Annotated in this window: 215 protein-coding genes (2 of these 215 cut by a window edge); 87 read left to right on the top strand and 128 right to left on the bottom strand. The window is 65.1% G+C overall.

Annotated features, from left to right (window positions below):
- On the bottom strand, positions 1-821 hold the 5' portion of the coding sequence (locus CO669_RS14075; protein WP_198964006.1) for a L,D-transpeptidase family protein. 385 nt of this gene lie to the left of the window's left edge; the window shows 821 of its 1,206 coding nt (coding positions 1-821); its start codon is at positions 819-821; the stop codon falls past the left edge of the window.
- Between the two features lie 367 nt (positions 822-1,188).
- Between CO669_RS14075 and CO669_RS14070 the strand changes: the two genes are divergently transcribed.
- Complete coding sequence (locus CO669_RS14070) at positions 1,189-1,956, top strand: hypothetical protein (protein WP_097660392.1); 768 nt, start codon at positions 1,189-1,191, stop codon at positions 1,954-1,956.
- A 57-nt stretch (positions 1,957-2,013) separates the two neighbouring features.
- Here CO669_RS14070 and sseA read toward each other — a convergent pair whose 3' ends face one another.
- The 3 genes from sseA to CO669_RS14055 form a co-directional block, all read right to left on the bottom strand.
- Positions 2,014-2,865, bottom strand: coding sequence for a 3-mercaptopyruvate sulfurtransferase (gene sseA / locus CO669_RS14065; protein ID WP_097660391.1), 852 nt, complete (start codon positions 2,863-2,865; stop codon positions 2,014-2,016).
- A 190-nt stretch (positions 2,866-3,055) separates the two neighbouring features.
- A complete protein-coding gene (locus CO669_RS14060; protein ID WP_097660390.1) occupies positions 3,056-3,469 on the bottom strand; it encodes a rhodanese-like domain-containing protein in 414 nt (137 codons plus the stop codon).
- A gap of 134 nt (positions 3,470-3,603) precedes the next feature.
- Positions 3,604-4,779 (bottom strand): vWA domain-containing protein, encoded by a 1,176-nt coding sequence (locus tag CO669_RS14055; protein ID WP_097660389.1) that lies wholly within the window; start codon positions 4,777-4,779, stop codon positions 3,604-3,606.
- Positions 4,780-4,902: 123 nt separating this feature from the next.
- Here CO669_RS14055 and CO669_RS14050 point away from each other — a divergent pair, with 123 nt between their 5' ends.
- Both CO669_RS14050 and CO669_RS14045 read left to right on the top strand, forming a co-directional pair.
- The gene (locus CO669_RS14050; RefSeq protein WP_063201887.1) at positions 4,903-5,148 is read left to right on the top strand and encodes a GlsB/YeaQ/YmgE family stress response membrane protein; all 246 of its coding nucleotides are present in this window, start codon (positions 4,903-4,905) and stop codon (positions 5,146-5,148) included.
- A gap of 96 nt (positions 5,149-5,244) precedes the next feature.
- Entirely contained in the window at positions 5,245-6,087 is an 843-nt protein-coding gene (locus CO669_RS14045; RefSeq protein WP_097660388.1) for an AAA family ATPase, read from the top strand.
- Between the two features lie 1,225 nt (positions 6,088-7,312).
- On the opposite strand, the gene CO669_RS14035 is transcribed toward CO669_RS14045, so the two are convergent.
- The 5 genes from CO669_RS14035 to CO669_RS14015 form a co-directional block, all read right to left on the bottom strand.
- Positions 7,313-7,855: an REP-associated tyrosine transposase gene (locus CO669_RS14035; RefSeq protein WP_097660387.1), complete on the bottom strand. Its 543-nt coding sequence runs from the start codon at positions 7,853-7,855 to the stop codon at positions 7,313-7,315.
- 136 nt (positions 7,856-7,991) lie between these two features.
- Positions 7,992-9,638, bottom strand: a complete 1,647-nt coding sequence (locus CO669_RS14030) for a GMC family oxidoreductase (protein ID WP_097660386.1) — start codon at positions 9,636-9,638, stop codon at positions 7,992-7,994.
- Positions 9,639-9,654: 16 nt separating this feature from the next.
- On the bottom strand, positions 9,655-10,248 hold the full coding sequence (locus tag CO669_RS14025) for a GNAT family N-acetyltransferase (RefSeq protein ID WP_097660385.1): 594 nt from the start codon (positions 10,246-10,248) through the stop codon (positions 9,655-9,657).
- A 158-nt stretch (positions 10,249-10,406) separates the two neighbouring features.
- The gene (locus tag CO669_RS14020) at positions 10,407-11,333 is read right to left on the bottom strand and encodes an SMP-30/gluconolactonase/LRE family protein (RefSeq protein WP_097660384.1); all 927 of its coding nucleotides are present in this window, start codon (positions 11,331-11,333) and stop codon (positions 10,407-10,409) included.
- Between the two features lie 133 nt (positions 11,334-11,466).
- Positions 11,467-12,300: an AraC family transcriptional regulator gene (locus CO669_RS14015; protein ID WP_097660383.1), complete on the bottom strand. Its 834-nt coding sequence runs from the start codon at positions 12,298-12,300 to the stop codon at positions 11,467-11,469.
- A gap of 171 nt (positions 12,301-12,471) precedes the next feature.
- On the opposite strand from CO669_RS14015, the gene CO669_RS14010 reads away from it, so the two are divergent.
- Entirely contained in the window at positions 12,472-13,575 is a 1,104-nt protein-coding gene (locus CO669_RS14010) for a mandelate racemase/muconate lactonizing enzyme family protein (protein ID WP_097660382.1), read from the top strand.
- Positions 13,576-13,584: 9 nt separating this feature from the next.
- Here the strand turns inward: CO669_RS14010 and CO669_RS14005 are convergent, their stop codons facing one another.
- Entirely contained in the window at positions 13,585-13,941 is a 357-nt protein-coding gene (locus tag CO669_RS14005) for a hypothetical protein (RefSeq protein WP_097660381.1), read from the bottom strand.
- A 185-nt stretch (positions 13,942-14,126) separates the two neighbouring features.
- On the opposite strand from CO669_RS14005, the gene CO669_RS14000 reads away from it, so the two are divergent.
- Positions 14,127-14,351, top strand: coding sequence for a hypothetical protein (locus tag CO669_RS14000; RefSeq protein WP_028138161.1), 225 nt, complete (start codon positions 14,127-14,129; stop codon positions 14,349-14,351).
- A 282-nt stretch (positions 14,352-14,633) separates the two neighbouring features.
- Here the strand turns inward: CO669_RS14000 and CO669_RS13995 are convergent, their stop codons facing one another.
- Complete coding sequence (locus tag CO669_RS13995) at positions 14,634-15,290, bottom strand: glutathione S-transferase family protein (RefSeq protein WP_097660380.1); 657 nt, start codon at positions 15,288-15,290, stop codon at positions 14,634-14,636.
- Between the two features lie 170 nt (positions 15,291-15,460).
- Between CO669_RS13995 and CO669_RS13990 the strand changes: the two genes are divergently transcribed.
- Positions 15,461-16,684, top strand: coding sequence for a polyhydroxyalkanoate depolymerase (locus CO669_RS13990; protein ID WP_097660379.1), 1,224 nt, complete (start codon positions 15,461-15,463; stop codon positions 16,682-16,684).
- Between the two features lie 27 nt (positions 16,685-16,711).
- Here the strand turns inward: CO669_RS13990 and CO669_RS13985 are convergent, their stop codons facing one another.
- From CO669_RS13985 to CO669_RS13960, 6 genes are read right to left on the bottom strand one after another with little or no spacing between them, the layout of a single operon-like run.
- A complete protein-coding gene (locus tag CO669_RS13985; protein ID WP_097660378.1) occupies positions 16,712-18,559 on the bottom strand; it encodes an ABC transporter ATP-binding protein in 1,848 nt (615 codons plus the stop codon).
- Positions 18,560-18,568: 9 nt separating this feature from the next.
- Complete coding sequence (locus CO669_RS13980) at positions 18,569-19,495, bottom strand: 2-hydroxyacid dehydrogenase (RefSeq protein WP_097660377.1); 927 nt, start codon at positions 19,493-19,495, stop codon at positions 18,569-18,571.
- 7 nt (positions 19,496-19,502) lie between these two features.
- Positions 19,503-20,831, bottom strand: a complete 1,329-nt coding sequence (locus CO669_RS13975) for an NAD(P)/FAD-dependent oxidoreductase (RefSeq protein ID WP_097660376.1) — start codon at positions 20,829-20,831, stop codon at positions 19,503-19,505.
- 38 nt (positions 20,832-20,869) lie between these two features.
- A complete protein-coding gene (locus tag CO669_RS13970; RefSeq protein WP_097660375.1) occupies positions 20,870-21,745 on the bottom strand; it encodes an ABC transporter permease in 876 nt (291 codons plus the stop codon).
- Between the two features lie 3 nt (positions 21,746-21,748).
- The gene (locus CO669_RS13965; RefSeq protein WP_097660374.1) at positions 21,749-22,699 is read right to left on the bottom strand and encodes an ABC transporter permease; all 951 of its coding nucleotides are present in this window, start codon (positions 22,697-22,699) and stop codon (positions 21,749-21,751) included.
- A gap of 27 nt (positions 22,700-22,726) precedes the next feature.
- A complete protein-coding gene (locus tag CO669_RS13960) occupies positions 22,727-24,415 on the bottom strand; it encodes a peptide ABC transporter substrate-binding protein (protein ID WP_097660373.1) in 1,689 nt (562 codons plus the stop codon).
- Between the two features lie 218 nt (positions 24,416-24,633).
- On the opposite strand from CO669_RS13960, the gene CO669_RS13955 reads away from it, so the two are divergent.
- From CO669_RS13955 to CO669_RS13945, 3 genes are all read left to right on the top strand, one after another.
- The gene (locus CO669_RS13955; RefSeq protein ID WP_097660372.1) at positions 24,634-25,266 is read left to right on the top strand and encodes a cupin domain-containing protein; all 633 of its coding nucleotides are present in this window, start codon (positions 24,634-24,636) and stop codon (positions 25,264-25,266) included.
- Positions 25,267-25,397: 131 nt separating this feature from the next.
- Complete coding sequence (locus CO669_RS13950; protein ID WP_097660371.1) at positions 25,398-27,248, top strand: ATP-binding protein; 1,851 nt, start codon at positions 25,398-25,400, stop codon at positions 27,246-27,248.
- 140 nt (positions 27,249-27,388) lie between these two features.
- Positions 27,389-28,456: a VHL beta domain-containing protein gene (locus CO669_RS13945; protein WP_097660370.1), complete on the top strand. Its 1,068-nt coding sequence runs from the start codon at positions 27,389-27,391 to the stop codon at positions 28,454-28,456.
- An 81-nt stretch (positions 28,457-28,537) separates the two neighbouring features.
- Here the strand turns inward: CO669_RS13945 and CO669_RS13940 are convergent, their stop codons facing one another.
- Positions 28,538-29,563 carry an AraC family transcriptional regulator gene (locus CO669_RS13940; protein ID WP_097660369.1) on the bottom strand — a complete coding sequence of 342 codons (1,026 nt, stop codon included), beginning with the start codon at positions 29,561-29,563 and terminating at the stop codon, positions 28,538-28,540.
- A gap of 186 nt (positions 29,564-29,749) precedes the next feature.
- Between CO669_RS13940 and CO669_RS13935 the strand changes: the two genes are divergently transcribed.
- From CO669_RS13935 to CO669_RS13925, 3 genes are all read left to right on the top strand, one after another.
- Entirely contained in the window at positions 29,750-30,199 is a 450-nt protein-coding gene (locus tag CO669_RS13935; protein WP_097660368.1) for a cupin domain-containing protein, read from the top strand.
- Positions 30,200-30,308: 109 nt separating this feature from the next.
- On the top strand, positions 30,309-31,799 hold the full coding sequence (locus CO669_RS13930; RefSeq protein WP_097660367.1) for a flavin-containing monooxygenase: 1,491 nt from the start codon (positions 30,309-30,311) through the stop codon (positions 31,797-31,799).
- A gap of 88 nt (positions 31,800-31,887) precedes the next feature.
- Positions 31,888-32,955, top strand: coding sequence for a hypothetical protein (locus tag CO669_RS13925; protein WP_097660366.1), 1,068 nt, complete (start codon positions 31,888-31,890; stop codon positions 32,953-32,955).
- Between the two features lie 133 nt (positions 32,956-33,088).
- On the opposite strand, the gene CO669_RS13920 is transcribed toward CO669_RS13925, so the two are convergent.
- From CO669_RS13920 to CO669_RS13910, 3 genes are all read right to left on the bottom strand, one after another.
- Positions 33,089-33,856 carry an outer membrane protein gene (locus CO669_RS13920; protein WP_097660365.1) on the bottom strand — a complete coding sequence of 256 codons (768 nt, stop codon included), beginning with the start codon at positions 33,854-33,856 and terminating at the stop codon, positions 33,089-33,091.
- A 208-nt stretch (positions 33,857-34,064) separates the two neighbouring features.
- Positions 34,065-34,244: a hypothetical protein gene (locus CO669_RS13915; RefSeq protein ID WP_143278667.1), complete on the bottom strand. Its 180-nt coding sequence runs from the start codon at positions 34,242-34,244 to the stop codon at positions 34,065-34,067.
- Between the two features lie 151 nt (positions 34,245-34,395).
- Positions 34,396-35,187 carry a transporter substrate-binding domain-containing protein gene (locus CO669_RS13910; RefSeq protein ID WP_097660363.1) on the bottom strand — a complete coding sequence of 264 codons (792 nt, stop codon included), beginning with the start codon at positions 35,185-35,187 and terminating at the stop codon, positions 34,396-34,398.
- Positions 35,188-35,422: 235 nt separating this feature from the next.
- Here CO669_RS13910 and CO669_RS13905 point away from each other — a divergent pair, with 235 nt between their 5' ends.
- Both CO669_RS13905 and CO669_RS13900 read left to right on the top strand, forming a co-directional pair.
- Positions 35,423-36,616, top strand: a complete 1,194-nt coding sequence (locus CO669_RS13905; protein ID WP_198964005.1) for an efflux RND transporter periplasmic adaptor subunit — start codon at positions 35,423-35,425, stop codon at positions 36,614-36,616.
- 12 nt (positions 36,617-36,628) lie between these two features.
- Complete coding sequence (locus tag CO669_RS13900) at positions 36,629-39,784, top strand: efflux RND transporter permease subunit (RefSeq protein ID WP_097660362.1); 3,156 nt, start codon at positions 36,629-36,631, stop codon at positions 39,782-39,784.
- Positions 39,785-39,939: 155 nt separating this feature from the next.
- Here the strand turns inward: CO669_RS13900 and CO669_RS13895 are convergent, their stop codons facing one another.
- Both CO669_RS13895 and CO669_RS13890 read right to left on the bottom strand, forming a co-directional pair.
- Entirely contained in the window at positions 39,940-42,207 is a 2,268-nt protein-coding gene (locus CO669_RS13895; RefSeq protein WP_097660361.1) for a cation:proton antiporter domain-containing protein, read from the bottom strand.
- Positions 42,208-42,674: 467 nt separating this feature from the next.
- Positions 42,675-43,847, bottom strand: coding sequence for an MFS transporter (locus tag CO669_RS13890; RefSeq protein WP_097660360.1), 1,173 nt, complete (start codon positions 43,845-43,847; stop codon positions 42,675-42,677).
- Positions 43,848-43,909: 62 nt separating this feature from the next.
- Between CO669_RS13890 and CO669_RS13885 the strand changes: the two genes are divergently transcribed.
- Both CO669_RS13885 and CO669_RS13880 read left to right on the top strand, forming a co-directional pair.
- Positions 43,910-44,761: an AraC family transcriptional regulator gene (locus CO669_RS13885; protein WP_198964004.1), complete on the top strand. Its 852-nt coding sequence runs from the start codon at positions 43,910-43,912 to the stop codon at positions 44,759-44,761.
- Positions 44,762-44,965: 204 nt separating this feature from the next.
- A complete protein-coding gene (locus CO669_RS13880; protein WP_097660358.1) occupies positions 44,966-46,318 on the top strand; it encodes a malonyl-CoA decarboxylase in 1,353 nt (450 codons plus the stop codon).
- 85 nt (positions 46,319-46,403) lie between these two features.
- On the opposite strand, the gene CO669_RS13875 is transcribed toward CO669_RS13880, so the two are convergent.
- The 4 genes from CO669_RS13875 to CO669_RS13860 all read right to left on the bottom strand — a co-directional run bounded on the left by CO669_RS13875 (position 46,404) and on the right by CO669_RS13860 (position 48,977).
- Positions 46,404-46,646: a DUF3297 family protein gene (locus tag CO669_RS13875; protein ID WP_198964003.1), complete on the bottom strand. Its 243-nt coding sequence runs from the start codon at positions 46,644-46,646 to the stop codon at positions 46,404-46,406.
- A gap of 11 nt (positions 46,647-46,657) precedes the next feature.
- Entirely contained in the window at positions 46,658-47,134 is a 477-nt protein-coding gene (locus tag CO669_RS13870) for a glutathione peroxidase (RefSeq protein ID WP_097660356.1), read from the bottom strand.
- Between the two features lie 2 nt (positions 47,135-47,136).
- Complete coding sequence (locus CO669_RS13865; RefSeq protein ID WP_097660355.1) at positions 47,137-48,537, bottom strand: amidase family protein; 1,401 nt, start codon at positions 48,535-48,537, stop codon at positions 47,137-47,139.
- 182 nt (positions 48,538-48,719) lie between these two features.
- A complete protein-coding gene (locus CO669_RS13860) occupies positions 48,720-48,977 on the bottom strand; it encodes a DUF6894 family protein (RefSeq protein WP_097660354.1) in 258 nt (85 codons plus the stop codon).
- A gap of 255 nt (positions 48,978-49,232) precedes the next feature.
- Between CO669_RS13860 and pqqA the strand changes: the two genes are divergently transcribed.
- The 10 genes from pqqA to CO669_RS13810 all read left to right on the top strand — a co-directional run bounded on the left by pqqA (position 49,233) and on the right by CO669_RS13810 (position 59,232).
- Positions 49,233-49,313 carry a pyrroloquinoline quinone precursor peptide PqqA gene (gene pqqA, locus CO669_RS13855; protein WP_007595659.1) on the top strand — a complete coding sequence of 27 codons (81 nt, stop codon included), beginning with the start codon at positions 49,233-49,235 and terminating at the stop codon, positions 49,311-49,313.
- A 103-nt stretch (positions 49,314-49,416) separates the two neighbouring features.
- Complete coding sequence (gene pqqB / locus CO669_RS13850; protein ID WP_097660353.1) at positions 49,417-50,346, top strand: pyrroloquinoline quinone biosynthesis protein PqqB; 930 nt, start codon at positions 49,417-49,419, stop codon at positions 50,344-50,346.
- The gene (gene pqqC, locus CO669_RS13845; RefSeq protein WP_097660352.1) at positions 50,343-51,122 is read left to right on the top strand and encodes a pyrroloquinoline-quinone synthase PqqC; all 780 of its coding nucleotides are present in this window, start codon (positions 50,343-50,345) and stop codon (positions 51,120-51,122) included. The genes pqqB and pqqC overlap by 4 nt, the downstream gene beginning before the upstream one ends.
- An 11-nt stretch (positions 51,123-51,133) precedes the next feature.
- Positions 51,134-51,445, top strand: coding sequence for a pyrroloquinoline quinone biosynthesis peptide chaperone PqqD (gene pqqD / locus CO669_RS13840; protein ID WP_097660351.1), 312 nt, complete (start codon positions 51,134-51,136; stop codon positions 51,443-51,445).
- Positions 51,442-52,635 carry a pyrroloquinoline quinone biosynthesis protein PqqE gene (gene pqqE / locus CO669_RS13835; protein ID WP_097660350.1) on the top strand — a complete coding sequence of 398 codons (1,194 nt, stop codon included), beginning with the start codon at positions 51,442-51,444 and terminating at the stop codon, positions 52,633-52,635. Before pqqD ends, pqqE begins: the two co-directional genes overlap by 4 nt.
- Entirely contained in the window at positions 52,625-53,623 is a 999-nt protein-coding gene (gene pip, locus CO669_RS13830) for a prolyl aminopeptidase (protein ID WP_097660349.1), read from the top strand. The genes pqqE and pip overlap by 11 nt, the downstream gene beginning before the upstream one ends.
- 25 nt (positions 53,624-53,648) lie before the next feature.
- Positions 53,649-54,326 carry a DUF4286 family protein gene (locus tag CO669_RS13825; protein ID WP_097660348.1) on the top strand — a complete coding sequence of 226 codons (678 nt, stop codon included), beginning with the start codon at positions 53,649-53,651 and terminating at the stop codon, positions 54,324-54,326.
- Positions 54,327-54,563: 237 nt separating this feature from the next.
- Positions 54,564-56,363, top strand: a complete 1,800-nt coding sequence (locus CO669_RS13820) for an FAD-dependent oxidoreductase (protein ID WP_097660347.1) — start codon at positions 54,564-54,566, stop codon at positions 56,361-56,363.
- Positions 56,333-58,180, top strand: a complete 1,848-nt coding sequence (locus CO669_RS13815; RefSeq protein WP_198964002.1) for a 2-oxoacid:acceptor oxidoreductase subunit alpha — start codon at positions 56,333-56,335, stop codon at positions 58,178-58,180. The genes CO669_RS13820 and CO669_RS13815 overlap by 31 nt, the downstream gene beginning before the upstream one ends.
- Positions 58,177-59,232 carry a 2-oxoacid:ferredoxin oxidoreductase subunit beta gene (locus CO669_RS13810; RefSeq protein WP_097660345.1) on the top strand — a complete coding sequence of 352 codons (1,056 nt, stop codon included), beginning with the start codon at positions 58,177-58,179 and terminating at the stop codon, positions 59,230-59,232. The genes CO669_RS13815 and CO669_RS13810 overlap by 4 nt, the downstream gene beginning before the upstream one ends.
- Before the next feature lie 165 nt (positions 59,233-59,397).
- Here CO669_RS13810 and CO669_RS13805 read toward each other — a convergent pair whose 3' ends face one another.
- On the bottom strand, positions 59,398-59,970 hold the full coding sequence (locus CO669_RS13805) for an STM3941 family protein (protein WP_097660344.1): 573 nt from the start codon (positions 59,968-59,970) through the stop codon (positions 59,398-59,400).
- 204 nt (positions 59,971-60,174) lie between these two features.
- Here CO669_RS13805 and CO669_RS13800 point away from each other — a divergent pair, with 204 nt between their 5' ends.
- From CO669_RS13800 to CO669_RS13775, 6 genes are all read left to right on the top strand, one after another.
- Complete coding sequence (locus CO669_RS13800; protein WP_097660343.1) at positions 60,175-60,798, top strand: hypothetical protein; 624 nt, start codon at positions 60,175-60,177, stop codon at positions 60,796-60,798.
- A 34-nt stretch (positions 60,799-60,832) separates the two neighbouring features.
- Positions 60,833-61,282, top strand: a complete 450-nt coding sequence (locus CO669_RS13795) for a DsrE family protein (protein ID WP_097660429.1) — start codon at positions 60,833-60,835, stop codon at positions 61,280-61,282.
- A 122-nt stretch (positions 61,283-61,404) separates the two neighbouring features.
- Positions 61,405-61,728: an ArsR/SmtB family transcription factor gene (locus CO669_RS13790; RefSeq protein WP_097660342.1), complete on the top strand. Its 324-nt coding sequence runs from the start codon at positions 61,405-61,407 to the stop codon at positions 61,726-61,728.
- Positions 61,725-62,156: an SRPBCC family protein gene (locus CO669_RS13785; protein WP_097660341.1), complete on the top strand. Its 432-nt coding sequence runs from the start codon at positions 61,725-61,727 to the stop codon at positions 62,154-62,156. Before CO669_RS13790 ends, CO669_RS13785 begins: the two co-directional genes overlap by 4 nt.
- A gap of 41 nt (positions 62,157-62,197) precedes the next feature.
- The gene (locus CO669_RS13780) at positions 62,198-62,407 is read left to right on the top strand and encodes a hypothetical protein (protein ID WP_097660340.1); all 210 of its coding nucleotides are present in this window, start codon (positions 62,198-62,200) and stop codon (positions 62,405-62,407) included.
- Complete coding sequence (locus tag CO669_RS13775; protein WP_097660339.1) at positions 62,404-62,835, top strand: DUF1801 domain-containing protein; 432 nt, start codon at positions 62,404-62,406, stop codon at positions 62,833-62,835. The genes CO669_RS13780 and CO669_RS13775 overlap by 4 nt, the downstream gene beginning before the upstream one ends.
- A 230-nt stretch (positions 62,836-63,065) precedes the next feature.
- On the opposite strand, the gene CO669_RS13770 is transcribed toward CO669_RS13775, so the two are convergent.
- From CO669_RS13770 to CO669_RS13755, 4 genes are all read right to left on the bottom strand, one after another.
- Entirely contained in the window at positions 63,066-64,604 is a 1,539-nt protein-coding gene (locus CO669_RS13770) for a SpoVR family protein (RefSeq protein WP_097660338.1), read from the bottom strand.
- The gene (locus CO669_RS13765; protein ID WP_198964011.1) at positions 64,601-65,878 is read right to left on the bottom strand and encodes a YeaH/YhbH family protein; all 1,278 of its coding nucleotides are present in this window, start codon (positions 65,876-65,878) and stop codon (positions 64,601-64,603) included. The genes CO669_RS13770 and CO669_RS13765 overlap by 4 nt, the downstream gene beginning before the upstream one ends.
- Positions 65,879-65,908: 30 nt before the next feature.
- A complete protein-coding gene (locus tag CO669_RS13760; RefSeq protein WP_097660336.1) occupies positions 65,909-67,852 on the bottom strand; it encodes a PrkA family serine protein kinase in 1,944 nt (647 codons plus the stop codon).
- A 297-nt stretch (positions 67,853-68,149) separates the two neighbouring features.
- Positions 68,150-68,800, bottom strand: coding sequence for an STM3941 family protein (locus tag CO669_RS13755; protein ID WP_097660335.1), 651 nt, complete (start codon positions 68,798-68,800; stop codon positions 68,150-68,152).
- 306 nt (positions 68,801-69,106) lie between these two features.
- On the opposite strand from CO669_RS13755, the gene CO669_RS13750 reads away from it, so the two are divergent.
- The 6 genes from CO669_RS13750 to CO669_RS13725 are packed head-to-tail and all read left to right on the top strand — an operon-like array spanning position 69,107 to position 76,608.
- A complete protein-coding gene (locus CO669_RS13750) occupies positions 69,107-71,956 on the top strand; it encodes a bifunctional transaldolase/phosoglucose isomerase (protein WP_097660334.1) in 2,850 nt (949 codons plus the stop codon).
- Positions 71,957-71,968: 12 nt separating this feature from the next.
- Positions 71,969-72,967: a phosphogluconate dehydrogenase (NAD(+)-dependent, decarboxylating) gene (gene gnd, locus CO669_RS13745; protein WP_097660333.1), complete on the top strand. Its 999-nt coding sequence runs from the start codon at positions 71,969-71,971 to the stop codon at positions 72,965-72,967.
- Between the two features lie 27 nt (positions 72,968-72,994).
- Positions 72,995-74,506, top strand: coding sequence for a glucose-6-phosphate dehydrogenase (zwf, locus tag CO669_RS13740; RefSeq protein ID WP_097660332.1), 1,512 nt, complete (start codon positions 72,995-72,997; stop codon positions 74,504-74,506).
- A complete protein-coding gene (pgl, locus tag CO669_RS13735) occupies positions 74,506-75,255 on the top strand; it encodes a 6-phosphogluconolactonase (protein WP_198964010.1) in 750 nt (249 codons plus the stop codon). The genes zwf and pgl overlap by 1 nt, the downstream gene beginning before the upstream one ends.
- The gene (locus CO669_RS13730) at positions 75,242-75,772 is read left to right on the top strand and encodes a gluconokinase (protein WP_097660331.1); all 531 of its coding nucleotides are present in this window, start codon (positions 75,242-75,244) and stop codon (positions 75,770-75,772) included. Before pgl ends, CO669_RS13730 begins: the two co-directional genes overlap by 14 nt.
- Before the next feature lie 23 nt (positions 75,773-75,795).
- Entirely contained in the window at positions 75,796-76,608 is an 813-nt protein-coding gene (locus CO669_RS13725) for an HAD family hydrolase (protein ID WP_097660330.1), read from the top strand.
- A gap of 89 nt (positions 76,609-76,697) precedes the next feature.
- On the opposite strand, the gene CO669_RS13720 is transcribed toward CO669_RS13725, so the two are convergent.
- Together CO669_RS13720 and malQ are read right to left on the bottom strand one after the other, a co-directional pair.
- Positions 76,698-78,497 (bottom strand): glycoside hydrolase family 15 protein, encoded by a 1,800-nt coding sequence (locus CO669_RS13720; RefSeq protein WP_097660329.1) that lies wholly within the window; start codon positions 78,495-78,497, stop codon positions 76,698-76,700.
- 30 nt (positions 78,498-78,527) lie between these two features.
- Positions 78,528-80,489, bottom strand: a complete 1,962-nt coding sequence (gene malQ, locus CO669_RS13715; protein WP_097660328.1) for a 4-alpha-glucanotransferase — start codon at positions 80,487-80,489, stop codon at positions 78,528-78,530.
- 204 nt (positions 80,490-80,693) lie between these two features.
- Here malQ and CO669_RS13710 point away from each other — a divergent pair, with 204 nt between their 5' ends.
- The 6 genes from CO669_RS13710 to treY are packed head-to-tail and all read left to right on the top strand — an operon-like array spanning position 80,694 to position 94,707.
- Positions 80,694-82,640 (top strand): maltotransferase domain-containing protein, encoded by a 1,947-nt coding sequence (locus CO669_RS13710; RefSeq protein WP_097660327.1) that lies wholly within the window; start codon positions 80,694-80,696, stop codon positions 82,638-82,640.
- 12 nt (positions 82,641-82,652) lie between these two features.
- Positions 82,653-85,946: a maltose alpha-D-glucosyltransferase gene (treS, locus tag CO669_RS13705; protein WP_097660326.1), complete on the top strand. Its 3,294-nt coding sequence runs from the start codon at positions 82,653-82,655 to the stop codon at positions 85,944-85,946.
- Positions 85,939-88,086, top strand: a complete 2,148-nt coding sequence (gene glgB / locus CO669_RS13700) for a 1,4-alpha-glucan branching protein GlgB (RefSeq protein WP_097660325.1) — start codon at positions 85,939-85,941, stop codon at positions 88,084-88,086. The genes treS and glgB overlap by 8 nt, the downstream gene beginning before the upstream one ends.
- Before the next feature lie 3 nt (positions 88,087-88,089).
- Positions 88,090-90,168: a glycogen debranching protein GlgX gene (glgX, locus tag CO669_RS13695; protein ID WP_097660324.1), complete on the top strand. Its 2,079-nt coding sequence runs from the start codon at positions 88,090-88,092 to the stop codon at positions 90,166-90,168.
- The gene (gene treZ, locus CO669_RS13690) at positions 90,165-91,919 is read left to right on the top strand and encodes a malto-oligosyltrehalose trehalohydrolase (RefSeq protein ID WP_097660323.1); all 1,755 of its coding nucleotides are present in this window, start codon (positions 90,165-90,167) and stop codon (positions 91,917-91,919) included. Before glgX ends, treZ begins: the two co-directional genes overlap by 4 nt.
- A 1-nt stretch (position 91,920) precedes the next feature.
- Entirely contained in the window at positions 91,921-94,707 is a 2,787-nt protein-coding gene (treY, locus tag CO669_RS13685; protein WP_097660322.1) for a malto-oligosyltrehalose synthase, read from the top strand.
- 2 nt (positions 94,708-94,709) lie between these two features.
- Here the strand turns inward: treY and CO669_RS13680 are convergent, their stop codons facing one another.
- The gene (locus tag CO669_RS13680; RefSeq protein ID WP_097660321.1) at positions 94,710-95,027 is read right to left on the bottom strand and encodes a polyhydroxyalkanoic acid system family protein; all 318 of its coding nucleotides are present in this window, start codon (positions 95,025-95,027) and stop codon (positions 94,710-94,712) included.
- Between the two features lie 184 nt (positions 95,028-95,211).
- On the opposite strand from CO669_RS13680, the gene CO669_RS13675 reads away from it, so the two are divergent.
- Positions 95,212-95,376 (top strand): DUF3309 family protein, encoded by a 165-nt coding sequence (locus tag CO669_RS13675; protein WP_007595743.1) that lies wholly within the window; start codon positions 95,212-95,214, stop codon positions 95,374-95,376.
- Positions 95,377-95,474: 98 nt separating this feature from the next.
- Here the strand turns inward: CO669_RS13675 and ligD are convergent, their stop codons facing one another.
- Positions 95,475-98,162, bottom strand: a complete 2,688-nt coding sequence (gene ligD, locus CO669_RS13670) for a DNA ligase D (protein WP_097660320.1) — start codon at positions 98,160-98,162, stop codon at positions 95,475-95,477.
- Positions 98,163-98,278: 116 nt separating this feature from the next.
- Here ligD and ku point away from each other — a divergent pair, with 116 nt between their 5' ends.
- A complete protein-coding gene (gene ku, locus CO669_RS13665) occupies positions 98,279-99,160 on the top strand; it encodes a non-homologous end joining protein Ku (protein ID WP_097660319.1) in 882 nt (293 codons plus the stop codon).
- Positions 99,161-99,257: 97 nt separating this feature from the next.
- Here ku and CO669_RS13660 read toward each other — a convergent pair whose 3' ends face one another.
- From CO669_RS13660 to CO669_RS13635, 6 genes are all read right to left on the bottom strand, one after another.
- The gene (locus CO669_RS13660) at positions 99,258-99,947 is read right to left on the bottom strand and encodes a response regulator (RefSeq protein ID WP_097660318.1); all 690 of its coding nucleotides are present in this window, start codon (positions 99,945-99,947) and stop codon (positions 99,258-99,260) included.
- Entirely contained in the window at positions 99,944-102,667 is a 2,724-nt protein-coding gene (locus tag CO669_RS13655) for a DUF4118 domain-containing protein (RefSeq protein ID WP_097660317.1), read from the bottom strand. The genes CO669_RS13660 and CO669_RS13655 overlap by 4 nt, the downstream gene beginning before the upstream one ends.
- Before the next feature lie 40 nt (positions 102,668-102,707).
- Positions 102,708-103,313: a K(+)-transporting ATPase subunit C gene (locus CO669_RS13650; protein ID WP_097660316.1), complete on the bottom strand. Its 606-nt coding sequence runs from the start codon at positions 103,311-103,313 to the stop codon at positions 102,708-102,710.
- Between the two features lie 56 nt (positions 103,314-103,369).
- Positions 103,370-105,484 carry a potassium-transporting ATPase subunit KdpB gene (gene kdpB / locus CO669_RS13645; RefSeq protein ID WP_097660315.1) on the bottom strand — a complete coding sequence of 705 codons (2,115 nt, stop codon included), beginning with the start codon at positions 105,482-105,484 and terminating at the stop codon, positions 103,370-103,372.
- Positions 105,485-105,509: 25 nt separating this feature from the next.
- Positions 105,510-107,213: a potassium-transporting ATPase subunit KdpA gene (gene kdpA, locus CO669_RS13640; RefSeq protein WP_097660314.1), complete on the bottom strand. Its 1,704-nt coding sequence runs from the start codon at positions 107,211-107,213 to the stop codon at positions 105,510-105,512.
- A 112-nt stretch (positions 107,214-107,325) separates the two neighbouring features.
- Positions 107,326-107,415, bottom strand: a complete 90-nt coding sequence (locus tag CO669_RS13635; RefSeq protein WP_018641117.1) for a K(+)-transporting ATPase subunit F — start codon at positions 107,413-107,415, stop codon at positions 107,326-107,328.
- Positions 107,416-107,904: 489 nt separating this feature from the next.
- Here CO669_RS13635 and CO669_RS13625 point away from each other — a divergent pair, with 489 nt between their 5' ends.
- The 8 genes from CO669_RS13625 to CO669_RS36520 all read left to right on the top strand — a co-directional run bounded on the left by CO669_RS13625 (position 107,905) and on the right by CO669_RS36520 (position 111,350).
- Entirely contained in the window at positions 107,905-108,372 is a 468-nt protein-coding gene (locus CO669_RS13625; RefSeq protein ID WP_097660312.1) for a hypothetical protein, read from the top strand.
- A gap of 22 nt (positions 108,373-108,394) precedes the next feature.
- Positions 108,395-108,673 carry a hypothetical protein gene (locus CO669_RS13620; RefSeq protein ID WP_198964001.1) on the top strand — a complete coding sequence of 93 codons (279 nt, stop codon included), beginning with the start codon at positions 108,395-108,397 and terminating at the stop codon, positions 108,671-108,673.
- Positions 108,674-108,805: 132 nt separating this feature from the next.
- Positions 108,806-109,060: a hypothetical protein gene (locus CO669_RS13615; protein ID WP_198964000.1), complete on the top strand. Its 255-nt coding sequence runs from the start codon at positions 108,806-108,808 to the stop codon at positions 109,058-109,060.
- A gap of 24 nt (positions 109,061-109,084) precedes the next feature.
- Positions 109,085-110,002 (top strand): 4-hydroxy-tetrahydrodipicolinate synthase, encoded by a 918-nt coding sequence (gene dapA / locus CO669_RS13610; protein ID WP_097660309.1) that lies wholly within the window; start codon positions 109,085-109,087, stop codon positions 110,000-110,002.
- Positions 110,003-110,027: 25 nt separating this feature from the next.
- Positions 110,028-110,426, top strand: coding sequence for a hypothetical protein (locus tag CO669_RS13605; protein WP_097660308.1), 399 nt, complete (start codon positions 110,028-110,030; stop codon positions 110,424-110,426).
- Positions 110,427-110,538: 112 nt separating this feature from the next.
- Positions 110,539-110,727, top strand: a complete 189-nt coding sequence (locus CO669_RS13600) for a hypothetical protein (protein WP_097660307.1) — start codon at positions 110,539-110,541, stop codon at positions 110,725-110,727.
- A gap of 47 nt (positions 110,728-110,774) precedes the next feature.
- The gene (locus tag CO669_RS13595; RefSeq protein WP_502694476.1) at positions 110,775-111,134 is read left to right on the top strand and encodes a hypothetical protein; all 360 of its coding nucleotides are present in this window, start codon (positions 110,775-110,777) and stop codon (positions 111,132-111,134) included.
- A gap of 87 nt (positions 111,135-111,221) precedes the next feature.
- A complete protein-coding gene (locus CO669_RS36520; protein ID WP_283806789.1) occupies positions 111,222-111,350 on the top strand; it encodes a hypothetical protein in 129 nt (42 codons plus the stop codon).
- On the opposite strand, the gene CO669_RS13590 is transcribed toward CO669_RS36520, so the two are convergent.
- A complete protein-coding gene (locus CO669_RS13590) occupies positions 111,347-111,928 on the bottom strand; it encodes a TetR/AcrR family transcriptional regulator (protein ID WP_097660305.1) in 582 nt (193 codons plus the stop codon). The two genes, CO669_RS36520 and CO669_RS13590, sit on opposite strands and share 4 nt — an antisense overlap.
- Positions 111,929-112,013: 85 nt before the next feature.
- On the opposite strand from CO669_RS13590, the gene CO669_RS13585 reads away from it, so the two are divergent.
- From CO669_RS13585 to CO669_RS13575, 3 genes are all read left to right on the top strand, one after another.
- Complete coding sequence (locus CO669_RS13585) at positions 112,014-112,754, top strand: crotonase/enoyl-CoA hydratase family protein (RefSeq protein ID WP_097660304.1); 741 nt, start codon at positions 112,014-112,016, stop codon at positions 112,752-112,754.
- Positions 112,755-112,823: 69 nt separating this feature from the next.
- Complete coding sequence (upp, locus tag CO669_RS13580) at positions 112,824-113,459, top strand: uracil phosphoribosyltransferase (RefSeq protein WP_097660303.1); 636 nt, start codon at positions 112,824-112,826, stop codon at positions 113,457-113,459.
- A gap of 33 nt (positions 113,460-113,492) precedes the next feature.
- Positions 113,493-115,067 (top strand): AMP-binding protein, encoded by a 1,575-nt coding sequence (locus tag CO669_RS13575; protein ID WP_097660302.1) that lies wholly within the window; start codon positions 113,493-113,495, stop codon positions 115,065-115,067.
- Positions 115,068-115,073: 6 nt separating this feature from the next.
- Here CO669_RS13575 and CO669_RS13570 read toward each other — a convergent pair whose 3' ends face one another.
- From CO669_RS13570 to CO669_RS13520, 11 genes are all read right to left on the bottom strand, one after another.
- Positions 115,074-115,985 carry a flagellin gene (locus tag CO669_RS13570; RefSeq protein WP_198963999.1) on the bottom strand — a complete coding sequence of 304 codons (912 nt, stop codon included), beginning with the start codon at positions 115,983-115,985 and terminating at the stop codon, positions 115,074-115,076.
- A gap of 13 nt (positions 115,986-115,998) precedes the next feature.
- Entirely contained in the window at positions 115,999-117,774 is a 1,776-nt protein-coding gene (flgK, locus tag CO669_RS13565) for a flagellar hook-associated protein FlgK (RefSeq protein ID WP_097660301.1), read from the bottom strand.
- 18 nt (positions 117,775-117,792) lie between these two features.
- A complete protein-coding gene (locus CO669_RS13560) occupies positions 117,793-118,248 on the bottom strand; it encodes a flagellar protein FlgN (protein WP_502694475.1) in 456 nt (151 codons plus the stop codon).
- 15 nt (positions 118,249-118,263) lie between these two features.
- Positions 118,264-118,488, bottom strand: coding sequence for a hypothetical protein (locus tag CO669_RS13555; protein ID WP_502694474.1), 225 nt, complete (start codon positions 118,486-118,488; stop codon positions 118,264-118,266).
- A gap of 42 nt (positions 118,489-118,530) precedes the next feature.
- A complete protein-coding gene (flgE, locus tag CO669_RS13550) occupies positions 118,531-119,796 on the bottom strand; it encodes a flagellar hook protein FlgE (protein WP_097660298.1) in 1,266 nt (421 codons plus the stop codon).
- Positions 119,797-119,815: 19 nt separating this feature from the next.
- Complete coding sequence (locus CO669_RS13545; protein ID WP_097660426.1) at positions 119,816-120,484, bottom strand: flagellar hook assembly protein FlgD; 669 nt, start codon at positions 120,482-120,484, stop codon at positions 119,816-119,818.
- A 420-nt stretch (positions 120,485-120,904) separates the two neighbouring features.
- Complete coding sequence (locus CO669_RS13540) at positions 120,905-121,177, bottom strand: hypothetical protein (protein ID WP_097660297.1); 273 nt, start codon at positions 121,175-121,177, stop codon at positions 120,905-120,907.
- Between the two features lie 159 nt (positions 121,178-121,336).
- Positions 121,337-121,762: a flagellar export chaperone FliS gene (locus CO669_RS13535; RefSeq protein WP_198963998.1), complete on the bottom strand. Its 426-nt coding sequence runs from the start codon at positions 121,760-121,762 to the stop codon at positions 121,337-121,339.
- 2 nt (positions 121,763-121,764) lie between these two features.
- Entirely contained in the window at positions 121,765-123,456 is a 1,692-nt protein-coding gene (gene fliD / locus CO669_RS13530; protein WP_097660295.1) for a flagellar filament capping protein FliD, read from the bottom strand.
- A 59-nt stretch (positions 123,457-123,515) separates the two neighbouring features.
- Positions 123,516-124,340 carry a flagellin gene (locus CO669_RS13525; protein ID WP_097660294.1) on the bottom strand — a complete coding sequence of 275 codons (825 nt, stop codon included), beginning with the start codon at positions 124,338-124,340 and terminating at the stop codon, positions 123,516-123,518.
- 143 nt (positions 124,341-124,483) lie between these two features.
- Positions 124,484-125,182 (bottom strand): RNA polymerase sigma factor, encoded by a 699-nt coding sequence (locus tag CO669_RS13520; RefSeq protein ID WP_097660293.1) that lies wholly within the window; start codon positions 125,180-125,182, stop codon positions 124,484-124,486.
- A gap of 756 nt (positions 125,183-125,938) precedes the next feature.
- Between CO669_RS13520 and CO669_RS13510 the strand changes: the two genes are divergently transcribed.
- From CO669_RS13510 to CO669_RS13500, 3 genes are read left to right on the top strand one after another with little or no spacing between them, the layout of a single operon-like run.
- Positions 125,939-128,110 carry a hypothetical protein gene (locus CO669_RS13510; protein WP_245444308.1) on the top strand — a complete coding sequence of 724 codons (2,172 nt, stop codon included), beginning with the start codon at positions 125,939-125,941 and terminating at the stop codon, positions 128,108-128,110.
- Between the two features lie 59 nt (positions 128,111-128,169).
- A complete protein-coding gene (locus CO669_RS13505; RefSeq protein ID WP_097660291.1) occupies positions 128,170-129,489 on the top strand; it encodes a hypothetical protein in 1,320 nt (439 codons plus the stop codon).
- Positions 129,490-129,502: 13 nt separating this feature from the next.
- A complete protein-coding gene (locus tag CO669_RS13500) occupies positions 129,503-130,039 on the top strand; it encodes a hypothetical protein (RefSeq protein ID WP_097660290.1) in 537 nt (178 codons plus the stop codon).
- Between the two features lie 102 nt (positions 130,040-130,141).
- On the opposite strand, the gene CO669_RS13495 is transcribed toward CO669_RS13500, so the two are convergent.
- The 6 genes from CO669_RS13495 to CO669_RS13470 are packed head-to-tail and all read right to left on the bottom strand — an operon-like array spanning position 130,142 to position 137,089.
- Positions 130,142-131,386, bottom strand: coding sequence for an acetyl-CoA hydrolase/transferase family protein (locus CO669_RS13495; RefSeq protein ID WP_097660289.1), 1,245 nt, complete (start codon positions 131,384-131,386; stop codon positions 130,142-130,144).
- 7 nt (positions 131,387-131,393) lie between these two features.
- Positions 131,394-132,947, bottom strand: a complete 1,554-nt coding sequence (locus CO669_RS13490; protein ID WP_097660288.1) for an AMP-binding protein — start codon at positions 132,945-132,947, stop codon at positions 131,394-131,396.
- Positions 132,948-132,972: 25 nt separating this feature from the next.
- The gene (locus tag CO669_RS13485; protein ID WP_097660287.1) at positions 132,973-134,139 is read right to left on the bottom strand and encodes an acyl-CoA dehydrogenase family protein; all 1,167 of its coding nucleotides are present in this window, start codon (positions 134,137-134,139) and stop codon (positions 132,973-132,975) included.
- A 38-nt stretch (positions 134,140-134,177) separates the two neighbouring features.
- Complete coding sequence (locus CO669_RS13480; protein ID WP_097660286.1) at positions 134,178-135,467, bottom strand: TRAP transporter large permease; 1,290 nt, start codon at positions 135,465-135,467, stop codon at positions 134,178-134,180.
- Positions 135,468-135,479: 12 nt separating this feature from the next.
- On the bottom strand, positions 135,480-136,034 hold the full coding sequence (locus tag CO669_RS13475) for a TRAP transporter small permease (protein WP_097660285.1): 555 nt from the start codon (positions 136,032-136,034) through the stop codon (positions 135,480-135,482).
- A 26-nt stretch (positions 136,035-136,060) separates the two neighbouring features.
- Positions 136,061-137,089: a TRAP transporter substrate-binding protein gene (locus CO669_RS13470; protein ID WP_097660284.1), complete on the bottom strand. Its 1,029-nt coding sequence runs from the start codon at positions 137,087-137,089 to the stop codon at positions 136,061-136,063.
- A 219-nt stretch (positions 137,090-137,308) separates the two neighbouring features.
- On the opposite strand from CO669_RS13470, the gene CO669_RS13465 reads away from it, so the two are divergent.
- From CO669_RS13465 to CO669_RS13450, 4 genes are read left to right on the top strand one after another with little or no spacing between them, the layout of a single operon-like run.
- Positions 137,309-138,511 (top strand): CaiB/BaiF CoA transferase family protein, encoded by a 1,203-nt coding sequence (locus CO669_RS13465; RefSeq protein ID WP_198963997.1) that lies wholly within the window; start codon positions 137,309-137,311, stop codon positions 138,509-138,511.
- Between the two features lie 17 nt (positions 138,512-138,528).
- Entirely contained in the window at positions 138,529-139,011 is a 483-nt protein-coding gene (locus tag CO669_RS13460; protein ID WP_349627009.1) for a MaoC family dehydratase, read from the top strand.
- A complete protein-coding gene (locus CO669_RS13455) occupies positions 139,011-139,862 on the top strand; it encodes an HpcH/HpaI aldolase/citrate lyase family protein (protein ID WP_198963996.1) in 852 nt (283 codons plus the stop codon). The genes CO669_RS13460 and CO669_RS13455 overlap by 1 nt, the downstream gene beginning before the upstream one ends.
- Positions 139,863-139,882: 20 nt before the next feature.
- Complete coding sequence (locus CO669_RS13450; protein ID WP_097660281.1) at positions 139,883-140,623, top strand: IclR family transcriptional regulator; 741 nt, start codon at positions 139,883-139,885, stop codon at positions 140,621-140,623.
- A gap of 10 nt (positions 140,624-140,633) precedes the next feature.
- Here the strand turns inward: CO669_RS13450 and CO669_RS13445 are convergent, their stop codons facing one another.
- Both CO669_RS13445 and CO669_RS13440 read right to left on the bottom strand, forming a co-directional pair.
- Positions 140,634-141,014: a hypothetical protein gene (locus CO669_RS13445; RefSeq protein ID WP_097660280.1), complete on the bottom strand. Its 381-nt coding sequence runs from the start codon at positions 141,012-141,014 to the stop codon at positions 140,634-140,636.
- Between the two features lie 366 nt (positions 141,015-141,380).
- Positions 141,381-142,178 (bottom strand): fumarylacetoacetate hydrolase family protein, encoded by a 798-nt coding sequence (locus CO669_RS13440; RefSeq protein ID WP_097660279.1) that lies wholly within the window; start codon positions 142,176-142,178, stop codon positions 141,381-141,383.
- A gap of 209 nt (positions 142,179-142,387) precedes the next feature.
- Here CO669_RS13440 and CO669_RS13435 point away from each other — a divergent pair, with 209 nt between their 5' ends.
- Positions 142,388-142,606 (top strand): hypothetical protein, encoded by a 219-nt coding sequence (locus tag CO669_RS13435; protein ID WP_097660278.1) that lies wholly within the window; start codon positions 142,388-142,390, stop codon positions 142,604-142,606.
- Complete coding sequence (locus tag CO669_RS35960) at positions 142,603-142,779, top strand: hypothetical protein (protein ID WP_198963995.1); 177 nt, start codon at positions 142,603-142,605, stop codon at positions 142,777-142,779. The genes CO669_RS13435 and CO669_RS35960 overlap by 4 nt, the downstream gene beginning before the upstream one ends.
- A gap of 72 nt (positions 142,780-142,851) precedes the next feature.
- Here the strand turns inward: CO669_RS35960 and CO669_RS13430 are convergent, their stop codons facing one another.
- The 3 genes from CO669_RS13430 to CO669_RS13420 all read right to left on the bottom strand — a co-directional run bounded on the left by CO669_RS13430 (position 142,852) and on the right by CO669_RS13420 (position 145,027).
- Positions 142,852-143,958: a trypsin-like peptidase domain-containing protein gene (locus CO669_RS13430; RefSeq protein WP_097660277.1), complete on the bottom strand. Its 1,107-nt coding sequence runs from the start codon at positions 143,956-143,958 to the stop codon at positions 142,852-142,854.
- A gap of 155 nt (positions 143,959-144,113) precedes the next feature.
- The gene (locus CO669_RS13425) at positions 144,114-144,449 is read right to left on the bottom strand and encodes a hypothetical protein (RefSeq protein ID WP_097660276.1); all 336 of its coding nucleotides are present in this window, start codon (positions 144,447-144,449) and stop codon (positions 144,114-144,116) included.
- Positions 144,450-144,565: 116 nt separating this feature from the next.
- Positions 144,566-145,027 carry an Hsp20 family protein gene (locus CO669_RS13420; RefSeq protein ID WP_097660275.1) on the bottom strand — a complete coding sequence of 154 codons (462 nt, stop codon included), beginning with the start codon at positions 145,025-145,027 and terminating at the stop codon, positions 144,566-144,568.
- Between the two features lie 421 nt (positions 145,028-145,448).
- On the opposite strand from CO669_RS13420, the gene CO669_RS13415 reads away from it, so the two are divergent.
- The 3 genes from CO669_RS13415 to CO669_RS13405 all read left to right on the top strand — a co-directional run bounded on the left by CO669_RS13415 (position 145,449) and on the right by CO669_RS13405 (position 149,277).
- A complete protein-coding gene (locus tag CO669_RS13415; protein WP_097660274.1) occupies positions 145,449-146,663 on the top strand; it encodes an ABC transporter substrate-binding protein in 1,215 nt (404 codons plus the stop codon).
- Positions 146,664-146,671: 8 nt separating this feature from the next.
- On the top strand, positions 146,672-148,405 hold the full coding sequence (locus CO669_RS13410) for an FAD-dependent oxidoreductase (protein ID WP_097660273.1): 1,734 nt from the start codon (positions 146,672-146,674) through the stop codon (positions 148,403-148,405).
- 77 nt (positions 148,406-148,482) lie between these two features.
- On the top strand, positions 148,483-149,277 hold the full coding sequence (locus CO669_RS13405) for an IclR family transcriptional regulator (RefSeq protein WP_097660272.1): 795 nt from the start codon (positions 148,483-148,485) through the stop codon (positions 149,275-149,277).
- 155 nt (positions 149,278-149,432) lie between these two features.
- On the opposite strand, the gene CO669_RS13395 is transcribed toward CO669_RS13405, so the two are convergent.
- The 5 genes from CO669_RS13395 to CO669_RS13375 all read right to left on the bottom strand — a co-directional run bounded on the left by CO669_RS13395 (position 149,433) and on the right by CO669_RS13375 (position 154,738).
- Positions 149,433-150,212, bottom strand: a complete 780-nt coding sequence (locus tag CO669_RS13395; RefSeq protein ID WP_097660271.1) for an SDR family NAD(P)-dependent oxidoreductase — start codon at positions 150,210-150,212, stop codon at positions 149,433-149,435.
- A 38-nt stretch (positions 150,213-150,250) separates the two neighbouring features.
- The gene (locus CO669_RS13390; protein ID WP_245444306.1) at positions 150,251-150,940 is read right to left on the bottom strand and encodes a GntR family transcriptional regulator; all 690 of its coding nucleotides are present in this window, start codon (positions 150,938-150,940) and stop codon (positions 150,251-150,253) included.
- Between the two features lie 113 nt (positions 150,941-151,053).
- Positions 151,054-151,797 (bottom strand): aspartate/glutamate racemase family protein, encoded by a 744-nt coding sequence (locus CO669_RS13385; protein WP_097660269.1) that lies wholly within the window; start codon positions 151,795-151,797, stop codon positions 151,054-151,056.
- Between the two features lie 9 nt (positions 151,798-151,806).
- Positions 151,807-153,072 carry an NAD(P)/FAD-dependent oxidoreductase gene (locus tag CO669_RS13380; protein WP_097660268.1) on the bottom strand — a complete coding sequence of 422 codons (1,266 nt, stop codon included), beginning with the start codon at positions 153,070-153,072 and terminating at the stop codon, positions 151,807-151,809.
- 4 nt (positions 153,073-153,076) lie between these two features.
- On the bottom strand, positions 153,077-154,738 hold the full coding sequence (locus tag CO669_RS13375) for a thiamine pyrophosphate-binding protein (RefSeq protein ID WP_097660267.1): 1,662 nt from the start codon (positions 154,736-154,738) through the stop codon (positions 153,077-153,079).
- A gap of 1,256 nt (positions 154,739-155,994) precedes the next feature.
- Here CO669_RS13375 and CO669_RS13370 point away from each other — a divergent pair.
- A complete protein-coding gene (locus CO669_RS13370; RefSeq protein ID WP_097660266.1) occupies positions 155,995-156,684 on the top strand; it encodes an aspartate/glutamate racemase family protein in 690 nt (229 codons plus the stop codon).
- Here CO669_RS13370 and CO669_RS13365 read toward each other — a convergent pair.
- Together CO669_RS13365 and CO669_RS13360 are read right to left on the bottom strand one after the other, a co-directional pair.
- Entirely contained in the window at positions 156,648-158,162 is a 1,515-nt protein-coding gene (locus CO669_RS13365) for a carboxylesterase/lipase family protein (RefSeq protein ID WP_097660425.1), read from the bottom strand. The two genes, CO669_RS13370 and CO669_RS13365, sit on opposite strands and share 37 nt — an antisense overlap.
- Before the next feature lie 17 nt (positions 158,163-158,179).
- Positions 158,180-159,520, bottom strand: coding sequence for an MFS transporter (locus tag CO669_RS13360; protein WP_097660265.1), 1,341 nt, complete (start codon positions 159,518-159,520; stop codon positions 158,180-158,182).
- 208 nt (positions 159,521-159,728) lie between these two features.
- Here CO669_RS13360 and CO669_RS13355 point away from each other — a divergent pair, with 208 nt between their 5' ends.
- A complete protein-coding gene (locus CO669_RS13355) occupies positions 159,729-160,379 on the top strand; it encodes a TetR/AcrR family transcriptional regulator (protein ID WP_198963994.1) in 651 nt (216 codons plus the stop codon).
- 136 nt (positions 160,380-160,515) lie between these two features.
- Here CO669_RS13355 and CO669_RS13350 read toward each other — a convergent pair whose 3' ends face one another.
- The 6 genes from CO669_RS13350 to CO669_RS13325 are packed head-to-tail and all read right to left on the bottom strand — an operon-like array spanning position 160,516 to position 166,404.
- Positions 160,516-161,301: an ABC transporter permease gene (locus CO669_RS13350; RefSeq protein ID WP_097660263.1), complete on the bottom strand. Its 786-nt coding sequence runs from the start codon at positions 161,299-161,301 to the stop codon at positions 160,516-160,518.
- Positions 161,298-162,170, bottom strand: a complete 873-nt coding sequence (locus CO669_RS13345; protein WP_245444304.1) for an ABC transporter permease — start codon at positions 162,168-162,170, stop codon at positions 161,298-161,300. The genes CO669_RS13350 and CO669_RS13345 overlap by 4 nt, the downstream gene beginning before the upstream one ends.
- A gap of 9 nt (positions 162,171-162,179) precedes the next feature.
- Positions 162,180-163,226, bottom strand: a complete 1,047-nt coding sequence (locus CO669_RS13340) for an ABC transporter substrate-binding protein (protein WP_097660261.1) — start codon at positions 163,224-163,226, stop codon at positions 162,180-162,182.
- Between the two features lie 21 nt (positions 163,227-163,247).
- Entirely contained in the window at positions 163,248-164,555 is a 1,308-nt protein-coding gene (locus CO669_RS13335) for an NAD(P)/FAD-dependent oxidoreductase (RefSeq protein WP_198963993.1), read from the bottom strand.
- 16 nt (positions 164,556-164,571) lie between these two features.
- On the bottom strand, positions 164,572-165,288 hold the full coding sequence (locus tag CO669_RS13330; RefSeq protein ID WP_097660259.1) for an HAD family hydrolase: 717 nt from the start codon (positions 165,286-165,288) through the stop codon (positions 164,572-164,574).
- A gap of 36 nt (positions 165,289-165,324) precedes the next feature.
- Positions 165,325-166,404, bottom strand: a complete 1,080-nt coding sequence (locus CO669_RS13325) for an ABC transporter ATP-binding protein (RefSeq protein ID WP_198963992.1) — start codon at positions 166,402-166,404, stop codon at positions 165,325-165,327.
- A gap of 210 nt (positions 166,405-166,614) precedes the next feature.
- Here CO669_RS13325 and CO669_RS13320 point away from each other — a divergent pair, with 210 nt between their 5' ends.
- The gene (locus CO669_RS13320; RefSeq protein WP_097660257.1) at positions 166,615-167,553 is read left to right on the top strand and encodes a LysR family transcriptional regulator; all 939 of its coding nucleotides are present in this window, start codon (positions 166,615-166,617) and stop codon (positions 167,551-167,553) included.
- A gap of 122 nt (positions 167,554-167,675) precedes the next feature.
- Here the strand turns inward: CO669_RS13320 and uxuA are convergent, their stop codons facing one another.
- The 6 genes from uxuA to CO669_RS13290 all read right to left on the bottom strand — a co-directional run bounded on the left by uxuA (position 167,676) and on the right by CO669_RS13290 (position 173,898).
- Complete coding sequence (gene uxuA, locus CO669_RS13315) at positions 167,676-168,866, bottom strand: mannonate dehydratase (protein ID WP_097660256.1); 1,191 nt, start codon at positions 168,864-168,866, stop codon at positions 167,676-167,678.
- Positions 168,867-168,879: 13 nt separating this feature from the next.
- Positions 168,880-169,929, bottom strand: a complete 1,050-nt coding sequence (locus CO669_RS13310; RefSeq protein ID WP_097660255.1) for an L-idonate 5-dehydrogenase — start codon at positions 169,927-169,929, stop codon at positions 168,880-168,882.
- Positions 169,926-171,332, bottom strand: a complete 1,407-nt coding sequence (locus CO669_RS13305) for a TRAP transporter large permease (protein ID WP_097660254.1) — start codon at positions 171,330-171,332, stop codon at positions 169,926-169,928. Before CO669_RS13305 ends, CO669_RS13310 begins: the two co-directional genes overlap by 4 nt.
- Position 171,333: 1 nt before the next feature.
- The gene (locus CO669_RS13300) at positions 171,334-171,912 is read right to left on the bottom strand and encodes a TRAP transporter small permease (protein ID WP_097660253.1); all 579 of its coding nucleotides are present in this window, start codon (positions 171,910-171,912) and stop codon (positions 171,334-171,336) included.
- A 133-nt stretch (positions 171,913-172,045) separates the two neighbouring features.
- Positions 172,046-173,038, bottom strand: coding sequence for a sialic acid TRAP transporter substrate-binding protein SiaP (locus CO669_RS13295; RefSeq protein ID WP_097660252.1), 993 nt, complete (start codon positions 173,036-173,038; stop codon positions 172,046-172,048).
- A 56-nt stretch (positions 173,039-173,094) separates the two neighbouring features.
- A complete protein-coding gene (locus CO669_RS13290; protein WP_097660251.1) occupies positions 173,095-173,898 on the bottom strand; it encodes a FadR/GntR family transcriptional regulator in 804 nt (267 codons plus the stop codon).
- Between the two features lie 141 nt (positions 173,899-174,039).
- Here CO669_RS13290 and CO669_RS13285 point away from each other — a divergent pair, with 141 nt between their 5' ends.
- Both CO669_RS13285 and CO669_RS13280 read left to right on the top strand, forming a co-directional pair.
- Positions 174,040-175,524 carry a mannitol dehydrogenase family protein gene (locus CO669_RS13285; RefSeq protein ID WP_097660250.1) on the top strand — a complete coding sequence of 495 codons (1,485 nt, stop codon included), beginning with the start codon at positions 174,040-174,042 and terminating at the stop codon, positions 175,522-175,524.
- Between the two features lie 92 nt (positions 175,525-175,616).
- Positions 175,617-176,024, top strand: coding sequence for a nuclear transport factor 2 family protein (locus CO669_RS13280; protein WP_097660249.1), 408 nt, complete (start codon positions 175,617-175,619; stop codon positions 176,022-176,024).
- Positions 176,025-176,048: 24 nt separating this feature from the next.
- On the opposite strand, the gene CO669_RS13275 is transcribed toward CO669_RS13280, so the two are convergent.
- A complete protein-coding gene (locus tag CO669_RS13275) occupies positions 176,049-176,795 on the bottom strand; it encodes an HAD family hydrolase (protein WP_097660424.1) in 747 nt (248 codons plus the stop codon).
- Between the two features lie 145 nt (positions 176,796-176,940).
- Between CO669_RS13275 and CO669_RS13270 the strand changes: the two genes are divergently transcribed.
- Positions 176,941-177,789 (top strand): SDR family oxidoreductase, encoded by an 849-nt coding sequence (locus tag CO669_RS13270; protein ID WP_097660248.1) that lies wholly within the window; start codon positions 176,941-176,943, stop codon positions 177,787-177,789.
- Between the two features lie 122 nt (positions 177,790-177,911).
- Positions 177,912-179,180, top strand: a complete 1,269-nt coding sequence (locus CO669_RS13265; RefSeq protein ID WP_097660247.1) for a serine hydrolase domain-containing protein — start codon at positions 177,912-177,914, stop codon at positions 179,178-179,180.
- A gap of 64 nt (positions 179,181-179,244) precedes the next feature.
- Here CO669_RS13265 and CO669_RS13260 read toward each other — a convergent pair whose 3' ends face one another.
- On the bottom strand, positions 179,245-180,132 hold the full coding sequence (locus CO669_RS13260) for a dienelactone hydrolase family protein (protein WP_097660246.1): 888 nt from the start codon (positions 180,130-180,132) through the stop codon (positions 179,245-179,247).
- Here CO669_RS13260 and CO669_RS34990 point away from each other — a divergent pair.
- Both CO669_RS34990 and CO669_RS13255 read left to right on the top strand, forming a co-directional pair.
- A complete protein-coding gene (locus CO669_RS34990; protein WP_143278665.1) occupies positions 180,113-180,475 on the top strand; it encodes a hypothetical protein in 363 nt (120 codons plus the stop codon). The genes CO669_RS13260 and CO669_RS34990 overlap by 20 nt on opposite strands.
- A gap of 408 nt (positions 180,476-180,883) precedes the next feature.
- On the top strand, positions 180,884-181,462 hold the full coding sequence (locus CO669_RS13255; RefSeq protein ID WP_097660245.1) for a MarR family winged helix-turn-helix transcriptional regulator: 579 nt from the start codon (positions 180,884-180,886) through the stop codon (positions 181,460-181,462).
- A gap of 15 nt (positions 181,463-181,477) precedes the next feature.
- Here the strand turns inward: CO669_RS13255 and CO669_RS13250 are convergent, their stop codons facing one another.
- Entirely contained in the window at positions 181,478-182,437 is a 960-nt protein-coding gene (locus tag CO669_RS13250) for a hypothetical protein (RefSeq protein WP_097660244.1), read from the bottom strand.
- A gap of 818 nt (positions 182,438-183,255) precedes the next feature.
- Here CO669_RS13250 and CO669_RS13240 point away from each other — a divergent pair.
- Positions 183,256-184,026, top strand: a complete 771-nt coding sequence (locus CO669_RS13240; protein WP_198964009.1) for a response regulator transcription factor — start codon at positions 183,256-183,258, stop codon at positions 184,024-184,026.
- Between the two features lie 419 nt (positions 184,027-184,445).
- Here the strand turns inward: CO669_RS13240 and CO669_RS13235 are convergent, their stop codons facing one another.
- From CO669_RS13235 to motA, 37 genes are all read right to left on the bottom strand, one after another.
- A complete protein-coding gene (locus tag CO669_RS13235) occupies positions 184,446-184,904 on the bottom strand; it encodes a hypothetical protein (protein ID WP_097660242.1) in 459 nt (152 codons plus the stop codon).
- Complete coding sequence (locus tag CO669_RS13230; RefSeq protein ID WP_097660241.1) at positions 184,901-185,413, bottom strand: flagellar biosynthesis protein FlgN; 513 nt, start codon at positions 185,411-185,413, stop codon at positions 184,901-184,903. Before CO669_RS13230 ends, CO669_RS13235 begins: the two co-directional genes overlap by 4 nt.
- A gap of 43 nt (positions 185,414-185,456) precedes the next feature.
- Positions 185,457-185,936, bottom strand: coding sequence for a rod-binding protein (locus CO669_RS13225; protein ID WP_198963991.1), 480 nt, complete (start codon positions 185,934-185,936; stop codon positions 185,457-185,459).
- The gene (locus tag CO669_RS13220; protein WP_097660423.1) at positions 185,933-186,352 is read right to left on the bottom strand and encodes a hypothetical protein; all 420 of its coding nucleotides are present in this window, start codon (positions 186,350-186,352) and stop codon (positions 185,933-185,935) included. The genes CO669_RS13225 and CO669_RS13220 overlap by 4 nt, the downstream gene beginning before the upstream one ends.
- Positions 186,353-186,357: 5 nt before the next feature.
- Positions 186,358-187,110 carry a flagellar biosynthesis protein FliR gene (fliR, locus tag CO669_RS13215; protein WP_097660239.1) on the bottom strand — a complete coding sequence of 251 codons (753 nt, stop codon included), beginning with the start codon at positions 187,108-187,110 and terminating at the stop codon, positions 186,358-186,360.
- Positions 187,107-189,188: a flagellar biosynthesis protein FlhA gene (flhA, locus tag CO669_RS13210; RefSeq protein ID WP_097660238.1), complete on the bottom strand. Its 2,082-nt coding sequence runs from the start codon at positions 189,186-189,188 to the stop codon at positions 187,107-187,109. The genes fliR and flhA overlap by 4 nt, the downstream gene beginning before the upstream one ends.
- A 78-nt stretch (positions 189,189-189,266) precedes the next feature.
- Positions 189,267-189,533 (bottom strand): flagellar biosynthesis protein FliQ, encoded by a 267-nt coding sequence (gene fliQ / locus CO669_RS13205; RefSeq protein ID WP_027572776.1) that lies wholly within the window; start codon positions 189,531-189,533, stop codon positions 189,267-189,269.
- Entirely contained in the window at positions 189,530-189,952 is a 423-nt protein-coding gene (flgD, locus tag CO669_RS13200; RefSeq protein WP_097660237.1) for a flagellar hook assembly protein FlgD, read from the bottom strand. The genes fliQ and flgD overlap by 4 nt, the downstream gene beginning before the upstream one ends.
- Positions 189,953-189,966: 14 nt before the next feature.
- A complete protein-coding gene (gene flbT / locus CO669_RS13195) occupies positions 189,967-190,377 on the bottom strand; it encodes a flagellar biosynthesis repressor FlbT (RefSeq protein WP_097660236.1) in 411 nt (136 codons plus the stop codon).
- Positions 190,377-190,721, bottom strand: a complete 345-nt coding sequence (gene flaF, locus CO669_RS13190; protein ID WP_198963990.1) for a flagellar biosynthesis regulator FlaF — start codon at positions 190,719-190,721, stop codon at positions 190,377-190,379. The genes flbT and flaF overlap by 1 nt, the downstream gene beginning before the upstream one ends.
- Positions 190,722-190,774: 53 nt before the next feature.
- Positions 190,775-191,821, bottom strand: a complete 1,047-nt coding sequence (locus CO669_RS13185; RefSeq protein ID WP_097660234.1) for a flagellar hook-associated family protein — start codon at positions 191,819-191,821, stop codon at positions 190,775-190,777.
- Positions 191,822-191,824: 3 nt separating this feature from the next.
- Positions 191,825-193,300 (bottom strand): flagellar hook-associated protein FlgK, encoded by a 1,476-nt coding sequence (gene flgK, locus CO669_RS13180; RefSeq protein WP_097660233.1) that lies wholly within the window; start codon positions 193,298-193,300, stop codon positions 191,825-191,827.
- A gap of 34 nt (positions 193,301-193,334) precedes the next feature.
- A complete protein-coding gene (locus tag CO669_RS13175) occupies positions 193,335-194,564 on the bottom strand; it encodes a flagellar hook protein FlgE (protein ID WP_097660232.1) in 1,230 nt (409 codons plus the stop codon).
- Positions 194,565-194,679: 115 nt separating this feature from the next.
- Positions 194,680-195,261: a transglycosylase SLT domain-containing protein gene (locus CO669_RS13170; RefSeq protein WP_097660231.1), complete on the bottom strand. Its 582-nt coding sequence runs from the start codon at positions 195,259-195,261 to the stop codon at positions 194,680-194,682.
- The gene (gene fliK / locus CO669_RS13165) at positions 195,212-196,555 is read right to left on the bottom strand and encodes a flagellar hook-length control protein FliK (protein ID WP_097660230.1); all 1,344 of its coding nucleotides are present in this window, start codon (positions 196,553-196,555) and stop codon (positions 195,212-195,214) included. Before fliK ends, CO669_RS13170 begins: the two co-directional genes overlap by 50 nt.
- Positions 196,552-197,730, bottom strand: a complete 1,179-nt coding sequence (locus tag CO669_RS13160) for a chemotaxis protein (RefSeq protein ID WP_097660229.1) — start codon at positions 197,728-197,730, stop codon at positions 196,552-196,554. The genes fliK and CO669_RS13160 overlap by 4 nt, the downstream gene beginning before the upstream one ends.
- Complete coding sequence (locus CO669_RS13155) at positions 197,727-199,061, bottom strand: MotB family protein (RefSeq protein WP_097660228.1); 1,335 nt, start codon at positions 199,059-199,061, stop codon at positions 197,727-197,729. The genes CO669_RS13160 and CO669_RS13155 overlap by 4 nt, the downstream gene beginning before the upstream one ends.
- A gap of 6 nt (positions 199,062-199,067) precedes the next feature.
- On the bottom strand, positions 199,068-199,751 hold the full coding sequence (locus CO669_RS13150; protein WP_097660227.1) for a hypothetical protein: 684 nt from the start codon (positions 199,749-199,751) through the stop codon (positions 199,068-199,070).
- Positions 199,748-201,376, bottom strand: coding sequence for a flagellar basal-body MS-ring/collar protein FliF (gene fliF, locus CO669_RS13145; protein WP_198963989.1), 1,629 nt, complete (start codon positions 201,374-201,376; stop codon positions 199,748-199,750). Before fliF ends, CO669_RS13150 begins: the two co-directional genes overlap by 4 nt.
- Positions 201,377-201,681: 305 nt before the next feature.
- Positions 201,682-202,593 carry a flagellin N-terminal helical domain-containing protein gene (locus CO669_RS13140; RefSeq protein WP_097660225.1) on the bottom strand — a complete coding sequence of 304 codons (912 nt, stop codon included), beginning with the start codon at positions 202,591-202,593 and terminating at the stop codon, positions 201,682-201,684.
- A 262-nt stretch (positions 202,594-202,855) separates the two neighbouring features.
- Positions 202,856-203,761, bottom strand: coding sequence for a flagellin N-terminal helical domain-containing protein (locus CO669_RS13135; protein ID WP_097660224.1), 906 nt, complete (start codon positions 203,759-203,761; stop codon positions 202,856-202,858).
- A gap of 265 nt (positions 203,762-204,026) precedes the next feature.
- Positions 204,027-204,767 (bottom strand): flagellar type III secretion system pore protein FliP, encoded by a 741-nt coding sequence (gene fliP, locus CO669_RS13130; RefSeq protein ID WP_097660223.1) that lies wholly within the window; start codon positions 204,765-204,767, stop codon positions 204,027-204,029.
- Entirely contained in the window at positions 204,764-205,207 is a 444-nt protein-coding gene (locus CO669_RS13125; protein ID WP_097660222.1) for a flagellar basal body-associated FliL family protein, read from the bottom strand. Before CO669_RS13125 ends, fliP begins: the two co-directional genes overlap by 4 nt.
- 39 nt (positions 205,208-205,246) lie before the next feature.
- Positions 205,247-205,954 carry a flagellar basal body L-ring protein FlgH gene (flgH, locus tag CO669_RS13120; protein WP_097660221.1) on the bottom strand — a complete coding sequence of 236 codons (708 nt, stop codon included), beginning with the start codon at positions 205,952-205,954 and terminating at the stop codon, positions 205,247-205,249.
- Complete coding sequence (locus CO669_RS13115) at positions 205,955-206,722, bottom strand: MotE family protein (protein WP_198963988.1); 768 nt, start codon at positions 206,720-206,722, stop codon at positions 205,955-205,957.
- Between the two features lie 67 nt (positions 206,723-206,789).
- Positions 206,790-207,920, bottom strand: a complete 1,131-nt coding sequence (gene flgI, locus CO669_RS13110) for a flagellar basal body P-ring protein FlgI (protein WP_097660219.1) — start codon at positions 207,918-207,920, stop codon at positions 206,790-206,792.
- Entirely contained in the window at positions 207,917-208,369 is a 453-nt protein-coding gene (flgA, locus tag CO669_RS13105; RefSeq protein ID WP_245444300.1) for a flagellar basal body P-ring formation chaperone FlgA, read from the bottom strand. The genes flgI and flgA overlap by 4 nt, the downstream gene beginning before the upstream one ends.
- A gap of 37 nt (positions 208,370-208,406) precedes the next feature.
- A complete protein-coding gene (flgG, locus tag CO669_RS13100) occupies positions 208,407-209,195 on the bottom strand; it encodes a flagellar basal-body rod protein FlgG (RefSeq protein WP_063201481.1) in 789 nt (262 codons plus the stop codon).
- 18 nt (positions 209,196-209,213) lie between these two features.
- On the bottom strand, positions 209,214-209,543 hold the full coding sequence (gene fliE / locus CO669_RS13095; protein WP_097660217.1) for a flagellar hook-basal body complex protein FliE: 330 nt from the start codon (positions 209,541-209,543) through the stop codon (positions 209,214-209,216).
- Positions 209,544-209,545: 2 nt separating this feature from the next.
- Positions 209,546-209,962, bottom strand: a complete 417-nt coding sequence (flgC, locus tag CO669_RS13090) for a flagellar basal body rod protein FlgC (protein ID WP_097660216.1) — start codon at positions 209,960-209,962, stop codon at positions 209,546-209,548.
- An 11-nt stretch (positions 209,963-209,973) separates the two neighbouring features.
- Positions 209,974-210,375 (bottom strand): flagellar basal body rod protein FlgB, encoded by a 402-nt coding sequence (flgB, locus tag CO669_RS13085; RefSeq protein ID WP_097660215.1) that lies wholly within the window; start codon positions 210,373-210,375, stop codon positions 209,974-209,976.
- Positions 210,376-210,439: 64 nt separating this feature from the next.
- Positions 210,440-211,525 carry a flagellar biosynthesis protein FlhB gene (gene flhB, locus CO669_RS13080; protein WP_097660214.1) on the bottom strand — a complete coding sequence of 362 codons (1,086 nt, stop codon included), beginning with the start codon at positions 211,523-211,525 and terminating at the stop codon, positions 210,440-210,442.
- 13 nt (positions 211,526-211,538) lie between these two features.
- The gene (locus CO669_RS13075; RefSeq protein WP_097660213.1) at positions 211,539-212,579 is read right to left on the bottom strand and encodes a flagellar motor switch protein FliG; all 1,041 of its coding nucleotides are present in this window, start codon (positions 212,577-212,579) and stop codon (positions 211,539-211,541) included.
- Positions 212,580-212,581: 2 nt separating this feature from the next.
- On the bottom strand, positions 212,582-212,971 hold the full coding sequence (fliN, locus tag CO669_RS13070; RefSeq protein ID WP_097660212.1) for a flagellar motor switch protein FliN: 390 nt from the start codon (positions 212,969-212,971) through the stop codon (positions 212,582-212,584).
- A 76-nt stretch (positions 212,972-213,047) separates the two neighbouring features.
- Positions 213,048-213,362, bottom strand: coding sequence for a hypothetical protein (locus CO669_RS13065; protein ID WP_097660211.1), 315 nt, complete (start codon positions 213,360-213,362; stop codon positions 213,048-213,050).
- Positions 213,343-214,284, bottom strand: coding sequence for a flagellar motor switch protein FliM (locus CO669_RS13060; protein WP_097660422.1), 942 nt, complete (start codon positions 214,282-214,284; stop codon positions 213,343-213,345). Before CO669_RS13060 ends, CO669_RS13065 begins: the two co-directional genes overlap by 20 nt.
- Positions 214,284-215,180, bottom strand: a complete 897-nt coding sequence (gene motA / locus CO669_RS13055; protein WP_097660210.1) for a flagellar motor stator protein MotA — start codon at positions 215,178-215,180, stop codon at positions 214,284-214,286. The genes CO669_RS13060 and motA overlap by 1 nt, the downstream gene beginning before the upstream one ends.
- Positions 215,181-215,323: 143 nt before the next feature.
- Between motA and CO669_RS13050 the strand changes: the two genes are divergently transcribed.
- From CO669_RS13050 to CO669_RS13035, 4 genes are all read left to right on the top strand, one after another.
- Entirely contained in the window at positions 215,324-216,109 is a 786-nt protein-coding gene (locus CO669_RS13050) for a DUF1217 domain-containing protein (protein WP_097660209.1), read from the top strand.
- 3 nt (positions 216,110-216,112) lie between these two features.
- Complete coding sequence (flgF, locus tag CO669_RS13045; protein ID WP_097660208.1) at positions 216,113-216,841, top strand: flagellar basal-body rod protein FlgF; 729 nt, start codon at positions 216,113-216,115, stop codon at positions 216,839-216,841.
- 40 nt (positions 216,842-216,881) lie between these two features.
- Positions 216,882-218,207 (top strand): flagellar protein export ATPase FliI, encoded by a 1,326-nt coding sequence (gene fliI, locus CO669_RS13040; protein ID WP_097660207.1) that lies wholly within the window; start codon positions 216,882-216,884, stop codon positions 218,205-218,207.
- 715 nt (positions 218,208-218,922) lie between these two features.
- Entirely contained in the window at positions 218,923-219,558 is a 636-nt protein-coding gene (locus tag CO669_RS13035; RefSeq protein WP_097660206.1) for a MarR family winged helix-turn-helix transcriptional regulator, read from the top strand.
- A gap of 627 nt (positions 219,559-220,185) precedes the next feature.
- Here CO669_RS13035 and CO669_RS13030 read toward each other — a convergent pair.
- The gene (locus tag CO669_RS13030; protein ID WP_097660205.1) at positions 220,186-221,742 is read right to left on the bottom strand and encodes a porin; all 1,557 of its coding nucleotides are present in this window, start codon (positions 221,740-221,742) and stop codon (positions 220,186-220,188) included.
- A 537-nt stretch (positions 221,743-222,279) separates the two neighbouring features.
- Between CO669_RS13030 and CO669_RS13025 the strand changes: the two genes are divergently transcribed.
- On the top strand, positions 222,280-222,759 hold the full coding sequence (locus CO669_RS13025) for a MarR family winged helix-turn-helix transcriptional regulator (protein WP_097660204.1): 480 nt from the start codon (positions 222,280-222,282) through the stop codon (positions 222,757-222,759).
- A 24-nt stretch (positions 222,760-222,783) separates the two neighbouring features.
- Here the strand turns inward: CO669_RS13025 and CO669_RS13020 are convergent, their stop codons facing one another.
- A complete protein-coding gene (locus CO669_RS13020) occupies positions 222,784-223,866 on the bottom strand; it encodes an alpha/beta hydrolase family protein (protein WP_097660203.1) in 1,083 nt (360 codons plus the stop codon).
- Between the two features lie 618 nt (positions 223,867-224,484).
- On the opposite strand from CO669_RS13020, the gene CO669_RS13015 reads away from it, so the two are divergent.
- Complete coding sequence (locus tag CO669_RS13015) at positions 224,485-225,549, top strand: ketopantoate reductase family protein (RefSeq protein ID WP_097660202.1); 1,065 nt, start codon at positions 224,485-224,487, stop codon at positions 225,547-225,549.
- Positions 225,550-225,578: 29 nt separating this feature from the next.
- On the opposite strand, the gene CO669_RS13010 is transcribed toward CO669_RS13015, so the two are convergent.
- A complete protein-coding gene (locus tag CO669_RS13010; RefSeq protein WP_097660201.1) occupies positions 225,579-226,163 on the bottom strand; it encodes a LysE family translocator in 585 nt (194 codons plus the stop codon).
- Positions 226,164-226,433: 270 nt separating this feature from the next.
- Between CO669_RS13010 and CO669_RS13005 the strand changes: the two genes are divergently transcribed.
- Positions 226,434-227,270 (top strand): YkgJ family cysteine cluster protein, encoded by an 837-nt coding sequence (locus CO669_RS13005; RefSeq protein WP_097660200.1) that lies wholly within the window; start codon positions 226,434-226,436, stop codon positions 227,268-227,270.
- A gap of 32 nt (positions 227,271-227,302) precedes the next feature.
- Here the strand turns inward: CO669_RS13005 and CO669_RS13000 are convergent, their stop codons facing one another.
- Positions 227,303-227,632: a hypothetical protein gene (locus CO669_RS13000; protein WP_097660421.1), complete on the bottom strand. Its 330-nt coding sequence runs from the start codon at positions 227,630-227,632 to the stop codon at positions 227,303-227,305.
- Between the two features lie 248 nt (positions 227,633-227,880).
- Here CO669_RS13000 and CO669_RS12995 point away from each other — a divergent pair, with 248 nt between their 5' ends.
- Positions 227,881-228,185, top strand: partial view of a helicase HerA domain-containing protein gene (locus CO669_RS12995; protein ID WP_097660199.1) — the 5' end (the start) only. 1,207 nt of this gene lie beyond the right edge of the window; the window shows 305 of its 1,512 coding nt (coding positions 1-305); it begins with the start codon at positions 227,881-227,883; its stop codon lies beyond the right edge, outside the window.

Raw genomic sequence — 228,185 nt, 5'->3', positions numbered from 1 at the left:
GTCGGCGGATGCCAATCCGGCCACTCGGCCTTGCGGGTGATCTTCTGCACGCCGGTCCAGGTGAAGCCGTCGCGGCCGACGCGGACGCCGTAGCGGATCGCACGGCCATTGCCGAGCACGTAGTAGAGATAGGTGTTGGGGGTATCGACCACGAGCGTGCCGGCGGGCTCCTTGGTCTGGAACGAGACCTCCTGGCGGCGCAGGTTCGGCGGCAACTGCACCGGCGCAGCATCGGGCTGCTCTTCGGGCGGCAGCGCAGCCATCGTCATCGGCCTGCCATCGGAGCCGACGGGCGGCTGACCGGCCTGGACCGTTCCGGTCGCGGCGGGACCACCGACGGCCTCCGGCGGACGCATGCCGTCGCCGGCGGGGGCCTGGCCCTGCTGACCCGGACGATTGGCATAGATCACCGGCGGCGGACCGGCGGGCCGGCCGTAGCGGGGATCGTCGGGCGACATCACGGGGCCCTGCGGCGGCGCGGCCGAATAGACCGGAGCGCCTGCGGGGCGGCCATAACGCGGATCATCCGGCGACATCACCGGACCCTGCGGCGGGGCCGCCGAGTAAACCGGGGGCGCGCCCGCGGGGCGGCCATAGCGCGGATCGTCGGCCGGACCGGGCGGCGGCAGCGAGGCCTGCGGCATCGCGTCGTCGTCATCCTCCAGCGCGTCGAAATTCGGCGTGCGGTCTCCGGGCCGGTATTCGGCCGGGGCACCGTAGCTCGGTGCCTGCTGAACCGGATAGCTCTGAGCCTGAGCGAGCGAGGTTCCCGCCGCAGCGACTGTTGCGGCAGCGCATATCGTCAGAAAATGTTTGATCATCATCGCTCTTGTATAGTCCCCGGGCCCGTCAGGACCGTTAACGGCCAGATGGCCGAAGATAGCGGCACATTCAAGACATATCAGGCTTATTTGCGCCGGATTTTCCGATTTGTGATCCGCAAGACTACCGTTGCCCCGTTGCATCACGGGGCGGAAATCAACTCATGGCGCCGATTGCCGGAGTCTTCGGCCCCGTTTTTTGCGGAACGGGTCGGAATCGTTGCGGTATGTTCGAATCAGCCTGATTCGCCACAGCTTTGAGCTCCGACCCAGCGTGGCGAACGCGGCAACAGTACCGTCACCGCGTTCAGATGGCTCATGGGCCCTGGCAACCCACGCCGCCGGGGCGGAAATTCGTAATCCCTCGATGCTTCCCGGCTTTCGCTTCCTGTTTGCCGCGATCCTGCTGTCAACCTCCATCCTGGTGTTCGGCCTGGGCGCCGCCGCGCTCCTGCGCGCGAGCCACGAGCAGTATGTCAGCAATCCTCCCTCCTGGCGGAACGGCCCGCAGGAGCAGATGTTCGCGCAGGCGCCCGAGCCTGCCCCGCCGGTGCTCGCGGTCCTTCGCGCCGAGCCGGAGGTCACGGTCGAGCCCGAACCGTCGCTGCGCGACCAGGTGCCGACCATCGGATTGCCGGCAACCGAGCCCGAGCAGATCGCCGCGCTGACGACCGAGACGGTTCAGCCGCAAGTCGCGACGGCGCCGGCGGAAGCGGTGGCCCCCGAACCGGTCAGGGTCGAGGCGGCGGCGGAAGCCACCGCGCCGGCGCCCGCCGACACGCTCACGTCAGCCGACACCACGGCCTCGATTCCCGAGGCCAAGCCGGACTTGAAGCCCGCCACTGTCGCCGCCGCCACCGAGGCGACGCCAGGTGATCAGGCCCTCGCCGCCTCGGCGCTCGAGATCGCCGCGACCAGGCTGGCCGCGCTGAACGCGCCCGCGACGACGGCCATGAAGGATGCGCCGGCCAAGGCCAAGGTCGACAGCAAGGCCAACGACAAGGCGACCAAGCGCAAGGCGAAGGCCAAGACGCGGCACCGCATGGTGCGGCGTCCGCCGCCGCAGCAGCTGCAGCAGCAGCTCGATCCGTTCGGGCAACAGAGTTTTGCGACGACGACGACGCGCACGCGGTGATGCTGTCGTCGCCTCTCCCCGCAAGCGGGGCGAGACAGCGAACTGTCGCCGTGGCGCTTACGCCGGCCCGGTCGCGATCGCTGGGCCTTTTTCCTGGCCCCATTCCGACCACGAGCCGTCATAGAGCGCAGTGTCGGTGACGCCTAAGCGATACAGCGCGAGCGTCAGCACGCCGGCCGACACCCCCGAGCCACAGCTCGTCACGATCGGCGCATCCAGCTTGACGCCGGCCTGGGTGAAGGCGGCGCGGAGGTCATCGAGCGGCTTCATCTCGCCGGTCGCGGCGTCGAACAACAGATTATAGGGCACGTTGCGGGCGCCGGGGATGTGGCCGGAGCGGATGCCTGCGCGCGGCTCGGGCGCGCGGCCCTCGAAGCGGTCGGCAGCGCGGGCGTCGATCACCTGCTCCTTCCTGCTTTCGACATTGGCGATGAGCTGCTGCATGCTGCGCACGCGCTTGGCGTCGAAGCTGGCCTTGAACGTCGCCCCCTTCGGCTTCACCTCGCCGCTCTCCACGGGCCGTCCCTCGGCACGCCACTTCTTCAAGCCGCCGTTGAGGATGCGCACGTTGCCGTGGCCGAACGCCAGGAACATCCACCATGCGCGGGGCGCGGCGACCCAGCCGCCGGAATCGTAGAGCACGACGGTGTCGGCGTTGGAGATGCCGAGGCCACCGATGTCACGGCCGAACTGCTCGGCGCTCGGATACATGTGCGGTAGCGGGTTGGAATGATCCGACACCGCATCGACGTCGAAGAACGCGGCGCCCGGCAGATGCGCGGCGAGATAATCGTCCTTCGGCAGCGGCAGCACGCCCGGCAGCTTGAAGCTGGCGTCGAGGATCTTGACGTCGGCGTCATTGATGTGGGCGGCGAGCCATTCGGTGGAGACGAGAGGATCGGTGGCCATTGCTGTTTCCTTGTCATTCCGGGGCGGTGCGCAGCGAGTGAGACTGAAGCAGCGCGCGTCAAATTCAGCTGTCATCGCCCGGCTTGGCCGGGCGATCCAGTACTCCGAGACGGTTGTGATTGAACCGAGAGGCCGCGGCGTACTGGATTCCCCGCCTTCGCGGGGAATGACGGATGAGAGAGCGAGGCCCTCACCCCTTCTTCTTCGGCTCCCACTTCTCCACCGGCCCGCCGGCGTCGCGCCAGGCAGCGTAGCCGCCGGCGATGTGGGCGACGGGCCTCAATCCCATGTCCTGCGCGGTCTTGGCCGCGAGCGCGGAGCGCAGGCCGCCGGCGCAGTGGAAGACGAACTTCTTGTCCTCCTGGAAGATCGGCTTGGCGTAGGGGCTCTGCGGATCGATCCAGAATTCCAGCATGCCGCGGGTGCAGGGGAAGGCGCCGGGGATGCGGCCGTCGCGCTCGATCTCGCGGGGATCGCGGATGTCGACGATGACGACGTCGCCGTTCTTGGAGATCTCGATGGCGTCCTTGGCGGTGAGCGTCTCGATCTCGGCATTGGCCTCGTCGATCAGCGCTTTGATGCCGCGGGTGATGTTCTGGGGCATGGTTTTTCCCTCTTATCTTCCTCGTCATTCCGGGGCGGTCCGCAGGACCGAACCCGGAATCTCGATCGTCATATTCCCATCTCGAGATTCCGGATCGGCCGCTTCGCGGCCGTCCGGAATGACGGTGGATGGCGCTAGTGCGTCAACTCCTTCATCGCGCCTTCCAGACCCTCGATCGTGATCGGATACATCCGATTGGCGAAGATGCGCTTGATGATGGTGGTCGATTCCGAATAGTCCCAGTGCTTCTGGGCGACCGGATTCAGCCACACCGCATGCGGATAGGTACGGATGATGCGGTCGAGCCAGACCGAGCCGGGCTCCTCGTTGACGTGCTCGACCGAGCCGCCGGGCACCATGATCTCGTATGGGCTCATCGAGGCGTCGCCGACGAACACGATCTTGTAGTCGTGCGGATATTTGTGCAGCACGTCCCAGGTCGGCGTGCGATCGGTGAAGCGGCGCTTGTTCTGCTTCCACACGCCTTCATAGAGGCAGTTGTGGAAGTAGAAATACTCCATGTGCTTGAACTCGCTCTTCGCCGCCGAGAACAGCTCCTCGACCTGCTCGATATGCGCGTCCATGGAGCCGCCGATGTCGAAGAACACCAAAAGCTTCACCGCGTTGCGCCGCTCGGGGCGCATGTGCACGTCGAGATAGCCGTGATTGGCGGTCTCACGGATGGTGGTGTCGAGATCGAGCTCGTCGGGCGCGCCGGTGCGCGCGAACTTGCGCAGGCGGCGCAGCGCCACCTTGATGTTACGGATGCCGAGCTCGACATTGCCGTCGAGATCCTTGAATTCGCGCTTGTCCCACACCTTCACGGCGCGGTTGTTGCGGTTCTTCTCCTGGCCGATGCGGACGCCTTCGGGATTGTAGCCGTGCGCGCCGAACGGCGAGGTGCCGGCGGTGCCGATCCACTTGCTGCCGCCCTGGTGCCGGCCCTTCTGCTCCTCGAGGCGCTTCTTCAGGGTCTCCATGAGCTTGTCCCAGCCCATGGCCTCGATCTGCTTCTTCTCTTCCTCGCTGAGATATTTCTCGGCGAGCTTCTTCAGCCACTCCTCGGGAATCTCCGCCTTCTCCATGGCGTCGAGCAGGTTTTCCAGCCCCTTGAAGACCGTGCCGAAAACGCGGTCGAACTTGTCGAGGTTGCGCTCGTCCTTCACCAGCGAGGCGCGGGACAGATAGTAGAAATTCTCGACCGAATAGTCGCTGAGGTCAGCGTCGAGCGCCTCCATCAGCGTGAGGTATTCGCGCAGCGTCACAGGGACCTGCGCGTCGCGCAGAGAGGTGAAGAATTGCAGGAACATGGCTGACAGATTGCCCGTCGGGGGACGAACGTCAAGGGGCGGAGATCGACCTTGAGCGCTGGACCGGGAGGCTTTTTGCTCTAGAATTGACCGCCTCAAGGGGTTGTTTTGGGGACGTTTGCAATGGGAATTGTCGCAGCACTCATCATCGGCGCGATCGCAGGCTGGCTCGCGGGCAAGATTGTCCACGGGGCGGGATTTGGACTGATCGGCAACATCGTGGTCGGCATCATCGGCGCGCTGGTGGCGAGCTGGGTTTTGCCGCAGCTTCACATCCAGCTCGCAACGGGCACGTTTGGCGCCATCGTGGACGCCACGATCGGCGCGGTGATTGTGCTCGTCATCCTTTCGCTGATAAAACGGGTCTGAAAGCCTGACCGAACCAGGAACGGCCGCTGCGAGCGGCCGTTCGCTTGTCGCGACGGGACTTAGCGCCTCTCGCCGACGATGACCCAAGGACACGCGATGAAATTTACCGGCACCAAGGACTATGTTGCGACCGACGATCTCAAGGTCGCCGTCAATGCCTCGATCGTGCTCGAGCGCCCGCTTCTCATCAAGGGCGAGCCCGGGACCGGCAAGACGGTGCTGGCGGAGGAAGTGGCGAAGGCATTGAACGCACCGCTGCTGACCTGGCACATCAAGTCCACCACCAAGGCGCAGCAGGGCCTCTACGAATACGACGCCGTGTCGCGCCTGCGCGACAGCCAGCTCGGCGACGCCCGCGTATCCGACATCAAGAACTACATCAAGCGCGGCAAGCTGTGGGAGGCCTTCACCGCCGAGCAGCGCCCGGTGCTCTTGATCGACGAGATCGACAAGGCCGACATCGAATTCCCGAACGACCTGCTGCTCGAGCTCGACCGCATGGAATTCCATGTCTACGAGACCGGCGAGACGATCAAGGCCAACCAGCGGCCGATCATGATGATCACCTCCAACAACGAGAAGGAGCTGCCGGACGCCTTCCTGCGCCGCTGCTTCTTCCACTACATCAAGTTCCCCGACGCCGACACGATGGGCCGCATCGTCGACGTCCACTTCCCCGGCATCAAGAAGCGCCTGGTGGAAGAGGCGCTGCGCATCTTCTTCGAAGTGCGCGAGGTGCCCGGGCTGAAGAAGAAGCCGTCGACCTCGGAGCTGCTGGACTGGCTCAAGCTGCTGCTCAACGAGGACATGAGCGTGGAGCAGCTCAGGGAACGCGACCCGCGCAAACTGATCCCGCCGCTGCACGGCGCGCTGCTCAAGAACGAGCAGGACGTGCATCTGTTCGAACGGCTGGCGTTCTTGAGCCGACGGGAAGTTTGAGGCGAGCTGCAGCACATCGCACGGTGCCGTAGGGTGGGCAAAGGCGCAAAGCGCCGTGCCCACGAAGGCGGCGATGAAACGCAAAATGCGTGGGCACGCTTCGCTTTGCCCACCCTACGATACCGAGTGTGCCGCACACTCTCTCCACGTCATTGCGAGCGCAGCTCTCCGACGTGCCCTCGTAGGATGGGTAGAGCGCAGCGAAACCCATCATCGTGCGGCACTTGCTGAAGCACGATGGGTTTCGCTGCGCTCTACCCATCCTACGGCTTTTCAGACACACCTTCGCAGCCTCGCGGCGCATTTCGCCCGAGCTTTGCTTCAAGTTCCTGGCCCAATAAAAGAAGGGCGCAGGGAAGGCCGGGCGCCGACTGGCACCCGCGGTCTGCCGCGCGAAATGCACACGCGAAAAAGACCGCACAGCAGCATACAGGTGTCGCCGATCGCTCGGCCTTCCCTGCGCGATGGTCGGACGGCTTATGCCGTGCTCTCCCGGGAGCCGAACTTTCCTCAGGCCTCCCTCGCCCCGCGAATTGACGATGCCGTCCGCCCGGTTGGGCTCGCGCACATCTCCGCGAAAGGCTTGACCGTGGCAACGACGGTCAGGACCACACGGTTTTGCCGTACGCAGCTCATCCGGCTTCGCCAGGAGGCTTCGCCGGACTTCGGCGCCGTTCGTCTCCACGCGGCCGCGGACTCACAGGGACTACCCGCCCTGCCCGCACCTCTCGTGCCGACGCTGCCGCGTCCACCGCAACCCGGCCCGCGTTTCGAACGACTCGCGAACCGCCCCTCTTCGTCGGGCCGGGCTGTGTCGATGTATGCCGCAATTCCGAATTTCGGTAAAGTGGAATATTTTTGCGAGAAGGGGTTGACGGGGTGGCGGGGTGTTTTGCCCGACGGGACGCGTAGCCCGGATGGAGCGCAGCGAAATCCGGGCTACGAAGGGTCGGATTGGAACGCAGACAGGCTTTCAGGTCGCGGCAGCACAGACGGCGCATCGCCCGCCAAGCCGTAGACTTCGATGCCTCCCAGCAAGCCGCCGCTCGAAAAGATGAAGATACCGCTGGGATGATCGCCTCGATCAATCATGAACTCACCGAGAATGTGAGCACCGGGAGGCGGTTCAGCCCGTAGGATGGGTAGAGCGCAGCGAAACCCATCAAGCGCCTTCCGCGAACGCCGCACGATGATGGGTTTCGCTGGCTCTACCCATCCGGCTTCGTCAACTTCGTTCTCCGAACTTGGCACCGTCATTGTGTTGCGACAGATCGCCAGCCCAGTCGGCCGGATAAATGCCTAGAGCCACATGGCGATGGAACGACGAAGGAGCCCAATCCGTAACTCGATCGACGAGGCCGTGCTTGACCGGGTTGATGTGCACGTAGTCGATGTGCCGGGCATAATCCTCCTCGTCCCGAATGGTGTGCTCCCAATAGCGGCGCTGCCAGATGCCGCGCTCCCCTCTGGCGACGCGGCTGGCCGACACCGGTTCATCGACCGCGAGGTTGCGAGAGAAGGCTGATTTGATCTGCCGCCAGCGCGTCGCGAAATCGGCATCTCCGTCCGGCATGGTCCAGACGGTGTGAAGATGCTCCGGCAGCACCACGATCGCATCGATCGTGAAGGGATGCCGTCGACGGATCTCGCGAAAGGCCGCGCGCAACAAGTCGATGTTCGCCGTCAGGAGCGACTGCCGGCGGTCGGCGAGATTGGCGGTGAAGAAGAAGCTTCCGCCGGGAACGAAGTTGCGTCGATAGGAGGTCATGCCCTCATCATGGCACAACCTTGGATAGGCGTCATCGCTCTTGTCGGATGGGTAGAGCGCAGCGAAACCTATCGCACCTTCGGAGAACGCGGCACGATGATGGGTTTCGCTTCGCTCTACCCATCCTACAAAGCTGTCACGCCGTCGCCGCGTCCGGAAACCTTGCGGCTTCCATCGGGGTCTTGCCGCGGATCAAATCCGAGGCACGATCCGCGATCATCATCGTCGAAGCATTCAAATTCGCCGAGATCATGCGCGGCATCACCGAGGCGTCGATGACGCGGAGGCCTTCGAGGCCGTGGACGCGGAGCTGGTCGTCGACGACGGCCCAGCTCGAATCCGCCGGGCCCATGCGGCAGGTGCAGCCGGGGTGGAAGGTCGTGGTGCCCCGCTCCGTTGCGGCAGCCAAAAATTCGTCGTCGGTGTTGATGTTCGGGCCCGGGAAATCCTCGTAAGCGTAATAGGGCGACAGCGGCGCGCTCTTCAGCAGGCGCCGCGCGAGCTTCATGCCGCCGACGATGACGCGGCGGTCAAGCTCGGCGTCGAGATAGTTGGTCTGGATGATCGGCGGCGCGAACGGGTCGTTCGAGCGGATGCGGACATAGCCGCGGCTCTCGGGGCGCTGCTGCCAGGACGCCACCGTCATGCCGGGCTCGTCCTCGAGCTGGCCCTGCACGCCTTCCTTGTAAGACGCCGGCGTGAAGGTGAGCTGCAGGTCGGAGCTGTCAGCGCTCTCGCCGGAGTGCCAGAAGCAATAGACCATGGTCGGCGACAGCGAGAGCAGGCCGCGGCGCGCGGTGGCCCATTTCAGCGCCTCGATCCACAGCGAGACGCCGCGGCGAAGCTCGTTGATGGTCTTGATGTCCTTGACCCGCGCCACCGTGCGCGGGGCGTAATGGTCCTGCAGGCCCTCGCCGACCGGCAGCGCGTGACGCACGGCGATGCCGTGCTGCTGCAACAGATCGGGCGAGCCGATGCCGGAGAGCTGCAGCAGCTGCGGCGAATTATAGGTACCGCCCGAGAGGATCACCTCCTTGTTGGCGCGCACTTCGACCGGCGTGCCGCCGCGGCCGCCCTTGGTGTAGCGCACGCCGACGGCACGCTTGCCCTCGAAGATGATCTCGGTCGCATGCGCATGGGTGTGCACATGCACGTTCGGCCGCTTCATCGCGGGCTTGAGGAACGCGGTCGAGCCGGAGACGCGCAAGCCCTTGTCGATGGTGCGCTGGCAGTAGGAGACGCCCTCCTGTATGGCGCCGTTGTAATCGGGGTTGCGGGGAATGCCGAGCGAGACCGCGCCTTCCATGAAGGCTTCGCAGAGCGGATCGCGCCAGTCCATCGTGGTGACGGTGAGTTTGCCGTCGCGCCCGCGGAACGTGTTGTCGCCCTCGCCGACCCGCTTCTCCAGCCGCTTAAAGTAGGGCAGCACGTCGGCATAGCCCCAGCCGCGATTGCCCATCTGCGCCCAGGTGTCGAAATCCATGCGCTGGCCGCGGTTGTAGATGTGGCCGTTGATCGAGGACGAACCGCCGAGCGTCTTGCCGCGCGGCGCATAGATGCTGCGCCCGCCCGTGTAAGGTCCGGGCTCCTGCTGGTAGGCCCAGTTGATGCTCTTCATGTGGAAGGTCTTGATGAAGCCGGCCGGCAGATGGATGTAGGGATGCCAGTCGCTGGGCCCGGCTTCCAGCACGCAGACGCTGACATCAGGGTCTTCGCTGAGCCGGCTGGTGAGCACGCAACCGGCAGAGCCCGCGCCGATGATCACATAATCAAATCTGTCCATGGTCCCTCGGCCGCCCCTAGCGCGGCTTGTCGTTGAGTTGAAACTCGAGATGCGCCTGCACCGTCGGCCATTCGGCGGCGGTGATGCTGTAAACCACGGTGTCGCGCAGCGTGCCGTTCGGCGCCACCTGGTGGCTGCGCAGGATGCCGTCCTGCTTGGCGCCCAGGCGCTCGATGGCGCGCCGGCTCTGGTGGTTGAAGAAATGCGTGCGGAATTCGACCGCGATGCAGCTCAGCGTCTCGAAGGCGTGGCGCAGCAGCAAGAGCTTGCACTGGGTGTTGAGCGGGCCGCGCTGCGCGCCCTTGCCGTACCAGGTCGAGCCGATCTCGACGCGGCGGTTGGCGGCATCGATGTTCATGTAGGTGGTCATGCCGACGATGTTGCCGCCGGCGTCGAACACGGTGAACGGCAGCATCGAGCCCGCGGCCTGCAGGCCCAGGCGCCGGTCGATCTCCTTGCCCATGTTCTCCGGCAGCGGGATTGCCGTGTACCAGAGCTTTGACAGCTCGCCGTCCTTGACGGCCTCGACCAGCCCCTCGCGATGCTGATGCGACAGCGGCTCGAGACGGGCGTGCTGTCCGCGCAGGGTGATGGGATCAGGCCAGGGCATTTCTCACTCCATAATGACTGCCGTCATTCCGGGGCGCGACGACGTCGCGAGCCCGGAATCCATAACCACCGCCTGGGGTTATGGATTCCGGGCCTGCGTGCTGGCGCACGCATCCCGGAATGACGACGGATGTATTGGCACGGCGCGTCCAGATACATTCACTTGTTCAGAAAATTCAACGGCAAACCACCGCGCGGCCAGTCCATGGCGACCAGCTCGCCCTTGCCCGACAGCGTGATGAAGGCGGTCTTCAGCTCGGGGCCGCCGAAGGCGATGTTGGTGGTGACGCGGTCGCCGGTCGGGACCTGCTCGACCAAGGTGCCGTCGGGCGCGATCACCGAGATGCAGCCGGACACGAGGGTGGCGACGCAGACATTGCCGCCGGCTTCCACCGCCAGCGAGTCGAACATCTGGTAGCCGCCGAGGCCGCAGATCGGTTTTCCCCGCTCGCCGCGATAGATCACGTCGCGCGGCTTCAGCGTGCCCGGGGCAGAGAGCTCGTAGGCCCAGAGCCGGCCGGTCGGCGTCTCCGCGATGTAGACGGTGTTCTCGTCCGGCGACAGCCCGATACCGTTGGCCGGCAGGATGCCGTGCACGATCTCGACCAGCTCGGTCATGCCGGGCTTGAGGTAATACATGCCGCCGACATCCATCTCGCGCGCGCGGCGCTTGCCGAGATCGGAGAACCAGAGCCCACCCTGCCTGTCGAACACCAGATCATTCGGCCCGCGCAGATCGTGCTCGCCGCATTTCGTCACGACGGTCTCGACCTTGCCGGATTGCAGGTCGACGCGCTGGATCGAGCCGCCGAGATAATCGTCCGGCTGCGGACCCGGCATGATCATGTTGCGGGTCGGGATCCAGGAGAAGCCGCCATTGTTGCAGATGTAGATCTTGCCGTCGGGACCGAGGGCGGCGCCGTTCGGGCCGCCCGGAATCTTCGCCACGATCTCCTTGCGGCCGTCGGGATAGACACGCGTCAGTCGCTGGCCGCGGATCTCCACCAGCACCACCGAGCCGTCCGGCATCACGACCGGCCCTTCGGGAAATTCGAGGTCGGTGGCGAGAACGCGGACGTCAGACATGTGAGACCCTCCCGGCTGCTTGTTATGACTTGCACGGGATGTCCGGCTCGGCCCCACACGCAAGATTTGCCTGAGGTTATGACAAAGTCGCCTCGGCTTGCCAAGCAAGCGGGATGGTATGCCAGCGTTGCGCTTACTCCTTCACCGGCACCCAGATCTGAAAGCCGCCATTGCCGGTTGCGGGATCGAACGTCACGTCGTAGCGCTCGAAATTCGGCGCGTCCGCGGCCTGCAAGCCCGAGCCGGGCAGCCATCGATTCCAGATCGTGTTGACGGTGCGGCGGATCGAGGCGACGTGCTCGGTGTGCGTGAACACCGCATAGCGCTGCTCGGGGATGCGGATGCGGGCGAAGCGTCGCGGCAGGTCCGAGAAATCGGTCACCTCGACGCCGGCGATGTAGTCGAAATTGCCGGCATCGTCGCCGTTGCAGCAGACGCCGTAGGCGACCTGTCCGACCCTCGCGGGAATGTCGGCGACCTCCTGATGGAAGCGGTGCCAGAGGCCGGGAATGACGGCGCCGTTGTCGCAGGAGATGCGCTCGGCGGGACCGGCGACGAGGAAGGCCTTCATGGTTTCAAAACGCGGCGGGGCGAGATGGTCGAGCATGGTGGAGTCCATGAGGATCGGCTCCTGAAGCTTGAGCTGGTTGACGCACATTGCCGCCCTCACCGCTTCGGGCGTGGCGCCGAATTGGTCGCGGAACGCGCGGGTGAAAGCTTCGTGCGAGCCGTAATCCGCCTCCAGCGCGACGCCGAGGATATCAGGCGCGCCTTTCGCAAGAAGACGCGCAGCTTCCGTCAGCCGCCGCGCGCGCACGTAGCGCATCACCGGCAAGCCGGTGGCTGCGGCAAACGCGCGCACGATGTGGAACCGTGACACGCCCGAGATCGCGGCGATCTCGTCGAGCGCGATCGGCTCGGCCAGATGGCTCTCGATATACCAGAGCGCGCGCTGCGCTGGGTTCATGGTGGCTCAACTCTCGTTCGAAGCGCGGCGATGATGCGCCGTCCCCGCCCCGCCTCGCTTGATCGGCATTGCTGTCCGGGCGCAAGGATAGTGCGGGAATGGCCACTGGCAACGTCCTGGTGTTCACGGCTACACTTGCTGCAACCGCTCACCAGAAAGAGGAACCGCGTCATGGAAATCACCGATGTGCGGGCGCACCATATCCGCATCCCCTATGACGCCGGCGTTGCGAACTTTCGCCAGGGCGCGTCCGCGATCACCGCCCTCGACATGGTGCTCATCGAGGTCTCGACCGATGCCGGACTGACCGGCTGGGGCGATGCCTTCGCCTATGTCTGCCCGCGCACCACGCGTAGCGCGGTGGAGGAGATGATCGCGCCGCAGGCCCGCGGGCTGAAGGTGCCCGATGCCGCCGGCATTCCCGCCGCGATGGAGCAGATCCAGCGCAACCTGCACCTGTTCGGCCGCTACGGCATCACCATGTTCGCGATCTCAGGGCTCGACATCGCGCTGTGGGACCTTGCTGCCAGGATTGAAGGCGTGCCGCTGCATCGCCTGCTCGGCGAAAACAGGCGCACCGCCATCCCGGCCTATGCGAGCCTGCTGCGGATCGGCTCGCCCGACAACATCGCGGCCGAATGCAGGAAGGCGCTCGCGCTCGGCTATGGCGCGATCAAGCTGCACGAGACCACGACGCCTGCAGTGCTTGCCGCGCGCGAGGCGATCGGGCCGAGCATTCCGCTGATGGTCGACATGAACTGTCCGCTCACGGCCGAGCAGGCGATCGCATTCGCAACCGCATGCCGCGACGCGCGACCGATGTTTCTGGAGGAGCCGATCTGGCCGCCGGAGGACTTTGCCGCGCTCGCCGAGGTCCGCAGCAAGGGCGGGCTCGGCGTCGCCGCCGGCGAGAATGCCTGCACGGAGGTTCAATTCCGCCAGATGATGGCGGCGGGCGCGGTGAGCCACGCCCAGCCGTCGGTGATCAAGGTCGGCGGCATCACCGAATTCCTGAAGATCGCGGCGCTGGCCGATCGGCTCGGCGTCAAGATCGTGCCGCACTCCCCGTATTTCGGCCCCGGCCTGCTGGCGACGCTGCACCTGCTCGCAACGCGCGAGGACGGGCTGGTCGAGATGTTCTATCTGAAGCGCGAGGCCTGCCTCTGGGGCGGCCGCGCGGATAGCGATGCCACCGGCCATGTCGCGGTGCCCACAGGGCCGGGGCTCGGCTATGAGCCTGATCGGGGCGTGATGGAGCGCTATCGCGTGGCGTGATTGCCGCCTTTATTTCGCAGCGTCCTTCGGCGGCGGCGCGTCCTGCTTCTTCTTCAGGTCCTCGGCCGTCTTCGCCTGCGCGGCCTGGAGATCGCTAAGCGTCTTCTGCAGGCCGGCGATGCCTGTCTTCAGCGCGTCGATCTGGCGAGCCGCGGCATCCAGCTTCTGCTGGTGATCGAGGTTCAGCTTGGTAATCGTCTTCTGCAGGAAGTCGACATTGCTCTGCAGGCAGCTGGTGCGCCGCTCCATGGTCTTCTCGACCGTGCAGATCTCGATGCCGGGCACGTCCTGCGCGTGCACCGGCGCACCCGCCAGCGTTGCGAGCAGCAATATCGCGAAACAAAGCCCGGCATTTCGAAGCAGCATGAAGGGTTCCTCGTCCGATCGATCACGGCAATGTGCGCTGTTTGCGCGCAGCCGCCAAAGGCTACCACACTCGTACCGCATTCTCGCGTTGAGCTTGGCTTGTTCCCCTGGGACGGGGAGCAGTGAACGGCACGCGGAAGGGGTGGGCGCTCTTCCCGCGGCTTTGATTAGGGGAGATTTTTGGAATGGCAACGCGCGATAGACGATTGGCGGAATTCGACGGCGCCGGAGAACCACCGCCGGGCCTGGCGCTCGAAGTGCTGTGCGAGGACCACAGCGGAACGTACCAACTGCCGTTCGCCTGCCGTTATGTCGAGGGACGCTGGCAGAACCATGAGGCCGGCATTGCGGTCGAAGCGACCGTCATCGGCTGGCGCCTGCCGCGCGTGAAGCAGCGCGGCGCTGCCTGACGCCTTCATGGCTGTTCCAAAATGCAACGGCGCCGCGCTCCGCCTTAACCTTCGGAACGCGGCCCGAACGAATCACGTCCGAATCAGCGGAAGCGCCGTGTACGCAGCTGTTCACGGCTAGATGTCGGTGCGGCTGTGCAGATGCGTACAATATCTGTGCGGCGCGGCCAGCGGCACTGGCCTGTCACGGGCGCCAAAGGTTAATCCGGACAAGGGCCTGGCTCGCTCAGACCGCCGCAACCGGTCCCGCCCCCGAAACAGGCAAGGCGACGCCGGACCTGCCTAATATTCGACCTCGAGCTCCTCGATCTCGGCCGGCTCCTCGCGCGCGGCCGCGATCCATTCGGCCATCTCGGGCATCGCCATGATGGTGTCGGCATAGGCCTTCAGCGGCGGCTCCAGCTTGACGTCGTAGGTGACGAAGCGGGTCACCACGGGCGCGTACATCGCATCCGCCATGGTGCGCCTCTCCCCGAACAGGAACGGGCCGCCCGACCTCTCCAGGCAGTCGCGCCAGATCGAGCAGACGCGGTCGATGTCGGCCTGCGCACGCGACCAGATCTTGAAGCCAGGGAAACGTCCTTTCAGATTCACCGGCAGCGAGGCCCGCAGCGTGGTGAAGCCGGAGTGGATTTCGCCCGAGATCGCGCGGCAATGGGCGCGCTGCACGCGGTCATCCGGCAACAGGCCGGCGGCCGGCATCACCTCGTTGAGATATTCGGCGATCGCCAGCGTATCCCAGACCACCGCGCCCTCGTGCCGCAGACACGGCACCAGGATCGAGGACGACAGCAGCAGGATTTCGGCGCGCGCCGACGGATCGTCCGGCGCGGTGACGATTTCCTCGAAATCGAGCCCGGAGAATTTCGTCAGCAGCCAGCCACGCAGCGACCAGGACGAATAGTTCTTGCTGCTGATGGTCAGTGTCGCCTTTGCCATAGGGCTCTTCCCTCACGCCTGATCGCGGGCACCGCGCTGCAGCGCGGACCTGCCCGTGACCTGTGCTTCCCGCCCGGAGAGCAGCAAGCGACGTGCCAATTTTCCGGGCGGTCCGGCCGCCGTCTGGCTTCGATATTGCATCACGACATGAGACAGGTGGGCATTTCAGCATGATGTCGATGTACTATCAGGCCTTTCAGAACCACATGGACCTGACCGCGCCGTGGCGCGCCGGGGCGTCGTCCGCGCTCAAATTCCTCAATCTGGTGCCTCAAGGCATGTCGGATCAGGTGGTCGGCCGGCTGTCGGCGGCGCTGGAGCTGATCTCGCGCTCCACCCTGACCTATCACCGTCCCGCTTACGGCATCGACAGCGTCAGGGTGGGCAGTCGCGAAGTCGCCGTCAGCGAGGAGATCGCCTACGCGACGCCGTTCGGCTCGCTGCTGCATTTCAGGAAGGACGGCATCAGCGAGCAGCCGCGCATGCTGCTGGTGGCGCCGATGTCCGGCCATTTCGCGACGCTGCTGCGCGGCACGGTGCAGACGCTGCTGCAGGATCACGACGTCTACATCACCGACTGGCACAATCCGCGCGACATCCCGCGCAGCGAAGGCCGTTTCGGGCTCGACGACTACACCGAGCATCTCATCGACTTCTTAGGGCAGCTCGGCCCGCGCCCGCACATGGTGGCGATCTGCCAGCCTTCGGTGTCGGCGCTCGCGGCCGCCGCGATCATGTGCGAGGACAACCATCCCTCGCGCCCGGCGACGCTGACGCTGATGGCGGGGCCGATCGACACGCGCATCCAGCCTACGAAAGTCAACGACTTCGCCAAGAGCAAGCCGATCGAATGGTTCGAGCAGAACCTGATCAACTACGTGCCGATGCAATGCCGCGGCGCGCTGCGCAAGGTCTATCCCGGCTTCGTGCAGCTCACCGCCTTCGTCTCGATGAACCTCGAGCGTCACATCAAGCAGCACATGGACCTCGCCAACCACATCGCCAAGGGCGAGAAGGAGAAGGCCGCGACCATCAAGACCTTCTACGACGAATATTTCGCCGTGATGGACCTGCCGGCCGAGTTCTACATCGAGACCGTGCGCGACGTGTTCCAGGAGCATCTTCTGCCGCAGGGCAAGCTGATGCATCGGGGACGTCCGGTAAACACCAAGGCCGTCAGCCGCATGGGGCTGATGACGGTCGAAGGCGAGAAGGACGACATCTGCTCGATCGGCCAGACGCTCGCGGCACAGGATCTCTGCACCGGCGTGCGCGCCTATCGCCGCGTCCACCACATGCAGGCCGGCGTCGGCCATTACGGCGTGTTCTCTGGCCGGCGCTGGAACAACGAGATCTATCCGCTCTTGCGGGATTTCGTGCACGTCAATTCGTGAGGCGCCTCAGCCCGACCACTCCTCGCCCTAGACCTGCACGACGTGGCCGGGCGAGACTTCGCGATACTGCCGCACCGGCGGATGGTAATCCGGCGCACGCACCGGGCTTCTAATCTCGTCGTTCGAGACCTCGCGCCTGGTGCCGCGGCGTGACGGATCTGGCACCGGCACGGCGGCCATCAGCTTCCTGGTATAGGGATGCTGCGGATTGCCGAACACATCGGCGCGCGGGCCGATCTCGACGATCTCGCCGAGATACATCACCGCGACGCGGTGGCTCATGCGCTCGACCACCGCGATGTCGTGGGAAATGAAGAGATAGGCAAGGCCCATGCTGGCCTGCAGGTCGAGCATCAGATTGACGACCTGCGCCTTGACCGAGACGTCGAGCGCCGAGACCGCCTCGTCCGCGACGATCAGCTTCGGCCCGAGCGCGAGCGCACGCGCGATGCAGATGCGCTGGCGCTGGCCGCCGGAAAATTCGTGCGGAAAGCGTGCGGCCATGTCGGCGGAAAGACCGACGCGCACGAGCAGGTCGGCAACCTTGTCGCGCGCCTGCGACGCCGTCGCGAGCCCGTTGGCGAGCAGCGGCGCCGCGATCGCCGTTCCCACCGACATGCGCGGATTGAGGCTCGCGAACGGATCCTGGAAGATGATCTGCATCCGCTTGCGGAAGTCGCGCAAGGTGCGGCCGTTCATGGCCAGCACATCCTGACCGTCGATCAGGACCGTGCCAGCATCCGGCTCCGTCAGCTTGAGGATCGAGCGGCCCGTGGTCGACTTGCCGCAACCGGATTCGCCGACCAGCGCCAGCGTCTCGCCGGCGCGCAAGGTGAAGGAGACGTTCTCGACCGCATGGACGCGGCCCGAGACCTTGCCGAACAGGCCCGAGCGGATCGGAAAGCGCGTGGTGAGGTTCGCGACTTCCAGCAGCGGGCGCTCGGCGGTCGAGACCGTGTCGGGCGTCTCGGCCGGCTCGTCGGAGGTGCCTGTGACCTTGTCCACGATGGGAAAGCGCATCGGCCGCGCGCGGCCATCCATCGAGCCGAGGCGCGGCACGGCCGCAAGCAGCGCGCGCGTGTAGGGATGCGAGGGCGCCTCGAAGATGCGCGCGGTGGCATCCGTCTCCACCGCCTGGCCGCCATACATCACCACGGTGCGATCGGCGATCTCGGCGACCACGCCCATGTCGTGCGTGATGAAGAGGATCGACATCCCCTCCTCCCGCTGGAGCTCCTTCAGCAGTTCCAGGATCTGGGCCTGGATGGTGACGTCGAGCGCGGTGGTCGGCTCGTCCGCGATCAGGAGCTTTGGCTTGCAGGCCAGCGCCATCGCGATCATCACGCGCTGGCGCATGCCGCCGGAGAAGCGATGCGGATGCTCGTTGAAACGGGACTTCGCCGCGGGGATGCGGACGCGATCGAGCAGGCGGATGGTCTCGGCCTCCGCCGCGGCGCGCGACAGGCCGCGATGCTGGACCAGCGCTTCCGCGATCTGGAAGCCGATGGTGAGCACCGGGTTGAGGCTCGTCATCGGCTCCTGGAAGATCATGGCGACGTCGTTGCCGCGAATGTCCGTCATGCTCGCTTCCGGCAGCGCCAGCAGATCGCGGCCGGCCAGCATGACGCGGCCCTCGACGCGGCCGATCTCCTTCGGAATGAGCCGCATGATCGACAGCGCGGTGACGCTCTTGCCTGAACCGGACTCGCCGACGATCGCCACCGTCTCTCGCGGCCCGACGTCGAAGGAGACGTTGCGGACGACGGGAATCCATCGCCGCTCCAGCATGAAGGAGGTGGTGAGGCCCGCGACCGACAGCACCGGCGCCTGTGCTGGGGCGGAGGCTGGGGCTGGTGCGCTTGCGCCGATGCTCATGCGAATGTCCTAATAGCCGCGCGTTCGATCGACACGCCCCGGCAGTTCCTCTCCGCGGCGATGGCGGCCGATGACGTCGAGTACGAAATCGACCGCCGTATCCGGCGCCGTCATGGCCGCATTGTGCGGCGTCAGCAGGATGCGGGGGTGGCTCCAGAACGGATGGCCTGAAGGCAGCGGCTCGGGGTCGGTGACGTCGAGCACCGCACCCGACAGCGCGCCGCTGTCGAGGGCGGCGAGAAGGTCGGCCTCGATGAGGTGCGGACCGCGCCCGACGTTCACAAGGGACGCACCGCGCGGCAGGCGCGCGAACAGGTCGGCATTGAGGATGCCGCGCGTCTCGTCGGTCAGCGGCAGCAGGCAGATGAGGATGTCGCTCTGCGCGAGAAATTCTGGCAGCGCCTCAGCGCCAGCATAACAGGTGACGCCCTCGATCTCGCGCGGCGAGCGGTTCCAGCCCGATAGCGGAAAGCCGAACGCCTTGAGGCGCTCGAGCACGGCCTGCCCGAGCTGGCCAAGCCCCATGATTCCGACGCGCCGGCGCCTGGCCGGCGTAATCCGGATCTCGCGCCAGACCTGCTCCTTCTGCTGGCTGATGAAATCGAGGAGGTCGCGATGCAAGGCCAACACGGCCATGGTGACGTATTCGACCATGGTCTCGGCAATGCCGGGCTCCAGCATGCGGACCAGCGGAATGTGCGCCGGAAGTTTTTTGGCATCAAACTGATCGACGCCCGCTCCGACCGAGAACACCAGCTCGAGATTGGGGAACGTCGTCGCGATATCGTCAGGCGGCACCCAGGCGACGAGATAGCGGATAGCGGCGGGATCGCCGATATCAGGCCAGAGCCGGAACGGCACATCCGGCGCGCGCTCGGCGAAGAATGTCGCCCACTCGGCGCCGCGCACCATGTTGGCCCTGTAGAGAACCGTCATGCGGTCCTCAGAACGGGCTGACGGGCGCCAGCCGGCGGCCGTCGATCATGCGCCTGTGGCTGTAGGCGGCGGGATCGACCAGCGGCGTCGCGCCCGTCACGAGGTCGGCGGCGAGCTTGCCGGCGGCAGGGCCGATGCCAAAGCCGTGGCCGGAGAAGCCGGTGGCAAGGAAGAAGCCCGGCAGCGCATCGACCGGCGAGATCACCGGAATGGTGTCCGGCGTGCAGTCGATGGTGCCGCCCCAGGCTTCCGCGATCGCGACGTCCTTCAGCTCCGGGTTCGCCTTGATCAGCGACGCCAGCGCGGCATTGACCAGCGACATGTCGGGCTCGGGATCGCGCACGCGCTCGGTCTCGAACGGCGACGGCTTGTCAAAACTCCAGCTGGTGCCGCGCATGATCTGGTCGAAGAACGACTTGCCGAACGACAGCTTCAGCCCGTTCTTGCGATGCAGATAGGTTGGCCAGAACGTGCGCGCGTAGCGGAACAAATCGGGCGACAGCTCGACCGTGCCGCGGTTGCGCAGCGCCAGCGTGAAACCGCCGTCGAGGCGACGGCGAATGCAATAGAGATCGGTGCCGAGCGCGCCCGAGGTGATCTCCGGCGCCGGCGTGGTCCGGCATGCGGTGGCGTTGACGAGACCGATCGGCAGCTCGATGCCGTGGCGCCGGCAGAACAGCGACGACCACGCACCGCCGGACAGCAGCACGGATTGCGTGCGGATGGTGCCCTTCTCGGTGACGACGGCGCTGACCCGACCGCCGGTCGTCTCCAGCCCGCGCGCCGCGCAGCCCTGATGAATGGTGACGCCATGTTTTCGCGCGGCCGTCGCCAGCGCGGGCACGGCCATCGACGGCTCGGCGCGGCCGTCACTCGGCGTGTGCAGGCCGCCGACCCAGCTGTCGGTATTCCCCGGCATGCGCTCGGCGACCTCGGCCGGCGTCAGGACGGTGGAGTGGACCTGCATCTCGCGCGCGACGGCAGCCCACCGCTCCCAGCTCGCCAGTTCGTCCTTGCTCTTGGTCAGGAACAAGACGCCGGTGCGGCGGAAGCCGGCATCGACGCCGGCATCGTTCTGCATGTCCTCCCACAGAAGCAGCGCCTCGCGCGCCAACGGGATCTCCTCGCGCGCGCGGCCCTGCTGGCGGCACCAGCCCCAATTGCGGCTCGACTGCTCGCCGCCGACATGGCCCTTCTCGACCAGCGCGACGGAGTGGCCCTTCTTCGCCAGATGATAGGCCGCGGAGACGCCGATGACGCCGCCGCCGATGACGACGACGTCCACCTGCGCCGGCAGGCGATCGTCGCTATTGATACGGTTGAGCGGCGGGGACATGGGCACTCCTGGAAGTCAGTTCGATCGGGGCTTACGTATCATGGGATGTTCATGCGCGGATCGAGCGCGTCGCGCAGGCCGTCGCCGAGGAAGTTGAAGCTGGTCACGGCCAGCGTGATGGCGAGGCCCGGCGCAATCGCGAGCCACGGCGCGCTGGTGAGATAGATCTGCGCGTTGTTGAGCATGTTGCCCAGGCTCGCGGCCGGCGGCTGGACGCCATAGCCGAGATAGCTGAGATAGGATTCCAGCAGGATCGCCTTGGCGACGTTCAGCGTCGCCGCCACCACGATCGGCGCGATCGCGTTGGGCACGAGCTCGCGGAACATGATCCGCAGATTCGACGAGCCGAATGCGAGCGCGGCGACCGCAAACTCACGTTCCCGCAGCGAGCGAACCTGGGCCTCGACGACGCGGGCCACCCACATCCAGGCGGTCGCCGCGATCAGCACGGTGGTGGTGACGAGACCCGGCTCGGTGAGCGCCGCCAGCGCAAGGAGCAGGAAGATGGTCGGAAAGCACAGCACGGCGTCGACGAGCCGCATCAGCACCGCGCCGACCACGCCGCCATAGAAGCCGGCAAAGGCGCCGACGACGATGCCGACGGCCATGGCGATCACCATCGCGACGATGCCGATCGTGAGCGAGACGCGGCCGCCCATCATCAGCCGCGCCAGCACGTCGCGGCCGAGCTCGTCGGTGCCGAGGATATGCGCGCCGGACAGCGGCGGCGCGAACCGCTTCATGATGTCGATATAGGTGTCGTCGAACGGCAGCAGATAAGGACCGAATGCCGAGCCGAGCACGAGCACCACAATGATGACGGCACCGGCAAGCGCCAGCCGATGCCGACGGAAGCGCCGCCATGCGGCCTGACCGGGCGCGAGCTGTGCGGAAGTGAGGGTTGCAGCCGTCATCGCCTAGCCCACCCGGATGCGCGGATCGACGACGGCATAGAGGATGTCGGCGAGCAGCGAGCCGATCAGCACCATCGTCGCCGAAAACATCAGGATGCCCATCACCACGGGATAATCGCGATAGCCGATGGAATCGAGGAACAGCCGCCCCATGCCGGGCCAGGTGAACACGGTCTCGGCCACCAGCGCGCCGCCGAGCAGCGTCGGAAACTGCAGGCCCGCCACCGTGATCATCGGCAGCAGCGCGTTGCGCAGCGCATGCACGGTGAGGATGCGCCATTCCGGCATGCCCTTGGCGCGCGCGGTGCGGATGTAGTCCTGGTTGATCACCTCCAGCATCGAGGAGCGCATGAAGCGGCCCCACATCGCGGTCTCCACCAGCGCCAGCACCATCGCGGGCGCGATCAGATGGTGCAGCAGGTCGAGGAAGGAGCCGTCGCCGACGGTCTGCCGGTTGCCCGCCGGCAGCCAGCCGAGCTTGACCGAGAACACGTAGATGGTGACGAGGCCGAACCAGAAGGTCGGGATCGACAATGCGATCATAGCGCCGACCGTGGCGAGCGTGTCGAACAGCGAATAGCGCCGCAGCGCGCCAAGGATGCCGATCCAGCAGCCGAGCAGAACCGCGATGATCGTCGCCGTCGCCATCAGCTCCAGCGTGGCGCCGAGATGCGAGGAGACCACCGACAGCACTGCCTCGCCGTCGCGATAGGACTTGCCCCAATCGCCCCGCACCATGCGGCCGAACCAGTCGAGATACTGGATCGGCAGCGGCCGATCGAGCCCGAGCTGTTTCGTGACGCGGTCGAGATCCTCCTGGGTCATCTGCGCGGAGGCCGCGAATTGCGACAGCGGACCGCCCGGCGCCAGGTGCAGGATGGCGAAGCCGATCGCGGAGACGATCACCAGCAGCATGATCGCCTGCGCAAGGCGGTTGACGACGTAACGGGCCATCTCAGGCTGCCCTGTGCAACCGATCCATCAGGCCCAGTACCATTCGCGGATATTCCAGCAATTGATGGAGGTGTTGATGTTGGGACGGAAGCCCTGCAATCCCTCCTTCACGCCCTCGGCGATGAAGCCCTGGAACAGCGGCAGGATCGCAAGGTCGTTGCGGATCAGCTTCTGCAGCTCGCCATAGGTCGTCTTGCGCTGGGCGATCTCGAACTGCCGGGCGCCATCGGCGAGCAGGCGATCCGCCTCCGCGCTCTTGTACTGATAGGTGTTGAAGCCGCGGCCACCCTTGGCTGGGATGGCGCCGGAGCCGAAGCGCGGCGTCACATCGGGGTCGCTGCCGAGCATGAAGTTGACGGACACCAGCACGGAATTGAATTTCGACTGCTGCCAGAAGTCGCCCCAGATCACGGCCGCCGGCATGTTGTTGACGCGCATCGCAGCGCCGATCGCGCGCCAGTCCTGGATCAGGAGCTGCTGCGTCTGCTCGCGCACCGCGTTGCCCGATGTCGTCGAATTGGTGAATTCGAGCTTCACCCCGCCCTTCTCGCGCACACCGCCGGAACCGCGCGTCCATCCGGCCGCGTCGAGCAGCGCATTGGCCTTGGCGGGATCGTATTTGTGCTGCGGCAGGCCCTGCTGGAACGACCAGGCCTGCTGCGGCACGAAGCTCTCGGTCTGCGTCGGCAGGCCGTAATTCAGCGCATCGATGATCGCCTGCTTGTTGATGGCGAGATAGAGCGCCTCGCGCACGCTGCGGTCGGCGAAGGGACCGAATTCCAGATTGGGCGCGATGTGCTCCACCGACGACGTCGCCGAGACGAAGATCTTGCGGCCCTTCAGCGTCTTCGCCTCCTGCACGAAGTTCGGCAGGATGCCCTGCAGGCCGGTGTAGTCGACCTGGCCGGTGCGGAACTGGGTGTAGAGCACGGTGAGATCGGGAATGTATTTGAACACCACGCGTTCGACGTAAGGTCCCTTGCCGTGATAGCCGGCATGGGCATTCAACTGGATGTGGTCGCCCGGCACACGCTCGGCCCAGCGGAACGGACCGGTGCCGACGGGCGCGTTGTGGAACGGCGAGGCATTCGGATCGGACACCTTCTCCAGGATGTGCTTGGGCACGATGAAGGTGAGCGACAGGATCGACATGTAGGGCGAATAGGGCGCTTCCATGCGCCAATGGATCTCGTCGGGCGCGACGACCTTGATGTCCTTGACGAGGCTATGGCCGACGCGGTTGCGGACGCGGAAATCGGGATTGTTGATCAGCTCGAGCGAAAACTTGACGTCCTCGGCCGTGAAGGCCGTGCCGTCGTGCCACTTCACGTCATTGCGCAGCTTGATCTTCCAGGTCAGGCCGTCGGCCGACAGGCCTCCGTTCTCGATCGTCGGCACCTCCCGCGCGAGGTCGGGGACGAACTTGCCGTCGGGCTCGATGAACCAGAGCGGCGAGAACAGCTGCCACCAGACGCCCTGGTCGACCTCGATGCCGGGCATCAGCGGATGAAAGACAGTCGGCTCCTGCGACAGCGCCGCGATCACCTGCCCGCGCGGCTTGTCCGGAGGATTGGTCGGGCGTTCGGTCTGCGCAAAGGCGTTGCCTGAAAGCGTCCATCCCGCTGCGGCGCCCGCGCCAAGCTGGAAGAACTGCCGGCGATTTGGAATGCCGAAATGCAATCCGCCAACGCCGAACTTGCCGGTGCTGTCTGCCATGACCAGTCTCCGTTCCCGCACGCGGCACCGTCTCCCGCGCCCCCGAGACCCCGGCAAAGGGACAGGAGTGGGCTTTAGTGCTTCTAAATTTTTCGATCAAAATTTCATCATGACTAAATACAGCTGTCAATCGCATTGCTAGTATGCGGGACCTTTTCACTCTGATTGAAGTCCCAGGCCGATCCGGTTCGGGGCGAGATGATGCATGGGAGAGCGACATGGATGGTCGCGGCGATACGAACAGTACCAAGGACGCCCCGACCGTCGAGGCGGACGATGCGGTCGATCAGCGCCTCGGCGAGACCGTGCGGCTGCTGCGTCAGCGTGCCGGCCTCTCGATCCAGGACGTGGCCACCAAGACCGGCCTGTCCACCGGCATGATCAGTCAGCTCGAACGCGCGCGCGCCATGCCGTCGATCCGCACGCTGCGCCTGCTCAGCATCGCGCTCGAGGTGCCCATCTCCTATTTCTTCGAGACCAGCGATCCCGCCGACGTGCAGCGCTACATCGTGCGCAAGGGCAGTCGCCGGCTGCTGCGCCTCACCGCCAGCGGCGTCGTCAAGGAAGCCCTCACGCCGCAAGGCAAGGGCCAGCTCGAGCTCTACGAGCTCACGCTCAATCCCGGCGCCTCCTCCGGCACCGACTTCCTGCAGCACACGGGCGAGAAGGCCGGCTACATCCTCTCCGGCAGCCTGCGGCTGTGGCTCGACAATCAGGCCCATGTGCTGGAAGCCGGCGACAGTTTCCGTTTTCCGAGCGTCGTGCCGCACATGTTCGACAACCCGACCCAGCAGGCGGCGCGCGTGATCTGGGTGACGACGCTGCAGCAGACCGATTCGTCCGCAGGTTGAGGCGCCCGCCGCCCGGTACCACCGGAAATTGCCCCTCGACGACGCCGCATTGAATCTGTAGCTCACGTGGGACCGGAGTAATGTGGCGGGCGGACGTGGGGGTCCGTAACGGACGTCGTTGGTGTGAGACCATGAAACTCAGGGGGCTTCTGACACGCGCGATGGCCGCACAGGTCGTCGTGACCGCGGCGGCCCTCCTCGCCTCCTCTGCCGTGTCCGGACCGGGGTTCGGCATGGCCCAGGTCTCGGCCCTCATCGCAAGCGCCGTCGTTGCCGTTCTGCTCGCGCGCCTCTGCAGCGGCGCGATCGAGAGATCGGAGGGGAAACACGACCTCGCGCAATCGGCCGAACTGGCGCGGGCCCGCAGCGACGCTGCGCAGATGACGCAAGCCGTCATCAGGACCGCGCTCGATGCCTTCATCCAGATCGACGACAACGGCACCGTGCTGGAATGGAGCTTTCAGGCCGAGGCCCTGACCGGATGGACGCGCCAGGAGGCGCTCGGCGCCGACGTCGTCGACCTCATCGTCGCCGAACCGCTGCGTGCCGCCTTCAGGCAGCGCATGACGCGGCTGGTCCCTGAACTATCGAACGCACCGTCGGGCATGCGCTTCGAGCTCACTTTGATCCACCGGAACGGCGACCGGATCCTGGCCGAGGCCTCCAGCACGGTGCTGCGGCTGGGCGGGCGCGCCATCATCAACACCTTCGTCAGGGACATCACCCAGAAGCGCGCCGCCGAGGAGCAGCTGGTGCAGTCGCAGAAGATGGAGGCGGTCGGGCAGCTCACCGGCGGCATCGCGCACGAATTCAACAACATGCTCACGGTCATCACGGGCACGATCGAGATCCTCGCCGATGCCGTCAAGGACAACCCGCCGCTGGCGACCATCACCAAGCTGATCAGCGAAGCCGCCGACCGCGGCGCCGCGCTGACGTCGAGCCTGTTGTCCTTTGCCCGCAAGCAGGCGCTGCAGCCGGCCGATATCGACGTCAACGAGCTGCTCGAAGAGCTGGCAAAGCTGCTGCTCGCCACCTTCGACAAGAAGATCGAGATCGCGACCCGGCTCGACCGCAACGTCTGGCTCGCCTTTGCCGACCGCGGCCAGCTGAGCTCGGCGCTGCTCAACCTTGCGATCAACGGCCGCGACGCCATGCTGGACGGCGGCCGGCTGACGCTGACGACGCGCAACGTCGTGTTCGGCGTGCGCGAGGCCATTGCAGTCGGCGCCGGCTATGCCGGGGACTATGTCGAGATCGAGATCGCCGACACCGGTTCGGGCATTCCACAGGCCATTCTGGAGCGCATCTTCGATCCGTTCTTCTCCACCAAGGAGGTCGGCAAGGGCACCGGTCTCGGGCTCAGCATGGTGTTCGGCTTCGTCAAGCAGTCCGGCGGCGGCATCAAGGTCGCCTCCGAGGAAGGCCGTGGCACGGTCTTCACGATCTATTTGCCGAAGGCGGAGGCAAGCGCGCTGCGGCCGACCGGCTATGACGACCGCAAGATCATCGGGGGCAAGGAGACCGTGCTCTGCGTCGAAGACGACCACGACGTCCGCCAGTATGTCACGGTCCAGCTCGAAGGCCTCGGCTACACGGTCATTCCGGCTGCCAATGCGACCGAGGCCCTCGCGGTCGCGGCCGAAGGCAAGCCGTTCGACCTGCTGTTCACCGACATCGTGATGGCCGGCGGCATGAACGGGCGCGAGCTCGCCGAGCAGATGGTGGCGGCGCGCCCTTCCCTGCGGGTCCTGTTCACCTCGGGCTACGCCTACGACTCGCTGCATGCGCAGGGACGCGCCACGATGGGCGCACCACTGTTGCGAAAGCCCTACCGCAAGGCCGAGCTCGCGAGGATGCTGCGCCGCTGCCTCGACACCGCCGTCGATTCCGCAGGCGACGCGATCCCGACGCCCTACTCGGTGCAGGCCGATGTCGAGGCTTTCCTGCGCAAGCAGGCGGCGGAAAAGGACAAACGTTAGCGCTCGGCCCAGTGCAGACCATCAAGAAGAGCATTGCGTAAGGCCTGCTTTCCCAATGGCGGCGCCCGCATTTCCGTTCCACGAACTGGACCCATCTGGCCAAATTGCTATCATTGGTTGCTCAATTATGAGGTGACCCAATGTCGGCAAACATCAACTCTGTGGTGCTGGCGGGCTTCGGAGGATTGCTTCCGACCACGGCGCAGCTGGCTGCGTCATTTGCAGCGCAACCAGAGCAACCGCTTCCGCACTGGCATATTCTTTATGGAATCGCATTGTTCTTCCTGATAGGCGCCGTTCTAGGCTTCGCCTTCAACAAGGAAAGTGATCTCGCGAAGGCCGTGGTGATCGGCATATCGGCACCTGCACTGATAACCAATATCCTCAACGGGGCGTCGGCAGGCGCCAACAAGGTCCCGCAGCAGATCCCGCCGAAGGTGATCGAACTGCGACCGCCCGAGCGAAGTTCCTGGTGGCCCGGACTCGTGACATTCGCCCTTGCGCAAACACCGCAACCGAGTGCTTCGACGAATTCTCCGGCCGGACACAAATCCATCGTGCTGTCGACGTCCTACGCCGGGCAAAGCCGCCCCGACAACAACAACTCACTGGCGATCGTTGCGATTGGAACGAACGGCCAGAGAACGTCACTCGGATTTTTCAGTCCATCTCAGTTCGCCGTGCTGCCGGTCCCCGACGACACTGCGAAGCTATCGATCACGGCAGGCGATAGTCTCAATCGGGAGTTGGAGCTGTGGCCTGATGGCAAGGGCCCGCCATCGTTCGTCGTGAACGTGAGGTTGCTGGGCAGAGCCACCGCCACGGGGGATCTCTTGTGGTCCCTGGGCGCAGACCGAAAAGCGTCCATTGTCGACGCGGACATCACGAAGGTGCCCCTCGCAGCTTACGCGCCGCCCACCACCACAGATCAAGGTGCGCGGAGCTGTGGCGACGAAAAGACGCTTACATCGCTGCCAGGAAGCGGCACCGCGCAGGTCACCTTCACCAACAGCGCCGATGCGCTTCGCAACGTCTACTGGATAAACTATGCCGGCCAGCGGGTCTTCTACCAGGCCCTGCAGCCTGGACAGCACTACGTGCAGCCCACCTTCATCAACCATCCCTGGGTGATTACCGACAGCGGAGGCGCATGCAAGGCCGCGCTCATCACGCAACAGCCAAGTGTTGATTTTCTGATCAAGAATTAGGGACGAAGGACGTCCGCGGCCGCTCCCGGAGCTTCAATGGCCACGGCACGCGGGAGGCCGATCACCACGATAATCCAAGCTTCAGCTCATCCTTCGCCGCAGCGTCGCCGACGGCGTCTCGCCGAATTTTTCGCGGTAGGCGCCGGCCATGCGGCCGAGATGGGTGAAGCCGAGATCGAAGGCGATGTCGGTGATGGAGGCATCGGGCGATCCCTGCGCGAGCCGGGCGTTCAGACCGGCAAGGCGCATGTCGAGCAGCATCTGCGAGATCGACAGGCCGAAGTGACGGCGAAAGCCGAGCTGAAGCGCGCGAATGCCGATGCCGGAAGCGCAGGCGAGCTGCGCGAGATCGAGCGGCTCGCGGGCGTTGTCCGCCAGATGGTCACGCGCTTTGCGGAGCGCGCGCGGCAGCCGCTCGGCCCGGCCCGAAAAGGTGTGAATCGCATCCGACAAACCGTGGCGCTGGCCATTGAGCAGATGATCGAGCAGAAGCTCGCGCCAGTCGGCCATTGCAAGCGGAGACAACGCGCCCGGAGGACCAAGACGCTCGGCGAGCGTCATCAGCTCGACGAGGCTACACCGCAAAGCCCGCCCGGCCGGCGCCTCCAGGTCGATCACGGGATCGAACTCGACGGTGCCAGAGGCCCTGCCCGACAGCGCCGCGGCGCGCTGCTCGACCATACGGCGGTCGAGCAGCAGGATCGCCTGCGCGCAGTCGCGCCACATCATCCGGGTCGGGATCGTCGGCGACAGCAGCGACGCCGTCCGGTCGGGTGCAGCCTCGAGCTCGGTGATGCCGGCGCGAATATGGGCCGTGCCCGTGAGCGGGACCTGCACCAGGAAGAAGCGCTCGAGGCAGCCGGGATCGATGCCGACCGAACCGCCATAGGCGACGTAGTTGATGGAGAAGCCGTCGAAATCAGCGCAATTGTGCCGGGCCGAGAAACCGGCGGCGCGCGCCTTTGCCGGCTCGAGATCGTGCGGACAGAAGATGCGCCCGATCTCTTCGGCCGCTTCGTCGACGTCGTCGGTGGTGACGCGGGCGAAATCCGCGAGCCGTTCGGCTGCGGACGTCCTTGCGCTCATTTCCAGCACGGCTGCGGACATCGTCGACCACGCTTCGCGTCACGGAATTGCTTTAAGCCTATAATAACTCCCGCGAGCCGAGAAGAGCCGCGCCGGCAAAATTGTCGTGCTGCACGGCAGCAACCGCCGCCGGATTCGTTTAGCGGATAGACAGCGCTCCCCTGCTGACCCAAGCTCCATCTTCGCCGGAATCCATGGGAGCGCGACATGACTGCACTCGAAAAAGGCATTACCGCCAACGGCACAGGCTACGGCGGCAAGACCTGGAACATTTTGGGCCAGGTTTATTTCCCCAAGGCTGTCACCGACTCCACCTTTGCATTCGAGACCAACAGCGATCCCGGCCAGTTCGTGCCGGTGCACATCCATCCGACCCAGGACGAGTTCATCCTGGTGCAGGAGGGCACGCTCGACCTCAAGCTCGACGGCAAATGGGTGAAGGCCCACGCCGGCGATCTCGTGCGCATGCCGCGCGGCATCCCGCACGGCTATTTCAACAAGTCCGACAAGCCGTGCCGTGCGCTGTTCTGGGTCTCGCCGATGCAGAAGCTGGAGGCGCTGTTCGACCAGCTGCACAATCTGACCGACCCTGCCGAAGTCGTGCGCATCTCGGCACTGCATGAGGTCGACTTCCTGCCGCCCGAAGCCAACGACTAGGCGAAAGCTTTCCGTCCACCTTCATCTGCTTGCAGCAACGCCGGCCGCGCGCTTTGCGGCCGAACGTGGCCGCTTGCGCGCGGACAACACATCGATTGCGAGCAAACCCATGGTCAGTCCCAAGCATGTCTGCGTGATCGGCGCCGGCGTCTCCGGCCTTGCTGCCGCCAAGGCGTTCTCTGCCCGCGGCCACCGCGTCAGCATCGTCGAGCGCAGCGGAGATCTCGGCGGCGTCTGGGAGCCGGCGCGCTCCTATCCTGACGTGCAGACGCAGAGCCCGAAGGAGCTCTACCGCTACACCGACCGCGCCATGCCGCAAGCCTATCCGGAATGGCCGACCGGGCCGCAGGTCCATGCTTATCTTGCCGACTACGCCAGGAGCTTTGGCCTCGATCGCATGCTGCGGCTCGGCACCGAGGTCGCCGGCATGGCGCGCCGCGCCGACGGCAGCCCCGGATGGTCGCTGACGCTGAAGAGCAAGGACGGCGCGAGCACCACCGAGGATTTCGATTTCGTCGCCGTCTGCACCGGCCAGTTCAACGAGCCACGCGAGCTGCATTGCCTGGGCGAGGACGGCTTTCTGGCGCAGGGCGGCCAGATCCTGCACTCGTCGACATACGGCGATCCGGCGCTGGCGAAAGGCCGTCGCGTCGTCGTGCTCGGCGGCTCGAAGTCCGCGACCGACATCGCGGTCAACGCGGTGAAATCGGGCGCAAGCGAGGTCACCATCGTGATGCGCGAGCCGGTCTGGCGCATCCCCTATTTCATCGGCGGGCTCGTGAACTTCAAGCGCATCCTCTACATCCGCGCGCAGGAGGAGATGTTTCCGGGCTGGGGCATCAGCGCGATGGGACGGCTCGCACATCGCATCGCCGCGCCGCTGGTGTGGGCGAACTGGCGCGGGCTGGAGAGTCTGCTGAAGGCGCAGCTCAAGCTCGGCCGCTGCAACATGGTGCCGAAGGAGCGGATCGAGGACGGCGTCAACTGCTCGGTGCCGATCGCAACGCCCGGCTTCTATCCGATGGTCGCCGACGGCCGCATCAAGGCGGTGTTCGGCACCTTCGATCATTACGACGGCGACAGCATCGTGACGAGCGGCGGCGAGCGGATCAAGGCCGACGTCGCCGTGCTCGCGATCGGCTACAAGCTCGGCGTGCCGTTCCTGCCCGAAGCCTACAGGCAGAAGCTGGTCGATGCCGACGGGCAGTACCGGCTCTACCGCCTGATCGCCAATCCTGACCTTCCCGAGCTCGGCTTCGTCGGCTTCAACTCCTCGTTCTGCACCGTGCTCTGCGCCGACCTCGCCGCCAACTGGCTGGTGCGCTATGCCGACGGCCAGCTCGCCAACCAGCCGACGGCACAAGCGATGCGCGACAACATCGAGATGATGCTGCACTTCAAGCGCGTCGAGCGGCCGGCCGCGGGCGTCTATGGCGGCCTGTGCGTTGCGCCCTATCACTACCGCCATTTCGACGAGCTGATGGCCGACATCGGCGCGAAGGAGCAGAAGCGCGGCGGCCTCAAAGGGCGCTTCCAGCCGCCGGATGCGGATGCCTATGCGAAATTCCTGGCGACGGCGCCGGACTACCGGGCAGCCTAGGAATTGCGGCTGAGCGGGATTTGCGTCTCGCCAGCCCGCGCTCCTGATGCTTACGATCTCCTGGCCAGCGAATCGATGGGAAACGGCCATGGGGTTCAGACGTCTCGCAGTTCTTGCGGCTGTTGCGTTGTTCGTCGCAGCGCCCGCCGCCGGCCAACAGCGCGCGCTCACGGCCCGGCAGTCCGAGGCGCTCGCCGCCTATGACAAGGCGCTTGCCGAATTCAAATCGATCCTCGCCGAGCGGCGACGCCAGATCGACGCGAAGGAGCCGCTGCCGAACCTGCCGGGACAGGCGCTCTATCTGGCGCGCGTTGCGGTGATCAGTTCGTACAAGGACCTCACCGACGCCATGCCGTCGCGGATCGGCAAGCCCAACAAGTTCGAGATTCCGCCGGCCTATTTCGATGCCGAGATCGAGCCACTGATCGACGAATATTCTGGACTCTTCGACGTCATGGAGGCGCCGCCCGCCAATGCGCAGAGCTCGCCGACGCCGTTCAAGGACGTCGTCGATCTCGGCACGGTGATCGCGCGCGCCAAGGGCCTTGCACCCGAGCACGCCGCCGCTGCAGGGCGTATCAGCCTCGGGCTGTTCTTTGCCGAGACCAACGGCAAGCAGAACGTCCGCAACGGACGCTCGAACACCTATATGGGCAGCTTCCAGACCGGCCCCTCCGAGGATCGCAACGGCCACAGGAAATGGCAGGCCATCAAGAGCGAGATCGCCGCGATCGATCCGACCTTGAGCGCGCGCGACGACAAGGAGGAAGCGCGCGCCCGCGGCACCGATCTCCGCTTCACCCATTGGACCAACGTGCGCGACGGCCTGATGAACGCCCATGCGGACGTCTTCCGCGAGATCCCCGCCATCGTGAAGACGCTGCCTGATGCGATCGACCAGATGAAGCTGTTCGAGCTGATCCAGATCGTGCCGACCCCGACGCGGTCGGCGCTCAAATCCGGCGATCTCCTGAACTACAGGGTGTCCAGCCCCACGATCATGAAGCACCTGCGCAACAACAGTATCTTTGCGTTCGGACAGGCCGACCGCGCGCGCACGTCCGCCAGCTTCCGCGAGATCCTCGCGGCGATGTTTCTGTTCAACCGGAAGTTCGAGAAGGCGATGGCGAAATACGCGGAGATCAGGGGGCGGTAGTGTCGCGCCGGGTAACCTTGCCGGTTTGCCCTGGTCCGTTCGTGCGAAGGGCGACCGATTTGATCGGCCGCCCTCCTCTCCATTTTCACGTCGCCGGGATCAATGACGACAAAATCCGCGGCCGGACCAATGGTCAGTAACGCGTCAAGCCCGGCCCGCCGAAGCGGTAGTTGATCCGCGCAGTGACGATATCGAGGTCCTGACCGATGCTGTTGGTCGTGGCAACCCCTGCAGGGGCGGCCGCAAAGCCCAGGGTCCGACGATCGAGGAAGATGTGATCATATTCCACGCCGACCGACCAATTGGGAGCGAAACCGTACTCCACGCCGGCGCCGACGGTAGCTCCCCATCGCGTATCGCTGCTGGAGTTGATCAACGCATTGGTCGCCGTGAAGGTGTGGGTGTAGCGGCTATCCACCACGGCCGCGCCGCCCTTCGCATACAGCAGCACATTGTTCCAAGCCCAACCGACTTGGCCCGTGAAGAGACCGAAAGCGCGCACCCGGGAATTGATGGTGAGGTCGCCCGGCGCGAACACGAAGGCAGGCGACGACACCCGCGATCCGTTCAAGTCGGCCCAATCACCCTGCGCCTCCAGACCGAACACCCAGGACGCCGACTGCCAGCGATATCCGACCTGACCGCCCGCGACGGCGCCGTCTGCGTCGTGACATCCCTCGCTTGCGGTCGCGGGGATACCTGCAAAGCTCACGAAGTCCCAGCAATTGCGGCTGGTGCCGTATCCACCGTTGCCGCCGATGTAGAAGCCGCTCCAATCGTAAACCGCCGCGATCGCGGGCGGCGCCTTAACGTAGGGCCTTGCCGCCATATCAGCGGCGTGAGCATGGGTACTCAACGCCAGTGCCGCCACAGCGACACCGGCAAGCATTGTTTTTTTCATGTTTAATCCCCTTGGGCTGAAATGCCGTAACAACTAGACACCATTGAGCGGGGCTTCGCTGTAGCCGTGAAAACACGGGCGTGCTCGACGTTAGGACAGGAGAGTTCCTCCCAGTCGTGAACGTTCAGACCAAAAAGTGTAATTAAATCAATGAAGGATGGCGCCGACGTACCGAACATTCCGGAACTCAGCTTTGGTTGAGGCGGCGCTATCTGTCCTTCCGCACCGAAAAACGGTTCTTTCGCTTTTCGAACGCGAGGTACTTTTCGATCGTGGCCTGAAGTTCATCGGCCAATTCCAGCCGCCGCTCGGGGGTGTTGAGGCCACGCTGAAGTTCGAGCACCCGGCCGGCCATTTCCTGGCAGATCTTCGCAAGCATTTGGTTCATAGCACAGCTTCCCTCGGTGACTAGAACGAGAGGAAGTCGGTCTTGGATCACATCCAATCCGGGACCTAGAGAACTCGCGCCAAAGCGAAGCGATCCTGCGGACGGCAGTAAAAGGCAGGGCGACCGATCGCGCGTCTTACCCCACTCAAACCTACTCCGTGCGGATCGGCGAATCCTTCAGGCCGTTATCGTCATAGGCCTTGCGCAGCGTGCCGTTGGTCGTGGCTTCGGTCATGAACTTGGTGACGAACCCCAGTGCCTTCTGGTGACCGAGCGGGACGGCGACGGCCGTCACCGTTTTCTTGAAGGTCTCGTCCAGCACCCTGGTGCCCGGGATCTTCTGGGCCATCTTGTTGAGCTGATCACGCGACAGCGCGAAGGCGTCGATCTCGCCGCTCCTCAGCAGGTCGAAGATCTCGTCGTAGGTCTGATAGCCCGTGACCTTCGCATGCTTCAGATGCGCGATCGCGCCGCGCATGGTCGTCGTGGCGTTGACGGCCGCGACCTTGATTCCGGGCTGGTCGAGCGTCGCGAAATTGGTGACGGCGGAGCCGGGCTTGACGATATAGGTGGCGTCCGCGACCTCGTAGATCGGGCCGAACATCATTTTGGTCTCGCGCTCGGGATCCCTCGGGAGCCAGGTGACGTCCCAGGTGCCTTTTGACGCGGCGTCGGTGATCTGCCCGGAATTCTGGTGCACGACATATTCGACTGATACTCCGAGCTGGGCGGCCATCGCCTTGCCGAGATCAACGGGAACGCCGGCATAGCCGGCTTCGGTCTTGGTCGACCAGAACGCCCCACCCGCGGGGCTGATGGCGATCGCGACCCGCAGCTTGCCGGTCGGTGCGATCTCGTCCTTCAAGCCGTCTGCTAACGCGGGCATCGCAACCATCGCAGCGAGAGCGAGGCCGGCGAGGACCGGCCGGAATGGCGTTGGCATGTCATGGTCTCCTCACCTTTTCTTCTTCCCGGCCGTTCTATCCGGCTCGCGCGGCCTTTGACACAATTCTGGTCGATCGTGCGCCCGGTGAAAAGCAGTTTGTCATGACAAATCTGTCAAAGGCCACACCGCCCCGTGCAGCACAAGGCCGGCGACTGCCATGGCTATGGTGTTCCACGGCCGGGCATTTGTTGGTAGCCTGCCGCACCGACAGACGATACTCGGGGGCTACCGAATGACCGCATCGAATCCCGCATCTCCCGCACGGCGCAATGAAGCGTGGAGACAGGCCGGGCGGACGCTGGCCGCCGCGGCGGCCGTGGTCGCGCTGACGGGTTGCGAGGACAAGAACACGTTCGTGGCACCGCCGCCGCCCAAGGTGGACGTGGCGACGCCGGTGCAGCGCCCGGTCACGCGCTACATCGAGGCCACCGGCAACACCGCGCCGATCAAGAGCGTCGATCTCGTGGCGCGGGTGCAGGGCTTTCTGCAATCGATCGACTATCAGGACGGCAGCTTCGTCAAGCAGGGCACCCAGCTTTTCACGATCGAGCCGGAGACCTACAAGCTCAAGCTCGAACAGGCGCAGGCCGCCGAGGTCGGCGCGCAGGCCTCGGTCCGTCAGTCCGAAGCCGATTACAAGCGGCAGGCCGAGCTGGTGCAGCGCCAGGCGGTGTCGCAAGCCACGCTCGACAACTCCACCTCGGCACGCGACAACGCCCAGGCCAATCTGCAGCAGGCGCAGGCCAACACCAAGCTCGCCCAGGTCAATTACGGCTACACCAAGGTGACGGCGCCGTTCGACGGCATCGTCAGCGCCCACATGGTCTCGGTCGGCGAGCTCGTCGGCGTCTCCTCTCCGACCCAGCTCGCGACCATCGTCGCGATGGACCCGATCTATGTGAACTTCACCGTCAACGAACAGGACGTGCTGCGCATCCGCGCCGAAGCGGCCCGGCGCGGGCTCACCCCCGCCGATATGAAGCAATTCCCGATTCAGGTCGGACTGCAGACCGAAACCGGCTATCCGCACGAGGGCAAGCTCGACTACGTCTCGCCGACCCTCAATCAATCGACCGGCACGCTGGCGGTGCGCGGCCTCGTCCCCAACGACAAGCGGGTGCTGCTGCCCGGCTATTTCGTCCGCGTCCGCGTTCCATTCGACCAGGAGAAGAGCGCCCTGCTCGTCCCCGATACGGCGCTCGGCAGCGACCAGGGCGGCCGCTATCTGCTGGTGGTCAACGGCGACAACGTCGTCGAGCAGCGCAAGGTGCAGATCGGCCCGGTCGACAACGGGCTGCGCGTCATCGAGGGCGGCCTGAAGCCGGAGGACCGCGTCGTCATCGCGGGACTGCTGCGGGTGATCCCGGGCCAGAAGATCGATCCACAGGTGACGAAGATCGAGCAGTCGCAAGCCTCGAGCAAGTAAGGGCTGCCAGCCATGATCTCAAAGTTCTTCATCGAGCGGCCGGTCCTCTCGAACGTCATCGCGCTCTTGATGATCCTGATCGGCGGCGTCGCGCTGTTCAATCTCGCCATCGCGCAATATCCCGACGTGGTGCCGCCGACCGTGCAGGTCACCACGCGCTACCCCGGCGCCAGCGCCAAGACCGTGATCGACACGGTTGCCTTGCCGATCGAACAACAGGTCAACGGCGTCGAGGACATGCTCTACATGCAGTCCTACAGCGGCTCCGACGGCACCTATACGCTGACCGTGACCTTCAAGATCGGCACCGACCTCAACTTCGCGCAGGTGCTGGTGCAGAACCGCGTCTCCAGCGCGCTGTCGCAATTGCCGCAAGCCGTGCAGAACCAGGGCGTCACCGTGCAGAAGCGGTCGACCTCGATCCTGCTGTTCGTGACGCTGACCTCGCCGGACTCGCGATACGACAGCCTTTATTTGAGCAACTACGCCACCATCAACATCCGCGACGAGCTCTCGCGCCTGCCCGGCGTCGGCAACGTCACCGTGTTCGGCGCCGGCCAGTATTCGATGCGGGTCTGGCTCGATCCGAACAAGCTGCAGGTTCGCGGTCTGGTGCCGCAGGACGTCATCAACGCGATCCAGCAGCAGAGCCAGCAGGTCTCCGCCGGCCAGGTCGGCGCGCCGCCGACGCCGCCGGGCCAGGCGTTCCAGTACACGCTCAACGTCAACGGACGGCTCGACGACACCAGCCAGTTCGAGAGCATCATCGTCAAGTCGGGCAGCAGCGGCGACGTCACGCGGGTGCGCGACGTCGGCTGGGTCGAGCTCGGCGCCCAGACCTACAGCCAGATCTTCTCGCTCAACAAGCAGCCGGCCGTCGGCATCGGCGTGTTCCAGTCGCCGGGCGCCAACGCACTCCAGGTCGAGAAAGCCGTCGAGAAGAAGATGGCCGAGCTCGCCAAGCGCTTCCCGGAAGGCGTCAAATACGACACGCCGTTCGACACCACCAAGTTCGTGGAAGCCTCGGTGCACGAGGTCTACATGACGCTGATCGAGGCCGGTCTCCTCGTGCTGGTCGTGATCCTGGTCTTCCTGCAGGACTGGCGGGCGATGCTGGTGCCGGCAACGACCGTGCCCGTCACCATCATCGGCGCCTTTGCCGCGATGGCGGCACTCGGATTCACCATCAACATGTCGACCCTGTTCGCGATCGTGCTCGCGATCGGCATCGTGGTCGACGACGCCATCGTGGTGGTGGAAGGGGCCGCCCACAATATCGAGCGGGGCATGAACGGTCACGACGCCGCGATCAGGGCGATGGACCAGCTGTTCGCACCGATCGTCGGCATCACCCTGGTGCTGATCTCGGTGTTCTTGCCGGCCTCGTTCCTCGCAGGGCTCACCGGCCGCATCTACTCGCAATTCGCGCTGGTGATCGCGGCGACCGCGCTGCTCTCCGCCATCAACGCGGCGACGCTGAAGCCGACGCAATGCGCGCTGTGGCTGCGGCCGACGGTGCCGCCGGCGCAACGCAACTTCTTCTACCGCGGCTTCAACGCGGTCTATGACCGCGTCGAGCGCGGCTACACCAGGCTGATCACGTTCCTCGTCAAGCATGCCACCATCTCGGTCGCGTTCGCGCTGCTGGTCATTGGCGCCAGCGGCTACGGCCTGTCGCGTGTGCCGACCGGCTTCCTGCCGATCGAGGACCAGGGCTACCTGATCGCCGCCGTGCAGCTGCCCGACGGCGCCGCGCTGGAGCGGACGCAAGCCGTGCTCGAGAGGGCGAGCGGGCTGATCAAGGACACGCCAGGCGTGGCGCAGGTCATCACCATCGCCGGCATCTCCGCACTCGACAACAGCGCCAGCCTTGCCAATGCCGGCGTCGCCTACATCATCCTGAAGGACTGGGACGCGCGGAAAGGGCCCGGCGAGGATCTGCGCTCGCTGGTCTATGGGCTCAACGACAAGCTCGCGACCATCATGGAGGCGCGCACGCTGGTGCTGCCGCCGCCGCCGATCCAGGGCATCGGCAACGCCGCCGGCTTCTCGATGCAGGTCGAGCTGCGCGACGGCAACAGCGACTTCGCCAAGCTGCAGGCCATCACCGGGGCGATGGTCAGCAACGCCCAGAGCCAGAGCGCGCTGCAACGCGTGCAATCCTCGTTCCGCTCCTCGGTGCCGCAATTCAACGTCGAGATCGACCGCGTCAAGACCCAGACACTGCACGTCACCACCGACCAGGTGTTCTCGGCATTGTCGACCTATCTCGGCTCGTCCTTCGTCAACCAGTTCAACAAGTTCGGCCGCGTATTCCAGGTCTACACCCAGGCCGATCCGGCGTTCCGCGTCACCGAGAGCGACATCGCCAACATGCAGGTGCGCAATTCGAACGGCGACATGATCCCGATCGGCACCGTTGCCACGATCACGCCGGCCACCGGCCCGTCGCTGATCAGCCTCTACAATCTCTATCCGTCCTCGACCGTGATCGGCCTGCCGGCACAGGGCTATTCCTCCGGCCAGTCGCTGAAGCTGATGGAGGAGATCGCGGACAAGACGCTGCCGCCCGGCACCGGCTATGAATGGACCGCGATGTCGTATCAGGAAAAGGCGGTCTCGAACCAGATCTACTGGGTGTTCGGGCTTGCCATGCTGCTGGTCTATCTCGTGCTCGCCGGCCAGTACGAGAGCTGGTACGCGCCGATCTCGGTGCTCCTCGCCGTGCCGCTGTCGCTGCTCGGGCCGATGCTGATCCTCTCCGGCCTGAAGATCGACAACAACCTCTATTGCCAGATCGGCCTCATCCTGCTGATCGCGCTGTCGGCCAAGAACGCCATCCTGATCGTCGAGGTCGGGCTCGAGCTGCACGGCCGCGACGGCAAGCCGGTGCTGGAGGCCGCGATCGAGGCGGCACGCGCCCGCTTCCGCCCGATCCTGATGACCTCGTTCGCCTTCATCCTCGGCGTGGTGCCGCTGGTGCTCGCCACCGGCGCCGGCGCCAGCGCCCGCAAGTCGATCGGCATCACGGTGTTCTCGGGCATGCTGGCCTCGACCTGCCTCGCGGTGCTGTTCGTCCCCGCCTTCTTCGTCGTGGTGCAGCGGTTCGAGAACTGGCGGGCGAGCAAGAAGACGGTGAAGGTCCAACCCGCCGTCGAGGCGAAGTAAGCGACGGCTGCCGGTCAAGGCCGTCATTGCGAGGAGCCCTTGCGACGAAGCAATCCAGATTGCCGCAGCGGAGACAGCCCGGATTGCTTCCGCCTTCGCCGAGGCTTCGGCGGACAAGTCGCTGCGCTCGCAATGACGGCGGAGAGACCGTCGCCCTAGCCCTTCTCCGCCGGAGCCTGCCTGGCCTCGCCGCTCGACACCAGCAGCACCGAGACCTTCGACTGCCTGAGCACGGCATCGGCGACGCCGCCGAAGGAGAGATGATCGGCCTGGATGCGGTCGACGCCCATGACGACGAGATCGACGTCGGTGGTGTCGATCTCGCGCAGGATCGCGGCTTCCGGCGCCCGGTTCACCCGCAGCGTGGTGGTGATGTCGACGTCGTAGCGGGCGGCAAGATCGCTGGCGTCCTTGAGGATGCCGTCCTCCTGACTGAGACCACGGGAGGCGCCGCGCTGCGCGCCCTTGTCGCGCGTGGTCGCGACATAGATCACCCGGAGCGAGCCTGACCCGGCTTGCGCCAGCGCGACCGCGACTTCGGCGCCGCGCTTGGAGATGCCGCTGCCGGAGACCGGAACAAGGATGTTGAGGGCGTCTGGGTTCGGCTGCTTCAGGTGCTTCCCCTTGGCCGCGACCACCGCGAGCGGTCCTTCGAACTCCGCGGCGATGTCCTCGATCTTGCGATTGAAGCGGTCCTTCGTGGCGGCGACCTTGTCGATGCCGACGACCAGCAGGTCAAAACCCTTGCGCGCCTCGTCAGCGATGGTTTCGACAAGCTCCGCGCGCCGCGCCCGGGTGACGACGTCGACGCTGCCGGTGTCTTCTTCCTTTTTGGCCGCGACCGCTTCAGCCGCCTTCTTCACCACGGCTTCGTGGCTCTCCTCGGCGTCGCGGCTCTTCTCCTGCTCTTTTGCGCTCTTGCCGATATGCAGCACGGTGATCGGCAGGCCGCGCATGCCGGCGATCAGGCCCGCGAGGTGGGCGGCGAAGGTGGCATTGACGCTTTCGTCCACCGCCAACAACGGGCGTTCGAGATTGGCGACGAAGCCGCGCTTCTCGAATTCCTCCCGCTCCAGCCGCTCCTTCTCCTCCTGGTTCATCGGCAGCCGCGCCAACGCGGCGCGCAGCATCGGCGGCATCGCCATCGTGGTCACGATCGCCATGGTGACGATCATCGTGAACAGATTCTGGCTGAGCACACCGATGGACAGGCCGATGGACGCGATGATCACCTCGGTCGAGCCGCGCGCGTTCATGCCGCTGGCGAGCGCCAGCGATTCCCGCGTGCTGAGGCCGCCCAGCGTGCCGCCGACGAAGGCGCCGCCGAACTTGCCGACGCTGGCGATCACGACCAGGAGGCCGGTGAGCATCAAGAGATTGGGATCGCGCAGCACCGAGAGATCGGCGGCAAGCCCTGCAAGGCCGAAGAACACCGGCATGAAGAAGCTTGAGATCAGCCCGCGCAGGCGCTCGTCGATCTGCCGCGTCAGGATCGGCGATTCCCCGACCAGGATGCCGGCGACGAAGGCGCCGAGCACCGTGTGCACGCCGATCATGTGCGTGATCATCGCCATCGCGCACATCAGCAGCAGGATGACGGTGATGACCGCCGCGGCGCTGACGAGGTTGTCGTTGGCCCAGCGGATCAGCTGGAACACCAGCCGGCGGCCGATCGTGAAACTGACGGCGAGGAAGGCGAGCGTGCCCAGCACGGATTTCGCCACCGAGACGAGGTCCAGCGTCCCTTGCGAGGCCAGGCTGAAGATGACGGCGATGATGATCCAGCCGATGGTGTCGTCGATCACGGCGGTCGCGACGATGATCTGGCCGACATCGCGCCGCATGAAATTCATCTCGCGCACGACCACGGCGACGATCTTCACGGACGAGATCGACAGCGCCGTGCCCATGAACAGCGAGGCCACCAGGCGCGCTTGCGGGTTCGGCAGCAGCGCATCCGGCAGGAACTCGCCGAGCGCAAAGCCGCAGGCGAAGGGGACGAGGATGCCGGCGATCGAGATCGTGATGGCGGCCTTGCCGACTTTCCTGACCAGCTTGAGGTCGGTCTCCATGCCCGTCAGCAACAGCAGCAGCAGGATGCCCACCTGCGCGATTCCGTCGATCATCGCCTTCTGCTCGGGCGCTTTCGGGAAGATCGCGGCTTGCGCCTCCGGCCAGAGCCAGCCGAACAGCGACGGCCCGAGGATGATGCCGGCCAGCAGCTCGCCGATCACGGAGGGCTGGCCGATCCGCTGCATGATCTCGCCAAGACCCCGACCAACCGCAATCAGCAGCACGATCTGCGCCACCAGCAGGAATTCGGACGGGCCGGCCGCCTTGCCGGTTTCAGCGCCGGCCGCGATGGTCGTGAGCACGAGCGCCGCGAGGGCGAGCCCAGCCGGCCGGAGCAGACGCCATGGCATGCAGTGATGTCCCCCTTGCCCCGATGCCGGGGATACCTGGTCTAGAACCCGCGGAGAGTGGAACTGGTTCCAACAGCGGGCTGTCGGCCATGAGTGCAAAAGTGCGAAAACAACCCCATGCACAGTAGGGATGTGTTTGAAAAGGCTTGGGAGTTTTTTGGCCGTCCGAGCCGATTTGCGTTGTCGGGCAAATCAGTGGTGGAGTGGCATCATAGTGGATGTGGGGCGACCACCGCCCATCCGCCGCCATTGCGAGCGCAGCCAAGCGATCACGGGCGCGACAACCGACCTCTCTCCGTCATTCCGGGGCGCGCCGACAAGCGCGAGCCCGGAATCCATCGGGCGGCAGTTGCTGCGGCTACATGGATTCCGGGTTCGTCGCTGCGCGACGCCCCGGAATGACGCGTGAAGAGAGCCGGGTCTGCTGCAGCGTTGCACGTCTGCAGCGCGTCCGGGACACGGACTGCTCACACCGGCTGCGGCGTCCGGATCTCGCGGGGCAGGATGATGGCGGCGGCGATCGCGAGCAGGCAGAGCGCGGCAAAGGCGTGCAGCATGGTGACGAAGCCGCCCTGCTCGTAGAGCCAGGCGACGAGACCTACCGAGGCGCCGGCCGCGGTGAAGCCGATGAAGTAGCGCACCGCATAGGCACGCGAGCGCCATTCCTCGCTGGTGTACTTCCCGACCATGGCGTCGTTCACGGTGACCTGTCCGAACGCGCCCATGACGATGCCGATCGAGACCAGGATCAGCGGCAGATTGTTCAGGCTCGCGGCCAGATACAGGAACGGCGCCAGCATGAAGGACAGCGGCAGCGCCACCGTCTTCAGCGAGTAGCGATCGAGCAGCCGGCCGATGGTGTACTGCGTCATCGCACCGAACACGTAGACGCAGGCGGCGATGACCCCGAGCAGCGCCGGGCTTTTGGTCAGATCGGCGAGCCGCTCCGCAAACAATTTTGGCAGCGCGACGGTGACGGCGTTGAACGTGGTCGAGATCGCGATCACCACGATCAGCAGCGACAGCACCACGCGCCACATGTCCTGCTTGGCGACGCGCGCCTGCGCCGCCGCCTGCTTGGCGCCCTTGCGGTCCTCGTGCACGACCAGCATCGCAAAGGCGATGCCGATCAGGATCGTGACCACGCCGGGAACGATGAAGGCGAAACGCCAGCCGAGATATTGGCCGATCACGCCTGTCACGAGCGCCGAGGAGGCAACGCCGAGATTGCCCCAGACGCCGTTGATGCCCATCTCGCGGCCGAGCCGCTCGGCATAGGACACGATCATCGCGGTGCCGACGGGATGGTAGATCGAGGCGAAGATGCCGATCGAAAGCAAGGCGGCGCCGAGCTGCGCCGGGGTCTGGACGAGGCCGACCGAGATCATGGACGCCCCGATGCCGACGAAGAAGATCAGCATCATGTGGCGGCGGCTCCAGCGGTCCCCGAGCCAGCCGGTGAGCAGCGAGCCGGCGCCGAACGCCACAAAGCCGGGCGTCGCGTAAGGCAGCAGTTCCGAATAGGCCATGCCGAGCGCCGGGCCCATGATGATGACGGCGGCAGCGAAGATCAGCATCGCATAATGGTCGATGAAATGGCCTGCGTTGACGAAACTGATCACCCGGCTGGGGCTGTTCATTTCCCGAATCCTCTCCTGCTCGAAAATGAGTTATATGTCCTCCCCATGACGGGATGCTGCCAATGACTGTCTTGGAAACGCCAATACTGCGGGAGGTCCGCAGCAACCACCGCTCGCCGGCGGGCGTGCATCTGGTGGCGCGCGACTATCCCAAGGGCATGCGGATCGATCCGCACCTGCACCGCGAGGCGCAGCTGATCTATGCGGCGAAGGGCACGATGCAGGTGACGACGCCCGGGGGCCGCTGGCTGGTGCCGCCGGACCGCGCGGTGTGGGTACCGGCCGGGCTCGAGCACGCGCTCGACCTGCTCGCCGATATCGAGATGCGCACGCTGTATTTCGACCTGTCGTGGCTCAAGCGCGAGCAACGCTATGAAGGGCTGACCAGGGAGTTCGTGGTGCGGGTCTCGCCGCTGCTCAACCAGGCGATCCTCGCGCTGTTCGACGCTGGCAATACCGAGGAACGCACCGAGCTGCTGGTGCGCCTCGTGATGCTGGAGTTGCACCAGGCCGAGGATTCCGCGACCTTCGTGCCGCTGCCGCACGAGCCGCGCTGCCGCCGCGCCGCGCTGATCGTGCTCGACGATCCCACCGGCTTGCACGATATCGACACGCTGGCGCGCGAGGTCGGAACCTCGGCGCGGACGCTGTCGCGGCTGTTCTCGAGCGAAACGCAGCTCAGCTTCAAGAGCTGGTGCCAGCGCGCGCGGATCGCGGCCGCGATCCAGCGGCTGTTCACGGATGCCAATGTCTCGGTGAAGCAGCTGGCGACCCAGCTCGGCTACGCCAGCGTGCCGGCGTTCTCGGCCGCGTTCCGGCAGGTGACAGGGCGGACGCCGACGGAGTTTGCTACACATGCGGTGTCATCGCCCGGCTTGACCGGGCGATCCAGTACTCCGAGACGGCTCGGCTAGAATCGAGAAGCTGCGGCGTACTGGATGCCCCGGTCAAGCCGGGGCATGACAGCGAGTGTGTGGCTTAACCCCATCAGGCATGCCGGCATTCTCCAAACGCACGGCCCGACTAAAGTTGCCGCATTCCTCCGCTTGATTGTGATCGGTATCCGCCCAGATTCCGTGTAAGCTTCCGCAACGCACAAACCTGCTACGAAAGTCCCGATGGCCAACGCCTTCTTCTCCGACCTGCTCGCCACCATCTCCGAGCGCGGCCGCACGCTGCTTCGTCGCGGCGATACCGCCGACACCAGACCGGATGCCGATGGACTGATCGAGCTCTGCGACGCGCTGCTGTCGGGCCGGGGCGAAGCATCGGGCATCGCCATCGCACGCGAGGTGCTCGACATCTACCGGGAGCTGGATGCGGCGGGACGCCGCGCCTTCTTCGACGGCCTGGTGCGCGATTTCGGCCCCGACCGGGAGCGTCTGTCCAAGGCCATCGAGACATGGCGCGCGGCACCCAGCGACGAGGACGCGAGCTCCTTGCATTTCGCCTCGGAGCCGCGGCGGCAGGAGCTGATCCGCCGGCTCAACCGCGCGCCCGGCGGCACCGCCGAGCTCGTCAACATGCGCGCCGATCTGCTCGGCATGATGAACGGGCACACCGAGCTCGCCGCGCTCGATCGCGACATCTCGCATCTTCTTTCTTCGTGGTTCAACAGGGGGTTCCTCGTGCTGCGCAGGATCGACTGGTCGACGCCGGCCAACATCCTCGAAAAGATCATCCGTTATGAGGCCGTGCACGAGATCTCCGACTGGGACGATCTGCGCCGCCGCATCGATCCGGTCGACCGCCGCTGCTACGCCTTCTTCCACCCCGCAATGGTCGACGAGCCCCTGATCTTCGTCGAGGTGGCGCTGACCGAGACGATCCCGGGCGCGATCGCCCCGCTGCTTGCGGTCGATCGCCAGCATCTGCCGATCGAGAAGGCGCGCACCGCCGTGTTCTATTCGATCTCCAACACCCAGCGCGGACTCGGCGGCATCTCCTTCGGCAGCTTCCTGATCAAGCAGGTGGTGGAAGAGCTGCGCCGCGAGTTGCCGAAGCTCGATACATTCGTGACGCTGTCGCCGGTGCCGGGCTTCATGGCCTGGGTGAAGCAGGACAAGGACCTGCCGCTGTCGGACGAGGATCGCGAGACGCTGAAGCGCCTCGACGATCCCAGATGGTTCGAGAGCCCCGAAACGACCGCCCTGCTTCGCGGCGTGATCGAGCCGCTGGCGGCGCACTATTTCCTCAAGGCGCGCACGCCGAAGGGCAAGCTGATCGATTCCGTCGCCCGCTTCCATCTCGGCAACGGCGCAAGGCTCGAGCGCATCAACTGGCTCGGCGACCTCTCGCCGAAGGGATTGCGCGAATCCGCCGGCGTGATGGTCAACTACCTCTACCGCCTCGACGACATTGAGAAGAATCACGAGGCCTACGCCAATGACGGCGAGGTCGTGGCCTCGAGTGCGGTGAAGAAGCTGCTGAAGGGCGAGGGACGGCGGCTGCTGGATATGCGGTTGTCGTAGCGACGACCGCATAGACGAACACGCGCGGATTGGCGGTGACGCCGTGGCGCTCGGCGAGCAGTGACGAGGAAAGGAACTGCCGCGCTTACTGCTTGTCCCTGAAATACGGCTCCACCGGCCCATGCACCTTGATGGTCAGCGGATTGCCGTGGCGGTCCTTGGCGTTGCCGGCGGTGACGCGGACCCAGCCTTCGCTGATGCAGTACTCCTCGACGTTGGTCTTCTCGATGCCCTTGAAGCGGATGCCGACGTCGCGCGCCAGGATGTCCGCGTTGTAATAGGGGCTGTTCGGATCGACCGACAGGCGGTCGGGAAATTCGTCGCTCATGATTGTCTCGCTCACAACAGTGTTTCGATTTGGTTGCGCAATGCTTCGGGCCGCGCGGTCGGCGCGTAGCGCGCGATCACGCGGCCCGCACGGTCCACCAGGAATTTGGTGAAATTCCATTTGATGGAGGCGCCGAGAAGCCCGGATTGCTGCCGCTTCAGGTACTCATACAGGGGATGCGCATTGGCGCCGTTGACGTCGATCTTCTCGAACAGCGGAAAGGTGACGTCGTAGTTCGTGGAGCAGAACGCCTGGATCTCGTCCGCCCTGCCCGGCTCCTGCGCGCCGAACTGGTTGCAGGGAAAACCGAGCACCGCGAAGCCGCGCGGCGAGAGATCGCGATGCAGGTCCTCCAGGCCGCGATATTGCGGCGTGAAGCCGCATTTGCTCGCGGTGTTGACGATCAGCAGCACCTGCCCTTCGAAACGGCGCAGGGCGACCTCTTCGCCGGCAAGCGAGTTGGCCTTGAAGTCGTAGATGGCGGTCATCGTCAGCCCACTGGATCGATCGGCGACGGCGGCACGCCGCCGGCCTCGATCGCCTCGCCTGCGAGCAGGCACAGATCCTCGCGATAGCGGCCGGAGACGATGTGCACGCCGACTGGCGCCTTGCCGACGAGGCCGGTGGAGACCACGAGGCCCGGCAGCCCCATGAAGGGAATGGCGATCTGCGGCAGCTGTGCTTCCCAGACCCGCTTGAACGACGCCTCGTCCTTGCGGTCGAGATGATCCGGGAACGGCAGCTCGCCGGACACCGGGGTCAGCAGCACCGCATATTTTTCGAAGAACAGCATCCAGTCGCGGGTCAGCGTGGCACGGCGGGTCAACGCCTTGGCGTAATTGGCCTGGTCCATCGGCGTGACCCTGCCCCGGTTGCCGCGCAGGCAGGCGAGCGCGCCGGGATCGCCTTCACGCTCGGCCATCTCCAGCTGGGCCTCATAGCCGTCGCCGAGCCAGAGCTTGATCTGCCACTCGACCGCTTCGCGCATCGACGGCGTGTTCTCGATCGTCTCGACCGTCCAGCCGGCACGCTCGAGCCGCTTGCCGGCATCGATCACCGCCGCCTTCACTTCAGGCGTGGTGGCAAGGCCATCCGGATTGAGGCAGAGCGCGGCGCGCTTGTCCCGTGCGGGGCCTTCGAGCGGCACGGGTACGAACCAGGGATCGCGGATGTCGCGGGCCGACATCGCGGCGAGCGAAATCCTGATGTCGTTGACGGTGCGCGCCAGCGGGCCCGACACCGCCATGATCTGCGGCCCGATCGGGCGCTCCGGCAGCGCAGGGTTGAAGGCGGGGATGCGGCCGAGCGTCGGGCGCAGGCCGTGCACGCCGCAGGCATAGGCGGGATAGCGGATCGAGCCGGCGATGTCGGTGCCATGGGCGATATGGCCGATGCCGGCCGCGACCGCCGAACCGGCGCCGCCGGAGGAGCCGCCCGGGGTCAGCGAAGCATCGCGCGGATTCTTGGTGTCGCCATGGACGAGGTTGGTGGTGAACCAGCGATAGGAGAAGGCCGGGCAGTTGGTGCGCCCAAGGAGAATGGCGCCGGCTTTGCGGAAGTTGGCGACCACCGGATTGTCCTCGCGCGCGATCAGATCGCGCTGCAGCTTCAGGCCGTTGGTGGTGGCAAAGCCCTCCTGGTCGACATTGGCCTTGATGGTGACGGGCACGCCGGCGAGCACGCCGGGGTCCTCGCCCCTGGCGATGGCGGCATCGACGGCGTCGGCCTGCTTGAGCACGTCGTCCGGCCGGTGGTCGATCACCGCATTGAGCTGGGGATTGACGGCATCGAGCCGGGCGAGTCCGGCCTTGGCGGCCTCCCTGGCGGACACCTTCTTGGACTTGACGAGGATGGCGAGGTCGGCAGCCGACAGGCGCCAGAGATCTTGCATGGCTTGCTCCGTGTAACCGGCGTCTTTTAGCGCCGGGAACGCGGCAAAGCCATGCGGATTTCGCGGGGGTGAAGGGCGGGTTTGGTGACGGGTAGCGCCCGAGCAATCCAGCGTGCCTACTCGGAAACAGTCTGGATTGCCTGGTCGCACCAGCTCCTCGCAATGAGGGGGAGAGAGCTGGGCTAATGCCGCGTCGCGGACGGGTCCGGGATGTCCAGCAATGCCTCGGTGAAGGGAAACTCGAGCACGATCTCGCCTTCGGTGTCGGTCACCTCGATCACGGCGTCCAACAAGGCGCGCTGGGTGCCCTCGGATTTCACGACCTCGAGGATCATCTGGCGGGCAACCTCCCAAGCGCGATCGGGATTGCGCAGGTCTTCGCCGTCAGGATCCACGATCAATTCGTCGCCGATGCGGGTGTTGAAGAAATATCTGGGCATGCCTGATCCAATGGGGTCGCCTGTAGCCGATTGGAAGCCGTTCTATACTCACAACTCGTTTATCCCGACAGGGATCACGACCTATCGGCAGTTTGCCTATGGCATCTTTACGGCCGCAATACGCTCTCTTTGCAGTGCAGCAATTCCGCAGGCCTACTACCTATGTCCGGGAAAATTTCACTGGCGAACTTCTCAGCCGGCATTACTTTATCGAGTGGGCGGATACGTCCGAATTCGCAAAAATGGAGAGCCGAAATGGCATGGAAAGCCCCGAAGATCGTCGAAGTGCCCTGTGGCATGGAAATCAACATGTATGTGAGCGCCACCCGCAAGTAAGCCGGTTGGCAAACTCGCGTTCTGCGCCGGTGGATCTTTCGGTCGCGACTACATTTGCGTCGGCCTGAGATCCACCGCGCGTGTTCCTTCCAGGAGACGGATTATGCTTCGCGTCGTCGTCCTGGGCGCCGCAGCCGGCGGCGGAGTTCCCCAATGGAATTGCGGCTGCGAGGGCTGCCGGGCGGCCCGCAATGGCGGACCTGAGCTGCACCGGACGCAGGCCTCGGTCGCCTTCAGCGGCGACGGCGAGAACTGGTTCCTGATCAACGCCTCCCCTGACCTGCGCCAGCAATTGAATGCCACGCCGCAGCTGCATCCCAAGGCCGGGGCGCTGCGCCATACGCCGATCGCCGGCGTGATCCTCACCAACAGCGAAGTGGATGCGGTGGCGGGCCTGCTGTCGATGCGTGAGAGCTCGCCGTTCACCATCTATGCGCATGAAAAGGTGCTGGCAATTCTTGCCAGCAACAGCATCTTCAACGTGTTGAACGAGAAGCACGTGCGGCGCCAGCCGATCGGAATCAACGAGCCATTCGAGCCGCGCCTCACGGACGGCGCACGCTCCGGACTGGAAGTGCTGCCGTTCGCTGTCTCGGGCAAATCGGCCTGGTATCTGGAAGGCAAGGCGCATCCCGGCGGCGACAGTGGCGACGGCGATACGCTGGGCCTGAAAGTCACCGACAAGTCGACCGGCAAGTATTTCTACTTCATCGCCGCCTGCGCCGACGTGAGCGACGCCCTCAAGGCCGAGATCGACGGCGCTTCGCTCGTGTTCTTCGACGGAACGGTCTGGCAGGACGACGAGATGATCAAAGCCGGCCTCGGCCAGAAGACCGGCAAGAGCATGGGACATGTCGCGATGTCCGGCGAGGACGGCGCGATCGCGCGGCTTGCCGATCTCACACTCGACAGGAAGATATTTCTGCATATCAATAACTCGAACCCGGCGCTGCTGCCTACCTCACACGAGCGCAAGACCGCCGAGGCGGCGGGCTGGCAGATACCGGCGGATGGAACGGAGATCGTGCTGTGAATGCGGCGTCAATGACGGGAATGACTGCGCTCTCGATCGGCAAGGATTTGAAGCTCAATTCGGCCGAGGAGCTCGAGGCGACGCTGCGCCACATCGGCGCGACGCGCTATCACAGCCTGCACCCGTTCCATAAGCTGCTTCACGGCGGCAAGCTGAACAAGGGCCAGGTGCAGGCCTGGGCGCTGAACCGCTACTATTACCAGAGCACGATCCCGATCAAGGACGCAGTGGTGATCTCGCGCTTCCGCGATCGCGCCACGCGCCTGGAATGGCGTCATCGCATCGAGGACCATGACGGCGACGTCGGCAGCGAAGGCGGCATCGAGCGCTGGATCAAGCTGACCGAGGGTCTCGGGCTCGACACCGCTTACGTGGAGTCGACCGAAGGCATCTTGCCGGCGACGCGCTTCGCGGTGGAAGCTTACGTGCATTACTGCCGCGAAAAGAGCCCCCTGGAGGCGATCGCATCCTCGCTCACCGAATTGTTCGCGCCGAACCTGCACGAAGAGCGCATTGCCGGCATGCTGGAGCATTACGACTTCGTCAATCCCGACATCATGAGCTACTTCAAGCGCCGCCTCACGCAGGCGCCGCGCGATGCCGGTTTCGCGCTCGATTACGTCAAGGCGCATGCGACGACGCCGGAGCAGCGCGCGCAGGTGTGCAACGCACTGATCTTCAAGACCAACGTGCTCTGGGTGCAACTGGATGCGCTCCAGCACGCTTATGTCGAGGGCAACATTCCACCGGGTGCGTTCGTGCCCAAGGCGAGTTAAGGACAAGAACGATGGCCGGGCCGCGGAACATCAGCGTCAGCGAGGCGAGCCGCCCCGTGCTGCCGCGGCATGCCAAGCTGAAATATGACGAGACCCGCAAGGTGTGGGTGATCCTGGCGCCGGAACGCGTGCTGGCGCCGGACGAGATCGCGGTCGAGGTCTTGCAGCTCTGCAACGGCGAGCGCAATGTCGGCGACGTCGCCGATCATCTCGCGGCGAAATACGCAGCTCCCCGCGAGGCGATCCTGGCCGACGTCGTCGTCATGTTGCAGGATCTCGCCGACAAAGGCTTTCTCACCGAGATCAGGGAGAAGACGCCATGAGCGACGTGCTCCCGAACATGCCCCTCGAAACCAGCGACAGCCTCGCGGTGCTCGAGAAGCAGCGCTCGACCGCGGAGACCTTCGGCATTCCGCTCGCGGTGCTGCTCGAGATCACGCATCGCTGCCCGCTGCAATGCCCCTATTGCTCCAATCCGGTCGAGCTCGACCGCTCGGGCAAGGAGCTGACCACGGACGAATGGAAGAAGGTGCTGAGCGAGCTCGCCGAGATCGGCGTGCTGCAGGTGCATTTCTCCGGCGGCGAGCCGACGGCGCGCAAGGACCTCGTCGACCTCGTCAAGCATGCCAGCGACGCCGGGCTCTACACCAACCTCATCACCTCGGCGGTGCTGCTGACGCGCGAGAAGCTCAGCGAACTCGCAGACGCCGGCCTCTGCCATGTGCAGATCTCTTTCCAGGGCATCGAGGAAGGCCTCGCCGACCGCGTCGCCGGCTACAAGGGCGGCCACCGCAAGAAGCTCGAGGTGGCGAAATGGACGCGCGAGCTGGATCTGCCGCTCACCGTGAACGCGGTGATGCACCGGCAGAATTTGCACCAGCTTCCCGACATCATCCAGATGTCGCTCGATCTCGACGCCGACCGGCTCGAGGTCGCCAACGTCCAATATTACGGCTGGGCGCTGAAGAACCGCGCCGCGTTGATGCCGACGGTGGCGCAGCTCGACGAGTGCACTGAAATCGTCGAGGAGGCGCGCGAGCGGCTGAAGGGCCGACTGACCATCGACTACGTGGTGCCCGATTATTACGCGCTGCGGCCGAAGAAGTGCATGGGCGGCTGGGGCCGGCAGTTCTTCAACATCTCGCCTGCCGGCAAGGTGCTGCCCTGCCATGCCGCCGAGAGCATCACCGGGCTCGAGTTCGAATCCGTGCGCTCCAACCATTCGATCGCCTGGATCTGGCAGAATTCCGAGGCCTTCAACCGTTATCGCGGCACCGGCTGGATGAAGGAGCCGTGCAAGTCCTGCGAATTCCGCGAGATCGATTTCGGTGGCTGCCGCTGCCAGGCCTTCGCGCTGACCGGCGATGCCGCCAACACCGATCCCGCTTGCGCGCTGTCGCCGCTGCACGAGACCATCTTCAAGCAGGCGGAGGCCGAGGCCGCGGGCGAGACCAACCGCTTCCTCTACCGCAACTTCGCCGGCGGCACCCTGGAATCCGAGAATGGGACCTGACGCCGACGCGGGCACGGCGGCCAAGGAAGCGGTCCGGCGCGCCGATCCCTTTGCGCCGCTGACCTCCGACATGCTCGACGTCGGCGACGGCCACGAGCTCTATGTCGAGAGCGTCGGCCGCAGCGACGGGATCCCCGCGATCTATCTGCACGGCGGGCCCGGCAGCGGCTGCCAGCCCGACCATCGCCGGCTGTTCGACCCCGATCGCTTCTGCGCGGTGCTGTTCGACCAGCGCGGCTGCGGCCGCAGCCGGCCCAAGGGCTCGCGCGAGCACAACACCACGGCGCATCTGATCGCGGACATGGAAAAGATCCGCGAGAAATTCGGCTTCGCGCGCTGGATGGTGGTCGGCGGCTCCTGGGGCGCGACGCTGGCGCTGGCGTACGCGCAGGCGCATCCCGAGCACGTCTCCGGCATTGCGCTGCGCGCGACGTTCCTCGGCACGCGGGCCGAGGTCGAGAGGGCTTTCACGGTGCGCCTGCCGCAATTCTATCCAGCACTCTACGAGGATTTTCTCAGCGTGCTGCCGCCGGAGGAACGGGCCCGCCCGGTTGACGCCTATTATCGCCGCATCCTCGACGCCGATCCGGCCGTGCATGGGCCGGCCTCCCGCGCCTGGCACGACACTGAGCGCGCGCTGTCGGAACACAAGGCGGCCAAGGCGCGGCTCGATCTCGCCTCGCTGAATGTCTGGCGTACGCTGCCAGCCACGCCGTTCATGGAGGCGCATTATTTCGTCAATGACAGCTTCATGAACCAAGACCAGTTGCTGCGGAACGCGGGCCGGCTCGAAGGCATTCCCGGCATGATCGTGCAGGGTCGCTATGACCTGTTGTGTCCTCCCGAGACATCGCACGCGCTCGCGAAACTTTGGCCGGGTTCCGAGCTTCGCATCGTGGAAGAAGCCGGACATTCGCTCTATGATGCCGGCGTGCGCGACGCGGTGATGAAGTCGATCGCCGACCTCGCGTCGAAGGCCGCGCGCTAATGCGCGGAGGAAGGACAGCAACAAAATGCCGCTCGCCGGGAAAGGCATGCTGCTGACGTCGATGAATATCGACGCGGCCCATGAGGCCGATTTCAACCGCTGGTACGATCGCGAGCATCTGGAGGAGCGCGTCGCGATCGACGGGTTTCTCGAAGCGCGGCGCTATGTCGCGCATGCCGCCGATCCCAAATATCTCTCGCTGTACTCGACCGAAACGCTCGACGTGCTCGACAGCCCGCCCTACCGCAAGGCCCTCGCCAACCAGACCGAATGGTCGCGGCGAACCATGGCGCATTTCAAGGACATGCTGCGCGTGGTCGCGCGCATCACGATCAGCATCGGCACCGGACGCGGCGCCGCGCTTGGCCTCGTGCGGCTGCGGCCGACACCGGACAACGCCGGCGCATGGCGTGATGCACTGCAAGAAAAGCTGGTGCCCGGGAATCGCGAAGGCATCATCTCGATGCATCTACTCGAAAGCGAGCCGGAATTGTCGGGCGCAACGGCGGATATTCCGGCAGTGCGCAACGAAGGCGCGCGCGACTGGTTCGTGCTGATCGACGGCACGCATGTCGGCGCGGTCTCGGCTGTCATCGCCGAACGCTTCACCGGCCCCGCTGCGGCACCTCTCCCCCTGCCCGTCTCCGTCGGCACCTACTGTCTGATGTGGGACCTCGCCAAGAGCAATCTCGCGCGGGGCTGAATCGCTCATCTGCAGCGCAGCATATTGCACCGCCGCATGCTCCACGCGGTGCGTTAATGCTGTGCGCGCGTGGCTCCCATGAAAGCGGGGACCTGCGAAACTTTGCCGTTGTACTTGGGAACGGTTCTAATAAGCTAACCCAATGACGTCATTCAGAAACCAGATCGACGCACGTTAAGCGTCCGACAAGCTCAGAAGAGGCCGCGGGGTCTTTGAGCCTGCGCGGACAGGGTAGGAATGAAACCGACCGATATCGCGGCCCCCGACTACTTTCACAAAGTGGTCGATTGCCAATGGGCCTGTCCTGCACACACCCCGGTTCCCGAGTACATCCGACTGATCGCACAAGGCCGCTACAGCGACGCCTACATGATCAATTGGAAATCGAACGTGTTTCCCGGAATTTTGGGACGCACCTGCGATCGTCCATGCGAGCCGGCGTGCCGGCGCGGACGCGTCGAGGAAACTCCGGTTGCGATCTGCCGCTTGAAGCGCGTCGCCGCGGACTTCAAGGACGACATCAGGCAGCGCCTGCCGCGCCCCGCAGCGAAGAACGGCAAGCGCGTCGCCTTCGTCGGTGGCGGCCCGGCCTCGCTGACCGTGGCACGCGATCTGGCGCCGCTCGGCTATCACTGCACCGTGTTCGACGGCGATCCCGAAGCCGGCGGCATGATGCGGACGCAGATCCCGAAATTCCGACTGCCCAATTCGGTGATCGACGAGGAGACCGGCTACATCCTGGGCCTCGGGGTCGAGTTTAGGGGCGGCCACCGCATCGAGAGCATGAAGGCGCTGCTCGCGGAGAAATATGACGCGATCTTCGTCGGCTCCGGCGCGCCGCGCGGCCGCGAGCTCGACATTCCCGGCCGGAAAGAGGCCGCCGCCAACATCCATATCGGCATCGAATGGCTGGCCAACGTGTCGTTCGGGCACACCGACAAGATCGGCAAGCGCGTGATCGTGCTCGGCGGCGGCAACACCGCGATGGATTGCTGCCGCACCGCGCGCCGCCTCGGCGGCGAGAAAGTCACGGTGGTCGTTCGCTCCGGCTTCGAGGAGATGAAGGCTTCGCCCTGGGAGAAGGAGGACGCGATCCACGAGGATATTCCGATCCTCAACTACATGGTGCCGGTTGAATTCAAGCATGTTGCCGGCAAGCTCATCGGCGTCACCTTCCAGCACGTCAAAGCCGAATTTGACGCCAAGGGCCGCCGGAACCTCGTGCCTTCGGGCGATCCCGATCAGACCATTCCCTGCGACGACGTGCTGGTCGCGGTCGGCCAGGAGAATGCCTTCCCCTGGATCGAGCAGGATTGCGGCATCGAGTTCGACAAATGGCACATGCCCAAGGTCGATCCGAAGACATTCGTCTCGACCAATCCGAAGGTCTTCTTCGGCGGCGACGCCGCGTTCGGCCCGAAGAACATCATCTGGGCGGTCGCGCACGGCCATGACGCCGCGCTGTCGATCCACAAGATGCTGTCGGGCGAGGACATCACCGAGCGCCCGCTGCCGGACGTGCAAATCTCCTCGCAGAAAATGGGCATTCACGAATGGAGCTATGACAACGACATCTCCAACGACAAGCGCTTCAAGGTGCCGCATCGCGACAAGGTGATCGCGCTGAAGGACATCCGCACCGAGGTCGAGCTCGGCTACGACGTCAAGCTGGCGCTGGGCGAAGCCGAGCGCTGCCTGAACTGCGACGTCCAGACGGTGTTCTCGACCTCGCTGTGCATCGAGTGCGACGCCTGCGCCGACATCTGCCCGATGGACTGCATCACCTTCACCGCCAACGGCGAGGAAGACGATCTGCGCACGCGCTTGAAAGCGCCCTCGCCGCATCCGGACCAGGATCTCTATGTGTCCAGCGATCTCAAGACCGGCCGCGTCATGGTCAAGGACGAGGATGTCTGCCTGCATTGCGGGCTGTGCGCCGAGCGTTGTCCCACCGGTGCCTGGGACATGCAGAAATACTTCATCGAGATGACTCACGCAGGTTCGACATGTCCGACAAGAAGCCGATCAGCAGCGTAAACGACTTCGTCGTCCGCTTCGCCAACGTCAACGGCTCGGGCTCGGCCAGCGCCAACGAGATGTTCGCGCGCGCCATCCTGCGCCATGGCGTTCCGGTGTCGCCGCGCAACATCTTCCCCTCCAACATCCAGGGCCTGCCGACCTGGTACGAGGTGCGGGTGACCGAAGAGGGCCATCTCGGCGCCCGCGGCGGCGTCGACATGATGGTCGCCATGAACCCGCAGACCTGGGACAAGGACGTCGCCGGCATCGAGCCCGGCGGCTATCTGTTCTACGATTCCACCAAGCCGATGCCGTCGACCAAGTTCCGCGACGACATCACCGTGATCGGCGTGCCGCTGACCGCCATCACCAACTCGACCTACACCGATCCGCGGCAGCGCCAGCTGTTCAAGAACATCATCTATCTCGGCGCGCTCTCGGCGCTGCTCGACATGGACCCGAAGCTGATCGAGCAGCTGATCGGCGAGCAGTACAAGGGCAAGGAGAAGCTGCTCTCCTCCAACGTCCACGCACTGCATCTCGGCCGCGACTGGGCGCTGCAGAATTTGAAATGCCCGCTGGGACTGCGTATCAAGAAGTCCGACAAGGTCGGCGACCGCATCTTCATCGAGGGCAACAGCGCCGCCGCGCTCGGCGCCGTCTATGGCGGCGCCACGGTGTGCGCCTGGTATCCGATCACGCCGTCCTCGTCGGTGGCAGAGGCCTTCACCGCCCACTGCAAGAAGTATCGTCACGACCCTGAAACGGGCAAGGCGAAGTACGCGATCGTGCAGGGCGAGGACGAGTTGGCCTCGATCGGCATCGTCATCGGCGCCTCCTGGAACGGCGCCCGCGCCTTCACCGCGACCTCCGGCCCCGGCATCTCGCTGATGACCGAGTTCATCGGCCTGTCCTATTTCGCCGAGATCCCGGCCGTGATCATGAACATCCAGCGCGCCGGCCCCTCCACGGGCATGCCGACCCGCACCCAGCAATGCGACATCATCGCCTGCGCCTATGCTTCGCACGGCGACACCAAGCATGTGCTGCTGTTTCCGGAAGACCCGGCCGAGGCGTTCGAGTTCGCGGCCGCCGCCTTCGATCTCGCCGAACGTCTGCAGACCACGATCTTCCTGATGCTCGACCTCGACATCGGCATGAACCACCGGCTCTGCCGCCCGCTGAAATGGGACGATGCCAAGCAGTATGACCGGGGCAAGGTGATGACCGCGGAGATGCTGGATCAGGGCCGCGACTTCGGCCGCTATCTCGACGTCGACGGCGACGGCATCCCCTACCGCACCTATCCCGGCACGCATCCGACCAAGGGTTCCTACTTCACCCGCGGCACCTCGCGCGATCGCTATGCGCGCTATTCCGAGGAAGGCTCGGTCTACGCCGACAACATGCAGCGCCTGATGCGCAAGTTCGAGACCGCACAGGACCTGGTGCCGCGGCCGCTGCAGGCCAATGCGGAACGGCCGACCAAATACGGCGTGATCTATTTCGGCTCGACCTCGCCGGCGATGGACGAGGCGATCGGGCTCTTGGAAGCGCGCGGGCATCAGCTCGACCGGATGCGCATCCGCGCCTTCCCGTTCCACTCCAGCGTCGCGAGCTTCCTGGCCGAGCACGACTTCGTCTACGTGGTCGAGCAGAACCGCGACAGCCAGCTTCGCCAGCTGATCGTCAACGAGAACGGCATCGACCCGGTGCGGCTGGTGCCGATCGTGCACTATGACGGCACTCCGATCACTGCCCGCTTCATCGCAAAAGCCATTGGCGACCACCAGGATCACCTCAAGGTGACCCCGCTCCGCAAGGCCGTGTCATGACCTATATTGCCAAGCCGAAATTCCATCATCCGGGCCTCAAGAAGAACGAGCTCGGCTACACGCATCGCGACTACGAGGGCAAGATCTCGACGCTGTGCGCGGGCTGCGGCCACGATTCGATCACGGCCTCGATCATCGAGGCCTGCTATGAGCTCTCGATCGAGCCGCACCGGGTCGCGAAGATCTCCGGCATCGGCTGCTCGTCGAAGACGCCGGACTATTTCCTCGGCAATTCGCACGGCTTCAACTCCGTGCACGGCCGCATGCCATCCGTGCTCACGGGCGCCAACCTCGCCAACCGCGACCTGATCTATCTCGGCGTTTCCGGCGACGGCGATTCCGCCTCAATCGGCTTCGGTCAGTTCGCGCATTCGATCCGGCGCGGCGTCAACATGACCTACATCGTCGAGAACAACGGCGTCTACGGCCTGACCAAGGGGCAGTTCTCGGCGACCGCCGACCGCGGCTCGAAGAGCAAGAAGGGCGTCACCAACACCGACAACGCGATCGACCTCGTCGCCATCGCGCTGCAGCTGGGCGCCACCTTCGTGGCGCGCTCGTTCTCCGGCGACAAGACCCAGCTGGTGCCGCTGATCGCGGCCGCGATCCGCCACAAGGGCGCGTCCTTCATCGACGTCATCAGCCCCTGCATTGCCTTCAACAACCACGCCGGCTCGACCAAGAGCTTCGACTATGTCCGCGAGCACAACGATGCCGTGAACCGGCTCGACGTGCTGGTCGGCCGCGACCCGATCGCGGTGGATTACGCGCCGGGCACGGTGCAGGTTGTCGAGCAGCACGACGGCAGCAAGATCGCGCTGCGCAAGATCGATGCCGACTACGATCCGCATGACCGGCTCGGCGCCCAGACCTTCCTGGCGCGACACGCCGCCAAGGGGCAGATCGTCACCGGGCTTCTCTACGTCGATCCCGAGGCGGAAGATCTGCACGAGCACCTCAACACGGTGGAGACCCCGCTCAACACGCTGGAGGCGGACACGCTGTGCCCGGGCTCGGCGGCGCTGGACAAGCTCAACGCCAGCCTGCGCTGACGGATCGGCCGCGTCGATTCTCTCGCGATGAGCGGGAGGAAAGGTGCTCGGCTTTTGCTGACGCATTCGCAGGGTGGGCAAAGCAATGCGTGCCCACCACCTTTCGCGATCGAGAGACATCGTGGGCACGGCGCGTTGCGCCTTTGCCCACCCTACGGCCGCGCTCTAATGGACAGGCTCGGGCTCCGTCGCGGGACGGGCCGTATAGGCCAGACGGCCGGCCTTCCAATATTGCTTGCAGGTCTCGAGCAGCGTCTCGCCGTCCATGGTCAGGCCGCCGGGACTGACGAGCACGCCCTCCGCGCCGACCGCCTTGTTCATCATCGAGACGATACGCTTCAGCAGGCCGACGTCGAAACGATCGGCGATGAGCGGATCGAGCTTGAGCACGACGACGACCTGACTGCGATACCGCCAGGCCGATATGTCCCGCACGGATCTCCAGGAAATCGTGTCATCGGCGATACGGGTGTCGCGAAGACCGACACGGGTGATGAAGAGGACCGGCTGTCTGGCCGAGACCAGCCGCCAAAGCGTCCTGCAGGTCGCAAAGCCGAACAGCGCGACGCCCACATAGCAGGCCGTGATCTGGAATTCGGAGAGAGTCTTGACGTGAAACCAGTTGAAGGCGACCGCCGCGCTGAGAAGCGTCAGCAGCAGGCCGCCGGCCAGAATCTTCAGGAGCCGCGGCACGGAATAGCCAATCGCAAGGTTGGGCAAGTTCTGACTTACGGACATTTTGACCGCCACCAGTCATCTGCGGCAACCGGGGGTTACCGCCCCTCATCCTTCAGACCCTTAAGGCTGGAACCTTGCGCGAGGCTGCCGGAAAGACGGGGGACCGCCAGCGCTTGAACGCGCCGTTCGCGGCCTGCGACTAACGGCGAGTCGGCTCCCCGGCTCGGTGCGGGCGGCCCACGGTTCGAACGCGAGGGTGCGATCATGAAGCTTGCCTTTGTCCTGCCGCTCGCCCTGGCTGCCTTTGCCGGCATCGCCCATGCCGATGAGGCCGACAAGGTCCGGGAGACCACCAAGGCCGAAGCGGACGCCTTCACGGCCCGGGTCTATGCGGGCACGCCGGGCGACAAGGCTTATGCCTGCTTCGTCCGCCGCTACGATGCCGAACATCTGGCGCGCCATCCCAAGCAGAAGGTCGCGTCGATGAAGCTGTTGATCTCGGCGGAGACCGACAAGGAAGACAAGCAGCTGCATAACTCTTTCCGCATGGGCTTTCGCTATCGCCATCGCAGCGGCGATTTCGACTCCAGCGGCTCGTGCGGCAGCCACGCGGTGCTGCTGAGCCAGGGTGACGAAGTCCGCATGGGCTGCGGCGTCGATTGCGAGGGCGGCGGGATCGAAGTGGCGCTGTCCAAGGACAACAAATCGGCCATCGTGCGGCTCGAGAGCGTCAGGGTCTGGCAGAACAACAAGCCGGACGACGAGGCCGAGCATGCGCTGGTGGCCGGCGCCGACGACAAGATCTTCCGGCTCGACCGTACCGACACCGGCGAATGCGCCTCGCTCGTGACCGACCGCAAGGAGCTCGCCGCGCTGCGCCACAAATGATATGCCTGCGGCGAAGCCGGCTTGGGAGGTCGCCATGAACCGCCGCAACATCCTGTGGACCGCCATCTCGACCTTGGGCGCAGCGCTCGGCGCCTCTGGCGCGAAAGCCGCGACCGACCCGGGCGCCGGCAACAAGCTGAAGGTCGTCTACCACCTCAGCGATGCCGAGAAGGTCAATTTCGTGCTCGGCAACATCCAGAACCACATCGACGGCGTCGGCGGTCCCGAGCACGTCACGATCGCCCTGGTGATCCACGGACCGGCGCTGAAGGCATTTCACGCGGCACAGGCCAACCCCGATCTCAGCAAGCGCGTCAGTGAGTTCTCCAAGGACGGCGTCGAGCTTGCCGCCTGCGGCAACACGATGAAGGCGCAGAACGTCACGCTGAAGGAATTGCTGCCGGGCTTCGTCAGCGCGGAAAAGGGCGGCGTGGTCAGATTGGCCGAGCTGCAGTCGCAGGGGTATCTTTACCTGCGGCCGTGAGAGGGCGCGCTGCCGCCCCAGAGAGGGCCGCGCGAGCCACCATCATTTCCGCTGCCGCTCTTGACACATCCATAACCCGCCGGTTATGAGTTTATCCATAACTTCCCGGTTATGGATCCTCCATGTCACCCGCTCCCGACCTCCTGTTCAGGACGCTCGCCGACCCCACGCGGCGGGCGATCTTCGAGCGGCTGTGCCGCGAGGGCGAGCAGACGGTCGGGGCACTGACGGCGACTTCGGGCGTTTCCCAGCCGGCGGTGTCCAAACATCTCGGCGCGCTGAAGCAGGCGGGCCTGGTGCGCGACCGGCATGAGGGGCGGCAGACCCATTACAGCGCACAGCCCGGCGCGCTCGATCCGCTGGTCGACTGGACCAGCCAGATGTCCTCGTTCTGGCAGAAGCGGCTCGATGCACTCGACGATCTCCTGAAGAGGATGGACCAATGACTGGACCTGCGACCGAAACACGCTCGGTGGTCGTCGAGCGCGAATTTGCCTTCCCGGCAGAGCGGCTCTGGCGCGCGCTGACGCAGCCGCATCTAATCGAGGAATGGCTGATGAAGAACGACTTCAAGCCGACCGTCGGCCATCGCTTCAATCTGCGCGGCGAATGGGGCGGCGTGCTGGACTGCGAGGTGCTCACCATCGAGCCGCAGAAGACGCTCGCCTACACCTGGAATTTTACGCACGAGGACGCCGCGTTCGACCTGAAAAGCGTCGTGACCTTCACGCTGACGCCGACCGGGGCCGGCACGCATCTGCGCGTCGAGCAGGCCGGCTTCAGCCCGACGCAGAAGCAGGCCTTCGGCGGCGCGCATGCCGGCTGGAAGCAGTTCTTCAACAAGCTGGACGAGCTGCTGGCGCGGGCTGGCTAGACACGTCCATTCCAACCCTTTGCAAAGGAGGTCCGTTGAACATGTGGATTCGACAAACCCATCGCTGGCTGTCCATCGCCTTTACCCTCGCGGTGATCGCCAACATCGTCGCCATGACCATGCAGCTCGATGCCGCCTGGATCGGCTTCCTGGCGCTCGTGCCGCTGATCCCACTGCTCGCGACCGGGCTCTATCTGTTCGCGCTGCCCTATCTCGGTCGGCGCGGCGTGCGTGGCGAGGCAAGGTCATGAAGAAGGCGGTCGCGAAGAAGAGCGCCGCGAAAGCGACGGACGGACCATCGCCCTCCAGGATGATCGACGGCCGGATCAAGCAGCTCGGCGACTGGCGCGGCGAGATGCTGGCGCGGGTTCGCGGCCTGATCAAGGATGCCGTTCCTGATGTCGTCGAGGAATGGAAGTGGCGCGGCGTGCCCGTGTGGGAGCGCGACGGCATCATCTGCACCGGCGAGACCTACAACGAGGTGGTGAAGCTGACCTTCGCCAAGGGCGCGGCGCTGGACGACCCCGCAGGCCTGTTCAATTCCAGCCTCGACGGCAATGTGCGGCGCGCGATCGACATTCGCGAGGGCGAGAAGATCAACGAAAAGGCGTTGAAGTCGCTGATCCGCGCGGCGGTGGAGCTGAATGCGAGCAAGAAGAAGCCGGCGAAGAAGGCGTGATGGGCTGACCGTCGGAATTGGGCGAACAGCAAGACTCTCTCCGTTCCCTCCCCCTTGTGGGGGAGGGTCAGGGAGGGGGGCCACACGGGGATTCTCTCCTTCAAGGAGCCGCCTCGGTGCATCGTTAAAAACCGAGACCTTTTGCTGAGCGCCCCTCTCCCTAGCCCTCCCCCACAAGGGGGGAGGGAACGCACCTTCATTGATGCGCTAGTCGGGTCTCAACACCTGCCTCACGCCACCGCGGCGGGAATCGGGCGCGGGCTCACGACATATTCGCGCAAAACCTTGTCGTTGGCGTCGACCTCGATCAGCGAGACGTCGTAGGTCCAGAGATCAGCCAGGTGCTGCAGCACCCGCTTGGCATCGGTCTCGTTGAGCTGCGCGCCCTTGATGACGTGGTGATGCAGGATCAGCCGGCGGTCGCCCGAGAGATCGACGTCGACCACTTCGATATTGGCGTCGATGTAGCCGACATCGTGCTGCCGCGCCAGCTCGCGCCGCACGCGGCGGAAGCCGCGCTCGTCGTGAATGGCATCGACCCGGATGCCGGCCCTCTCCTCGGGGTCGTCGTGCAAATGGAACATGCGCAGGTGCCGCATCAGCTTCGGGCTCAGGAACTGGCCGATGAAGCTCTCGTCGCGATAGTTGGCCCAGACGTCGCGCAGCACACCCATCACGTCGTTCCTGCCGGCGATGTCGGGGAACCACTCGCGGTCCTCGTCCGACGGGTTGGTGACGATGCGCTCGATGTCCTGCATCATTGCGAAGCCGAGCGCATAGGGATTGAATCCGGAGAAGCGCGGATCGTCGAATTCGGGCTGGAACACCACATTGGTGTGCGATCCCAGGAATTCGAGGAAGTTGCCGTCGCTGATACGACCCTGCTGGTGCAGCTTGGTCATGATGCGATAGTGGACGTAGGTGGCCGTCCCCTCGTTCATCACCTTTGTCTGGCTCTGCGGATAGAAATACTGCGCGATGTGGCGGACGATGCGCAAGAGCTCGCGTTGCCATGGCGCCAGCCGTGGTGCGCTCTTCTCCAGGAAGTAGAGCAGGTTCTCCTGCGGCAGGCCGAGCAGCTTGCGGCGCCGCTCGAGGGAGATTGCTGACCGGGTCTTCGACGCCCCCTTGGGCACGGTGCGCCAGAGGTCGTTGAAGACTTCTTCCTCGTGCTGGCGGCGACGGCCGGCACGCTTCTCTTCCTCGCGCAAGTCCAGCTTCTTCTTGCCGGGATAGCGGTCGATGCCGTGCGACATCAGCGCATGCGCGGCGTCCAGCGTGCGCTCGACCTCGGCACGGCCGTAGCGCTCCTCGCACTGCATGACGTAGTTCTTGGCGAAGTCGAGATAATCGAGGATGCCGTCGGCGTCGGTCCACTGCTTGAACAGGTAGTTGTTCTTGAAGAAGTGGTTGTGGCCGAAGGCGGCGTGCGCGATCACCAGCGTCTGCATCGTCGCCGTGTTCTCCTCCATCAGATAGGAGATGCAGGGCGAGGAGTTGATCACGATCTCATAGGCGAGCCCCATCAGGCCCTTGCGATAGGACGCTTCGTGATACGCGAACTGCTTGCCGAACGACCAGTGCTTGTAGAACAGCGGCATGCCGACGGACGAATAGGCGTCCAGCATCTGCTCGGCGGTAATGACCTCGATCTGGTTCGGATAGACGTCGAGCCCGAGATCCTTCAACGCCACCGCCTCGCAGGCATCGGTGATGCGCTGCAAGGTATGAAAATCCCAATCCGCGCCTTCGAACAATCGTTCCGTCATGGAGCGGCTTTCTCCTGGGCAGTTTCGCGGCGCTGGAACAGATCGTGGAACACCGGGAAGATCTCGCTGCGCTCGCTAACCTTGCGCATCGAGAGCGGTGCACCGCTGTTGCGCAGGCGCTCGTAGAGGGTCCAGAGCGAGGAGTCGGAGAGATCGAAGGCGCTGCCGCCGGATTCCCCGACCTCGAGATAGGCGAAGAACTGGCAGACCGGCAGGATCTTGTCGGTCAGCAGCATGCCGGTGAGCTCGCCGTCGGAATAGGAATTGTCGCCGTCGGAGGCTTGCGCAGCGTAGATGTTCCAGTCCGACGGATTGAAACGCTCGCGCACGATCTCGTGCATCGCCTGCAGCGCGCTGGAAACCAGCGTGCCGCCCGAGGCCGGACCGTAGAAGAAGGTCTGCTCGTCCACCTCCTCGGCGCGATCGGTGTGGCGGATGAAGACGATCTCGACATGCTTGTAGCGGCGCTTCAGGAACACGTAGAGCAGCATGTAGAAGCGCTTGGCGAGATCCTTCATGTGCTCGGACATCGAGCCCGAGACGTCCATCAGGCAGAACATCACCGCCTGCGCCACCGGCCGCGGCACCGTCTCGAAGCGGCGATAGCGGATGTCCAGCGGATCGATGAAGGGAATGCGCTTCGTCTTCGCCTTCAGCTTTTCGAGCTGGGCGAGCAGCGCCTCACGCTCGTCCTCGTCGGTGCAGGCGGCGATCGCGGCTTCCAGCTCCTCGATCTCGTCCTTGCGGGGACGCTTGAGCGCGATGCGGCGGGCCAGCGCGAGCCGGACCGTGCGGCTCACCGAGATGTTGGCGGGCGAGCCCGAGGTGGTGTAGCCGGCGCGCTGGATGCCCTCGCTCTCGGTCTGCGCGATCTTGCGCTTGGCCAGATCCGGCAGCTCGAGATCGTCGAGGAAGAGATCGACGAACTCGTCGCGGCTCAGCACGAAGCGGAACGCGTCCTCGCTGTCGCCCTCACCCGGACCGGAATCCTTGGCGCGGCCCTGGCCGGAGCGCTGGAGATAGTCGCCCTCGATGAACTTCTTGTTCCCCGGCAGCACCATGTCCCGCGTTCCGCCTTCACGGCGGAAGCGCGGCTCGTGCATGCCGTCGAGGGGGATCGTGACTTCGCCCCCCTCCAGGACGTCCCTGATGTCGCGTTCCTGCGAGGTCTTCTTGACGGCGCCCTGCACCAGGGACTTGGCCCGACGCAAGAACCGCTGGCGGTTCTCAAGACTCTTGCCGCCTGGATTCAGGCGCCTGTCAATAATGTGAATGGGCACTTTACCATTCGCCTCCCATCCGCCTCAACCGGCCTGCTTCACGCGCATGTACCATTCGACGAGTCGGCGAACCTGACGCTCGGTGTAGCCGCGCTCCACCATGCGTGCGACGAATTCGCCGTGCTTCTTCTCCGTCTCGCCGTCCTTCTTCGAGCCGAAGGAGATGACCGGAAGCAGGTCTTCGACTTGGGAGAATATCCTCTTTTCGATCACGTCGCGAATCTTCTCGTAGGACGTCCAGGTCGGATTCTTGCCGCCGTTCTGGGCCCGGGAGCGTAACGAGAATTTGACGACCTCGTTCCGGAAGTCCTTGGGGTTGGCGATGCCCGCAGGCTTCTCGATTTTCGTCAATTCCTGGTTCAAAAGTTCGCGATCGAGCAGCTGGCCGGTGTCGGGATCCTTGAAGTCCTGGTCCTCGATCCATGCATCCGCATAATCGACATAGCGGTCGAACAGGTTCTGGCCGTAATCCGAGTAGGATTCCAGGTAGGCCTTCTGGATCTCGTTGCCGATGAACTCGGCGTAGCGCGGCGCGAGGTCCGCCTTGATGAATTCGAGGTAACGCTTCTCGATTTCCTCGGGCAGCTGCTCGCGGCGGATCGACTGCTCCAGCGCGTACATCAGGTGCACGGCGTCGGCGGCGACCTCCTGCGGATCGTGGTTGAAGGTCGCAGCCAGGATCTTGAAGGCAAAGCGGGTGGAGACACCGTCCATGCCCTCGTCGACGCCGGCGGCATCGCGATATTCCTGAACGCTGCGCGCCTTCGGATCGGATTCCTTCAGGCTCTCGCCGTCGTAAACCCGCATCTTGGCGAACACGGTGGAGTTCTCGTGCTTGCGCAGGCGCGACATCACCGAGAACCGCGCCAGCGTCTCCAGGGTCGAGGGTGCGCAGGGCGCCGACGCGAGCTCGGAGCCCTGGATCAGCTTCTCGTAGATCTTCTGCTCTTCCGTGATGCGCAGGCAGTAAGGCACCTTGATCACGCAGATACGGTCGATGAAGGCCTCGTTGTTCTTGTTGGACTTGAAGCTCGCCCACTCGGCTTCGTTCGAGTGCGCCAGGATCACGCCGGTGAACGGGATCGCGCCGATGTTCTCGGTGCCGATGTAGTTGCCTTCCTGCGTCGCGGTGAGCAGCGGATGCAGCATCTTGATCGGCGCCTTGAACATCTCGACGAACTCGAGCACGCCCTGGTTGGCGCGGTTGAGGCCGCCGGAATAGCTGTAGGCGTCGGGGTCGTTCTGCGCGTAGGTCTCGAGCTTGCGGATGTCGACCTTGCCGACCAGCGAGGAGATGTCCTGGTTGTTCTCGTCACCGGGCTCGGTCTTGGCGATTCCGATCTGGCGCAGCCGCGACGGCTGGATCTTGGCAACGCGGAATTGCGAGATGTCGCCGCCGAAGGCCTCCAGCCGCTTGTAGCACCACGGGCTCATCAGGCCGGTGAGACGACGGCGCGGAATGCCGTACTTCTCTTCCAGCATCGGGCCGAGCTGGTCGGGATCGAACAGGCTGAGCGGGCTCTCGAACACGGGCGAGAGTTCGTCGCCGGCCTTGAGCACGTAGATCGGATGCACTTCCATCAGCGACTTCAGCCGCTCGGCCAGCGAGGATTTGCCGCCGCCGACCGGTCCGAGCAGATAGAGGATCTGCTTGCGCTCTTCGAGGCCCTGCGCCGCGTGGCGGAAGAAACCGACGATGCGTTCGATGGTTTCTTCCATGCCGTAGAAGCCGGCGAAGGCCGGATAGGTGCGGATCGTGCGGTTCAAAAAAATACGGCCAAGGCGTGGGTCCTTGGCCGTGTCAATCGTCTGGGGTTCACCGATCGCTGCTAGCAGTCGTTCGGCCGCGTTCGCGTATTTCATGGGATCGCTTCGACACGATTCCAGATATTCCGCCATCGACATGTCGTGCTGGCTTCTCGCCTCGAACGACCGAGCGAAAGCGTTGAATAGAGAATCGTTGTACATGATCCCTCTCCGCGTGAGTTCCGCTACAAGCTGAAACGAAAGCAGTTACCGGACCGTTCCTCAGGCCGTTTCGAATCAGCGTGAGCACATGACGATCATTGGACACCCGGGTGCCAACACGACGCAACGCACAACGTAGGCACTCGTTGAGTTACGAACAGGCACATGCCTGTAATTTGTGCGAATCTCTGTCTATATTGGCTCATTTCCAAAAAATGTCACTCGCTCGCAACATCCGGGCGTTACCGGGGATGCGTCCATCCGGCGCTGCAGCATGGCGATCCGCAGACGGCGATCTTATGACGCTTGTACGGCGAAGCCTTGAGCGCCGCGTTCATCTTCCTGCTGCAATGCGGTGCGCGACGTGCCGGCCGCGTGAGCTTCGCGGCACGCACGCAGCATTGTCTCAAAATCGGTCGCCAGCCCCTCCGACCGGATCACGATACGATCGCTCTCCGCGCGGCGGGCCAGATTGCGGATGCTGCGGAGCTGTTGCAGCAAGGCGGGCGTCGGCGTCAGCACGATCGTCATGTGGCCGCGGCGTCGTTCAGCCGAAATCTCCGCAATCGAGTCCCACGGCAGAAATTCATTGCCGATGCGTAGATCGCGGATGCCGTAGGAGGTGACCACCACCACCGCTCCCCGTTCGGCCGGGAGCATCCAGATCAGCCAGATCGTCAAGGAGGCGAACACCACGACGCCGGCCGCCCCGGCCGTCGTGTCGTATTCACCAAGGCCATCCCACCAGTCGAAGGCGAAGGTCGCGCCGATCAGCGTCATGGCAAAGCCCGCCGCGACCAGCAGCCGCAGCGGGGTGGTACATGGGCTGATTTCGAGATCGCGGGATGCGTCGACACCTCCGGCGGGCGCGGCCTGTGGCGTATCGTTGGCGACGGCGAAGGCAAAGCCGTCCGTATGTGCGTGCATGCTTTCCCCCAGCATGGCCATTCGCGGCCGAGCCACGATGCATCAGGCGGATCGGATTCCGCTGATGAGCACTCCGCGTCGCCACGATCTGCAGAACACAGTGGCCGACGCTACGCAACCAGACCCGGCCGAACGCTCGGCCAGCGACTTTTTCCGCAACACCAGCTACTGCCGACCGGATCGCCTTGATCGCGACGGAGTTACACTGGAGGGTATGACGCCTGTACCCTTGATTGGTTCCCTCCCGGGAGCATGTAAGCTAAAGGATAGCGCGTCAGGACAGGCGCGGAAACCCCTCGCCCGCAGGCTTGGAGATAAATAAGCACCATGAATCCCGTCAAAGAACTGGAAAAGCACGGACAAGCCGTCTGGCTGGACTTCCTGGCCCGTGGCTTCATCGCCAAGGGCGACCTGAAGCGGCTGATCGACACCGACGGCGTCAAGGGCGTCACCTCCAACCCCTCGATCTTCGAGAAGGCGATCGGCAGCTCGGACGAGTACGACGCCCCGATCGGCAAGGCGCTGAAGCGCGGCGACCGGACCGTGGCCGACCTGTTCGAAGCCGTCGCGGTCGAGGACATCCAGAACGCCGCCGACGTGCTGCGCCCGGTCTACGACCGCCTCAAGGGCGGCGACGGTTATGTCAGCCTGGAAGTCTCGCCCTATCTCGCGATGGACACCGCCGGCACGGTCGCCGAAGCACGGCGGCTCTGGAAGGACGTTGGCCGCAAGAACCTGATGGTGAAGGTGCCAGCGACGCCGGAGGGCCTGCCCGCGATCGAGACGCTGATCGGCGAGGGCATCAGCATCAACATCACGCTGCTGTTCTCGAAGGCCGTCTACCTCCAGGTCGCCGAGGCCTATATCGCGGGTCTCGAGAGCTACGTCGCAGGCGGCGGCGATCCCTCGCACGTCGCGAGCGTCGCGAGCTTCTTCGTTAGCCGCATCGACAGCGTCGTCGACAAGCAGCTCGACGAGAAGATCGCCCGCGCCAACGATCCCCAAGAGAAGGAGCGGCTCGCCGCGCTCAAGGGCAAGGTCGCGATCGCCAATGCCAAGGTCGCCTATCAGGATTACAAGCGCCTGTTCTCGGGTGCCCGCTGGGAGAAGCTTGCCGCCAAGGGCGCCAAGCCGCAGCGCATGCTGTGGGCCTCGACCGGCACCAAGAACAAGGACTACAGCGACGTCCTCTATGTCGAGGAGCTGATCGGCCCCGACACCATCAACACCGTGCCGCCGGCGACACTGGATGCCTTCCGCGACCACGGCAAGCCGCGCGACAGCCTGGAGGAGAACGTCGACGACGCGAGGCGCGTGCTGGAGGAGCTCGAGCGCTCCGGCATCTCGCTCGATGCGATCACCGAGGAATTGGTCAAGGACGGCGTCAAGCTGTTCGCGGACGCCGCCGACAAGCTCTACGGCGCGGTCGCCCACAAGCGCGCCACCGTGCTGGGACCGGCGATCGACCGCCAGCAGCTATCGTTGGGCGACGGGCTCGGCAAGGCCGTCGTCAAGAGCACCGAGGAATGGCGCGCATCGGCCAAGATCCGCAGGCTGTGGCAGCGCGATAAATCGGTCTGGACCGGCGCCGACGAGGACAAATGGCTCGGCTGGCTCGACAGCGCCGCCAAGGCCGACGTCGCCGATTACGAGGACTATGCCGGCCGCGTGAAGGGCCAGAAATTCTCAGACGCCGTCGTGCTCGGCATGGGCGGATCGAGCCTCGGGCCCGAGGTGCTGGCCGAGACCTTCGGCAAGAAGCCCGGCTTCCCGAAGCTCCACGTGCTCGACTCCACCGACCCGGCCCAGGTCCGGGCGATGGAGGCGAAGATCGACATCGCCAACACCGTGTTCATCGTCTCGAGCAAGTCCGGCGGCACCACCGAGCCGAACGCGATGAAGGACTATTTCCATCAGCAGGTTGCCAAGGCGGTCGGGCCCAAGGTGAAGACCGGCCACCGCTTCATCGCGGTGACCGATCCCGGCTCGTCGCTGGAGAAGGCCGCCAGGAAGCTGAATTACGCCCGCATCTTCCATGGCGAACCCTCGATTGGCGGCCGCTATTCGGTGCTCTCGCCGTTCGGCCTGGTGCCGGCGGCAACCGCCGGCATCGACGTCAAGACCTTCGTCAAGCATGCGCTCTCGATGGCGCGCTCCTGCGGACCGGACGTGCCGCCGAGCGAAAACCCCGGCGTGCAGCTCGGCCTTGCCATGGGCCTCGCGGGGCTTGAAGGCCGCGACAAGGTGACCATCCTCACGTCGAAGAAGATCGCCGATTTCGGCGCCTGGGCCGAGCAGCTGATTGCGGAATCGACCGGCAAGGAAGGCAAGGGCCTGATCCCGATCGAGGGCGAGCCGCTGGGCGACCCTGCCGTCTACGGCAACGACCGCTTCTTCATCGACATCCGCATCGAAGGCGAGGCGGATGCGGCGCATGACTCGGCTCTTGCCGGGATCGAGGCCGCAGGCCACCCCGTCGTGCGCATCGTCATGAAGTCGATCGACCATCTCGGCCAGGAGTTCTTCCGCTTCGAGATGGCAACGGCGGTTGCCGGCTCGATCCTCGGCATCAACCCGTTCGACCAGCCCGACGTGGAAGCAGCCAAGATCAAGACCCGCGAGCTCACGGCATCGTTCGAGAAGACCGGCGCGCTGCCGGCGGAGAAGCCGGTGGTGAGCACGAACGAGGCCGATCTCTACACCGACGAGGCCAACGCCACGGCGCTGCGCGCCGCCGGCGCCAATGGCGATCTCAGATCCTGGCTGAAGGCGCATCTGTCGCGCTCGGGCGAGGGCGACTATGTCGCCCTGCTCGGCTATGTCGCGCGCGACAAGGCCACGATCGACGCGCTGCAGGCGATGCGGCTCGAGGTGCGCGAGAAGCGGCATGTCGCGACCTGCGCCGAATTCGGACCGCGCTTCCTGCACTCCACGGGGCAGGCCTACAAGGGCGGGCCCGACAGCGGCGTGTTCCTCCAGATCACCGCCGACGACGCCAAGGACCTCCAGGTGCCGGGCCAGAAGGCGAGCTTCGGCGTGATCAAGGCGGCGCAGGCCCGCGGCGATTTCGACGTGCTCACCGAGCGCGGCCGGCGCGCATTGCGCGTGCACCTCAAGGGCGGGCTCAAGAAGGGGCTAGCGGCCCTCAATGCGGCGCTCAACGACGCGCTCACTTAAGGAATATTGCCAATGCAACTCGGCATGATCGGCCTCGGCCGGATGGGCGGCAACATCGTTCGCCGCCTGATGCGCCACGGACATTCGACCGTGGTGTACGACAAGGACACCAAGGCCGTCGCCGGCCTTGCCGCCGACGGCGCGGTCGGCTCGGCGACGCTCGAAGAGTTCGTCTCGAAACTCGAGCGGCCGCGCACGGCCTGGGTGATGCTGCCGGCGGGGCACATCACCGAGACCACGATCGAGACGATTGCAAAGGTCATGCAGGAAGGCGACGTCATCATCGACGGCGGCAACACCTTCTGGCAGGACGACGTCCGTCGCGGCAAGGCGCTGAAGGCGCGCGGCATCCATTATGTCGATGTCGGCACATCCGGCGGCGTCTGGGGTCTCGACCGCGGCTATTGCATGATGATCGGCGGCGAGAAGCAGGTGGTCGACCGGCTCGATCCGATCTTCGCCGCGCTCGCGCCCGGCGCCGGCGACATTCCGCGCACCGAGGGACGCGAGGGCCGCGATCCCCGCATCGAGCAAGGCTACATCCATGCCGGCCCCGTCGGCGCCGGCCACTTCGTCAAGATGATCCACAACGGCATCGAATACGGCCTGATGCAGGCCTATGCCGAAGGGTTTGATATTCTCAAGAACGCCAATATCGACGCGTTGCCGGCCGATCATCGCTACGACTTCGATCTCGCCGATATCGCTGAGGTCTGGCGGCGCGGCAGCGTGATCCCGTCCTGGCTGCTCGACCTCACCTCGACCGCGCTCGCCGACAGCCCGCAGCTCGCCGAATATTCCGGCTTCGTCGAGGATTCCGGCGAGGGACGCTGGACCGTGAATGCGGCGATCGACGAGGCCGTGCCGGCCGAAGTCCTGACTGCGGCGCTCTACACACGTTTCCGCTCCCGTCGGGAACACACCTTCGCCGAAAAAATTCTCTCCGCGATGCGCGCAGGGTTCGGCGGCCACAAGGAGCCGAAGCAGCCGGGCACAGTGAAGCCAAAGTAACGGTAACAGAGCGAAGGCCGATAGTTCGTGACAAAAGACCCGCAGCCCAAGCGCAAGCCGCAAAATTGCGCCTTCGTCATCTTTGGCGTGACCGGCGACCTCACCCATCGACTGGTGATGCCGTCGCTTTACAATCTCGCCGCCGAGAACCTGTTGCCGGAAAAATTCTGCGTCGTCGGGGTGGCGCGCAGAGGTCAAACCGATGACGAGCTGCGCGACAGCCTGATGAAGGGCCTGCGTCAGTTTGCAACCCGCCCGGTCGACGATGATGTCGCAAGGCAGCTTTTGCAATGCGTCACCTTCGTCGAGGCTGACCCGAAGGACCCGCCGTCGTTCGACCGCTTGCGCGAGCATCTGGATTCGCTGGAATGCTCGCAAGGCACCGGCGGCAACCGGCTGTTCTACCTCGCGACCCCGCCGGCCGCCTTCGCGCCGACCGCGCGCGAGCTCGGCCGCACCGGGCTGATGAAGGAGAACGGCGCCTGGCGACGGCTCGTGATCGAAAAACCGTTCGGCACGGACCTCGCCTCGGCGCGCGCGCTCAACGCCGAGCTGCTGAAGATCATGGAGGAGCATCAGATCTACCGGATCGATCACTATCTCGGCAAGGAGACGGTGCAGAACATCCTGGTGCTGCGTTTTGCCAACGGCATGTTCGAGCCGATCTGGAATCGCAACCATATCGACCACGTGCAGATCACGGTGGAGGAAAAGCTCGGCGTCGGCCATCGCGGCGGCTTCTACGACGCCACCGGCGCGCTGCGCGACATGGTGCCGAACCATTTGTTCCAGCTGATGTCGCTGGTCGCGATGGAGCCACCGTCGCGGTTCGATGCGCATTCGGTACGCTCGGAGAAGGCCGAGGTGCTCTCGGCGATTCAGCAGCCGACCGAGGCGGAAGCGCTGAGGCGTTCGGTGCGCGGGCAATATCTGGCCGGCCGGATCGGCGACGACGAGATACCGGACTATCGCAAGACCGAGGACGTCAAGCCCGGCAGCACCACCGAGACCTATGTCGCGCTCAAGCTCCTGATCGACAATTGGCGCTGGGCCGGCGTGCCGTTCTATCTGCGTACCGGCAAGGCGCTCGGCCACAAGCGCACCGAGGTCGCGATCAAGTTCAAGCAAGCGCCGCTGTCGATGTTCTCGGGTACGGATGTCGACCGGCTCTCGCAGAATTTCCTCACCATCGGCATCGCGCCGACGGAGACGATCGAGCTGCAATTCAACGCCAAAATACCGGGACCAAGCATTACCATCGACGGCGTCGAGATGAAGTTTCGTTATGGCGACTATTTCCAGGCCGATCCCTCGACCGGCTACGAGACGCTGATCTACGACTGCATGATCGGCGACAACATCCTGTTCCAGCGCGCCGACGGTGTCGAGGCCGGGTGGCAGGCGGTGCAGCCGTTCCTGGACGCCTGGAGAAGCGCGGGCACCAACGGCATCGAAACCTACGAAGCCGGCAGCGAGGGCCCGACATGCGCCGACGAGCTGCTGCGGCGGGACGGGCGAAGCTGGCGGAAGTTTTCCTGATGGCGCAGGCCGGCCAGCCGAGACTGATCGTCGAGGCCGACGCCGAGGCCCTCGCCCGCGCCGCGGCCGAGCGGGTGATGGCCCGGATTGCAGCCAATCCCGGCCGCATCGCGATCTGCCTGACCGGCGGCTCCAGCCCGAAGAAGCTGTATCAGCTGCTCGGCAGCGAGCCCTGGCGCGGCCAGATCCCGTGGCAGCGCGTGCATTGGTTCATCGGTGACGAGCGCCTTGTCCCGGAGAGCGATCCCCTCAACAACATGGCGATCGCCCGCGCGACGTTTCTCGATTCCAACGCGCCGGCAGGCCATGTCCATCCGATCCCGACCACGCTCGAAAGCCCCGATCAGAGCGCCGCGGCCTATGCGCACGAATTGCAGTCGTTCTACGGCGCTGAAGTCCTCGATCCGGCGCGCCCGCTGTTCGACCTCGTCCTGATGGGCGCCGGGCCGGACGGCCACACCGCCTCGCTGTTTCCTGGCTTCCCCGAAATCGAGGAGACCGAGCGCTGGGTCGTCGGAGTCCCCAAGGCCAATGTCGCGCCTTTCGTGCCGCGGGTGTCGCTGACCCTGCCCGTCCTGGCCTCGTGCTACGAAATGCTGTTCGAGATTGCAGGGCACGACAAGCAGGCGATCTTGACGCGCCTCCTCAATGGCGAGACTCTGCCGGCGTTACGCGCGCGCTCGCATGGTGAGACCACCTGGCTGGTCGATCAGGCCGCGCTTCCGGAGGAATTTCGTGGGCCGCGTTGAAGCACCTTGTGCGTTGATCGTGATGGGCGTCTCGGGTTCGGGCAAGAGCACGGTCGCGGCGGCGCTCGGCCAGCGGCTCGGCTGGCGCTTCGAGGACGGCGACAGCTTCCATCCCGCCAGCAATGTCGAGAAGATGCGGGCCGGCCATCCCCTCACCGACGAGGACCGCTGGCCCTGGCTCAACGCCATCGCCGACGAGATCGCACGGGTTTGCGAACGCGGCGAGCACGTCATCATCGCCTGCTCGGCCCTGAAGCACACTTATCGCGACGTGCTGCTGCGCGGGCGCGACGATGTCCGATTCGTCTTCCTGAAGGGCACCAGGGAGCTGATCGCCGAGCGGCTCGCGCACCGCAAGGGTCATTTCATGCCGCCCGGGCTGCTGACCAGCCAGCTCGAGACGCTGGAGCCGCCGGAGACCGGCGAGCACGTCATCACCGTCTCGATCGACGAAACCGTCGAAGCGATCGTCGACGGGGTGGTGCGGCAATTGAAGCTGGGTGCGGCGAAACGCTGAGACAACGAACCCAAGGTCCTGCCATGACGCAAATCTCACTCGTGGTGTCCGACGTCGACGGCACGCTGCTGACCAAGGACAAGACGCTGACGGACCGCGCAAGATCCGCAGTGCAGCGCCTGCACAAGGCCGGCATCGGCTTCACCATCACCTCCAGCCGCCCCGCCATCGGCATGCGCTTCCTGATCGAGCCGCTGGCGCTGTGGCTGCCGGTCGGACCGTTCAACGGCTCCTCGATCGTCGATCCCGAGATGCAGCCGGTCGAGCAGCATCTGATCCCGGCAAGCGCGGCCGAACGGTCGCTGCAGATCCTGCGCGAGTTCGGCGCCGACATCTGGCTGTTCACCTATGACAAATGGCTGATCGACAACCCTGATGGCAAGTACGTCGCCCATGAGCAGCACACGATCCGTTCCGACCCCACCATCGTGAGTGACTTCTCGCCCTACCTCGCAAGCGCCTGCAAGATCGTCGGTGCCAGCGCCGATGCCGCAGGCCTGGAGGCTTGCGAGAAGGTGATGCAGGAGGCGCTCGGCAGCGAGGCGACCGCCGTGCGCTCGCAGACCTATTATCTCGACATCACCCCGCCGGGCTTCAACAAAGGCACCTTCGTGCAGGCCATGGCCAAGCGCATCGGCATCTCGACCGACGCGGTCGCCACCATCGGCGACATGCAGAACGACCTCGCGATGTTCGCCGTCAGCGGCACCTCGATCGCCATGGGCAACGCCACCGACAGCGTCAAGGACCAGGCCACCCACGTCACCGCGAGCAACGAGCAGGACGGTTTTGCCGAGGCGATGGAGATGATCCTGAAGCGGAATGGGGCAGGCTAGACGAGCTGCCGGTTCGCTTCACCTCTCCCGCTTGCGGGAGAGGGAGCACACCTCTTTCGCGGAGGCGATCGGCCTTACGTACGCCTTCCCTACTTCGACCGCTGCTGTGCAGGCTTCTCGCTATCGTGCCTTGCCGCCGACAGATTATGCGCGGTGTTGATCAGCGCGATGTGGGTCAGCGCCTGCGGGAAATTTCCGGTCTGGCGCCTGGCGGCTGAATCGTATTCCTCGGCCAATAGACCGACGTCGTTGGCGATGCCGACCACGCGGTCGAGCAGAACCTGCGCCTTGTCGAGGTCGCCGGCCAGCACATGGGCATCGGCGAGCCACAGGCTGCAGGCCAGAAACGCGCCTTCGAGCGGCGGCTGCCCCGCTGGCAGCTCGCGCGGATCGTGCCGCAGCACGAAACCATCACGAACCAGACGGGTCTCGACAGCAGCGATGGTGCCGCGGATGCGCGGGTCCGAGGGCGGCAGGAAGCCGACGGCCGGCAGCAGCAGCACGGATGCGTCGAGCAGTTTCGCGCCGTAGGACTCGACGAAGGCATTCTCCTCCGCGTCGAATCCCCTGTTGCAGACGTCGCGATGAATGGCCTCGCGCAAGGTACGCCAGTGCAACAGCGGCGCCTTGAAGCCGAAGGTCTCGGCGCTCTTGATGCCGCGATCGAACGCGACCCAGGTCATCACCTTGGAGAAGACGTAGTGCTTCGGCTGCCCGCGCCGCTCCCAGATGCCGTGGTCGGGCTGGTCCCAGACCTCGGCCAGGTGATTGAGCACGGCACATTCCAGCGCCCAGGTCTCCTCGTCGAGCTTGAGCCTGGCCATGCGCGATTGGTGGAAGGCATCGATCAGCTCGCCGTAGACGTCGAGCTGGAGCTGCGCATGCGCGGCATTGCCGACGCGCACGGGCCGCGCACCCTCATAGCCGTCGAGCCAGCCCGCCTCCCATTCGAGCAGCCGCCGCTGGCCCCAGATCCCGTACATGATCTGCATGTTCGAAGGCGACCCCGCCGCCGCGCGCAACAGCCAATTGTGCCAGGCCAGGGCCTCCTCGGTGTAGCCCGAGTTCATCAGCGCCAGCAGCGTGAAGGTCGCATCGCGCAGCCAGCAGAAGCGGTAATCCCAATTCCGGCTGCCGCCGAGCTTCTCGGGCAGCGAGGTGGTCGGCGCCGCGACGATACCTCCGGTGGGAGCAAAGGTCAGCGCCTTCAGCGTGATCAGCGAGCGCACGATCAGATCGTGATAATCGCCGTCGCGGGTACAATGGCCGCACCAGTCCTGCCAGAATTTTTCGGTCTCCTGAAGCGCCGCTTCCGGGTCGATCGGTGCAGGCGGCTCGAGATGCGAGGGCCCGTAGGTCAGGACGAACGGCACGGTCTCGCCTTGCTTCACCTCGAAATCGGAGACCGTGGTCAGATCCTCGCCGCGAGTCTCGACCGGCGTGCGCAGCACCGTCATGTCCTGACCGGCGATGGCCATCAAGGAATGATCGATCCGCCGCACCCAGGGAATGTCCACGCCGAAACCGAAGCGGATCACGAGCTCCATCCGCATCTTCACCGTGCCCTCGAGGCCGCGCACCAGCCGCACGATGTCGGACGCCTTGCCGCGCGGCGGCATGAAGTCGATCAGCGCGACGGCGCCGTCTTTCGTCTCAAACCGTGTCTCGAGGATGAGGGTGTTGCCGAGATAGCGGCGCGACGTCTTGGTGACGGCCTCGCTCGGTGCGATCAGCCAGCGGCCGTTCTTGTGGGTGCCGAGGATGGCGGCGAAGCAGGCGTCGGAATCGAAAGCCGGCCAGCACAGCCAGTCGATCGAGCCGTTGCGCCCGACCAGCGCCGCGGTCTCACAGTCGCCGATCAGCGCATAGTCCTCGATCTTCTGTGACAATGTCGTGCGAGCCTGGAAAACCCCGCCCCGTTAACTCCCGCCGGGCAAGGAGCGTTCCCGCGTCGCCGCTCGCAAGGCCGTGAGGTCCACCTTCGATGCGATCTTGTCGAGCGCGACGGGGAGACGCTGGCGCCAGTTCGGATGCTCGTCGATGGTGCCGGGAATGTTGGGCTGGTCGATCACGCCGAGCAGATCCTCCATCGACACCGCGAGCAGTCGCGACGGCGTGCGCGACAGGAAAGCGAGGACCGAATAGAGGTCGTTGGCCTTGATGCCGTTCTGGCGCAGGATCTCGTCGAGCCGTCCGAGCGCATCCCAGCGCGCCTGGTCGTTCTCGCCGGGATCGAGCCCGAGCGAGCGCTTCATCTTGAGGTCGCTGAACGAGCGCCAGCCGGCATAGGTCGACAGATCGTGCGTGTTCAGCGTGACGAGCGCGTTGGGCCGGTAGTGGTCGACGTTGCGGAAATGGCCGGCATCGTCGCGCTCGAACATCATGACGAGATAGGACCAGATGCCGAAATCCTGCATCATCTCGCGAAAACCTTCCGGCACGGTGCCGAGGTCCTCGCCGATCACGATGCATTTGTGGGCCGCGCTTTCGCGCGCCACGGCGCCCAGCAGCGCCTCGAACGGCATCTGCACATAGGCGCCGTTATCAGGCTTGAAGCCGCGCGGCACCAGATAGAGCCGCTTCAGGCCGAGCACGTGGTCGAGCCTGATCGCGCCGGCATGCCGCATCGATGCGGCGAGCATGTCGGCGAACGGCACGAAGGATTGCGCTTCCAGTCCGCCGGCATTGAAGCCCGCAAGGCCCCAGTCCTGGCCGATCGTGTTGAGAACGTCGGGCGGCGCGCCGACGGCAAGATGACGGGAGATCGCCATCTGCTCGTTCCAGGCGTCGAAGCCGTTGGACTGCACGCCGACGGCAACGTCGAGATAGAGCCCGACCCGCATGCCGAGCTGGCCGGCCAGCTCCTTGGCTGCGTGCAGCTGGCTGTCCGCGGTCCATTGCACGAATTCGACGAACTCGACCTCGCGCTTGTCGGGACCGTTGCGCAAGTCCGCGCATTTGGCCTCGTCCGGCTGCTGCCATTCCGCAGGCCATTCCCACCACGGGCCGGTGAAACGGTGACGCAACACCTCGAAACAGGCAAAGCGCGACAACAGCGGGGCACGGGCGGCACGAAAGGCGTCGAAGGCCTTGCGACGCGACTCGCTGGCGCTGGTCACAAAACTGTTGAAGGCGGCGCGCAGGCCCAGCCATTTCAACGCCGCCATGTCGGTATAAGCTACGCGATCGCCTTCGCGCAGGCGGGCGGCGGTCGCGGCTGCATCCGGCACGAGGTCCGCCGAGAATTCGGCAATCGCCTCGACGTCGATATAGAGCGGATTGAGGAACAGCCGGCTGTTGGGCGAATAGGGACTGCAATCGGCGGGGTGGTCGTCGAACAGGACGTGGAGCGGATTGAGCCCGACGCCGTCGGCCCCGAGCTGCTTGGCGAGCCGGACCAGGTTTGCAAGATCGGTGAAATCGCCAATGCCCCAATTGCGGTCCGAGCGGACGCTGTAGAGCTGCACGGCGAGCAGCCAGCCGCGGTCGAAATCGCCGCCAAAGGCCCGCTCCGGCGCCACGATCATCGGCACCTCTTCGGTCACACCTTTGGCATCGGTCAGCGTCAAGCGGTGATAACCGAGCGGCAGCTCGGCGGGCCAGGCGATCACGGGTTCGCGCGTCTCGCCTTGCGCGATCACGTTGCCGTTTCCGGCCAATGTCCATTTCAGCGGCGGCGTGCCGACGGCCGCCAATTCCGTGCGGGGGTGTCCAAGCGCACGAACCACCACCGGGCCGCCGACGAAGCGGTACACCCGCTTTTCCGGCAGGGCGTCGAGGATGGATTTGAGAGCCACGGGATCGGTGACCCGCAGCTTTCCGAGGGCATCGATAAATTCGGACTGAACGCCCTTGATCCGGGCTTGAGCTAAAAGATCCATTCGGCACGCAGCTTGCAGGCCACCCGCTTGCCGGGGGCATCGATTTTAACGAGGCGACGGAAGACGTTAGTCGGGCTTAACTCACGAACCATACGGCCGTTCCCAGGGGGAACTAATGACACACAAGCGGCTTTCTATATAGGTATCAAGCGTAGGTTCCCGACAAGGGAAACGGGCCCCTGCTTTCTTGTCAATGGCATCACCGTGAACAAGACAATTCAAACTGTCGAAAGTGCCGCAGCCGGCAGCGCTTTCCTCATCGAAGACGTCTATCCCGCGATCGACGGCGGCCGCTTTGCCGTGAAGCGGATCGCGGGCGAGCGCGTCGAGGTCTGGGCCGACGTCTACCGCGACGGCGAGGCCGTGGTCAGCAGCGCGCTGCTGTGGCGCCCTGAGCAGGATCGGGACTGGCGACAAGAACCGATGACCCATCATGGCAACGACCGCTGGTCCGGCGCATTCACACCCATCGAGCCCGGCCAATATGTCTATGCGATCGAGGCCTGGACCGACGAGTTCGCGACCTGGTCCCACGCCGTCCTGCGCAAGCAGCGAACCGGCGCCGATGTCAACCTCGATGCGATCGAGGGCGCCGGCCTCCTGACCAAGGCGCATGGCGCCCGGCAGGCGGCCGCGGCAATCATCGTCAGGCAATGCGAGGACTATCTGCAGACCGGCGATGTCACCTCGCTGCTTGCGACCGAGCTCGGCGATGCCATGGCCGAAAGCCAGTCCCGGCCCGACCTGACCCGCTCCCAGCCGTTCCCGCTAATTATCGATCGCGACAGAGCGCGATTTGGCGCCTGGTATCAGATGATGCCGCGCAGCCAGAGCCAGATTCCCGGACAGCACGGCACGCTCCGCGACTGCATCGCGCGCGTTCCCGACATCGCAGCGATGGGTTTTGACGTGCTCTATTTCACGCCGATCCATCCCATCGGTCGCAGCCGCCGCAAGGGCCGCAACAATGCGCCGGTGGCCACCGACGGCGAACCCGGCTCGCCCTACGCGATTGGCGCCGCCGAGGGTGGCCACGATGCGCTGCATCCCGAGCTCGGCACCATCGAGGACTTTCGCGCGCTGGTCGCGACCTGCCTGGAATACGGCCTCGAGCTGGCGCTCGACTTCGCCGTGCAATGCTCGCCGGACCATCCCTGGCTGACGCAGCATCCAGAATGGTTCAAATGGCGGCCGGACCGCTCGGTGCGGACGGCAGATGGCGCCTATTCCGACATCGTGATCCCCGATTTCGCCTCGGTCGACCGCATCGGCCTGTGGAACGCCTTTCGCGACGCCATGCTGTTCTGGATCGACCACGGCGTCACCATCTTCGCCATCGACAATCACGACACCGCGCCGCGGGCGTTCTGGGACTGGCTGATCCGGGACATCCGCCGCCGACATCCCGAGGTGATCCTGTTCTCCAAGACCTTTGCACGACCGAAGCTGATGCAGGGCCTCGCCAAGCTCGGCTTTGCGCAGTCCTTCACTTACTTCCCCTGGCGCACCTCGCGGTGGGAGCTGGAGCAATATTTCGGCGAGCTGACGCGCTATCCCGAGCGCGACTTCTATCGTCCAAATCTGTTCGTCAACACGCCCGACCTGCTGCCCTATCATCTCCAGAGCGGAGAGGTCTGGGCCTTCAAGTCCCGCGTTGCGCTGGCGGCGACGTTGTCGGGCAGTTACGGCGTGTACAGCGGCTTCGAGCTGCTGGAGCACGAGGCGGTCCCCGGCCGGGAGGAATATCTCGATTCCGAAAAATATCAGATCAAGCAGCGCGACTGGGACAAGCCTGGCAACATCAAGCCCTACATTGCCGGCCTCAACCGCATCCGCAACGACAACGGCGCGCTCCAGCAAACCGCGAATTTGCGTTTTCTCGGCGTCGAAGACGGCGAGACCATCGCCTTCGTCAAGGAGGCGGCTGAGCCCGCCAACACCGTCGTCGTCGCGATTGCCCTCTCGGGCCACGTGCGCGAGTTTTGGCTGCCGCTCGGTGACGTCACCGTTGACGCCGGCGGGCAGCGACACCATGTGACGACACTCGAAAACCTCCTCACCGGCGAACAGTCCCGCATCGAATGGGGCGGGATCAGGTTGCGTATCGATCCCGACCGTGATCCGGCGCTCTTGTTCCGCTGCCTGGCGTAAGGGGGGCACGCCATGAATGTTCTATCTTCCGTCGACACCAAGAAGGCCGAGGCTGCCGAGACCGTGGACGAGCTCTGGTACAAGGACGCCATCATCTACCAGCTCCACGTCAAGGCCTTCGCCGACAGCAACAATGACGGCATCGGCGACTTCGCCGGCCTGACCGAGAAGCTGCCTTATCTGCAGGAGCTCGGCGTCACCGCGCTGTGGCTGCTGCCGTTCTATCCGTCGCCTGGCCGCGACGACGGCTACGACATCGCCGATTACGGTTCGGTCAATCCCGATTTCGGGACGATGAAAGACTTCAAGCGCTTCATCCAGGAAGCGCAGAAGCGCGGCTTGCGCGTCATCACCGAGCTCGTCGTCAACCACACCTCCGACCAGCATAAATGGTTCAAGCGCGCGCGGCGCAGCCATCCGGGCTCCAGCGCCCGCAACTGGTATGTCTGGAGCGACACCGACCAGAAATACCAGGGCACGCGCATCATCTTCACCGACACCGAGAAGTCGAACTGGACCTGGGACCACGAGGCCGGCGCGTTCTACTGGCACCGCTTCTTCTCGCACCAGCCGGACCTCAATTTCGACAATCCGCGCGTCGTCAGCGCGCTGATCCAGGTGATGAAGCGCTGGCTCGACGCCGGCGTCGACGGTTTCCGCCTCGATGCCATTCCCTATCTGTGCGAGCGCGACGGCACCAACAACGAAAACCTTCCCGAGACGCACGCGATCATCAAGCGGCTGCGCCAGGAGCTCGACTCCTACTCCAAGGGCAAGCTGCTGCTCGCCGAGGCCAATCAATGGCCGGAAGACGTGCAGGAATATTTCGGCCGTGGTGACGAGTGCCACATGGCCTACCACTTCCCGCTGATGCCGCGCATTTACATGGCGATCGCGCAGGAAGACCGTTTCCCGATCACCGACATCCTGCGCCAGACGCCGGATATTCCCGCGAGCTGCCAATGGGCGCTGTTCCTGCGCAATCATGACGAGCTGACGCTGGAGATGGTCACCGACGTCGAGCGCGACTATCTCTGGACCACCTACGCCAACGATCCGCGCGCCCGCATCAATGTCGGCATCCGCCGGCGCCTGGCGCCGCTGATGGACAACGACCGGCGCAAGATCGAGCTGATGAACTCGCTGCTGCTGTCCTTTCCGGGCACGCCGATCATCTATTACGGCGACGAGATCGGGATGGGCGACAACATCTATCTCGGCGACCGCAACGGCGTTCGCACGCCGATGCAGTGGAGCCCGGACCGCAACGGCGGCTTCTCGCGCTGCGACCCGGCCCGTCTCTACGCCCCGCTGATCATGGACCCGGTCTACGGCTACGAATCCGTGAACGTGGAGGCGCAGTCGCGCAGCCTGTCCTCGCTGCTCAGCGCCACCAAGCGGCTGATCTCGGTGCGCAAGTCGACGCTCGCCTTCGGCCGCGGCACCATGACCTTCATCCGCCCCGCCAACCGCGCCGTGCTCGCCTACGTCCGGCAATACCGCGACGAGGTGATCCTGTGCGTCGCCAACCTCTCGCGCGCGGCGCAGGCGACCGAGCTCGACCTGTCGCCGTGGAAAGACCGCATTCCGCAGGAGATGCTGGGACGGACGCGTTTCCCGGCGATCGGCGAACTGCCCTACATGATCACGCTGGGGCCGTATGGCTTCTACTGGTTCCAGCTTCAGGAGCGCGACAAGTCCGAGCCGGTGACGCCGCGCGCGGTGCCGGAGTTCGAGACCCTGGTGGTGCCGGTGAACTCCAACTGGGTGTCGCTCGCCCGCGAGCGCGGCGTGTTCGAGCGCGACGTGCTGCCGGGCTTCCTGTCACGGACGCGGTGGTATCCCGAGCATAATCCAAAGCACATCAATACCACGCTGACCTCGGCGGTACCTTTCAGCGACATCGGCGACAACAGACCCTGGATCGCGTTCTTCGAGACGACGCGGGACGACGTCACGACGCGGTACGTGCTGCCCATGCAGATCGAGTGGGTGCGCTTCGACCGCGAGCGCTTCAACCCGAAGGCGCTCGCCGCCGTCCGGCAGGGCGCGCGCGAAGGCACGCTGCTCGACGTTGCCACCGACCAGATCTTCATCGGCCTGTTCCTGCGCGGCCTGTCGCAAAACCTCGTGGTGGACGAGAACAATCTGCGGCTCGAGTTCAAGTCGACCAGCCGGTTCGCCGACTATTCCATCAAGGAGCCCGAGCGCATCCGCGCAATCGAGCAGTCGAACAGCACGGCGCTGGTCGACAACCAGTACGTTGCCAAGATCTACCGGCGGCTCGAAAGCGGCATCAGCCCCGAGATCGAGATCGGCCACTATCTCACCGAGGTCGCGCGCTTTGCCAATACGCCGGCATTGCTCGGCAGCGTCGAGCTGCTCGAAGGCGATCGGCGCAGCGCGCTCGGCGTGCTGCATGCCTTCGTCGAGAACCAGGGCGATGGCTGGACGGTGACCACCGGCTATCTTGATCGCTATATCGACGAGCAGCGCGTGCTGGCGGCGGGCGAAGCACCGCGCGAGACCCAGGAGCAGACGCTTTATCTGCACTTCATCGCGCAGATCGGCAAACGGCTCGCCGAGATGCACGTCGCCCTGGCCGCAGCCAAGGCGAACGAGCTTGCTCCGGAGCCGATCGGCACTGCGCACCTCGACCGGCTCCTGTCCGGTCTCAAGGCGCGGGCCGAGCGGGTTCTCCAGCGACTGGCCGACAGCCGCGACGGCCTGCGGGAGACGGATCGGCCGCTGATCGACCAGCTCATATCGGTGCGCGCGACCCTGCCAGATCACCTCAATGCGCTCTTGCCTTCCGGGATCGGCGGGTTGAACATCCGTCATCATGGGGACTTCCGCCTCGGGCAAACTCTGATCGTGAAGGACGATATCTTCATCATCGACTTCGACGGCGATCCGCGTCTGCCGCTGGCCGACAAGCGCCGCAAGGCGCCTGCCGCGCGCGACGTCGCCGGCCTGATCCGCTCGATCGATCTTTCGGTCAACGCAGCCCAGAGCCGCGCGCTCACGGGTGCCTCCGACGAGCAAGCCCGGCTCACGGCCGCGCTCCACGAATGGCGCGAGCGAGCCGTCGCAACCTTCCTCTCCGCCTACCGCGAAGCCACGACCGATCGGCGACTGTGGCCGGAGAACCGGCAGTCCGCGGAAGGCCTGTTAAGGTTTTTCCTGCTTGATCAAGCGTTCGAAGACGTAGAGTACGAGCTGTCCCACCGGGCTGAGGGGCTTCATGCGCCGCTGACCGGACTGCTTCGCATTCTGTCCAGCACCGAGAGCGAAGCCCATGCCTAAACTGCCTGCCGAGGCCTATGCGATCATCGAGGGCCGCCACTCCGACCCCTTCCATTATCTCGGCCTGCATCCCGAGGGTGGCAGAAGCGTGGTGCGCGCGTTCTTGCCCGAGGCTTCCAATGTCGAGGCGGTCGGCGAACATGGCGAGGTCGCATCGCTCGACCGCGTGCACGATGCCGGGCTGTTCATTGGTGCCCTGCCGAACGGCTCCAAGCACTACCAGCTGCGCGCAAAGTTCGGCAACAATGTCGTCGAGTTCGAGGATGCCTATCGCTTTCCGCCGATCCTGACCGATTTCGATCTCTATCTGCTCGGCGAAGGCACCCATCAGCGCCTCTATGACAAGCTCGGCGCGCACCCGATGCGGCTCGAGGGCATCGACGGCATCGGCTTCGTCGTGCTGGCCCCGAACGCGCGACGCGTGTCCGTGGTCGGCGATTTCAATTTCTGGGACGGACGGCGCCATCCGATGCGGGTGCGCGGAGCCGGCTATTGGGAATTGTTCATTCCGCATGCCAAGTCTGGCGATCACTACAAGTTCGAGATCATCGGCCCCCACGGTCATCTCCTGCCGCTGAAATCCGACCCGCTGGCATTTGCCAGCGAGGTCCGGCCGAAGACGGCCTCGATCGTGTTCGACGAGGCGCATCTGCCGCGGCCGCGCCCCGCGCCCGATGGCATCAACGCGCTGTCGGCGCCGATGTCGATCTACGAGGTTCATCTCGGCTCATGGCGCCGCAAGAACGGCGATGAATGGCTGACCTATCGCGAGCTGGCCGAGCAATTGCCGGCCTATGCCCGCGACATGGGCTTCACCCATCTCGAATTCCTGCCCGTCAGCGAGCATCCGTTCGACGGCTCCTGGGGCTATCAGCCGACCGGCCTCTATGCCCCGACCAGCCGCTTCGGGACCCCCGAGGATTTCGCCGCGCTGATCGACGCCTGCCACCGCGAGGGCATCGGCGTATTGCTCGATTGGGTGCCCGGCCACTTCCCGGACGATCCGCACGGCCTTGGCAGCTTCGACGGCACCGCGGTGTACGAGCACGCCAACCCGCTCCAAGGCCGGCACCTCGATTGGGGCACGCTGATCTACAATTACGGCCGCACCGAAGTGACGAACTTCCTGGTGTCGAACGCGCTGTTCTGGATGGAGCGCTATGCGATCGACGGCCTGCGCGTCGACGCGGTGGCGTCCATGCTCTATCTCGACTACAGCCGACCACCCGGCGCGTGGATTCCCAACCAGTACGGCGGCCGCGAGAACATCGAGGCAATCAACTTCCTGCGCCGCTTCAACACCGAGGTCTTCGCCCGCTTCCCGCAGGCGACCACGGCTGCCGAAGAGTCCACCGCCTGGCCGCAGGTGTCGCGTCCGGTCGAATTCGGCGGGCTCGGCTTCGGCTACAAGTGGAACATGGGCTGGATGCACGACACGCTGAACTACATCAGCAAGGATCCGATCCACCGCAAATACCATCACGGCGAGATCCTGTTCGGCCTGCACTACGCGTTTTCGGAAAACTTCATCCTGCCGCTGTCGCATGACGAGGTCGTGCACGGCAAGCGATCGATTCTCGGCCGCATGCCCGGCGACGAGTGGCAGCGCTTTGCGAACTTGCGCGCCTATTACAGCTTCATGTTCGGCCATCCCGGCAAGAAGCTGCTGTTCATGGGCGCCGAGATCGCCCAGAGCCGCGAATGGAATCACGACCAGTCGCTCGACTGGCACCTGCTCGAATACAAGTACCATTCCGGCATCCAGGCGCTGATCCGCGACCTCAACCGGCTCTACCGCGCGGTGCCGGCGCTGCACCAGATGGACTGCGACCAGGCCGGTTTCGAATGGCTGATCGCCGACGACGCCAACCGCAACGTGTTCGCCTGGCTACGCAAGGGGATAGACGAGCACGCGCGGTGTCTCGTCATCATCAACTTCTCCCCCAACGTCTATCGCAACTATCGCGTTCGCGTGCCCTTTGCCGGGAAATGGAAGGAAGTGTTCAATTCGGACTCCGCCCATTATGGCGGCAGCAATGTCGGGAACATCGGCGAAGTTCATGCCGTTGAAGGCACGGCGCCCGAGCTCCGCCTCACCATTCCACCGCTCGCCGCGATCTTCCTCGTTCCGGAAAGTTGACACATGCGCCTGACTGCTGGATCGCCCGCACGCCTCGGCGCAAGCTGGGACGGACGCGGCACCAATTTCGCGCTGTTCTCCGCCAACGCACAGAAGGTCGAGCTCTGCCTGTTCGACACCCAGGGCCGCCGCGAGCTCGAGCGCATCGAGCTGCCTGAGAGAACCGAGGACGTCTGGCACGGCTATCTCAACGACGTCTCCCCCGGCCAGCTCTACGGCTATCGCGTGCACGGCCCCTACGAGCCCGAGCACGGCCATCGCTTCAACGCCAACAAGCTGTTGCTCGACCCCTATGCCAAGCGTCTCGCCGGACGTCTGGTCTGGAGCGATGCGCACTTCGCCTATCGCACCGGAAGCCCGCGCGAGGATCTGTCGTTCGACCGGCGCGACAACGCGCGCGGCATGCCCAAGGCCGTCGTGGTCGACGAGACCTTCAACTGGGGCCGCCGCGAGATCCGTCCCAACATTCCCTGGGAAGACACGATCATCTACGAAGCTCACGTCAAGGGCCTGACCCAGAAGCGCGACGACGTGCCGCCGAACCTGCGCGGCACGTATGGCGGCCTGTCCTCACCGGCGATGATCGAGCATCTGAAGAGGCTCGGCGTCACCACGGTCGAGCTCTTGCCGGTGCACAGCTTCGTCGACGACCGCATCCTGGTGGAGAAGAAGCTCGCAAATTACTGGGGCTACAACACGCTGTCCTTCTTCGCGCCCGAGCCGCGCTACGCCCAGGACAACGCGCTGGATTCCTTCCGCACCACCGTGGCTCGCCTGCACGATGCCGGCATCGAGGTGATGTTGGATGTCGTCTACAACCACACCGCCGAGGGCAACCATCTCGGCCCGACGCTGTGCTACCGCGGCATCGACAACGCCTCCTATTACTGGCTGAACCGCGAGAATCCGCGCTATTACGACGACTTCACCGGCTGCGGCTCGTCGGTGAACCTGACCCATCCGCGCGTGCTGCAGATGGTGATGGATTCCTTGCGCTACTGGGTCGAGGTCTGCCATGTCGACGGCTTCCGCTTCGACCTCGCCACCACGCTCGCGCGTGGCCCGAACGGGTTTGATCGCGGCATCTCCTTCCTGACCGCGATCCGGCAGGATCCGGTGCTGGCGAGCGTCAAGCTCGTCGCCGAACCCTGGGATCTCGGCCTCGGCGGCTACCAGGTCGGCGCATTCCCGTCGCAATGGTCGGAATGGAACGATCGCTATCGCAGCGCCATGCGCCGCTACTGGAGTGGCGAAGGCAGCCTGATCGGCGACATCTCCAGCCGGATGACGGCGTCCTCCGATCTGTTCAACCACGACGGACGGCGACCGCGCGCCAGCATCAACCACATCACGGTGCACGACGGTTTCACGCTCGCCGACCTCTTCAGCTACAACGAAAAGCACAACGAGGCCAACGGCGAGGACAATCGCGACGGCTCCAACGACAACCACAGCAACAATTGCGGTGTCGAGGGGCCGACCGACGATCCTCAGATCCTCGGCTTGCGCCGCCAGCTTCGCAAGAACGTGCTCGCCTGCCTGATGCTGGCGCAGGGCGTTCCGCTGGTCCTCGCCGGCGACGAGGTCGGCAACTCGCAATCCGGCAACAACAACGCCTATTGCCAGGACAACGAGATCGGCTGGGTCGGCTGGGACAACCTCGGCAAGGAGGGCGACGACATGGTCGATTTCGTCGCCCATCTCGCCGACATCCGCCGCCGGTTCTCGCAGCTTCGCAGCCACCGCTGGCTCGACGGCCGTCCCGCGGACGGCGTGTCCTACGGCGCGCTGTGGCTGACGCCTGAAGGCAACGAGATGACGGAGAGCGACTGGACATTCCCGGACGGGCGGTTCCTCTCCTATGTGATGGGACCGATGGAACCGGGCAGCGCTGCGATCTTTATCGTATTGAACGCCGCCCCCGAAGAGATCCCGTTCAAATTGCCAAAAATGACCGAATACAAGAGCTGGCAGCAGATCCTGAACACCACGGATGCCAAGCTGAACACGATCGACTTCCTGCCCGGAAGCGACAGCAAGGCGCCGCCGCGCTCCGTGCTCGCCTTCGCGGGGGCGCTATGAGGCCATCCTTCGGGGCGAGGCCGACGAGGGACGGCGTGTCGTTCCGCCTGTGGGCGCCTGCCGCGCGCCGCGTCGACCTTCTGCTCGAGCGCAGACACGCGATGCAGCGCCGCCAGGACGGCTGGTACGTGGCCGAGATCGCCGGCCTCGGCGCCGGCGTTCCCTACAAGTTCAGGATCGACGACGAGATCGATGTGCCCGATCCGGCGTCGGCGTTCCAGCCCGAAGATGTGTTCGGCCCGAGCGAGGTTATCGATCACGATGTCTTTTCATGGCGTGCGCGGGATTGGCGCGGCCGGCCGTGGGAAGAGACGGTGCTGATCGAGACCCATGTCGGCACGTTCACGCCGAATGGCTCTTACCGCGCCATGATCGAGAAGCTCGATCATCTCGTCGCAACCGGCATCACCGCGCTGGAATTGATGCCGCTGGCGGATTTCGCGGGGCGCCGCGGCTGGGGTTATGACGGCGTGCTGTGGTATGCGCCCGACAGCGCCTATGGTCGCCCCGAAGACCTCAAGACGCTGGTCGACGAAGCGCATCTGCGCGGGCTGATGGTGTTCCTCGACGTCGTCTACAATCATTTCGGCCCCGAGGGGAACTACCTCGGCCGCTATGCGCCAACCTTCTTCACCGACGCGCATACCCCCTGGGGCAGTGCGATCGACTATCGCGTGCCGCAGGTGCGCGCCTTCGCGGTCGAGAATGCACTGTCCTGGCTCACGGACTATCGTTTCGACGGCCTGAGGCTGGATGCCGCCAACCACATCATGGCGATCCCCGGCGAGCAGTCGATGCTGCAGGACCTCAGCGTCGCCGCCGGCGAGCTCGCCAAGGCGACCGGGCGGCACATCCACCTCGTGCTGGAGAACGGCGACAATCGCGCCAGCCTGCTCGATGCCGTGCAACAGCCGCCGAACGGCAAGTATCGGGCGCAGTGGAACGACGATTACCACCACGTCTGGCACGTGATGCTGACGGGCGAGCTCGCCGGCTACTACGCCGACTACCAGACGCCGCGCATGGACCTCGCGCGCGCGCTCGCCTCCGGCTTCGTTTATCAAGGCGAGGTATCGGAGTTCTGGGGCAAGAGACCGCGCGGCGAGCCGAGCGGCGAGCTGCCGCCGGCGACTTTCGTCAACTTCCTGCAAAACCACGATCAGATCGGCAACCGTCCGCTCGGCGACCGGCTCGAAAGCCTGGCTTCGCCGCAGCAGATCGAAGCGGCGCTCGCCGTGACCTTGCTGGCGCCGATGGTGCCGATGCTGTTTCAGGGCGAGGAATGGGGCTCGACGGTGCCGTTCCCGTTCTTCTGCGACTTCCAGGGCGGACTTGCCGACGCCGTGCGCAAGGGGCGCAAGCAGGAATATGCCTGGGCTTACGAGAAATACGGCGACGAGGTGCCCGACCCGCTCGATCCAGCCACGCTGCAATCGGCCGTGCTCGACTGGACCGGCCGCACCGAACAGCAAGATGCGCGGCTTGCGCTGGTCCGCGACCTGCTCGCGCTTCGCGCCAAGGAGATCATGCCGCGGCTCAAGGGCGCGCGCTTTGGCGACGCCGAGGCGGCCGACAGCGGCCTGCTCACCGCGCGCTGGCGGATGGGCGACGGCACGACGTTGCGGCTGGTCGCCAATCTCTCGGACAAGGACATCGCGCGTCCCGACGGCACAACGGGCGCTCCAATCTGGGGCGATGCGAGCGGCGACCGGCTGCCGCCGTGGTCGGTGATCTGGCACCTCGGAGGTTAGCATGCCTCCTGCTATTCCTCTTGCCACCTACCGGCTTCAGCTCACCGCGAATTTCGACTTCGACAAGGCCGCGGCGGTCGTCCCGTATCTGAAGGCGCTGGGAATCACCCATCTCTACGCCCCGCCGGTGATGAAGGCGCGCAAGGGCTCGACCCACGGTTACGACACCGTCGATCACAGCCAATTCAATCCCGAGCTCGGCGGCGAGGCCGGCTTTGCCCGGCTGAGCGACGCGCTCAAGGCGCACGATCTCGGGCTCATCATCGATTTCGTGCCGAACCATGTCGGTGTGCACTTCGCCGACAATCCGTGGTGGCTGGACGTGCTGGAATGGGGGCAGGCCTCGCCGCATGCGGTCTCCTTCGACATCGACTGGGACCTCTTGCCCTACCGCGCACGCGGCGGCGTGCTGCTGCCGATCCTGGGGGCATCCTACGGCGAGGCGCTCGAGCGCGGCGAGATCGAGCTGCGCTACGATCCCGACCAGGGCAGCTTCTCCGCCTGGTATTTCGAGCATCGCCTGCCGATCGCGCCGGAGCGCTATGGCGAGATCATGCGCATGATCGTGAAGGAAGCGGATGCCGCCGAGACGGAGGCCGGCAAACGCCTGCTGTCGCTCGCGGCGCGCTATACCGGACTGCGCCGCCCCAATCGCAAGGAAGCTCCCGCGTTCAAGGCCGAGCTCAGAGAGATCACGGACGCCGACGATCTCATCGCACGCGGTCTTGGCGCCTATCGTGCCGGCAAGGACCGTCCGGCGCAGACGTTGGCGCTGCATCACCTGCTGGAGCGTCAGCATTACAAGCTCGGGCACTGGCGGCTCGCCTCCAGCGACATCAATTATCGCCGCTTCTTCGACGTCAACGGGCTCGCTGGTCTGCGCGTCGAGGACCCGGGCACCTTCGCCGCCACGCACCGGCTGGTGAAGCAGCTCATCGCCGACGGCAAATTGCAGGGCATCCGGCTCGATCACATCGACGGCCTGCGCGACCCCGCGCAATATTGCCAGCGGCTGCGCCGGCTGGTGCGCGACGCGCAGGGCAATTCAAAGCCGTTCTACACCGTGATCGAGAAGATCCTGTGCGAGCACGAACGCCTGCCGCACTTCGCCGGCGTCCAGGGCACCACCGGCTATGAATGGATGAACGTCATCACGCAAGCGCTGGTCGATGCCAAGGGGCTGGAGGCGCTGGACGAGACCTGGCGGCAGATCAGCAACCGGCCGCCCCGGCTTGCGCCTTACGTCAAGGACGCCAAGCGGCGCGTGCTGGAGACACTGCTCACCAGCGAATTCACCGTGTTGACGCGCCTGCTCGCGCGCATCGCCAACGGGCATTACTCGACCCGCGATTTCTCCGCGGACAGCCTGCGGCAGGCGCTCGAGCTCTATGTGCTGCACTTCCCGGTCTACCGCACCTATCTGACCAACAGCGGCCCGACGGCGCCCGACCGCAAGCTGATCGACGACACCATTGCGCGCGCCCGCGCGGAATGGTTCGCAGCCGACGAGGGCATCTTCGACTTCCTGCGCGATGCCTTGACCATGGACCTGCTCAAGTCCGGCCGCCCGCCGCACAGCGCGCCGCGTGTGCGCCGCTTTGCGCTGAAGGTGCAGCAATTCACCGGACCGGTGATGGCGAAGTCGCTGGAGGACACCGCCTTCTATCAATACCACCGCCTGCTGGCGCTGAACGAGGTCGGCGGCGATCCCGCCAGCACCGGCCTCGCCGTTCCCGCTTTCCACGAGGCCATGCAGGCCCGGGCCAGGGAATGGCCGCTGGGAATGACGGCGACCGCCACGCATGACACGAAACGCGGCGAGGATGCTCGCGCGCGGATCGCAGCACTCAGCGAAGTTCCCGGCGAATGGACCAGCGCGGTTTCTCGCTGGAAGGTGTTGAACGCGCCGCACCTCGCGCTCCACGGCAATTTACGTGCGCCATCGGCAACGTTCGAATACATGCTCTACCAGACGCTGCTCGGGGCATGGCCGCTCCAGGAGCCGGTCGATGCAGGCTTCGTCGAGCGTATCCAGGCCTATGCGCTGAAGGCCGCGCGCGAGGGCAAGGAAGAGACCAGCTGGCTCAATCCGCACGAGGCGTATGAGAATGGCGTCAAGAGCTTCGTCGACAAGATCCTCGACCCCACGCTGTCAGGCGAATTCCTTGAGACGCTGCGGACGCTGGCCCGCCGCGTCGCACTGCTCGGCACGTTGAACTCCCTCAGCCAGCTCACCCTCAAGGCGACGGTGCCCGGCGTACCCGACTTCTATCAGGGCACCGAGTTCTGGGACCTCTCGCTGGTCGACCCCGACAATCGCCGTCCGGTCGACTTTGGCGCACGGCACACGGCGCTGAGTTCGCTGGACGACCCGGATTGGGCCGGCCTGATGAAGAGCTGGCCGGACGGGCTGATCAAACTCGCCTGGACACGCCGCCTTCTCAAGCTGCGCAATGAGCTCGCCGACGTCTTCGCTCAAGGCGACTACCAGCCGCTGGCAGTGAGCGGCGCACATGCCGACCATGTCATCGCCTTTGCGCGCCGCCACGGCCGCAGTGCGGCGATCGTCGTGGTCGGGCGTCGCTTCGCACCGTTCACGCAAGCGGGCCGGGAATGGCCGGCGCCGGACGGATTCGACGCCACCATCGACGTGACCGGCTACAGCGGGCCGGGCCTTGCCAGCCGTGAATTGCCGCTCGCGCAGGCGTTCCGGGACTTCCCCGCTTTCGTCATCGAGGCCCGCACGACAAGTGCGATCAGGCCGGCGCGGCCGCGCGTTCGCGCCTGACGCTATTTTTCCTCGCCCTTGGTCAGCAGCAACTGCCCGCGCTTCCTGATCGTGGCCTGCGCCATCTCGGCAAAGCGCTGCAACAGCCAGGGCAGCACCACCTCGACCTTCACATGGTCGTCGGCGACGTCGACCTGCCCCGTCGCGATCTGCCCGAGCGCGCGAATGCGAAAGGCCATGCTGTCGCCGGTCCAGCGCTCCTCCTCGACCTGCATGACGGGAATGCTGGCTGCCGCGCGGCCGAGCCCGGTCTTGAGCCGACGCACCGCCTCCTCGCGGCCGAGACGATGTGGAATTGAAACGACAAGCGGTGCTGACATGACCCTGCCCCCGTGACGGTTGAGTCTCACATAATCATGCCGGCCGAAACGGCAAATGTTCCATGCAAGCTGGTGCGGCAAGCGGTGTTTCCATCGTCGGAACTTTAAAACCTGCGGCAAGTTGCCCTCGCACCACGGGACAGGTTGCAACGACCCTTTCAACGAAGGGCTGGAGGAGATTCGCATGTCTATCGGCACGATCATTTTGATCATTCTGGTTATCGCCCTGCTTGGCGGCTTCAGCGGCATCGGCGGCGGCCCGTTCTACGGCACCGGCTATTACGGCGGCGGCGGCCTCGGGCTCGTCATCGTCATCCTGCTGATCCTGCTATTGCTGGGTCGGATCTAGGCGAGACCGCGTCGGGTGGGTTAGCCGCAAGGCGTAACCCACCCTTTACGTTTCCGCACAAGCCAACGTGGTGGGTTACGCCTTGCGGCTAACCCGCCCTACTTTGTTTTCCCCGCGAGCTTCTTCGCCGCCGCCTTAATCGACGTCGCGGCATCCTCGTAACCCTCCCACGCCTTCGAACGCGGCAACAGGCCCGGCACGCTGCGCACCGTGTAGCGCTTCGGATCGAGATCGCTCTTCACCTGCGCCCAGGTCACCGGCATCGAGACCGTCGCACCCGCGCGGGCTCGCGGCGACAGCGGCGCAACCGCCGTCGCCATCCGGTCGTTGCGGAGATAGTCGAGAAAGATCTTTCCGCTGCGCAGCTTCTTGGACATGTTGAGCAGATAGCGCTCTGGATCGTCGTCGGCCATCCACTGGCAGACGCCCTGTGCGAAGGCCTTGGCTTCCTTCCAGCTCGCCTTGTCGCGGGCGCCATGAAGCAACGGCACCACCACGTGCAGGCCCTTGCCGCCCGTGGTCTTGCAGAAGCTCTCCATGCCAATGTCGGTCAGCCGTTGCCGCATTTCCCTGGCGGCATCCACGACATCGGCGAACGCGACGTCCGGCGCGGGATCGAGATCGAACACCAGCCGGCCTGGCGTGTCATAGGCGTTTGGCGCGCAATTCCAGGGATGCAGCTCGAGGCCGCCGATCTGCGCGACCGCAGCGAGCCCTTCGACGCGGTCGATCTGCAAGTAAGGCTTACGATCACCCGAGACCTTTGCCAGCTCGAGCAGGCTCGAGGTGCCCTGCATGGCATGACGCTGGAAGAAGGTTTCGCCACCGATTCCGTCGGGCGCACGCACGATCGAGCACGGGCGCCCCTTCAGATGTTCGATCATCCAGGTCCCGACCGCCTCGAAATAGCGGGCGAGATCGAGCTTCGTCACGCCCTCCCCGTCACCGCCGTCAGGCCACAGCTCCTTGTCGGGCTTGGAGATGACGACCCCCATCACCTCGGCCGTGCCGGCGTCCTTCGACCGCTTGGCCGTTTTCGCGGCGCGCTTGCGCGCCTTGGGTTCTGCAAGTTCGGTATCGACCGGCGTCTCCGCCTCCACCTCCTCGGCGGGCTTGTCCTGCCGCAGGCCCTTGAACGCGGCCTGGCGGATATTGCCGTCGGCGGTGAAGCCGGCGAACTCGATCTCGGCGACGAGCTCCGGCTTCAACCAGTGCACGTCGCGCGTCTTCCTCGGGGCATTCTTGCCGCCGAAGGGGCTTTCCTTGGCCACCATGGCCTTCAAGGACGGCATGATGCGCTTGACCTTGTCGGCGCCAAAGCCCGTGCCGACCATACCGACGAAGGCGAGATGATCACCGCGCTGCACGCCGGCCATCAGCGAACGGAACTTTCCGTTCGTCGTCTTGTAGCCGCCGATCACGACTTCATGGCCGGCGCGGCACTTTGCCTTGGTCCAGCTCTCGGTGCGGCCGGAGCGATAAGGCGCGTCCAGCTTCTTCGACACCACGCCTTCGAGCTCGAGCTTGCAGGCTGATTGCAGCACCGCATCGCCGCCGCTCTCGAAATGCTCGACATAGCGGATCTGGCTGCCTTTGCGCTTGCGGGCCTCCAGCAGTTCCTTCAGCTGCGCCTTGCGTTCGCCGAGCGGCAGGCGGCGATAATCTTGCCCCTCGGCGAATAGCAGGTCGAAGGCAAAGAAGATCAGCTCGTCGGTCTTGCCGTCCGACAACGCAGCCTGAAGCGAGGAAAAATTCGGCGCGCCGTTGTGGTCGAGCGCGACGATCTCGCCGTCGATCATCAAGTCCGGCAGCGTCCCCGCTTCCTCTGCGATCGCCGCGAACTTACCGGTCCAGTCCAGCCCCTTGCGCGTCTTCAGCGTCGCCTCGCCGTCCTCGACCCGAAGCTGCACGCGATAGCCGTCGAACTTGATCTCGTGGCACCAGCCCTCAGCGGCCGGCGGCCGCTCCACGATCGTGCAGAGCTGCGGCGCCACGAAGTCCGGCATCTCCGCGATCGTCCTGGCGTTCGTCGCCGTCGTCGCTTTCTTCTTCGCCGCCTTGCTCCTGATCGTCTTGCCGTTCTTTGCCGCCGTACGCGGGGCCGGCTTGATCGTGTGCCCTTTAGGCTCCTCGGCCCGGTTGGATTGCCAGACCGCGTCGGCCTTGCCCTTGGTGCCCTTCGCCAGCATGAACGGCCTCGGCGCCCGGCCCTTGCCCTCGGCGATCTGCTCCATCGCGCGGCCGGATGCGACCGACTTGTCTTCATCGAGAATGTCGTTGTCCTTGCCTTCGCGGACGTATTCGTCGCGATGCTTGATCAGGAGCCAATTGGTGCGCTTGCCGCCGCTGCGGTCGTTGCGCATGCGTACCAAAACCCAGCTTCCGTGCAGCTTGTCGCCATGCAGGGTGAACTTCAAATCGCCTTTCTTGAAGCCGCGCTCGGCGTCGTCCGATTCCCAGGTGCCGCGGTCCCACAGCATCACCGTGCCGCCGCCATATTGCCCTTCCGGAATCGTTCCTTCGAAATCGCCATAGTCGAGCGGGTGGTCTTCCACCTCGACCGCGAGGCGCTTGTCGTGCGGATCGAGCGAGGGTCCCTTCGTCACGGCCCAGGATTTGAACACGCCGTCGAACTCGAGCCTGAGATCGTAATGCAGCCGGGTCGCATCGTGCTTCTGGATCACGAAGCGCCGCTGCTTCGAGGGCGCCACCGCCGTCTTGCCCGACGGCTCGGGCGTCTTCTCGAAGTCGCGTTTCTGTCGGTAAGTGGAGAGTTTTTGCAGCACGACCGGTCCCGCTTTTCTTTCAGCATTCAGCCTATCACGGCCAAAGTCCCACCCGGAACCAAAACCCTGCGGGAGGGTTGGGGTTCCAAAACGCCTTGAAAACGCTGGAGAATGGAATGGCCCCGCGCGCCTATTGGAAGGGAACGTTGAAGCTGTCGCTGGTCAGCTGCCCGGTCGTGCTTTACCCGGCGACGACCACGGCCGAGAAGACGCGCTTTCACCTGATCAACCGCGAGACCGGGAACCGGCTCAAGCAACAGATGATCGATTCCGAGACCGGCGACGTCGTCGAGAGCGATCAAAAGGGGCGCGGCTATGAGCTGCGCAAGGGCAAATATGTCGAGATCGAACCGGAGGAGCTCGAGGCGGTCCAGATCGAGAGCAACCACACCATCGACATCGAGAGCTTCGTGCCGAGCGAGGAGATCGATCAGCGCTACCTCAACCATCCCTATTACATCGCGCCCGACGGCAAGGCCGCGATCGACGCCTTCGCAGTGATCCGCGACGCCATGAAGGACCAGGAGCGCGTGGCACTCGCCAAGATCGTGCTCACCAACCGCGAGCATGTCATGGCGATCGAGCCGCTCGGCAAGGGTCTGCTCGGCACGACGCTGCGCTTCCCCTACGAGCTGCGCGACGAGGACCAGTTCTTCGACGAGATCAAGAGCCCGAAGATCACCAAGGACATGGTCGAGCTCGCGAGCCACATCCTGCAGACCAAGGCCGCGCATTTCGATCCCGGCAAGTTCAAGGACGACTATGAGACCGCGCTGAAGGCGCTGGTGAAACGCAAGGCCAGCGGCAAGAAGATCGAGCTGCCCGAACCCGAGGAGCGGCCGAGCAACGTCGTCAGCCTGATGGACGCGCTGAAGCAGAGCCTGAAGGGCCGTGGCGGGAAGAAGACGGCGAAGTCGCACGCGCGCCGTGCCACCGGGCGACGGCCGGCCGCGAAGAAGGCGCACCGGTCGACGGCGCGGCACAGGAAGGCGGGCTAGCAACCCCACCGTCATTCCGGGGCGCCTCGAAGAGGCGAACCCGGAATCTCGAGGTTCCGGGCTCGATGCTTCGCATCGCCCCGGAACGACAGCTAGATCAATCCCCCGCCTTCAGCCGGTACCCGATCCCGGTCTCGGTCAGCACATATTGTGGCCGCTCGGGATCGGCTTCGATCTTCTGCCGGAGCTGGCGGACATAGACGCGCAGGTATTGCGCATCGGTCAGTTCGTCCCAGAGCTCCTTCAGCAGGAAGCGGTGGGTGAGCACCTTGCCGGCGTGCTGCACCAGCACGCGCAGAAGGTCATATTCCTTCGGCGACAGCTTCACCTCGCGCTCGCCGATCTTGACGATGCGGCGGACCAGATCGACCGAGAGATCGCCGGTCCTGAACACCGGGCGCTCGCCCTGGACCTGGAGCTGGTGCCGCAGCGCGGCGCGCAGGCGCGCCAGGAGCTCCTCCATGCCGAACGGCTTTGTCAGATAATCGTCGGCGCCGAGATCGAGCGCCTGGACCTTGCCGGCTTCGTCGCCGCGGCTCGACAGCACCACGATCGGCACGCTTTCGTTGCGCGCGCGGATGGTGCGCAGCAGCTCGTGTCCCTGGACGTCGGGCAGGCCGAGATCGAGAATGATCAGCGCCGGCGCTTCGCCAAGCTTCTCCAGCGCGATCTTGCCATTCGACGCCTCCAGGATTTCATAGCCTTGCGTCGTCAGCCCCATCCGCAGCAATTTGCGGATCGGCGGCTCGTCGTCGATGACCAGGACCTTGATCGGGGCAGCGCTCATGCGGCGGTATCCAATGCGCGGCTCTCGGCCGGAAAGGGAAGACGGATGGTGAGAACAGCGCCGCTCCGGTCGCTGCGATTGGCGGCCGAGATCGTGCCGCGCATCGCCTCGACGAAGCCGCGGGAGATGGCAAGGCCAAGGCCCGTGCCGGGGCGGACGTGATCGCCCTTCTGTGCGCGGTAGAACTTGTCGAACACGCTCTCAAGCTCGTCGGGCGGGATGCCGGCCCCCTCGTCCGCGATCTCCAGCACGACATGATTGCCGTCGCGCCGGCTGCGGATCGAGACCGTCGTGTCGGGCGGCGAATATTTGGCGGCGTTGTCGAGCAGGTTGAACAGCACCTGCTCGAACAGCACGGCGTCCAGCTCGAGCATCGGCAGATCGGCGGCCAGCGTCAGCTCGACCTTGTGGCTGCCAAGGATCTTGGCCGCCCTCCGCAGGGCGCTGCCCACGATCTCGCCGAGATCGTGCAGCGCCGTGTTGGGCACGATGGCGCCGGATTCGAGCTTGGTCATGTCGAGCAGGTTTGCGATGAAGCGGTTGAGCCGCTCGGACTCGTCGATCACGGTCGCGAGCAGGTCGCGCTTCTCGGTGTCGGACAAGGCACCGGCGAGATCGCGCATGGTCGAGGCCGCTCCCAGCACCGAGGCGAGCGGCGTTTTCAGGTCGTGCGAGATCGAAGTCAGGAGCGCGGAGCGCAAGCGCTCGGATTCGACGGTCCGCTTGACGCGGTCCATGTCCTCGACCAGCAGCACGCGCTCGATCGCCAGCGCGCCCTGGTCGACCAGCGCATCCAGCAGCCGGCGCTGATCCGGCGTCAGCAGCGGCCCGGAGCGGTCGTCGTCGATGCCGATCACGCCGATCGGGCCGCGCCCGGTGCGCATCGGCAGGAACAGCCGCTTCGCCCCGGGCAATGTATCCGAGCCGCGGCCTGCGGAACGATCGTTGCTCCAGGCCCAGTTGGCCGCAGCGAGGTCGGCCTGGTCGAGATCATCTTCCGGCGGATAGCCGGATTTCACCGTCAACCGGCCTTCGTCGGGCAGCAGCAGCACGACGCGGACCTTCAGCATCAACGCGATCTGGTAGGCCGTCGCCCACAGCACGTCGTCGAGCGTCGCGGTGCCCGCGAGCTTGCGGCTGAAAGCGTAGAGCTGCTCTGTCATCCTGATCCGGCCGATGGCGGTATCGGCCTGGATGCGTACGCGCGCCGCGACGTTGGAGACCAGCATGGCCACCACCATGAACAGGAAGAACGCGGCGACATTGGTCGGGTCGGTGATCGTGAAGGTGTAGATCGGCGGGATGAAGAAGAAATTGTAGCAGAGTGAGGCCGCCACCGTCGCCAGCAAGGACGGCCACAGGCCATAGCGCAAGGCGACTGCCACGACCGAGGTCAGCAGCACGAGATCGACGTTCTCGATGCCGAAATAGGGCTGGATCAACTTGGCGGCGCCAAGACCGATCAGCACGATTCCGAGTGCCCTGAGATAGGGCAGCGGATTGAACGGCTCGGATCGCGCAGCGGTCTGCACCGCCGACTTGGACGCATCCGCGCCCGGCAGCTCGTCGCCGGGAATGACGTGAACGCTGATATTGCCCGTGCGGCGGACCAGATCATGAACGACCGAACCGTGCGTCAATTCGAACCAGCGCGAGCGCGTCGATTTGCCGATCACGATCTGGGTGACGTTGTTGCCTTGCGCGAAATTGACGAGGTCGTCGGCGATGCGGCGGCCGACCGCGGGAATGGTCAGCGCCTCGCCGCCGAGCGATTCCGCGAGCCGCAGCGTATCGGCCAGCCGGTCGCGCTGATCATCGGACAATTGCAGGGTTCGCCGCGTCTCGATCGACACCGCGGTGAACGGCGCATGCAGCCGGTCCGCCAGCCGCTTGGTGTAGCGCACGAGACCCGCCGCGCGCGGATCCTCGCTGACGCAGACGAGAATCCGCTCGCCCGCGGCCCAGGGCCCGCGAATCGCATTGGCCTGCATGTGGTTGAGCAGCTGCTCGTCGACCCGCTCGGCGGTGCGCCGCAAGGCGAGCTCACGCAATGCGGTCAGATTGCCCGGCGAAAAATAGTGCTCCAGCGCCCGCTCGGCCTGCTTAGGCACATAGACCTTGCCCTCCTTCAGGCGCTGAATCAGGTCGTCGGGCGTCAGGTCGATCAGCTCGATCGCATCGGCGCGGTCGAACACGGAATCGGGCACCGTCTCGCGCACCCGGACATGGGTGATCTGGGCGACGACGTCGTTCAGGCTCTCGATGTGCTGGATGTTGACGGCGGTGTAGACGTCGATGCCGTGCGAGAGCAGCTCCTCGACGTCGAGATAACGCTTGGGATGGCGACAAAGGGGCGCGTTGGTGTGGGCGAGTTCATCGACCAGAACGATCCGCGGCCGACGCGCGATCACGGCATCGAGGTCCATCTCCTCGACGATCTGGCCGCGGTAGTCCAGCCGCTTGCGCGGCACCACCTCCAGACCACGCACCAGCGCCTCGGTCTCGGCGCGGCCGTGGGTTTCGACGAAGCCGACCACGACATCGACGCCGGCCTTGCGCCTGGCGTGGGCGCTTTGCAGCATCTCGTAGGTCTTGCCGACGCCGGGGGCGGCGCCGACGAAGATCTTCAGCTTGCCGCTGACGCTGTCTTCCCGGCGCGCAGCTTCCAGCAGCGCCTCGGGAGACGGACGTTGTTCGGGATCGCGGCGCTCTCGGACCATCAGCGCAATATAGTCATCCTGACGCCATGGGCATAGACCGCTACCTCGCCCGCGCGCGATCGAGCGCGAGGTTCAGCGCCAATACGTTAACACGGGGTTCGCCGAGCAAGCCGAACAGACGGCCCTGGACGCTGGCGGACACGAGCTGCTCCACCGCCTCCTCCGGCATATTCCGTGCCTTCGCCACCCGCGGCACCTGGAATTGCGCGGCCTCCGGCGAGATGTCGGGATCGAGGCCGCTGGCCGAACTGGTGACGAGGTCAACCGGCACGGCAGCCTTCGGATTCTCGGCCTTGAGCTTGTCCACATCCTCCTTCAGCCGGTCGGCCAGCGCCTTGCTGGTCGGGCCGAGATTGGAGCCGCCCGAATTGGCGGCGTTGTAGGGCGCCGGCACCGTCTTGGTGGAATCATTCGGGTCCGGCGCAACCGTGGCCGAGGGACGGCCATGGAAATATTTGTCGACCTTGAACTCCTGCCCGATCAGGGCCGAGCCGATCACCTTGCCGTCCCTCTCGATCAGGCTGCCTTGCGCCTGGGCCGGGAAGAGCGCACCGGCGATGGCCGTCATCGCGAGCGGATAGGCAACGCCGGTGATGGCGGTGAGCACCAGCAGAAGGACGATGGCGGGGCGAATTTCTCTGAGCATGTTGGATCTCCCAAGTCTTCGTCGTCACGACGCGGCACCTCGCCGCGCGACGACGGTCAAGCCAGGTGCAAGGCGGTCACGACGAGGTCGATCGCCTTGATGCCGATGAAGGGAATGACGATGCCGCCGAGGCCGTAGATCAAGAGGTTGCGCCGGAGCAGCGCGCCGGCTCCGACCGCGCGGTAGGCGACGCCTTTCAGCGCCAGCGGAATCAGCGCGATGATGATCAGCGCATTGAAGATGATCGCCGACAGGATGGCGCTCTGCGGGCTCGACAGGTTCATGACGTTCAGCACGTTGAGCTGGGGATAGAACGCCAGGAACATCGCCGGGATGATCGCAAAATACTTGGCGACGTCGTTGGCGATCGAGAACGTCGTCAGCGCGCCGCGCGTCATCAGGAGCTGCTTGCCGATCTCGACCACCTCGATCAGCTTGGTCGGGTTGGAGTCGAGGTCGACCATGTTGCCGGCTTCGCGGGCAGCTTGCGTGCCGGTGTTCATGGCAACCCCGACATCGGCCTGCGCCAGCGCCGGCGCGTCGTTGGTGCCGTCGCCGCACATGGCGACCAGTTTGCCCTTGGCCTGCTCGTCGCGGATCAGCTTGAGCTTGTCCTCGGGCGTTGCCTGCGCCAGGAAGTCGTCGACGCCCGCCTCCGCAGCGATCGCAGCCGCCGTCATCGGGTTGTCGCCCGTTATCATGATGGTGCGGATGCCCATGCGACGCAGCTCGGCGAAGCGCTCGCGAATGCCGCCCTTGACGATGTCCTTGAGCTGGACGATTCCGAGCAGCTTGCCATCCTTGGCGACCGCCAGCGGCGTCCCGCCGGACTTCGAGACCTCGTCGGCAATGACCTGGATCTCGCGGCCGAGCTCGGAGAGCGCGGCAGGCTGCATCGCCCGTGCCGTGTTGCCGGAAGCGACCGCCAGCGGCGCGCCGCCGCCGATGTAGTTCAGCATGGCATCGACCGCACCCTTGCGCACCGACGATCCGCCGGCATCGACACCGCTCATGCGGGTCTGCGCCGTGAACGGGATGAAGGTCGCGCCGAGCTCGGCCATGTCACGGCCCCGGATGCCGTATTTCTCCTTCGCCAGCACGACGATGGAGCGGCCTTCCGGCGTCTCGTCGGCGAGCGAGGCAAGCTGGGCGGCGTCCGCAAGCTCCTGCTCCGTCACCCCACGCACCGGGCGGAACGCGGTGGCCTGCCGGTTGCCGAGGGTGATGGTGCCGGTCTTGTCGAGCAAGAGCGTATCGACGTCGCCGGCGGCTTCGACCGCGCGGCCCGACATCGCCAGGACGTTGAAGCGCACCAGACGGTCCATGCCGGCGATGCCGATGGCCGAGAGCAAAGCGCCGATCGTGGTCGGGATCAGCGTCACGAACAACGCGACCAGCACGATCACCGAGATCGAGCCGCCGGCATAGGCCGCGTAGCTCGGGATGGTGACGGTGGCGAACACGAAGATGATGGTGAGGCCGGCGAGCAGGATGTTGAGGGCGATCTCGTTCGGCGTTTTCTGCCGCTCGGCGCCCTCGACCAGCTTGATCATGCGGTCGATGAAGGTCGAGCCTTGCGCTGCCGTGATGCGAACGCGGATCCAGTCGGACAGGACCTGCGTGCCGCCGGTCACCGCGGACCGATCGCCGCCGGACTCCCGGATGACGGGCGCGGACTCGCCGGTGATGGCGGCCTCGTTGACGGAGGCGACGCCCTCGATCACCTCGCCGTCGGACGGGATGGTGTCGCCCGCCTCGACCAACACGATGTCGCCGACCTTCAGGCTGGTGCCCGGCACGAGATTGAACGCCTGCCCGGCACCGGTCAGGAGCTTGGCCTGGCTCTCGGTGCGGGTCTTGCGCAGCGATTCGGCCTGCGCCTTGCCGCGCCCTTCGGCCACGGCCTCGGCGAAATTGGCGAACAGCACCGTGAACCAGAGCCAGACGATGATCTGGAAGGTGAAGCCGAGCCCGGCACCGCCCGTGACGACATCGCGAAGGAAGATCACCGTGGTGAGCGCGGCGACGATCTCGACCACGAACATCACGGGGTTCTTCACCATCAGCCGCGGATCGAGCTTGGTGAGTGACGCCCGGATTGCGGGCAACACGATCCTGGGATCGAGCATCGCCGACATCGGGGCGCGTTTTTGCAGTTTCGTCGTATCCATGGAGGTCACTCCAAACATTCGGAAGTCAGAAGACTTGGCCGGCGCTCATCGCGAGGTGCTCGACGATCGGGCCGAGCGCGAGCGCCGGGAAGAAGGTCAAACCGCCGATGATCAGGATCACGCCGACGACGAGACCGACGAACAGCCCGCCCGTGGTCGGGAACGTGCCCGCCGACGGCGGGATGGATTTCTTGGCGGCCAGAGAGCCCGCAATCGCCATCGCCGGAACGATCATGAAGAAGCGACCCACGAACATCGCCGATGCGAGCGTCAGGTTGTAGAAGAAGGTGTTGCCGGTGAGGCCCGCGAAGGCCGAGCCGTTGTTGCCGGTTGCCGAGGTGAAGGCGTACAGCACCTCGGTGAAGCCGTGCGGCCCGGCGTTCGCCATCGAGGCGACCGCCGGCGGAAACACCACGGCGACCGCAGTCCAGCCGAGATACATCAGCGGCAGCACCAGGATCGCGAGCATCGCCATCTTGACCTCGCGTGCCTCGATCTTCTTGCCGACATATTCCGGGGTGCGACCGACCATGAGCCCGGCGACGAAGATCGCGAGCACGACGAACAGCAGCATGCCGTAGAGGCCGGCACCGACGCCGCCGACGATGATCTCGCCAAGCTGCATGTTGATCAGCGGGATCATACCGCCGAGCGCCGTGAAGCTGTCATGCATGGCGTTGACCGCGCCGCAGGAGGCGGCCGTCGTGATCACGGCGAACAGCGAGGACGCGACGATGCCGAAGCGCACTTCCTTGCCTTCCATGTTGCCGCCGGTCAGACCCAGCGCCTGGAGCGTGGAGGTGCCATTGGCTTCCGCCCAATAGGTGACGGCGACGCCGGCGACGAACAGCACGCCCATGACGGCGAGAATCGCCCAGCCCTGGCGCTGGTTGCCGACCATGCGGCCGAACACGTTGGTCATGGCTGCGCCGAGCACGAAGATCGACAGCATCTGCACGAAGTTCGACAGCGCGGTCGGGTTCTCGAAGGGGTGTGCCGCGTTGGCGTTGAAAAAGCCGCCGCCATTGGTGCCGAGCATCTTGATTGCGACCTGCGAAGCGACCGGGCCGACCGCAATGGTCTGCTTGGCGCCTTCCAGCGTCGTTGCTTCGACATAGTCGCCGAGCGTCTGCGGCATGCCCTGCCAAACCAGGAACAGCGCATAGACGACACAGATCGGCAGCAGAACGTAGAGCGTGCAGCGGGTGACGTCGACCCAGAAATTGCCGACGGTGCGCATGGAGGCGCGCGAGAAGCCGCGGATCAGAGCCACCGCCAGAGCGATGCCGGTTGCGGCCGACAAGAAATTCTGGTGCGTCAGACCGACCATCTGGGTCAGATAGGACAGCGTGCTTTCGCCACCATAGTTCTGCCAGTTGGTGTTGGTGATGAACGACACTGCCGTGTTGAAGGACAGATCTTCCGCAACCGCGCCCTGGCCCGCCGGGTTGAACGGCAGCACGGCCTGAAGCCGCATCACACCGTAGATGATCAGGAAGCCACCGACATGGAACAGCAGCATCGCGACCGTGTAGGTCAGCCAGTGCTGCTCGCGCTTCTCGTCGACGCCGGAAATCCGGTAGATGCCGGCCTCGATCGGTCGCAGCACCGGCGACAGGAACGTCCGCTCGCCTCCGAACACCCGCGTCATGTACCAGCCGAGCGGCTTTGTGACTGCGACGATGATGACGCAGAACAGAATGATCTGGAACCAACCAACCATAGTCATGGAATCAACCCTTCAAGCTTGGCGCTCGGCGCAAAAGCGGCAGGAGCACCGTCACCAGACAGGCGACGAGCACGGCGTACGCCAGCAGCAATTTGAGAAGCAGCAGCACGGGTCAGAACCGCTCGGGCCGCAGCAGCGCGTAGGTGAGATAGACCAGCAGGCCGAACGAGACGGCACCGGCGAGCGCATAATCGAAGATCATGATCCGCTCCGTCACAGCCGTTCGCAGGCGTAGGTGTAGCCGATCGCAAGGGCAAAGAAGCCGCAACCCAGCGCCAGCATCAGAATGTCCATCATGGCGATACTCCTCATTGCGCCATCGGATCCGGCGCAATTTTCTCTCGGTGACCAGGCGGCTCGCGAAGGAAATGAAACGCATTTCCACGGGCGACGGCCGGGACTTTCGACCGTGCTGAAGTGCCAGCGCGGACATAGGTTTTCGAGATGAGGGCTATGGCGAAGATATAGGAATCTCATAAAGGCGGGCGCGTCAGGCCCGTGAGGCGCCCCCGCGGTCGTCCCGGACACGCAAAGCGCAGATCCGAACCGACGGTAGAGATCGGCCTCTGCGCGCCCACACTTATGAAATCCTTATATCGTTCGTCCGATCCCCATCTCGTTTTCAAATGCCTTTGGGGCCCATCCTGACAATGCCGGCCGACTGACCGACACCATTTCCAGGAGGCCTGACATGACCGCCCTTCGCCGACGCCTCGACCCGCCATCTCTCTGCCAGCAGCTTCGCACAGCCCCGGCGATGACACGCCCGTTGATGGTCGACGTCATCGACAAGGCCTGCAGGCGCGTCCCCTCGCTTCCCCAAAGCGGGCGCACCACACGCCTCATGCGCCTGATCGAGGCCGGAGCCTGGACCGACGCAGCGCTGGCGCTGATCGAGCTCGAGCTGCCGATGTGGCAGGTCCGGCGCATCGCCTATGACGAGGGCGAGTGGCATTGTGCGCTGTCGCGCGAGCGCGAGCTGCCGGATTGGCTCGACGCCGCCGTCGAGGCACGCCACGCTGACCTCGCGCTGGCGCTGCTGTCGGCCCTCGTCGAGGTTCGGGCGTCGGTCGCGGAGGTGTCGCGCCCGAGCGTTCCCACCGTTCGCCAGGCGCGGGATTCGCTCTACGAACCGATCGCCTGCGACAATGTCGGCTAGGCTGGCCGACGGATCGATTGCCGTGTCGCAAGCTCCGGATGTACCGCGTACGCTGAACCCTTGGCGCGTGATCGCACGCTTCGCGGTCCGCGTCGCACTGCTGGTCGGCTTTGCCGCGTTCGGCAGTGTCGGCTTCGGCCGGAGCCTTGCCGTCCTGCTCTGGATGTCGATCATCCTGTGCGCCCTCGCCGGCCTCGTCAGGCGCGAACCGCTGTTCGGCACCGCGCTCAATCATTGGGACGAGACCGCTGCCTTCGGCGCGCTGTTCGCGCTGGTCCACATCGCCAACGACGCGTTCTGAGCGCCGGGCTTTATGACCTTCCTATGAGATCGCCGCGCCCCCGCCCTCGAAATCATATTCGCGGCTGAGGATATTGGGCAGACCGGCAGGGATCTGCGTCCCGGGCCGGCGTCGTTGAGAAGGAATAAAACCGTGAAACTCGTCGAACCTCCCTCGTGCAGCTCGCCTTCGACCATCGTCTTCATCGGCCGGAACCGCTGCGGACAATGGATCGCTCAGGAACAGCACGGCCTCTATGGCGGCCTGTTCGTCAGCCGCGCCCAGGCGATCAAATATGCGCTGTTCGAGAACGGGCAGCATCCCGAGACCATCGTCGAGCTGCCGAGCGAGATCGAGCTCGACATGGCCAGGAGCCCCAGCGCCACCATCTCGCAACGCGCCGCCTGAATCGGCGCGATTGGGCGAAGCACCATGTTCATTGCTCCCTCTGCCTGGTTCACCGGCTTCATTCCGGACCTGCCGACGCCGTTCGACGCAGCGGATGCAGTGGACCTCAAGGCGTTCGCCGCATTGTGCGAGCGGCAGATCGCGGTCGGTGCCCCCGCCGTCCTGGTCTGCGAAACGGCCGGCGAGGCGCCAACCCTCTCTCCGGCCGAGCAGGAGCTCATCATCCGCACCGCGGTCGATGCCGCTCGCGGCCGGGTGCGGGTGATCGCGGGCGCAGTCTCCAATGCGACCAGCCACGCCATCGAACTTGCGCGGCGCGCGGAAGCGGCCGGCGCCGATGCCGTCATGTCGGTCGTGCCCGCCTACAACAAGCCGATGCAGGAGGGGATACTCGCGCACTTCCGCGCCGTTGCCGGCGCGACCGGACTGCCCGTGATCCTGCACGACGTGCCGTCCCGCACGCTGCGGCCGCTGGCCGACGAGACGCTCCTGCGCCTGGCGGAGTCGCGTCAGTTCGCGGGCCTGCGTGACGGCAGCGGCGACATCACGCGCCCGATGCGCCTCGCGCCGCACCTGCCGGCCGGCTTCCGCTTTCTGTCCAGCGACGACGCGACCGCGTTCGCCTACGTCGCGAACGGCGGCGATGGCGCCATCTCGGAGGTCGCCAACATCGCACCGGATCTCTGCCGCACGATCTTCTCGCAAGTCAGGCAGGGCCGCCTGCAATCGGCGCGCTACCTCCACAAGCGTCTGATTCCGTTGATCGGCTGTCTGTCGAGGGAGAGCCCGGCAGCGCTCAAATATGCATTGAGCGTCCTAGGCCCGATGTCCGCCGCAACACGGCTTCCGATCGTGCCGCTGGAGGCGACCGCGCAGAGGGAGGTGGTCCGTGCCTTCGCCGCGATCGCCGACGAGGAGTTGATCGACGGCGTCGGGGCTTGACGCGTCGAGGCCATCCGGACATCGCATGCCGACATCGACCGAGGACGCTCACAAGCTGCTCCGGGCCTGGCAGCTGGCGCTGCTGCGCTTTGCCGTGACGTTGGATGCGGCCGACAGGCTCAACGTCGCAGCACTCGCGGCCGAGCTCGATCGTCTCGGCGGCCGACGCAATGCCGGCGAGACGCTGCATTTTTTCCGGCGAACCAGTTCCCGGCTCTGTGCGGCCATCGGCGCAGACCTGCAGGATCGGGACGCAACGCTGGAATGCTTCTGCAAGCAGATCGAAGAACCGCGGCTCCGGCTCGCCTTTGCCGCGGCCGTCGGGCTCGCGCGCGCCGATTCTGCATCATCCCAGGCCGCGCGGCCGAAGCGGAACCCCAATCTGTTCAGAGGACTGCCCGCGCGAGGATCGGCGTCTTTATGACTTTCCTATGCGATCGCCCCGATGCCCATCTCGCAATCCTACGCAACGATGGACATCATGATCGGCAGATTGGAGCGGCCGTCTCGCCGCGCCGAGGACAAGGACACGCACAATGTCGATCCTGACACATGGTCTTGACCAGCCCTTCCGGGCCGAACGCCCGGCGCGCATCTCCGAAGCGCGCAAGGCCCAGCTCAAGCGCGTCGCGCTCCAGGCGTTTGCCTTGCTCTCGATGGCCAGCGTGCTCACCGCACTGATCGCGCTCAGGACTGCGATCCATGTCTGGCACCTCCACGCCTGACCGGCAGGAAGACCAACATGACCTTGCAGATGTGTGAGGAAGCCGCCATGACCGCCATCGCTCTTCACGCGGCGCGGCGCGAGTCCGCGCCGAGGCCGCCGGCAGCGGCACCCAAACCACTCGATCCCGACGTCCTCAGCGCCGCCATTCCAGCTTTCTTCATCGGGCGCAACCGCGCAGGCCTCTGGGTCGCGCGCGAGGCAAGCGGCCGCGTCGGCGGCCTGTTCCTGCTCAAGAGCTCGGCCATCGAATTCGCCAATCGCCACAGCGCGCCGGCCCGTTGCGCGCTGGTGTTCCCCAACGAGACCTTCGAGCTCGACATCGAGAACTGCGGCAATCCGCTGATCAGGCTGGCGGAGGCGGCGCGGCGGCGGCTGGCCGGTGTGGCCAGGATGTCGCCAACATGATCGAGATCAAGATCGTCCTCCTGGCCGCATTGATGGGGGCATTGCTGCTCGGCATGCGCCTCGGCGCAGCACGTGCGGACAAGTAGCATGCAGCTCCTGAAGGGAAATCTCGAGCAAATGATCACCACGATCGTCCTGACCATGACGCTGGGCGTCGTCTGGGGCGCGATCCTGACGCTCGTGATCACCCTCGTCGCGCGCGGGATCGGCGTCTAGCTCCGCGCCTCCCGCTCGATCAGCCGTGCCAGCTCCGCCGCGGTGACCTCGATCGGCCGACCGCTGCGCTCGACGCGGGCCTGGACCAGCGCGCCCTGGAGCGCCGAGGTGCAGAGCAAGGCCAGCGCGTCCGCGCGGGATCTTGCGAAGCCGTCCGCGAGCAGCTTGTCGCGCAGGATGGACAGCCGCGCCGCATAGGCCTTGCGTCCGGCATCGGATACGGCGCGCTCACGCGGCGCAAGCTCGAGCAGCACGGTCGTGATCGGACAGCCGTTGCGAAAGCCCGAGCCCTGCATCCAGCCCGCCAACAGTCTTGCGTGGGCCCGCAGGAGATCGGCGGTCGAGCCGCATTCGTCCGCGAGCTTGGCGACCGTCGCCGCAACGCGGCGGCCAGCCTCCTCCACCGCCGCCACCGCGATCGAGGATTTCCCATCCGGAAAGTAATGGTAGAGCGATCCCTTCGGCGCGCCGCTGACGTCGACGATGTCGTTCAGCCCGGTCCGGGCATAGCCCTGGCGACGGAACAGCGTCACCGCGGCATTGATGATGGGCTGGCGGTGTTTCGGCACGGCCGGCATGGCGCGCTCCCCTTCGCACAAAACTATATTGATTGGTCTACATCAGCCTCCGACAGTCAAGCCCGGTCCATAACGGGAGAGGCAAATGGCAGTCGGAGTGAACGTCGAGGTGAAAGAGGGCGTCGCGCGGATCGGGCTCGACGACGGCAAGGTCAATGTGATGTCGACCAAAATGCTGGCCGAGATCGGCGCGGCATTCGACCGGGCCGAGGCGGAAGCCGAGATCGTGGTGCTGCGCTCGGCACGGCCCGGCATCTTCTCGGCCGGCTTCGATCTCAAGGTGTTCGCCTCGGGCGATGCCGCCGGGAGCCTCGAAATGGTCCGCGCCGGCGCCGAGCTCGCGCTGCGGCTGATGTCGTTTCCGCATCCGACCATCGGCGTGATGGAAGGTCACGCCTTTCCGATGGGAACGTTCCTGCTGCTTGCCTGCGACGTCAGGCTGGGCGCGCGCGGGCCGCATCGCATGGGGCTGAACGAGGTCGCGATCGGCATCGCGCCGCCGAGCTTTGCGATCGAGCTGGCGCGCAGCCGCGTGCATCCGGCCTGGCTCAGCCGCACCGCCACGCTCGGTGAGATGTACGCCCCCGAGGAGGCGCTGACCGCCGGCTTTCTTGATCGCGTTGTTGCGCCGGAGGCCATGGACGGCGTGCTCGCGGAGACCATCACCGCGTTACGCGGCATCCACAAGCCGTCGCACGCGACCGCGAAGCAACGGCTGCGCCAGCCGGCGATGGACGCGATGCGCAAGGCGATCGACCGCGAGCTGACCATGGCTGCCTACATGGCGAGCAGCCGGGCTCGCAGCGCGGTGGCGATGCCCGGTTGACGTCCGCCGTCAGGCCGAAAAAGTGCGGCCGATCTGGCGCAATTCCAGGGAACCGTGTAGAGCGGTTTCATGAGCACTGGCAATGTCAACGTCGTCGTCCACCCCCTGGTCCAGCACAAGCTCTCCCTGATGCGGGAGAAGGATCGCTCGACCAAGAGCTTTCGCGAGATCCTGAACGAGATCGGGATGCTGCTGGCTTACGAGGTGACGCGCGACCTGCCGCTGGAGCTGGTCGAGATCGAGACGCCGATCGCGCCGATGCAGGCCCCCAAGATCGCCGGCAAGAAGCTGACGCTGGCGCCGATCCTGCGTGCCGGCGTCGGCTTTCTCGACGGCATGCTGGCGCTGATGCCCTCGGCCCGCATCGCCCATATCGGGCTCTACCGCGATCCCGAGACATTGCAGGCCGTGGAATATTACTTCAAGGCGCCGCAGGACCTGTCCGACCGCACCGTGATCCTGATGGACCCGATGCTGGCGACCGGCAACTCCGCCTGCGCCGGCGCCTCCCTGCTCAAGGCGCGCGGCGCCCGCGACATCCGCTTCGTGTGCCTTCTCGCCGCGCCCGAGGGCATCGCCCAGTTCCAGAGCGAGCATCCCGACGTACCGATCTGGACGGCCGCGATCGACGAGCGGCTCAACGACCATGGCTACATCGTGCCGGGCCTGGGCGATGCCGGCGACCGGATGTTCGGCACCAAGTAGACAGGTCAGCACGATCGGGTTAGTTCGGTTGCCATGAGTGCCAACGCGTTTTCGCTGCAATCGCTGATCCGGTCAGAGTCCGCCGCCGATCCCGCCTTCATATTCGACGGCACACCGGTCTCGCGCGCGGAATTCGCGGCCAGGATCGACGCGACCGCGGCCTGGCTTGCGGCGCAGGGCATCGGCAAGGGCGACGTGGTCGCCGTCTGGCTGGTCAACCGGATCGAATGGCTCGCGCTGCTGTTCGCCGCCGCCCGCTGTGGTGCGACCGTCGCCGCCGTCAATACGCGCTACCGCAGCGCGGAAGTCGCGCACCTGCTTCGTTTGTCCGGCGCCAGGCTGATGGTGGTCGAGGCCGCCTTCCGCACGATCGATTTTGCCGCGATCCTCGCCGACCTTGCCCCGGACGAGGTTCCCACGCTGCAGAAGCTCGCCGTGGTCGGAGCCGACGCGATCCCGGCGCATTGGCCCTGCGTGCGCTTCGATGCTTTCGACAGGCGCTATCCGCCATCGCCGCCCGCGCAGGATGATATCGACCTGCCGGTGCTGCTCTATACGACGTCGGGCACCACCAAGGGGCCGAAGCTCGTGGCGCACTCGCAGCGGACGCTGGCGAGCCACGCCGTCTCCGTCGCGAGGGCGCTTCGGCTCGATCCGCAACGTCATTCTCTGCTGGCCTTGCTGCCGTTCTGCGGCACGTTTGGCATGACGAGCCTGCTCGGCTTTGTCGCAGCCGGCGCAGCCATCCACGTGCTCGACGCCTTCGAGGCGGCGCCGGCGCTGAAGATTCTCGGCGAGCACAAGGTCACGCACTCGTTCGGCTCGGACGAGATGTTCCGCCGCATCCTCGCCCTCACCGACACGCCCCGGCCGTTTCCGCATCTCGAACTCTGCGGCTTCGCCGCGTTCCAGCCCGGCTGGCGTGAGCTGGCCGCGGAGGCCGAGAGACGCGGCTTGCCGCTGTTCGGCCTCTACGGATCGAGCGAGGTCCAGGCCCTGTTCTCGATCGCTCGCGCCGGTGACGCCTTTTCCGATCGCATCGAGGGCGGCGGCTGGCCGATGTCGCCAGACGCAAGCGTGCGCGTGCGCGACACCGAAACCGGCGAGCTGGCGGCCGACGGCATCTCCGGCGAGATCGAGATCAGCGCGCCGTCGCGCTTCCTCGGCTATTTCAACAATCCGGACGCGACGCGCGATGCCATCACCGCGGACGGGTTCTTCCGCACCGGCGACCTCGGTCGTCTCCGCGGCGACGGCTCGTTCGTCTACGAGACCCGCGCGGGCGACGCGATGCGGCTCGGCGGCTTCCTCGTCGCGCCCGGCGAGATCGAGGACGAGCTCAAATCCTATGCCGGCGTCGCCGACGCCCAGGTGGTCGCGGTCGACCTGAAGGGCCAGGCGCGCTGCGTCGCCTTCGTGATCCCGACCACGCCGCCGCCGATGTTGGAGAGGCTGATCGCGCATCTGCGCGAGCGGCTCGCCGGCTACAAGGTGCCGGCCCGGATCTATCTCGTGGATGCCTTTCCCGTCACCGACAGCGCCAATGGCGTGAAGATCCAGCGCGCCAGGCTGCGCGCCATGGCGATGGAGCGGATCGCCTCCGAATAGCCCGTCCTATTTCAAATAGCTCGCAAGGTTCAGACTCAGGATCTTGCCAAGCGCCGAATAGGACGCAGTCAGTTGCGACTCGTAGGTCGAGAGCTCCGCCGTGATGGCGGCGACGTCGACGCTGGTGAGGTCGCTCGACAACGTCTCGGCATAGCTCTTGTAATCGCTCTGGCGGGCACTGGCCGTCTCGATCGAGGATGCCGCGCTGGAAAGCTTCGCCTGCACGGCTGCCGTGTCGTCGAGCGCCGTGCCGGCAAGATCGAGCGCGCTGGAGATGTCCGCGGATGAGAGCGAGGTGCTGTTGGCCACGAATTTCAGCACACGCATCACCTCCTCGAACGCCGAATTGTCGGCGGTGACACCATAGGACACGGTTTCACCGGCGCCGACACGCACCGAGGCGATCTCGTCGTCGCCAGCGTAGTAGCTGCTGTCCGCCGTGGTGAGAGACCCCGTCCCCGACGAAAAGCTCGTGAGATCGACCGGGGCCGTATCCGTCTTGCCGCCGGCAAAGACATATTGGCCGTCATATTGGGTGTTCATGATCGACCCCATCTGCTCCAGCATCTGCTGGGCGGAGCTGATCACCGAGGTCGTCTCGGTCGAGCTTCCGGTCGAGGCGGCGCTGAGCTGGGAGCGGAGTTGAGTGATGATGTCGGTCATGGAGCCGACCGCCGAATACATCACCTGCACCTTGCTGTCGGCGAGCGTCGCGGCGTCGATATAGGACTGCGCGCGCGTCACCGAGACCTGGAGGTTGACGACGTGCTGGGCGTCCGAGCCGTAGCCGCCGAGATCGCTCGAGATGATGCCCGACGATTCCTGGACCTGCTTCTCGGCCATCACCGCCTGCACGCGCAGCGCGTCGGAGATCATCTTGCTCGATTGCGCGAAGGTCGCGACCCGCATCGCCACCATGCCCCACTGCCTCCTATGTCGACTGCACGGCGGAGAGCAGCGACGAATACATCGAGTTGATGGCCTGGATCAGCGCGGAAGCTGCCGAATATTTGTTCTGGAGCGTGCTGAGCTTCGCCGATTCCTCGTCCAGGTTGACGCCCGACTGCGACGACAGCGAGCTTGCATAGGTCGACTGCGCGGTCTCCTTGGCGGTGTAGTTGGTGGAGGCCTGCGACGATTTGCTCGCGACGTCGGAGACGACGGCCGAGGCGTAATCGGCGAGGGAGCCGGTGGTGGCGGCCAGCCCGCCGGTGGAGGAAAATGTCCGGGACTCCGTCAAGGCATCGTAGAAGGCATTGACGACGGTGGCAGACCCCGACGACAGCACCGAACCGCCGACCGTCAGGCTCGAGGAGGAGTCCAGGGTCGCGAGCTGAAGCTCATTGGTCCCGGACAGGATCTTGCTGTTGACCGCGATATCCGAGGCGCTCGTTCCAGTTACCAAGTCGTTGAGACCGAAATACTCCGAAAACCCTTCGCCGGAGCTTCCCACCGAGCTCGTCATCTCGTTGATGGCGACGCCATTGCCGGATCCGGTCGCCGTGATCGAGAGATGACCGTCCGAATCGACCGACGCGGAGAGTCCGGAGATGCCGTTGATCGCGGTGACGAGATCGCCGACCGTGGCATAGGACGACAGGTCGAGATCGCCGTAGGAGACCAGATTGCCGCTCTGGTCGGTGGCGGCGATGCGCACCGTGCCGGTGGCGGAGAGCGCTGTGCTACCGGTGACGGCAGTCGTACCGGTCAGGCTGGTGGGCGCCGGCACCGAAGAGGCGCCGTTCGAGACGCTGTTCATGGCCGAGGCGAGCTGTTGTGCAAGCTGGTCGAGCTGGGACTGCGCCGCCGGCAGCGTCTTGTCGCGGAGCGTGACGAGCGCGCCGATGTCGCCGCCTGATATCTGGGAGGTGATATCGACGCCGTTCACCGTGATCGCGCTGAAGCCGCTCGACGACGATCCGGCGGTGTAGGCCGTCGACGCCGTCACGTTGGCCGCGGCGGTATAGCTGATCGCGTGCGCCGAACTGTCGACCAGCGCCTGGCCGGACGTGGTATAGATCTGGAGATCGCCGTTCGACGCCGTGAAATAGCTGATATTCATCTTGGAGGCGACGTCCTGGAGCGCGGTGTTGCGCTGGTCCTCCAGGTCTGCGGTCGATTGGCCGGCCGCCGCCGTCTGCTTGATCGCAGCGTTGAGATCCGCGATCTGCTCCAGATCCGCATTCACTTCGTCGATCGAGGACGAGATGTCCTGGTCGGCGTCGGAGCGCAGCTTCTGGATGCCGCTCGATGTCTCCCGCAACTGGCTCGCGACGTCGTCGAGCGCGCTGATGACGTTGGATTGCAGCGAGGCGCTGCTCGGCGTGCTCGCCAGCGACGACAGCGCCGATTCCAGCGAGGCGATGCTGTTCGCGAGCGAGGTTCCCGTGGAGCTGTCGCCACTGCTGCTGGTCGTGCCGTAGAGCTTTTCGAGCGAGGTCAGGTAGGTGCTGGTCGTATCGGCCGAACCGAGGTCGGAGGTCGCTCCGACCAGCGACTTCAACAGCAGCTTGTCGACCGTCGAGGTGATGCCGGTCACGGTGACGCCGGTGCCGACACCGTTGGTGACGCTGCTCGACTGGCTGGCGGTCTTCGCGGTGTAGCCCGTCGTGTCGGCGTTCGAGATGTTCGACGACGTCACGCTGATCTGCACCGACGTGGCCGACAGCCCGCTGAAGGCGATCGATCGTGCGATATTGAGTGACACGGCGGGGTCCTCGACTCGTCAGGCGCTGCGGCTGGTGCCGCTGGAGACGGAGCGCGCCGCGACCCGTCCGGAGGCGCCATAGGGTGACACCGCCGCGATCTGCTCGCGGATCGCCTGCATGACGGCCTCGATCCGGCGGTTGCTGGCCTCGATCGCCGCGCGCAGGCGCACCAGGTTCTCGTCCATCGCCGCGCGCAGCTTCAGGATCCGCTCCATCAGCTGCTCGCGCAGGATCCGGTCCGGGACGTTCAGGCTGGTCGTGCCCGCCGCGCACTCGGCAACGGTGCGTTCGAACATCTCCGCCAGGCGGTTCTTCTCGTCGACCTGCTTCAGGCGCGAGGCCGGCAGGCCCTTGGCGAGCTCCGCATTCTCCTCGGCGACCAGCGCAGTCAGAACGTCGATGAGCGCGATCAGCGACTTGATCCGCGTGTCGCCGTGTGCAGCGCTCGTTCTCGTGGCTTTGGCTACAGTCATGGTCATCGCCTTCTTCTAGTTGGTCCGTCTGCCGCGGCTTACCTGCGCGTTACGCAGGTAAGCTCCGATCGCGCTCTTCCTGACGGTCGCTTGCCTCATCTCGCTCTCGATCTCCGCGCATTCCCGCAACAGGCCACGGCGGGCCGTCTCGATCTCGTCGATCAGTGCGAGCAAATGCCTGCGGTCGCCGCCCCTGACGGTCGCGGCCCGCGCCACCAGCCGTTGCAACCGACGCAGCAACGCCTCTCCGGCATCCCTGGACTCCTCACTGCGCACTACTACTCACCTCATCGCCGAGATCAGGGTGTCGTACATCTTGTTGACGGTCGAGATGACCTGGGACGCCGCCGAATAGGCCTGCTGCGCCGAGATCATGCTGGAGAACTGGCTGCTGGTGTCAGTGGTCGAGGACTCCAGCTCGCTGCCGAAGATGGTGCCCGCGCCGTTCTCGCCGGAGGCCTGCAGCGCGGCATTGCCCGACGTCACGGTCGCCGAATAGATCCCGTCGCTGGAAGCGGCGAGCCCGTTGGGAGCGGCGAAGGTCGCCACCGCGATCTTGTAGATCGCGATGGTCTGGCCGTTGGAATAGGTGGCGTTGACCACGCCGTTATCGCCGATCGCGATGCTGGACAGCTTGCCGTAGGACAGGCCGTCGGAATCAATGCTGGTGACGTTGACGGACGGCGTGGTTTCGCCGGAGGCGTATTGCGTCAGCCCGTCGGTCTTGCCGGCGGTGCCGAGATCCATGGTGATGGTGCTGTCGGCCGCGCCGTCGGTCCAGCCTGTGATCGAGACGGTCGCCGGGTCCGGGCTGGTACTGGCGAGCGAGCCGTCGCTGTTGAAAGTGATGTCGATCGTGCCGGAAGCCGTGCCCGTCGCGGTGGTGGTATCCGAGGTTGAGGTCGGGTTGGCGAAGCTCGCACTCCAGCTGTTGGTGCCGGTCTTGGACCAGGTGATCTGCATCGAGTTCGCGGCGCCGAGCGAATCGTAGACCGTCATCGAGCTGGTATAGGTATCGCCGGTGGCCGCATCCGACGGCAAGTTGGCCGCGATCGTGGTCTTCGTCGTGGCACTGCCGCTGGTCGAGGCGACCTGGGTATTGATCGGTTCGAGATTGCTCGCCGACTCGCTGCCGACGACATTTCCGTCGGCGTCGGTGCGCCATCCCTCGAGATAATAGCCGTTGTTCTGGAGATAGCCGGCATTGTCGGTGGTGAAGGCACCGTTGCGGGTGTAGGCGACGGTGCCGCCCGACGTGGCATTGGTCACCACGAAAAACCCGGAGCCCTGGATCGCGACGTCGGTGGCGTTGGATGTCGCAGCCAGCAGGCCCTGCTGGGTGATGTTGGCGCGGCCCGAGACGGTGACGCCGCCCGAGGCGTAAGAGGTCGTGTTGCTCGACGCCGTCACGAGCGCGTCAAACATCCCGGACGTCGTCTTGTAGGCGGTCGTATCGGAATTGGCGATGTTGTCGCTGATCATCGACAGGGACTGGCTCTGCGCACTGAGCGCCGAGATCGCCGAGGATAATGCGCCGCTGAGACTCATGATAAAACTCCGGGAGAAGTCAGGATGTGACGCCGATGATGTTGGCGGCGCTGACGGAAACGCCGTTCACGGTCAGCGAGGGTGTCGAGGTCGAGGTGTCGATGCCGGTCACCGTGCCGGTGACGGTCGTGTAGTTGAGGACCGAATTGCCGGAGGAATTCGTCGCGGTCACCGAGATCGTGTACTGACCGCCGTCGGAGAGCTGGCTGCCGCTGGAGTCCTTGCCGTCCCAGGTGAAACTGTTGGAGCCGGAATTGCCGGTCCCGGTCCCCGTGTAGACGACGTTGCCGGAGGAATCCGAGATGCTGATCGAGACGTCGGACGCTGTCGAGGACAGCGAGTAGCCGAACGTCGCCGAGCCGTTGCTCAGTGTCGAGGTATCCGTCTTCGCCTCGACGGTGTGGCCGATGTAGTTCACCGAATTCAGCGTCACGAGGCTGGAGAACGAGCTCGCGAGCGAAGTAAGGTTGGAGTTGATCGACTGCTGGGAGGTGAAATTCGCGTAGGAGGTCAGCTGATTGACGAGGTCTGTGGTCGAGGTCGCATCCAGCGGATTCTGGTTCTGGAGCTCGCTGACGAGCAGGCTCAGGAAATCGCTGGATGTCAGCGTCGAATTGGACGACGTGCTCGACGACGATGATGTCGTCGTGGTGGCGGTCGACGCCGAGCTCGTTGCGGAAACGGTCATCAGGAACTCCGGCTTCCCCGCGCCGCCGGCGACGAGATGTCGGTGCGCGGCGCTTGAAATCTGTGTGCTGATGAAACGGGTGGGCACGCGGATTCAGGCGGGGATTCACTCGCGCGAAAGCGGCTTTCGACACGGCAAAATCTGCCGTGCAAGTGCGCGTCAGAAGAGCGATGTCAGGCTAATCTGTTGCCGGGAAGCTGCCCCGCGCTCTGCGCTCGACAAAGCAATCGCATGCGAGATGACGTCCGGCGGCGCTGACGTTTCCGCAACGCCGCGGCCGGTCTCGACCCGGCCATCCACGACTTTCTGAGTGGGTTACGTGGATGCCCGGGACAAGTCCGGGCATGACAACCTCTCGCGATCTGCAGCAGCTGTCGCAAATGCAGAGAGGCGAAAACGGGAGGCTGCGGAAGGCGCCGTTCAGCTCTCCGCCGTCTCGCCCTCGGTGCGCGGCTCGGCAGTGTCGCCCTTCATTTTCGCAGCGGCAGCAACGATGCGGTCGGCCAGCCCTTTGGGGGCACGGACCGGTGGAGCTGCAAGCGCGAGGCGCAAGGCGCGCGCTTCTTCCAACAGGGCTTGCGCAGCGGACGAGTGCGCCAGCAACTCTTCGGCGGGCAAGCGGCGATCGTCGGGCCAGAGGGACAGATCCTCGCCCAGCCGGTCGATCAGTTCCTCAAACTCGGTGACGTCCATCGCCCGCCGGTCCCGCCTTGGTAAGGCCGTCATAAAGCATTGCGAACGAGGCGGAAACCGGATTTCGGCGGCTTTGGGCACCAAAAGCGCCCGCAGCACTACGGAAAGCAGTGGAAACGGCAGGCTGCCCTTCCCTTCAATGCGAAAGAAGGGGCCTCTTCAGCCCGAGCGGACCGAATCGGCCGCGCCGGCCTTGCTGCTCCGCAACGTCGCATCGACGGACTCCCAGGCCTCCCGCAGTTCGGTCAGTCCGGCGATGATCCGCCGAAAACTCTCCCGGGCATGCGGCCGGCCGTAAGCCTTGAGGCTCGCCAGGATCAGGGCGTTGTAGGTCTGGAACATCCGTTCCGCCACAGCCCCGCCTCTGGCAAAATCGAGATTGTGGCTCAGCCCGCGCAGGATCGCGGTCGCCTTCATCAGGTACTCGTGTCCCTCCTCGAAGCGCCGCCCCTCCTGGGCATTCAACGACTTCTGGAGGAAGGTAATCGCGCCACCCAGCAGCATCGACACCGCCTTGAGCGGCGGCACGCTGGTTGCAGCTCCCCGATAGGCCTGATTGGCCATGTACGCCATCGGATTGTTCATCGTCAGTTACTCGAGCTGGAATTGAGCAGGGCCTTGAGATAGTTGAGCGTGCTGTTGGCGCTCTCGATCGCCGCCTGGTATTTCGCGTATTGCGTCTCGAGCTGCGACTGCAGGGTCGATGCTGCGCTGTTGATGTCGTCAACCTTCTGTTGAAGCTCATCGTCCCGGGTCGTCAGGCTGGTAATCTGCGTTTGCAGCACGCCGGTCGAGGATGAATAGTCCTTTGCGAGCCGATAGAGCTGCGTCGCGATGCCCGAGGTCGACGTCACCGAGATCGACTGCGAGGTCGAGCCGCTATAGGTGAAGGCCATGCCGGCATAGATCGAGCCGGAAGCGCCGATGATCGTGGTGCCGCTGACCGTGAACAGCGACGACTCGCCGCCGACCGACGCCGAGGTGAGGTTGCCGTCGGAATCCACGGCCAGATCCAGAGTGAAGGATTGCGGCGACGTTCCGGTGTTGACGACGCTGAGCTGGCTCGACGAGGTCGTGGTCTGTGCCGACAACAGCTTGGTCACGCCGCTCAGATTCGTGCTCAGGATGTCCGACAGCGTGCTGGTGTCCAGCTCGAGTTCATTGCTCTCGTTGAAGGACAGGCCGAGATCGGCCATGGTCAGGCCGCCCACGGTCGAGTTCAATGCGTTCTGCAGCGCATCCATGATGTTGCGCATGGTGCCATCGCCGAACAGCACCGCGCTCGAATCCGCGGTGCCGTCTGTCGAGGTCGCCTGCTGGGCAATCACCTCGTCGCGAAATGCATTGTAGTTGGTGACGAACGTCTCCAGCGTCGATTGGATCTGGCTGGTATCGGTCTCGATGCTGATGTTCAGCGTCGTTCCGTCCGGCGTCTCCTGGAGCAGGCTGAAAGTGACGCCGCTCAGGACGTCCGAGATGTCGTTGGTGTCGCGGGTCATCGCGATGCCGTCGAGCGTGAATTCGGCGGCCTGCGCCTCCTGAAGCACGTCGGTAAAGCTCCCCGAGCTGTCGGTCACACCGAGCTCGTTCAGGATATCGTCGCCGGACGCGCTCGAATAAGTGATGTCGGCGGCATCCTCCGTACCCGTCAGCACCATCTGGAACGACGTGCTGGAAACCTGGACGATCGAGGCCTGGACGTTGGTGGTCGAGGTCTGGGCATTGATGGCATCGACGACGTCCTGAAGCGACATTGTGCTGGTGATGGTAATATCGGACGTAGCTCCGCCCTCCAGACCGATGGAAAACGTGCCTGAATATCCGAGTTCGTCGGTCTGGCTGGATTGCGAGGCGCCGGAAACCTTTTGAGCGGCGGCCAGCTGACTGATCGCGAGCGTGTGGTCGCCGGTCGCGGCCGCGCTCTTGAGCGTCATGGAGAGCGCCGACGAGGCGCTCACGTCGCCGGTGGAACTGATGCTCGCCGCGCGCGCCGCAAAGGCACTGGTGGACAGAGAGTTGACTACGGCGGTCGAAAGCGAGGCCAGCCCCGACGATAACGTCTTCAGATCGGTCTGGAGCGTTTGATAGGCCGAGATCTTCGCTTCGTTATTCGTGATCGTGGTCGAGATCGTGTCCGCCTGCGCGGTCTTCGCGTCGACAGCGGATTGGATCAGCGCCGTCCAATCGATGCTGCTCGAATTGGTGGTTCCGCTCGTCGTGACCGACACGCCCGAGGAAGTCGTGCTTGTGCTGCTGGTGCTCGAACTGACGCTGGCCACTTGCTTGTCCCCGACAGAGAGGATCGGGCCGGCATCATGCCGGCCCGATCAGTTGATCATCAGCCCAGCAGCTTGAGGAGGTACTGCGGCATCTGATTGGCGGCAGCGAGCGCCGACACGGCCGCCTGGGTCTTCACCTCGGCCGAAGACAGCTTGGACTGCTCGGCCGCGATATCCACGTCCTTGATCGCGGAGTTTGCCGACTGCAGATTCTGCGTCTGGGTCGAGATCGAGTCCGACGAGAAGTTGAACCGCGATTCCTGGGCGCCGATCGAGGCGCGCGCGGCGGAGACCGTGTCGATCGCGGTATCGAGGGCGTCGAGCGCCGATGTCGCGCCGGACTGGGTGCTGACGTCGAGCGAGCTGACGGCGAGCGAGGATGCCGTGAGGCTGGTCAGCGTGATGTTGATGGTGTCGGAGCCGTCCGAGCCGACCAGCACGGACACGCCGGACGAGAACACGCTGGATCCGTCGAGCAGGCTCTGGCTGGAGTAGCGGGTGCCGGTCGCGATCGAGTCGATTTCGGAATTGAGCTGGGAGAATTCCGACTGGATGTAGGCGCGGCTGGAATCGGTCGTGGTGCCCGAGGCGGACTCGGAGGCCAGCGATTTCATGCGCGCGAGAATGTCGGAGATGTTCGAGGCGCCGCCGTCGGCGGTCTGGAGGATCGCGGTGGCCTGCGAAGCGTTGGTCGCAGCCTGCTGCAGCGTGGTCACGTCCGAGGAGATGCGCGTGGAGATCGCAAGACCCGCTGCGTCGTCGGATGCCGAGGTGATGCGCGAGCCGCTCGACAGCTTCGAGAGCGAGCTGCTCTCCTGCGCCGAGTTGACGTTGAGGTAGCGGACCGCCGCATTGGCGGCCGTGTTGGTGTTGATTGCGGGCATTGGTAGCTCCTGTGCTGATGGGCAAGCGTGCCGCATCGTGAAGATCGACTTACGACGACGCGGACCGCAGCCCCGTCCGTTCGCTCAAACGGCGGAGTGCAAGGAGATCAGGCGCGGAAACTTCAGCAGCGCCAATTTTATGGTTAGCAGTCGGTAAACGCGGTGCGGATGTCGCGTTCGTGCTTGCGCAGGAGCTGACGCAGCTGCTGGCGACCGCGCTTGAGCAGCGACTCGACGGCGGCCACCGTCGTGTCCATCACCTCGGCGATCTCGCCGTTGCTCATGTTCTCATGATACGAGAAGATCACCGCGATGCGCTGCTGCTCGGGCAGGCGCTGCATCGCGAGCTCCAGCATGCCGTTCAGCTCGTTGCGCTCGATGATCTCCACCGCGCCGGGCTGGCCGTCGGCGATTTCCGGCACGGTCTCGACGTTCTCGGTCCGCGGCTTGCGGCGCAGATCGATGCAGCGGTTGGAGATGACGCGGTAGAGCCAGGTCGAGAACTTGGCGCGGCCGTGCTGCCAGCGCCCGCGATGACTCCAGATCTTGAGCATGGTGTCCTGAACCACGTCCTCGGCGTCCGCCGCGTTGCCGACGATGCGAAGCGCGATCGCATAGGCGCGATCGATGTGACGCTCGACCAATGTGCGGAAGGCGGCTTCGTCTCCGGTCGCGAGCCGGTCGAGGAGCTCGCTGTCCTCGTCGTAGACGACATCGGCCATCTCAGGCGTGCTGTCCGGCGCGAGCGGCACAGAGGGCGTCACCGGCACGATCGCGTCGGCCGGCATGGTTGTCGTGATCTCGGCCTCGGCGGGAGCCCAGACATCAGCAGCGTAACTCATCCCGCAACCTCCAACCCGCAATGCCGCCGGCGCACATGCCACACGGCTTCCAGGCGTTGAACGCGGGGCCAGAACAATCCAGGCGGAGATTTTGTGTTATTTTTCAAGATGTTAGCCGGTATCTTTTGCCGAGTATCGGGCAATAATTGCCGACCGCGCGATCATCTCGCGCATCAAGCCTGCAATCGTCACATCGTCTCGCGCCATGGCGGATCATTCATCCTGAACAGATGCAGCGGGAAGAAAACGCTGAAGTTACGCGGCACTAGGTGATCAAACGCGACGCGCGCCTTGCGCATCAAGAAGCGATTGTTTCCGAGTGTGAATGAACGCGAGACGACTTTCGCACTCGGCAATTTTTTCCGAATCACCTTTTTCGAACCTAGCGATTTTTTTGAATCTGTCAGTCGCGACGAACGCGATTTCGAATCGCGCGTGATTTTTTTTCGCGTTTGTGGCGCCTGACTCGGCGCATGCGCGCGTTAATCGTGTTGGTGGACGGGGAATTGCAGCATGAAGTTGGTTAGCGCCGATGCAGAGCGCCGCGCGCAAATTGTTTCTGCTTGGTCGTTCGATGTTTTCGATACATTTCTGTTGCGCGCGTGCGCGACGGCAGATGGCGTGTTTGAAAGGACTTACGAGCTATCGGGCATTTCACGATCTTGTCCGAATGTTTCCGCCAGTTTCGTTCAGCATCGCATCCAGGCCGAATCGCGTGCACGCCGGACCGCGAAGGAGAAGCGCGGCGCGAGCGAAGTGCGCATCGACGAGATCTATTCCTACTTTCCGTTCAGGCTGTTCGGCCTTTCGCGGGCGGACCTGAACGATCTGGTCGAAGCCGAGTTCTCCGCCGAGATCGAGCTCTGCCGCGCCAACCCGGACATGCTCAGGCAATATCTGGACATGAAACGCGCCGGCCATCGCGTCGGATTCATCTCGGATACCTATTGGGACACCAGCCGGCTGGCGCGGCTGCTGCGCGCTTGCCATCCCGGGCTGGTCTGGGACTTCCTCTATGCGTCCTGCGACCACGGCAGCGGCAAGAGCGAGGCCTTGTTCGCCGCCTATCTCTCCGAACAGGGCATCGACGCAGGCGCTTCCGTTCATGTCGGCGACAATGACAGGGCCGACATCAAGGGCGCGAAGCGTCACGGCATTCATCCGCGCTATTATCCGCAGGCGACTGCGCAGCTCGCCTCGAAGTTTCAGCGGGAGACGGCCCTGTTCGAGTTGCTTTGCGCAGGCGCGCCGTCGCGGCTCGATCATGGCGCGCGAACGCTGCGGCGCATGGTCGCCGCACGCAGCGCCGAGGGGTCGCAAGCCTTCCACCTCGGGATGACCGTGCTCGGCCCTGTCATGACCGCGTTCGACGCCTTCGTGATGCGGCGCTGCGAGGAGATTTCCGGTCCCGGCCGGCAGGTTGCGCTCGGCTTTCTCGGCCGCGACGGTTTTCTGCCGCACCGGATCTGGCAGGAACTTCATGGCACCTCGTCGGCCTATCTCGAGATCAACCGCCGCGTCAGCCTGATCGCCTCGGCCGACACGATGCAGCCACTCGTCGATCTCTTCAGCAAGGTGTTCAAGATCGACGCGCCGACCTTCCATGACATCGTGAAGACGATGCCGCCGAAGATCGCGGCGTTCTTCGCAGGCCGTCCCGACGGCATCGCCTCCGGCGAAGACCTCGCCGAGGCGCTTCCCAAACTGATCGATCCCGCCGAGATCGTCACGCTCGCCGCAGGCCTGCGCGCCCGGCTGCTCGCCTATCTGCGTCAGGCCATCCCGGGTTTTGACAATTGCAGCGATCTCGTGCTGGCCGATCTCGGCTATTCCGGGAGCGTGCAGAAGGCGCTGCGCCGCATCTTCGACCTCGAAGGCATCAAGATCCGCCTCCACGGCGCCTATCTGATGTCGCTCGACGATGCCTTCGACGATGTCGCCAAGGACGACAGCGCGACAGGCTTCATCTCCGACCTCGTGGTCACCCCGCACGTCAAACGCATGATGATCCGCAACGTCGCGCTGCTTGAGCAGATCTGCTGCTCCGCCGACGGCTCGGTGCGCGACTATGACGGCGGCCAGGTGCTGCGCGAGATCAACCCGCGCCCCGAGAGCCAGATCGCACTGGCCGCAGAGATCCAGGCCGGCGTCCTCGCCTTTGCAGGATCCGCCGAAGAGGTCGCGCTCGATTTCCGCCTGAGCCCTTATGCTGGGGGCGATACCGCCGCGCGCTGGTGCGCGGCGACATTGGCCCGTCTCCTGCTGCTGCCCGACGACGACGAGCTGATGCTGCTCGGCGATCTGAGGCATGACGTCAATCTCGGCACCCATGCGTTGGCCCCGATGATTGATAGCGGCTTCATCCGCCGTCAGATCACCGCCCGCGGTCTCTCCTCCGCCTGCACGGCGACGGCGCCGCCGATGTGGCTGGCGGGCTGTTTTGCCCGTCTGTCGCCGTCCCACGCCTATCTCTATGCGCTGTTCGGCGCCAACCGCCTGCCCGCCGACGTCTTCGAGGAGAGTCCCAGCATTTCGATTCAGATCGGTCTGTTTCGGCGAAATGGCGAGGCGACGCTGGAAGCTGTAACCGTTCATCGCACCGGCCTCGGTGAGCTGCGCGTGCGCATTCCCCTTTCGCGCGCCATGGACATCGCCATGATCGCGCTGCCGCTGGGGAAATTCGCTCCCGAAGGCCTGCTGCACGGCGTGACCATCCAATCCGCCGACGAGGTTCGCGACGCCGCCGAGAGCCAGGACGCGGTCGGCATCGCTGCCAAAAGTCTGACCTTTGCCGGCGTGCAGCAGAACGGCTCGCACTATCGCGCCGAAACTGAAGACGGCTGCCTGCTGATCCCGGTCGCCCCGATGACGCGGGAGATCGCGGTCTACTCCGTCGCGATCACCCCGCTCGGAGTCAGCCCCAAATAGTGCGCCTGATCGCGTCGCTCCGGCCGTTGAAGTCCCAGGGCTTAATTGGGGGCACGGAATTGCGGGACGCGACGCAGGGAAATCTTGATCAGGTGCTGCAGGCTGGCGGCGTCAGGCTGGGCCGGGCCCAGCACGACCGCCTGGGCTGGCTGGTTGGGCAGTATGGTGCGCCCACGCTCGATGGCGTCCCGGACGGGCGGCACGGCGGCGTCGTCATTCTGAGGGAACCACCAAGCGGCGCGGCGGCCGAGCTGTTTTACCGCTCGCTCAATCCCGCCTGCGCCATCGTCATTCCCAGAAGCGAGAATCCCGGCTTCGATTTCCTCAAATCCAAGCTGACCGAATTCGGCACCGTCGGCCCCTGCGGCGCCGACGGCCCGCACGAGATGTGGTGGGGCGGCATCGGCTGGGCGAGATTCCTCGCCGCCGCGGGCGCCTCCGTCCTCCGGCCGCGGATCGTCTCCTGTCATCCGCGCGGCGTCGACGCCGTCGCGTCCCTCCGCCTCCGCCATTCGCTCGAACGCCTGCAGCTCGACGGCCATATCGAGGCGATCGACACCCAGCTCGACGACCGCCTGCTCTGCTTCGAGAAGGCGGAGTTCATGGTGCGGATGTGGAACAAATATCGCGAACCGCTGCTGTTCGTCGATGCCGCTGCCATCCTGCGTGAGGCGCCCCGGCTGCCCTCCTTCCTCGGCTGCGACGTCGCCCTGCACAAGTGGAATCGCTGGGAGATGTCGGCACGGACGCTCTATCTCGGTCGATCCGCACATGCGGAACGGCTGCTTCGCGCCTGGCAACAGCTGGCCGCCGCCTATCCCGCGATCTGGGAAGGCTATCTGCTGGACCAGGCCTGGAGCCTGACATCGTCGCAGGTGCCGCTCGATACGGTCTGGCTGCCGCGCTCCTATCACGCGCTGAAGGGCGACCTCGGCGCCTCGCGCGCGACGATCCTGCACGACCAGCAGACGACGACGCTGGAGCTCGGTCCCGATCCCGGCTTTGCGGGCATCGTGCGCACGGCGCGCCGCGCCGGCCGCACCGGTGCCCGCGACGCCTTCATGGTGATGACCTCGAAGGCCGCGACCACCAGCGGCATCGCCGTGATCCTGCGCGACGTCACGGCCAGCGACGCGGGCGCGGTGGCGGCGACCGTCGAAGCCGTGACCGGGGCCTATGCCGCCGATTGCGGCGGGTATGGCCGGCTCGAGCTCTCGCTCTGCGCCTGGCAGGACGATGTCGGTGCCGCGCGCGAGGCCGCGAGCCTTGCGCGTTACCGCATCCTGGAGATCGCTCCGGGACAACGTATCGCCAATGATTTCTTCGCAAGCCACGCCTCCGACGAGGCGGTGATGACCGCCCGCCAGCTCTTCCCCTGAGGGACCCCTCAAGATGCTCAAGACAATCATTCTGCTCACCGACACCGTGCAACAGCAGCAGCCGCTGGCCAATCTGCTGCGCGAGCACAACCGCGATCTGTCGTTCTGCTCGGCGCTCCGCGCATCGGACCTCAGCGCGATCGATCCGGAGGTTCTGAGCGAGGCGCGGCTGGTGTCCTTTGCCGCGGACGTCGCCGTGCCCGAGAAATTCCTGCTCCAGCTCGGCTATGGCGCCTACAAATTCTACGCCACGCCGACCCAATATCCGGGCCTGTCGCCGGCGCCCGACGAGAGCGAGGACGATCCGCGCTGCTACTCCGTGATCGCGCAGTCGATGACGATCTGGCCCGACTTCAAGAAAGTCGTCGGGCTGGAGACGGTGACGATCCCCGATGGCACCGTTCCGGCCGAGCGCGAACGGATGGTGTTCTCCCGGCTCGCCCATCTGTTCTGGGCCATGTCGCACATGATCGCCGGCGAGGCGACGGACCTTCCGGGGATCATCGGCTCCGGCGAGAGCCAGCGTCCAACGGCTGCGATGATGAATTGAGCCAAAGCATGATCCGGAAGCGTGCGAAGCGGTTTTCCGGGAGGATCATGCGCAAACAACAATCTGAAGCGCGATGACGATTCATCCAGACCTCATCGCACCCTAGCGCGCGCGAAGCTGCGCCGACAGCGCATCGCGATGCGCGGGCGCGGCGATCGCGATCATGCGGCGCGCCCGCTCGGCAAGGCCGCGGCCGCGCAACTCCGCAATACCCCATTCGGTGACGATGGCGTCCACATCGGCGCGCGGCGTCGTCACCGTCTCGACATGGGCAACGATCCGGCTGCTCCCATCGGACGCCGTCGCCGGCAGCGCGATGATCGCTCGTCCTCCCGGCGAGACGTTGGTCCCGCGCACGAAATCCAGCTGCCCGCCGATCGCGCCGATCGCAACGCCGCTCAACGTCTCGGAATTGACGCTGCCGTCGAGCCCGACCTGAAGCGCCGAATTGATGGCGACCAGACGGTTGATCCGGGCCAGCACGTTCTGGCCGTGCGTGTAAGACGTCGGCCGCACCGCGACCGCCTCGTTCTCGTGCACGAAGCGGTAGAGCCGCTGCGTGCCGATCACCTGATTGGTGACCGTGATCCCGGCGTCGATCCCCTTCTCCGCATTCGTCACCGCGCCGCACGCGATCAGGTCGACGACGGCATCGTTGATCAGGCCGGAATGAATGCCGAGATTGCGCGCATGGGACAGCGACGAGAGGATCGCGTCCGGAATCCGCCCGACGCCGAACTGCAGTGTGCTGCCGTCCGCGATCAGGCTCGCCGCATGGGTGGCGATGCGCCGGGCGACGTCATCAGGCGGCGGCGAAGCCAGTTCGACGGGCGGCCGGCGCGCGGCTACACGCAGATGGATCGGCACCTGGTCCGGCCATTCCGCCCCGAACGTAAAAGGCGCGTCCGGATTGATCTCGGCGATCACGAGACGCGCACCGCGCGCGGCATCGATGACGTAGTCGTTCGAGAGGCTGGCGCTCAAACGGCCGTCAGCGGCTTCGGCGAGCTGCACCAGGACGATATCGGCCCTGTGGCGGCGCGAGGCGAAGTCGGCACAGAAGGTGCTGTAGTTGCTCGGGATCACATCGAGGCGCCCGGCCCTCGCCAGCCGCCGCGCGTTGCCGATCACGCCGTAGCTCTGGAACGCCACGTTGGGAGCGCACGCGGCGGAGAACGTGTCGGAGAACACCGGCCCGATCATCATGCGAAACGGCGGAAGCTGCGCCGCCTGCGCCATCAATGCCACGGTCAGGGTGACAGGCTCGGCCGTCGCCTGCCCACACACGACGAGATCGCCCTCACGGATCAGGCCGGAGAAATCGATCGGCGCCGCGCTCCCGGGCATGACCGCGTCAAGCCATCGGCGCGAGGCGCACGGAGGACTCAGCCAGCAGCGTCCGCAGCTCGGTCTTCACGATCTTGCCGTAGCTGTTCTTGGGCAGCTCGCTGGCCGCATAGTAGTGCTTCGGCCGCTTGAAGCGCGCGATCCAGGCGCTGCAGATCTGGTCGAGGTCGTCGCGCGTGACCGCCCTGCCCGCGACGGGGACGACGACCGCCACCACTTCCTCGCCCCACTCCGGGTGCGGCCGGCCGATCACCGAAACCTCGGCGACGGCCTCGTGCCGCAACAACGCTTCCTCAACCTCACGCGGATAGATATTGGTGCCGCCGGAGATGATGACGTCCTTGGAGCGGTCCTTCAGCGTCAGGAAGCCGTCGGCATCGAAGGCGCCCATGTCGCCGGTGTAGAGCCAGCCGTCGCGCAGCGTGGTCGCGGTGGCGTCCGGATTCCGCCAATAGCCGGACATCACGGTATCGCCGCGCACGATGATCTCGCCGATCTCGCCAGGCGCAACGTCGCGGCCCGTCTCGTCCACCGTGCGCACCTGCACGACGCCTTGCGCGATTCCGACCGAGGCGAGACGCTCCTCGTAGCGGGGATGCCCGGTCTCGGCATGCATGCGCTTCGGCAGATACGTGATGGTCATTGGCGTCTCGCCTTGGCCGTAGATCTGTGCCAGCTTCGGACCGAACACGCCGAGCGCCGCCTTGCAATCGGCGACATACATGGGGCCGCCACCATAGATGATGGTCTTCAGCCCCGGCGCGGTCGCACCCGCAGCTTCCGCGGCGACCGTCAGCCGCCGCACCATGGTCGGTGCGGCAAAGAACGAGATGCCGTCGCGCTTTTTTGTCAGCTCCAGGATCTCGTCCGGCTCGAACCGGCCGCTCTCCGGAATGATCTGCGCGCCCATGCCGAGCACATGGGGCACCATGTAGAGACCGGAGCCGTGCGACATCGGCGCGGCATGCAGCAGCGCCTCGCCCGGGACGATCGGATTGATCTCGGCGAGATAATTCAGCGACATCGCCAGCAGATTTCGATGGCTCAGCACCGCGCCCTTGGGCCGGCCGGTGGTGCCGCTGGTATAGAAGATCCAGGCGGGATCGGCGATCGCGACATCGGCGATGCCGATACCGTCGGCCTTCTCCAGGGCGCGATGATCGGCCGAGCCGATCTCGATCACAAGCGGCTTGACGGTTGCGAGCGCCAGTGCCTCCGACGCGACGCCCGCCATGTCCTCGGTCACGAACACGAGCCCCGCACTGGAATTGTCGAGAATGAACGCGACCTCGCGCGGGTGCAGCTTGGCGTTGATGGGCACCGCGACCAGCCCGGCGTGCCAGCAGGCATAGAGGCAGGCGACATAGTCGGGCACGTTCTTCATCAGCAGTGCGACGCGATCGCCCTGAGCGAGCCCAAGACGCTGCCGCAGCGACGCCGCAAGCGAGGCCACGGTCGCGGCAAGCCGGCCGTAATCGGCGACCTCAGTCAGTCCCTTCAGCAGGGCCGGCGCCGACGCGTCCGATCTGGCGGCACGCAGGAGATGATGAGCGAGGTTCACGACGATCCTCCCCGGGCGCGCAAGCCTAGTACGACTTGGCGAGCCCCAGAACCTTTTCCGCGATGAAGCTGAGCGCGAGCTGCGGGCTGACCGGCGCGATGCGCGGGATCAGCACTTCACGCAAGTAGCGCTCGACGTGGAATTCCTTGGCATAGCCGAACCCGCCATGCGTCATCACCGCCTGCTCGCAAGCATGATACCCGGCCTCACCCGCAAAATACTTCGCGGCGTTGGCGCCGGCGCCGCAGGGCAGGCCCTTGTCGTATTGCCAGGCCGCCTGCATCACCATCAACCAGGCCGCCTCGAGCTCGACCCAGTTCACCGCGAGCGGGTGCTGGATGCCCTGATTCTTGCCGATCGGCCGATTGAAGACAACGCGCGTCTTGGCATATTCGGTCGCGCGCGACAGCGCGAGCTTGCCGAGGCCAACAGCTTCCGCGGCGATCAGGATTCGCTCGGGGTTCATGCCTTCGAGGATGTACTGGAAGCCCTTGCCTTCCTCGCCGATCCGGTCCTCCATCGGAATTTCAAAGTCCTCGAAGAACAGCTCGTTGGAATCGACGATCTTGCGGCCCATCTTCTCGATCTCGTGGACCTTGATCCTGGTGCGGTCGAAATCCGTGTAGAACAGGCTGAGGCCGTGGGTGGGCGAGCGGACCTCCTCCAGCGGCGTGGTGCGCGCCAGCAGCAGGATCTTGTGCGCGACCTGCGCGGTCGAAATCCACACCTTCTGGCCGTTGACGATGTAGCGGTCATTCTTGGCGACGGCGCGGGTCTTGAGCTGGGTGGTGTTGAGCCCCGTGTTAGGCTCGGTGACGGCGAAGCACGCCTTCTCGCGACCCTCGACCATCGGCGGCAACATGCGCTTGCGCTGCTCCTCGGTGCCGAACACGACGACGGGATTGAGACCGAACACGTTGATGTGGACCGCGGAGGCGCCGGACATGCCAGCGCCCGATTCCGCGATCGTGCGCATCATGATCGCAGCTTCGGTGATGCCGAGACCGGAGCCGCCATATTGCTCGGGCACGCAGATGCCGAGCCAGCCGGCGTCAGCGAGCGCCTTGTGGAAGTCGTGCGGGAAGCCGCCGTCGTGATCCTTCTTCAGCCAATAGGCGTCCGGAAAGCCCTCGCAGATTTTTGCGATGGCATCGCGGATGGCTTCCTGTTGATCGGTGAGCGCGAAATCCATGTTCTTGATCTCCTTCTTGGGAGCCGCAAGCTCCGATCCTAGCGCCCCATCTGCGAGGGCAGCCAGAGGATGATAGACGGAAACGCCACCAAAATCGCGATCGCGATCAGGTGCGCGATGAAATGCGGGAAGGTGCCGTGGAACACCTCCGCCACCGGCCGCTTGGCGTAGCGGGCGACGATGAAGCAGTTCAGCCCCACTGGCGGCGTGATCATGCCGACCTCCGCGGTGACGATCTTGATGACGCCGAACCAGATCGGATCGAAGCCGAGCGTCTTGATCAGCGGCAGAACGATCGGCACGGTCAGCACCAGGATCGCGATCTGGTCCATGAACGAGCCGAGCACGATGTAGCCGCACAGGATCAAGGTGATGATGACCCAGCGCGAGGCCGGCAGGGATCCGATCCAGGCGACCAGGTCCTGGGTCACATGGGTGAGCGTGAAGAAGTAACCGAAGATCGAGGCGCCGACGAGGATCATGATGATCATGCAGGTGCCGTGGCAGGCGCGCAGCAGCGTATGATAGAGCGAAGACGGGGTGATCTTGCCCTTGACGATCGCGAGCAGGAAGGCGCCGAACGCACCGAACGCCGAGGCCTCCGTCGGCGTCGCGACGCCGAGATAGATCGTCCCCGTCACGATCGAGAACAGCACCACCATCGGCGAGACCTGCCACAGCAGCGCGAACTTTTCGCGCCACGGCACCGCCTTCGCGGCCGGCGCGCGCGAGGGATCCTGCCAGACCAGGAAATAGATCGTCGCCATGATGGTGATGGTGACGAGGATCGCCGGGATGATGCCGCTGATGAGGAGCTTGCCGATGTTCACCTCGGCCAGCAGGCCGAAGATGACGAGCGCGACGCTGGTCGGCAGCAGCATCGACAGCGTGCCCGAGATCGCGACCACGCCCGCGGCCATCTTCGGCTCGTAGCCCTGGCGGATCATCGCAGGCAGGCTGGTCGAGGACAGCGTGGCGGCGGATGCCGTCGAGGTGCCGCAGATCGCGCCGAAGCCGGCGCCGGCGAGCGCTGTCGCCATGCCGAGGCCGCCGGGGATGCGGCCGACCCAGGCCGAGGCCGTCTTGAACAGATCGTCCGCGACGCCCGAGAGCAGCACGAGATCCGCCATCAGCAGGAACATCGGGATTGTGATCAGCTCGTAGGAGGAGACGGTCGAGAGCGGCGCGGTCTGCAATATGCCGAACAGCGTGGACCAGCCGCCGACCATGACCAGTCCGACCGAACCGGAAAAGGCCATGGCGAAGCCGACGGGTGTGCCGAGCGCAAGCAGGGCGAACAACAGGGCGAGAACGATGAAGGGTGTCATGGATATCGCCCGTTACTCGAAACTGCGTGCTTCACCGACGCCGGTGACCGGCGGCAGCGGATAGAGGTCGCGCCCGGAGAGAAGGCTCAGCACATTGCCGACGAGCTGCAGCGCCAGCCGCAGCACCAGCACGCCGCAGCCGAACGGCACGAGGGCCGCCGAGATCCAGGTCGGCCAGGCGATCGCGCCGGCCAGCACGTCGTGCTGCTCGTAATTCTCCAGCGCGCGCTCGAACCCGACCTTGCAGATCAGGACGAACACGAACAGGCCGGCGAGTGCGGTGACGATCTCGGACAGCCGCCGTCCCGCCGGCGAAAACCGCGACAGCAGGATATCGACGCCGACATGCGCATGTTCGCGCAGACCGTCCGACAGCGTGAAGAAGAACACGCCGGCCAGCAGGTAAAGTCCGATCAGATCGTAGGTGAAGGCAAACGGACGGTTCAGCACGTAGCGCATGAACACGTCGGTCACCACCAGCAGCATGATCGCGAACAGGAACACCACCGCGATCACCGTCAACGCGCGCTCCAGCGCGCCGAGCACATCTCCCGCCCGCTTGATCACCTCGCGCCTCCCTCGTTGCCGCCGGGTTACTTTGCGCCGCCAGCGGCGAGCAAGTCTTCGAACTCCTTCAGCGCGGCGGATGCCTGCTTGCCGCGGCTGTCGAGCCCGCTCGCCCACTCCTTGCCGACGCCCTTGAGCTTGTCCTTGATCTCGGCGCGCGTCGCCTCCGGAAGCGGATCGAAGCTGACACCTTCGTCCTGCATCTGCTTCCTGGTGGTTTCGCCCTCCTTGTCGACGTCGGCGCAGGCCTTGGGCGTGATAGCTTCCGAGGCCTCGTTCATCGCCTTCTTCACGTCGTCGGGCAGCTTGTCCCAGACCGATTGGTTGATGGAATAGGCGACGATGAAGCTGCCGAAGCTGACGCCTTCGGTGGCGTGCTTGACGAGCTTGTCGAGGCCGTAGGACACGACGCTATCGAGCGGGAACAGCAGCCCGTCCATCGTGCCGCGCGACAGCGACTCATAGGCGTCCGGCGCCGCCATGCGCACCGGAACGGCATTGAGTGCGCGCAGCGTCAGGTCCTGCGCGCCGCCGGTGGTGCGCAGCTTCAGGCCCTGGATGTCTTTGATGGTTTCCACTTTCGACTTGACGGTCCACACCTGGTAGGGCGGCAGCACCACCGCCATCAGCAGCTTGATCTTGTTCGGTGCGTATTCCTGTTTGGCCAGGATACCTTCGCGCGCGGTCTTCCAGTAGGCGAGCGTGCCTTGGCAGCTGGTCGCGAACGCGCCCGGCAATTGCGCGACTTCCGACAGCGGCATCTTGTCGGAGACGTAGGACGGCCCGATGTAGCCGATGTCGACGACGCCCGCCTGGGTCAGGCGCAACATGTCGGCGGCCTTGCCGATTTGCTGGTTCGGATAATAGATGAAGGTCACCGCGCCGTTGGTGCGCTTGGTGACGTCGTCCATCCAGGGTTTGAGCATCAGGCGGACGAGGTAATGACCGGCAGGAAAGCTGTCGGCGACCTTCAACTCCAGCGCCTGCGCCGGCAATGTCGAGACCGGCAGTGAGAGTGCCAACGCCGCGGCGGCCCAGACCCAATTGCTCTTCATTCGCTTTCTCCCTACGCGCCTCACGCCGAACGGCAGCCGTTTGCTGCCAGCCGACCCTCGCTCAACTTCTTGCTTGAGGAAGATGTACATATATGTGAATTTATCTGTCAAGTATATGAACTGTGCATGGCCCCATGCGGCCAAAAGCATCTCCGTCGAATTGACACTCTCCTTTTATGAACTCTAACTCCACGTATATGAATTTACCCACGAGGCCTCATGGGACCGCTCGCCGGCTTCACCATTCTCGACCTGACCTCGGTGCTGATGGGCCCCTACGGCACGCAGGTGCTGTCGGACATGGGCGCTGACGTCATCAAGGTCGAAAGCCCCGAGGGTGACATCGTTCGCCAGATCGGACCCGGCCGCACAACCGGCATGGGCGGGATGTTCCTCAACGCCAATCGCGGCAAGCGCAGCATCGTGCTCGACCTCAAGAAGGAGGAAGGCCGCGGCGCGCTGCTGCGGCTCGCGAAGCGCGCCAATGCGCTGGTCTATAATGTGCGCCCGCAAGCCATGGCCCGGCTCGGCCTCGATTACGAGACGCTGGCCGCGATCAATCCCGCCATCGTCTATGTCGGCGCATTCGGCTACGGCCAGTCCGGGCCGTATGCGGCCAAGCCCGCCTATGACGATCTGATCCAGGGCGCGGCGACCATTCCCACGCTGCTTGCCGCCGCCGGCGACGGCACGCCGCGCTATGTTCCCGTCACCATCGCCGACCGCATCGTCGGGCTGATGATGGTCAACGCGATTCTGGGCGGGCTGATGCACCAGCAGCGCACCGGTGTCGGCCAGCGCATCGACGTGCCCATGTTCGAATCCATGACCGAGTTCGTGCTGGTCGATCATTTGGGCGGGCTCACCTACGACCCGCCGCTCGATCATGGCGGCTATCCCCGCCTGCTGTCGCGCTATCGAAAGCCGTACAAGACCAGCGACGGCTATCTCTGCGTCCTCATCTACAACGACAAGCACTGGCGCAGCTTCTTCGAGGCGATCGGGCAGCCGCATTTCCTGCAGCAGCCGCGCTTCGCCAACCACGCCGCGCGCACCAGGCATATCGACGAGATCTACGCGGAGATCGGCCAGATCTTCACGACGCGCACCACCGCTGAATGGCGCGAGTTGCTGGAGCGCGCTGACATTCCGGTAATGCCGATGCACACGCTGGAGACGATCCTGGACGATCCGCATCTGGATGCGGTCGGCTTCTTCAGGACGGTCGATCATCCCGTCGAAAGCCGCATCCGCCAGATGCGCGTGCCCTCGACCTGGAGCGTGACCCAGCCGGAAGCCGCCGGTCCCGCACCGACGCTCGGCCAGCACGGCCGCGACATCCTGCGCGAGGCCGGCTTCTCGGCCGAGGAGATCGACCAGCTTGCAGAGCAGAAGGTAGTTCACCTGGCAGCGCCGCCTTGAGCGCGGGCGCTGGCCAGATCGCACGAGAACACAGGGAGGAAACCGCGATGGCCGGACTTTATTTCGAAGACTTTTCCGTAGGCCAGGAGTTCAGGCATCCGCTGACCCGGACGGTCACGGAGATGGACAACACCATGTTCAGCCTGCTGACGCTCAATCCGCAGCCGCTGCACATCGACGCCCATTTCTCCGAGAAGACCGAGTTCGGCCAGCGCATTTTCAACAGCCTTTACACCCTCGGCATCATGATCGGCATGACGGTCTATGATACGACCATGGGCACCACCGTCGCCAATCTCGGCATGACCGACGTCACCTTTCCAAAACCGGTCTTCCATGGCGACACCTTGCGGGCGACGACGAAGGTGCTTTCGTTGAGAGAATCCAAATCGCGCCCGAAAGCGGGCATCGTCGAGTTCGAGCACCACGCCTTGAACCAGAACGACGAGATCGTCGGAAAATGCCGCCGCATGGCGATGATGCACAAGAGGCCGGTCTGATGCGTTCGATGCTGTTCGTGCCGGGCGATTCCCCGCGCAAATTCGAGAAGGCGAGCGAAGGCAAGGCCGACGCGCTGATCATCGACCTCGAGGATTCCGTCGTCACCGAGAAGAAGCCGGAGGCGCGCAGCCTGACGCTCCAGATGCTGAAGAGCCGCCCGGGGCCGCATCAGCTCTATGTCCGCGTCAACGCGCTCGACACCGGCATGACGCTGGCCGACCTCGCCGCGGTGCTGCCGGGCAAGCCGGACGGCATCGTGCTGCCGAAATCGCAAAGCGGCGATGACGTGCGCCAGGTCGCAACCTGGCTGGAAGCGCTGGAAGCGGCGGCCGGCATCGCGATCGGCACCACCCGCATCGTCTGCGTGGCGACGGAGACGGCCGGCTCGATCTTCGGGCTCGGCAGCTACAAAGGTTGCTCCCCGCGGCTCGCCGGATTGATGTGGGGTGCGGAAGACCTCTCGGCCTCGCTCGGCGCCACTGAAAAGGCCTCGGGCGGTGTGTTCCACAGCCCCTATCGTCTCGCGCGCGATCTCTGCCTGATGGCCGCGGCCGCGGCCGAGGTCGCGCCGATAGACACCGTCTACACCGATATCGACAACCTCGCCGGCCTCGAGCAGGAGACGCGCGCGGCGCGCCGCGACGGTTTTTCCGCCAAGGCACTGATCCATCCCAAGCACGTCGATGTGGTCAACGCCGCCTTCGCGCCAACGGAGGCCGAGCGCAACTGGGCGCAGAAGGTGATCGCGGCATTCGCCAGCAATCCCAATTCCGGCACGCTGCGGCTCGACGGCCAGATGATCGACAAGCCGCATCTTCGCGCCGCGAAGAAGATCCTCGGCCAGCCCTAGGTAAGGACGCAAAGCCCGCCATGATCGTTCGCCAAGCCGCCAACGTCCTGGAGATCATGGAATTCTTCGCACAAACGAGGAAGCCGGCGACGCTTGCGGAGATCGCCGATCATTTCGGCTGGCCGCGCTCGTCGACCTTCAACCTGCTCGCGACGCTGTCGGAGAAGGGCTATCTCTACGAGCCGCGGCCGCGCGCCGGCTTCTATCCGACGCCGCGGTGGCTGGCGATGGCGCGGATGATCTCCGAGGTCGAGCCGCTGCCGCAATGGACGCATCAGCTGATCTCCGATCTCTCTGCCGAGACCGGCGAGACCGCATCGATCGTGGCGCCGGCCGGCGTGATGGCCGTGTTCATCGACGTGGTCGAATCCGCGGCCGCGATCCGCTATTTCGCCACCATCGGTCACCGCGTGCCGATCCATGCCACCGCAAGCGGCCGCGCGCTGCTGCTGCAATATTCGTCGGAGGAGCGCGACTCCGTCTATCGCAAGATCGAATTCAAGCAATACGGCCCGTCGACGCCGATCAGCATCGAGGCCGTGGAGACCGAGCTGCGCAACTCGATCGCGCGCGGCTATTGCCAGAGCTTTGGCGATTACAGCCGCGATCTGGCCGGTGCTGCCATCCCCCTGCCGATCGGCGACCGCCGTCTGTCGGTCGTCGTCGCCGGCCCGGAATTCCGCATCGGCCCCAAGGTCGCCGAAGTCGCCGCGCTGATCGCGCGCACGGTCGATCGGCTGCGGCCGAAGGCGTCGGCTTGAGGCTGCAGTCTCAGTCGAAGCCCTGAACGGGCGGCGCTGAGGCTTGCGCCGGCGCAGCAGGCGCAGCTTGGACCGGCGGAGCCGGATTGCCGGCAGCTCTCATCTGACCGTTGGCATTCATGGCCTGCCGCGTGCGCGGTGGACTTCCGGTCGCGGCCGCGCGCCGCGGCGGCCGGTGTCCTGCCGACCGCGAACCTCTCACGCCCCAGGACCGGGCGATCGAAGGCCCGGCAGTGTAGCCGATCAAGGCGCCGGCGACCGCACCGACCGGTCCCAGCACGACCGCGCCCGACACCGCGCCGAGGGCAGCATCACCCGCGCGCTCCTGCGCAACCGCGCTCACGGGCACACAGGCCAGCATTACGACGGCAGTGATCAAAGCCTTGGTCATCGGAGCGCCTCCCTCAACGGGAAATCACTCGTGCTCAAATATGGCCTCACGAGGTTCACTTGCCGGCCAACAAAAGGCAATCGATTGATGGAACCCGGCTGTGAGCGACGATAGGCTCGCTTCCTCCGTGAGGGTTGCCGCATATGACTTTGGGCGACACCTTACCGCACGCCTCGTCCTTCGAGACGACCGCTTCGCGGTCTCCTTAAGGATGAGGCTAAGCAGCATCGCGCTCGCTGAAACGAGTGCCGCGCATCCGGACCTCATCCTGAGGGCCCGCCAATGGCGGGCGTCTCGAAGGATGGCCACAGCCCAGATCACTCGCCTATGCGGTTGCCGTCCCCGCGCGCGGGGAACGGCAAAGAACTACACGATCTTGATCGACATGTCCGGCAAGCCTTCGAGCTTGCACAACAGCACGTCGCCCTTCACGACCGGACCGACATTTTCAGGCGTGCCGGAATAGATGATGTCGCCGGCCTTCAGCTCGAACGCCTCCGACAGTTTTGCGATCTGCTCGGCCACGCTCCAGATCATCTTGCTGAGATCCGAATTCTGCTTGACGGTGCCGTTGATCGCCAGCGAGATCGCGCCCTTCTCGAAATGGCCGGTCTTGCTGACCGGATGAATCGGACCGAGCACCGCAGCATGGTCAAAGCTCTTGCCGATCTCCCAGGGCTTCTTCTCCGCGGCCATGCCGTTCTGAAGATCGCGCCGGGTCATGTCGAGGCCGAGCGCGTAGCCGTAGACGTGGTCGAGCGCCTTATCGACCGGGATGTTGGTGCCGCCGGACTTCAGCGCCGCGACCAGCTCGACCTCATGATGATAGTTCTTGGTCAGCGACGGATAGGGATGATCGGCGACCTCGCCGACTGCGACGTTCTGGATCGCGTCGGTCGGCTTCTGAAAGAAGAACGGCGGCTCGCGGTTCGGATCCGAGCCGCGCTCGATCGCGTGCGCGGCGTAGTTGCGCCCGATGCAGTAGATGCGCCGGACCTGGAACACCTGGGTCTCGCCGACGATCGGGATCGTCACCATCGGCACCGGGAAGATCGGCTTGGGCCCGGCCTGCGCTGTGGCGGGAACGACGTCCGCCATGGTGGCCGCAGTCGCGGCCGCAGCTGTTGCGAGCAGATCGCGTCGCGTCGGTGAGGTCCGTTTCATCTCAGGGGCTCCCTTCCTTGTCGTTGGGCCGCGTCAAGCGCGCCAAGCCGGCTGATAGTCGATCTTCAGCATGCCAGCAACAGGAACGGCCGCGTTGCGAGCTTCGAGCATCTTGACAGCGGTTTTGCGCTGAATATTTTCTTTGTCGAGAAAGTGCTTTCTCACCCTCGAAACCAAAGGACCCAACGCGACCGTCTGGAGAGACGACGATGCTCGATGAGAATTTGGCCCGCATACGCGCGCACCGCAACAACATTCACCGCTATCGACGGCTGCTCAAGACAAGGCTGTCGCAGCTGGAGCGCAATTTCATCGAGAGACGCCTGGCGGAGGAGAAGTTGGCGCTCGATGCGCTGAGCGCGGCGACCTTCCCGCTTGGCTTCCATGTCTCCGGAGCGCCGGCTGAGGCGATCGGGGTGGCGCGATGAACCGGCAACGGGAGCTGCTCATTCGCGGCAGCGAGAAGGTGATCGGCCACTACGAGCTCCTGCTTGCAAGCGCGAAGACCGAACATGAGCGCGAGCTTTATCGGCAACGCATCGAGCGCGAGCGTCGGCTGATCCGCGACCTTCAGGGCTATTCGGATCACCGCGCCGCCTGAGCCGGGAGTGCTCACGGTCCAAAGACATTGCAGGGGTGAACTGCCTTTCGGCAGCCCGCCCCTGCAGTTGAGCTAGCGAACCAGGCGATTGGGAGCTTCGAGCGCACTGCTGGATTGGGTCGCCGGCGCCACGCGCACAGTCGCGGTGATCGGCGCACCGTTGCGCAACAAAGTGAGCCTCACCTCCTCGCCGACACGCGCAAGGCCGATCGTGTTGCGAAGCTGGGCGGCGGTGCGGATCGGACGCTCATCGGCTGCGGTCACGATGTCCCCCTTGCGCAGGCCCGCCCTCTCGGCGGGCGAGTCCGCCGCGATCTCGGCGATGACGGCGCCTTGGTTCAGTCCCTTGTTGACCGACGGATGCAGGTCCTTCAACGAGACGCCGATGCGGCCGCGCTCGACGCGGCCGCTCGCGATGATCTGCTCCATCACCTTGCGCGCCATGTTGACCGGAATGGCGAAGCCGATGCCGACATTGCCGCCGGCGGGCGAAATGATCGCCGAGTTGATGCCGACCAGTTCGCCGCGCAGGCTCACCAGCGCTCCGCCGGAATTGCCCGGATTGATCGCGGCATCGGTCTGGATGAAATCCTCATAGCCCTGCTTGCCCAGGCCGGTGCGGCCCAGCGCACTGACGAGGCCGGACGTCACGGTCTGGCCGAGGCCGAAGGGATTGCCGATTGCGAGCACGAAGTCGCCGACATCGAGCGCATCGCTGTCGCCGAAGGGAAGCGCCTTGAGGCCCGCCGGATTCTGGATCTGAAGCACGGCAACGTCGGTTGGCGGATCACGCCCGACCACCTTGGCCGAAAATTGCCGGCCGTCCTTGGTCGTGATCTGGACGGCGGAGGTACCCTCGACCACGTGGTTATTGGTCAGCACGTAGCCGCGCTCGGCATCGACGATCACGCCGGAGCCGGTCGCGTTGACCTCCTTTTCGATCTGCCGGGGGACGTCGAAGAATTCGCGGAACAGCGGATCGCGATAGAGCGGGTTGTCCTCGCGCACGCGGCCGTGCACGGAAATGTTGACCACGGCCGGCGTCACCCGGCGCACCAGAGGCGCCAGGGTCGGCACCGAGCCGCCGGTCTTCATGTCGGGGATTTGGCCAGCGGCAGGCTGTGACGCTGTCAGCGCCAGCACCAGCATCGCCAGCAAGAGCGGACGCATAGCATTCATCTTTCTTCCTGCCGCTTTGTGGGGATATCGGAGAACGGAGTGGCTTCACCCGTCGCGTGACGCGACGATCCAGCCTTGCATGGCAAGGAACGGAGTGGCCAAGACCGCCGAGGCCTGACCGAGCAGCACGAGTCCCAGAACAGTCTGCGTGAGCATCATGGGCTTCGCCCCTCGGCGGCGGCCCAGGGCCGCCGCAACCGCATCGGCACGCCGCCGCCGCGCGGCGGATCGTCATTGTCGTTGTCGCCGTCGAGCTTGCGCAGCGCGGCCAGGATGTCGGCGAGCCGGACCGTGCGGCTCATCCCGGGAATCTCGCGCAAGCCGGGACAGGATTCGACGGCGTACATGTCGGACGCCCAGGACGACAGGATGATCCGCTTCTCCGGTGGAGAAAGCTCCGTCGCATTCAGGACCTCGGCAGGCGAGTCGTAATGGGCGGCGGGATGAAACAGCGGGTTGAGAGCGCCGGAATCAGTATTCACGTTGGTCATTGGTGAACCTCCCTCATACTCCTTTCCAAGGGACGGGCTTGTTGACGAAGGGACGGCGGCGGCAATCGCCGCCGTCCTGTTCGACACGAATGTGTCGATCGCGTGCGCTGGGCGCCTTAAGCCGCTTTCTTCTGCTCGATCTGCGACGCGACAGGCGCAACACCCGAGATCGGGATCCGGCGCGGCTTCATTGCTTCCGGAACCTCGCGGACGAGGTCGATGATCAGGAGCCCGTCCTGGAACGAGGCCTGCTTCACCTGGACATAGTCGGCGAGGTTGAACACGCGCCGGAACGGCCGGGCGGCGATGCCCTGGTACAGATATTCCCGCGCGGCGGTCTCGGGCTTCCTGCCCTCGATCGTGAGCGCGTTCTGTTCAGCCGTCACCGCGATGTCGTTGGGGCCGAAGCCCGCCACCGCGAGACTTATCCGGTAATGATCCTCGCCGGAGCGTTCGATGTTGTAAGGGGGATAATTGTCCTCGGTCGCCTGGCGCAGCGTGCTGTCGACGAGGTCGGCCAAGTGGTCGAAGCCGATGGTGGAACGCCACAGGGGCGCGAAGTCGAAACTGGTCCTCATACCAAGTCCTCCTGAGAGCAAGATGGATACGAAGGAGCGCAGGACAGGGTATCAGACGGGGTCCGAAGACCGGCCCGGCGCCCGTACCGGACCCGATCTGGCGTCCGGCACACCGCTCTCGCGGCGAAAAACGACTTAGAAAATCGGCAATAGCTTTCAAGGGGCCGACCAGAAAAAAATCCAGTTCCCCGCCCCTGGGGCCGGGCACCAGTCTTCAGGATCGCAGCGCGTTCCACGCCGTCTCCGGCGTCGCCAATGTCGCGACGATCGTGACGAGCGAGAGTGCGATGCCAACGCCTTGGCGACTTCCGGAAACCCGCTCCTCCAGCTATTCGTTATTGACAAATTAGTTCGTTGATATCTAATTTACCTCTGCTCCATCAAGCCGCGCCATGCGGCCAATAAAACAGAGGAAACAACCATGAGAGGGTTTTTGGCCTGCGCCATGCTCGCGGCCATGACTTCGACTGCCTCGACCACTGCCGCCACCGCGCAAGTCTCCGACGACGCAGTGCGGATCGGCGTGCTGACGGATTTGTCGAGCTGGGGCCGCGACAATTCGGGACCGGGCTCGGTCGAGGCCGCGAAGATGGCGGTAGAGGAATTCGGGCCGACCGTGCTCGGCAAGCCGATCGAGATCATCAGCGCCGACCACCAGATGAAGACCGACGTCGGCGTGCAGATCGTGCGCGGCTGGTTCGACAACGGCAAGGTCGACGCCGTCGTCGACATCCCCAATTCCGGCATCGCGATCGCCGTGCACAACATGGTGCGCGAGCGCAACAAGATCGCCCTGCTCTCCGGCCCCGGCGCGAGCTCGCTGACCGACGAGCTGTGCAGCCCCAACACCGTGCATTTCACCTACGACACCTACGCGCTGTCGAAGGTGACCGCCTCCGCCGTGATCAAGGAAGGCGGCAAGTCCTGGTACTTCATCACGGCCGACTACGCCTTCGGCCAACAGCTCGAGAAGGACGCAACGCGCTTCATCAACGAGATGGGCGGCAAGGTGCTCGGCGGCGTCAAGCATCCGACCAACACCGCGGACTTCTCCTCCTTCGCGCTGCAGGCGCAGAGCTCCAAGGCCGACGTGGTCGCCTTCGCCAATGCCGGCCAGGACACCGACAACGCGATCAAGCAATCCGGCGAGTTCGGCCTGGTCCAGGGCGGCCAGAAGCTGGTCGGCCTGCTGATGTTCGACACCGATGTGCACGCGGTCGGCCTCAAGGCCGCGCAGGGCACCTACATGACGACGGCGTCGTACTGGAACATGGACGAGGCGACGCGCGCCTGGTCCAAGAAGTTCTACGAGCGCACCAAGGTGATGCCGACCATGATCCAGACCGGCGTCTACGGCTCGGTGCTGCATTATCTGAAGGCGATCAAGGCCGCAGGCACCGACGATCCGGCCAAGGTGATGGCCAGGATGCGCGAGCTGCCGATCGAGGATACATTCGTCCACGGCGGCAAGCTGCGCGAGGACGGCCGCGTGATCCGCGACATGTATCTCGCCAAGGTGAAGGCGCCCGAGCAGTCGAAGGAGCCGTGGGACTATCTGGATATCGTCAAGACCGTGAAGGGCGAGGACGCCTTCCGCCCGGTTTCCGAGTCCAAATGCCCGCTCTTGAAGAAGTGAGGTGAACGATGACCGGCAACGAGCATAGCGCAATTGAGACCTACGAGTGCGACGTGCTCGTTGCCGGATCCGGCTGTTCCGGCATGTCGGCCGCGATTACCGCGCGCCATCGCGGCCTCGACGTATTGATCGTCGAGAAGGAGCCGCGCTTCGGCGGCACCACCGCCCGCTCCGGCGGCTGGCTCTGGATTCCCGGCACGTCGCTGGCGAAGGCCTATGGCATCGCGGAGACGCCGGAGCAGGCCCGCACATATCTGCGGCATGAAGCCGGCAACAATTTTGATGCCGCACGTGTCGACGCCTTCCTCAGCGCCGGTCCCGAGGCGGTCGATTTCTTCACCACCAACACCGCGCTGCGCTTCGACATGCCGCTGGTATTTCCGGACTATCACGCGGAGGCTCCGGGCGGCGCGCAGGGCGGCCGCTCCATGGTGACGCGCCCGTTCGACGGCCGCGAGCTCGGCGACCTCATCAAGTCGCTGGGCATGCCGCTGCCCGAGCTCACCGTGTTCGGCATGATGCTGGGAAGCGGCAAGGAGATCATCCATTTCATGCGGGTGACGAAGTCGCTGACCTCGGCGGTCTACGTCGCCAAGCGCCTGTCGCGGCACCTGATGGACGTGCTGCGCCATGGCCGCGGCATGACGCTGACCAACGGCAATGCGCTGGCCGGGCGCCTGGCCAAATCCGCGCTCGATCTGAAGATTCCGATGTGGCTGTCTTCGCCGGTGCGCGAGCTGACGGTCGAGAACGGCGCCGTTACCGGCGCGATCGTGTCGCGCGAGGGACGCGACGTCCGCGTCAGGGCGCGCCAGGGCGTCGTGCTCGCCTGCGGCGGCTTCCCGCATGACGTCGAGCGGCGCAGAAAGATGTTTCCGCACGCACCGACCGGCGTTGAGCATTATTCGCCGGGGCCGACCGGCAACACCGGGGATGGATTGCGCCTTGCCGAGCGCGCCGGCGGGCACGTCGAAGACCGCCTGCCGAACGCGGCGGCCTGGGTGCCGGTGTCGCTGACGACGCGCAAGGACGGCTCGAAGGGCGTGATGCCGCACTTCATCGACCGCGCCAAGCCCGGCGTGATCGCGGTGATGCGCGATGGCAAGCGCTTTGCCAATGAGGGAAATTCCTATCACGATTTCGTCCAGGCCATGATCAAGGCCGCAAAGCCCGGCGAGGAGATCGCGGCCTATCTCGTCTGCGATCACAAGACGCTGCGCAAATACGGGCTCGGTTGCGTGCCGCCCTTCCCGATGCCGCTCGGTCACCACCTCAATACCGGCTATCTCATGCGCGGCGATACGCTGGAGGCGCTGGCGGCGAAGGCCGGCATCGATGCCCAATCCTTCGCCGAGACGGTCAAGCAGTTCAATGCCACCGCGCCGCAAGGCCATGACGCGGCCTTCGGCAAGGGCTCGAAGGCCTATAATCGCTACCAGGGTGACGCCACGCACGGCCCCAATCCCTGCATCGCGCCGATCGAGAACGGGCCGTTCTACGCCATCAAGATGGTGATCGGCGATCTCGGCACCTATGCCGGCATCGTCACCGACGCGAACGCGCGGGCGCTCGATGCCGAGGGCCGGGTCATTCCCGGCCTCTATGCCGCCGGCAACGATATGGCGAGCATCATGGGCGGCAATTATCCCGGCGCCGGCATCACGCTTGGGCCGGCGCTGACCTTCGGCTACATTGCCGGCCGTCATCTCGCCGACAGCGCCGAAAAGCGCGACGCGGCGTAGAGCATGATCCGGAAAAGTGTGCAGCGGTTTTCCGGAAAGATCATGCTCAAACGAAAGCGCAGGCGCATCGGAGGCGCATGAAGAGAGAGAGCCGCGGCATCCAGTCGATCGAGGTCGGCGGAGAACTGCTCCGGGCGCTTGCCCGCAGCGGCGAGCCGATGATGCTGCGCGATCTCGCGCGCGAGGCCGGCATGACGCCGGCCAAGGCGCACCCTTATCTCGCCAGCTTCTCCCGCATCGGCCTGATCGAGCAGGACGAGACCACCGGCCGTTACGAGATCGGCGCGCTGGCGCTGGAGCTCGGCCTGATCAGCCTGCGCCGGCTCTCCGGCGTGCGCATCGCAAGGCCGAAGATCGCCGCGCTCGCGAGCCAGATCGGACATGCAGTCTCGCTCGCGGTCTGGGGCACGCACGGGCCGACCGTGGTCCAGCTCGAAGAACCCGCCCAACCGGTGCACATCGTCATGCGCGCCGGCTCGGTGATGGCGCTGCTGGAGACCGCGACCGGCCGGGCGTTTGCGGCCTTCCTGCCGGAGAAGACGATCAACGCCGCGCTCGAGAGCGGCCTCGACCGCCATGGCGTCGGCTACAACCCCAAGCGCGCCGTGAAGGGCGCCAAGGTTGCGGAGATGCTGACCGAGGTTCGCAAGCACGGCCTCGCCCGCGCGCTCGGCGATCCCCTGCCCGGCGTCAATGCGTTCTCCGCGCCGGTGTTCGATCATTCCGGCCACGTCGCACTGGTGATCACCGCGATGGGGCCCGAAGGCACGTTCGATGCGCGCTGGGACAGCCCGATCGCGCTCGCCTTGCGCGACTGCGCCGGCGGCATCTCGAAGCGGCTGGGCCATGGGATGACGGTTGCGGCGGAGTGAGGGCTTCACAGCCCAACACAACACCGCTGTCATGCCCCGCGAAGGCGGGGCATCCAGTACGCCGCGGCCTATCGGTTCTATCACGACCGTCACGGAGTACTGGATCGCCCGCCTTCGCGGGCGATGACACCGAATGTGGAGCGGCCTCAGGGGCCCTACTTGTCCTTCACCGGCACCGTGTAATTCAGAATCAGCCGGCCACCATCCGGATAGATCGTCTGGCCCGTGATGTAGGACGCATCGTCGCTCGCCAGGAACGCCACGACGGACGCCACCTCGCTCGGCTCGCCGCCGCGGCCCGCCGGCGTGCGCGACATCACGGTCTTGCGGGCGTCCTCTGACGTGTAGATCGACGACGCCACCATGTCGGTCAGGATCGTGCCTGGCCCGACCGCGACGACGCGGATGTTGTGCGGGGCAAGTGCGACGGCGGCGACCGAGGTGAGCTGCTTCATGCCGCCCTTGGACATCGCGTAGGTCGCAAGCGCCGGAATCGCCAGCAGCGCGTTCACCGAGGACATGTTGATGATGACCCCGCCGCCACCTTGCGCGATCATCTGCTTCGCCGCCGCCTGCACACCGAAGAACGCGCCCTTCAGGTTGATGCCGATGATCTCGTCGAATTCCTCTTCGGTGATCTCGAGGATGTCCCGGTTGCGGGCGACGCCGGCATTGTTGACCATGATGTCGAGCCGGCCGAATTCCGTCACGGCGGTGGCAACGAGCTGGTCCACATCAGCACGCTTGGCGACATTGCCGACGACGGCACGCAAGGCATCGGGACGCCCGAGCTCCGCGGCCGTGGCGGCGAGGCCCTCGGCATCGACGTCCGAGATCACGACCTTGACGCCGTCGTCCAGAAATCTCTTCGCGCAGGCCTTGCCGATGCCGCGCGCGGCGCCGGTGATGGCGGCGACCTTACCCTCGAGCTTCATGTTTACGCCTCCTTCAAACCACCACGCCGGGTCAGGGCTCAATTCGCTGCCGACTTTGCCGCCGGCATGTAGATCTGCGCGTAGCCTTCCTTGATCGCGGCGGTGATGCGGTCGAGGCGGCGGTCGATGTGCTTTTCCAGCACGGAGACACATGTCCCCTCGTCGCGCGCCTTGAGGCCTTCGAGCACGGCGCGGTGCTCGCCTTGCGTGTTGGAGCGGTTGACGCGGTCCATGTCGATCCAGCGCACGAAGCGGATGCGGGCGTTGACGTTGCGCAAGACCCGCAGCATCTCTGAATTGTTCGACATCGCCATCAGCCGTTCGTGAAAGGTCTCGTCGAGTTCGACCTGCTCCAGCGAGGAGCGTTCGCCGGGATCGGGACCGGTGGCTTCGAGGAATTTCAGCAGTGCATCGATGTCTTCGTCCTTGGCGCGCTTGATGGCGAGGCGGACGGATGCGACCTCGATCGACTTGCGCAGCTCGTAGAGATCGAAGATCTCCTGCGCGTCGAGCTCGCGGCAGAAGAAGCCCTTGCCCGCCGTGAAGCGCAGGAAGCCTTCGGTGTTGAGCCGGTTGAGCGCTTCGCGCAGCGGCGTGCGGCTGACGCCGAGCCGCTTGGCCAGCTCGCCTTCGTTGAGCCGCTCGCCCGGCTTGAACGCATAAGTCACGGCCATCGCCTTGAGCTGTTCATAGACGCGATCGACGATGCTGTCGGAAGCCAGTTCCACGTTGCTCTTCATCAGCTGCAATTGTGCTCAAGCGAATATAACGGGGCCGCGGGCGATAGCAATGCGCCGGAGACATCCAGCACAGGTTGTTCAAGCCTTTGCGGCGATCGGAATCAAGCAAAGGCGCGCGGCCGCAGTCCGGCATGAAACCACGTGATCATGGAATAGATGTCATAAACGGGCAGCCCGACCTCGGCCTGAAGCGCGGCCGCATAGGGCGGCATGTTGGTGCATTCGAGCACGATGGCGCCGACGTCGGGGTTTTTGGCGACGAGCTCCTTGCCGGCCTCGACCACGTCACGCTCGGCCTGCGCGATGTCCATGTCGTCCTTCTCGGCCTTGATCAGCACGCGAAAGAACTCCTTGCCGTTCTCGGTGCCGACCAGCGGCGTGTCGAGCGGCACACCGGCGCCTTCGAGATGGGCCGGCGTCAAGGTCGAGCCCGATACCGTGACGAGGCCGACGCGCTTGCCCGGCGGCAGCGTCGCCTGCACCCACGGCACCTGCATCAGCGACGACGTCGCAACGGGCACGCCGACGGCGGCGGCGATCTCTTTCTGGAACAACGACAGAAACCCGCAATTGGTGGTGATGGCTTCGGCCCCGAGCCGCACCAGATCCTTGGCCGCATCGATGAAGTCGGGGAGCAGTCCCGCCGCGCCCTTCAGCACCACCTTCTCGGGCGAGGCGCCGCTCACCACGCGATAGAGCACGGGAAACGGCCAGGTCGTGCCGTTGCCCATGTCGCCGGGAATGCGGGGAAAGCGCGCTTCCAGCATCAGGATGCCGAGCGGCGCACCATAGATGGCCTTGCCGCCACGGGCGATGCGGGAGGGCGAATGGGCTGAATGGGTCATGATGCGACCTCAGAGGAAACGTTCTGGCGCGAAGGGCAGAAGCGGAATCTCGGGCGGCTTGCCGCTGAGGAGCTGCGCGACGAGCCGGCCGGTACGGGCCGAGCCGACCAGGCCGACATGGCCGTGGCCGAAAGCATAGACGATATCGCGCGAGGCGCGCGCATAGCCGATGCAGGGACGTCCATCCGGCATGCTCGGCCGATGCCCAAACCAGGTTTTTATGCGCGCGGCCGGAATGTCCTTCGGCAGCCTCGGAAACATGCCGAGGAGATGGTCGCGCAGGATCTCGGCGCGTTTCCAGTTCGGCGCCGCCTCGAGGCCGGCGATCTCGACCGTGCCGGCGGCGCGCAGGCCCTTGTTGGTCCAGTTCACCACCATCTTGGCGTCGGACGCCATCATCGAGCTGCGCGGACCGACCTCCGGATTCTCGATCATCACGTGATAGCCGCGCTCGGTCTCCAGCGGCAGGGAATCGCCTATCGATGCCGTGAGCTGCTTCGAGCGGGCACCGGCCGCGACGACGGCGGCATCGCAGGCGATCTCGCCGGTCTCGGTGAGAACGGCCACGAGCTTGTTGCCATCAAGCCTCAAGCCGGTCGCCTTGGCCCGCACATGAGTGACGCCACTTGCAATCGCATGACTGGCGAGCGCTGCAACATAAGCGCCGGGATCGCGACAGCGCCCGGCCTCCTCCACCACGACGCCAAAGGTGTAGCGCGGATGCAGGTCAGGCTCACGCTGACGCATCTCGTCGGCGCTGAGCTCCAGCCATTCGACGCCGACCTTCTTGCGCAGACGCCAGCCGAGATCGTTGTCGAAATTGCCGCGCGAGGGAAACACGTGCATCACGCCGTTGCGTTCGATCAGCTCGGGGACACCCGCTTCCTCCGCGAGCTTCCGGTGCAGCAACGGCGCGTCCTTGAGCAGATCGCGCAGCGCAAACGCTGTCTTCTCGACCCGCGCGGGGGTCCAGCCCGAGAGCAGATACTTGACCAGCCAGGGCAGCGCCTTCGGCAGATAGGACCAGCGGATCGCGAGCGGACCGAGCGGGTCCATCAGATAGCCCGGCACCTTCTTCCAGATGCCCGGCTCGGCCGGCGGAATCACCGAATGCGACGACAGCCAGCCGGCATTGCCGTAGCTCGCCGCCTGTTCGCCGCCGGGCTCGCCCGGATCGATCAGGGTGACGCGATGGCCCTCGCGCAGCGCCTCGATGGCGCTGACGACGCCGACCGCGCCGGCGCCGATGATCGCAACGTGGCGACCCGCTGCCATCGCCTTACGCCTTCACCGCGGGCGTAAAATCCTTGCCGACCGAGATCGCGCGGGGATCGATGATGCAATGGAGGATCGACGGCTTGCCCGAGGCGAGCGCACGCTCGAACGCAGGTGCGAACTCCTCGGTGCGCTCGACGCGCTCGCCATGTCCGCCGAATGCCTTGGCGTACATCGCAAAGTCCGGGTTCTTGAGCTGGGTGCCGACGACGCGGCCCGGATAATCGCGCTCCTGGTGCATGCGGATGGTGCCGTATTGCGAATTGTCGACGACGATCACGACCAGCGGCGCGTCGTACTGCACGGCGGTGGCGAACTCCTGGCCGTTCATCAGGAAGCAGCCGTCGCCGGCGAAGGCGACGACGACGCGATCCGGGTATTGTCGCTTGGCCAGCACGCCCGCCGGCACGCCGTAACCCATCGAACCCGAGGTCGGCGCGAGCTGCGCCGCAAAACTGTGGAAGCGATGATGGCGATGGATCCAGCCGGCATAATTGCCGGCGCCGTTGCAGACGATCGCGTCCTTCGGCAGCCGGTCGCGCAACCAGGTCATGACCTGGCCGTACTGGAACGTGCCCGGCAGCTCGCGCGCCTTGTCGGTCCAGGCGAGATAATCGGCATGCGCCTTGGCGGCCTCACCCTTCCAGGCAACGGCGCCTGAAGGCTTCAGCGTCTCGACCGCCGCGGCGAACGCGGCAGGCGTCGCCTGGATCGCGAGCTCGGGCTGATAGATTCGGCCAAGCTCCTCGGAGCCGGGATGCACGTGGATCAGCTTCTGCTTCGGATTGGGAATGTCGAGCAGCGTGTAGGACGAGGACGGCATCTCCGACATGCGGCCGCCGATGAGGAGGACGACGTCGGCGTTGTCGATGCGCGCCTTCAGGCCCGGGCTCGGCCCGATGCCGAGATCGCCGGCATAATGCGAATGGTCGGCATCGATCAGCGAGGCCCGGCGGAACGAGGTCGCGACCGGCAGGTCGAACCGCTCGGCAAAGCGCGCGATGCTCTTGGTGGCGTCATCGGACCAGCGCGAGCCGCCGAGAATGACGAGCGGCGCTTTGGCGCCCGCGAGCATCGCACCGACGCGCTCGATGTCGGAAGGCGCCGGCCAGCTCACCGCCGGCTCGATGCGCATGGCATCGGCAACGGCCGCAGTCTCGGTCAGCATGTTCTCCGGCAGCGCGATCACGACGGGACCGGGACGGCCCTGCATGGCGACGCGGAAGGCGCGCGCCACCAGTTCCGGAATGCGGTCGGGGCGATCGATCTCGACGGCCCATTTCGCCATGGTGCCGAACACCGCCTTGTAGTCGAGCTCCTGGAATGCCTCGCGCTCGCGCATGCCGGTGTCGACCTGGCCGACGAACAGGATCATCGGCGTCGAATCCTGCATCGCGATGTGGACGCCGTGGCTGGCGTTGGTCGCGCCGGGGCCACGGGTGACGAAGCAGATGCCGGGTCGGCCGGTGAGCTTGCCATAGGCCTCCGCCATCATGGCAGCGCCACCCTCGGCGCGGCAGATCACGACGTCGATCGGGCTGTCATGCAGCGCATCGAGCGCCGCGAGATAGCTCTCCCCCGGCACGCAGGTGACGCGCTCGACGCCTTGCGCGACGAGCTGATCGATCAGGATCTGGCCGCCGGTGCGGGTGTTGCGGATGGTCATGTCGGCTCCCTCAAGGCTTTGGGCGATGCGCACTTATTCGCAGACTGCGTAGGACAGGCCGGGTGGGCGCGCAAGATCGAAAGGCTTCTCGTAGCCTGCGCAGGCGTCATGCCCGCCGGTGCCGTTTGCACGACCGCCCATTTGCGATGATGTGTCGCGGCAATGACGAACGCAGCCCCCGGCGAGATGGGCCCGGCTCTGGCCACCTCGTCATTGCGAGGAGCCCTTGCGACGAAGCAATCCAGAATCCCCTCGCGACAACGACTCTGGATTGCTTCGTCGCCAGCGCAAAACTGCTTCGCAATTTTGTCGCGGGCTCCTCGCAATGACGGAGCATGTGGCTTGACGCGTCTCTCGCCTGTCCCGGACGCGCTGCAACGCCCTTCGCGTTGCTGCGCAGAGCCGGGACCCAGAAAGCCACAGTGCCGTAGGGTGGGCAAAGGCGCGCTTGCGCCGTGCCCACGATCTGCCTCTATGAGCAACAGACGCGTGGGCACGCTGCGCTTTGCCCATCCTACGATGTCGGAGGTTGTGACTCGCAGACATGCCTTCTCCTCCTCGCGGCGCTTTGCGCCCGAGTTTTGCTCTCTTCTTCACGCCCTCTAACAGAAAGGGCGCAGGGAAGGCCGGGTGCCGGCTGGCACCCGCAAGACTCCCGTGCAAGAGTGATGCACACGCAAGGCACAGGAGCGCTCCAGGGCAGCCAGACATCCGGCCTTCCCTGCGCGATGTTTGACGGCGTATGGCGCGCTCTCCCCGGAGACGAATTCCTGCTTGCCTCCGTCACCTCGCGGATTGACGGCGCGCTTTACCCGGTCGGGCTCGGCGCACCTCCGCAAGGCTTGGCTGTAGCAACGACAGCCAGGACCACGCGCATTGGCCGTACGCTTCAGCGCCGCTCGTCCGCACGAAGCCAGGACCTCACGGGGTTCATCCCGCCCTGCTCCCGCCCCTCGTGCACGGCGCTGCCGCGTCCACCGCTCCCCGATCCGCGGCTCGTTGCGACGTACGACCGCCCCTTATCCCGGATCAGGATGGCCGACACATACGTCAAAACCGAATTTCGGTAAAGCGGAATGTTTTTGCGAAAGCGGATTGACAGGGGAGCGACACAGGCACGACAGCGTAGCCCGGATGGAGCGCAGCGTAATCCAGGATGGTGCGCGCCAGACCAGCCGCCGCAATCAAGCGGCGACTACCGGGCTTCGACATTTTCGTCTACCCTCTGGCCGAACCTGGACATCGAGGACAAGGGAATGCAGACCATCGGCCTGATCGGGGGCATGAGCTGGGAGAGCACGGCGCTCTACTACAAGCTGATCAACGAGCGGGTCCGCGACCGCATGGGCAAGCTGCATTCGGCGCCGCTGCTGCTGTATTCCTACGATTTCGAAGAGATCAAGCAGATGCAGTATGCGGGGCGCTGGAGCGAGGCGGCGGCCAGCCTGGCCGAGGTCGCGCGGCGTCTCGAGGGCGCCGGTGCGCGGGCGATCGTGCTCTGCACCAACACGATGCACAAACTGGCGCCCGACATCATCGCCAGCGTGACCGTTCCCTTCATCCACCTTGGCGACGCGACGGCGCAGCGGATCCGGGCGAAGGGCTACCGGCGGGTCGGGCTGCTCGGCACGAAGTTCACGATGGAGGAGGATTTCTACATCGACCGGCTGCGCGCGCATGATCTCGACGTGCTGGTTCCTCCCACCGAGGCGCGCGCCGATGTGAACCGCATCATTTACGACGAGCTGTGCCTTGGTATCGTCACCGACCCCTCACGGCGCCGCTATCAGGATGTGATGGCCGCGCTGGTCGCCGCCGGCGCGGAGTGCATCATCCTCGGCTGCACCGAGATCACGATGCTGGTCGGCCCTGACGACATTTCGGTCGAGACGTTCGACACCACGGCCATTCACGCGGAGACGGCCGCGGATTTCGCGATCGGGTGAGCTTGGGGCGCACCGGATTGCGCCAGCAGCTCCGTCCACAGCAGCGACCGCGCGCTGTCCTTGAGCGAGACGACACGAAACGGCTGATCGAACAGCGCGACCGGTTCGCTGCCCGGCGTGCACGGCGGCCAGGCCTCCGCGGCATCAGGCCTGCCGCGCGTGACGAAGCGCAGCACGTCCGACTGAAAGCGCGTGGCGACCTCGACGTCGCCCAAAGTCATCGGGCCGCCCTTGCGCCTCAGAATCGGGCGATCGATGAAATCAGGCAAGTGCGCCCAGAGACAGGCGTTGTCGGCGCCGTGGGTCGGGCCTTGCGACAGGAACGGCTCCAGCGAGGGGCGATGATCGAACCGGCTCAGCCACACCGCACCGCCGGCCCCGGCGTGGAGCCGCGCGAGATCGGCCATCGGGCGGTGCCAGAACGCGTCCGACAGCAGCGCCTCGTACGGATCCTCGTCGGGACGCGCGGTGGCGCGATAACAGGACAGCAGGCGCTCCCAGCCGACATCGCCGAATGCGGCGCGCAGCTGCCGCTCGGTGGTGCGGATCATCGCGGCCGGCGGCGTGCTCTTCAGGAACATCACCATCTCGTCGCGGCAGGAGCCGAGCCAGAGCGGGATGTCGCGCAGCGTCCCGTCGGCGAAGACGTCGCGCGGCTCGCGCGGGATCACCGTACCGTCGAGCACCGGGCCGAACAAGGTGCCCTGCTCCGTCTCGTCGGCGATCCTGCGGCCGACCCGATCCACCGCCGCGAACAGCTCTTGCAGCGGCACGGAAGCAATCTTGCCCGGATCACGCGACAGTTCGAGCTCGTCGATCACGCGTCGCGCGACGTCGTCGGCATGCTCGGCACTCATGATGTTGCGCCCGGGCGCGCTGAGCGCGAGGGCGCGGATGAACTTGCCTCTGGCCTGCGGCAAGGTTGCCAGCGCAATCACCATGGAGGCGCCGGCGGACTGGCCGGAGAGCGTGATCGCATCCGGATCGCCGCCGAACTTGGCGATGTTGGCGCGCACCCAATCGAGGGCGGCGAGCGTATCCTGGAGCGCGAGGTTGCTCGCCTCCGCAAGACCATGGCGATGCAGCTGCAGGAAGCCGAGCGGGCCCAGCCGGTAGTTGATGGTGACGATCACCGCCGGGCCGTGCGCGGCGAGGAAGGCGCCGTCGTAATCGGCTCCGCCGCCGGTGACGAAGGCGCCGCCATGGACGAAAAACAGCACCGGCAGCGGACGATCCGTCGCCGGCGCCCAGATGTTGAGGCTGAGGCAGGCGGCCTCAGCCGCGTGATCGAGATGACCGGGCTGCGGCGCGTAGGCGCCGTGCTCCGTGCAGCTCAGCGGCTCCGTCCACGGATCCGGCGCCACGGGCTTCGCAAAACGCCGCGCGGTCGCATAGGGCACGCCCTTGAAGACGCGTACACCGTTTTGCGTGAGGCCCGTGACCGGCCCGCTCGTGGTCGAAACTGCTTCTCTCGCCATGCGCACCTGCCCTGCTCTTAACTACGTCGCTTGCCGAGATCGGCGATATCGACGGTGTGGGTTTCGCGCGCAGTGGCCGCAGCGGCTGCCGAGATCACGCAGCAGCAGGCGACGAAGATCGCGACCGGAATCCACCCGTTCGGTCCCTCGCCGACCAGGCTCGCGCTCACCAGCGGCGTGAAGCCGGCGGCGAGGAAGCCGAGCTGGGTGCCGATCGCGGTGCCGGAATAGCGCACGCGCGCCTCGAACATCTCGGCATAGAAGGACGGCCAGATCGCGTTCGGCGCGGCGTAGATGATGCCCGAGAGGGTCATCGCCGCGGCGAAGATCGCCAGCGTATTGCCTGACGTCACCAGCATGAAATAGGGAAACACGAGCACCGCGCAGCCGAGCACGCCGCCGATGAACACCGGCTTGCGGCCGATCTTGTCGGCGAGCAGCGCCCACAGCGGCTGGGTGATCAGCGCGGTGACGTTGCCGAGCACGCCGGCCCACAGCATGGTCGGGCGCGCGACGCCGAATTTCGAGGTGGCATAGCCGAGCGCGAACACGGCCGTCATGGTGCTGACGGTCGCGATCAACGCGCAGACGATGACGCGCAGCACGTCGGACCAATAGTCGCGCAGCAACGCGACGACCGGGAAGCGCGCCACCTTCGCCTTGTCCTTGATGTCTTCAAAGACGGGCGTTTCCGGCATGGTCCGCCGCACCAGATAGGCAACCAGCAGCACCAGCGCGGACAGCAGGAACGGAATGCGCCAGCCCCAGCTCAAGAGCTGCTCTTCGGGCAGGCTCGACACCGGGATGAACACCAGCGTCGCCAGGATCGCGCCGGCCTGGGTACCGCTCAACGTCCAGCTCGTGAAGAAGGCGCGGTTGGAATTGGCGGAGTGCTCCAGCGTCAGCGAGTTCGCCCCGCTCTGCTCGCCGGCGGCCGACAGGCCCTGCAACAGGCGCAGCAGCGTCAAGATGACAGGTGCGGCGTTGCCGATGGCCTTGGCATCCGGCAACAGGCCGATCGCGAGCGTCGAGCCGCCCATCAAGACCAGCGTGAACAGCAGCACCGTCTTGCGGCCGATGCGGTCGCCGAAATGGCCGAGGATGACGGCGCCCACGGGCCGCGCGATGTAGCCGATGCCAAAGGACAATAGCGCCAGCAGCGTCGCCGTCGACGGATCGACATTGGCGAAGAACACCTTTGGAAAGATCAGCGCCGCCGCGGTGCCGTAGATGAAGAAGTCGTAGTATTCCAGCATGCTGCCGACGAAGCTGACCAGCGCGGCGCGCTTGGGCAGCTTGTCCGGCGCGGCTTGTGCACTGGATGTCGCGCGCAGCGGCGCGGTTGACGTCAACGTCATCGCAATCTCCTCCCCGTGTGTCCCCTGCGGTTCGCGTCGGGCGGGCCGCCTTGTGCGCGTTTTCTGGTTCTGGTTGCCGCAAGCTAGATTGGCAGTCATAATGTACGAACTAGTACGTTTATGCAATACGCGTTGGATGGCCCCCGGAGGAGGCGAAATTTGCCTTCACCTTCAAGGTGATCCGTGGAAACTGGCGGGAGAAACAGTAATGCTCGAGCGCATGCCGCCCCCATCGAAGCGCACCAACGACCCCGAGCGCACCAAGCGCGACATCCTCGAAGTGGCGATGGCCGAATTCGCCTCGGAAGGCTATTCCGGCGCGCGCGTCGATGCGATCGCGGCGCGGACGCGTACGTCCAAGCGCATGATCTATTACTATTTCGGCGGCAAGGAGCAGCTCTACCTCGCCGTGCTGGAGGAGGCCTATCGCAGCATCCGCGCGCTGGAGGACCAGCTCGACATCGCAAGCTGCGATGCGCGCGAGGGCCTGCGCCGGCTGATCGAGGCGACCTTCGACCACGACGAGCGCAATCCGAACTTCATCCGCCTGGTCTCGATCGAGAACATCCACCACGGCAAGCACCTGAAGCAGAACGTTCAGCTGCGCCAGCTCAACGCCAGCGTGATCGCGACCCTCGACGGCATCCTCGCGCGCGGCCGCGACGAAGGCGTCTTCCGCGACGACGTCGACGCCATCGACCTGCACCTTGCCATCTCCTCCTACTGCTTCTTCCGCGTCGCCAACCGCCACACCTTTGGCGCGCTGTTTGACCGGGACTTGAGCGAGCCGAAGGTGCTGGCGAAGAGCAGGACGCAGATCGTGGAGATGATCCTGGCGTGGCTGGGGGCGAAGGCCTAACGTCCACCACACACTCGCTGTCATTCGCCGCGAAGGCGGGGAATCCAGTACGCCGCGGCCTATCGAGGACCCACGAACGCCTCGGAGTACTGGATCGCCCGATCAAGTCGGGCGATGTCACCGAGTATGCAGCCCCTCACCCGCTCTTCTTCTGCCGCGTGCTCGCCAGCAGCACCAGCATGAACGACGCCGCGGTCATCAGCGTCGAGATCGCGGCGATGGTCGGGTCGATCTCGTCGCGGAGCGCCGTGAACATGCGCTTGGTCAGCGGCTGATACTGACCGCCGGAGATGAACAGCGCGACGATGGTCTCGTCCATCGCCGAGATGAAGGCGAAGATGCCGCCGGCGATCACGCTCGACTTGATCTGCGGCAGCGTCACCGCAAAGAAGCTGCGCAGGCGGTTCATGCCGAGGCTGCGCGCCACCATTTCCTGCGCGGGGTCGAAGCTCTGCAGGCCCGCAAGCACCGAGATGACCACGTAGGGCAAGCCCAGCATCACGTTCGCCAGCACGAGGCCGGGCATGGTCGCAACCAGGCCGACCTTGGCATAGACGAAGAAGATCCCGACCGCGGTGATGATGATCGGCACCACCAGCGGCAGCAGCAGCGCCATGTGGATGACGCGCATGATGCGCAGCTTCGACTGGCTGATGGCGTAGGCGGCGGCGACCCCGCACGGCGTTGCGATCACCACCGTCAGCAGCGCGACCGTCAGCGTCACCTGCGTCGCCTGCATCCAGGCCGGATTGGCGAAATATTGCTGATACCAGCGCATCGAGAACGACGGCGGCGGGAAGGTCAGGAAGCGTGCGCTGGAGAACGAGATCGGCGCGATGATCAGCACGGGCAGGATCAGATAAAGCAGCACCAGCGCGCTGATCACGTAGAGGCCGATGCGTGCGGGCGAGGTGCGCATCATTTCTGCCCCAGCACGCGATCGAGCGAGATGAAGCGGCTGACGATGAAGAAGATCGCGAGCACGCTGAGCAGCAGCACCACGGCGACCGCGCTGGCCGCGCCGAACTGGTTGTAGAGCTCGACATTGCGGCTCACCAGCATCGACACCATCACGGTGCGTCCGCCGCCGAGCAGCTCCGGCGTGATGTAGAAGCCGAGGCAGAGCACGAACACCATGGTGCAGCCGGCGAGCACGCCCGGCAGCGACAGCGGCAGGAACACGCGCAAGAACGTCAGCGACGGGCTCGCCCCGAGGCTGGCGCCGGCCTGCATCAGGTCGCCGGGGATCTTCTGCATGGTCGCGTAGAGCGGCAGCACCATGAAGGGCAGCAGGATGTGCACGGTCGCGACCACCGTGCCGAAGGTGTTGTGGACCAGCGCGAGCGGCTCGGAGATCACGTCGAGGTAACGCAGGAACTGGTTGATCACGCCGGTGCGCTGGAGCAGCGCCAGCCAGGCATAGGCGCGCACCAGCACCGACGTCCAGAACGGCAGCACGACCAGCGACAGGATCAGGATGCTCCAGCCTTTCGGCACGGAGTTGGCGAGATAGGCGACGGGATAGCCGAGCAGCAGGGCGATGACCGTCACGGCGAGGCTGATCTCGAAGGTCAGCGCAAAGCTGCGCCAGTAGATGTCCTCGGTGAAGACGCGGCGGTAATTCTCCAGCGTGAAGCCGTCATGATAGATCGACTGCCAGGCGAGCCAGCCGACCGGCAGCACGATCAGAGCCAGGATCACCAGCAATGCCGGCGACACCAATACCAGCATCAGGCCGTGCTCACGGCGCTGATGCTTTTGAGAGGGATCCGGCACGGATGTCGTCGGCATTGGCGCGCTTTACTTCTGCATGAACGAGGCCCAGCGCTTTTCGGCGGCTTCGCCGGCGGGCGAGGACCACCAGGCGTAGGACATCAGCGCCTGCTTGGCGGCATTGGCCGGCTCGCTCGGCAGCTGCGCGGCGCGCTCCGGCTTGATCACGTTCGTCTCGAACGCCTTGGGATTGCCCGGACCATAGTCGATGTGCAGCGGCAGATTGGCCTGGTGCACGGGATCGACGGCCTCGTTGAGGAATTTCACGGCCGTGGCGAGATTCGGCGCGCCCTTGAGGATGCAGAGCGAGGTGCTCTGCAGGATGCCCTGGTTGTAGGTGAAGGACACTTTCGCGCCTTCCTTGGCGACGGCGCTGACGCGACCGTTCCAGGCCATCTCCATGTCGACCTCGCCGTCGTTGAGCAGTTGCGCCGACTGCGCGCCCGAGGTCCACCACACCGTGATGTGCGGCTTGATCTCCTCGAGCTTCTTGAAGGCGCGGTCGACGTCGAGCGGATAGAGCTTGTCGGGCGCGACGCCGTCGGCCATCAGCGCGGCCTCCAGCGTTGCGAACGGATGGTTGCGCAGCGCGCGGCGGCCGGGAAACTTCTTCACGTCCCAGAAATCGGCCCAGCTGTTCGGCGCATCCTTCGGGAACGTCTTCTGGCTGTAGGACAGCACGCTGGAATAGAACTCGTAGGATACCGAATAGGGACTGCGATACGCCTCCGGCATCGCCGCGCCGTTTGGAATCTTCGAGAAGTCGAGCTTCTCGATCAACCCCTGCTCGCCGCCACGCAGGCAGTTGCCGGTGGGTGTGTCGACGACGTCCCAGATCGGCTTGCCGCTGCCGACCTGCGTCTTGATCGCGGGCCAGGCGTCGGGAATGGAATCCTGGTTGATGGTGATGCCGAGCTTCTTGGCGGTGGGATCGAGGATCGCCACCGTCTGCGCCTGCTGATAGGCGCCGCCTTGCGAGACGAAGGTGATCTGCTCGGCGGCATCAGCCGCAGTCGCAAATCCGATTGCGCCGAGCAGCGCGCAGCCCAATCCAAACTTCCGCGTCATCGTCATCCTCGCCTCCTCCAAATGATCTCACTGACCGATCGCATCGAGAAACTGGTACCAGCCGGCGACCATGCGCACGGCGGGCTCGCGCAGCGGATAGAACGGAATCGTCTTCATGCGGGCGATATCGAGCAGGCCGACGTCGGGGCTCTCGCCGCGCACGAAGGCGGCGAGATAGCGGCCCATCAGGCTCGACATCGCAACGCCCGCGCCGTTGTAGCCGAGCGAGATCAGCGTGCGGTCGTCGAGCCGGCCGATATGCGGCACCGAGTCCAGCGTCATCGCGACAAGGCCCGACCATTTGTAGGCGAGCGGGATGTCGGCGAGGTCAGGGAAGATGCCGACCATGGCCTTGCGCAAGGCATCGAACGCGGCCTGCGAATCCTCTTTGCCGAAGGCGCCGCGGCCACCGAAGATGACGCGATTGTCGACCATGCGGAACCAGCGCATCATGCGCTTGGTCTCGGTGTAGGTGCGGCCCGACGGCATCAGCTTCCCCGCAAGATTGCGCGGCAGTTTTTCAGTCGCGACCATGGCGCTGCGGAACGGGACCAGCGTGCGCTGCAGATGCGCGGTGGCATCGGTGAGATCGGAATAGCTGTTGGTGGCGATGATCGCCTGCTTGGCGCGCACAGTGCCGCGCGGCGTCTCGGCGACGATGCCGTCCTTGTCGCGCCTGAGCTTGACGACCGGCGATTCCTGGAAGATCGGCACACCACGGCTCGCCACGCCATTTGCGAGCCCCCGCAGATAATTCAGCGGATGGATACCGCCCGAGCCGGGATTGAGCACGCCGCCCACAAAGATGTCCGAGCCGGTCTCCTCGCGCACGCCATCCTTGTCGAGGATGCGAACCTCGGCCGAGCCCATCTCGCGCGTCATCCAGTTGGCCTCGTCGATCGCGGCCCGGAGCGTCGTCTCGTTGTGTGCGGCCTTGACCTGGCCGGTGCGCGTCAAATTCGCGCTGGCGATGCCGTATTCGGAGACGAGCTCCTCGACCATGTCGGTCGATTCGTGCGCGATCTCGTACATGCGCTTCGCCATGGCACGGCCATGCGCGTCATCGACCTCGCGGAACGACAGACGGAATTTCGCGGTGATCACGCCGCCATTGCGGCCGCTCGCGCCCCAGCCGGGACGATTGGCTTCGAGCACGACGGGGCTGAGGCCGCTCCTGGCGATGTGGTGCGCGGCGGACAGGCCGGTATAGCCCGCACCGATGATCACCACATCCGCCTGATACTCACCCGCGAGCACGGGAAATTCGCGCGCCGGCTCGGCTGTGGCTTCCCACAGCGAGTTGACCGATGGCAGCGCGCTCCAGTCCAGTGTCATGCCCGCGCTCACGAACTTACGCCGCCGGCCCGATCGCCGCGTCGGCGAGCGCCTTCAACGTCGGATAATGGAAGTCGGGCTTGGTCAGCGTCTCCACCGCAGGCGTGCCGCCGAAGCCGGCGATGCCCTGGCGGCGCTCGATCCAGCACACCTTGTAGCCGAGCTTTCGTGCGATTCCGATGTCGTGGTACTGGCTCTGCGCGACGTGCAGGATGTCGGACTGCTTGTAGCCGAAGGCGGACTGGCGGCCCTTGTTGTAGGCGAAGAATTCCGGGTTGGGCTTGGCAACGCCGGTGTCGTCGGCGCAGACGGTGTCGTCGAAGGGATTGCCGAGCGCATGCGCGTAAGCCGACAGCGCGACGCGGTCGGCATTGGTCATCGCCACCAGGCGGAACCGGGTGCGCAGCCGCTTGAGCGCCTCGACCGAATCCGAAAACGGCCCCCAGCGCAGCACCGCGAGCTGGAACGTGTCGCAAGAGGCGTCGTCGGAAGGCAATCCGAGCTCCTTGGCGAGATGACGGTAGACGTGGAACATCGCCTCGCTGGAACGCTCGTAGTGCTGGTCACGGCCGCGCTTGTAGGGCTCGAAGATCTGGTCGTCGCTGAGCTCGGCCGGCGTCTTGCCCGAGATCTTGCGCACCGCGTCGATCACGCCGGTCTCGAAATCGATCAGGGTGCCGACGACGTCGAAGGTGAGAACCTTGAAATTGCTGAATGCGGCTTGGGTCGACATGTCGGTCTCTTCTCTTCGGTTGGACAAGATTCAAGTTCAGTCCACCTTGGGCACGACGATGGTGTCCTCGGGGTGAAGGGTGACGGTGAGACGGCCGCCGAGCGGCGGGATACGGCTATAGGCCTGGTGATAGCTCGGCTGGCGCAGACTGAGCGCGATGCCGTCGGCAAGCGAAAGGAAAATGCGCAGGCTCTCGCCCTGATAGACGATGTCGGTGACCGTTCCGGTCAGCCGGTTGCAGGCGCCATCCTGCCCACCGTCGTCGATCAGGAGCTTTTCACTGTGCACGGCGAGCATCAGGGCATCGCCATCGGGAATGAGGCGGGCGCTGCGCAGCAGCGCATTGCCGAGCGCGACGCTGGAGGCATCGACGCGGCGAACGGGAAGCATCGTCGCCTCGCCGATGAAGCTCGCGACGAAGGAATCGGCGGGATGGTCGTGCAACCGCTCGGGCACGTCGATCTGGATCAGGCGGCCGTCCTTCATCACGGCGACGCGGTCGCTCATGGTCAGCGCCTCGCGCTGGTCATGGGTGACGTAGATGATGGTGGCCTGGATGCGCCTGTGCAGCGCGCGCAGCTCGATCTGCATGGATTCGCGCAGCTGCTTGTCGAGCGCCGAGAGCGGCTCGTCCATCAGGATCAGGCGCGGCTCGAAGATCATGGCGCGCGCCAGCGCGACGCGCTGCCGCTGGCCGCCCGAAAGCTGCGCGATGCCGCGCTCCTCATAGCCGGAAAGCCCGACCATGCCGAGCGCCGCACGTACCTTGTCGGGCCAACTGGCTTTCGGCAGCCGGCGCGCACGCAAGGGAAAGGCGACGTTCTCGCCGACGCTCATATGCGGGAACAGCGCGTAGTTCTGGAACACGACGCCGATGTCCCGCTTGTGCGGCGGCATGTAGGTGACATCACGCCCGCCAAACAGGATCGTGCCCGACGTCGGCAGGATGAAGCCGCCCAGAATGCCGAGCAGCGTGGTCTTGCCGGAGCCGGAGGGGCCGAGCAGCGAGACGAACTCGCCGGCGCCGACATTGAGCGAGACGTCGTCGAGAGCGCGAACGGGGCCGTAGGCCTTGCTCGCGGACCTGATCTCGACGCTTTCCGCTCGTTTGTCCAACGATCGACCTCGCCCGTCCCTGCAATGGCGTGCCTCAGTGCGCGCCATAAGCCTGCTTTATAGACAGCATTCCGGAGCTTCCAGCGGCGCAGCGTGCGTTGCACCAAATCTTGTCTCGAACACCCTGTCTTTAGGCTGTGATGCCAATGACAACAGACTTGGCAAAATCCGGCAATTGCCAAATTCTCACCCGGCTCATAACATGGCGTTATGCCCGAGCTCCGCCGCATGCTGCCGTCCAGTAACGCCCTGTTCGTCTTCGACGCGGCGGCGCGCAATGGCAGCTTCACGGCTGCGGCCGCCGAACTGAACGTCACGCAACCGGCGGTGAGCCGGATGCTCGGCCAGTTCGAGGAGCATCTCGGCGTCCGCCTGTTCGACCGCACCGCGGGCCGCGCCGTGCTCACCGAGGAAGGCGAGCTGTTGTACCGCCGCGTCGTCGACGGCTTTCGCAGCATCGAAAGCGGCCTCGTCGAGATCGAGCGCCGCCGCAAGGGCACCGAGACGGTGACGCTGTCGGTCTCCTCCGCCTTCACCACACATTGGCTGATGCCGCGCATCGACAAGCTGCAGAAGCAGTTTCCGCAAGTCGACCTGCGCTTCCAGCTGATCTCCGGCGCGCTGCGCGGGCCGGTGGAGAATGTCGACCTCGGCATGCGCTTTCGCGATCGCGAGGAGCCGCCCTCCGGCGGCACGCTGGTGATGAAGGAAGTCATGCTGCCGATGTGCAGCCCGAGCTATCTCGGCGCGACCGATCCCGCCGAGGGCAACACCATCATCCGCCTCGCCGAGACGCCGGGCGACTGGGCGGCGGATTATGCATCGCTCCTCACCGGCCGCCGCGGCGCGGCCAAGGGGCTGAGCTTCACCGATTATGCCGTCGTGGTGCAGGCTGCCCTGCTCGGCCAGGGCATCGCGCTCGGCTGGCTGACGGTCGCCTCGCACTGGCTGCTCACCGGCGCACTGGTGCCGGCCTCCGACCGGCTGACCACCACGCGCCGCATCTGCGAATTCCTGCCGCCTCGCAGCCGTCCGATGCGCCCCATCGCGGCAGAGATCCGCGACTGGATCATCACGCAGATGCACAGCGAGATCGCCGCGATCGACCGGCTGTATCCGAAGCTGGGGGCGATGGACGCGTGCTATTGAGCCACTGCTCTCTCCGCGTCATTGCGAGGAGCTCTTGCGACGAAGCAATCCAGACTTCCTCCGCGGCAAGACTCTGGATTGCTTCGCTGCGCTCGCAATGAGGAGTGGAGAGTGCGCTACCGCTACCGGTGCTCGATCGCCCGGATCGCGCCGCGCAGCTCGGCGAGACCGCGGAGGCGACCGATGGCGGTGTAGCCGGGATTGGTGCGCTTGGTCGCGGCGAGATCGTCGAGCATGCGATGGCCGTGGTCGGGGCGGAACACGATTCTCTTCCCGGGCGAACGCTTCGCGTTCTCCTTCAGCAGCGCCTTGAGCACGGCGACCATGTCGACGTCGCCGTCGAGATGATCGGACTCGTAGAACGACAGCCCGTCCGCCTCGCGCTTGGTTGCGCGCAGATGCGCAAAGGCGATGCGGGGGCCAAAGCGCTCGGCCATCTCAGGCAGATTGTTCTCCGCGCGCACACCGAGCGAGCCGGTGCACAGGCAGATGCCGTTCGCCTTGGACGGCACCGCGTCGAACAGCGCCTGGTAGTCGTCGGCTGACGAGGCAATGCGCGGCAGGCCGAACAGCGGCCGCGGCGGATCGTCCGGGTGCAGGGTCAGGGACACTCCGAGCTGCTCGGCCACCGGTGTCACGCGCGCCAGAAACTCGGCAAGATGCTGCCTCAGGATCTCAGGCGTGATGTCGCGATAGGTCTCGAGCCGGTCGCGGAATTGCGGGATGGTCATCGGCTCGGTGGTCGAGCCCGGCAGCGCGCTTGCGATGACCATGACGAGATAGTCGATATCGGCCTGGCTCATCTTCTCGAACAGCGCTTTCGCGCGGGCCTGCTGCTCGGGCGAATACTCCCGCACGGCGGCCGACCGCTTCAGGATATGCAGCTCGAAGGCGGCGAAGCGGTCCTGGTCGAAGCGCATGGCGCGGGCGCCGTTCGGCAACTCCCATTCGAGGTCGGTACGGCACCAGTCCACGACGGGCATGAAATTGTAGCAGATGATCTTGATGCCGGAGGCGGCGACCGCTTCCATGCTCGCGATCCACGCCTCGATCGACTTCGTCGCGTTTCCACCCTGGCGCTTGACGTCGTCGGGGATCGGAATCGATTCCACCACCGACCAGGTCAGCTGCGAGCGGCCGGGCTGGCCGTTCTCGATGAAGTTCTTGCGCTCCTCGACCGCCTTGCGCGTCCAGGCTTCGCCGATCGGCACCTGATGCAGCGCCGAGACGATGTCGCTCGCCCCGGCCTGCCTGACATCGTCGAGCGAGACCGGATCATCGGGCCCGTACCAGCGCCAACCTTCGAGCATCATCTGGTCTCTCCCCTCAGTTCGCGGTCAGCACGACCTTGACGCTCTGCGAGCGGTCGAGCGCCAGCCGCAGCGCGTCGGGCGCGGTCGACAGCGGACGCTCCGCGGTGACCAGCGACAGCACGTCGACGCTGCCGGCCGAAATCAGTTCCACCGCGGTCATGAATTCGAGGCCGAAGCGGAACGAGCCGCGCAGGTCGATCTCCTTGGCCATCACCGCATTCGACGGCGTCGGGATCTGGCCGCCCGGCAGATTGCCGATCTGCACCACCACGCCGCCGCGCCTGACGATGCCGATGGCACTGGCAAGGCCCGCGGCCGTGCCCGAGACCTCAAACGCAACATCGTAGGGACGCGAGGCGGCCCGCGCCTTCAGGCCCTCCTCGCCGCTCGAAACGTTCTCGACATGCGACGCGCCGAGCCGGGTCGCGAAGGCCAGCGGTGCCGGCGCGATGTCGGCCACGGTGACGTCGGCCATGCCGGCGCGATGCGCGGCGAGCATGGTCAGAAGCCCGATCGGGCCGGCGCCGAAGATGATGCCGCGCTTGCCCTCGATGTTGCCGGCGCGCGCGACCGCGTGCAGGCAGACCGCGAGCGGCTCGGCGAGCGCCGCGGCCTGATAGGAGACGTGGTCCGGGATCTTCACGCATTGCGCAGGGACCGCATCGAAATAATTGGCGAAGCCGCCCTGCATGTGCGGCGTCTTCGAGGCCGAGCCCATGAAGTAGATGTTTTCGCACAGGTTCGGCCGGCCCTCGCGGCAGGCCACGCAATGGCCGCACCAGCGCGACGGGTTGACGGCGACGCGGTCACCGACCTTCAGGTTCGCGGCCGCCCCGGAGATCTCCACGACCTCGCCGGAGATCTCGTGGCCGAGCACCAGTGGCGACTTCACCACGAAATCGCCGGTGCGGGCATGGCGGAAGTAGTGCATGTCCGAGCCGCAGATGCCGCCGGCACCGAAGCGGATACGCACCATGCCGGATGCCAGCTTGTCGAGCGGATGCTCGACCATGCGCAGGTCTTCGGGGCCGAACAAGGTTGCGGCGAGAGCAGTCGAGGTCATTTGGAGAGTCCCATGTATTTCGGCAGCCAGAGGGTAAGTTCGGGAATGTAGGTGATCGCGATCAGCGCGAACATCAGCGGCACCAGCCAGGGCAGGATCGCGACCGTGGTGCGCTCGACCGAGAGCTTTGCCACGCGGGCGAGCACGAACAGCACCATCCCGAGCGGCGGATGCAGCAGACCGATCATCAGGTTCAGCGTCATGATCAGGCCGAAGTGGATCGGGTCGATGCCGAGCTTGAGCACGATCGGCAGCAGGATCGGCACCAGGATGGTGATCGCCGCCGTGGTGTCGATGAAGCAGCCGACGAACAGGATCAGCACGTTGGCGAGCGCCAGGAACACCCATTTGTTGTGGGTGATGCTGAGCATCCAGTCCGACAGCATCTGGGCGGCCTGCGACACCGTCAGCAGCCAGGCGAAGATCGAGGCGGCCGTGACGATGAACAGCACCGAGGCCGTGGTCTCGATGGTGTCGAAGGTCGCCTTGGCGACGGTCCGGAACGTCATGGTGCGATAGCGGACGAGGCCGAGGAACAGCGACCAGATCACCGCGGCGACCGCGGCCTCCGTCGGCGTGAACCAGCCCAGTGTCATGCCGCCGATCAGGATCACCGGCGCCATCAGCGCCATCACCGCCGAGAAGTCGAAATACCAGTCGATCGCCAGCAACGTGCCGAGGCCGATCACAACCGCCATGTTGACCGAGAGGCCGGCGAGCACCATCAGCCAGATCGCCATCGGGAACGCCAGCACGATGGCGATCTCGAGGCCGGCCGAACCGAGCTGCGGCCAGGAGAACGGCGTGTCGCTGCCCCATTTGTTCTTGTGCGCGAAATAGGTGACGGTCGCCATCATGAACAGCGTCAGGACGACGCCGGGAATGACGCCGCCGAGGAACAGCGCGCCGATCGAGACGTTGGCCATCATGCCGTAGATCACGAAGGGCAGCGATGGCGGAATGATCGGCCCGAGCGTGGCGGACGCCGCGGTGACACCGACCGAGAATTCGGTGGAATAGCCGTGGTCCTTCATCGCCTTGATCTCGATGGTGCCGAGGCCGGCAGCGTCCGCGATCGCGGTGCCGGACATGCCGGAGAAGATCACCGAGCCGATGATGTTGACGTGGCCGAGGCCGCCGCGCATCCACCCCACCAGCGCGACCGCGAACTTGTAGATGCGCCCGGTGACGCCGGCGATGTTCATGAGATTGCCGGCCAGGATGAAGAACGGCACGGCAAGCAAAGGAAAACTCTCGACGCCGGCGATCATGCGCTGCGCCAGCGTGACGTCGGGCGTCACGCCGCTGACCAGGATGTAGAGCAGCGACGACGCGGCCATGGCAATCGCCACGGGAACGCCGAGCAGCATCAGGATGAGAAAGCCTCCGAGCAACAGCAGCATGTCAGATCTCCGATCCGTCGTAGGCACCGGGACGTTCGAGAACCGAGTAGCCCTGCCGCCAGTTCTGTATTGCCACCTGCACGGAGCGTGCGAACATCAGCACGAAGCCGAGCAGTACGGCGTAATAGACGTAATCCTTGGGAAGATTGATGGTGGTCATCCGTTCGTCGCCGATGATCTGGATGTAGACCCAGACCAGCTTGATGGCGTAGCCGAAGAAGGCGATCCGGATCAGGTCGATCGCCGTCGACAGTGCGCGCGCCACGAGATGCGGCAGATAGCGGTAGACGAGATCGACCTGGATGTGCCGCGACAGCCGCACGCACATCGAGGCGCCGATGAAGACCACGCCGATCAGGCAATAGGTCGCGATCTCCTCGGTCCAGGCGTAGCTGTCGTTGAGCACGTAGCGGGTGAAGAACTGCAGGAAGACGGCGAGCGCCATCACCCAGAAGATGGCGAGCGCCACCCAGTCCTCGAACGCGTAGACGCCGAGATCGACCTTCGGCGTCGCCTCCTCCTCGAAGGTGTGGGCGATCTCGTCCGCGGTGATCTGCCGGTGGATTTCGGCGGTGGACATGGGTGTGCTCCTGAAAACCTGAACGTTGTTCCGGGGCTCGCGAAGCGAGAACCCGGAACCTCGAGATTCCGGGTTCGGTGCTCGGACCGGGCTGTGCCCGGTCCTGCGCGCCGCCCCGGAATGACAGTCAGTGCTATTTCACCGCCTGGATCTTTTCCCAGTCGGCCTTGCGGTAACCAAAGGTCTCGAATGCGACGTTCTTCAGCACGGTGTCGCGGAACTCGTTCTTGTCGACCTCGGTCACGGACAGGCCCTTCTCCTTGAAGAAGGCAACGAGCTTGGCTTCGTTCTGCTTGATCTCGCCGGTGGCCTTGGCGGCGGCTTCCTGCGCCACGTCGGTGAAGATCTTCTTGTCTTCATCGGAGAGCTTCTTCCACAGCGCGCCGGCGATCACGGTGTTGAGGTGGTCGACGATGTGGCCGGTCAGCACGATGTGCTTCTGCACCTCGTAGAACTTCTTGGCCTCGATCGTGGTCAGCGGATTTTCCTGCGCCTCGACGGTGCCGTTCTGCAGCGCGAGATAGACTTCGGCGAACGCGATCGGCGCGGTGTTGGCGCCGCAGGCGCGCGGCATCGCCAGATAGGCCGGCACATCAGGCACGCGCATCTTCAGGCCCTTCATGTCGGCACAGGTCTTGATCGGCTTGTTCGACGAGGTCTGACGCACGCCGTAATAGGTCACCGCGACGATGTGGTGGCCGCTCTTGTCCTCATAGCCTTTGGCGAGCTCCTTGAAGATGTCGCTCTTGGTGTAGGCGAGCAGATGGTCGGCGTCGCGGAAGGTGTAGGGATAGTAGGTCACGCCGATCGGCGGGAAGCTCTTGGCCGCGAAGCTCGAGCCGGAGATGATGATGTCGACCGAGCCGAGCGACAGGCCCTGGTTGATGTCGGCCTCCTTGCCGAGCTGCGAGGCCGGATAGACGTCGATCGCATAGCGCCCGTTGGTGCGCTTGCCGATCTCCTGTGCGGCCCAGACCGAGGCGGTGTGGAACGGCTCCGAGGTCTCGTAGACATGGGCCCATTTGAGCTTGGTCTGCGCCATGCCGGCCTCGGTGGCCGCCAACAGCGCGGCAGCGGACATCACGGCTGCAATCGTCATTTTCTTCAACACTGACTTTTCCTCCATTGTTCAAGTCTGCTTCTTGTTCGCCCGCGTCCGACCTGGATGCGGGCCGCCCAATCTCACCGCCGGGCGCCGCCGCCCGTCGTGCGCTTTTTCTTCGGCACAGGTTTGGGTTTTGCCGGCGATCGCGCCGCCCGGCTTCGCACCGAAGCCGGCCCTGCCGCATTCTCGGCGCCGAAATTCTGCGCGAAGCGCTCCTGCGATCGCGCCAAATGGGTGCGCATCGCCTCGCGCGCGGCGTCGGGATCATGCGCCGCGATCGCCTCGCGCACGGCGCGGTGCTCGTCGAGCGCGGTGCGCCAGGTGCCGGGGCTCTCGAAATAATGCGCAAGCTGCGCGAAATAGGGATTGAGGCGCTGGTCGAACAGCTCGCCGACCACCCGCACCAGGACAGCATTGCCGAGACTGCCGGCGATGGCGACGTGGAAGGCGCGGTCGTGCACCATCGAGGCTTCGCCGGGATGCTCGACCTGCTCCATCGCGAGCAGCGAGGCGTCGATGCGGGCGATGTCGTCCCTGGTCGCGACGCGCGCGGCCTGTTCGGCGATGGCGCTTTCGAGGAATTCGCGGGCGCGCAGCAGCTCGAACGGCCCCTCGATGACGGACGCGGCTGCGGGCGCGGCGATTGCGGCGGGCTCGATCACGTAGATGCCGGAGCCGACCCGGATGCGCAGGCGCCCCTCGACCTCGAGCGCGATCAGGGCTTCGCGCACCGTCGGCCGCGAGATCTTGAGCTGCTCGGCGAGCTCGCGCTCGGTCGGCAAGCGGCTGCCGACCGCGTACTCGCCGCTGTCGATCAGGCTTCGCAATTGATCGGCGACCTGGCGATAAAGCCGTCTCGCCTCCACAGCTTCCAGCGGCACGCTGGTCCTCCCGAAAGGGTCGCGCGGGGCTTTATCGGCCCGCGGCCTGCCAATTTTGGAAAATTGGTCTTACCAATTGACCGGAGCATTGACCTGATACGGGCGCCATGTCAAGCAGCGGCAAGCAAAGGGGAGACGTCCATGCGCTCAGGTTCAGCGCGTCTTGGCACGGCCAATCTCGACCGGCTGGCACCTCGCGTCCGCCGGCCGGCCTATGACCGTTCGCGCCTGACGCCCGGCATCGTGCATTTGGGTCTCGGCGCCTTTCATCGCGCACATCAGGCCGTCGTCATCGACGATTGCCTCGCGAACGGCAGCTCGTCCTGGGGCATTGTCGGCGCCAGCCTGCGCAGCCCGGACACGCGCGACGCCCTCGCCCCGCAGGATCATCTCTACACGGTTGCCGTGCGCGCCGCTGAGGGCACCGAGCATCGCGTGATCGGCGCGCTGCTCGACAGCGTCGTCGCGCGCGAGAAGCCGGCGGCCCTGGTGGAGCGGATGGCCGATCCCGCCATCCGCATCGTCTCGCTGACGGTCACCGAGAAGGGCTATTGCCACACGCCGCAGACCGGCGATCTCGACGAGCGGCATCCCGATGTCGTGCATGATCTGAACAATTTCGACGCGCCGCGCTCGGCGCCCGGCTTCATCGTCGCGGCGCTGGCACGGCGGCGCGCGCTGGGGGCCGCGCCCTTCACCGTGCTGTGCTGCGACAATCTCGCCGCCAACGGCCACACCGTGCAGCGCATCGTGACGCAGTTCGCAGCGCTCCGCTCCAGGGAACTCGGCAAGTGGATCGCGGACAATGCCGCCTTCCCCTCGACCATGGTCGACCGCATCGTGCCTGAAACGACGGACGCCGACCGCGATGCGGTTGCGAGCGCACTCGGGATGCGCGACGCCTGGCCCGTGATGACCGAGCCGTTCACGCAATGGGTGGTCGAGGATCGGTTCACGGCCGGCCGGCCCGATCTTGCCGCCGCCGGCGTCGAGCTCGTCAGTGACGTCAAGCCGTTCGAGCTGATGAAGCTGCGGCTGCTCAATGCCAGCCATTCGGCGCTGGCCTATCTCGGCTATCTCGCAGGCTATGAGACCATCGCGGACACCATGCAGGACCCGCATTTCGCCCGTCTCGCCGCGCGGGTGATGGAGGACGCCGCGGGCACGCTGACGATGCCTGCCGGCACCGACCTTGCGGCCTATCGCGCCTCGCTGCTCAAGCGCTTTTCCAACCCGGCGCTGCATCACCGCACCTGGCAGATCGCGATGGACGGCTCGCAGAAGCTGCCGCAGCGGCTGCTCGGCGCGATGCAGGACCGCCTCGCCAAAAACCTGCCGATCGCAACGCACGCGCTCGCGGTCGCCGGCTGGATGCGCTACGTCACCGCGACCGACGAGCAGGGCCGCGCCATCGACGTGCGCGATCCGCTCGCCGGTCAGTTCGCCGCGCTGGCGCGCGAGGCGGGGCCGGTTGCCGAGCGTCTCGCGCCCGCACTGCTTGGCGTCGAAAAGGTGTTCGGGCCGCTGGGCGCCGAGCCGCGGCTGCGCGAGGCCGTGACGACCGCGCTCGGCCGTCTCTACAAGGACGGTGCGCGGCGGGCGGTGGAGATGCTGGTCTCGGCCTGATCAGGGCAATGCTGCACTGCGGTCCAAATCGGACGCCAGGCCGAACGGAAGTCGCGCTTGCTTTTTGTCTGTCCTTGCCGCACCGGGGAAGCATGACAAAGGACACCAAGGTCATCGCCGCCAACGCGGCCTTCTACACCGCCTTCTCGACCGGCGACTTCGACGGCATGGAACGAATGTGGGCGGACGACGACGCCATCTCCTGCATCCATCCGGGCTGGCCGGCGATCATCGGCCGCGCCACCGTGATCGGGAGCTGGCGCGACATCCTGCAAAATCCTGAAAGACCGCAGATCGTCTGCGCCGAGCCGCAGGCGATCGTCGACGGCGACAGCGCCCGCGTGCTCTGCATCGAGATCGTCGACGGCACCGCTCTGGCCGCAGCCAACCATTTTCGCCGCGTCGGCGACGATTGGCTTCTGGTGCATCACCAATCGAGCCCGATTGCGCAGATTGTCGAGCAGGCTGAGGACGATCGGACGAGCCACCGCGTGCACTGACGAAGGCGCTCACGCCGCCGTGATCTACTGTGCATGGGGTTGTTTTTCATTTTTTGGTCTGGCGGTCAGTTCCGACAGGTCGTCCAGCACGCACCGCGCCGCGCTGAAATCCTCGTCGCGGAAAAACATGCTGCGGGTGATCAGGACCGGAATGCCGGCGCCTGAAGCTGAGATCAGCCCATTGGCGGAATCCTCGATGGCGACGCAGTCGGCCGCACCGACCTTCAGCCGCGCCAGCGTTTCCAGATAGACGTCCGGCGCCGGCTTCTTGCGCCTGACGTCGTCGCCGGCGACGATCGCATCGAACGCCGCGGCCCAGTTCGCGCCCAGCGCCTGCGACAGCAGCGCATCGATGTTGCCGTGCGAGGTCGTGGTCGCGATCGCAAGCCGCTGACCGCGCGCCTTGGCCGCGGCGAGCAGCTCGATCACGCCCGGCCGAAGCGGACAGCAGCCGGTTTCGACCAGCTCGGCATAATGCGCGGTCTTGATGCGGTGAAGCTCTGCGATCTCAGCATCCGACAAAGCCGGGGCGACATCCAGCCGTCCGTGATAGGCGCGCATGCGCTCCTTGCCGCCGGTCACCCGCAGCAGGTCCTTGTAGATCGCGCGGTCCCACTGCCAGCCGAGACCTTGGCGGGCGAAAGCGTGGTTGAAGGCCCGCCGATGCAGCTCCTCGGTCTCGGCCAGGGTGCCGTCGACGTCGAAGATCAGCGCGGCCGCGCGCCGGACCAGCTCATCCGCCGGTGCGGACGCGAGCGCCTCTGCCTGCATGATCGGTGCCTCCCTGTGACGGCCGACCATCGCCCGGGCCATGAGGCGAGACAAATCGCAATATCTTTTGCCGGACCCAAAAATCTCTTATGAGCGAGAGGCGCGCGACGGCGCGCATGGGAACCTCGACCTGCACGGGAGACGCATGCGGCTCTTCATCCTCGGCCTCGGCTACAGCGTCCGGCATTTTGTCCGCCGGTTCGGCGGCAGCTTCTCCCATGTCGCCGGCACCGTGCGCGATCCCGCGAAGCGGGACGACCTTGCCGGCATCGAGGTGCACGCCTTTTCCGGTGAGCGCCCCGCTCGCGCAACGGCCGAGCAGGTTCGCAACGCCGACGTGCTTCTGGTGTCGATCCCGCCCGGCCCTGCCGGCGACCCCGCCATCGCGGCGTTCGGCGACGTGCTGGCGGCCGGCCGCCGCAAGATCGTCTATCTCTCCACCATCGGTGTCTACGGCGATCACGGCGGCGGCTGGGTCGACGAGACTACGCCGCCGCAGTCGACACTCGACCGCGCCCGCATCCGAGTCGCCGCCGAGCAGGCCTGGATGGACATTGCGCACGGCGATGCGGCGATCCTACGGCTTGCCGGAATCTACGGTCCCGGCCGCAATGCGCTGGCGACGCTGCGCGCGGGAACGGCCCGCCGCATCATCAAGCCCGGACAGGTCTTCAACCGCATCCATGTCGACGACATCGCGAGCGCGATCATGGCCGCCATTCACCACGGAAATGGCGGTACGTGGAATATCTGCGACGACGAGCCCTCGCCGCCGCAGGACGTGATCGCCTACGCCGCAGAGCTGATGGGCATCGCCCCGCCGCCCGAAGAGGATTTCGCGACGGCCGAGATGTCGGCGATGGCGCGCAGCTTCTATGCCAGCAGCGCCCGCGTTTCCAATGCGAAGCTGAAGCACGAGCTCGGCGTCACACTCGTCCACCCGACCTATCGGCACGGCCTCGATGCGCTGTGGCGCGCGGACGAGGGACGATAGGGTTCCGGCGCGCCGGCGCCTCCCAGACATGCCGGCCGCGCGCTTGACTTCGTCGCAGCGCGGTCGTGATCTAGGCATCGAGCGAGCCGGCGCCTAACGAGCTCGCGTCCTGGGAGGATGCCATGAACAAGACGATCGCCATGATCGCGGCGGCGGCGGCCGTCATCACGCTCGGTGTGGCGCGCGCCGCACCGCTGCCCGAAGCCAACCCCGACGATGTCGGCTTCTCCAGGGAGGGCCTCACCCGTCTCGACGATTTCTTCGCACGCGAGATCGCAGCCAAGCGCGTCCCCGGCGCGGTCGTCGCCATCGCGCGTGACGGCAAGCTGGTGCACTACAAGGCCTATGGCCTGCTTGCCCCGGACAAGGGCACGCCGATGCCGGTCGACGCGATCTTCGCACTGGCCTCGATGACCAAGCCCATGGCGGCGGTGGCGGGCCTGACGCTGATGGAGCAGGGCCGGCTGCCGCTGCAGGCCAAGCTGTCGAACTACTATCCCGGCTTTGCCGACATGAAGGTCGGCGTGACCGAGGCCAACGGCTCGCTCAATCTCGAGCCGCAGGCCTCGCCGATCTTCATCCACGATCTCTACCGGCATACGTCGGGATTGATGTATGGCGGCAGGCCGGACTCATCGAGCCCGGTGGCGCGGCAATATCCTGACGGCACAGCGCCGGCGATCGAAGGCGACACCCAGGCCTTCATCGATCGCATCACAAAGCTGCCGCTGGCGCATCAGCCGTCGACCGAGTTCGAATACGGCTTCTCGATCGACGTGCTCGGCGCGGTCGTCGAGAAGGTGAGCGAGCAGAAGCTCGGCGACTATCTCGCCGCCAATGTCTGGCAGCCGCTCGGCATGAAGGACGCCACCTTCCATCCGACCGACGCGCAACGCCCTCGCCTCGCCCGGCCCTTTGCCAACGATCCGCTGACGGGCAAGCCGCAAACCATCAAGCTGCTGGACACGCCGACCAAGTTCGACTGCGGCGGCGCCTGCTCGTTTGCGACGATGGGCGACTACGTCCGCTTCGGCCAGATGCTGCTCAACGGCGGCGAGCTCGACGGCCAGCGCATCCTCTCGCCCAAGACCGTGCACCACATGACGACCAATCATCTCGGTCCCGAGATCAAGAACAACGTGGCGAATATCGAGCCGCATCGCGCCGGCTTCGGCTTCGGCCTTTCGGTTGCCGTCCGCACCGGCGAGGGCCTGTCGTCGGTGCCCGGCAATCCCGGCGAATTCACCTGGAACGGCGCTTACGGAACGCAGTTCTTCTGCGATCCCAAGGAGCGTCTCGTCGTCGTGGTGGGAACGGCCGCGCCCGGCGAGCTCAGGAAGTACTATCGCGAGCAGGTGCAGGACATCGTCTATGGCGCGATGACGAAGTGAGGTCGGCACGCCGACAAGAAGAACGGGCGGCCGCTTCGGCCGCCCTTTCGTTTTTGACCCGGCGTCAGCTCAGGACGCCATATTTCCTGAACCAGGCCTCGGCCTGCTTCCAGGCATCCTCCGCCGCATCCTTGCGGTAGCTGCCGCGGTAATCGGCGTGGAAGCCGTGCGGTGCTTCCGGATAGATCTTGAATTCGGCCGTCTTCTTGTTTTCCGCCAGCGCGGCCTTCATCTGCTCGACCTGCGCGACGGGAATGCCGGTATCGGCACCGCCGTAGAGGCCGAGCACCGGCGCCTTCATCTCGGGCGCAAGCTGCATCGGGCTCTTCGGCCACAGCGGATTGGCGGGATCGACCACCGTGCCGTAGAAGGCAACGCCGGCCTTGAGCGTGCCGCTGTGGGCGGCATATTCCCAGACCGTGCGCCCGCCGCGGCAGAAGCCGATGATGCCGAGCTTGGCGGTGTCGCCACCCTGCGATCCCGCCCAGGCCACCACCGCGTCGAGATCGGACAGCAGCTCGGCGTCCGGCTTGGCGTTGACGATCGGCAGCAGGTCCTTGACGTCGGTGATCTTGGTGAGGTCGACGCCCTTGCGGAAATAGTAATCGGGCGCGATCGCGAACGCGCCGAGCTTGGCGAGGCGCCGCGTCACGTCCTTGATGTATTCATGCAGGCCGAAAATCTCCATCGCCACGATGATCACCGGCGCCTTGGTGTTGCCGGCAGGACGGGCGAAATAGGCGGGCATCTCTTCGGAGCCGACCTTGATCTTGGCCTCGCCGACCTGGAGACCATTGCTGTCGGTCGTGATCGGCTCGGCGCGCACGGGGCCGGCCGCAAGCGTATAACCGGCCGCCACGGCCGCAGTGGCGCTCATGAATCCGCGGCGCGAGACCGGGGCGACTTTCGTCAGCCCGACGACGTCGGACGTCATGGTGGTTTCGAAGCTCATCGATCTATCCCTTCCTGCTGCGCATGGTGGTTTCTCCCTTCGGCGAGGCATTCGCCAATACTTGCCGGCGAAACGCAAATCACCAGCCTGCGAGCGCGCGTGCCTCCAAGCCGCTCCCTGCCGCTGTTTCACCGGCGCCCTCTCCGGCATCGGGCCGATGGCGACGAGGCTGACCACCGCCGCCGGCGAAATCGCAGAACGCGTTGCCGACGATGGCTGCCAATGCCGCACGTCCAACCTTGAACGGCGCGGCTTGCTCGATTCCGATCGACGCTTTGACATTCCCTTGATGCTGATATGCGGACTTAACCGTCTAGCTGCATTGCATCGCAACATCCATTAACCCAGAAAGATGGTTCTCTTCGCGGCTCGCCACACCGCCGTTCGCTGCAGGCAACGCGCATGTTCGCGCATTCGCCCCGCCCACCTGCAACAAATGGGCGCCGCGGCGACCACAGTGACACATCATGTTGCTTGCGCCGCGCGATTCCCCGCCATTCGCGTGCGCGCCGTCGTCATTTGATTGAAATTTTCAGATGAGTTGAGTCGTGCGGTTTACTCGAACTTTCTTTCTGACCCCCTAGTTCCACGGCCGGAAGTTTCCTTCTCTGGCAGGGAAGAGCTTCTCCTCACGCGGCAGTCCTCCGTCCGGCAATGGACGAAGGGTCGCCCCGGGGACTTCATTCCCGTCCGCCCAGATTGCGCTACCCAAGGCTCAATTGAATAAAGCTTTATCCGATCCGGAATTGAAATGAATTTGGCTCGTGAATCGATTGAACTGTTGGAGCAGGTCGCACGCATCCTGTGGTTCGAAGGCACCAAGCATGGCTTGCGCGACCGGGAGTGGATGGCGCTGAGATTTCTCGCCCGTGCCAACCGCTTTTCCCGAACGCCTTCGGCGCTCGCGAGTTACGTCGGTACCACGCGCGGCACCGCCTCGTTCATCATCGGGGAGCTCGAGCGGCTCGGTTATATCGAGCGGAAGCGTTCGGCGACGGACAAGCGCTCGGTGATGCTGAGCGTGACGCAGCAAGGCAAGAAATTCCTGGTGCGCGACCCCGTCAATGTTCTCGTCGAGGCGATTGCCGGGCTCGACGACGAGGTCAAGATCCGCTTCCGCGACACGTTCCGGCACGTGCTGGATCAGTCCGACGCAGCCGAGCAGCGCCACCACACCGACGTCTGCAAGCGATGCATCTTTCTCCGGGAAGAGCGCACCGGTACGGACAGCAAGGCGACGGCCGAGTTCAGCTGTCGCCTGTTTCGCTCGCCGATCGCGGAGGCGGAGGTCGATCTGCTATGCACCAGCTTCGAGCATCATCGCCAATAGACGACGGCGCGCGCTTCAGGGCGCCGCCTTGCGTGACGAATAGACGACGCCGCCGCTTGTCTCGACAACCAGACGCCCGTTCTCGCTCCTGATCTCCTCGATGCGGCCGAGGCCGGGCACCTGCTGTCCCAGCACCGCCTCGATGACGCCGTTCGGGCTCTGCAGGATCGCAATTCCTTCATAGGCCTGGCGGACGGACCAGCCCTTGATCACCTTCCGCGGTGCCGACGTCCGTTCGGACGGCGCGACCGAGCCCGTGAACTCGGGCACCGCAACCGACGCCATCATTGCCCCCTGCTGCGACGACGGTTGCGATTGCACTGTTGCAGGCACGGGCGCCGGCGCCTGGACCTGCACCTGGGCGAGCTTGTCGAGCTTCGCCGTCGAGGACGAGCTCACCCGCTCGATGCGGTCCAAATTCTCGGCGAACCTGCCGAAGCGGTCATTGGTGGCCTTGCTCGACTGATCGACCGCGGTGCGCAGGCCGTCGAGATTTTCCGACACGCCCGACACCTGCTTGCGAAGCTGCGCGACGGTCTCGCGCAAGATCCTGATCTCCGTATTGGCCGCGACGCTGTTTTGCGCGGGCTGCGTGGTGGTGAGATAGGCGATCACGCCGGTGCAGGCGCAGACCACGAGGATGGCGGCACCCGCCAGTGTCGCGAGCGGCACAACCCAGGTCGGACGCGGCGGCGGCGGCTTGGCCACGATCACGGCCGGCTTCATCACGGTCTGCGGCGGCTTGGGGATCGCCATCTTGTCGAGACGCGCCTTGGCGCGAATACGCTTCAGCCCTTCGAGCGCTTCCTTGGCGAGAGCTTCGTCGCTTGCCGCGGCCGACGCACGCTTTGTGCTTGCTGCAGGCCTGGTCGCGTGCGCCGTATTGTCCTTGATATCGCGCGGCTCGGGAGCCGGCTTTGCCGTCGCGGAAACATCAGCGGTCGCGTTGGGACGAGCTTGTCCATCGGACAACATGTGAAAATGCTCCGTTCGGTTCGATCTATCGAACGATGACGTTATTTGTCGAAGCTTGCCTGAAACGTGCGCACCTGAAGATTTTCATCGCGCAAGATGCGACGTCGCACGCGTCAATCGCGTCACGCACGTGGCGAGAGTGCGACTCGAAAGACACACCCTCGCCAAGATTTCGCCAAGCTGGAGTCTCGCCGCCACACATGAGTCGAATTGTCGCATGTGGAAAAGCAAGGATCCAAGTCAATCCCGGGTTGAAAACCCCGCGGTTTGCATGACCCGCGGCACCGCTTGAAACAGCTGTAATTGTACGGGGATACGGAACTTTAGAACCATCACCGTGCAAAACTAGTTCGGATGCCAAATCAACTGATGCGATCGAATATATCAAGAAACAACCTGAAACGAATCAACAGCATCAAACACACATAGCAATCGCTTTCTTTCGCACGCTTGATCGGAAATCGGCAATCGTTACGGTCCTATCAAGTGATTCTCGCCAGTTGGCGAGGAGATCGACAGAGTTTCAGTAGCGTTCGAACGCGATGAGCAACGTGGCGCAACTGTTCTAGGTCGTTTCTCAATTCGCTCCGCAAGGTGATCCGTAAGACACCCGCCGAGCCTCACACAGTAAGCGTTCAGTATCGAGTCGAAGTAGCAGGCCTGCGTAACGCAGGCACTGAATGCGTAGGGCTGCCCGCGAATATCGAAACCATAACAACGGTTCGCGGGAAGGAATGTCGTCAAACAGCACGTTGCCGAGCCGGCGCATCACAATAACCAACCGGCCGCAACAAGTGCGAAACAGGGGCGAAAGACTGATGTATATTATCGTTGATGATCGCGAGAGCGTCGCGAACAGCTACGTCGGAGGGCTGGTTCGCGAAGGCGTATCCTCGATCGGATTCTCCTCTGGGGAATTCTGGGACTGGCTGCAATCCGCGAGCGAGTCGGATCTGGCAGCGGTCGATGCCTTCCTCCTCGGGGATTGCGATGCCCGCGGAAGCCTGCCACGGGCCATGCGCAAGCGTTCCGCGGCTCCCATCATCGCCATGAGCGGCCAGAAGATGCTCAAGAACACGCTCGAGCTGTTCGAATCGGGCGTCGACGACGTCGTGCACGTGCCGATCCACCTCCGCGAAATCCTCGCCCGAACGGCCGCGATCGCGCGCCGCCGGGTGGGCGAGCTGCCGAGGCCTTGCGAGAACAGGATCCAGGTCTTCTTCAACGGCCGGGACCCCGAGATCGCGGGCCATGCCCTCACCCTGCCCCGCCGCGAACTGCGCATTCTCGAATATATGGTCAGCAATCACGGCAAGTGGATCACCAAGACGCAGATCTTCAACGCGGTCTACGGCATCTTCGAATCCACGTTCGACGAAAGCGTGATCGAGAGCCACGTCAGCAAGCTGCGCAAGAAGCTCCGCGACCGCCTCGGCTTCGACGCGATCGTGGCCCGGCGCTATGTCGGCTACCGCCTCGACATCCCAGCCGGCGACACGATCGACGAGCCGATGCAGGAGCTCGACGAGGTCGGCATTCTCCTGAACCGGACGCACGCCGTCCCGGCCGCGTACCCCGCCGGAAACTGACAAGGCAGGCACCTGCTACCAACAGGCAACGGCCTCCGCGAAGCTGCTTCGCGGAGGCCGTTGCACGTTTGGCGGAAGGAACGTGGGATTAGCCCCGCTTCGCGCCCCCGATGACGCTGCGTCCTCTCCCAGCAAGCTGCAGAAGCAAGCCCATATGGGCGCGATTTCGCCTGTGGCCATCCTTCGAGACGCCCGCCGTTGGCGGGCCCTCGGGATGAGGACCAAGGGGTGCGGCACCAGTTTCAAAGAGCACCGATGACACATAGCCTCATCCTGAGGAGACCGCGAAGCGGTCGGCTAAGGACGAGGCGTGCACTCAGCTCACGCAAAGCGCCATATGCGATTGCACTCCCCACAAGAGGAGGGACGGAGAGCGCTGCTACCGGCCGGGATCAATAGACGCCGGCCGTCGCCGCGCTCTACGGCTTTTGCTGGAATTCTTCCTTGGAGACGTAGTTGAAGTCCTCGACCAGGACGTCCTGGACGACTTCAGCCTGCATGCGCTCGTTGACGCGTTGCTTGATGGCCGTGGTCAGGATGGAGAGGTCGTAACGGGCGAGCTTGCGGAAATCGAGGCGGTCGTCCGCATAGATCCTGCGGAAGGCCTCGTCAACGACGAACGGCTCCGGCGGAACGTTGAGCTGGTGCATGGTGCGCGCCTCCACGGTGTAGACGAAACGCGCGACGATATAGCCCTGCACGCTGCCGTTCTCGACCATCGGCACGCTCAGCGCCCGCGTCTTCTGGTATTGCAGCCCGTCGAGATATTCGTCCTTTGCCGGCAGGAGGCTGCCGTTCTCCTTCCAATAGGCCACCCCATAGCTGGTGCCCGCGGTGAGGATGCAGACCCAGAGCCCGGCCAACACCAGCCTGATCATTTTCCGTCCTGCGCTGTGCGACCGGTATAGGTGCCGTCCGACTCGGCCTCCTTGATCGCCTTGACGATGATGCCGGCGACCTCGCGCACCGCGTCATAGTGCATTTCGAGGACCGAGCGATTGCGCTCGAGCTTCTCGCGCAGCCGCTGAATCTGCTCGGTGACCTCGACTTCGCCACCGAGATGCATCCGCGCCCGCATCAGGCGGACGAATTCGAGCATGCTCCGGCTCTTGCGCGCGCTGAAATCGTCGAAGTCGATCTTCTGCCCCGTGGTGAGCGCGACCGTCTCCTCCTCGACGATGCCCTCGAGCCGGCGGATTGCGGCCAGGAGGCCGCGCACCTCGTCCGATTTCGCCGCGTCCGCGCCGTCGATCACGGCCTCGGTGCCCGCGATCGGCAGCAGTACGGGCAGCAGCGCATCGTCGGCCGCCGCTTCCGTCATCATCAATTCGGTGTCCGTGACCGGCTGCTCGATCACCACGGCCGCCGCGCCTTCTTGTGCCTGCATAGGAAATTCACCCCTCAACGTCTGTCACCCATTCCTCGGATCGTCATCCGGCCTTGTCTGCGGCGTTCGATGCCGGCGGATGCGCGGCGGCGAGCCGCTCGGCGATGCCGATGCCCTTGCCCTTCGCCAGCTGGCTGCCAAGCTGCTCCGCCAGCATCGACTTCCACACGCCGCCCGCCGTGCCCTTGCCGAACACTTCCTCCGAATCCTTCGGGAGCATGGTCTCGACGAAGGTCTGGAGAATGAATGCCTCGAACTTCCGGTACACCTCGCCGGAAGCCGGCGCCTTGATCACCCGGACCGGCGGGCCGTTCAGCGCATCCGATTGCGCCTCTGACGCTTTCGCCGCGGATTGCTCGGCGCTCGCCGCCGCAGCCTTGCCGACCTCCGCATCCATCGTGGCGGCGAAGTCGGCGCCGGAGGATTTCAGCGCATCGAGCTTCGCGGTCGCCGCGCGCTGCGTCACGGGATCGGCGGCCTCGAGGACGTCGAGAACGAGGTCGGGTGTCGCTGTCACGATCATGGCTTGTTCCGGTTGGCTGGCGGCGGCATCCACGCGCGCACGGCAGGGTTTATTCCCGTAATCTCCTCGAGGGAGCGCTTCTCGGCGTCGCGAAGCTTCTCGGCCAGCGCCGCCTTCGCGACCTCCTCGAGCTGCTTCACGCGGCGGTTCTCCGCACGAACCTGGTCGAGCTGCTGCGCGGCCTGCGCCTGAACCACACGCGCGCCGACGCTCGTCCTGTTCAAGCGCCGCGCGATCGATTCGCTCGACGAGCCTGCCGGCGGCGCGCCGTCGTTCAGGGCGCCTACCAGCCATTCCTGCTCGTCCTGCAGGCTTCTCTCCTGCTGCCGCAGTTGCGCGAGCTTCCATTCGGACAGCCGGAGCTGGAGCTTCACGAGCGAGACCATCCGGCCGAGCTTGTCCGCGCGCGAGGCCATGCCGGTCACTCCGCCAGCCAGGACGAGACGCCGAGCATGAATTGCGTCAGCAACTCGTCGCTGGTGAGGTAGAGCAGCAGGAAGCCGCCGAACAGCACGAAGGGCACGGAGATGAAGTAGACCGGAATCGCCGGCGTCAGCTTGTTGATCAGGCCGACCGCCAGGTTGACGATCACCGAATAGACGATGAAGGGGCTGGTGATCCGCAGGGTCAGCACGAACGCTTCCGACAGGCGGCCGACGAGCTGGTCGAGCGCCATGCTGCCGCCGATCCTGCTGCCGGGCTGCCAGACGTCGTAGGAGTTCATCAGGCCGCGCAGGACCTGCCAATGCTGGTCGGTCATGAAGAACAGCGTAGTGACGGCCGCCATGATCAGCGGCACCAGGGCCGGCGCCGGATCGGTGTCGCCGACCGGCGTGCCCGGAATGTTGCTGAGGCCGATCGCGCTCGCCATCACGGTCGCCATGGTCTGAAGCGCGAGGAAGAACACGCGCCCGCCGAGCCCGATGACGCTGCCGACCAGAAGCTCGGAGCAGATCAGGAGCGCCAGCGTCAGCGGGGCTGCGTTGTCCGTGAGAGGCTTCAGGACCGCGATCAGGATCGGCGCCAGCGCGAACGTCGTGACCAGCGCCACGAACAGGCGGACCTGGGCGGGGACGTTGACGCTGGAATAGCCGGGCACCAGCATCAGACAGGCGCCGATGCGGCAGAACACGATGAACGTCACCAGCACGCTGTCGGCAAGGCCAGAGATCACGAGATGGCTCCGAGTGCCCTGATCTCGGCGCTGCGCGCGACCTCGACATGCGACAGGACCGGCAATGTCGGGAACACCCGCTCCAGGATCATCCGGACATAGGGGCGCGCCTCGGGAGTCACCGCCAGCACCACGCTGGTGCCGTTCTCGGTGAACTTGCGGATCGCAGCGCTGGCTTCCGTCGCGAACTGCTCGATCAGGCGCGGATCGGCGTCGAACTCGACGACATCGCCCTTGGCATCGCGCTTCAGGCTCTGGTGGAACGCGAGGTCCCAGCGGTTGCCGAGACGGACGACGTTGAGCACGCCGTTGTCGGAGAGGTCGCCGCAGATCTGCTGCGCAAGCCGCGTCCGCACATGCTCGGCGACCTGCTCGGAGCGCCGCACATGGGGCGCGATTTCGGCGATGGCTTCCAGGATGAGGTGAAGGTTGCGAATCGAGACGCGCTCGGCCAGCAGGATCTTCAGGATCGCCAGCAGGCCCGAATAGGAGATCTGCGACGGGCAGAGATCCTCGACGAGACGCTTGTATTCGGGATCGAGCCGGTCGAGCAGCGCGCGCATGTCCTTGTAGGACAGGAGCTGGGCGAGGTTCGCCCTGATCACCTCGCTGAGATGCGTGAGCAGCACGGAGAGGTTGTCGACGGGCTTGCAGCCCTGCCGCTTGACCTCGTCCGTGAAGGCCTCCGTCACCCACAACGCCTTCATGCCGAAGGCGGGCTCGATCACCTCCTCGCCCGGCACGTCCGGCTTGCCGTCCTTGTCCACCAGCACGAGCACCTCGCCGAGCCTGAGCTCGCCATGGGCGACGCGGGTGTCGTGGATGCGGATCTGGTAGCCCTTGGGGTCGATCGACAGATTGTCGGAGAGCTTGATCTCGGGAATGACGAAGCCGTACTGCTTGGCGAACTTCTTGCGGATCTTGGCGACGCGGTGGGCGAGTTCGGTGCGCGAGCCCAGGAGATGGACCGAGAGATGGCCGCCGAGCGCCAGCTCGATCTCGGCAGTCTTGAGCTGCTCCTTGACGGATTCCTTGGCCTCGGCCTGGGCGCGCTCGTCGGCCTTGCGCGCATCCTCCTTCTGCTTCAGCGCCGCCTGCTGCTTCGGCAACGAGTAGCCGACGAAGGCCATGAGGCCGCCGAGCAGCACGAAGGGCGCGAACGGCAGCCCCGGCATCAGGGCGAGCACGAACATCATCAGCGCGGCGGCCGACACCGCGCGCGGATAGCCGCTGAGCTGGCGCAGCACGGCCTGCTCGGCCGATCCTCTGGTGCCGCCCTTGGAGACCAGCAGGCCCGCGGACAGCGACACGATCAGCGCCGGCATCTGCGACACCAGACCGTCGCCGACGGAGAGCTTGGTATAGACGTCGGCAGCGCGCGACAGGGTCAGCCCGTGATGGGTGACGCCGATGATGATGCCGCCGAAAATGTTGATCGCGGTGATGATCAGCCCGGCGATGGCGTCGCCGCGCACGAACTTCGAGGCACCGTCCATGGCGCCGAAGAACGCGCTTTCCTCTTCGAGCTCGCGGCGCCGGCGCTGAGCCTCCTTGTCGTCGATCAGGCCCGCCGACAGATCGGCGTCGATCGCCATCTGCTTGCCGGGGATGGCGTCCAGGGTGAAGCGGGCGCCGACTTCGGCGATACGCGTCGCGCCCTTGGTGATCACGACGAAATTCACCGTGACCAGGATGGCGAAGATGATCAGGCCGATGACGAAGTCGCCGCCCATGACGAATTTGGAGAAGCCGGCGACGACGTGGCCGGCGGCCTGTTCGCCCTCGCCGCCCCGCGACAGGATCAGACGGGTGGTCGCCACGTTCAGCGCCAGGCGCAGGATCGTCGCGATCAGCAGCACGGTCGGGAAGGCCGAGAAGTCGAGCGGCCGCTGGATCCACAACGCAACCATCAGGATCAGCGCCGACAGCGCGATCGAGAATGCGAGGCCGAGGTCGATCAGGATCGGCGGGATCGGCAGGAACAGGATCGTGAGCATGGCCACGATGCCGCCTGCGAAGAAGGCGTCGGCCCCCAATCGTCGGGGGGTCGGCAGGCTAGCAGCTAACGTATCGGCCATGGGTCACCGGCAGAGGGGTCCGCCCCCAATCTGCCGTGCAAAGCTTACGCGGGGATGGTGGCAGATCGCCGGCGCGGATCAGAAGCCGTGCTCGATCCGCGAATAGACCATCTCGGTGAAGGTGGAGAGATGCGCACCGATGAAGGAGCCGGAGACGGCAACGACCAGCAGGATGACGATGATCTTCGGAACGAAGGTCAGCGTCACCTCCTGGATCTGGGTCAGGGCCTGGATCAGCGCGATCACGGTGCCGACCAGCATCGCGGCGCCGACCGCAGGCCCGGAGGCGACGATGATGGTCCAGATCGCCGCCTGGACGATATCGAGAGCGTCGCGTTCGTTCATGACTGGCTGATCGTGAGGCCGGGTCCGACCGCGACCTTGGTGCCGTCCTGGAGGGTCGCGATGGAGCCGTCGCTGTTGATGGCGACCGAGACGACCTTGCCGCTGAAGCTGGCGCCGGTGGAATCGGTGAAGCTGACGGTCTTGCCGATCAGGCTGTTGGCCTGGGATAGGGACTGCGATGACAGCAGCGCGTCCAGCTTCGAATTGGTCTGCATCGCCTGCTCGACCGTCGAGAGCTGGGCGAACTGGCTCATATATTGCGAGGTGTCCATCGGATTGGTCGGATCCTGGTTCTTCATCTCGGCGATCAGGAGCTGGAGAAACGTGTTGTAGTCGACACCGGTGCTCGACGTCGTCGTGTTGGATCCGGTCGAACTGGTCGACTTGCTCGTGCTATCGGTTGCGCTGGTGACGTTCATCTGTCTCTCCGCTGTCAGGCAGCCTCGACGGGGGTAATGGTGGCCGCGCCGGCCAGGATCGCCTGCTCCACGGGGAACAGGGCCCGAATCCGCTTGAGCGCCTCGAAGTAACGCGTCGCCTGAACCAGCTCGCCGACCGCGCCGAGCCCGTCCAGCATCTCGCGGCTCTCGCACACGGCACACAGGGCCGCGTGATGCTGCGCGTACAGCGCCGCGGCGTCGCGGATGTCGGTCGGGTTCATCAGCATGAGCTGGACGATGAAATAGAGCTGCCGCAGCGCCGTGGTGGCGTCGGAGGCCTGCATGACCTGCCCTTCGAGCAGGAACATCACGTCGTTGACGAGCTCGACGGAGACCTTGCGGTCCACGCGCAGCACCGCGCCGTTGATGTAGATCCGTTCGCCCGCCCGCAAGGAGACTTTCATTAAAGCGCGTCTCGGATCAGGCGGTTGATTTCGATGAGCTGGATCACGTCGTTCGATCTCTCCTCGCGCAGGCGATCGGCTTCCTTGACCACCCACAGGCCGATCGAGATGATGTCGGCGCGCAGCTTTTCCGGCAGTCCGTTTTCCGGATGGGAGAGATCCTCGATGAAGATCGTCCACAGCCGCCGCACATAGAGCAGGCTCTCGACCAGGTCCTCGAGGCTGAAGCGCCCTCTCTGGAGCCGCTCGAGCCGGTCGATGCCGAGGCTCAGCGCCTGCCGCTCGCGCCCCCGCGCCTCATAGCCACTCTCGTCGACGACCGCTTCATAGGCTTCAAACGTCATCAGAACCACTCTGCGCAGGAGACCGAATAACAGGACAAGGTGCGAACCAGACCCTAGAGATAGTTGATGAGGCTGATCTGCTGGAGCTGCGAGGTGAGCGCGAGCGCCGTCTTGATCTGGGTCTGCAAGGTGTTGACCCGGACCGAGGCCTCGGTCGGGTCGACCGCTTCCAGCTTGACGATCTGGTTGTTGAGGATGTCCTTCTGGATCTTCAGCTTCTCGGACGCCCCGGTAACCCGCTGCTGGATCGAGCCGACGGTGCCGCCGAGAACGGCGAGATCGTTGATCGCGCCGCTGACGAGACCGATGGCCTTGTCGACGACGACCTGGAACGTGTCCTTGCTCAGGCTGGTGTTGCCGAGGTCGGTGAGCATGGTGTAGGCCTCGGCCAGCTTGCGGAAGCCGGGCTGGTTGGCGCTGACCGAGCTGTCGACGACCTCGGTCGTGGAGATGCGGCTCGACAGCGTCTGGTCCGTGGCCGACGACCAGTTGGTGTTCCAGGCGGGGCTTGCGAACTCCGGATCGAAATTGGTGTTGAGGAAATTCTGCATCTGCGCCGGCGTGATCGTGCTCACGCCCGGCGCGGACTGCGAGAAGCCGAAGGTCGCCAGGAAGTCCGCATCGACCTGGTTCTTGCTGGTCGATCCGGCGGTGTAGTTCGTAACAGGCACGGTCTGCGTATTGATGCCGCCGAACAGATAGGAGCCGTTGTAGGAGACGTTGAGCGCGCCGATCAGGTCCTGGAGGTTCGCGGACGCGCTCGGCATGATGATCTTCGCGCCGCTGTCGGCGTCGCGGGCCGCGATCAGGTTCTTGAGGAATTCCGAGGCGGTCGTGCCGAGCTGGGTGATCCGGTTCTGGGTCACGTCGAGACGCCCGGACACCAGCTCGTTGGTGTCGACGAGCTGGTCGGCGAAGTTGAAATCGGCCCGCAGCGCCACGTCGCGGCCCGTTCCCGTGCCGAGCTCGAGGCCCACATCGGCGAAGCGGCCGGTGGTCGCTTCCTTCGAGGCCTTGGTCAGCGCGCTCTGGTTGTTCGTGATCGACGACCTCAACGACGACGACAGCATCAAGGTCGAGATGTAGTTCGCGCTCATCATGACTTAATTCCCCACGGCAGCCAGCAGGCTCTGCAACATCTGGTCGACGGTCGAAATGATCTTCGACGAGGCCGAGTAGGTGCGCTCGACCTGGAGCATCAGCGACATCTCGTCGTCCATGTTGACGCCGGCGACGTTGGACAGCGCCGCGGTGCTGCGGTCGAGCAGCGTGTTCTGGTACTGGACGCTGTCGTCGGCGGCCTTGCGATGGCTTTCGATCCAGCTCGCCGACGACGAGGCGAACTCGATCACGCTGCCGCTCGGCTTGCCTTGCGCGGCGACGTCGAACGGCTGCGGCGCGTTCATGTTGTCGATCAGCTGCTGCAGCCGGGTCGAGAAGCCGGCGTTTCCGGTCGTGTTGTAATTGTAGGCGGCACTGCCACTGATGGCGCCGTCGCGCAGCAGATTGGGGTTGCCGCCCGCGGCCGGGTCGACCGATGCGGCAACCGAGATCGTGCCGGCGAGACCGACCGAGATCGTGGCGCTCGCGGGCATCGCGGGCGAACCGGGATAGGTGAAGAGGCCGGGCACGTCGGGCAGTGCGGCGCCGGACTGATCGACCTCCTTGAAGGCGTCGATCAGGCCGCGCGCGACTTCGTCGAGCTGACTCTGATACGTCACCGTGTCCTGGTCGCGCAGCTGGGCCAGGCCGGCCAGCTTGCCGGATTTCAGCGGCATGACGGAATTGGCGCCGGTCACGGGCACGCCGTCGATGAAGACCGCATTGCCGGTGGTGCCGGCCGTGTAGGCGTTGGTCGGCGCAAAGCTCACCGTCCGCGCCGTCTTGTCGAACAGCACGACGCCGCTGTCGGTATAGAGCGCCGCATCCCCATTGGGACGCAGCGACATGGTGACGCCGAGCTCCTGCGATAGCTTCGAGACGATGCTGTCGCGCTGGTCGAGATAGTCGGTGACGTCGTCGCCGGTGATCGTGCCCTTCACGATCGCGGTGTTGACGGTCTGGAACTGGGTGAGGAGCTGGTTGATGTTGGTGACCGACGTCGTCATGTCGACGTCGGCCTGCTCTCGCACCGACTGCACGGTCTTGGTGGCCTGGTTGAGCGCGGTCACCATGTCCTTCGCGGACGTCACGGCGGCTTGTGCCAGGGTCGCATTGTCGGTGGAGTTGGCGTATTGCTGCAGCGCCTGCTTCAGCTTGTTGAGCTGAGCAGTGGGCGACTGTTCGAGCTCGGGATCGTCCACCGTCGATGCCGCGATCTTCTGCAGGCCGTCATAGATCACGCTCTGCTTGGCCGACGACGACGTCGCGACCAGAACGTTGTTATAAAGACCGGAAGAGGCTGCACGCTGGATCGCCGCGACGTAGACGCCGGCGCCGGGAAAATTGTCCAGCATGGTGAGCTTGCGCGAATAGCCGGGGGCACTGGCCCCGGCGATGTTGCGCGAGATCGTCGCCGACTGGATGCCCGACGCCATGAGCGAGGAGCGGGCGGAGTTGAGGGCGCCGGTGATGGACATGAAGTGCTCTTACCCGAGACGAGCGCTGAGGAATTCAGCGCTTCAGGTTGACGACGACGTCCAGCAGGTCGGCACCGGTCTGGAACGATTTCGAGTTGGCGGTGAAGCCGCGCTGGGCCTCGATCATCGAGGTCAGCTCGTCCGCGAGATCGACGTTGGAATCTTCCAGTGCGCCGGATTTCACGGTGCCGAGACCGCCCTGGCCGGCGAGGCCGACCTGCACGTTTCCGGACTCGAGGTTGGGCGAATAGACGTTGCCGACCTCGGGCGTCAGATGGTCCGGGCTCGGCACGGTGGCGAGCGCGATCTGGAAGCTCGGCAACGTGGTGCCGTTCTTGAGCACGGCGGTGACGATGCCCTTGTCGTCGATGTTCACTTTTTCAACCGCGGACGGAGCGTTGCCGTCGACCGTCGCCTTGAAATCGAAGGCGGCAGCGACCTGGGTCATGGCCGACATGTCGATGTTAAAGGCGGCCGAACCGCCGGGGATCGCGACCGAGAGCGAGGTCGGGCTCGCCGCGGCGAGCTTGCCCTTGCCGGTCGCGGTGACGTCGAAGGTGAACGTGGTGGTGGGACCTGGCGTCGTCAACTGAGTTGCGCCGTTGTAGACTTGGATGTCCCAGGTATTGGCGCCCGTCTTGGCGGCGTAGACGTCGAGCGTCACGGCATTGCCGATGTTGTCGTAGGTCACCATCGACGTCTTCGACGTGTAGTTGGCGGGCCCCGCCGGGGCTGCAATCGCGGTCGCGCTGGGATCGAGGTTGGCAGCGACGGTCGCCTTGGTGGACGGCGCAGCCTGCAGCGCCATCTGGTTGACGTTGATGACCTGCAGACCGCCGAAGCCGTTGGCGGCGACGGTTGGCGTTGCGCCGTTCGCGATGTTGTAGCCCATCAGCTGGAAGCCGGCGGTGTTGACGAGGTTGCCGGTATTGTCGGGCACGAACGCGCCGGCGCGGGTCAGGAAGTTGTTTCCGTTCGCGTCCTGCACGACGAAGAAGCCGTTGCCCTGGACGGCCAGATCCGTCGTCGACGTCGTGAAGTGGTAGTTGCCGGGATCGGAGATGGCGTAGCGGACCGTGGTTTCGACCGCGCCGGAATCGTAATTGCCGGAGCCGCTCTTCAGGATCAGCGAGGAGAATTCGGTGGAAGCCCGCTTGTAGCCGGTCGTGTTGACGTTGGCGATGTTGTCCGAGACCGTCGACAGCTTGTTGGACTGCGCGTTCATTCCGGAAACACCGGTGCGCATAACACCATACAGGCTCATGAAGGGGGCTCCTTTGGTAGGTTGCAGCTACAATGGGGGGTCTTGCTTGCGCGGGGCTGATGATTGGCGACGATGCACAACTTGTCGTCGTGGCATCGCTCTTCGGTTCGTCACGTCATGTTGTCTTCGGCTGACAGAACGAGCGCGCCTTGTCGGTCCACGCGCCGAAGCCGCTGGAGACGAGATGCGCGACGATGTGGCAGACGTAGCGCTTCTGCGCCGGCTGGTTGTTGGGGCCGGCATTGTAGCGCGCGACCGCCATGGTCCAGCTGCCCTCGCGCTGCTTCAGCTCCTTGAGGAAACGCGCGGCATAGTCGACGTTTCGGGCGGGATCGAACATCGCCCGCACCGACGTGAACTTGTCGCCGTGGAAATGGTGGTTGATCTGCATGCAGCCGAGATCGATCAGCTTGATCCCCTTGCCGCGGATCGCCTCGAAATTCGCCATGGCGTCGTCCAGGTCCTTGGCGAACACGGTCTGGCCGTCGGCCCCGAGCGCGTAAGGATGCAGCGCGCCGCGCCGCCCGGTCTCGGTGAGGCCGACCGCGTAGAGAATGCCGAGAGGAATCCCGTGCTGCTGGGCCGCGCGCGCCATCTCGCGCTCGCAGGGGCGCGTGCTGTCGGTCGCCGCCGTCGCGGTGCCGGCATTACAGATAAACAGGGCCGCGGCGATTCTGCTGGCCCAATTCCTGGTCATGACGCGTCTCCTGATTGGACTGGCGCTCCTGCCTTGCCTGCCTAGCGCCACCGTCGGACTGCCCCGACGAGGTGCCGGCGCCGCCGAACGTTCCTTGCGACTGCGACGACGGCTGCTGCTGGCCCGAGAACTGCGGCTGCGACTGGCCGGAGCCGCTCTGGAATCCGTCCAGCGAGCCGTGCTGCACGGGCGCGACGTCGGCGACGTAGCCTGCCGACTGCATGAGATCGCGGATCGAATCGCGCTGCTGGTCCAGCATCTGGGTGGTGTCCTTGCGCTCGGCCGCAAGATGGATGGACACTTCGGTGCCGACGAGACGAAGGCGCACGGTGACGTTGCCGAGCGCGGGCGGCTCGAGATTGATGGTCAGGATCTTCAGCGGCTGATCCGGCGCATTGGTCTGGGACGCCGTCAGATCGGGCGCGGCGGAGGCCGCAGGGCTTGCGGACTCCTTCAGCTCGGCGACGACCGCGTTGGCGACCTGCTGCGGGGCGCTGAACTGCGCCGGAGGCAGGTGGGTCTCCTGCTGGACCACCGTGACCTTGGTCGTCTCGGGCAACGCGTCGCGCCCCGCGGCCTTGGCCGCGCGCTCGACATTGGCCGTGACCGCTTCGAAACCTGGTGTCTCGGGCATCGCGCCCGACGGCTCGGCGTCCGGTGCAGGCAGGGATTGCGGCGCGGTCGCGACCTGCGAAGCCGCGGCGCGCGGCCGCGCGGCAGCCGGAGCATCATTGGACGGGGCGGTCTCGGTCGTGGCCGCCGCCTTCGTGCCCTGAACCTCGCGCTTCGTGGACGACCGCTCCTCGCGCACGGGCGCGTCCTTGTCGGCCGACTGCAATTGCATCTGCGGCTTCACGGCAGGGGCGGCGGCGATCTCCTGTCCGATCGCCACGACGGCATTCGATGGGGCCTGAACGTCCGCCTTGGCGGCATGATCGACGTGGCGATGCTTCTCCGACGGCTTGTCGGCCGTCTTGTCGGACGGCTCTTCGCTGGACTTTGCGTGCTCAGACGCTGCGGCGCGCTCCTGCACCACCGCGGTTTTCGGCTTCTCCGCCTCGCCCGAGTGAACCAGACGCGTGCGCAACGTTCCGGGCTTTGCCGTCGTCTCGCTGCCGCCGTCGTTCAAAGCCTGCTTGGCGAGGTTCGAGACGGTATGGAGCAGGTCGTTGAACGAGGAGCTTGACTGAGACTTGCCCCCGGCGCTCTTGGCCGAGCGCGACGTTCCCCGCATGTTGAGGCTCTCGGCAAGACCCGAGAAAAGCTGTCCGGAGGTTCCCGTGAGCTTGGTCATGGACGGCGATCCCTGGTGAAGAGTTCGAGCTCGCGGAGCTGCTTCTGCGCGCGCGCGAGCGTCGCGGTTGATGTCGCCAGATCGAGGCGCGCCGGCGTCACCGGAGGCTTGTCGGTCGCGGTGGCGGATCCGCCCGGAAGCGGCTTGCGAATGTCCAGCGCGAGCTGCACCGTGGCGTTGAACAGGGGCACGTCGCGCTCGGGCAGCTTCGACCGGTCGACCGCCTTCAACTCGGCGAGGCCGCCGTCATATTCGTCGGCGAGCGCTCGCGCGGCGCCACGGAAGAAATGCGCCCGTTCGCGATCCGCCGAGGCGTCAGCGCTGAGCGTCAGCGCCCGTTCGCCGGCGAGCCGCGTCACGGCCAGCTGTCCGCGCACCATCGCGGCGCGCGCGATCACCAGATAGAGCTTGAGGCGGCTTGCCCGATCGATCTGCTCCAGCAGGGCCGCGATCCGCGCGAAGCGGCGTTCGTCGAGCGCCAGGCTCGATTGCGTCAGACCGGTGGAGAAGCGCTGCCAGAAATCGCCGGCATAGATCGAGTTGCGGTAATGGCGGAGATAGGCCAGCGTCAGGAACTCGAACTTCTCGAAATCCTCCGCCTGCCCCACCAGCAGGATCTCGCGCCGCAGCGCCGCTTCCTCCACCAGCGTGCCCGGCAGCAGCAGGCGTGCATCATCCAGGCGCTCGATCGCGAGCGAGGCCTCGGTGCGCGCGAACAGCGCACCCTGGACCAGCGCGACTTGTCCGCCCAGGCCCGAGGACAGCGTCCGCGGCTTGACGTCCTTGAGCTGCTCCCGCGCCTCCTCCTGACGGCCCTCGACATAAGCAAGCGCGCCGTTGAACAGCCGCTCGTCCACGTTCATCTTGTCGCGCGGCAGCTTGCGGACGATTTGCGGCGCACCGCCGCTGAGCAGGTAGATGACGACGGCCTGGCTGTTCTGCGGATTGTTCCACACGGCGGGATCGGCGGCGAGAAACTTCTCGCCGATCTGCCGGATCAGCGCGATGTGGCTGCCATGCGCGGCGGTGTCGCCGTTGGCGATGCCGTCCTGCACCGCCTGCAACGCGCGGACGAGCTCATAAGGCTCGCCCGACTGACGCGCGGGTTGCGCAAGCCCGCGTCCCGCCGTGAACGGCAGGAGCAGCAGGGCGGCGCAGAGGAGCGACCTGATCAAGGGCGCTTCTCACGGATCAGGATCTCGATGCGGCGGTTCTGCGCGGCCGCGGGATCGTTCGGAAGCTTCGGACGCCGGTCGGCATAGCCTTCGACATGCTCTATCCGCTGAGCGTCGACGCCGGAGCGAACCAGCATGTAATAGGCCATCTGGGCGCGCGCGGTCGACAGCCGCCAATTGTCGTAATTCTCGGAGCGATACGGCCGATTGTCGGTATGGCCGCGGACGATGATCATGCCCTGGCGCTTCGTCAGCAGCGGCCCGATCTTGTCGATCACGCGGATCAGTTCGGGCCGCGGCTCGGCCGAGCCGACCGCGAACATGCCGAAGCTCGCATCGTCGGTCAGGCTGATCAGGAGCCCCTCCTCGACCTGACGCACCTCGGCCGCCGGGCCAGCACCCGCCTTGATGTCCGACAGCGCCTCCGCGATCGCGGACTGAAGCTGCTTGACGGTCGGCTGCTGGGTCTGCGCGGCATCGCGCGGCTCGTTCTCCTTCGCCGCATCGTTCGGACGTGCCTGCGCGGCGGCGTTGGCTTGAACCGTCGCTTGACTGTTCGCCTGAGCAGTCGCCTGAGCGCTGCCTTCGCGGGGCGATTGCGCCGGCGCGGGAGCCGGCGGCATCAGCGGCGACAGGTTCGCCGACGACGCATCCGCGTTCGAAGCCACGCTTCCGCCGGCGTCGTCCGCCTTGGCACGACGCGTCTGCTCACCTGGATTTATGGCGGCCGCGGCGTCCCGCGCGGACGCATTCGGCTTGGGCTCGCTTTCGATCATGCGATCGGCGTCCTTGGACGCTTGCGGCGCCAGCTTCCAATAGCCGGGATCGAACGGATCGCGATAGGCGTCGCCACCCTTGAGGCCATCCTCTTCGGCCGACGTCAGCGCGCCGGCGCGCCGCTGCCCCGAGGCCTGGTTAGCGCTGCTCGCGATCTCGGCGAGCGTTGCGTAGGGATCGCGGAACAGCACCTTCTCTTCGTAGAAGGGCGGCTTCTCGGCCGTCGGGGAATCGCCGCGCCGCTCCTCGCTCGGACCGGCCGGCTGCCGCCTGCCGTCCTGCCCTTCGAACGTCGTCGGCTCCTTCTTGGAGAGATCCTTCAGGCCCTTCGGAGCCGGCGCATTCTCCGCCAGCTTGATCGGGTTAAAATAGCTCGCAACGACCTGTTTCTGATCCTGGTTGAGCGCATTGAGCAGCCACATGACCAGGAAGAACGCCATCATCGCGGTCATGAAGTCCGCATAGGCGATCTTCCATACGCCGCCGTGATGCGCCTCCTCGGCGAAGGCGCTGCGACGGCGGACGATCACGAGCTCCTGCTTGACTTCTTCCATGGCGTATTACCGGCGCGCTTCCTTCAGGCGTTCGCTCCAGGTCGAGATCTGGGTCTCGATCACGGTCTGATCGGCGACGACGCGGACCTCGACGGTCTCGGCCGTCTCGTACGCGATGCCGGTGCGCCTGGATGCCTCGAGCTGGGTTCTCACGAGATCGAGCAGCTCGCTCGGGCCGGTGACCTTGAAGGCCGGCACCGACGAGTTACCGGTCAGCGCCGCAATCTGCTCGACAAGCGATCCGATCGCCTTGTCACGGACCGCGTCGGCGAGGAACGGCAGCAGGATCCGCGCGACGGAGCTTGCGATATTGGTCTCGATCTCGCGGCACGCCGCCTCGAAGCCACTGACGATTGCGACAGCCTGCTGGTCGGACCATTTGGCGCGCTCCTCGCCGAGCCGGATCGCGCTGCGGACGCGCTCCTCGGCAAGCTTGGCGTCGCCTTCCGCAGCGCCGGCGGCAAGGCCGCGCCGATAGGCATCCTCCAGCAGATTGACCGGCGGCGCTTCCGCCTTCGGCGGCGACGGGGGCTGCGGTTGCGGCTGAGCCTGAGGCTGCGGCTGAGGCTCGCGCGCGATCTCCTTCGGCCTTGTCAGCACGTCCTGGATCCTGGGCGGCGGAGGTGGCGGAGCCTTGGCCCGGCCGTTCGCGTCGAACTGAGTCAGGAGCTTTCCGATTGCCGCGTTCATGCCGCCTCCTCGCGTCGCATCCAGTCTTTAAGGATCGCTGCCGCCTGCGCCTGATCGAGCCGGACGATCTGCTCCAGCCGCTTCTGCGGCGTGCGCTGCATCTTGCCTTCGAGGTCCTCGACGAGGTTGAGCTCGGGGTCGTTGCTCTCGGCAAGGGCAAGGGCCGCAGCGGCTTCGAGCTCGGCGGCCTCGGCGGCCTCGACCTGCTCCTGCTCCGCGCGATGGGTCAGAATGCCGTTGACCGCCGGCCGCAAGCCGAACCAGACCAGCATCGAAGCAACCGCCAGGATCGTCACCGCGTTGATGACGCTGCCGAGCTGCTTGTTGATCATCTCGACGAAGCTGATCGGCGGCACCGGCGCCAGCTCGCGCGAGCCCTCGATGAAGTCGACGGCCGTCACCTGGATCTGGTCGCCGCGCGCCTTGTCCAATCCGCCGGCCGTGGCCGCGAGCTGGCTGATCTCGGCGAGCTTGCTGTCGACGATCGCCTGGTTGGTCTTGTCGCCGAGATCGGCGACCAGCCGCGCGCGATTGACCAGGACGGCGATGAAGAGCTTCTTCACCGAATAGCCGTCGCTCACCGTCGTGGTGGTCTTGGACGAGACCTCGAAATTGGTGACGTCCTCGCGGCGGGTCTTGTCCTCGCTGGAGTTCTTGCCGCCCCCGGCGTTCACCTGTTGATCGGGAAGGTTCTGCTGCACCGTGGTCGGGGTCGAGCGGTCGGCGTTCTGCGACGATTCCTTCTCGCGCACGTTCCGCACCGAACGCTCGGCACGGCTCTCGGGATCGTAGACGGTCTCGTTGATCTGCTTCTTGTCGGTGGAGAGCTGCGGGGAGACGCTGACCTCGAAATTGTCGAGGCCGAGATACGGCGTCAGCGCCTTGCGGATGTTTTCCTGCACCATGCCGCCGACCGTCTTCTGCAGGCTCGCCATCTTGGTCGGGGCGGCGCTCGCCTCGTCTTCTTCGGCGAGCAGCATTGAACCGTCGGCATCCAGCACCGTCACCTTGTCGCGGCTCATGCCGGGAATGGCGGCGGCGACGAGATGACGGATCGACTGCGCGGTGCGCGCCTCGATCGCCCCGTCGGTGCGCAGCACGACGGAGGCCGACGGCGGCTGCTGCGTCGCGCGGAACGAGCCGCGCACCGGCAGCACGATATGCACGCGCGCCGCCTTGACGCCCTTCATCAATTGAACCGTGCGCGCGATCTCGCCTTCCAGCGCGCGCAGCTTCGTCACTTCCTGCATGAACGAGGTCAGGCCAAGCGAGCCGATCTTGTCGAACAGCTCGTAGCCGGAATTGGCACTGGTCGGCAGCCCCTTCTCGGCGAGCAGCATGCGCGCCTGCATGGTCTGGCTCGGGCGCACCGAGAGCGCATCGCCCGCGGTGTTGACGTCGAAGGTGATGTTCTGCTCGCGCAGCGCCGCGCCCATGCGCGTCACGTCTTCGCGGGTGAGGCCGGTATAGAGTGTCTCGAACTCAGGACGGCTCAGATAATACGCGCCGCCGACGACGGTGACGAGAACGGCGAAGCCGATCAGTCCCAAGGCCATCAGGCGTCGCGGCCCAAGCTCCAGCAGATTGTTGAGCAGTTGCTGTATCTGCGCACGACTGAACAGCATATGACCTCGTACCAATGCGAACATAGAGGACACTCCGCTGCCAACCTTGTCTGAAGGTTGCGCGAGGACGCGATTGTGTCAGTTCGCAGGCACGGCGTTGCAATTTTACAAGAAACTTGGAGACGCAATCATCTCTTCGGCAACACGCAGTCGCTCCGGGCGCATCATGGTGCGGTCGGTTGCGGCGGGCCGTACGAGGTCTGGCGTCGGGGTCGATTGCGGGCACGTCACGTGCCGCCGCGTCCGCCGGTCACGGCGGGGACCGTGCTCCCTCGAGGGAGCACGGTCGTTTTCGAAAGCGCCGCTTAGCCGCGGAACAGCGACAGGATGCTCTGGCTGTTCTGGTTGGCGATCGAGAGCGCCTGAACGCCGAGCTGCTGCTGGGTCTGCAGCGCCTGGAGCCGGGTCGATTCCGCGTTCATGTCGGCGTCGACGAGCTGGCCGATACCACGATCCACCGAGTCCATCAGCGACTTCACGAATTCGGTGTTGTTGGAGATGCGGTTCTTGATGGCGCCGAGGTTGGCGGCGGACTGGCTGACGGTGTTGATCGCGGCGGTGACCTGCGCGATGTAGCCGTCGAGGATGGTCTGGTGGGCGGCCGAGTCGGTCAGCGCACCGATGTTGAGGCTGTCGACCGACGCGCTGCCGCTCACCGTGTCGAGGATGCCGCTGGTGCTCGAGGTATAGAGCGAGTAGTTGGCAACCGTCACCGTGATGGTGTTGATCGTCGGCGTGGCGCCGACGCGCGAGAACGACGACACCAGGTTGACGGTGGTCGGGGTCGAGGCGTTGGTGCTCAGCCAGTTGACGCCGTTGAAGGTCGCCGCGTTGGCGACGTTCTTCATGTCCTGCTGGATCTGGGTGATTTCCGACTGGATCTTGGTACGGTCGATGCCGGCGGTCTTGGCTTCGACCAGCAGCGCCTGGAGCTTGGTCAGGCCGGAGTTCTGGTCGCCGATGACCTTGTTCAGGGCGGTGTATTCGGTGTCGACGGTCGCAGCCGACAGACCGAGCGAGTCGGAGACGGCGGAGAGCGCGGCGTTGTCGGCGCGCATCGAGGTCGCGATCGACCAGTAGGCGGAGTTGTCCGACGCAGTCGAGACGCGCTGGCCGGTGGAGATCCGGTTTTCAGTCGTCTGCAGGCTGGCGCTGACATTCCGGAGGGTCTGCAGCGCAGTCATAGCGGCGGAGTTGGTAAGCAGGCTGGAAGCCATTTTTGATGTCCCTTTGGAAACAGATTGAATGGGGACATACCGGGCTTGCACCGGTACGACAGGGCGGCATCATGCCTTTGGGTTGCGGCGATGCGCGTGAACCCAACCCGTCGTAACGGCCAGACTAGCCCGCGAAGCTTGTGCGGGGCTTGTGGCGCTGTGATCCTTTCGCAACAGCTACCGAAATCATGGCGCGCTGCGCACGCGCCAAACGAAAGGGCCGCGCTTCGCGAGAAGCGCGGCCCCCCAGACTGTCTAGGACTTAGCGGAACAGCGACAGGATGCTCTGGCTGTTGTTGTTGGCGATCGAGAGCGCCTGAACGCCGAGCTGCTGCTGGACCTGGAGAGCCGCCAGGCGGGTGGACTCCTGGTTCATGTCGGCGTCGACGAGCTGGCCGATACCACGATCAACCGAGTCCATCAGCGACTTCACGAACTCCGAGTTGTTCGAGATACGGTTCTTGATGGCGCCGAGGTTGGCGGCACCCGACGACACCGTGCCGATCGCTGCGGTGACCTTCGCGATGTAACCATCGAGAATGGTCTGGTCGGCGGTCGAGTCCGTCAGTGCACCGATGTTGAGGCTGTCGACCGAGGCGCTGCCGCTCACGGTGTCGAGGATGCCGCTCGTGGACGAGGTGTAGAGCGAGTAGTTGGCAACCGTCACGGTGATCGAGCTGGTGGTCGGGGTGGAGCCGACACGCGAGAACGACGACACCAGGTTGACGGTGGTCGGCGTGGAGGCGTTCGTGCTCAGCCAGTTGACGCCGTTGAAGGTCGCCGCGCCGGCGACGTTCTTCATGTCCTGCTGGATCTGGGTGATTTCCGACTGGATCTTGGTGCGATCGATGCCGGCGGTCTTGGCTTCGACCAGCAGCGACTGCAGCTTGGTCAGGCCGGAGTTGCTGTCGCCGAGCACCTTGTTCAGAGCGGTGTATTCGGTGTCGACGGTCGCGGCCGACAGACCGAGCGAGTCGGAGACGGCGGAGAGCGCGGCGTTGTCGGCGCGCATCGAGGTCGCGATCGACCAGTAGGCGGCGTTGTCCGCGGCCGTGGCCACGCGCTGACCGGTGGAGATCCGGCTCTGCGTGGTGGAGAGTTGCGAGCTGACAGACCGCAGGGTCTGGAGCGCGGTCATGGCGGACGAGTTCGTGAGCAGGCTTGACATTGCGAATGTCCCTTTATGTACGCGTTACATTTTCATCAGGGGACATACCGGACTTGCACCGGTACGGAGGGGCGGCATCATGCCTTTGGACTGATAGGGGTGGGGTCCAACCCGCCGTACCGCATTGCTAACACGCCGAATCTTGCTTCCGGATTAAGATCGGCTTGAATTCTTCAGCAATATCAGATGGTTAATATTACCCACCGCTAACCATAGAACGGTACCTTTCGCTAACCATGACGGGGCGCCAAGGCGATCGCCGCACCTACGAGAACGAGCGCACCAGTCCGGAGGCGAGCAGATTCCAGCCGTCGATCAGCACGAAGAACAGCATCTTGAACGGCAGCGCGAGGATCGTCGGCGGCATCATCATCATGCCCATCGACATGGTCAGCGTCGCCACGATCATGTCGATCACGAGGAACGGCAGGATGATGAGGAATCCGATCTCGAACGAGCGCCTCAGCTCGGAGATCATGAAGGCCGGGATGATGACGCGCAGATCGACGCGCTTGTCGTCGAATTTCTTGCGGAAGCTCTCCGCGGCGAGCGACTCGAAGGTCTGCAGATCCTTGTCGCGAACATGGGCCAGCATGAACTCGCGAAACGGATCGGTGATCTTCAGATAGGCCTGCTCTTCCGAGATCTCGTTCTTCATCAGCGGCTGGACGCCGGTCTCCCAGGCGCGGTCGAAGGTCGGCGCCATCACGTAGAAGGTCATGAACAGCGCGAGGCTGATCAGCACCAGATTGGCCGGCGTGGTCTGCAGGCCGAGCCCGGCGCGCAGGAACGACAGCGCCACCGCAAACCGCGTGAAGCTCGTCACCATGATGAGCAGCCCCGGCGCCACCGACAGCACCGTGATCAGGGCCATCAGCTGGATGATCCGGCCGCTGGTCGAACCGTTTCCGGGCGGCAGCAGCGAGTTGAGATCCGGAATCTGGGCGAGCGCCACTTCGGGCAGCACCACCAGGACCAACGCGAGCAGCAGGACTCTCACTCTCACTGAATCACCAAGGTCTCAATGATCAATTCACGGATCTTGCCCGACGAGCGGACGTTGGCGCGCTCGGTGAGGTCGTCGCGCAGATGCTGGAGCCCGCGCGATCCCTCGAACTGCGCAACCGACGCCGACCGCAGGTAAGTGACGATGTCTTCGCTGACATGCGCGGCCAGAATGCCGGCCTCCTCGTCGTTCATGCTCTCGGTCACCATCGAGGCTTCGATGCGGGCCCAGTTGTTGGCCGGCGCGCCGAGATTGGTCACGATCGGAGACAGTTTCCGCAAGCGCGCGCTGCCGGCGTAGCTCGAGGCGATCGGCGGCGGGGTCGCGCTCTTCTTCGCGTCGGCGACGCGCTCGGCGGTCGCAAACAGATGCAGGCCGGCCAGCGCGCCCGCACCGATCGCGACCAGGGTCAGCACCACGATGGCCGCGATCAGGCGCATGACGTCCCCTGCCCTCGCCCGGCCGTGCCGGCGCGAACTTCAGAATGGTGCCACGGCGTCATAGATCCGATGTCCCCATCCAGGCTGCTGCACGTCGGACAGATTTCCCCGACCGCCATAAGACACGCGCGCCTCGGCGATCTTCTCGTAGGAGATCGTGTTGGTGCGCGAGATATCGCGCGGACGCACGATGCCGCCGACGTTGAGCACGCGCATCTCCGTGTTGACTCGAAATTCCTGCGAGCCGCTGATCATCATATTGCCGTTCGGCAACACGTCGGTGACGATGGCGGCGATCGAGAGCTTGATGTCCTCGGTGCGGTCGATCTGGCCGTTGCCCTTGATCTGCGTGTTGGTGCTGAGATTGGCGTTGGTCGATCCCTTGTCGCTCCACCCCGCAACGTCCATCAGCCAGTCGAGCCCGAACTTGACCTGCGAATCGCGCGAGCGGCCGGTCTTGTTGTCGAGCTTGGCCTTGTCCTGCATCGAGATGATCACCGTCACGACGTCGCCGGTGCGCCGGGCGCGCGGATCGCGGTAGAGATCGGTGCCGTCGTCCCAGGTCGAGCGATAGCTGACGGGCGTGCGCATGCGCGGCGTCACCGGGATCGGTTCGGCCTGGGTCCGGAGGCCGCTACCGACCGGCGACATCTGCGGGCCGGTCAGGACCTCGGCCGGATCATGCAGGCATCCCGCCAGCAGCACGGACGTCAGGACGAGCGGGAGGATGAGGATCGGCTTCGTCATCTATTTGGTCTTTCCGTCGTCCACGCGACGCATCCCGCCGAGCAGATCGGCAAGGTGTGCCGCGCGTGCCGTATCCATCTCGTTGAAGATCGCGCTCGAGCTCCTCGGGCTGAGCTTGGCGAGCACGGCGGCGGCCGTCTCGTCCGCCATGCCGGCAATCTGGGTGGCCGCGGCGTCGGGCTTCATGCGCGAATAGATCTCGACGACGCTCGCTTCGGCCTTCTTCAGGAAGTCGTCGCGCAGCGCCATCCACTGCTCGTATTCGGCGCGCTTGGCTTCCACTTCGGCGATCCGCTCGCGGAGCAGGGTCTCGGCCTTTTGCAGCTCCTTGAGCTGCCAGGCCAGCCTCGCATCGGCGGCGGGATCGGCGACGTTGCTGCAGAACAGGGCGACCTCGTTCTCGGTCGACGCTGCCGCCTGCGGCGGTGCCGGCTTCGGCGGCGCCGTGACGCTGCCGGGTTTGGCCGGACGTACCGGTACGGGTGCAGGCGCGGGCGCCGGCGTCTCGGCAGCAGGCACCGCGCCGGTGACCGCGGGACCGGAGTCCTCGGCGGCCCATGCAGTCGCCTGGACCGACGCGTTGCCGCTTGGTGCTGTCGTGACCGGCTGAGGCTTCTGCGGTCCGGCTGCGCGGGCGCGCGCGAAGGAGAGCAGATTGAGCGGCTTCGACGGCTTGGCCTCGTCCAGCGCGAGCACGGACGCGGTGCTCGCGAGCAATGATGCCGCGACCAGCAGAAGGAGTTTGGCTTTGTGATCCAGCTTCAGCATCGGGCCGCGTGCGATTCTCGGTCGAGACCTGAGCATTGAGCGACCAAGCTTGCACGACGCTTGTGCATCATTGCACGATGACGTCGGCCTGGAGCGCGCCAGCCGTCTTGATCGCCTGGAGGATGGCGATGATGCCCGACGGTTTCAGGCCGATCTGGTTCAGCCCGCGCACCAGGCGCTGCAAATCGACCCCGCTGAGGATCGCCACCTGCGATCCGGCCTCGTTGGCCTCGACCACGGTCTGCGGCACGACCACCGTCTGGCCTCGCGAGAACGGCGCCGGCTGCGACACCACGGGCATCTCCGTGACGCGGACCGTCAGATTGCCGTGCGTCACCGCGACGGTCGATATCCGCACGTCGCGCCCGATCACGACCGTGCCGGTGCGCTCGTTTATCACCACCCGCGCCGGCGTGTCCGGCTCGACGGTCAGCTCGCCGATCTCGGCGAGGAATCGCACCGGACCGATGTGGCGCGGCTTCGACAGCACGATGGTCCGGTAGTCGCGCTCGAAAGCGATCTGCGCGCGGTAGCGTCCGCCGGCAAAACGGTTGATGGCGTCGAGGATGCGCGTTGCCGTAACGAAGTCCGGATTCTTGAGCTGCAGCACCAGGAACTCCATCTCATGGAGACTTCCATGCACCTCCCGCTCGACCAGCGCCCCGTTCGGAATGCGCCCGGCCGTCGGCGTGCCCTGGCTGACATTCTGCGCCTGGCCGCCGACGCTGTAGCCGGCGACCGTGATCGCGCCCTGCGCGACCGCATAGACGGCGCCGTCCGCCGCCCGCAGCGAGGTCATCACCAGCGTGCCGCCGAGCAGCGAGGTCGCATCGCCGAGCGACGACACGGTGACGTCCATGCGCTCGCCGGGCCCGATCGAGGGCGTCAGGTCCGCGGTCACCATCACGGCCGCGACGTTGCGGGTGCGCAGCGTGGTCGGGCGCGGAGGATTGTTGGTGCTGGTGGTCTCGTTCCGGACGTTGATGCCCATGTTCTCGAGCATCGACTGCAGGGACTGCTCCGTGAACGGAGCGTTGCGCAGCGTGTCGCCGGTGCCGTTCAGGCCGATGACGAGGCCGTAGCCGACGATCTGGTTTTCGCGCAAGCCCTTGATGTCCGCGATGTCCTTGATGCGGACGGCGGCGTGGGCGCCGGCAGCCGACAGCAGCAGGACGAGCGCAAGCAGGATCCTGGTCATGACCCGTCCACGACCTTGACGGTGCCGTCCGGCTGGACGACGCCCCTGATGATCACGCCGGTGTCGGTGTTGCGCACGGGAATGAGCGCGCCGGCCGCGCCGGACTGCATCGCCGAGCCGTAGGTGACGATGGACAGCCCGCTGTCTTCGACCACCACCTTGACCATGGCGCCGCGGGCGACGGTCCAGGGATCTTCCACCGCATTGCTGGGAATCGGCTGGCCCGGCAACAGCGCGCGCCGCGCCATGCGGCCGACCAGGACCTGGCGCCCTTCGATGAACATGGCAACGCCGAGCAAGCTCGGGGCGAAGGCGCGCTCGGTGATCATGTCGTCCCGGATCAGCTCGCCGGCGCGGATCGAAACCGCCGGCACCGGAAGCCGCTTCTCCTCGGCCACGGCGCAGCGCACCGAGGCCAGAATCAGCAGCACGGCGGCCAACCCGCGCATGATCAAGCCTACCCTGTTCAACATCGAGACACCGGAACTAGCGCATGCCCTTCGAGACGGTCTGGGCCATTTCATCCGAGGCCTGGATGACCTTGGCGTTCATTTCGTAGGCGCGCTGCGCCGAGATCAACTCGGTGATTTCCTTGACCGGATCGACGTTCGAGGCTTCGAGATATTTCTGGTTGATCTTGCCGTAGCCGGAATCGCCCGGCAGGCCGACGACCGGCGTGCCGGACGCCGTTGTCTCCTTGTAGAGATTGCCGCCCAGCGGCTCCAGGCCCGCCTCGTTGGCGAAGTTGGCGAGGTTGAGCTGGCCGATCTGGCGCGGGTTCACTTCCGTGTCGAGCTTGGCGAACACCTGACCGGTGGCGTTGACCGTAACCTCGACCGTCCCCTGCGGCACCGTGATCGCGGGATCCAGCAGGTAACCGTCGATCGTGACGAGCTGGCCGTTGGCATTGGTGTTGAACGAGCCTGCGCGGGTGTACTGCACCTCGTTGTTGGGGCCGAGCACCTGAAACCAGCCGCGGCCGTTGATCGCCATGTCGTAGGGATTGCCGGTCTGCGTCAGCGCGCCCTGGATGTGCAGCTTGCGGATGGCCGCCGACTTGACGCCGAGGCCGAGATTGGCGCCCTCCGGAATCGGCGAGGAACCGTTGACGTTGGCGACGCCCTGCATGCGGTCCATCTGATAGAACAGGTCGGTGAACTCGGCGCGCGCACGCTTGTACGACGTCGAGTTGATGTTCGCGATGTTGTTCGCGATCACTTCGATGTTGGTCTGCTGGGCATTCATGCCCGTGGCCGCAATGGCGAGCGATTTCACTTAGTCCACTCCTTCAGATCAGATCGACATCCGGACGACTTCTTGATAGGCCTGCACGACCTTGTCGCGGACCGCGACGGCCGTCTGCAGGGCCTGCTCGGCCGACATCAGCGCCTCCACGACCTTACGGGTCGATTCCTTGCCCTGCATCGCCGAGATCGACGCCGCTTCGCCCGCCTTCAGCGTTCCGATCGCGTCGGTCGTCACCTGCTTCATCACCGATTCGAAGCCGACGTCGTCGGAGGACTGGATCGCGGTCGGGGCCGCGGGCGCGATCGCCTGCGTCTCGGTCGCGCGGGTCGCGACCTGTCCGGCGGAGATTGCCGTGGATGAAAGCGCCTCAAGCATTGTCAGCTCCTCAGGAGGTCGATGGTCATGCCGAGCATGGACCTCACCTGTTTAACGACCTGCAGATTGGCCTCGTAGGAGCGGTTGACTTCCCGCATGTCGGCCATCTCGATCATCATGTTGACGTTGGGCATCTTGACGTAGCCCGCCTTGTCGGCGGCGGGATGCCCGGGATCGTACTCGACGCGGTACGGCGTGGTGTCGACGCCGATCTCCTTGACCTTGGCGAGCTGCGAGCCCGACGCACGGTCCATCGCGGCATCGAAGGTGATCGTCTTGCGCTGATAGGGGTCGGCGCCCGCGGTGCGCCCGGTCGAGGTCGCGTTGGCGAGGTTCTCCGAGACGATGCGCATGCGCGTCGACTGCGCTTCGAGCCCGGAGCTTGCAACCGTCAGAGAGGCGCTCAGTGAGTCCAGCATGTCAGTTCACCTCAGGCTTTCGCACCGGCCAGAACCATGCGGTGGAACGACCGCACGATCGCCGAATTCATCGAATAGTCGCGATTGACGTCGCTGCCCTTGATCATTTCCTGCTCGAGGCTGACGGAGTTGCCGGAGTGAACCACCTCCCAGCTGTCCTTCTTCGCGGTCGCGCGCGTATCGGTCTCGGCTGCGGACAGTTGCATGTGCGACGGCGACGTCGTGGCGAGCCGCACCGGCATGCCGTCGAGTACCTTGTTGAACGGCTCGACGTCGCGCGCCCTGAAGCCCGGCGTGTTGGCGTTGGCGACGTTGGTGGCGATGGTCGACTGGCGGAGCTCGAGATAGCGCGCCTGCGACGATGCGAGTTCGAAGAGATAAAGCGGTCCCACGACAGCCCCGTTCTGGTCCATTCGGGGAAAGCCTAGGGCGTTAAGCTTTCGTCAAGCTGTTGGGCCGGACGCCGTCCTCGGAATTCTACTGAACCTTCTCGGTCCGCGGTGCCTGCTTCGACTGGAGGAAGTAGATGATCTCGGCGACCGGGCGGAAAAATTCCGCCGGGATCACCTGATCGACCTGCACCGCCTCGTAGAGTGCGCGCGCCAGCGCCTTGTTCTCGATCACGGGAATCCGGTTCTGCTCGGCGACCTCGCGGATCTTCAGCGCGATCACGTCCATGCCCTTGGCCACAACGAGCGGCGCGGGGTTCTCCTCACGCTGGTAGCGCAGCGCGATTGCGAAGTGCGTCGGGTTCGCGATCACCAGCGTCGCGCGCGCGGCGGAGGCGATCATGCGTTGCCGCGAGCGGTCGCGCGCCAGCGAGCGGAGGCGCGCCTTGACCAGCGGATCGCCCTCGGCCTGCTTGTGCTCGTCCTTGATCTCCTGCTTGGTCATTCGCAGTTCGCGCCGCCAGTGGAAGCGCGCCCAGGCGAGGTCAATCGCGACCAGCACGATGGTCGCGATGCAGATCGCCGAGACGATCCGCATCGCGATGTTGAGGATCATCTCCGGCAGCGCGACCGGATCGGTGTACATCGCCTCGAATGCCTTCGCCTCCGACGCGCGCAGCACGAACACGACCACGGAGGTCACCGCGGCCAGCTTGAACAGCGACTTGGCGAACTCGACGAGGCCGCGCGTTCCGAACAGCCGGCTCCAGCCGCCGATCGGAGAGATCCGCGACAGTTCCGGCTTGATGCGCTCCAGCACGAAGCGCGGCGCGTTTTGCAGCAGCGAGGAGGCGAGTCCGAACACCATGAGGATGACGACCAGTGGCACCAGGAAACGCAGCGCCTGCAAGCCGACCACGGTGAGCAGGTTCTGCGCGTCCGCGCCGGTGGAGAGCGGGAAGCCTTCGGGATCGTCGAGCAGGCTCGTCAGGGTCGGCGTCAATTGCTGCACGCCCTGACCGATCAGGAACGCCATGATGACCAGCAGCGCGGCCATCGAGGCGAACATGGAGGCCTCCCGAGAGACCGGGATCTTGCCCTGTTCGAGCGCATCACGGACTTTCTTCTCGGTCGGCTCTTCTGTTTTGCTCTCCTGATCGGATGATTCTGCCATGCCCGTTCAGCGGTCAGCGGAAGACCAGCTCATCCTCCTGCTCGGGGTTGAGCTCGATTTCGCCCTTCTCCGCGAGGTCGAGCGCGAGATCGGTGATCACGCGCCGTGCCTCCAGCACGTCGCGCTGGTTCGAGGGTTCGCCGATGGCGAGCTCGTGCTCGACGACACGGCGGACGCGCGACGCGACCGAGGACAGGATCAGCTCCCGGAAGTGCTTGTCCGTGCCCTTCAGTGCGATGACGATGCGATCGGTCGGCACCTGATCGAAGATCATGGTGCGCGCCTTCGGCGTCAAATTGGTCACGTCGTCGAAGGTGAACAGCAGCTCCTTCAGCACTTCGGCCGACTTCGGCCGCTTTTCCGACAGGCTCTTGAGCATGTCCTCGATATGGCCGCGCTCCATCTTGTTGATGATATCGGCGACGCGGGCGTAGGTGTCGGCGCCGAGATTGCGGGCGAAATTGAGCGTCAGGTCCTCGTGCAGCGTCTTCTCGAGGACCTTCATCGCGTCGTCGACGATCGGCTTGAGGCTGAGCACGCGCCGCATCAATTCGTTGCGCAGGCTCGAGGGCAGCTGGCTCATCACCTTGGCGGCACAGGACGGCTTGACCTTGGACAGGATCAGCGCCGCGGTCTGCGGATGCTCCTTGGAGAGGTAGGTCGCCAGCGAGTTTTCCGACACCGACGAGACGCGATCCCACACCGACCGGCTCGAATTGCCGAGCAGGTCCGTCATGATCGCCGAGACCTGGTCGGCCGGAAGCACGTCGCCGAGCACGGCCTCTAGGCCGCCGATGGTGCCGAGAATGTTGGCGCCCATCGAGAACTGCTGGGCAAACTCCTCGACGATCCCCTCGAGTTCCTGCGCCGTGATCGGCCGCAGCTCCGCCGCGGCCTTGGTGACGACGCGAATTTCCTGCGGCTCGAACTGCGAGAGCACGCTCGCGGCCGCCTGCCGACCCATGGCCAGCAGGAGCGCGGCGACCTTTTCCGTTCCACCCAGCGTGGCAACGCCTCGCTGCTTGACGGGAGCGATGCCGACCTGTGCAGCCATGGTCAGCTATCGCCCTGCCCCAGCGGCCCGACAATCTCCGTGAGCGAGACGCCGAAGCGGGAATTGTCCTCTTCGACGACGACCACCTCGCCGCGGGCGACGATGCGGCCGTTGACGACGACGTCGACGGGCTCGCCGACCCGGTGGTCGAGCGGAACCACGGCGCCGCGGCCGAGCTTCATCAGGTTCGCGACCGGGATGGTCGCCGATCCCAGCACCACCTGCATGGTGACGGGAATGCGCAGGATGGCATCGACGTTGGCGAACTTCCCGCTCTCCTCAGCCGTGCGCGCGGCGATTTCCGCGAGCCGCTCCAGCGGGGTCGTGTCGGTATGCCCCTCGTCGGCGGCAGTTGCTCGCGTGGCAGAGTCATAGTCGAAGGATTGCGCCATCTGGTATCGCCTCTTGGTATGTCCGCTCCCGGAGCGCCCTGGCGTTCCGCTCGCATTGGTTCTGCCGGCTTCGGCTTCAGTGCTTGTTCACCTCGGCGCCGCCGGCGGTCGCGGCCGGCGCGAGCCCGCTACGGGCATCGAGCGCCGCGATCGCCTCGTGGGCCTGGTCGATCTTGGTGCTCAGCACGTTGGCGAGCCGCCCGAGATTGGCGGTGGAATCATGCGCCGCGGTGATGACCGTGTCGAAGGCACCCGCCGTCTCGTGGACAATGGTGGAGAATTCGCCCTGGTAGCTGCGCAGACGCGCCAGCTCGCGGTGCATCTTGGTCACCCGCATGCTGGTGAAGGCGAGCGCGATCAGCAGCACGGCATCAACGAGATAGGATATCATCGACGAACTCCCGTTTCTGGTCGACGGGATCGGCCACCTGCATGGCGTAATAGCCATCAAGCTGGCCGATCTGGCACCAGAACAGCACCTGATTGTTGCTCTCGAGGCGGGCCAGCGTGCGCGGCGTGGCCTCCAGCTCCAGCACCTGCCCCACCTTGAATTTCACGACGTCCTCGAGCGAGATCATCTTCTCGTCCAGCACGGCACTCAGCGTCACCTCGGTACGGTTGACCTCGCTCTCCATCTGCTCGCGCCAACGCGGATCGGTCGCGCGGCCGTCGCTGGCGGTCACGGTTGCAAGCTTCTGCCTGAGCGGGTTGAGCGCGGAGTGCGGAATGATCAGGAACATCTGGCCGCCGCGGTAGAGCGCCTGCACCATCATGTTCGCGCAGATCGACATGTTGCTGGCGCGTCCGATCGCCAGCGACGCCATCGCCGTCTCGACCCGCTCCACGCGGAAGGTGACGTTGGAGGTGCCCGCAAACGCAGATTGCAGCGCCTTGGCGAATCGGTCGAACAGCGCCTGGACCAGCCGGATCTCGATGTTCGAGAAGGTGCGTTCGACATCGAGCGGCGGTTCCGCGCCGTCGGATCCGAACATCGCCTCGACCATCGTGAACACGAAGTCGCGGTCCAGCATGATGATGACGCGCGAATCCCACTGCTCGGCATAGAGCACCGCGGCGACCGCGTTACCCTCGTAGTCCTTGATGATGTCGCCGAGAGGATCGTTGGTGATGCCGTTGACGGAGAAATAGCACGGCGTTCCGGCCATCGGCTGCAGGCTGTCGGTGCACGATGCCGCCATGCGATCGAAGATCACATTGAGCATCGGCATGCGTTCGATCGAGATGCCGGCAGCGTCCAGCAGATAGTTGGGGAGCTGCTTCTTCTGATCGACGCCGACGTCGTCTTCCATCATCATGCGCGGGCCGCCTTCGGTTCAGCATCGGACACGACGGCCTTGGGACCTGCGATCGTCTCGTTCTCGACGACGTCGATCGAGGGCCGCTCGCTGCTCGCGATCATCTTGCGGCCGTGCTCGACGGCGATCTGCGGCATGGCGCCGTTCATGAAGGCCAGCAGCGTCTGCTTGACGATGATGTAGGGGCGGCACTTCTTCTCGCGCGTCATCTTGATCTTGATCGCGAAGGGCGAGAGGACGCCATAGGACAGGAAGATGCCGGCGAAGGTGCCGACCAGGGCCGCGCCGATGAAGCCGCCCAGCAGCTTCGGGGACTGGTCGAGCGCGCCCATCGCCTTGATGACGCCGAGCACGGCGGCGACGATGCCGAGCGCCGGAAGCGCCTCGGAGACCGTCACCAGCGCATGATAGGGCGCCAGCTTGCCCTTCACGATGGTGTGGATCTCCTCGTCCATCAGCGCTTCGATCTCGTGGGTGCGCGCATTGCCCATGATGATGAGGCGGACATAGTCGCAGATGAACTGGAGCAGCGAGGGATCTCCGAGCACGCTCGGAAACGCCTTGAAGATCTCGGAAGAGGCGGGATCGTCGATATGCGCCTCGACCTCGTTGCGGCCCTTGCCGCGCAGCTCGCGCATCAAGGCGTGGAGTGCCCCGAGCAGATCAAGGTAGTAGCGCTGGCCCGGCACCGCGCCGGTGATGGCCTGCATGCAGGCGACGCCGGTGTCCACGACCGTCTTCCACGGATTGGCCACGATGAAGGTGCCGACCGCGGTTCCCATGATGATCACGAATTCCCACGGCTGCATCAGCACGCCCAGGTGCCCGCCCATGGCGGCAAATCCACCGAGCAGCGCCGCTACCGTGATGAAAACCCCCACGAAACTGCCCAACGCGCCGCTCCATCGCCGATCCCATCGGGAATATCTAGTCGGCGAGCCTTGCGCGAAGCTGGCTTCCTGCGTCGCCAGCCTCGCGCAAGCAATCGGCGGCAGCTTGTGGCGGCGTCGCAACAGCGGCCAGAGGGGCGCGTGTCATGCTATCCACCATCGCGGACTACACCAGACTGACCCAGGACATGGGCAAGTCGCTGACCCAGGTCGCAACGGAGCCGGACGTCAGCCGCGAGACCGATTACTTCCTGAGCCATATCGGCAACGTGAAGACGATCGACGACTTCCTGAAGGACTATCGCCTCTACTCCTACGCGATGAAGGCCTACGGCCTCAGCGACATGACCTACGCCAAGGCGTTCATGCGCAAGGTGCTGACCGAGGGCGTCGCGAACAAGGACGCCTTCGCCAACAAGCTGACCGACACCCGCTACCGGGAATTCGCCACCGCCTTCAATTTCGCCGCCCTCGGCAGCAATGCGACGCAGACCACCCAGGCGACGACTGGAACGGCGACCCATTATGTCACGCAGACGATGGAGCAGAAGGCCGGCGACCAGAACGAGGGTCTGCGGCTGGCGCTCTATTTCACCCGCAAGGCGTCCACGATCACGACCGCCTACCAGGTCCTTGCGGACAAGGCGCTGACGCAGGTGGTTCAGACCGCGCTGGGTCTGCCCTCGACCATCAGCTCGGCCGACATCGACGCCCAGGCCAAGCTGATCACGAACAAGGTCAAGCTCACCGATTTCCAGGACCCGGCCAAGGTCACCAAATTCGTGCAGCGCTTTGCGGCGATGTGGGACGCGACCCAGGCCCAGAGCGACAGCTCGACCAATTCCGCGCTGGTCCTGATCGGCGGCGCGTCATCGGCCAGCATGGATACCGACATGCTCTCGAAACTTCAGTCCATCCGGCTCGGAAAGTAGCTCATGCAATCGGCCCTCTATGTGGGTTTGTCGGCCCAGGTCGCGCTCGACAAGCGCCTCCAGACGATCGCCAACAACGTCGCCAACGTCAACACGGCGGCGTTCCGCACCGACGTGGTGAAATTCGAGACCGTGCTGTCCAAGGCCGGCCCGAACCCGGTTGCCTTCTCCTCGCCCGGCGACAACATCATCTCGCGCGAGCAGGGCAACATCACCGAGAGCGGCAACCCGCTCGACGTCGCCGTGGTCGGCCAGGGCTGGATCGCCTTCGCCGGGCCGAACGGCACGGTCTATACCCGCGACGGCCGCCTCCAGATCGCCCCCAACGGCGATCTTCAGACCGTGAGCGGCTTTCCCGTCGTCGATTCCGGCGGCGCGCAGATCACGCTCGATCCCAACGGCGGACCGATCTCGATCGCGCGCAACGGCGCGATCACCCAGGACAACAACGAGATCGGCACCATCGGCCTGTTCAACATCCCCGCCGATGCCAATCTCGAGCGCTACGGCAATTCCGGCGTCACGCCGGACCGGCCCGCCACCGCCATCGCCGATTTCTCCCGCGACGGCTTCAAGCAGGGCTATGTCGAGGGCTCCGGGGCCAATCCGATGATGGAATTGACCAAGCTGATCGCCGCCTCGCGCGCCTTCGACGGCACCAATTCGATGATCGAGGGTACCGAGGGCTCGCTGCAGAACGCCATTCGGACGCTGGGCGAACCCGGCAAGTGAGGCGCCTCGCGCGCATCGAAATTGAGGTTGGACTGATACCTTGAACGCTCTTCGGCAACTCGAGTGGGCGCTGCTGGAGCTTCAGCAGAACACTCCCCTGGCAAGCGTCAGCGGCGCGATCTCCGAGATCGCGCCGACGCATTTCCGCGTCTCCGGCCTGTCGCGCTTCGTCCGGCTCGGCGAGCTCATCGGCGTCAATTCGGGCGGCAAGGCCCAGATCGGCGAAGTGGTGCGGATCGACAGCGAGGGCATCGTTGCCAAGCCGTTCGACCGGCAATTCGCCGGCGGCCTCGGCTCGGCCGCCTACCGGATGCCGCCTCTGTCCTTTGCGCCCGATCCGAGCTGGAAGGGCCGCGTCATCAACGCCCTCGGTGCGCCGCTCGACGGCCTCGGCCCCCTTACCCCGGGATCCCAGGCGGTTTCCGCGGAGGCTGAGGCGCCGTCGGCCATGAAGCGCGCCCGCGTGCACAAGCCGCTGCGCACCGGCGTGCGCGTCATCGACCTGTTCGCACCGATCTGCGCCGGCCAGCGCGTCGGCATCTTTGCCGGTTCCGGCGTCGGCAAATCGACGTTGCTGGCGATGCTCGCCCGCAGCCAGGGTTTCGACACCGTGGTGCTGGCCCTGGTCGGCGAGCGCGGCCGCGAGGTGCGCGAGTTCATCGAGGACGTGCTCGGCAACGATCGTCAGCGCGCCGTCACCATCGTGTCGACGGGAGACGAGAGCCCGATGATGCGGCGGCTGGCGCCGAAGACGGCCATGGCGGTCGCCGAATATTTCCGCGACCGCGGCGAATCGGTCCTGCTTATGGTCGATTCGATCACCCGTTTCGCCCACGCCGCCCGCGAGGTCGCGCTCGCCGCCGGCGAGCCGGCGGTCGCGCGCGGCTATGCACCAACGGTCTTCACCGATCTGCCGCGGCTTCTGGAGCGCGCCGGCCCCGGTGAGGAAGGCGCCGGCACGATCACCGGGATCTTCTCCGTGCTGGTCGATGGCGACGATCACAACGAGCCGATTGCCGACACCATCCGCAGCACGCTTGATGGACACATCGTGCTCTCGAGGCACATCGCCGACCAGGCGCGCTATCCGGCCGTCGACGTTCTGGCCTCGGTCTCCCGTCTCGCCCACAACGTCTGGGATCCCGAGGAGCGCGAATTGGTGAGCAAGCTGCGCTCAATGATCGCCAAATACGAGGACACCCGCGATCTTCGCCTGATGGGCGGCTATCAGCCGGGACGTGATTCGGGGCTCGATCAGGCGGTCGACATGGTCCCGAGAATCTACGGCGCGATGCGGCAGGACGCTTCGGCTCCGCCGAGCGCCGATCCGTTTCGCGAGCTCCGGGACATGCTCCGGGGCGACTAGCAGGTCGCCGGGCCGGAAGCACGTGGCCGTATCCGAAGTGACGGAATCGGCGATTGCGGAGGCGTGGCGACCGACAACCGGCGCGTGCAATTCCTGCGAGTTCCCTCCGCGATTCTCCGGCACCCCGCACAAGTTGTGGATGACGTGGCGATCCACATCGTCGGTCTGCACAAGCTTCGATCAATTTGCGTCGGAACACAGACAGCAAGATGAGGTGCAATCAAAGTGCCGCAGGGCCGAGTGCATGTCGTTTGCCGCACAACGTATTGCATTCACTATCATGTGTCCTGACGAGCAAGATTGTCTTGAACGTTACATTCGCATGCAACGACATCTGGGGCTCACGAGGGTCTCTACTTGATTTTGTTGAGAAGCTCATTCATCGTTTCGGCGGAATATAAGAAACGTCTGCGTGTGACTTGAACTCAGGGGCTTCGGTTGAACTATTCCGATCCATCGTCTGCAGGCGACGGCGAACCGGGCTCCCGTGTGACGACGCCGTTGGCATGCCTACGCCGCGGTGTCTCACTCCGCAGCACGCGAGCCCCATCGCTTTCGATCGGGCGCGCCGCAATTCGTTCCTTCGAAGGAGAGCTCGACACGATTCGCGCGCCGAACGGCTGCAACCGTTCGACGTCTTTCGGAGGATTCGCGGGCCACAACGCAAAGCGGCTTCGGGACGCCGCCGACGAAGTTCCGGGGACGAGGTAGGTTCATGCCATTGGCACGAGAAGCCGTCGAGCTGCTGGTTCAGGCGGCGCGGGCTTGGTATTTCGAAGGCAACCAGCATGGATTGCGCGATCGGGAATGGATGGCGCTGCGCTTTCTCGGCCGCGCCAACAGGTTTTCGCGCACGCCCTCCGCGCTCGCGGGCTTCATCGGCGCCACCAGAGCGACTGCATCGCAGATCGTGAAGACGCTGGAGAGCAAGTCCTTTCTGGTCCGCAAGCCGTCGCAGGAGGACAAGCGTTCCGTCGTCCTGCACGTCACCGCCCAGGGCGAGAAGTGCCTGAGCCAGCACGACCCGATCAATCACGTGGTCAACGCGGTCGCGGCGCTCGGCAACGACGAATGCGTCAGGCTGCGCGACTCGCTTCGCGACGTCCTCAATCATCTCGACGCGGCCCATCAGCGGCTCGACGCCAGCGTCTGCCGCGACTGCATGTTTCTCGCCGAACGCGGCCCGGGCACAGGCAAGGGACGTGCAAGCGCCGAGTTCATGTGCCGGTTGTATCGCGCTCCGATCTCGCTCGAGGAGACCGAGCTGCTGTGCACCAGCTTCGAGCGCACCCGCGACCGCCCGAAGATCGAGGAGCATCTCGATCGCGCACGGATGGCGAGCCAGGGCTGAGGCCCGCGCACTCTCCTCCGCGTCATTGCGGGCGTAGCGAGCAATCCGGAATCGTTCCGGTAAACGATTCCGGATTGCCTCGTCCCAAGGGCTTCTCGCAACGACGGCGTGCGAGATGGACAGCCTGATTCTCCAGGCGACGCTGTCGATCCCCGCGAGGCGGGAACTCCCGTACGCCGCGGCTCATCCGCTCAATCGCAACAAATCCGAATTTCGGCAAAGCGGAACAGTTCCGAGCTGCTGGATCGACCCGCGGACGACAGCGCGACCTCCGTCCCGTCGTTCTGAGGCGCGAGCCATGGGGCGCGACGGGCCGTATGGGGAGCCTCGAAGGCCTCGGCTGTCGCCCTGCAACACTCGCCGAAGAGGCGAGCACCTCCAGCGACGACGGGCCTGCGGCTGCGCGGCGGTGACGGCGACGGCGACGGGGCCCCGTCATTCGGTCAGCCGACGGGTCGGCAAGAGGCGGCACCGGGTGACAAGCCTCGCAGCGTCCGAATCCCTGCAGCTCACATCCCGGGTATCGCCGCGCTCACCCCGGCCACAGCGCGCCCGACATGGAGTGCGCGCATAAAAAAACACCCGGCGGTTTCCCGCCGGGTGCTCGTCGAAGTGCTTCGACTGATCTTACCAGTTGCGCTGGGCGCGGAGCAGCAGGGTGATGCTGTCCTGGTCCTTCAGCTGGTACAGAGCGGCCGGCTTGGCCGTCGTGCCGGCACCAGCGTAAGCAACCGTGCCAGCGTACTTCTGGTCCAGGTGGGTCCAGTTGAGGTCGCCCGAGAAGGTCAGGTTCTTGACCGGGGTCCAGCGGGTGATGAGGCCGATCTGGCCGATGGCAAAGTCGGGGTTGCACGAGGTCACGCCAGCGATCGCGAACGTACCACCAACGCCGCAGAGCGCATTCTTGGCCTGCGAGCCATACTGAGCCTGCGCGTAAGCACCGTACAGCGCGGTGTTCCAGTAGGGATCCCAGTTATGAGTGTAAGCACCGCGGAAGCCCCAGGTCTTGACCGTCTCCTGCTGGTTGCCCGTGGTGAACACGGTGTCCGGAGCGAAGGCGAAGCCGACGCTCTGGTAGGCAACGCCCGAGTTGCCGAACATCGAGTACGAGCTGCCCGCGAGGTTCTGGAAGTTGTAGCGGGTCGCACCGTCGGTGTAGACGCCCGAAATGTTGATCACGTCACCCGCGCCGGTCGGGATGTTCTTGATCGACAGAGCGAGCTGCACAGCCCAACCCCACTTGTCGTCGGGGTGGCCGGTGGTCTCGGTGGCGCCGTAGTAGGCGACGTGGTTGTCATGCGCAGCAACCGACGCCTGGAACATGCCCCAAGCCTGGTCGACGCGGACCTGGCCGACGAGGTTCGGCGAACGCGAGCCGCCGATGGCGTTGGAGCCGTAGGTACCGCCGATCATGCCGCCGGCAGTCGCGCCGGACAGGTTCATGTTGCCGGCCTGGTAGTAGTTGGTCGCATCTTCAGCCGAGAACGACGCCGTCACGCCCTGACCGAAGTCAGCGGTGTAGGTGAACTGGTTGACACCAGTGACCGTGCCCGAACCACCGACGAGACCGTCGAAGTTGTTGCCGGGATAGTTGGTCCAGGGCGCGTCGAACTGCGACACGGCCTTACCCATGGTGAAGCCAGCGAACTGGATGAAGGCGTAGTACACGCCGAGCGAACCGCCCGAGGTCGCGCCGTCGGTGCCGTTGATCGACGAACCAACCAGAGCCGGGGTGCCGGAGGTGTTGAGGCCGAGGTTGCCGGTGTAGACGGTGCCGCCGGTCGCAGAGCCGGAGCCCTGATAGCCGCCGGTGGTCCAGGAGAACACGCCGTCGAAGAAGGTACGGACGACGCCGTACTCGGTCGCGGTGCGCGTGTCGATGTTGAGATCTTCACGAGCGCGCATGGTGTAGTAGTTGCTCAGGCGGTTGTGCGCACCGGCCGGGGAGCCGTTGGCAGCGCCGTAGGAGCTGTTGGTGCCCAGCGCGACTTCAGCGCGCAGATAGCCACCGAGCTTGATGCAGGTGTCGGTGCCCGGGATGTAGTAGAAACCGGCGCCGTACAGCGAGCAGACCTTCACGTATTCAACGGCCTTGGCCTTCACGGGGAGATCGGCTGCGAACGCCCCGGAGGCGGCCATCAGGCCGGCAGCCGAGCCGAGCAAAAGCGTCTTCGTCAACTTCATTAGGTAAACCTCCAGGTCGGTTCAGGGGGCTCGGCTTCCTCGGCGGACACCGCTTCACCCTCATAATTTCCGTTCAATTCAGATCCGCACTGAAGGTCCGGACTGAAACGACAGCGAGGTGCCCCCCCTCCGTCGTGCCTCACGTATAGTTTATAGAAACAACCGCCTCAATTCATTGATTTAATGAATTGTAAGTTCGCCGGGAGATGTTGCCCGCGCGCAACAGAGATGACCTCGAAGGCACCTAACGTGCTGAATAAAAAGTAAAAAGCCCTCAGGGGGCATCCCGAGGGCTTTCTTGGAGGTCTCACATCGCTGTCCGTCGACACGGTCAAGAGCAGCAAAGATTGAGTGTAGCGAGACGTAATTCAATTAATTGAATTCTGCAAGTATCAAATGTTGAGGCCGTTTCCAAAATGTCGTGCCGGCCGCCTTCGCGCGGGCGCGACAGAGGAGACGCCAGCGCGATATCCCGGTACAACACTGATCCAAGAACAATAAAAAAAGGATCAACGCCAATACGGGGGGCAACGGGCCGTGATCGATAAGAAGCTCGACAGGGCGATCAGGGACTTCATCTGGAATGTCGTCGAAATCCACGCGCAGCTGGACGACATCCACACCAGCTGGGGCGGACTGCTGGGCATCACCCAGCCGCAATGGCTGATCTTGATGGCCATCACCGAACTGGACGAAGGGCGCGGCGTCGCCGGCATCGACATCGCGAACAAGTTGCGGGTCCACCCGGCCTTCGTGACCAACCAGACCAAGATCCTGGAGAAGGGCGGCTTTCTCTCCCGCCGGCCGGCCGCGGACGATGCCCGCTTCATCATGATGTCGCTGACCGAGAAGGCGACGTCGGACATCGAGAAACTGTCCAAGCGGAAGCTCGCCTTGAACTCGACCATGTTCAACGAGGTCGACGAGAAGACGCTGACCGAACTGAATGCCGCGCTCGCAACGATCGCCAGGAACGCCCGGCTGGCGGCGCGATTGCTGGCCATCGACGCCTCGTGATCGGCGACAGGACAGCCCAGCCGGCTAGAGATAGGTCACGGCATCGAGCCGAGGCGCAGCTCCGAGCTTGCTGTCGAGCCATTCGAAAATGAAATCGTCGACTGCGACGAAATTCTCGACCTCGCCGAGAGGATGCGGGATGCGGTAGGGAACGACGACGGAGCAATCGGCTCCAGCCTGCCGATAGGCGGATTGCAGTTCGAGGGCATCCTGCTCCCACATCATCGAGCGGCTTCCGACGACCATCAGAAGCGAACACGGTAGTCGACGCGGCAGCGCCGCGGACACCGGCAAGGTCCCGTCCAGATCCGCCGGCTCGGAGCCGGTCATCCAGCGAAGCGACGCGCCCCGCATGACCGGCGCCAGCACGCCGCCATCGCATACGGCGGCAGCGATCCGGCGATCCGAGCCGGCAAGACCGGATGCAGCACAGGCGCCCGCCCCTTCGCCATAGATTGCGATCCGCTTCGGATCGACATCGGAGCGCACCTGAAGATAGTCCAACCAGCAATGGAGCATGTGCTCCGGCTTGAAGGAGCGACGAGCAGATGAACGGCCGGCGTCAACGAGCAGGAGCGACATGTTGCGACGGAGCGAGGCCGGCAACAGCCTGATCATCATCGAGCCGAGCGTGACGTCCTCGTCACCGAGGCAGATGACAGCAGGCGCAGAAGGGGTGCGGCAGAGTGCCGGCACAAAGAAGCCGGTCAACGCCCCCTCGTCAAACCCGTCGATCGTCACGCGCTCGATCGCGCGACCTGCATCGTCCGCAAAGCCCTTCATGCTGATCGCGATCTCGTCCGCGAGATCGGCGGCCTCGACATCGCCCGGGCAAGACACGCTCTTGATGACTTCCAGGGCGGTCAGCGAGCACAACCACGCTTCCCGCGCGGTCTGGATGGAGCCGCTCTCGCGCGCGGACCTGGCGAAGGTCCGATAGTCGTCGGCAACCTGCAGCCAGTCTGAAACCCACAAATGCCTGTGCGTCTCGCGCACGAGTTCTGCGACCGACAGGCTCTCGAAGAATCCGGACGCGCGATGGCGCAACTGCGCCAGGCTTCGGCCGGCGCCATCGCACGAGCCGTGCGGCCAATGATCACCTTCCATGTCAGCCCCCGGACGACGCCATCAGCGCGCACCCCGATGTGCGCCCGGGTCTTCACAAACCGTTCTGATTCCCAACGAGTCGGCCACGATGCGAAGTCCAGGCCCGCTCAACTCGATCGTCACGTCCCAGCTCCGCCGCTGATCCATAGTTGTTTGCCGCGCACGCCAGTGATGCGGCTCAGTCGTCTCTTGTTGCGACCGGCGTCGAAAATACTTCACCGGTCGATAGAACAGACATGACCGCGTAAACCGCTATTGTGAACGCACGATATGGTGAGATGCGGCGGATTGCCGCCTGACCGCAGCTGACAAGGCGGCAGTGGAGGTAACCGGCGCCGCACGCCGACCATCCCGCTGACTTGTGACGGCTCATGTGACGTTCTCACGACAAGCGGTGATGAGCAGAAGGCCCCCGGAATCCAATTCTGGAAATCGAAATGCTCGCCGAAATGTTCTTGGGCGCTGCCGTCCGGACCGACCGTTTGGGGGCCGCCCGGGTCAGCCTTGTATGCATTATCCCAGTTGCCATCCCCGCTCACTTCGCTTTACATGCCGGCAACTCGCCCGCGGATGACGGCCGGGGCTCAAAAATCACACATCTTGTCAAAGGGACGGAGCATGGCGCGCAACATATTGATTCTCGGGGCTTCTTACGGCTCGCTGCTCGGCACGAAGCTGCTGATGGCCGGGCACAACGTGACCCTGGTCTGCCGCGCCAAGACCGCCGAGCTGATCAACCGCGAAGGTACAGAGGTGCGCATCAAGCTGCGCGACGAGGCTGTGCACCGGGCGATCTTCTCACGCGACCTGCCCGGCAAGCTCGACGCCGTGACGCCGCAGAATGTCGATCTCTCGCGCTACGACCTGGTCGGCCTTGCGATGCAGGAGCCGCAATATACCAACCACACCGTCCGCATGCTCATGGTCAAGATCGCCGCGGCAAAGCTGCCGTGCCTGTCGATCATGAACATGCCGCCGCTGCCTTATCTCAAGCGCATCCCTGCGCTCGCCGACATGGATCTGGAAGAGGCCTACACCAATGCCCAGGTGTGGGAGCGTTTCGAGCCCGGCCTCGTGACGCTGTGCTCGCCCGACCCGCAGGCATTCCGCCCGCCGGAAGAAGCCGCCAACGTGCTGCATGTCGGCCTGCCCACCAACTTCAAGGCGTCGGTGTTCGCCGACGAGAAGCACAACAAGGTGCTGCGCGAGCTCGAGGCCGACATCGACGCGGTGACGCTCGACGGCCACGACGTGCCGGTGAAGCTGAAAGTGTTCGACTCGCTGTTCGTGCCGCTGGCCAAATGGTCGATGCTGCTGACCGGCAACTACCGCTGCATCACGCCGAACGAGCCGCAGTCGATCCGCGACGCCGTGCATGGCGACCTGAAGCGCTCGCAGACGATCTACGATCATGTCGACACGATCGCGCGCCGCCTCGGCGCCGATCCGCAGGACCAGGTGCCGTTCGCCAAATACGCCAAGGCCGCCGAAAGCCTGCTCAAGCCGTCATCGGCCGCACGCGCGGTCGCGGGCGGCGCGCCCTTCATCGAGCGTGTCGACCTCCTGGTGAAGCTGATCTCGCATCAGCTCGGCGTGCCCAACGCCGAGATCGACCGCACGGTGGAGACCGTCGACCAGAAGCTGAACGAGAAGATCGTGCAAGGCGGATCCGGCGCGCAGTAAGCGCGCCGCTTCCGGCGAGGCGTGGCGCCTCAGGCCGTCAGGAAGGATTGCAGCCAGATCAGGCCGGTCACGGCAACCAGGGTGACCGCGCCGGCGCGTGTGACCAGGTTGGGATGGCCGAGGCGACGGGCGCCGCGGCCGAGCGTTGCGCCCAGAATGATCCACGCGGCGCCCGCCGTGAGGATCTGCAGCGCGATCACGCCGAACCAGGGCAGCAGCTCCAGTGGCCCCGCATCGAGCGGCAGCAGCAGGAAGGCGAAGACGAGCGCTTTCGGGTTCAGCAACGTGGCGAACAGCACCTGCCGGAACGTCACCGGGACGCCATCGCGCAGCTCGCGCGCGTTGACCCGCCAGAGCATGAAGGCAAGGCACAGGATGTAGACGGTGACAGCGACGCGAAGCACGAGCGCCGCAACCGGGATATCGCTGACGAGCGGGCCGAGCGCCAGCCGCAGCAGCGCAATGGCCAGCAGATAGCCGGCGAGCTCCGCAACGAGCAGAGGAAGCGATCGCGCAACGCCGATCCCCGCGCCCGAGGTCGCGAGCAAGGTGTTGGTGGGCCCGGGCACTGCCAGCAGGAAATAGGTGGCCGTAAAGAAGGTCAGGAAGCTCATCTGATTGAGCTAGCAGGCTCCCGGCCGGCTTGATTTGATTTTCGTCATTAAATCCGGCGTTTGACGCCTGGAATCGATGCATCTGGCCAGCCCCCCGGCCGTCGCGGAGTGGCAGATTTGCGAAAAATTTGCATCCATGCGAGGTCTGGCCTTACGTAGCGGAAGCTGCCGAATTGCCAGGGGCAGATACTCCAGATCCCGGTTCCCGGCAGCAGGTTCCAGGCCTGCCCGCGGCAGCCGGACGATGGGCGAAAGAACAAGTCACCGAAGATGGATCAGTTGACGTTGCAGGTCGTGCGCGCGGTGGAGGCCGGCGCGACAACCATGAAAGGCGTCATCGACGCGACCGGATTGTCCCGTCTCAAGGTCGAGCGCGCCTTGAATACGCTGGAGAAGCAGAAGCTGCTGGTCCGCGATGGCCAGGGCTTTCGAGCGACCAACGTGCCGAAAGCAGCGCCGCTGGCCCGGCAATGCGGATCCTGCAACGCCTGCTGCGACATTCTCGAAGTGGCCGCCGTCGACAAGCCGGTGAACCAACTCTGCAAGCACTGGCAGACCGGCACGGGGTGCACGATCTACGACCGCCGCCCGCAGATGTGTCGTTCCTTCGTCTGCGCCTGGCTGCAGGGGCATCTGGACGACGACTGGTTCCCGGCGAAATCGGGCATCATCGTGCATTTCAGCCAAGATGCGGTGAACGTGACGGTCGACGACCACTGCCCCGATCGCTGGCGCGAGGAGCCCTATTTCAGCAAGCTCGCCGAATGGTCACTGAATGGCATCAGGCGGATCGGCAACCGCGGCTATGCCACCCTCGTCGTCTCCGGCCCTGACCGCTTCCTGCTGCTCGGACGCACCGTCGTTCCCGAGCCGACGCTGTTCGGCACGGCCTTCGTGCCGCTCACGGCCGACACGTTCCGGTTCTGGCGGGCGACTTCGCCGGAGCATCTGCAGCGACTGCACGAGCGCATCGCCGAGATGGAGCGGATCAGGCAGGAATTCGGCTCCTGCGCGATCCCCGCAAACGAGGACGACGATCCGCAAGCCCCCTATCGGCCCGCACTGCTACAACTGTCGGGACACCCGGGAGCCGCGTCCGAAACCTGACGCCGATCGCGCGTCGCTGCGCCATTCATGCATCAATGAGCGTGTCCACCCTCGCCGGCATCACCGGCCTGGTCGCTGCCGCCGTGATCGGCACTGCCGCCATGGCCGCCCGATCCGGATTCGCCAGCAAAGAAGCCCCAACGTTCGGCATCCAAGATCATCGAGGTGTAAAGCGCCCTCACCGCACCGTATTCAGGGTCGGAGGGCTCGAGCTCATCGAGCTTCGCCCTCATCTCGGCGATATCCTTCAAACGTGCCCGCTTGTTGAAGAGCCAATAAATGCCCACGCCAAGCGTAACGAGAGCCGCAACGCCAAACACCGTGACCGTCATCGTGGCGGGGCTGGTTAGCGTGCTCAACATCGTCCGTGTTTCCTGGCGCTCTGCCAGCCGGCAGGATAGCCGAGGGGTAGCGCCCCCCCGTAAAGACATCGACAATTTTTGGATGAAACTCTGATCGAAGCATCCTGAAAGCGACTCTCCTGCATTGTTCCGAGGGAGCACCGTAAACGCCGCCGTGGGCAACGCGGCATGATTCGCGCCGTGCCGCTCGACGCGCCCCGACGGGATTGATAAGCCCCTGTCCGCGAATGACGGGGACTTGAGTCGGGATGACGGTTGCGATCGAGATGGGGCAGACCACGGCAGGCGCCGCGGCCGCCATGGACCTCGAGGAACTGCTGGCGACCCGCCTCCTGGTGCAGGGCAATTCGGGCTCCGGCAAATCGCATCTGCTGCGGCGGCTCTTGGAACAGAGCGCGCCCTGGGTGCAGCAGGCCATCATCGACCCCGAAGGCGATTTCGTCACGCTGGCCGATCGCTTCGGCCATCTCGTGATCGAGGCCGAGGATCACACCGAGCGCGGCCTTCAGGTCGCCGGCGAGCGCGCGCGGCTGCATCGCGTCTCCACCGTGCT

It is taken from the genome of Bradyrhizobium sp. Y36 (assembly GCF_002531575.1).
Lineage (GTDB): Bacteria > Pseudomonadota > Alphaproteobacteria > Rhizobiales > Xanthobacteraceae > Bradyrhizobium.
This window is presented reverse-complemented; position numbering and strand designations above follow the sequence as displayed.

Coding starts and splice junctions, on each gene's coding strand:
- CO669_RS14070 (WP_097660392.1), top strand. CDS start 1,189: ATGCTTCCCGGCTTTCGCTTCCTGTTTGCCGCGATCCTGCTGTCAACC.
- sseA (WP_097660391.1), bottom strand. CDS start 2,865: ATGGCCACCGATCCTCTCGTCTCCACCGAATGGCTCGCCGCCCACATC.
- CO669_RS14060 (WP_097660390.1), bottom strand. CDS start 3,469: ATGCCCCAGAACATCACCCGCGGCATCAAAGCGCTGATCGACGAGGCC.
- CO669_RS14055 (WP_097660389.1), bottom strand. CDS start 4,779: ATGTTCCTGCAATTCTTCACCTCTCTGCGCGACGCGCAGGTCCCTGTG.
- CO669_RS14050 (WP_063201887.1), top strand. CDS start 4,903: ATGGGAATTGTCGCAGCACTCATCATCGGCGCGATCGCAGGCTGGCTC.
- CO669_RS14045 (WP_097660388.1), top strand. CDS start 5,245: ATGAAATTTACCGGCACCAAGGACTATGTTGCGACCGACGATCTCAAG.
- CO669_RS14035 (WP_097660387.1), bottom strand. CDS start 7,855: ATGACCTCCTATCGACGCAACTTCGTTCCCGGCGGAAGCTTCTTCTTC.
- CO669_RS14030 (WP_097660386.1), bottom strand. CDS start 9,638: ATGGACAGATTTGATTATGTGATCATCGGCGCGGGCTCTGCCGGTTGC.
- CO669_RS14025 (WP_097660385.1), bottom strand. CDS start 10,248: ATGCCCTGGCCTGATCCCATCACCCTGCGCGGACAGCACGCCCGTCTC.
- CO669_RS14020 (WP_097660384.1), bottom strand. CDS start 11,333: ATGTCTGACGTCCGCGTTCTCGCCACCGACCTCGAATTTCCCGAAGGG.
- CO669_RS14015 (WP_097660383.1), bottom strand. CDS start 12,300: ATGAACCCAGCGCAGCGCGCGCTCTGGTATATCGAGAGCCATCTGGCC.
- CO669_RS14010 (WP_097660382.1), top strand. CDS start 12,472: ATGGAAATCACCGATGTGCGGGCGCACCATATCCGCATCCCCTATGAC.
- CO669_RS14005 (WP_097660381.1), bottom strand. CDS start 13,941: ATGCTGCTTCGAAATGCCGGGCTTTGTTTCGCGATATTGCTGCTCGCA.
- CO669_RS14000 (WP_028138161.1), top strand. CDS start 14,127: ATGGCAACGCGCGATAGACGATTGGCGGAATTCGACGGCGCCGGAGAA.
- CO669_RS13995 (WP_097660380.1), bottom strand. CDS start 15,290: ATGGCAAAGGCGACACTGACCATCAGCAGCAAGAACTATTCGTCCTGG.
- CO669_RS13990 (WP_097660379.1), top strand. CDS start 15,461: ATGATGTCGATGTACTATCAGGCCTTTCAGAACCACATGGACCTGACC.
- CO669_RS13985 (WP_097660378.1), bottom strand. CDS start 18,559: ATGAGCATCGGCGCAAGCGCACCAGCCCCAGCCTCCGCCCCAGCACAG.
- CO669_RS13980 (WP_097660377.1), bottom strand. CDS start 19,495: ATGACGGTTCTCTACAGGGCCAACATGGTGCGCGGCGCCGAGTGGGCG.
- CO669_RS13975 (WP_097660376.1), bottom strand. CDS start 20,831: ATGTCCCCGCCGCTCAACCGTATCAATAGCGACGATCGCCTGCCGGCG.
- CO669_RS13970 (WP_097660375.1), bottom strand. CDS start 21,745: ATGACGGCTGCAACCCTCACTTCCGCACAGCTCGCGCCCGGTCAGGCC.
- CO669_RS13965 (WP_097660374.1), bottom strand. CDS start 22,699: ATGGCCCGTTACGTCGTCAACCGCCTTGCGCAGGCGATCATGCTGCTG.
- CO669_RS13960 (WP_097660373.1), bottom strand. CDS start 24,415: ATGGCAGACAGCACCGGCAAGTTCGGCGTTGGCGGATTGCATTTCGGC.
- CO669_RS13955 (WP_097660372.1), top strand. CDS start 24,634: ATGGATGGTCGCGGCGATACGAACAGTACCAAGGACGCCCCGACCGTC.
- CO669_RS13950 (WP_097660371.1), top strand. CDS start 25,398: ATGAAACTCAGGGGGCTTCTGACACGCGCGATGGCCGCACAGGTCGTC.
- CO669_RS13945 (WP_097660370.1), top strand. CDS start 27,389: ATGTCGGCAAACATCAACTCTGTGGTGCTGGCGGGCTTCGGAGGATTG.
- CO669_RS13940 (WP_097660369.1), bottom strand. CDS start 29,563: ATGTCCGCAGCCGTGCTGGAAATGAGCGCAAGGACGTCCGCAGCCGAA.
- CO669_RS13935 (WP_097660368.1), top strand. CDS start 29,750: ATGACTGCACTCGAAAAAGGCATTACCGCCAACGGCACAGGCTACGGC.
- CO669_RS13930 (WP_097660367.1), top strand. CDS start 30,309: ATGGTCAGTCCCAAGCATGTCTGCGTGATCGGCGCCGGCGTCTCCGGC.
- CO669_RS13925 (WP_097660366.1), top strand. CDS start 31,888: ATGGGGTTCAGACGTCTCGCAGTTCTTGCGGCTGTTGCGTTGTTCGTC.
- CO669_RS13920 (WP_097660365.1), bottom strand. CDS start 33,856: ATGAAAAAAACAATGCTTGCCGGTGTCGCTGTGGCGGCACTGGCGTTG.
- CO669_RS13915 (WP_143278667.1), bottom strand. CDS start 34,244: ATGAACCAAATGCTTGCGAAGATCTGCCAGGAAATGGCCGGCCGGGTG.
- CO669_RS13910 (WP_097660363.1), bottom strand. CDS start 35,187: ATGCCAACGCCATTCCGGCCGGTCCTCGCCGGCCTCGCTCTCGCTGCG.
- CO669_RS13905 (WP_198964005.1), top strand. CDS start 35,423: ATGACCGCATCGAATCCCGCATCTCCCGCACGGCGCAATGAAGCGTGG.
- CO669_RS13900 (WP_097660362.1), top strand. CDS start 36,629: ATGATCTCAAAGTTCTTCATCGAGCGGCCGGTCCTCTCGAACGTCATC.
- CO669_RS13895 (WP_097660361.1), bottom strand. CDS start 42,207: ATGCCATGGCGTCTGCTCCGGCCGGCTGGGCTCGCCCTCGCGGCGCTC.
- CO669_RS13890 (WP_097660360.1), bottom strand. CDS start 43,847: ATGAACAGCCCCAGCCGGGTGATCAGTTTCGTCAACGCAGGCCATTTC.
- CO669_RS13885 (WP_198964004.1), top strand. CDS start 43,910: ATGACTGTCTTGGAAACGCCAATACTGCGGGAGGTCCGCAGCAACCAC.
- CO669_RS13880 (WP_097660358.1), top strand. CDS start 44,966: ATGGCCAACGCCTTCTTCTCCGACCTGCTCGCCACCATCTCCGAGCGC.
- CO669_RS13875 (WP_198964003.1), bottom strand. CDS start 46,646: ATGAGCGACGAATTTCCCGACCGCCTGTCGGTCGATCCGAACAGCCCC.
- CO669_RS13870 (WP_097660356.1), bottom strand. CDS start 47,134: ATGACCGCCATCTACGACTTCAAGGCCAACTCGCTTGCCGGCGAAGAG.
- CO669_RS13865 (WP_097660355.1), bottom strand. CDS start 48,537: ATGCAAGATCTCTGGCGCCTGTCGGCTGCCGACCTCGCCATCCTCGTC.
- CO669_RS13860 (WP_097660354.1), bottom strand. CDS start 48,977: ATGCCCAGATATTTCTTCAACACCCGCATCGGCGACGAATTGATCGTG.
- pqqA (WP_007595659.1), top strand. CDS start 49,233: ATGGCATGGAAAGCCCCGAAGATCGTCGAAGTGCCCTGTGGCATGGAA.
- pqqB (WP_097660353.1), top strand. CDS start 49,417: ATGCTTCGCGTCGTCGTCCTGGGCGCCGCAGCCGGCGGCGGAGTTCCC.
- pqqD (WP_097660351.1), top strand. CDS start 51,134: ATGGCCGGGCCGCGGAACATCAGCGTCAGCGAGGCGAGCCGCCCCGTG.
- pqqE (WP_097660350.1), top strand. CDS start 51,442: ATGAGCGACGTGCTCCCGAACATGCCCCTCGAAACCAGCGACAGCCTC.
- pip (WP_097660349.1), top strand. CDS start 52,625: ATGGGACCTGACGCCGACGCGGGCACGGCGGCCAAGGAAGCGGTCCGG.
- CO669_RS13825 (WP_097660348.1), top strand. CDS start 53,649: ATGCCGCTCGCCGGGAAAGGCATGCTGCTGACGTCGATGAATATCGAC.
- CO669_RS13820 (WP_097660347.1), top strand. CDS start 54,564: ATGAAACCGACCGATATCGCGGCCCCCGACTACTTTCACAAAGTGGTC.
- CO669_RS13815 (WP_198964002.1), top strand. CDS start 56,333: ATGTCCGACAAGAAGCCGATCAGCAGCGTAAACGACTTCGTCGTCCGC.
- CO669_RS13810 (WP_097660345.1), top strand. CDS start 58,177: ATGACCTATATTGCCAAGCCGAAATTCCATCATCCGGGCCTCAAGAAG.
- CO669_RS13805 (WP_097660344.1), bottom strand. CDS start 59,970: ATGTCCGTAAGTCAGAACTTGCCCAACCTTGCGATTGGCTATTCCGTG.
- CO669_RS13800 (WP_097660343.1), top strand. CDS start 60,175: ATGAAGCTTGCCTTTGTCCTGCCGCTCGCCCTGGCTGCCTTTGCCGGC.
- CO669_RS13795 (WP_097660429.1), top strand. CDS start 60,833: ATGAACCGCCGCAACATCCTGTGGACCGCCATCTCGACCTTGGGCGCA.
- CO669_RS13790 (WP_097660342.1), top strand. CDS start 61,405: ATGTCACCCGCTCCCGACCTCCTGTTCAGGACGCTCGCCGACCCCACG.
- CO669_RS13785 (WP_097660341.1), top strand. CDS start 61,725: ATGACTGGACCTGCGACCGAAACACGCTCGGTGGTCGTCGAGCGCGAA.
- CO669_RS13780 (WP_097660340.1), top strand. CDS start 62,198: ATGTGGATTCGACAAACCCATCGCTGGCTGTCCATCGCCTTTACCCTC.
- CO669_RS13775 (WP_097660339.1), top strand. CDS start 62,404: ATGAAGAAGGCGGTCGCGAAGAAGAGCGCCGCGAAAGCGACGGACGGA.
- CO669_RS13770 (WP_097660338.1), bottom strand. CDS start 64,604: ATGACGGAACGATTGTTCGAAGGCGCGGATTGGGATTTTCATACCTTG.
- CO669_RS13760 (WP_097660336.1), bottom strand. CDS start 67,852: ATGTACAACGATTCTCTATTCAACGCTTTCGCTCGGTCGTTCGAGGCG.
- CO669_RS13755 (WP_097660335.1), bottom strand. CDS start 68,800: ATGGCCATGCTGGGGGAAAGCATGCACGCACATACGGACGGCTTTGCC.
- CO669_RS13750 (WP_097660334.1), top strand. CDS start 69,107: ATGAATCCCGTCAAAGAACTGGAAAAGCACGGACAAGCCGTCTGGCTG.
- gnd (WP_097660333.1), top strand. CDS start 71,969: ATGCAACTCGGCATGATCGGCCTCGGCCGGATGGGCGGCAACATCGTT.
- pgl (WP_198964010.1), top strand. CDS start 74,506: ATGGCGCAGGCCGGCCAGCCGAGACTGATCGTCGAGGCCGACGCCGAG.
- CO669_RS13725 (WP_097660330.1), top strand. CDS start 75,796: ATGACGCAAATCTCACTCGTGGTGTCCGACGTCGACGGCACGCTGCTG.
- malQ (WP_097660328.1), bottom strand. CDS start 80,489: ATGGATCTTTTAGCTCAAGCCCGGATCAAGGGCGTTCAGTCCGAATTT.
- treS (WP_097660326.1), top strand. CDS start 82,653: ATGAATGTTCTATCTTCCGTCGACACCAAGAAGGCCGAGGCTGCCGAG.
- glgB (WP_097660325.1), top strand. CDS start 85,939: ATGCCTAAACTGCCTGCCGAGGCCTATGCGATCATCGAGGGCCGCCAC.
- glgX (WP_097660324.1), top strand. CDS start 88,090: ATGCGCCTGACTGCTGGATCGCCCGCACGCCTCGGCGCAAGCTGGGAC.
- treZ (WP_097660323.1), top strand. CDS start 90,165: ATGAGGCCATCCTTCGGGGCGAGGCCGACGAGGGACGGCGTGTCGTTC.
- treY (WP_097660322.1), top strand. CDS start 91,921: ATGCCTCCTGCTATTCCTCTTGCCACCTACCGGCTTCAGCTCACCGCG.
- CO669_RS13680 (WP_097660321.1), bottom strand. CDS start 95,027: ATGTCAGCACCGCTTGTCGTTTCAATTCCACATCGTCTCGGCCGCGAG.
- CO669_RS13675 (WP_007595743.1), top strand. CDS start 95,212: ATGTCTATCGGCACGATCATTTTGATCATTCTGGTTATCGCCCTGCTT.
- ku (WP_097660319.1), top strand. CDS start 98,279: ATGGCCCCGCGCGCCTATTGGAAGGGAACGTTGAAGCTGTCGCTGGTC.
- CO669_RS13660 (WP_097660318.1), bottom strand. CDS start 99,947: ATGAGCGCTGCCCCGATCAAGGTCCTGGTCATCGACGACGAGCCGCCG.
- CO669_RS13655 (WP_097660317.1), bottom strand. CDS start 102,667: ATGGTCCGAGAGCGCCGCGATCCCGAACAACGTCCGTCTCCCGAGGCG.
- CO669_RS13650 (WP_097660316.1), bottom strand. CDS start 103,313: ATGCTCAGAGAAATTCGCCCCGCCATCGTCCTTCTGCTGGTGCTCACC.
- kdpB (WP_097660315.1), bottom strand. CDS start 105,484: ATGGATACGACGAAACTGCAAAAACGCGCCCCGATGTCGGCGATGCTC.
- kdpA (WP_097660314.1), bottom strand. CDS start 107,213: ATGACTATGGTTGGTTGGTTCCAGATCATTCTGTTCTGCGTCATCATC.
- CO669_RS13635 (WP_018641117.1), bottom strand. CDS start 107,415: ATGATCTTCGATTATGCGCTCGCCGGTGCCGTCTCGTTCGGCCTGCTG.
- CO669_RS13625 (WP_097660312.1), top strand. CDS start 107,905: ATGACCGCCCTTCGCCGACGCCTCGACCCGCCATCTCTCTGCCAGCAG.
- dapA (WP_097660309.1), top strand. CDS start 109,085: ATGTTCATTGCTCCCTCTGCCTGGTTCACCGGCTTCATTCCGGACCTG.
- CO669_RS13605 (WP_097660308.1), top strand. CDS start 110,028: ATGCCGACATCGACCGAGGACGCTCACAAGCTGCTCCGGGCCTGGCAG.
- CO669_RS13600 (WP_097660307.1), top strand. CDS start 110,539: ATGTCGATCCTGACACATGGTCTTGACCAGCCCTTCCGGGCCGAACGC.
- CO669_RS13595 (WP_502694476.1), top strand. CDS start 110,775: ATGACCGCCATCGCTCTTCACGCGGCGCGGCGCGAGTCCGCGCCGAGG.
- CO669_RS36520 (WP_283806789.1), top strand. CDS start 111,222: ATGCAGCTCCTGAAGGGAAATCTCGAGCAAATGATCACCACGATCGTC.
- CO669_RS13590 (WP_097660305.1), bottom strand. CDS start 111,928: ATGCCGGCCGTGCCGAAACACCGCCAGCCCATCATCAATGCCGCGGTG.
- CO669_RS13585 (WP_097660304.1), top strand. CDS start 112,014: ATGGCAGTCGGAGTGAACGTCGAGGTGAAAGAGGGCGTCGCGCGGATC.
- upp (WP_097660303.1), top strand. CDS start 112,824: ATGAGCACTGGCAATGTCAACGTCGTCGTCCACCCCCTGGTCCAGCAC.
- CO669_RS13575 (WP_097660302.1), top strand. CDS start 113,493: ATGAGTGCCAACGCGTTTTCGCTGCAATCGCTGATCCGGTCAGAGTCC.
- CO669_RS13570 (WP_198963999.1), bottom strand. CDS start 115,985: ATGGTGGCGATGCGGGTCGCGACCTTCGCGCAATCGAGCAAGATGATC.
- CO669_RS13560 (WP_502694475.1), bottom strand. CDS start 118,248: ATGACTGTAGCCAAAGCCACGAGAACGAGCGCTGCACACGGCGACACG.
- flgE (WP_097660298.1), bottom strand. CDS start 119,796: ATGAGTCTCAGCGGCGCATTATCCTCGGCGATCTCGGCGCTCAGTGCG.
- CO669_RS13545 (WP_097660426.1), bottom strand. CDS start 120,484: ATGACCGTTTCCGCAACGAGCTCGGCGTCGACCGCCACCACGACGACA.
- CO669_RS13540 (WP_097660297.1), bottom strand. CDS start 121,177: ATGGACGTCACCGAGTTTGAGGAACTGATCGACCGGCTGGGCGAGGAT.
- CO669_RS13535 (WP_198963998.1), bottom strand. CDS start 121,762: ATGAACAATCCGATGGCGTACATGGCCAATCAGGCCTATCGGGGAGCT.
- CO669_RS13525 (WP_097660294.1), bottom strand. CDS start 124,340: ATGCCCGCAATCAACACCAACACGGCCGCCAATGCGGCGGTCCGCTAC.
- CO669_RS13520 (WP_097660293.1), bottom strand. CDS start 125,182: ATGAGTTACGCTGCTGATGTCTGGGCTCCCGCCGAGGCCGAGATCACG.
- CO669_RS13500 (WP_097660290.1), top strand. CDS start 129,503: ATGCTCAAGACAATCATTCTGCTCACCGACACCGTGCAACAGCAGCAG.
- CO669_RS13495 (WP_097660289.1), bottom strand. CDS start 131,386: ATGCCCGGGAGCGCGGCGCCGATCGATTTCTCCGGCCTGATCCGTGAG.
- CO669_RS13485 (WP_097660287.1), bottom strand. CDS start 134,139: ATGGATTTCGCGCTCACCGATCAACAGGAAGCCATCCGCGATGCCATC.
- CO669_RS13480 (WP_097660286.1), bottom strand. CDS start 135,467: ATGACACCCTTCATCGTTCTCGCCCTGTTGTTCGCCCTGCTTGCGCTC.
- CO669_RS13470 (WP_097660284.1), bottom strand. CDS start 137,089: ATGAAGAGCAATTGGGTCTGGGCCGCCGCGGCGTTGGCACTCTCACTG.
- CO669_RS13465 (WP_198963997.1), top strand. CDS start 137,309: ATGGGACCGCTCGCCGGCTTCACCATTCTCGACCTGACCTCGGTGCTG.
- CO669_RS13455 (WP_198963996.1), top strand. CDS start 139,011: ATGCGTTCGATGCTGTTCGTGCCGGGCGATTCCCCGCGCAAATTCGAG.
- CO669_RS13450 (WP_097660281.1), top strand. CDS start 139,883: ATGATCGTTCGCCAAGCCGCCAACGTCCTGGAGATCATGGAATTCTTC.
- CO669_RS13445 (WP_097660280.1), bottom strand. CDS start 141,014: ATGACCAAGGCTTTGATCACTGCCGTCGTAATGCTGGCCTGTGTGCCC.
- CO669_RS13440 (WP_097660279.1), bottom strand. CDS start 142,178: ATGAAACGGACCTCACCGACGCGACGCGATCTGCTCGCAACAGCTGCG.
- CO669_RS13435 (WP_097660278.1), top strand. CDS start 142,388: ATGCTCGATGAGAATTTGGCCCGCATACGCGCGCACCGCAACAACATT.
- CO669_RS35960 (WP_198963995.1), top strand. CDS start 142,603: ATGAACCGGCAACGGGAGCTGCTCATTCGCGGCAGCGAGAAGGTGATC.
- CO669_RS13430 (WP_097660277.1), bottom strand. CDS start 143,958: ATGAATGCTATGCGTCCGCTCTTGCTGGCGATGCTGGTGCTGGCGCTG.
- CO669_RS13425 (WP_097660276.1), bottom strand. CDS start 144,449: ATGACCAACGTGAATACTGATTCCGGCGCTCTCAACCCGCTGTTTCAT.
- CO669_RS13420 (WP_097660275.1), bottom strand. CDS start 145,027: ATGAGGACCAGTTTCGACTTCGCGCCCCTGTGGCGTTCCACCATCGGC.
- CO669_RS13415 (WP_097660274.1), top strand. CDS start 145,449: ATGAGAGGGTTTTTGGCCTGCGCCATGCTCGCGGCCATGACTTCGACT.
- CO669_RS13410 (WP_097660273.1), top strand. CDS start 146,672: ATGACCGGCAACGAGCATAGCGCAATTGAGACCTACGAGTGCGACGTG.
- CO669_RS13405 (WP_097660272.1), top strand. CDS start 148,483: ATGAAGAGAGAGAGCCGCGGCATCCAGTCGATCGAGGTCGGCGGAGAA.
- CO669_RS13395 (WP_097660271.1), bottom strand. CDS start 150,212: ATGAAGCTCGAGGGTAAGGTCGCCGCCATCACCGGCGCCGCGCGCGGC.
- CO669_RS13385 (WP_097660269.1), bottom strand. CDS start 151,797: ATGACCCATTCAGCCCATTCGCCCTCCCGCATCGCCCGTGGCGGCAAG.
- CO669_RS13380 (WP_097660268.1), bottom strand. CDS start 153,072: ATGGCAGCGGGTCGCCACGTTGCGATCATCGGCGCCGGCGCGGTCGGC.
- CO669_RS13375 (WP_097660267.1), bottom strand. CDS start 154,738: ATGACCATCCGCAACACCCGCACCGGCGGCCAGATCCTGATCGATCAG.
- CO669_RS13370 (WP_097660266.1), top strand. CDS start 155,995: ATGCAGACCATCGGCCTGATCGGGGGCATGAGCTGGGAGAGCACGGCG.
- CO669_RS13365 (WP_097660425.1), bottom strand. CDS start 158,162: ATGGCGAGAGAAGCAGTTTCGACCACGAGCGGGCCGGTCACGGGCCTC.
- CO669_RS13360 (WP_097660265.1), bottom strand. CDS start 159,520: ATGACGTTGACGTCAACCGCGCCGCTGCGCGCGACATCCAGTGCACAA.
- CO669_RS13355 (WP_198963994.1), top strand. CDS start 159,729: ATGCTCGAGCGCATGCCGCCCCCATCGAAGCGCACCAACGACCCCGAG.
- CO669_RS13350 (WP_097660263.1), bottom strand. CDS start 161,301: ATGATGCGCACCTCGCCCGCACGCATCGGCCTCTACGTGATCAGCGCG.
- CO669_RS13345 (WP_245444304.1), bottom strand. CDS start 162,170: ATGCCGACGACATCCGTGCCGGATCCCTCTCAAAAGCATCAGCGCCGT.
- CO669_RS13340 (WP_097660261.1), bottom strand. CDS start 163,226: ATGACGATGACGCGGAAGTTTGGATTGGGCTGCGCGCTGCTCGGCGCA.
- CO669_RS13335 (WP_198963993.1), bottom strand. CDS start 164,555: ATGACACTGGACTGGAGCGCGCTGCCATCGGTCAACTCGCTGTGGGAA.
- CO669_RS13330 (WP_097660259.1), bottom strand. CDS start 165,288: ATGTCGACCCAAGCCGCATTCAGCAATTTCAAGGTTCTCACCTTCGAC.
- CO669_RS13320 (WP_097660257.1), top strand. CDS start 166,615: ATGCCCGAGCTCCGCCGCATGCTGCCGTCCAGTAACGCCCTGTTCGTC.
- uxuA (WP_097660256.1), bottom strand. CDS start 168,866: ATGATGCTCGAAGGTTGGCGCTGGTACGGGCCCGATGATCCGGTCTCG.
- CO669_RS13310 (WP_097660255.1), bottom strand. CDS start 169,929: ATGACCTCGACTGCTCTCGCCGCAACCTTGTTCGGCCCCGAAGACCTG.
- CO669_RS13305 (WP_097660254.1), bottom strand. CDS start 171,332: ATGCTGCTGTTGCTCGGAGGCTTTCTCATCCTGATGCTGCTCGGCGTT.
- CO669_RS13300 (WP_097660253.1), bottom strand. CDS start 171,912: ATGTCCACCGCCGAAATCCACCGGCAGATCACCGCGGACGAGATCGCC.
- CO669_RS13295 (WP_097660252.1), bottom strand. CDS start 173,038: ATGGAGGAAAAGTCAGTGTTGAAGAAAATGACGATTGCAGCCGTGATG.
- CO669_RS13285 (WP_097660250.1), top strand. CDS start 174,040: ATGCGCTCAGGTTCAGCGCGTCTTGGCACGGCCAATCTCGACCGGCTG.
- CO669_RS13280 (WP_097660249.1), top strand. CDS start 175,617: ATGACAAAGGACACCAAGGTCATCGCCGCCAACGCGGCCTTCTACACC.
- CO669_RS13275 (WP_097660424.1), bottom strand. CDS start 176,795: ATGCAGGCAGAGGCGCTCGCGTCCGCACCGGCGGATGAGCTGGTCCGG.
- CO669_RS13270 (WP_097660248.1), top strand. CDS start 176,941: ATGCGGCTCTTCATCCTCGGCCTCGGCTACAGCGTCCGGCATTTTGTC.
- CO669_RS13265 (WP_097660247.1), top strand. CDS start 177,912: ATGAACAAGACGATCGCCATGATCGCGGCGGCGGCGGCCGTCATCACG.
- CO669_RS34990 (WP_143278665.1), top strand. CDS start 180,113: ATGGTGGTTTCGAAGCTCATCGATCTATCCCTTCCTGCTGCGCATGGT.
- CO669_RS13260 (WP_097660246.1), bottom strand. CDS start 180,132: ATGAGCTTCGAAACCACCATGACGTCCGACGTCGTCGGGCTGACGAAA.
- CO669_RS13255 (WP_097660245.1), top strand. CDS start 180,884: ATGAATTTGGCTCGTGAATCGATTGAACTGTTGGAGCAGGTCGCACGC.
- CO669_RS13250 (WP_097660244.1), bottom strand. CDS start 182,437: ATGTTGTCCGATGGACAAGCTCGTCCCAACGCGACCGCTGATGTTTCC.
- CO669_RS13240 (WP_198964009.1), top strand. CDS start 183,256: ATGTATATTATCGTTGATGATCGCGAGAGCGTCGCGAACAGCTACGTC.
- CO669_RS13235 (WP_097660242.1), bottom strand. CDS start 184,904: ATGATCAGGCTGGTGTTGGCCGGGCTCTGGGTCTGCATCCTCACCGCG.
- CO669_RS13230 (WP_097660241.1), bottom strand. CDS start 185,413: ATGCAGGCACAAGAAGGCGCGGCGGCCGTGGTGATCGAGCAGCCGGTC.
- CO669_RS13225 (WP_198963991.1), bottom strand. CDS start 185,936: ATGATCGTGACAGCGACACCCGACCTCGTTCTCGACGTCCTCGAGGCC.
- CO669_RS13220 (WP_097660423.1), bottom strand. CDS start 186,352: ATGGCCTCGCGCGCGGACAAGCTCGGCCGGATGGTCTCGCTCGTGAAG.
- flhA (WP_097660238.1), bottom strand. CDS start 189,188: ATGGCCGATACGTTAGCTGCTAGCCTGCCGACCCCCCGACGATTGGGG.
- fliQ (WP_027572776.1), bottom strand. CDS start 189,533: ATGAACGAACGCGACGCTCTCGATATCGTCCAGGCGGCGATCTGGACC.
- flgD (WP_097660237.1), bottom strand. CDS start 189,952: ATGAACGTCACCAGCGCAACCGATAGCACGAGCAAGTCGACCAGTTCG.
- flbT (WP_097660236.1), bottom strand. CDS start 190,377: ATGAAAGTCTCCTTGCGGGCGGGCGAACGGATCTACATCAACGGCGCG.
- flaF (WP_198963990.1), bottom strand. CDS start 190,721: ATGACGTTTGAAGCCTATGAAGCGGTCGTCGACGAGAGTGGCTATGAG.
- CO669_RS13185 (WP_097660234.1), bottom strand. CDS start 191,821: ATGATGAGCGCGAACTACATCTCGACCTTGATGCTGTCGTCGTCGTTG.
- flgK (WP_097660233.1), bottom strand. CDS start 193,300: ATGTCCATCACCGGCGCCCTCAACTCCGCCCGCTCCTCGCTCATGGCG.
- CO669_RS13175 (WP_097660232.1), bottom strand. CDS start 194,564: ATGAGCCTGTATGGTGTTATGCGCACCGGTGTTTCCGGAATGAACGCG.
- CO669_RS13170 (WP_097660231.1), bottom strand. CDS start 195,261: ATGACCAGGAATTGGGCCAGCAGAATCGCCGCGGCCCTGTTTATCTGT.
- fliK (WP_097660230.1), bottom strand. CDS start 196,555: ATGACCAAGCTCACGGGAACCTCCGGACAGCTTTTCTCGGGTCTTGCC.
- CO669_RS13155 (WP_097660228.1), bottom strand. CDS start 199,061: ATGGAAGAAGTCAAGCAGGAGCTCGTGATCGTCCGCCGTCGCAGCGCC.
- CO669_RS13150 (WP_097660227.1), bottom strand. CDS start 199,751: ATGAACGCGGCAATCGGAAAGCTCCTGACTCAGTTCGACGCGAACGGC.
- fliF (WP_198963989.1), bottom strand. CDS start 201,376: ATGCTGTTCAGTCGTGCGCAGATACAGCAACTGCTCAACAATCTGCTG.
- CO669_RS13140 (WP_097660225.1), bottom strand. CDS start 202,593: ATGGCTTCCAGCCTGCTTACCAACTCCGCCGCTATGACTGCGCTGCAG.
- CO669_RS13135 (WP_097660224.1), bottom strand. CDS start 203,761: ATGTCAAGCCTGCTCACGAACTCGTCCGCCATGACCGCGCTCCAGACC.
- CO669_RS13125 (WP_097660222.1), bottom strand. CDS start 205,207: ATGCGCCTGATCGCGGCCATCGTGGTGCTGACCCTGGTCGCGATCGGT.
- flgH (WP_097660221.1), bottom strand. CDS start 205,954: ATGACGAAGCCGATCCTCATCCTCCCGCTCGTCCTGACGTCCGTGCTG.
- CO669_RS13115 (WP_198963988.1), bottom strand. CDS start 206,722: ATGCTGAAGCTGGATCACAAAGCCAAACTCCTTCTGCTGGTCGCGGCA.
- flgI (WP_097660219.1), bottom strand. CDS start 207,920: ATGACCAGGATCCTGCTTGCGCTCGTCCTGCTGCTGTCGGCTGCCGGC.
- flgA (WP_245444300.1), bottom strand. CDS start 208,369: ATGCGCGGGTTGGCCGCCGTGCTGCTGATTCTGGCCTCGGTGCGCTGC.
- fliE (WP_097660217.1), bottom strand. CDS start 209,543: ATGCTTGAGGCGCTTTCATCCACGGCAATCTCCGCCGGACAGGTCGCG.
- flgC (WP_097660216.1), bottom strand. CDS start 209,962: ATGCTGGACTCACTGAGCGCCTCTCTGACGGTTGCAAGCTCCGGGCTC.
- flgB (WP_097660215.1), bottom strand. CDS start 210,375: ATGGACCAGAACGGGGCTGTCGTGGGACCGCTTTATCTCTTCGAACTC.
- flhB (WP_097660214.1), bottom strand. CDS start 211,525: ATGGCAGAATCATCCGATCAGGAGAGCAAAACAGAAGAGCCGACCGAG.
- CO669_RS13075 (WP_097660213.1), bottom strand. CDS start 212,579: ATGGCTGCACAGGTCGGCATCGCTCCCGTCAAGCAGCGAGGCGTTGCC.
- fliN (WP_097660212.1), bottom strand. CDS start 212,971: ATGGCGCAATCCTTCGACTATGACTCTGCCACGCGAGCAACTGCCGCC.
- CO669_RS13065 (WP_097660211.1), bottom strand. CDS start 213,362: ATGATATCCTATCTCGTTGATGCCGTGCTGCTGATCGCGCTCGCCTTC.
- CO669_RS13060 (WP_097660422.1), bottom strand. CDS start 214,284: ATGATGGAAGACGACGTCGGCGTCGATCAGAAGAAGCAGCTCCCCAAC.
- CO669_RS13050 (WP_097660209.1), top strand. CDS start 215,324: ATGCTATCCACCATCGCGGACTACACCAGACTGACCCAGGACATGGGC.
- flgF (WP_097660208.1), top strand. CDS start 216,113: ATGCAATCGGCCCTCTATGTGGGTTTGTCGGCCCAGGTCGCGCTCGAC.
- CO669_RS13035 (WP_097660206.1), top strand. CDS start 218,923: ATGCCATTGGCACGAGAAGCCGTCGAGCTGCTGGTTCAGGCGGCGCGG.
- CO669_RS13030 (WP_097660205.1), bottom strand. CDS start 221,742: ATGAAGTTGACGAAGACGCTTTTGCTCGGCTCGGCTGCCGGCCTGATG.
- CO669_RS13020 (WP_097660203.1), bottom strand. CDS start 223,866: ATGGAAGGTGATCATTGGCCGCACGGCTCGTGCGATGGCGCCGGCCGA.
- CO669_RS13015 (WP_097660202.1), top strand. CDS start 224,485: ATGGCGCGCAACATATTGATTCTCGGGGCTTCTTACGGCTCGCTGCTC.
- CO669_RS13010 (WP_097660201.1), bottom strand. CDS start 226,163: ATGAGCTTCCTGACCTTCTTTACGGCCACCTATTTCCTGCTGGCAGTG.
- CO669_RS13005 (WP_097660200.1), top strand. CDS start 226,434: ATGGATCAGTTGACGTTGCAGGTCGTGCGCGCGGTGGAGGCCGGCGCG.
- CO669_RS13000 (WP_097660421.1), bottom strand. CDS start 227,632: ATGTTGAGCACGCTAACCAGCCCCGCCACGATGACGGTCACGGTGTTT.